Source organism: Pseudomonas sp. M5A4_2d (genome assembly GCF_053345295.1).
The window spans coordinates 571,476-795,441 of sequence record NZ_JBKEZW010000001.1; the positions used below are offsets into that span (position 1 = coordinate 571,476).

Annotated in this window: 214 protein-coding genes, 10 tRNA genes, 2 pseudogenes and 1 riboswitch (2 of these 227 only partly in view); of the genes and pseudogenes, 147 read left to right on the forward strand and 79 right to left on the reverse strand. The window is 59.9% G+C overall.

Annotated elements, in window-relative coordinates:
* From ACLBW8_RS02600 to ACLBW8_RS02615, 4 genes are all read left to right on the forward strand, one after another.
* Window positions 1-3,703, forward strand: partial view of an NEL-type E3 ubiquitin ligase domain-containing protein gene (locus ACLBW8_RS02600; protein WP_447804492.1) — the 3' portion only. 1,145 nt of this gene lie to the left of the window's left edge; the window shows 3,703 of its 4,848 coding nt (coding positions 1,146-4,848); its start codon lies beyond the left edge, outside the window; the stop codon is at window positions 3,701-3,703.
* Window positions 3,704-3,805: 102 nt separating this feature from the next.
* Window positions 3,806-5,323 (forward strand): polyphosphate:AMP phosphotransferase, encoded by a 1,518-nt coding sequence (gene pap / locus ACLBW8_RS02605; protein WP_447804493.1) that lies wholly within the window; start codon window positions 3,806-3,808, stop codon window positions 5,321-5,323.
* Window positions 5,324-5,414: 91 nt separating this feature from the next.
* A complete protein-coding gene (locus tag ACLBW8_RS02610) occupies window positions 5,415-6,599 on the forward strand; it encodes a thiolase family protein (protein ID WP_447804494.1) in 1,185 nt (394 codons plus the stop codon).
* Window positions 6,600-6,832: 233 nt separating this feature from the next.
* Complete coding sequence (locus tag ACLBW8_RS02615; protein WP_447804495.1) at window positions 6,833-7,795, forward strand: DMT family transporter; 963 nt, start codon at window positions 6,833-6,835, stop codon at window positions 7,793-7,795.
* On the opposite strand, the gene ACLBW8_RS02620 is transcribed toward ACLBW8_RS02615, so the two are convergent.
* Window positions 7,758-8,525, reverse strand: a complete 768-nt coding sequence (locus ACLBW8_RS02620; protein ID WP_447804496.1) for an AcvB/VirJ family lysyl-phosphatidylglycerol hydrolase — start codon at window positions 8,523-8,525, stop codon at window positions 7,758-7,760. The two genes, ACLBW8_RS02615 and ACLBW8_RS02620, sit on opposite strands and share 38 nt — an antisense overlap.
* 104 nt (window positions 8,526-8,629) lie before the next feature.
* Window positions 8,630-10,018: a class II fumarate hydratase gene (locus tag ACLBW8_RS02625; protein ID WP_064453357.1), complete on the reverse strand. Its 1,389-nt coding sequence runs from the start codon at window positions 10,016-10,018 to the stop codon at window positions 8,630-8,632.
* A gap of 193 nt (window positions 10,019-10,211) precedes the next feature.
* Here ACLBW8_RS02625 and ACLBW8_RS02630 point away from each other — a divergent pair, with 193 nt between their 5' ends.
* The 7 genes from ACLBW8_RS02630 (at window position 10,212) to ACLBW8_RS02660 (ending at window position 17,932) form a co-directional block, all read left to right on the forward strand.
* Entirely contained in the window at window positions 10,212-10,730 is a 519-nt protein-coding gene (locus ACLBW8_RS02630) for a DUF2059 domain-containing protein (protein ID WP_003236690.1), read from the forward strand.
* Window positions 10,731-10,736: 6 nt separating this feature from the next.
* Window positions 10,737-11,033: a BolA family protein gene (locus ACLBW8_RS02635; protein ID WP_053257204.1), complete on the forward strand. Its 297-nt coding sequence runs from the start codon at window positions 10,737-10,739 to the stop codon at window positions 11,031-11,033.
* A gap of 118 nt (window positions 11,034-11,151) precedes the next feature.
* Window positions 11,152-12,093 (forward strand): oxygen-dependent tRNA uridine(34) hydroxylase TrhO, encoded by a 942-nt coding sequence (gene trhO / locus ACLBW8_RS02640; RefSeq protein ID WP_447804497.1) that lies wholly within the window; start codon window positions 11,152-11,154, stop codon window positions 12,091-12,093.
* A gap of 36 nt (window positions 12,094-12,129) precedes the next feature.
* Window positions 12,130-12,732 carry a DsbA family protein gene (locus ACLBW8_RS02645; protein WP_208604477.1) on the forward strand — a complete coding sequence of 201 codons (603 nt, stop codon included), beginning with the start codon at window positions 12,130-12,132 and terminating at the stop codon, window positions 12,730-12,732.
* Window positions 12,733-12,742: 10 nt separating this feature from the next.
* The gene (locus ACLBW8_RS02650; protein WP_447805008.1) at window positions 12,743-14,545 is read left to right on the forward strand and encodes an ABC transporter ATP-binding protein; all 1,803 of its coding nucleotides are present in this window, start codon (window positions 12,743-12,745) and stop codon (window positions 14,543-14,545) included.
* 71 nt (window positions 14,546-14,616) lie between these two features.
* A complete protein-coding gene (locus ACLBW8_RS02655; protein ID WP_447804498.1) occupies window positions 14,617-17,079 on the forward strand; it encodes an EAL domain-containing protein in 2,463 nt (820 codons plus the stop codon).
* A gap of 79 nt (window positions 17,080-17,158) precedes the next feature.
* The gene (locus ACLBW8_RS02660) at window positions 17,159-17,932 is read left to right on the forward strand and encodes a TenA family transcriptional regulator (RefSeq protein ID WP_410524803.1); all 774 of its coding nucleotides are present in this window, start codon (window positions 17,159-17,161) and stop codon (window positions 17,930-17,932) included.
* 22 nt (window positions 17,933-17,954) lie between these two features.
* On the opposite strand, the gene ACLBW8_RS02665 is transcribed toward ACLBW8_RS02660, so the two are convergent.
* Both ACLBW8_RS02665 and lldD read right to left on the reverse strand, forming a co-directional pair.
* Entirely contained in the window at window positions 17,955-18,881 is a 927-nt protein-coding gene (locus tag ACLBW8_RS02665; RefSeq protein ID WP_407016060.1) for a GGDEF domain-containing protein, read from the reverse strand.
* A gap of 282 nt (window positions 18,882-19,163) precedes the next feature.
* Complete coding sequence (gene lldD / locus ACLBW8_RS02670; RefSeq protein ID WP_447804499.1) at window positions 19,164-20,306, reverse strand: FMN-dependent L-lactate dehydrogenase LldD; 1,143 nt, start codon at window positions 20,304-20,306, stop codon at window positions 19,164-19,166.
* Between the two features lie 101 nt (window positions 20,307-20,407).
* On the opposite strand from lldD, the gene ACLBW8_RS02675 reads away from it, so the two are divergent.
* From ACLBW8_RS02675 to ACLBW8_RS02695, 5 genes are all read left to right on the forward strand, one after another.
* A complete protein-coding gene (locus tag ACLBW8_RS02675) occupies window positions 20,408-21,295 on the forward strand; it encodes a LysR family transcriptional regulator (protein WP_447804500.1) in 888 nt (295 codons plus the stop codon).
* Between the two features lie 82 nt (window positions 21,296-21,377).
* Window positions 21,378-21,453 (forward strand) — tRNA-Asn (locus ACLBW8_RS02680).
* A 134-nt stretch (window positions 21,454-21,587) separates the two neighbouring features.
* On the forward strand, window positions 21,588-22,094 hold the full coding sequence (locus tag ACLBW8_RS02685) for a sigma-70 family RNA polymerase sigma factor (RefSeq protein WP_447804501.1): 507 nt from the start codon (window positions 21,588-21,590) through the stop codon (window positions 22,092-22,094).
* Window positions 22,091-23,056: a DUF4880 domain-containing protein gene (locus ACLBW8_RS02690; RefSeq protein WP_447804502.1), complete on the forward strand. Its 966-nt coding sequence runs from the start codon at window positions 22,091-22,093 to the stop codon at window positions 23,054-23,056. Before ACLBW8_RS02685 ends, ACLBW8_RS02690 begins: the two co-directional genes overlap by 4 nt.
* Window positions 23,057-23,152: 96 nt before the next feature.
* The gene (locus ACLBW8_RS02695; RefSeq protein WP_447804503.1) at window positions 23,153-25,987 is read left to right on the forward strand and encodes a TonB-dependent receptor domain-containing protein; all 2,835 of its coding nucleotides are present in this window, start codon (window positions 23,153-23,155) and stop codon (window positions 25,985-25,987) included.
* 53 nt (window positions 25,988-26,040) lie between these two features.
* Here the strand turns inward: ACLBW8_RS02695 and ACLBW8_RS02700 are convergent, their stop codons facing one another.
* Entirely contained in the window at window positions 26,041-27,903 is a 1,863-nt protein-coding gene (locus tag ACLBW8_RS02700) for a DUF3857 domain-containing transglutaminase family protein (RefSeq protein WP_447804504.1), read from the reverse strand.
* A gap of 161 nt (window positions 27,904-28,064) precedes the next feature.
* Here ACLBW8_RS02700 and ACLBW8_RS02705 point away from each other — a divergent pair.
* Window positions 28,065-28,349: pseudogene (locus ACLBW8_RS02705) on the forward strand (hypothetical protein); the annotation flags it as partial.
* Here ACLBW8_RS02705 and ACLBW8_RS02710 read toward each other — a convergent pair.
* Window positions 28,261-28,920, reverse strand: a complete 660-nt coding sequence (locus tag ACLBW8_RS02710; RefSeq protein WP_447804505.1) for a TetR/AcrR family transcriptional regulator — start codon at window positions 28,918-28,920, stop codon at window positions 28,261-28,263. The pseudogene ACLBW8_RS02705 and the gene ACLBW8_RS02710 sit on opposite strands and share 89 nt — an antisense overlap.
* 121 nt (window positions 28,921-29,041) lie before the next feature.
* On the opposite strand from ACLBW8_RS02710, the gene ACLBW8_RS02715 reads away from it, so the two are divergent.
* Both ACLBW8_RS02715 and ACLBW8_RS02720 read left to right on the forward strand, forming a co-directional pair.
* A complete protein-coding gene (locus ACLBW8_RS02715) occupies window positions 29,042-30,259 on the forward strand; it encodes an MFS transporter (protein ID WP_447804506.1) in 1,218 nt (405 codons plus the stop codon).
* Between the two features lie 94 nt (window positions 30,260-30,353).
* Window positions 30,354-31,220, forward strand: a complete 867-nt coding sequence (locus ACLBW8_RS02720) for a DNA/RNA non-specific endonuclease (RefSeq protein ID WP_447804507.1) — start codon at window positions 30,354-30,356, stop codon at window positions 31,218-31,220.
* Between the two features lie 34 nt (window positions 31,221-31,254).
* Here the strand turns inward: ACLBW8_RS02720 and ACLBW8_RS02725 are convergent, their stop codons facing one another.
* The 5 genes from ACLBW8_RS02725 to ACLBW8_RS02745 all read right to left on the reverse strand — a co-directional run bounded on the left by ACLBW8_RS02725 (window position 31,255) and on the right by ACLBW8_RS02745 (window position 34,103).
* Entirely contained in the window at window positions 31,255-31,434 is a 180-nt protein-coding gene (locus tag ACLBW8_RS02725; RefSeq protein ID WP_064453335.1) for a DUF1289 domain-containing protein, read from the reverse strand.
* A gap of 32 nt (window positions 31,435-31,466) precedes the next feature.
* The gene (gene dmeF, locus ACLBW8_RS02730; protein WP_447804508.1) at window positions 31,467-32,375 is read right to left on the reverse strand and encodes a CDF family Co(II)/Ni(II) efflux transporter DmeF; all 909 of its coding nucleotides are present in this window, start codon (window positions 32,373-32,375) and stop codon (window positions 31,467-31,469) included.
* A complete protein-coding gene (locus tag ACLBW8_RS02735; protein ID WP_064453333.1) occupies window positions 32,372-32,647 on the reverse strand; it encodes a metal/formaldehyde-sensitive transcriptional repressor in 276 nt (91 codons plus the stop codon). The genes dmeF and ACLBW8_RS02735 overlap by 4 nt, the downstream gene beginning before the upstream one ends.
* A 90-nt stretch (window positions 32,648-32,737) precedes the next feature.
* Window positions 32,738-33,955: an MFS transporter gene (locus ACLBW8_RS02740; protein WP_447804509.1), complete on the reverse strand. Its 1,218-nt coding sequence runs from the start codon at window positions 33,953-33,955 to the stop codon at window positions 32,738-32,740.
* Between the two features lie 7 nt (window positions 33,956-33,962).
* Window positions 33,963-34,103: a hypothetical protein gene (locus tag ACLBW8_RS02745; protein WP_156526298.1), complete on the reverse strand. Its 141-nt coding sequence runs from the start codon at window positions 34,101-34,103 to the stop codon at window positions 33,963-33,965.
* A 199-nt stretch (window positions 34,104-34,302) separates the two neighbouring features.
* Here ACLBW8_RS02745 and ACLBW8_RS02750 point away from each other — a divergent pair, with 199 nt between their 5' ends.
* From ACLBW8_RS02750 to ACLBW8_RS02770, 5 genes are all read left to right on the forward strand, one after another.
* Window positions 34,303-35,514 (forward strand): YeeE/YedE family protein, encoded by a 1,212-nt coding sequence (locus tag ACLBW8_RS02750; RefSeq protein WP_407016070.1) that lies wholly within the window; start codon window positions 34,303-34,305, stop codon window positions 35,512-35,514.
* Between the two features lie 27 nt (window positions 35,515-35,541).
* Complete coding sequence (locus ACLBW8_RS02755) at window positions 35,542-36,417, forward strand: LysR family transcriptional regulator (RefSeq protein WP_447804510.1); 876 nt, start codon at window positions 35,542-35,544, stop codon at window positions 36,415-36,417.
* A 110-nt stretch (window positions 36,418-36,527) separates the two neighbouring features.
* Complete coding sequence (locus ACLBW8_RS02760) at window positions 36,528-36,953, forward strand: VOC family protein (RefSeq protein WP_064453329.1); 426 nt, start codon at window positions 36,528-36,530, stop codon at window positions 36,951-36,953.
* Window positions 36,954-37,088: 135 nt separating this feature from the next.
* Window positions 37,089-37,631 (forward strand): cysteine hydrolase family protein, encoded by a 543-nt coding sequence (locus tag ACLBW8_RS02765; RefSeq protein ID WP_447804511.1) that lies wholly within the window; start codon window positions 37,089-37,091, stop codon window positions 37,629-37,631.
* A 4-nt stretch (window positions 37,632-37,635) separates the two neighbouring features.
* A complete protein-coding gene (locus ACLBW8_RS02770; RefSeq protein ID WP_064453327.1) occupies window positions 37,636-38,619 on the forward strand; it encodes a GlxA family transcriptional regulator in 984 nt (327 codons plus the stop codon).
* On the opposite strand, the gene ACLBW8_RS02775 is transcribed toward ACLBW8_RS02770, so the two are convergent.
* A complete protein-coding gene (locus ACLBW8_RS02775; protein ID WP_262665668.1) occupies window positions 38,590-38,757 on the reverse strand; it encodes a DUF2986 domain-containing protein in 168 nt (55 codons plus the stop codon). The two genes, ACLBW8_RS02770 and ACLBW8_RS02775, sit on opposite strands and share 30 nt — an antisense overlap.
* Before the next feature lie 222 nt (window positions 38,758-38,979).
* Between ACLBW8_RS02775 and ACLBW8_RS02780 the strand changes: the two genes are divergently transcribed.
* Entirely contained in the window at window positions 38,980-39,168 is a 189-nt protein-coding gene (locus tag ACLBW8_RS02780; RefSeq protein WP_064453326.1) for a DUF1737 domain-containing protein, read from the forward strand.
* Window positions 39,169-39,217: 49 nt separating this feature from the next.
* Here the strand turns inward: ACLBW8_RS02780 and cynR are convergent, their stop codons facing one another.
* Window positions 39,218-40,105, reverse strand: a complete 888-nt coding sequence (cynR, locus tag ACLBW8_RS02785) for a transcriptional regulator CynR (protein WP_447804512.1) — start codon at window positions 40,103-40,105, stop codon at window positions 39,218-39,220.
* Between the two features lie 112 nt (window positions 40,106-40,217).
* Here cynR and ACLBW8_RS02790 point away from each other — a divergent pair, with 112 nt between their 5' ends.
* From ACLBW8_RS02790 to ACLBW8_RS02805, 4 genes are all read left to right on the forward strand, one after another.
* Complete coding sequence (locus tag ACLBW8_RS02790; RefSeq protein WP_447804513.1) at window positions 40,218-40,859, forward strand: carbonic anhydrase; 642 nt, start codon at window positions 40,218-40,220, stop codon at window positions 40,857-40,859.
* Window positions 40,860-41,040: 181 nt separating this feature from the next.
* Window positions 41,041-41,511 carry a cyanase gene (cynS, locus tag ACLBW8_RS02795; protein ID WP_447804514.1) on the forward strand — a complete coding sequence of 157 codons (471 nt, stop codon included), beginning with the start codon at window positions 41,041-41,043 and terminating at the stop codon, window positions 41,509-41,511.
* A 77-nt stretch (window positions 41,512-41,588) separates the two neighbouring features.
* Window positions 41,589-41,828: a DUF2790 domain-containing protein gene (locus ACLBW8_RS02800; protein WP_221295284.1), complete on the forward strand. Its 240-nt coding sequence runs from the start codon at window positions 41,589-41,591 to the stop codon at window positions 41,826-41,828.
* A gap of 70 nt (window positions 41,829-41,898) precedes the next feature.
* Window positions 41,899-43,122, forward strand: coding sequence for an amidohydrolase family protein (locus ACLBW8_RS02805; RefSeq protein WP_447804515.1), 1,224 nt, complete (start codon window positions 41,899-41,901; stop codon window positions 43,120-43,122).
* Here the strand turns inward: ACLBW8_RS02805 and ACLBW8_RS02810 are convergent.
* Window positions 43,101-44,162, reverse strand: a complete 1,062-nt coding sequence (locus ACLBW8_RS02810) for an alpha/beta hydrolase family protein (RefSeq protein ID WP_447804516.1) — start codon at window positions 44,160-44,162, stop codon at window positions 43,101-43,103. The two genes, ACLBW8_RS02805 and ACLBW8_RS02810, sit on opposite strands and share 22 nt — an antisense overlap.
* 108 nt (window positions 44,163-44,270) lie before the next feature.
* Complete coding sequence (locus tag ACLBW8_RS02815; protein ID WP_447804517.1) at window positions 44,271-44,678, reverse strand: hypothetical protein; 408 nt, start codon at window positions 44,676-44,678, stop codon at window positions 44,271-44,273.
* 151 nt (window positions 44,679-44,829) lie between these two features.
* Here ACLBW8_RS02815 and msrA point away from each other — a divergent pair, with 151 nt between their 5' ends.
* The 5 genes from msrA (at window position 44,830) to ACLBW8_RS02840 (ending at window position 48,979) form a co-directional block, all read left to right on the forward strand.
* Window positions 44,830-45,336: a peptide-methionine (S)-S-oxide reductase MsrA gene (gene msrA, locus ACLBW8_RS02820; RefSeq protein WP_447804518.1), complete on the forward strand. Its 507-nt coding sequence runs from the start codon at window positions 44,830-44,832 to the stop codon at window positions 45,334-45,336.
* 254 nt (window positions 45,337-45,590) lie between these two features.
* Entirely contained in the window at window positions 45,591-46,490 is a 900-nt protein-coding gene (locus ACLBW8_RS02825; protein ID WP_447804519.1) for an alpha/beta fold hydrolase, read from the forward strand.
* An 898-nt stretch (window positions 46,491-47,388) separates the two neighbouring features.
* A complete protein-coding gene (locus tag ACLBW8_RS02830; RefSeq protein ID WP_447804520.1) occupies window positions 47,389-47,859 on the forward strand; it encodes a GNAT family N-acetyltransferase in 471 nt (156 codons plus the stop codon).
* Window positions 47,860-47,923: 64 nt separating this feature from the next.
* The gene (locus ACLBW8_RS02835; protein ID WP_447804521.1) at window positions 47,924-48,355 is read left to right on the forward strand and encodes an ASCH domain-containing protein; all 432 of its coding nucleotides are present in this window, start codon (window positions 47,924-47,926) and stop codon (window positions 48,353-48,355) included.
* Window positions 48,356-48,400: 45 nt separating this feature from the next.
* Window positions 48,401-48,979, forward strand: a complete 579-nt coding sequence (locus tag ACLBW8_RS02840; protein WP_447804522.1) for a hypothetical protein — start codon at window positions 48,401-48,403, stop codon at window positions 48,977-48,979.
* 259 nt (window positions 48,980-49,238) lie between these two features.
* Here the strand turns inward: ACLBW8_RS02840 and ACLBW8_RS02845 are convergent, their stop codons facing one another.
* The gene (locus ACLBW8_RS02845) at window positions 49,239-50,669 is read right to left on the reverse strand and encodes an IS1182 family transposase (RefSeq protein ID WP_447804523.1); all 1,431 of its coding nucleotides are present in this window, start codon (window positions 50,667-50,669) and stop codon (window positions 49,239-49,241) included.
* 272 nt (window positions 50,670-50,941) lie between these two features.
* Between ACLBW8_RS02845 and ACLBW8_RS02850 the strand changes: the two genes are divergently transcribed.
* On the forward strand, window positions 50,942-51,394 hold the full coding sequence (locus ACLBW8_RS02850; protein WP_407016855.1) for a hypothetical protein: 453 nt from the start codon (window positions 50,942-50,944) through the stop codon (window positions 51,392-51,394).
* A gap of 685 nt (window positions 51,395-52,079) precedes the next feature.
* On the opposite strand, the gene ACLBW8_RS02855 is transcribed toward ACLBW8_RS02850, so the two are convergent.
* The gene (locus tag ACLBW8_RS02855; RefSeq protein WP_447804524.1) at window positions 52,080-52,664 is read right to left on the reverse strand and encodes a hypothetical protein; all 585 of its coding nucleotides are present in this window, start codon (window positions 52,662-52,664) and stop codon (window positions 52,080-52,082) included.
* Between the two features lie 466 nt (window positions 52,665-53,130).
* Here ACLBW8_RS02855 and ACLBW8_RS02860 point away from each other — a divergent pair, with 466 nt between their 5' ends.
* Complete coding sequence (locus ACLBW8_RS02860) at window positions 53,131-53,562, forward strand: tetratricopeptide repeat protein (protein WP_064453310.1); 432 nt, start codon at window positions 53,131-53,133, stop codon at window positions 53,560-53,562.
* 443 nt (window positions 53,563-54,005) lie between these two features.
* On the opposite strand, the gene ACLBW8_RS02865 is transcribed toward ACLBW8_RS02860, so the two are convergent.
* From ACLBW8_RS02865 to ACLBW8_RS02885, 5 genes are all read right to left on the reverse strand, one after another.
* Window positions 54,006-54,338 carry a DUF6124 family protein gene (locus ACLBW8_RS02865; RefSeq protein ID WP_447804525.1) on the reverse strand — a complete coding sequence of 111 codons (333 nt, stop codon included), beginning with the start codon at window positions 54,336-54,338 and terminating at the stop codon, window positions 54,006-54,008.
* 325 nt (window positions 54,339-54,663) lie between these two features.
* On the reverse strand, window positions 54,664-55,914 hold the full coding sequence (locus ACLBW8_RS02870) for a flavin-containing monooxygenase (protein ID WP_447804526.1): 1,251 nt from the start codon (window positions 55,912-55,914) through the stop codon (window positions 54,664-54,666).
* A gap of 104 nt (window positions 55,915-56,018) precedes the next feature.
* Complete coding sequence (locus ACLBW8_RS02875) at window positions 56,019-56,459, reverse strand: type II 3-dehydroquinate dehydratase (protein ID WP_064453307.1); 441 nt, start codon at window positions 56,457-56,459, stop codon at window positions 56,019-56,021.
* A gap of 12 nt (window positions 56,460-56,471) precedes the next feature.
* On the reverse strand, window positions 56,472-57,452 hold the full coding sequence (locus tag ACLBW8_RS02880; RefSeq protein ID WP_447804527.1) for an NAD(P)H-quinone oxidoreductase: 981 nt from the start codon (window positions 57,450-57,452) through the stop codon (window positions 56,472-56,474).
* A complete protein-coding gene (locus ACLBW8_RS02885) occupies window positions 57,449-57,871 on the reverse strand; it encodes a RidA family protein (RefSeq protein ID WP_064453305.1) in 423 nt (140 codons plus the stop codon). The genes ACLBW8_RS02880 and ACLBW8_RS02885 overlap by 4 nt, the downstream gene beginning before the upstream one ends.
* 194 nt (window positions 57,872-58,065) lie before the next feature.
* Between ACLBW8_RS02885 and ACLBW8_RS02890 the strand changes: the two genes are divergently transcribed.
* The 7 genes from ACLBW8_RS02890 to argE all read left to right on the forward strand — a co-directional run bounded on the left by ACLBW8_RS02890 (window position 58,066) and on the right by argE (window position 65,254).
* Window positions 58,066-59,040, forward strand: a complete 975-nt coding sequence (locus ACLBW8_RS02890; RefSeq protein WP_447804528.1) for a LysR family transcriptional regulator — start codon at window positions 58,066-58,068, stop codon at window positions 59,038-59,040.
* A gap of 320 nt (window positions 59,041-59,360) precedes the next feature.
* Window positions 59,361-60,878: an amino acid ABC transporter permease/ATP-binding protein gene (locus ACLBW8_RS02895; RefSeq protein WP_064454984.1), complete on the forward strand. Its 1,518-nt coding sequence runs from the start codon at window positions 59,361-59,363 to the stop codon at window positions 60,876-60,878.
* A 27-nt stretch (window positions 60,879-60,905) separates the two neighbouring features.
* Window positions 60,906-61,778 carry a phytanoyl-CoA dioxygenase family protein gene (locus tag ACLBW8_RS02900; RefSeq protein ID WP_262665637.1) on the forward strand — a complete coding sequence of 291 codons (873 nt, stop codon included), beginning with the start codon at window positions 60,906-60,908 and terminating at the stop codon, window positions 61,776-61,778.
* A 28-nt stretch (window positions 61,779-61,806) separates the two neighbouring features.
* Complete coding sequence (locus ACLBW8_RS02905; protein WP_064453302.1) at window positions 61,807-62,637, forward strand: ABC transporter substrate-binding protein; 831 nt, start codon at window positions 61,807-61,809, stop codon at window positions 62,635-62,637.
* 50 nt (window positions 62,638-62,687) lie between these two features.
* Window positions 62,688-63,419 (forward strand): class II aldolase and adducin N-terminal domain-containing protein, encoded by a 732-nt coding sequence (locus tag ACLBW8_RS02910; protein WP_064453301.1) that lies wholly within the window; start codon window positions 62,688-62,690, stop codon window positions 63,417-63,419.
* A gap of 9 nt (window positions 63,420-63,428) precedes the next feature.
* The gene (locus ACLBW8_RS02915) at window positions 63,429-64,106 is read left to right on the forward strand and encodes a DUF1028 domain-containing protein (protein WP_447804529.1); all 678 of its coding nucleotides are present in this window, start codon (window positions 63,429-63,431) and stop codon (window positions 64,104-64,106) included.
* Entirely contained in the window at window positions 64,103-65,254 is a 1,152-nt protein-coding gene (gene argE, locus ACLBW8_RS02920; protein ID WP_447804530.1) for an acetylornithine deacetylase, read from the forward strand. The genes ACLBW8_RS02915 and argE overlap by 4 nt, the downstream gene beginning before the upstream one ends.
* 159 nt (window positions 65,255-65,413) lie before the next feature.
* On the opposite strand, the gene ACLBW8_RS02925 is transcribed toward argE, so the two are convergent.
* On the reverse strand, window positions 65,414-66,652 hold the full coding sequence (locus tag ACLBW8_RS02925) for an acyl-CoA dehydrogenase family protein (protein WP_064453298.1): 1,239 nt from the start codon (window positions 66,650-66,652) through the stop codon (window positions 65,414-65,416).
* Window positions 66,653-66,923: 271 nt separating this feature from the next.
* Here ACLBW8_RS02925 and ACLBW8_RS02930 point away from each other — a divergent pair, with 271 nt between their 5' ends.
* The 4 genes from ACLBW8_RS02930 (at window position 66,924) to ACLBW8_RS02945 (ending at window position 69,749) form a co-directional block, all read left to right on the forward strand.
* Window positions 66,924-67,847, forward strand: coding sequence for an ABC transporter substrate-binding protein (locus ACLBW8_RS02930; protein WP_447804531.1), 924 nt, complete (start codon window positions 66,924-66,926; stop codon window positions 67,845-67,847).
* Between the two features lie 137 nt (window positions 67,848-67,984).
* Window positions 67,985-68,287, forward strand: a complete 303-nt coding sequence (locus ACLBW8_RS02935) for a type II toxin-antitoxin system RelE/ParE family toxin (RefSeq protein ID WP_447804532.1) — start codon at window positions 67,985-67,987, stop codon at window positions 68,285-68,287.
* A 1-nt stretch (window position 68,288) separates the two neighbouring features.
* Window positions 68,289-68,663: an addiction module antidote protein gene (locus tag ACLBW8_RS02940; RefSeq protein WP_064453295.1), complete on the forward strand. Its 375-nt coding sequence runs from the start codon at window positions 68,289-68,291 to the stop codon at window positions 68,661-68,663.
* 135 nt (window positions 68,664-68,798) lie between these two features.
* Window positions 68,799-69,749: a DHH family phosphoesterase gene (locus ACLBW8_RS02945; RefSeq protein WP_447804533.1), complete on the forward strand. Its 951-nt coding sequence runs from the start codon at window positions 68,799-68,801 to the stop codon at window positions 69,747-69,749.
* Here ACLBW8_RS02945 and gudD read toward each other — a convergent pair.
* On the reverse strand, window positions 69,718-71,052 hold the full coding sequence (gene gudD, locus ACLBW8_RS02950; protein WP_447804534.1) for a glucarate dehydratase: 1,335 nt from the start codon (window positions 71,050-71,052) through the stop codon (window positions 69,718-69,720). The genes ACLBW8_RS02945 and gudD overlap by 32 nt on opposite strands.
* Before the next feature lie 19 nt (window positions 71,053-71,071).
* Window positions 71,072-72,433: an MFS transporter gene (locus tag ACLBW8_RS02955; protein ID WP_221295271.1), complete on the reverse strand. Its 1,362-nt coding sequence runs from the start codon at window positions 72,431-72,433 to the stop codon at window positions 71,072-71,074.
* 338 nt (window positions 72,434-72,771) lie between these two features.
* Between ACLBW8_RS02955 and ACLBW8_RS02960 the strand changes: the two genes are divergently transcribed.
* The 6 genes from ACLBW8_RS02960 to ACLBW8_RS02985 all read left to right on the forward strand — a co-directional run bounded on the left by ACLBW8_RS02960 (window position 72,772) and on the right by ACLBW8_RS02985 (window position 78,495).
* Window positions 72,772-73,482 carry a FadR/GntR family transcriptional regulator gene (locus ACLBW8_RS02960; protein ID WP_064453291.1) on the forward strand — a complete coding sequence of 237 codons (711 nt, stop codon included), beginning with the start codon at window positions 72,772-72,774 and terminating at the stop codon, window positions 73,480-73,482.
* Window positions 73,483-73,506: 24 nt separating this feature from the next.
* Window positions 73,507-74,238: a tRNA (adenine(22)-N(1))-methyltransferase gene (locus tag ACLBW8_RS02965; protein WP_447804535.1), complete on the forward strand. Its 732-nt coding sequence runs from the start codon at window positions 73,507-73,509 to the stop codon at window positions 74,236-74,238.
* A 219-nt stretch (window positions 74,239-74,457) separates the two neighbouring features.
* Complete coding sequence (locus tag ACLBW8_RS02970) at window positions 74,458-75,030, forward strand: ATP phosphoribosyltransferase regulatory subunit (protein ID WP_447804536.1); 573 nt, start codon at window positions 74,458-74,460, stop codon at window positions 75,028-75,030.
* An 89-nt stretch (window positions 75,031-75,119) separates the two neighbouring features.
* On the forward strand, window positions 75,120-75,419 hold the full coding sequence (locus tag ACLBW8_RS02975) for a DUF3144 domain-containing protein (protein WP_064453288.1): 300 nt from the start codon (window positions 75,120-75,122) through the stop codon (window positions 75,417-75,419).
* 229 nt (window positions 75,420-75,648) lie between these two features.
* Window positions 75,649-77,706, forward strand: a complete 2,058-nt coding sequence (locus ACLBW8_RS02980) for a methyl-accepting chemotaxis protein (RefSeq protein ID WP_064453287.1) — start codon at window positions 75,649-75,651, stop codon at window positions 77,704-77,706.
* Between the two features lie 162 nt (window positions 77,707-77,868).
* Complete coding sequence (locus ACLBW8_RS02985; RefSeq protein WP_064453286.1) at window positions 77,869-78,495, forward strand: glutathione S-transferase family protein; 627 nt, start codon at window positions 77,869-77,871, stop codon at window positions 78,493-78,495.
* A gap of 38 nt (window positions 78,496-78,533) precedes the next feature.
* On the opposite strand, the gene solA is transcribed toward ACLBW8_RS02985, so the two are convergent.
* From solA to ACLBW8_RS03010, 5 genes are all read right to left on the reverse strand, one after another.
* Window positions 78,534-79,703, reverse strand: coding sequence for an N-methyl-L-tryptophan oxidase (solA, locus tag ACLBW8_RS02990; RefSeq protein WP_447804537.1), 1,170 nt, complete (start codon window positions 79,701-79,703; stop codon window positions 78,534-78,536).
* A 303-nt stretch (window positions 79,704-80,006) separates the two neighbouring features.
* Window positions 80,007-80,357: a hypothetical protein gene (locus ACLBW8_RS02995; RefSeq protein WP_064453285.1), complete on the reverse strand. Its 351-nt coding sequence runs from the start codon at window positions 80,355-80,357 to the stop codon at window positions 80,007-80,009.
* 46 nt (window positions 80,358-80,403) lie between these two features.
* Window positions 80,404-80,943 carry an NADPH-dependent FMN reductase gene (locus tag ACLBW8_RS03000; protein ID WP_447804538.1) on the reverse strand — a complete coding sequence of 180 codons (540 nt, stop codon included), beginning with the start codon at window positions 80,941-80,943 and terminating at the stop codon, window positions 80,404-80,406.
* Between the two features lie 11 nt (window positions 80,944-80,954).
* On the reverse strand, window positions 80,955-81,581 hold the full coding sequence (locus ACLBW8_RS03005) for a LysE family translocator (protein ID WP_064453284.1): 627 nt from the start codon (window positions 81,579-81,581) through the stop codon (window positions 80,955-80,957).
* A gap of 68 nt (window positions 81,582-81,649) precedes the next feature.
* Window positions 81,650-82,105 carry a VOC family protein gene (locus ACLBW8_RS03010; RefSeq protein ID WP_262665619.1) on the reverse strand — a complete coding sequence of 152 codons (456 nt, stop codon included), beginning with the start codon at window positions 82,103-82,105 and terminating at the stop codon, window positions 81,650-81,652.
* A gap of 131 nt (window positions 82,106-82,236) precedes the next feature.
* Here ACLBW8_RS03010 and ACLBW8_RS03015 point away from each other — a divergent pair, with 131 nt between their 5' ends.
* Window positions 82,237-82,980, forward strand: a complete 744-nt coding sequence (locus ACLBW8_RS03015; RefSeq protein ID WP_447804539.1) for a BPL-N domain-containing protein — start codon at window positions 82,237-82,239, stop codon at window positions 82,978-82,980.
* A 272-nt stretch (window positions 82,981-83,252) separates the two neighbouring features.
* Window positions 83,253-84,326: an NAD(P)/FAD-dependent oxidoreductase gene (locus tag ACLBW8_RS03020; protein ID WP_447804540.1), complete on the forward strand. Its 1,074-nt coding sequence runs from the start codon at window positions 83,253-83,255 to the stop codon at window positions 84,324-84,326.
* 345 nt (window positions 84,327-84,671) lie between these two features.
* Here the strand turns inward: ACLBW8_RS03020 and ACLBW8_RS03025 are convergent, their stop codons facing one another.
* Window positions 84,672-86,327 (reverse strand): methyl-accepting chemotaxis protein, encoded by a 1,656-nt coding sequence (locus ACLBW8_RS03025; RefSeq protein ID WP_447804541.1) that lies wholly within the window; start codon window positions 86,325-86,327, stop codon window positions 84,672-84,674.
* 734 nt (window positions 86,328-87,061) lie between these two features.
* On the reverse strand, window positions 87,062-87,472 hold the full coding sequence (locus tag ACLBW8_RS03030; protein WP_064451907.1) for a hypothetical protein: 411 nt from the start codon (window positions 87,470-87,472) through the stop codon (window positions 87,062-87,064).
* A 617-nt stretch (window positions 87,473-88,089) separates the two neighbouring features.
* Between ACLBW8_RS03030 and ACLBW8_RS03035 the strand changes: the two genes are divergently transcribed.
* The 4 genes from ACLBW8_RS03035 to ACLBW8_RS03050 all read left to right on the forward strand — a co-directional run bounded on the left by ACLBW8_RS03035 (window position 88,090) and on the right by ACLBW8_RS03050 (window position 91,967).
* On the forward strand, window positions 88,090-89,859 hold the full coding sequence (locus tag ACLBW8_RS03035; protein ID WP_447804542.1) for an ATP-dependent nuclease: 1,770 nt from the start codon (window positions 88,090-88,092) through the stop codon (window positions 89,857-89,859).
* Window positions 89,860-90,210: 351 nt separating this feature from the next.
* Complete coding sequence (locus ACLBW8_RS03040; RefSeq protein WP_447804543.1) at window positions 90,211-90,909, forward strand: hypothetical protein; 699 nt, start codon at window positions 90,211-90,213, stop codon at window positions 90,907-90,909.
* 436 nt (window positions 90,910-91,345) lie between these two features.
* Complete coding sequence (locus tag ACLBW8_RS03045) at window positions 91,346-91,579, forward strand: hypothetical protein (protein WP_221295263.1); 234 nt, start codon at window positions 91,346-91,348, stop codon at window positions 91,577-91,579.
* Window positions 91,580-91,667: 88 nt separating this feature from the next.
* Window positions 91,668-91,967, forward strand: a complete 300-nt coding sequence (locus ACLBW8_RS03050; protein WP_053257115.1) for a hypothetical protein — start codon at window positions 91,668-91,670, stop codon at window positions 91,965-91,967.
* Window positions 91,968-92,044: 77 nt separating this feature from the next.
* On the opposite strand, the gene ACLBW8_RS03055 is transcribed toward ACLBW8_RS03050, so the two are convergent.
* Complete coding sequence (locus ACLBW8_RS03055; protein ID WP_447804544.1) at window positions 92,045-92,284, reverse strand: DUF6124 family protein; 240 nt, start codon at window positions 92,282-92,284, stop codon at window positions 92,045-92,047.
* A gap of 415 nt (window positions 92,285-92,699) precedes the next feature.
* Here ACLBW8_RS03055 and ACLBW8_RS03060 point away from each other — a divergent pair, with 415 nt between their 5' ends.
* Entirely contained in the window at window positions 92,700-93,275 is a 576-nt protein-coding gene (locus tag ACLBW8_RS03060) for a nucleotidyltransferase family protein (RefSeq protein WP_064453276.1), read from the forward strand.
* Here ACLBW8_RS03060 and chrA read toward each other — a convergent pair.
* Window positions 93,262-94,473 carry a chromate efflux transporter gene (gene chrA, locus ACLBW8_RS03065; protein WP_447804545.1) on the reverse strand — a complete coding sequence of 404 codons (1,212 nt, stop codon included), beginning with the start codon at window positions 94,471-94,473 and terminating at the stop codon, window positions 93,262-93,264. The two genes, ACLBW8_RS03060 and chrA, sit on opposite strands and share 14 nt — an antisense overlap.
* A gap of 197 nt (window positions 94,474-94,670) precedes the next feature.
* Between chrA and tspO the strand changes: the two genes are divergently transcribed.
* From tspO to ACLBW8_RS03085, 4 genes are read left to right on the forward strand one after another with little or no spacing between them, the layout of a single operon-like run.
* On the forward strand, window positions 94,671-95,111 hold the full coding sequence (tspO, locus tag ACLBW8_RS03070; RefSeq protein WP_064453274.1) for a tryptophan-rich sensory protein TspO: 441 nt from the start codon (window positions 94,671-94,673) through the stop codon (window positions 95,109-95,111).
* Window positions 95,111-96,049 (forward strand): alpha/beta hydrolase, encoded by a 939-nt coding sequence (locus ACLBW8_RS03075; RefSeq protein ID WP_447804546.1) that lies wholly within the window; start codon window positions 95,111-95,113, stop codon window positions 96,047-96,049. The genes tspO and ACLBW8_RS03075 overlap by 1 nt, the downstream gene beginning before the upstream one ends.
* A 57-nt stretch (window positions 96,050-96,106) precedes the next feature.
* Window positions 96,107-96,331: a hypothetical protein gene (locus ACLBW8_RS03080; RefSeq protein ID WP_447804547.1), complete on the forward strand. Its 225-nt coding sequence runs from the start codon at window positions 96,107-96,109 to the stop codon at window positions 96,329-96,331.
* Window positions 96,328-96,825, forward strand: coding sequence for a GNAT family N-acetyltransferase (locus ACLBW8_RS03085; RefSeq protein ID WP_447804548.1), 498 nt, complete (start codon window positions 96,328-96,330; stop codon window positions 96,823-96,825). The genes ACLBW8_RS03080 and ACLBW8_RS03085 overlap by 4 nt, the downstream gene beginning before the upstream one ends.
* 63 nt (window positions 96,826-96,888) lie before the next feature.
* Here ACLBW8_RS03085 and ACLBW8_RS03090 read toward each other — a convergent pair whose 3' ends face one another.
* Genes ACLBW8_RS03090 through ACLBW8_RS03100 form a run of 3 tightly spaced genes read right to left on the reverse strand, consistent with a single transcriptional unit; the run spans window position 96,889 to window position 99,661 of the window.
* Window positions 96,889-97,653, reverse strand: a complete 765-nt coding sequence (locus ACLBW8_RS03090) for an ABC transporter ATP-binding protein (RefSeq protein WP_447804549.1) — start codon at window positions 97,651-97,653, stop codon at window positions 96,889-96,891.
* Window positions 97,650-98,654 carry a FecCD family ABC transporter permease gene (locus ACLBW8_RS03095; RefSeq protein ID WP_221295259.1) on the reverse strand — a complete coding sequence of 335 codons (1,005 nt, stop codon included), beginning with the start codon at window positions 98,652-98,654 and terminating at the stop codon, window positions 97,650-97,652. Before ACLBW8_RS03095 ends, ACLBW8_RS03090 begins: the two co-directional genes overlap by 4 nt.
* Window positions 98,651-99,661 (reverse strand): ABC transporter substrate-binding protein, encoded by a 1,011-nt coding sequence (locus ACLBW8_RS03100; RefSeq protein WP_221295258.1) that lies wholly within the window; start codon window positions 99,659-99,661, stop codon window positions 98,651-98,653. Before ACLBW8_RS03100 ends, ACLBW8_RS03095 begins: the two co-directional genes overlap by 4 nt.
* A 114-nt stretch (window positions 99,662-99,775) precedes the next feature.
* Window positions 99,776-99,969: riboswitch (cobalamin riboswitch) on the reverse strand.
* Between the two features lie 118 nt (window positions 99,970-100,087).
* Between ACLBW8_RS03100 and ACLBW8_RS03105 the strand changes: the two genes are divergently transcribed.
* From ACLBW8_RS03105 to ACLBW8_RS03115, 3 genes are read left to right on the forward strand one after another with little or no spacing between them, the layout of a single operon-like run.
* Window positions 100,088-100,522 carry a hypothetical protein gene (locus ACLBW8_RS03105; protein ID WP_259746347.1) on the forward strand — a complete coding sequence of 145 codons (435 nt, stop codon included), beginning with the start codon at window positions 100,088-100,090 and terminating at the stop codon, window positions 100,520-100,522.
* Complete coding sequence (locus ACLBW8_RS03110) at window positions 100,519-101,985, forward strand: RAD55 family ATPase (protein WP_447804550.1); 1,467 nt, start codon at window positions 100,519-100,521, stop codon at window positions 101,983-101,985. Before ACLBW8_RS03105 ends, ACLBW8_RS03110 begins: the two co-directional genes overlap by 4 nt.
* Window positions 101,986-101,994: 9 nt before the next feature.
* Window positions 101,995-103,011: a sensor histidine kinase gene (locus ACLBW8_RS03115; protein WP_447804551.1), complete on the forward strand. Its 1,017-nt coding sequence runs from the start codon at window positions 101,995-101,997 to the stop codon at window positions 103,009-103,011.
* Between the two features lie 203 nt (window positions 103,012-103,214).
* Here the strand turns inward: ACLBW8_RS03115 and ACLBW8_RS03120 are convergent, their stop codons facing one another.
* Window positions 103,215-104,606, reverse strand: a complete 1,392-nt coding sequence (locus ACLBW8_RS03120; RefSeq protein ID WP_447804552.1) for an aldehyde dehydrogenase family protein — start codon at window positions 104,604-104,606, stop codon at window positions 103,215-103,217.
* A gap of 103 nt (window positions 104,607-104,709) precedes the next feature.
* Here ACLBW8_RS03120 and ptrR point away from each other — a divergent pair, with 103 nt between their 5' ends.
* Complete coding sequence (gene ptrR, locus ACLBW8_RS03125; RefSeq protein WP_064453263.1) at window positions 104,710-105,582, forward strand: putrescine utilization regulator PtrR; 873 nt, start codon at window positions 104,710-104,712, stop codon at window positions 105,580-105,582.
* 106 nt (window positions 105,583-105,688) lie between these two features.
* On the opposite strand, the gene ACLBW8_RS03130 is transcribed toward ptrR, so the two are convergent.
* A complete protein-coding gene (locus ACLBW8_RS03130) occupies window positions 105,689-105,898 on the reverse strand; it encodes a hypothetical protein (protein ID WP_016970937.1) in 210 nt (69 codons plus the stop codon).
* A gap of 112 nt (window positions 105,899-106,010) precedes the next feature.
* Window positions 106,011-107,207: an amino acid aminotransferase gene (locus ACLBW8_RS03135; RefSeq protein ID WP_128587392.1), complete on the reverse strand. Its 1,197-nt coding sequence runs from the start codon at window positions 107,205-107,207 to the stop codon at window positions 106,011-106,013.
* Window positions 107,208-107,550: 343 nt separating this feature from the next.
* Here ACLBW8_RS03135 and uvrB point away from each other — a divergent pair, with 343 nt between their 5' ends.
* From uvrB to ACLBW8_RS03185, 10 genes are all read left to right on the forward strand, one after another.
* Window positions 107,551-109,566, forward strand: a complete 2,016-nt coding sequence (gene uvrB / locus ACLBW8_RS03140; RefSeq protein ID WP_064453261.1) for an excinuclease ABC subunit UvrB — start codon at window positions 107,551-107,553, stop codon at window positions 109,564-109,566.
* A gap of 207 nt (window positions 109,567-109,773) precedes the next feature.
* Window positions 109,774-111,255, forward strand: coding sequence for a glutamate--tRNA ligase (gene gltX / locus ACLBW8_RS03145; protein WP_064453260.1), 1,482 nt, complete (start codon window positions 109,774-109,776; stop codon window positions 111,253-111,255).
* Between the two features lie 147 nt (window positions 111,256-111,402).
* A tRNA-Ala gene (locus ACLBW8_RS03150) sits at window positions 111,403-111,478 on the forward strand.
* 77 nt (window positions 111,479-111,555) lie between these two features.
* Window positions 111,556-111,631 (forward strand) — tRNA-Glu (locus tag ACLBW8_RS03155).
* Between the two features lie 50 nt (window positions 111,632-111,681).
* Window positions 111,682-111,757: transfer RNA gene (locus ACLBW8_RS03160), tRNA-Ala, on the forward strand.
* Between the two features lie 79 nt (window positions 111,758-111,836).
* Window positions 111,837-111,912, forward strand: a tRNA-Glu gene (locus ACLBW8_RS03165).
* 287 nt (window positions 111,913-112,199) lie between these two features.
* Window positions 112,200-112,739: a TetR/AcrR family transcriptional regulator gene (locus ACLBW8_RS03170; protein WP_447804553.1), complete on the forward strand. Its 540-nt coding sequence runs from the start codon at window positions 112,200-112,202 to the stop codon at window positions 112,737-112,739.
* Between the two features lie 16 nt (window positions 112,740-112,755).
* On the forward strand, window positions 112,756-113,589 hold the full coding sequence (locus ACLBW8_RS03175; protein WP_447804554.1) for an alpha/beta hydrolase: 834 nt from the start codon (window positions 112,756-112,758) through the stop codon (window positions 113,587-113,589).
* A gap of 39 nt (window positions 113,590-113,628) precedes the next feature.
* Window positions 113,629-114,063, forward strand: coding sequence for an acyl-CoA thioesterase (locus ACLBW8_RS03180; RefSeq protein ID WP_016970944.1), 435 nt, complete (start codon window positions 113,629-113,631; stop codon window positions 114,061-114,063).
* A gap of 55 nt (window positions 114,064-114,118) precedes the next feature.
* A complete protein-coding gene (locus tag ACLBW8_RS03185; RefSeq protein ID WP_447804555.1) occupies window positions 114,119-115,081 on the forward strand; it encodes a tRNA dihydrouridine synthase in 963 nt (320 codons plus the stop codon).
* A 45-nt stretch (window positions 115,082-115,126) separates the two neighbouring features.
* Here the strand turns inward: ACLBW8_RS03185 and ACLBW8_RS03190 are convergent, their stop codons facing one another.
* Window positions 115,127-118,405 (reverse strand): sensor domain-containing protein, encoded by a 3,279-nt coding sequence (locus ACLBW8_RS03190; RefSeq protein ID WP_447804556.1) that lies wholly within the window; start codon window positions 118,403-118,405, stop codon window positions 115,127-115,129.
* A gap of 66 nt (window positions 118,406-118,471) precedes the next feature.
* The gene (locus ACLBW8_RS03195) at window positions 118,472-119,362 is read right to left on the reverse strand and encodes a LysR family transcriptional regulator (RefSeq protein WP_064453255.1); all 891 of its coding nucleotides are present in this window, start codon (window positions 119,360-119,362) and stop codon (window positions 118,472-118,474) included.
* A 147-nt stretch (window positions 119,363-119,509) separates the two neighbouring features.
* Between ACLBW8_RS03195 and leuC the strand changes: the two genes are divergently transcribed.
* From leuC to ACLBW8_RS03290, 19 genes are all read left to right on the forward strand, one after another.
* On the forward strand, window positions 119,510-120,928 hold the full coding sequence (gene leuC / locus ACLBW8_RS03200) for a 3-isopropylmalate dehydratase large subunit (protein WP_064453254.1): 1,419 nt from the start codon (window positions 119,510-119,512) through the stop codon (window positions 120,926-120,928).
* A 10-nt stretch (window positions 120,929-120,938) separates the two neighbouring features.
* Window positions 120,939-121,583, forward strand: a complete 645-nt coding sequence (leuD, locus tag ACLBW8_RS03205) for a 3-isopropylmalate dehydratase small subunit (protein ID WP_447804557.1) — start codon at window positions 120,939-120,941, stop codon at window positions 121,581-121,583.
* A gap of 147 nt (window positions 121,584-121,730) precedes the next feature.
* Complete coding sequence (locus ACLBW8_RS03210) at window positions 121,731-122,495, forward strand: class I SAM-dependent methyltransferase (RefSeq protein WP_447804558.1); 765 nt, start codon at window positions 121,731-121,733, stop codon at window positions 122,493-122,495.
* A 52-nt stretch (window positions 122,496-122,547) separates the two neighbouring features.
* Window positions 122,548-123,630 (forward strand): 3-isopropylmalate dehydrogenase, encoded by a 1,083-nt coding sequence (gene leuB, locus ACLBW8_RS03215; protein WP_447804559.1) that lies wholly within the window; start codon window positions 122,548-122,550, stop codon window positions 123,628-123,630.
* Window positions 123,631-123,694: 64 nt separating this feature from the next.
* Window positions 123,695-124,807 (forward strand): aspartate-semialdehyde dehydrogenase, encoded by a 1,113-nt coding sequence (asd, locus tag ACLBW8_RS03220; RefSeq protein ID WP_053257089.1) that lies wholly within the window; start codon window positions 123,695-123,697, stop codon window positions 124,805-124,807.
* A 250-nt stretch (window positions 124,808-125,057) separates the two neighbouring features.
* Window positions 125,058-126,068 carry an aspartate-semialdehyde dehydrogenase gene (locus tag ACLBW8_RS03225; RefSeq protein ID WP_447804560.1) on the forward strand — a complete coding sequence of 337 codons (1,011 nt, stop codon included), beginning with the start codon at window positions 125,058-125,060 and terminating at the stop codon, window positions 126,066-126,068.
* A 161-nt stretch (window positions 126,069-126,229) separates the two neighbouring features.
* Window positions 126,230-128,812 (forward strand): FimV/HubP family polar landmark protein, encoded by a 2,583-nt coding sequence (locus ACLBW8_RS03230; RefSeq protein ID WP_447804561.1) that lies wholly within the window; start codon window positions 126,230-126,232, stop codon window positions 128,810-128,812.
* Between the two features lie 233 nt (window positions 128,813-129,045).
* Entirely contained in the window at window positions 129,046-129,870 is an 825-nt protein-coding gene (gene truA / locus ACLBW8_RS03235) for a tRNA pseudouridine(38-40) synthase TruA (protein WP_064453248.1), read from the forward strand.
* Between the two features lie 63 nt (window positions 129,871-129,933).
* Window positions 129,934-130,566 (forward strand): phosphoribosylanthranilate isomerase, encoded by a 633-nt coding sequence (locus tag ACLBW8_RS03240; RefSeq protein WP_447804562.1) that lies wholly within the window; start codon window positions 129,934-129,936, stop codon window positions 130,564-130,566.
* A 245-nt stretch (window positions 130,567-130,811) separates the two neighbouring features.
* Entirely contained in the window at window positions 130,812-131,732 is a 921-nt protein-coding gene (accD, locus tag ACLBW8_RS03245; protein WP_064453246.1) for an acetyl-CoA carboxylase, carboxyltransferase subunit beta, read from the forward strand.
* Window positions 131,729-133,036 (forward strand): bifunctional tetrahydrofolate synthase/dihydrofolate synthase, encoded by a 1,308-nt coding sequence (gene folC, locus ACLBW8_RS03250; RefSeq protein WP_447804563.1) that lies wholly within the window; start codon window positions 131,729-131,731, stop codon window positions 133,034-133,036. The genes accD and folC overlap by 4 nt, the downstream gene beginning before the upstream one ends.
* Entirely contained in the window at window positions 133,020-133,676 is a 657-nt protein-coding gene (locus tag ACLBW8_RS03255) for an SPOR domain-containing protein (protein ID WP_064453244.1), read from the forward strand. Before folC ends, ACLBW8_RS03255 begins: the two co-directional genes overlap by 17 nt.
* A 247-nt stretch (window positions 133,677-133,923) precedes the next feature.
* Window positions 133,924-134,481: a CvpA family protein gene (locus ACLBW8_RS03260; protein ID WP_003212681.1), complete on the forward strand. Its 558-nt coding sequence runs from the start codon at window positions 133,924-133,926 to the stop codon at window positions 134,479-134,481.
* 41 nt (window positions 134,482-134,522) lie between these two features.
* Window positions 134,523-136,028, forward strand: a complete 1,506-nt coding sequence (gene purF / locus ACLBW8_RS03265) for an amidophosphoribosyltransferase (RefSeq protein WP_064453243.1) — start codon at window positions 134,523-134,525, stop codon at window positions 136,026-136,028.
* Between the two features lie 65 nt (window positions 136,029-136,093).
* A complete protein-coding gene (locus ACLBW8_RS03270; RefSeq protein WP_447804564.1) occupies window positions 136,094-137,305 on the forward strand; it encodes an O-succinylhomoserine sulfhydrylase in 1,212 nt (403 codons plus the stop codon).
* An 11-nt stretch (window positions 137,306-137,316) separates the two neighbouring features.
* Window positions 137,317-138,081 carry an SDR family oxidoreductase gene (locus ACLBW8_RS03275; protein ID WP_082895925.1) on the forward strand — a complete coding sequence of 255 codons (765 nt, stop codon included), beginning with the start codon at window positions 137,317-137,319 and terminating at the stop codon, window positions 138,079-138,081.
* A 107-nt stretch (window positions 138,082-138,188) separates the two neighbouring features.
* Window positions 138,189-138,264: transfer RNA gene (locus ACLBW8_RS03280), tRNA-Val, on the forward strand.
* Between the two features lie 55 nt (window positions 138,265-138,319).
* Window positions 138,320-138,396 (forward strand) — tRNA-Asp (locus tag ACLBW8_RS03285).
* A 104-nt stretch (window positions 138,397-138,500) separates the two neighbouring features.
* Window positions 138,501-138,577: transfer RNA gene (locus ACLBW8_RS03290), tRNA-Asp, on the forward strand.
* Between the two features lie 239 nt (window positions 138,578-138,816).
* On the opposite strand, the gene ACLBW8_RS03295 is transcribed toward ACLBW8_RS03290, so the two are convergent.
* A complete protein-coding gene (locus ACLBW8_RS03295; protein WP_447804565.1) occupies window positions 138,817-140,100 on the reverse strand; it encodes an NAD(P)/FAD-dependent oxidoreductase in 1,284 nt (427 codons plus the stop codon).
* A gap of 184 nt (window positions 140,101-140,284) precedes the next feature.
* Here ACLBW8_RS03295 and ACLBW8_RS03300 point away from each other — a divergent pair.
* The 5 genes from ACLBW8_RS03300 to pcp all read left to right on the forward strand — a co-directional run bounded on the left by ACLBW8_RS03300 (window position 140,285) and on the right by pcp (window position 144,715).
* Window positions 140,285-140,361: transfer RNA gene (locus ACLBW8_RS03300), tRNA-Val, on the forward strand.
* A gap of 1,375 nt (window positions 140,362-141,736) precedes the next feature.
* Entirely contained in the window at window positions 141,737-142,162 is a 426-nt protein-coding gene (locus tag ACLBW8_RS03305; protein ID WP_447804566.1) for a GNAT family N-acetyltransferase, read from the forward strand.
* A 240-nt stretch (window positions 142,163-142,402) separates the two neighbouring features.
* Complete coding sequence (locus ACLBW8_RS03310; RefSeq protein WP_064454981.1) at window positions 142,403-143,119, forward strand: DUF969 domain-containing protein; 717 nt, start codon at window positions 142,403-142,405, stop codon at window positions 143,117-143,119.
* Window positions 143,116-144,066, forward strand: a complete 951-nt coding sequence (locus tag ACLBW8_RS03315; protein WP_447804567.1) for a DUF979 domain-containing protein — start codon at window positions 143,116-143,118, stop codon at window positions 144,064-144,066. The genes ACLBW8_RS03310 and ACLBW8_RS03315 overlap by 4 nt, the downstream gene beginning before the upstream one ends.
* Before the next feature lie 7 nt (window positions 144,067-144,073).
* On the forward strand, window positions 144,074-144,715 hold the full coding sequence (gene pcp, locus ACLBW8_RS03320; protein WP_447804568.1) for a pyroglutamyl-peptidase I: 642 nt from the start codon (window positions 144,074-144,076) through the stop codon (window positions 144,713-144,715).
* Window positions 144,716-144,721: 6 nt separating this feature from the next.
* Here pcp and ACLBW8_RS03325 read toward each other — a convergent pair whose 3' ends face one another.
* From ACLBW8_RS03325 to ACLBW8_RS03345, 5 genes are all read right to left on the reverse strand, one after another.
* Complete coding sequence (locus ACLBW8_RS03325) at window positions 144,722-144,946, reverse strand: hypothetical protein (RefSeq protein WP_064453237.1); 225 nt, start codon at window positions 144,944-144,946, stop codon at window positions 144,722-144,724.
* Window positions 144,947-145,158: 212 nt separating this feature from the next.
* Window positions 145,159-146,559: a heavy metal sensor histidine kinase gene (locus ACLBW8_RS03330; RefSeq protein WP_447804569.1), complete on the reverse strand. Its 1,401-nt coding sequence runs from the start codon at window positions 146,557-146,559 to the stop codon at window positions 145,159-145,161.
* Entirely contained in the window at window positions 146,556-147,227 is a 672-nt protein-coding gene (locus ACLBW8_RS03335) for a heavy metal response regulator transcription factor (protein WP_064453235.1), read from the reverse strand. Before ACLBW8_RS03335 ends, ACLBW8_RS03330 begins: the two co-directional genes overlap by 4 nt.
* 42 nt (window positions 147,228-147,269) lie before the next feature.
* Window positions 147,270-147,530, reverse strand: coding sequence for a DUF2790 domain-containing protein (locus ACLBW8_RS03340; protein ID WP_447804570.1), 261 nt, complete (start codon window positions 147,528-147,530; stop codon window positions 147,270-147,272).
* 112 nt (window positions 147,531-147,642) lie between these two features.
* Window positions 147,643-148,413 (reverse strand): alpha/beta fold hydrolase, encoded by a 771-nt coding sequence (locus ACLBW8_RS03345; RefSeq protein WP_447804571.1) that lies wholly within the window; start codon window positions 148,411-148,413, stop codon window positions 147,643-147,645.
* Between the two features lie 221 nt (window positions 148,414-148,634).
* Between ACLBW8_RS03345 and ACLBW8_RS03350 the strand changes: the two genes are divergently transcribed.
* Window positions 148,635-149,312 (forward strand): HAD family hydrolase, encoded by a 678-nt coding sequence (locus ACLBW8_RS03350; protein WP_447804572.1) that lies wholly within the window; start codon window positions 148,635-148,637, stop codon window positions 149,310-149,312.
* A 33-nt stretch (window positions 149,313-149,345) separates the two neighbouring features.
* On the opposite strand, the gene ACLBW8_RS03355 is transcribed toward ACLBW8_RS03350, so the two are convergent.
* From ACLBW8_RS03355 to csrA, 3 genes are all read right to left on the reverse strand, one after another.
* Complete coding sequence (locus ACLBW8_RS03355; protein WP_447804573.1) at window positions 149,346-149,627, reverse strand: hypothetical protein; 282 nt, start codon at window positions 149,625-149,627, stop codon at window positions 149,346-149,348.
* 94 nt (window positions 149,628-149,721) lie between these two features.
* Window positions 149,722-149,985 carry a hypothetical protein gene (locus tag ACLBW8_RS03360; RefSeq protein ID WP_447804574.1) on the reverse strand — a complete coding sequence of 88 codons (264 nt, stop codon included), beginning with the start codon at window positions 149,983-149,985 and terminating at the stop codon, window positions 149,722-149,724.
* Between the two features lie 210 nt (window positions 149,986-150,195).
* On the reverse strand, window positions 150,196-150,390 hold the full coding sequence (csrA, locus tag ACLBW8_RS03365; RefSeq protein ID WP_003192511.1) for a carbon storage regulator CsrA: 195 nt from the start codon (window positions 150,388-150,390) through the stop codon (window positions 150,196-150,198).
* Between the two features lie 262 nt (window positions 150,391-150,652).
* Here csrA and ACLBW8_RS03370 point away from each other — a divergent pair, with 262 nt between their 5' ends.
* The gene (locus tag ACLBW8_RS03370) at window positions 150,653-151,018 is read left to right on the forward strand and encodes an SPOR domain-containing protein (protein ID WP_064453231.1); all 366 of its coding nucleotides are present in this window, start codon (window positions 150,653-150,655) and stop codon (window positions 151,016-151,018) included.
* Window positions 151,019-151,049: 31 nt separating this feature from the next.
* Here ACLBW8_RS03370 and ACLBW8_RS03375 read toward each other — a convergent pair whose 3' ends face one another.
* From ACLBW8_RS03375 to ACLBW8_RS03385, 3 genes are all read right to left on the reverse strand, one after another.
* Window positions 151,050-151,739: an endonuclease gene (locus ACLBW8_RS03375; protein WP_447804575.1), complete on the reverse strand. Its 690-nt coding sequence runs from the start codon at window positions 151,737-151,739 to the stop codon at window positions 151,050-151,052.
* A gap of 4 nt (window positions 151,740-151,743) precedes the next feature.
* On the reverse strand, window positions 151,744-151,995 hold the full coding sequence (locus ACLBW8_RS03380; RefSeq protein WP_208604440.1) for a DUF1654 domain-containing protein: 252 nt from the start codon (window positions 151,993-151,995) through the stop codon (window positions 151,744-151,746).
* Window positions 151,996-152,183: 188 nt separating this feature from the next.
* Complete coding sequence (locus ACLBW8_RS03385; protein ID WP_064453228.1) at window positions 152,184-153,272, reverse strand: asparaginase; 1,089 nt, start codon at window positions 153,270-153,272, stop codon at window positions 152,184-152,186.
* Window positions 153,273-153,827: 555 nt separating this feature from the next.
* Here ACLBW8_RS03385 and ACLBW8_RS03390 point away from each other — a divergent pair.
* Genes ACLBW8_RS03390 through ACLBW8_RS03420 form a run of 7 tightly spaced genes read left to right on the forward strand, consistent with a single transcriptional unit; the run spans window position 153,828 to window position 160,796 of the window.
* Complete coding sequence (locus tag ACLBW8_RS03390; RefSeq protein ID WP_128587341.1) at window positions 153,828-154,787, forward strand: sugar ABC transporter substrate-binding protein; 960 nt, start codon at window positions 153,828-153,830, stop codon at window positions 154,785-154,787.
* Between the two features lie 58 nt (window positions 154,788-154,845).
* On the forward strand, window positions 154,846-156,399 hold the full coding sequence (locus ACLBW8_RS03395) for a sugar ABC transporter ATP-binding protein (protein ID WP_447804576.1): 1,554 nt from the start codon (window positions 154,846-154,848) through the stop codon (window positions 156,397-156,399).
* Complete coding sequence (locus ACLBW8_RS03400) at window positions 156,396-157,373, forward strand: ABC transporter permease (protein ID WP_064453225.1); 978 nt, start codon at window positions 156,396-156,398, stop codon at window positions 157,371-157,373. The genes ACLBW8_RS03395 and ACLBW8_RS03400 overlap by 4 nt, the downstream gene beginning before the upstream one ends.
* A 3-nt stretch (window positions 157,374-157,376) precedes the next feature.
* Complete coding sequence (locus ACLBW8_RS03405; protein ID WP_064453224.1) at window positions 157,377-158,399, forward strand: LacI family DNA-binding transcriptional regulator; 1,023 nt, start codon at window positions 157,377-157,379, stop codon at window positions 158,397-158,399.
* A gap of 23 nt (window positions 158,400-158,422) precedes the next feature.
* Window positions 158,423-159,340 (forward strand): ribokinase, encoded by a 918-nt coding sequence (gene rbsK, locus ACLBW8_RS03410; RefSeq protein WP_064453223.1) that lies wholly within the window; start codon window positions 158,423-158,425, stop codon window positions 159,338-159,340.
* Window positions 159,337-159,741 carry a D-ribose pyranase gene (gene rbsD / locus ACLBW8_RS03415; protein WP_221295243.1) on the forward strand — a complete coding sequence of 135 codons (405 nt, stop codon included), beginning with the start codon at window positions 159,337-159,339 and terminating at the stop codon, window positions 159,739-159,741. Before rbsK ends, rbsD begins: the two co-directional genes overlap by 4 nt.
* A 26-nt stretch (window positions 159,742-159,767) precedes the next feature.
* Window positions 159,768-160,796, forward strand: coding sequence for a nucleoside hydrolase (locus ACLBW8_RS03420; protein ID WP_064453221.1), 1,029 nt, complete (start codon window positions 159,768-159,770; stop codon window positions 160,794-160,796).
* Window positions 160,797-160,829: 33 nt separating this feature from the next.
* Here the strand turns inward: ACLBW8_RS03420 and ACLBW8_RS03425 are convergent, their stop codons facing one another.
* On the reverse strand, window positions 160,830-161,042 hold the full coding sequence (locus tag ACLBW8_RS03425) for a hypothetical protein (protein WP_064453220.1): 213 nt from the start codon (window positions 161,040-161,042) through the stop codon (window positions 160,830-160,832).
* A gap of 176 nt (window positions 161,043-161,218) precedes the next feature.
* On the opposite strand from ACLBW8_RS03425, the gene ACLBW8_RS03430 reads away from it, so the two are divergent.
* Both ACLBW8_RS03430 and ACLBW8_RS03435 read left to right on the forward strand, forming a co-directional pair.
* Window positions 161,219-161,527 carry a hypothetical protein gene (locus tag ACLBW8_RS03430; RefSeq protein ID WP_221295241.1) on the forward strand — a complete coding sequence of 103 codons (309 nt, stop codon included), beginning with the start codon at window positions 161,219-161,221 and terminating at the stop codon, window positions 161,525-161,527.
* Window positions 161,528-161,671: 144 nt separating this feature from the next.
* A complete protein-coding gene (locus ACLBW8_RS03435) occupies window positions 161,672-161,992 on the forward strand; it encodes an I78 family peptidase inhibitor (RefSeq protein WP_064453219.1) in 321 nt (106 codons plus the stop codon).
* 74 nt (window positions 161,993-162,066) lie between these two features.
* On the opposite strand, the gene ACLBW8_RS03440 is transcribed toward ACLBW8_RS03435, so the two are convergent.
* Both ACLBW8_RS03440 and ACLBW8_RS03445 read right to left on the reverse strand, forming a co-directional pair.
* Entirely contained in the window at window positions 162,067-162,279 is a 213-nt protein-coding gene (locus ACLBW8_RS03440; protein ID WP_003234260.1) for a cold-shock protein, read from the reverse strand.
* A gap of 289 nt (window positions 162,280-162,568) precedes the next feature.
* Window positions 162,569-162,883, reverse strand: coding sequence for a hypothetical protein (locus tag ACLBW8_RS03445; RefSeq protein ID WP_064453218.1), 315 nt, complete (start codon window positions 162,881-162,883; stop codon window positions 162,569-162,571).
* A 370-nt stretch (window positions 162,884-163,253) separates the two neighbouring features.
* Between ACLBW8_RS03445 and thrS the strand changes: the two genes are divergently transcribed.
* The 9 genes from thrS to ACLBW8_RS03490 all read left to right on the forward strand — a co-directional run bounded on the left by thrS (window position 163,254) and on the right by ACLBW8_RS03490 (window position 170,707).
* On the forward strand, window positions 163,254-165,176 hold the full coding sequence (gene thrS, locus ACLBW8_RS03450) for a threonine--tRNA ligase (protein ID WP_053257053.1): 1,923 nt from the start codon (window positions 163,254-163,256) through the stop codon (window positions 165,174-165,176).
* A complete protein-coding gene (infC, locus tag ACLBW8_RS03455) occupies window positions 165,176-165,727 on the forward strand; it encodes a translation initiation factor IF-3 (protein WP_064453217.1) in 552 nt (183 codons plus the stop codon). The genes thrS and infC overlap by 1 nt, the downstream gene beginning before the upstream one ends.
* A gap of 60 nt (window positions 165,728-165,787) precedes the next feature.
* Complete coding sequence (rpmI, locus tag ACLBW8_RS03460; protein ID WP_008145659.1) at window positions 165,788-165,982, forward strand: 50S ribosomal protein L35; 195 nt, start codon at window positions 165,788-165,790, stop codon at window positions 165,980-165,982.
* 27 nt (window positions 165,983-166,009) lie between these two features.
* Window positions 166,010-166,366 (forward strand): 50S ribosomal protein L20, encoded by a 357-nt coding sequence (rplT, locus tag ACLBW8_RS03465; protein ID WP_053257052.1) that lies wholly within the window; start codon window positions 166,010-166,012, stop codon window positions 166,364-166,366.
* A gap of 109 nt (window positions 166,367-166,475) precedes the next feature.
* The gene (gene pheS, locus ACLBW8_RS03470; protein ID WP_447804577.1) at window positions 166,476-167,492 is read left to right on the forward strand and encodes a phenylalanine--tRNA ligase subunit alpha; all 1,017 of its coding nucleotides are present in this window, start codon (window positions 166,476-166,478) and stop codon (window positions 167,490-167,492) included.
* A gap of 26 nt (window positions 167,493-167,518) precedes the next feature.
* Window positions 167,519-169,897, forward strand: a complete 2,379-nt coding sequence (gene pheT / locus ACLBW8_RS03475; protein ID WP_447804578.1) for a phenylalanine--tRNA ligase subunit beta — start codon at window positions 167,519-167,521, stop codon at window positions 169,895-169,897.
* A 3-nt stretch (window positions 169,898-169,900) separates the two neighbouring features.
* Window positions 169,901-170,203 (forward strand): integration host factor subunit alpha, encoded by a 303-nt coding sequence (gene ihfA, locus ACLBW8_RS03480; protein ID WP_002553164.1) that lies wholly within the window; start codon window positions 169,901-169,903, stop codon window positions 170,201-170,203.
* A complete protein-coding gene (locus tag ACLBW8_RS03485) occupies window positions 170,184-170,540 on the forward strand; it encodes a MerR family transcriptional regulator (protein WP_003174972.1) in 357 nt (118 codons plus the stop codon). Before ihfA ends, ACLBW8_RS03485 begins: the two co-directional genes overlap by 20 nt.
* 90 nt (window positions 170,541-170,630) lie before the next feature.
* A tRNA-Pro gene (locus ACLBW8_RS03490) sits at window positions 170,631-170,707 on the forward strand.
* A gap of 67 nt (window positions 170,708-170,774) precedes the next feature.
* Here the strand turns inward: ACLBW8_RS03490 and ACLBW8_RS03495 are convergent.
* On the reverse strand, window positions 170,775-171,404 hold the full coding sequence (locus ACLBW8_RS03495) for a CatB-related O-acetyltransferase (RefSeq protein ID WP_447804579.1): 630 nt from the start codon (window positions 171,402-171,404) through the stop codon (window positions 170,775-170,777).
* Between the two features lie 178 nt (window positions 171,405-171,582).
* Between ACLBW8_RS03495 and ACLBW8_RS03500 the strand changes: the two genes are divergently transcribed.
* The 11 genes from ACLBW8_RS03500 (at window position 171,583) to ACLBW8_RS03550 (ending at window position 185,474) form a co-directional block, all read left to right on the forward strand.
* Window positions 171,583-173,988: a TonB-dependent siderophore receptor gene (locus ACLBW8_RS03500; RefSeq protein ID WP_447804580.1), complete on the forward strand. Its 2,406-nt coding sequence runs from the start codon at window positions 171,583-171,585 to the stop codon at window positions 173,986-173,988.
* 268 nt (window positions 173,989-174,256) lie between these two features.
* Window positions 174,257-175,171, forward strand: a complete 915-nt coding sequence (locus ACLBW8_RS03505; protein ID WP_447805009.1) for a Fe(3+) dicitrate ABC transporter substrate-binding protein FecB — start codon at window positions 174,257-174,259, stop codon at window positions 175,169-175,171.
* A 2-nt stretch (window positions 175,172-175,173) separates the two neighbouring features.
* Entirely contained in the window at window positions 175,174-176,163 is a 990-nt protein-coding gene (gene fecC, locus ACLBW8_RS03510) for an iron-dicitrate ABC transporter permease FecC (RefSeq protein WP_447804581.1), read from the forward strand.
* Complete coding sequence (locus ACLBW8_RS03515; RefSeq protein ID WP_064453139.1) at window positions 176,160-177,128, forward strand: FecCD family ABC transporter permease; 969 nt, start codon at window positions 176,160-176,162, stop codon at window positions 177,126-177,128. The genes fecC and ACLBW8_RS03515 overlap by 4 nt, the downstream gene beginning before the upstream one ends.
* Window positions 177,129-177,132: 4 nt before the next feature.
* On the forward strand, window positions 177,133-177,924 hold the full coding sequence (gene fecE / locus ACLBW8_RS03520) for a Fe(3+) dicitrate ABC transporter ATP-binding protein FecE (RefSeq protein ID WP_447804582.1): 792 nt from the start codon (window positions 177,133-177,135) through the stop codon (window positions 177,922-177,924).
* Window positions 177,925-178,332: 408 nt separating this feature from the next.
* Window positions 178,333-180,726 carry a TonB-dependent receptor plug domain-containing protein gene (locus tag ACLBW8_RS03525; RefSeq protein ID WP_447804583.1) on the forward strand — a complete coding sequence of 798 codons (2,394 nt, stop codon included), beginning with the start codon at window positions 178,333-178,335 and terminating at the stop codon, window positions 180,724-180,726.
* A gap of 25 nt (window positions 180,727-180,751) precedes the next feature.
* Window positions 180,752-181,723: an amino acid ABC transporter permease gene (locus ACLBW8_RS03530; protein ID WP_447804584.1), complete on the forward strand. Its 972-nt coding sequence runs from the start codon at window positions 180,752-180,754 to the stop codon at window positions 181,721-181,723.
* Window positions 181,716-182,489 (forward strand): amino acid ABC transporter ATP-binding protein, encoded by a 774-nt coding sequence (locus ACLBW8_RS03535; RefSeq protein ID WP_447804585.1) that lies wholly within the window; start codon window positions 181,716-181,718, stop codon window positions 182,487-182,489. The genes ACLBW8_RS03530 and ACLBW8_RS03535 overlap by 8 nt, the downstream gene beginning before the upstream one ends.
* A gap of 18 nt (window positions 182,490-182,507) precedes the next feature.
* Complete coding sequence (locus ACLBW8_RS03540; RefSeq protein ID WP_064453134.1) at window positions 182,508-183,434, forward strand: ABC transporter substrate-binding protein; 927 nt, start codon at window positions 182,508-182,510, stop codon at window positions 183,432-183,434.
* A 10-nt stretch (window positions 183,435-183,444) separates the two neighbouring features.
* Window positions 183,445-185,028, forward strand: coding sequence for a flavin monoamine oxidase family protein (locus ACLBW8_RS03545; protein ID WP_447804586.1), 1,584 nt, complete (start codon window positions 183,445-183,447; stop codon window positions 185,026-185,028).
* Window positions 185,029-185,039: 11 nt separating this feature from the next.
* Window positions 185,040-185,474, forward strand: coding sequence for a RidA family protein (locus ACLBW8_RS03550; protein ID WP_447804587.1), 435 nt, complete (start codon window positions 185,040-185,042; stop codon window positions 185,472-185,474).
* Window positions 185,475-185,537: 63 nt separating this feature from the next.
* On the opposite strand, the gene ACLBW8_RS03555 is transcribed toward ACLBW8_RS03550, so the two are convergent.
* From ACLBW8_RS03555 to ACLBW8_RS03565, 3 genes are all read right to left on the reverse strand, one after another.
* Complete coding sequence (locus ACLBW8_RS03555) at window positions 185,538-186,695, reverse strand: hypothetical protein (RefSeq protein WP_447804588.1); 1,158 nt, start codon at window positions 186,693-186,695, stop codon at window positions 185,538-185,540.
* Between the two features lie 138 nt (window positions 186,696-186,833).
* Window positions 186,834-187,400: a hypothetical protein gene (locus tag ACLBW8_RS03560; RefSeq protein ID WP_447804589.1), complete on the reverse strand. Its 567-nt coding sequence runs from the start codon at window positions 187,398-187,400 to the stop codon at window positions 186,834-186,836.
* Window positions 187,397-188,311: an NAD synthetase gene (locus ACLBW8_RS03565; RefSeq protein WP_447804590.1), complete on the reverse strand. Its 915-nt coding sequence runs from the start codon at window positions 188,309-188,311 to the stop codon at window positions 187,397-187,399. The genes ACLBW8_RS03560 and ACLBW8_RS03565 overlap by 4 nt, the downstream gene beginning before the upstream one ends.
* Window positions 188,312-188,497: 186 nt before the next feature.
* On the opposite strand from ACLBW8_RS03565, the gene ACLBW8_RS03570 reads away from it, so the two are divergent.
* On the forward strand, window positions 188,498-188,986 hold the full coding sequence (locus tag ACLBW8_RS03570) for an Hcp family type VI secretion system effector (protein ID WP_447804591.1): 489 nt from the start codon (window positions 188,498-188,500) through the stop codon (window positions 188,984-188,986).
* Between the two features lie 15 nt (window positions 188,987-189,001).
* Here the strand turns inward: ACLBW8_RS03570 and ACLBW8_RS03575 are convergent, their stop codons facing one another.
* The 10 genes from ACLBW8_RS03575 to ACLBW8_RS03620 form a co-directional block, all read right to left on the reverse strand.
* Complete coding sequence (locus ACLBW8_RS03575; RefSeq protein WP_447804592.1) at window positions 189,002-189,838, reverse strand: 5'-nucleotidase, lipoprotein e(P4) family; 837 nt, start codon at window positions 189,836-189,838, stop codon at window positions 189,002-189,004.
* Window positions 189,839-189,896: 58 nt separating this feature from the next.
* Window positions 189,897-192,407, reverse strand: coding sequence for a fimbria/pilus outer membrane usher protein (locus tag ACLBW8_RS03580; protein ID WP_447804593.1), 2,511 nt, complete (start codon window positions 192,405-192,407; stop codon window positions 189,897-189,899).
* Window positions 192,408-192,492: 85 nt separating this feature from the next.
* Window positions 192,493-193,224 carry a fimbrial biogenesis chaperone gene (locus tag ACLBW8_RS03585; protein WP_447804594.1) on the reverse strand — a complete coding sequence of 244 codons (732 nt, stop codon included), beginning with the start codon at window positions 193,222-193,224 and terminating at the stop codon, window positions 192,493-192,495.
* A 75-nt stretch (window positions 193,225-193,299) separates the two neighbouring features.
* Complete coding sequence (locus tag ACLBW8_RS03590; RefSeq protein WP_064453121.1) at window positions 193,300-193,902, reverse strand: fimbrial protein; 603 nt, start codon at window positions 193,900-193,902, stop codon at window positions 193,300-193,302.
* A 195-nt stretch (window positions 193,903-194,097) separates the two neighbouring features.
* Window positions 194,098-194,745, reverse strand: a complete 648-nt coding sequence (locus ACLBW8_RS03595) for a response regulator (RefSeq protein WP_053257033.1) — start codon at window positions 194,743-194,745, stop codon at window positions 194,098-194,100.
* Window positions 194,746-194,768: 23 nt separating this feature from the next.
* Window positions 194,769-197,942 carry a response regulator gene (locus tag ACLBW8_RS03600; RefSeq protein ID WP_447804595.1) on the reverse strand — a complete coding sequence of 1,058 codons (3,174 nt, stop codon included), beginning with the start codon at window positions 197,940-197,942 and terminating at the stop codon, window positions 194,769-194,771.
* Between the two features lie 83 nt (window positions 197,943-198,025).
* On the reverse strand, window positions 198,026-199,219 hold the full coding sequence (locus ACLBW8_RS03605; protein WP_053257031.1) for an EAL domain-containing response regulator: 1,194 nt from the start codon (window positions 199,217-199,219) through the stop codon (window positions 198,026-198,028).
* Entirely contained in the window at window positions 199,206-202,004 is a 2,799-nt protein-coding gene (locus ACLBW8_RS03610) for an ATP-binding protein (RefSeq protein WP_447804596.1), read from the reverse strand. Before ACLBW8_RS03610 ends, ACLBW8_RS03605 begins: the two co-directional genes overlap by 14 nt.
* Window positions 202,005-202,061: 57 nt before the next feature.
* Window positions 202,062-203,042 carry a fimbrial protein gene (locus ACLBW8_RS03615; RefSeq protein WP_064453118.1) on the reverse strand — a complete coding sequence of 327 codons (981 nt, stop codon included), beginning with the start codon at window positions 203,040-203,042 and terminating at the stop codon, window positions 202,062-202,064.
* 23 nt (window positions 203,043-203,065) lie between these two features.
* Window positions 203,066-203,752 carry a fimbrial biogenesis chaperone gene (locus ACLBW8_RS03620; protein WP_447804597.1) on the reverse strand — a complete coding sequence of 229 codons (687 nt, stop codon included), beginning with the start codon at window positions 203,750-203,752 and terminating at the stop codon, window positions 203,066-203,068.
* A gap of 206 nt (window positions 203,753-203,958) precedes the next feature.
* Between ACLBW8_RS03620 and ACLBW8_RS03625 the strand changes: the two genes are divergently transcribed.
* On the forward strand, window positions 203,959-204,480 hold the full coding sequence (locus ACLBW8_RS03625) for a hypothetical protein (protein ID WP_064453116.1): 522 nt from the start codon (window positions 203,959-203,961) through the stop codon (window positions 204,478-204,480).
* A gap of 7 nt (window positions 204,481-204,487) precedes the next feature.
* Here ACLBW8_RS03625 and ACLBW8_RS03630 read toward each other — a convergent pair whose 3' ends face one another.
* Window positions 204,488-205,693 carry a DUF1835 domain-containing protein gene (locus ACLBW8_RS03630; RefSeq protein WP_447804598.1) on the reverse strand — a complete coding sequence of 402 codons (1,206 nt, stop codon included), beginning with the start codon at window positions 205,691-205,693 and terminating at the stop codon, window positions 204,488-204,490.
* Between the two features lie 267 nt (window positions 205,694-205,960).
* Complete coding sequence (locus ACLBW8_RS03635; protein WP_447804599.1) at window positions 205,961-207,037, reverse strand: aldo/keto reductase; 1,077 nt, start codon at window positions 207,035-207,037, stop codon at window positions 205,961-205,963.
* 132 nt (window positions 207,038-207,169) lie between these two features.
* On the opposite strand from ACLBW8_RS03635, the gene ACLBW8_RS03640 reads away from it, so the two are divergent.
* Window positions 207,170-207,847, forward strand: coding sequence for an ABC transporter ATP-binding protein (locus tag ACLBW8_RS03640; RefSeq protein WP_064453113.1), 678 nt, complete (start codon window positions 207,170-207,172; stop codon window positions 207,845-207,847).
* On the forward strand, window positions 207,844-208,635 hold the full coding sequence (locus ACLBW8_RS03645; protein ID WP_053257023.1) for an ABC transporter permease: 792 nt from the start codon (window positions 207,844-207,846) through the stop codon (window positions 208,633-208,635). The genes ACLBW8_RS03640 and ACLBW8_RS03645 overlap by 4 nt, the downstream gene beginning before the upstream one ends.
* A gap of 3 nt (window positions 208,636-208,638) precedes the next feature.
* Here ACLBW8_RS03645 and ACLBW8_RS03650 read toward each other — a convergent pair whose 3' ends face one another.
* Both ACLBW8_RS03650 and ACLBW8_RS03655 read right to left on the reverse strand, forming a co-directional pair.
* Window positions 208,639-209,691 (reverse strand): L-idonate 5-dehydrogenase, encoded by a 1,053-nt coding sequence (locus ACLBW8_RS03650; protein ID WP_447804600.1) that lies wholly within the window; start codon window positions 209,689-209,691, stop codon window positions 208,639-208,641.
* Between the two features lie 13 nt (window positions 209,692-209,704).
* Window positions 209,705-210,478 (reverse strand): glucose 1-dehydrogenase, encoded by a 774-nt coding sequence (locus ACLBW8_RS03655; RefSeq protein ID WP_447804601.1) that lies wholly within the window; start codon window positions 210,476-210,478, stop codon window positions 209,705-209,707.
* 135 nt (window positions 210,479-210,613) lie between these two features.
* On the opposite strand from ACLBW8_RS03655, the gene ACLBW8_RS03660 reads away from it, so the two are divergent.
* The 5 genes from ACLBW8_RS03660 to ACLBW8_RS03680 all read left to right on the forward strand — a co-directional run bounded on the left by ACLBW8_RS03660 (window position 210,614) and on the right by ACLBW8_RS03680 (window position 215,072).
* Window positions 210,614-211,486 (forward strand): LysR family transcriptional regulator, encoded by an 873-nt coding sequence (locus ACLBW8_RS03660; RefSeq protein WP_447805010.1) that lies wholly within the window; start codon window positions 210,614-210,616, stop codon window positions 211,484-211,486.
* 105 nt (window positions 211,487-211,591) lie between these two features.
* Window positions 211,592-212,224: a glutathione S-transferase family protein gene (locus ACLBW8_RS03665; RefSeq protein WP_221295197.1), complete on the forward strand. Its 633-nt coding sequence runs from the start codon at window positions 211,592-211,594 to the stop codon at window positions 212,222-212,224.
* Window positions 212,225-212,258: 34 nt separating this feature from the next.
* Window positions 212,259-213,179 (forward strand): LysR family transcriptional regulator, encoded by a 921-nt coding sequence (locus ACLBW8_RS03670; RefSeq protein ID WP_064453109.1) that lies wholly within the window; start codon window positions 212,259-212,261, stop codon window positions 213,177-213,179.
* The gene (locus ACLBW8_RS03675) at window positions 213,179-214,063 is read left to right on the forward strand and encodes a LysR family transcriptional regulator (RefSeq protein ID WP_221295195.1); all 885 of its coding nucleotides are present in this window, start codon (window positions 213,179-213,181) and stop codon (window positions 214,061-214,063) included. The genes ACLBW8_RS03670 and ACLBW8_RS03675 overlap by 1 nt, the downstream gene beginning before the upstream one ends.
* Window positions 214,064-214,142: 79 nt before the next feature.
* Window positions 214,143-215,072, forward strand: coding sequence for a flavin-nucleotide-binding protein (locus tag ACLBW8_RS03680; protein ID WP_447804602.1), 930 nt, complete (start codon window positions 214,143-214,145; stop codon window positions 215,070-215,072).
* A gap of 59 nt (window positions 215,073-215,131) precedes the next feature.
* On the opposite strand, the gene ACLBW8_RS03685 is transcribed toward ACLBW8_RS03680, so the two are convergent.
* Both ACLBW8_RS03685 and ACLBW8_RS03690 read right to left on the reverse strand, forming a co-directional pair.
* The gene (locus ACLBW8_RS03685; protein ID WP_447804603.1) at window positions 215,132-215,335 is read right to left on the reverse strand and encodes a hypothetical protein; all 204 of its coding nucleotides are present in this window, start codon (window positions 215,333-215,335) and stop codon (window positions 215,132-215,134) included.
* Between the two features lie 181 nt (window positions 215,336-215,516).
* On the reverse strand, window positions 215,517-217,004 hold the full coding sequence (locus tag ACLBW8_RS03690) for an aldehyde dehydrogenase family protein (RefSeq protein ID WP_447804604.1): 1,488 nt from the start codon (window positions 217,002-217,004) through the stop codon (window positions 215,517-215,519).
* Between the two features lie 236 nt (window positions 217,005-217,240).
* Here ACLBW8_RS03690 and ACLBW8_RS03695 point away from each other — a divergent pair, with 236 nt between their 5' ends.
* Both ACLBW8_RS03695 and ACLBW8_RS03700 read left to right on the forward strand, forming a co-directional pair.
* Window positions 217,241-218,410 carry a p-hydroxyphenylacetate 3-hydroxylase oxygenase component gene (locus ACLBW8_RS03695; RefSeq protein WP_064453105.1) on the forward strand — a complete coding sequence of 390 codons (1,170 nt, stop codon included), beginning with the start codon at window positions 217,241-217,243 and terminating at the stop codon, window positions 218,408-218,410.
* Between the two features lie 57 nt (window positions 218,411-218,467).
* Window positions 218,468-218,947 (forward strand): annotated as a pseudogene (locus ACLBW8_RS03700) (flavin reductase family protein); the annotation flags it as partial.
* A gap of 32 nt (window positions 218,948-218,979) precedes the next feature.
* On the opposite strand, the gene ACLBW8_RS03705 reads toward ACLBW8_RS03700, so the two are convergent.
* On the reverse strand, window positions 218,980-220,302 hold the full coding sequence (locus tag ACLBW8_RS03705; protein ID WP_447804605.1) for a hypothetical protein: 1,323 nt from the start codon (window positions 220,300-220,302) through the stop codon (window positions 218,980-218,982).
* A gap of 218 nt (window positions 220,303-220,520) precedes the next feature.
* Between ACLBW8_RS03705 and ACLBW8_RS03710 the strand changes: the two genes are divergently transcribed.
* The 3 genes from ACLBW8_RS03710 (at window position 220,521) to feaR (ending at window position 223,632) form a co-directional block, all read left to right on the forward strand.
* On the forward strand, window positions 220,521-222,020 hold the full coding sequence (locus ACLBW8_RS03710) for an APC family permease (RefSeq protein WP_221295190.1): 1,500 nt from the start codon (window positions 220,521-220,523) through the stop codon (window positions 222,018-222,020).
* Complete coding sequence (locus ACLBW8_RS03715; RefSeq protein WP_447804606.1) at window positions 221,983-222,579, forward strand: DUF3156 family protein; 597 nt, start codon at window positions 221,983-221,985, stop codon at window positions 222,577-222,579. Before ACLBW8_RS03710 ends, ACLBW8_RS03715 begins: the two co-directional genes overlap by 38 nt.
* Window positions 222,580-222,690: 111 nt before the next feature.
* Complete coding sequence (gene feaR / locus ACLBW8_RS03720) at window positions 222,691-223,632, forward strand: transcriptional regulator FeaR (protein WP_447804607.1); 942 nt, start codon at window positions 222,691-222,693, stop codon at window positions 223,630-223,632.
* Between the two features lie 61 nt (window positions 223,633-223,693).
* On the opposite strand, the gene ACLBW8_RS03725 is transcribed toward feaR, so the two are convergent.
* Window positions 223,694-223,966: the final stretch of an SDR family oxidoreductase gene (locus ACLBW8_RS03725; RefSeq protein ID WP_064453099.1), read on the reverse strand. 483 nt of this gene lie beyond the right edge of the window; 273 of the gene's 756 nt are visible here — the last part of the coding sequence; the start codon falls outside the window, past its right edge; the stop codon is at window positions 223,694-223,696.

Sequence of the window (223,966 nt, forward strand, 5' to 3'; positions counted from 1 at the left end):
AAAGCTGCAAGCCGACGCGCGGACCCTGGCGGTGCCGGTGGCCGATGTGGATGAGGAGGTTCGCGAGCAGCGCTTGCAGGCGTATTTGGACGCCGGGTTGACGGTGCTCAACCTCGCCGGGTTGGTCGTCCCCGAGTTGGGGTTATTGATGACCGGTGTGGCGGTGGGCCAGATGCTCGGTGAACTCTATGAGGGGATTGAAGACTGGCGCCGTGGTGACACGGAAGAGGCGTTCAAGCAGTTGGCGGTGGTAGCGGAAAATATCACCTCGATGGTGGTGTTCGCGGCAGGCAGCAAGGTTGTCGGTTCGGCAATGACCCGTAGCGGTCTTAACCTGGATAGTTTTTTCAGCAAGTTTGAAGTGGTACGCCCCACGGATGGCAACCTGCGGCTGTGGCGCCCCGATGTCACGCATTACGTCCATGATCAGAGCGTTGTTGGCGATGAGGTTGCGGACGGGTCAGGAATCTACAAGGTGGGTGGTCATTCCTACGTCAAGGTCAATGATCGTGTCCATCGGGTTTCCTTCGACTCAAAACTGGATCAATGGCGGGCCAGTCACCTGTCGCGGCACACGGCTTATCGCCCGCAATTGCTGCATAACGGCGAAGGATGTTGGCGTTTTGCGTTCGAAAAGCCTGACGAGTGGGAGAGTCCGGAGTATCTGTTTTCACGGTTGAAGCCGGCGGATGCCGGTTCCTCGCTCCATCCGAGGAAGCTTGTACAGATCAAGGCCATTATGGATAAGCCCCATGATTGGGGCGTTTATCAGGCGCAGGAGTGCTTGCCCTTTCCCGCACGTTTTCGCGATCTGTACGAGCGTTTCAAGCTGGATCAGTCCATTCGCGATTTTATCTGGCAGTTGGAAAGCGGTGCCGCCCCCAGCGTCGAAAACTCGACCTTGCAGATGCACGTCTTGCCCCTGTTAAAAGGTTGGCCCGTAGGACGCTATTTTGAGGTGCTGGATGCCCAGCGCAGCGTCAAGGCACGCTACCCCGCCAGCGCAACGGTTAACGCTGCAGGCCAGCGTTTGACGGTCACCGAGCAGATGCTCAGTGACGGGAAAGTGTTTGATGCGCTGTTGTCCGGGTTGGATGAGGCACAGAAGACTGGGCTGTTGGGAGAGGGCATTGCGGCCGATCAGGAGCGCGCTGTTCTGGAGCGTCAGTTGCTCGCGTATCTGAAGGCGGATCGCAAGCCGTTGTTTGAGCAGTTGTATCAGTCTTATGACGGACCCGTACCACCCGAATGGGCGGTGCTCAGGCGCACCTATCCCCAATTGCCTTGCACGTTGATGCGCGAATTGATGGCCGAGACATCAACCGTGCAGCGTGAGTCCCTGCGCGATAACCAACGAATTCCCATGGCATTGGCCGAGTCAGTGCAGCGTGTCCTTGGGGAACAACGTCTGGACCGCGCCTTGATGGGGTTTGATCAGCCAGAATTGGCCAGCCTCGATACCGCGCTGGTCGCGGTTCGAGTCATGCCGCGCGTGGCCGGGTGGGGCAGGGCGCTGCGCCTCGAGTTACGCCAGGATTCACCACAGGGCGACTTATTGGCCTTGGGCGCGTTCAACGGGGCTGGCGTGCGGCGCGCAGTGGTCAGGTCGAACGCCGGGTTCGAAGCGTTTGATGACCATGGCCTGAGCCTCGGTGGGCCTTATGCCGGACCGGACGGACTGTTCGAGGCGATCGATTCAGCGCTGACGGCCAGCCAGCGAGTAGCACTGGGATTACCTCTGAAGGAGCCCAGTAACATTTGGCGCCTGCGCTACATGAGCGGCTCGCAGGCCAAGGGGGAGCGGGAGCTGGCTGGCGAGGCGTTTTCCTGCAGGGTCAGTGAACCTCTGTCAGAGGGGGCTCCCTGTGAAATGGCCGATTTGCCGACGGGGCCGTTGGTGCATCCGCGCGCGCTGGTGCGTAAGGTGAAGCGCTTGTACCCCTTGTTCAGTGACGCGCAAGTGTCTTCACTGCTGATGTCGCTGGGCGCTGAGCCTCTTTCGCGGGCAAGGGCGGTAAAGCGCTTGAAGGCCGAGCTGGGGCATCTGCGAGCGCTGCTCAAACATTGGAAGAACGATGTCCAGGAACTGGAGAAGCAGCCGGGCCTGAGTGACATTCGTATTAGCCGCCAGCAGGTGGCAGAGCGCATTGAAGCCTGTTGGCGGCGTCAAAGCTTTGCTCTGGACGACCACCAGACCTCCATCGCCAGTTTGAACCTGGACGGGATGCGCATTGGTTCGTTGCCGACGCTGCCGGCCGAGATTCGTTTCGACCATGTCCAACAGTTGTCACTCAAAAATATGCAACTGGGTGATGACGTCGCTTATTTCCTGAAGTGTTTCAAGGGGCTGAGGCGTCTGGACCTGGACCGAAACCACCTGACCCGGTTACCGGAAGTGCTCTCACGCATGTTTGAACTTGAGAGTTTGTCGATGGCCCATAACCGATTGGCGCTGACTGACTACACGCGGCTGAAACTGGCGGACCTGAGTGCGTTGCGCCTGCTGGACCTGAGCCACAATCCGCTGGAAAAACTGGTGGATATCGGCAAGATGCGTGACTTGCATACGCTGTTATTGCAGGACACAAAAATCACCTACCTGCCCGTAGGTCTGGGGCGGCTGGCCCGGCTTGAGCAAATGGATTTGCGCGACAACGCGATTACCGTGTTGCCCGAGTGGTTGTTTGCGACGCCGCGTAGTTTCAGTCAGTCGATTAACCTGGGCGGTAACCCGTTATCCAGTTCGACGGTGACGGCACTCCTTCGTTATCGCGACGATGTCGGTATTGGCATGGGCTACGTGAGGGACGATCAACCACGCAGGACCGAGTTGAGGGCCAGGGCATTATGGTTGCCGCAGGAAACGGCCACCCGGGATATTCACAAGCGTACGGTTTGGGCCAACTTGCGCGATGATCCGGAATCGACACCGTTGTTCGAGTTGCTGGCTCAATTGACCGGGACTGCGGACAGTCAATACGTGCGCGAGGACTTGACCCGGCGCGTCTGGGAGGTGTTGCAGGCGACCCATGACAGCGTCGGGCTGCGCGAGCGGGTCTTTCAACTGGCGGCTCATCCGACGAACTGTTCAGATGGGACGGCACAGATATTCAGTCAGATAGAGGTCTTGAAGGAGGTCGAGAAAGCGACTCTTCAGGCCGGTCGCTCACACAGCAACTCCGGCGCGTTGTTGAACCTGGGCCGTGGTTTGTTTCGCCTCAGTGAATTGGAGAAGATTGCCGCGACTTACGCTGTCGAGCACTTCTCCCTGGACCCCCTGGAAGTCAGCCTGGCATTCCGGGTCGGGTTGGCCCAGGCCCTGGAACTACCGGGGCAGCCCAAGCACATGAATTTTGCATTTTTTGCCAATGTGACCAGCGATGGGCTGGAGGTGGCGCAGTCCCAAGTGCGCACGGCAGAGTTGTCCCCCGCATTCTTGCGCTTTATTACCCAATTGGCGTTCTGGCGAATCCACCTGGAACAGCAATTTCCCGGGGCATTCCAGTCCGCGACGGCGCCCTTTGATGCGCAGCAACAAACACTCTTCGAGAACAGCCAGAACCTCACCGACGGGGAGTACCTCAAGCAAATGGAAGCCCTGCGATCGCCTCGCGGGCAGGCAATCACTGACGTAGTGGAACGCCTGACACAGCAGATGTTGAAACAGCAGGACCTGGGCATTTGCCATGTTCCCGGGAATTAGCCATCGGCCCCGCTGATTGATCCACGGCAAGCCGGTTGGAATTCCTTGACCGGCGTGCTGCCCAATCCGCTAGTCTTGAGCCATCTTGAAACGGAGCTGCCCATGTTCGAATCCGCCGAAATCGGTCACGCCATCGACAAAGACACCTATGACGCCGAAGTGCCGGCCTTGCGCGAAGCCTTGCTGGAGGTGCAGTACGAGCTGCAACAGCAGAAGCGCTTCCCGGTGATCATCCTGATCAACGGCATCGAAGGGGCCGGCAAGGGCGAGACCGTCAAGCTGCTCAATGAATGGATGGACCCACGCCTGATCGAGGTGCGCACCTTCGACCAGCAGACCGACGAAGAATTGGCGCGCCCGCCGGCGTGGCGTTACTGGCGGCAACTGCCCGCCAAAGGCCGCATGGGCATCTTTTTTGGCAACTGGTACAGCCAGATGCTGCAAGGCCGGGTGCACGGTGACATCAAGGATGCGCGCCTGGACCAGGCTATCGCCGGTGCCGAACGCCTGGAGAAGATGTTCTGCGACGAAGGCGCGCTGATCTTCAAGTTCTGGTTCCACCTGTCCAAGAAGCAAATGAAGGCGCGGCTCAAGGCGCTGGCCGACGACCCGCTGCACAGCTGGCGCATCAGCCCGCTGGACTGGCAGCAGTCCAAGACTTACGACAAGTTTGTGCATTTTGGTGAGCGCATCCTGCGTCGCACCAGTCGCGACTACGCGCCGTGGCATGTGATTGAAGGGGTCGACGCGCATTACCGCAGCCTCACTGTGGGCAACATTCTGCTGGAGGGCCTGCAAAACGCCTTGAAGCAGACCAAAGGCAAGGCCAGCGGCATGAACCCCGCGCCGTTGCTGGCGTCGGTGGATCACAAGAGCCTGCTGGACAGCCTCGACATGACCTTGCGCCTGGAAAAGGATGATTACGAAGAACAACTGATCACCGAACAGGCACGCTTCTCCGGGCTGATGCGCGATAAGCGCATGCGCAAGCACGCGCTGGTCACCGTGTTCGAAGGCAATGACGCGGCGGGCAAGGGCGGGGCAATCCGGCGTGTCGCGGCGGCGCTGGACCCGCGCCAGTACCATATCGTGCCGATAGCTGCGCCGAGTGAAGACGAGCGCGCCCAGCCTTACCTGTGGCGGTTCTGGCAAAAGATCCCGGCGCGCGGCATGTTCACGGTGTTTGACCGTTCGTGGTACGGCCGCGTCCTGGTGGAACGCGTCGAAGGCTTCTGCACTCCGGCGGACTGGATGCGTGCCTACGGCGAGATCAACGACTTTGAAGAGCAACTGCGCGATGCGGGTGTGATCGTGGTCAAGTTTTGGCTGGCTATCGACAAGCAGACCCAGTTGGAGCGTTTCCAGGCCCGCGAGGAAATCCCGTTCAAGCGCTTCAAGATTACCGAAGACGACTGGCGTAACCGCGACAAGTGGGATGACTACCGCGCCGCCGTGGGCGACATGGTCGACCGCACCAGTACCGAAGTTGCGCCATGGACCCTGGTGGAAGCCAATGACAAACGCTGGGCGCGGGTCAAGGTGCTGCGCACCATCAACCTCGCGTTGGAAGAGGCGTTCGCCAAGTCCGACAAGCACGACAGGAAAGGCAAGAAGAAGTAGGCCTATCTATGGGGTGAATGATCGTCGCGGTTGGGAGGGCCTGGATCTATCCTCGATCCATCTCCCAACAACGACAAGATCGAGGTAGCCCATGCGTGAAGTAGTGATCGTCGACAGCGTGCGAACCGGCCTGGCCAAATCCTTTCGTGGCAAGTTCAACCAGACCCGCCCCGATGACATGGCGGCCCATTGTGTGAATGCGCTGCTGACTCGCAATGGTATCGACCCGGCGACTGTCGAGGACTGCATTGTCGGCGCCGGCTCCAACGAAGGTGCCCAGGGCTACAACATCGGGCGCAATGTGGCGGTGCTCTCGCAACTGGGCACCGGTACGGCCGGCATGACCCTCAACCGCTTCTGCTCCTCGGGCTTGCAAGCGATCGCGATTGCCGCCAACCAGATCGCGTCGGGCTGCAGCGACATCATCATCGCCGGGGGCGTCGAGTCCATCAGCCTGACCATGAAAAGCGTGAACACCGACAACCTCATCAACCCGCTGCTTAAAGAGCAGGTGCCGGGCATCTACTTCCCCATGGGCCAGACCGCCGAAATCGTTGCCCGCCGCTATCACGTGAGCCGCGAAGACCAGGACCTGTATGCCTTGCAAAGCCAGCAGCGCACTGCCCAGGCTCAGGCCGACGGTTTGTTCGACGATGAAATTGTGCCGATGGCGGTCAAGTACAGGGTCGAGGACAAGCACACCGGCGAGGTGCAGGTGCTGGAGGGTGTGGTTGAGCGCGACGACTGCAACCGCCCTGACACCACCCTGGCCAGCCTCAGCGGGTTGAAGCCGGTGTTTGCCGAAGACGGTTCGGTGACGGCGGGCAACTCCTCGCAGCTCTCCGATGGCGCCTCTATGACACTGGTGATGAGCCTGGGAAAAGCCCTCGAACTGGGGCTCAAGCCCAAGGCGTTTTTCCGAGGCTTTACCGTGGCCGGTTGCGCGCCTGACGAGATGGGCATCGGCCCGGTGTTTTCGGTGCCCAAGCTGCTCAAGGCCAAGGGCTTGCAGGTGGCGGATATCGACCTGTGGGAACTCAACGAAGCGTTTGCGTCCCAGTGCCTGTACGCGCGCAACCGCCTGGAAATCGACAATGCCCGGTACAACGTCAACGGCGGTTCGATTTCCATCGGGCACCCGTTTGGCATGACCGGCTCGCGACAAGTCGGGCATTTGGTGCGGGAGCTGCAGCGGCGCAACCTGCGTTACGGCATCGTCACGATGTGCGTGGGCGGCGGTATGGGCGCTACCGGATTATTCGAAGCCGTGCGCTAGGTTTTTATTGGGAATACTGGATCAACGTGGGCGCTGGCTTGTGTGGGAGCCGGGCTTGCCCGCGTGCTGGCACTGCGGTGTGTCAGTCACACCGCAGTGATGCAATCGCAGGCAAGCCAGCTCCCACACACGCCCCGGCTTTGATTTGTGTGTGCTGGAAAATATCGCTCGCCAAGGCACCCCTTGGTCCCCCTAGAATGGCTGTTCCACTTCCTCAGGCATTCGGGGCACTCATGCACATCTCTTCCGGCCGCTGGGTCTATGGCTTTGGCTTGACCCTGCTGACCGCGTTTCTTTGGGGCATTCTGCCGATCAAGCTCAAGCAGGTGCTGCAGGTGATGGACCCGATCACCGTCACCTGGTTTCGCCTGACCGTTGCCGGCGGCTGCCTGTTCCTCTACCTCGCCGCGACCGGGCGCCTGCCCAGCCGCAAAGTGCTCGGCCCCAAGGGCGGCTGGCTGGTAGCCATGGCCGTGTGTGGCCTGGTGGGCAACTACGTGCTGTACCTGGTCGGCCTGAAAATGCTCAGCCCCGGCACCGCACAATTGGTCGTGCAGATGGGCCCGATCTTTCTGATGGTCGCCAGTGTATTTGTGTTCAAGGAACGCTTCAGCCTGGGGCAGGGCATGGGCCTGGTGGTGTTGATCATCGGCTTCGGCCTGTTCTTCAATCAGCGTCTGGTGGAACTGTTGACGTCGCTGGGTACTTACACGGCCGGTGTGCTGACGATCCTGCTCGCCACCACTATCTGGGTGTTTTATGCCCTGGGCCAGAAGCAGTTGCTGACGGTGTGGAACTCGCTGCAAGTGATGATGGTGATCTACCTGTCGTGCGCCGTGCTGCTCACGCCGTGGGCACATCCGCTGGAGGCGCTGCAACTGAGCCCGCTGCAAGGCTGGCTGTTGCTGGCGTGTTGCATGAATACGCTGGTGGCTTATGGGGCGTTTGCCGAGGCGCTGGCGCACTGGGAAGCCTCGCGGGTCAGTGCGACCCTGGCGTTGACGCCGTTGGTGACCTTTGTGGCCGTGGCGCTGGCGGCGTGGCTATGGCCGGACTTTGTGCAGGCCGAAGAGATTAACGCCATCGGTTATGCCGGGGCGTTGGTGGTCGTGCTGGGCTCGGCGATGGTTGCCCTGGCGCCGTCATTGCTCGCCGGGCTCAAGGCCCGGCGGCTGCGGTTGGGTGTAGCTCGATAAGGCGTCGAGTCAAGTGGGTGAAGTCCCCATTGAAATAGTGAGTGCCGGGGATTTCTGCTGCGCTTACCCACTCGGGAAGCGAGGGCTGACGGCATAACCCAGTGCTATTTTCGGAGGTATGCAAGCAGGTAACAGGCATCAGCCCTTTCAATTGAAACAGTGCCGGTAATGGATCGTGGTGGGTAACTGGCTCGCGCAGATGCCGGTAGGCCTGGGTGATCCGGTTGAGCCAGCCCACGGTGATGTAGTGTTCCAGTTCGATCTCCAGGAACACATCCTGGGTAGGCTCCAGCAATGTCAGTTGCGAGATGCGCACACGGTTCTCGGGTTTAAGCTGGTTGATGAGTGATGGCAGGACATTGGCCCCGAAAGAAAAGCCAATTAACCAGATCTTGGGCGCACCCCATTCCTTGCGGTAAACCGTGATAAGGGCGTCCAGCTGTGCGGCCGAGTCTGCCACGGGTTGTTCATGCCAGAAATACGCCAGTGTACTGATGCCCAACACGCCGTAGCCACGTTCGTTAAGGTTGTGGCTGATGGCCTGCTCCAAGGGTGCCCAGCCGCCGTCACCGGAGTAGAAGATGACAAGCTCGTTCATGGCGGGTGCTGTCGAGGGGGGCGGCAGAATAACGGGAAACGCCCGCAACGCGGAGCTGTCGGCCGGGTACAAGGCTGCCAGCCCCATAAGCCCTGTCACCATGAAGAGGATAAACAGGCTGCTTCGCTTCATGCGAGGATCGTCCGTCCAGAGGTTTGTTATGCATTGAACCTCTGGAGGACGGGCGCACGTAACTGTGACAACTGACAGTAGACGCGGATGGTTTCGACGACGTACTAGTGCCCGGCTTCGAGCATGTTTTCCGGGCGAACCCACTGATCGAACTCTGCGTCGGTCAGGTAGCCGAGGTCCAGTGCGGCTTCCCTTAGCGTCAGCCCTTCGGCGTAAGCCTTCTTGGCGATCTGCGCCGACTTGTCGTAGCCGATATGCGGGTTGAGCGCCGTCACCAGCATCAGCCCGCGCTCCAGGTGCTCGGCCATTTTCCCGGCGTCGGGCTCCAGGCCGGCCACGCAATGCTCCTGGAAATTATTGCAGCCATCGGCCAGCAGGCGGATCGACTCCAGCAAGTTGTGGATGATCACGGGTTTGTACACGTTCAACTGCAAGTGCCCCTGGCTGGCGGCAATGCCGATGGTCACGTCGTTGCCCAGCACCTGGCAGGCCAGCATCGACAGCGCTTCACATTGGGTAGGGTTGACCTTGCCGGGCATGATCGAGCTGCCTGGCTCGTTGGCCGGCAACTTGACTTCCGCCAGCCCGGCACGCGGGCCGGAGCCCAGCAGGCGCAGGTCATTGGCGATTTTCATCAAGGCCACCGCCAGGGTTTTCAGCGCGCCGTGCAGAGTCACCAGCGGCTCATGGCCCGAGAGGGCGGCGAATTTATTCGGCGCGGTGACAAACGGCAACCCCGACAGGGCTGCCAATTCAGCAGCAATCGCCTCGCCAAAACCATGGGGCGAATTGAGCCCGGTGCCGACGGCGGTGCCGCCCTGGGCCAGTTCGCACACCGGGGGCAGGGCGCTGCGGATCGCGCGTTCGGCGTAATCCAGTTGGGCGATAAACGCCGAGAGTTCCTGGCCGAAGGTGATGGGCGTGGCGTCCATCATGTGAGTGCGGCCGGTCTTCACCAGCTTCATATGCCGTGCCGACAGTTCCGCCAGGCCACCGGACAGATAAGTGATCGCCGGCAGCAGTTGCTTGGTCACGGCTTGCACGGCCGCGATGCTCATGGCAGTGGGGAAGCAGTCGTTGGAGCTCTGGGAGCGGTTGACGTGATCGTTGGGGTGCACCGGGCTCTTGCCGCCACGGGGTTTGCCCGACAGCTCGTTGGCACGGCCGGCGATGACTTCATTGGCGTTCATATTGCTCTGGGTGCCGCTGCCGGTCTGCCAGACCACCAGGGGGAACTGGTCGTCATGTTGGCCGTCGAGCACTTCATCGGCCGCCTGTTCGATCAGGCGGGCGATGTCGGCGGGGAGGTCGCCATTGCGGTCATTGACCCGGGCGGCGGCTTTCTTGATCAGCGCCAGCGCGTGCAGTACCGCCAGGGGCATGCGTTGCTCGCCGATGGCGAAATTCACCAGTGAACGTTGGGTCTGCGCGCCCCAGTAAGCGTCATCCGGGACTTGAACGTCTCCCAGGCTGTCGGTTTCGATACGGCTCATCGGGCACACTCCTTCAGGTTCGTTTGCGCAGTTTAGGCCGTGATGGGCCCGTGGGGTTCCATAAAAGACTTTTCATCGGATGCAAGTCCCGCAAATCCCGGCCGAACAAGGCCCGGGGTTGAGCCGCGAGGTTTTTTAGGCGCAGAATGGTCGCCCTTGGGGTCTTACCTCGCCTGCTAGAAAAGGAAACTCGATGACTCGTCTTCGTGCCATCTGTACCGCGGTTGCTCTGGTTTGCGCCAGCGGCCAAGTGTTTGCCGATACCGCCAGCCATAACGCCAGTGCCGAAGCCTTCCTTACCCTGGCCCACGCTGACAAGCTGGGTACCCCGGTGTACATGCAAGTGCAGCAAATGTTCGCCCAGCGTTTCGAACAGACCAAGGCGCCTGCCGCCAAGCAGTCGGTACTGGACAGCTACCAGGCCAAGGCCAACGCTGCTCTGGACCAAGCCATTGGCTGGCCGAAGCTGAAGCCGGACATGGTCAAGCTCTACACCACCAATTTCAGCGAATCCGAGCTCAAGGACCTGGTTGCGTTCTACCAGTCGCCACTGGGCAAGAAAGTCCTGGAAAAAATGCCGCAACTGACCCAGCAATCGGCCCAGATGACCCAGGCCAAACTGGAAAGCGCCGTACCGGTGGTGAACAAGCTGTTGGAAGACATGACCAACGAGCTGACGCCTAAAGCCGCCGCACCGGCCAAGAAGAAGTAAGCAGGAATGACCATGCAACAGCGTATCGAAACGGCGCTCGCCGCCCTGAGCCCGCAACACTTGAGCGTGCTGGATGAAAGCCACATGCACAGCCGTGGGTTGCAGACCCACTTCAAGGCCGTGCTGGTCAGCCAGCAGTTCGAGGGGCTTAACCGCGTCAAGCGCCACCAGACGGTCTATGCCACCCTGGGTGACCTGATGAGCGAATTTCATGCGCTGGCGCTGCATACCTACACGCCCGAAGAATGGGCGAAAATCGACGCAGCCCCGGCCTCGCCGACCTGCGCCGGCGGGCATAGCTGACGCACGGGTGTCTCTGACACCTCGCATTTGCTAGAATCCGCAACGCGCCGCTTAGCCGGCGCGTTTTTTTTGCATCCGGTTCACCCCTTACGAGGGTAGCCACCTGGAGAGAACACCCATGACCCAACCGATTGTCGTGGCGGCACTGTATAAGTTCGTCACCCTCGAAGATTACGTCGCCCTGCGCGAGCCCCTGCTGCAGGCAATGGTCGACAACGGCATCAAAGGCACCTTGCTGATCGCCGAAGAAGGCATCAACGGCACCGTTTCCGGCAGCCGCGAAGGCATTGATGGCCTGATGGCCTGGCTGAAGAACGACCCACGCATGGTCGACATCGATCACAAAGAGTCGTACTGCGACGACCAGCCGTTCTACCGCACCAAGGTCAAGCTCAAGAAAGAGATCGTGACCCTGGGCGTCGAAGGCGTCGACCCGAATAAAAAGGTCGGCACCTACGTCAACCCACAAGACTGGAACGCACTGATCAGCGACCCGGAAGTGCTGTTGATCGACACGCGCAACGACTACGAAGTGTCCATCGGCACGTTTGAAGGCGCGATCGACCCGAAGACCACCAGTTTTCGCGAGTTCCCCGACTACATCAAAGCCAACTTCGACCCGGCCAGGCACAAGAAAGTCGCGATGTTCTGCACCGGCGGCATTCGTTGCGAGAAGGCTTCCAGCTTTATGCTCAGCGAAGGCTTCGGTGAGGTCTACCACCTCAAGGGTGGCATTCTGAAGTACCTCGAAGAGGTGCCGCAGGCAGAGACCAAATGGCAGGGCGACTGTTTTGTGTTCGACAATCGCGTCACCGTGCGCCACGACTTGAGCGAAGGCGACTACGATCAATGTCATGCCTGCCGTACACCGGTGAGCGTAGAAGACCGCGCGTCCGAGCATTATGTGGCTGGCATCAGTTGCCCGCATTGCTGGGATAAGCTGCCGGAGAAGACCCGCCGCAGCGCGATTGACCGGCAAAAGCAGATCGAGCTGGCCAAGGCCCGCAATTTGCCGCACCCGATTGGCTTCAACTACAAGCAAACCCCCTCCGAGGCCTGACCCATGCCCGCGCGCCTGCTCTATGTGATGGACCCGATGTGTTCCTGGTGCTGGGGCTTTGCCCCGGTGGCGCAGGCGCTGGTTGAGCAGGCCCAGGCGGCCGGCGTGGAGCTGCACCTGGTGGTGGGCGGTTTGCGCACGGGCAGCGGCGCGGCGTTGGAGCCGACGACCCGGCGCTACATTCTGGAGCATTGGCAGGCAGTCACCGAGGCCACCGGCCAGCCGTTCAAGCGTGAAGGTGCATTGCCCGACGGTTTCGTCTACGACACAGAGCCTGCGTGCCGCGCCATCGTCACTGCACGCAGCCTGGCGCCGGACTGCGCCTGGACGTTGCTGGGGCTGATCCAGCGCGCGTTTTATGTCGAAGGCCGGGACGTGACCCTCGCCAGCGTGTTGGTGGAGCTGGCTGAAGAAGCCGGCATACCGCGTATCGAGTTTGCCGGTGCCTTCGACCGTGCCGAGCAGCACGCCGCGACGGCCGCCGATTTCACCTGGGTGCAGGATTTGGGGATTGCCGGTTTCCCGACCTTGCTGGCCGAACGTAATGGCCAGTTGGCTTTGCTGACCAACGGCTACCAGCCGCTGTCCGAGCTGTCGCCGTTGCTTGCCCGCTGGTTGGAGCGAGCCACCTGTGTATGATCAGCCCGACATTTCCGAACCGACCAAACGCACAGATCGCCTGACCTGGGCGGAAATTCGCCGCCTGGCCCTGCGTCACAAGAAATCCCTGTGGATCGCCAACGGCGTTGCCGTGCTGGCGACCCTGTGCAGCGTGCCCATCCCTTTGCTGTTGCCCTTGCTGGTAGACGAAGTGCTGCTGGGCCACGGCGACGCCGCGCTCAAAGTGATGAATAACGCATTGCCCCTGGGTTGGCAGAAGGCTGCCGGGTATATCGGCCTGATGCTGCTGGTGACCCTGTGTTTGCGTTGCGGCGCGTTGGTGTTCAACGTCGTGCAGGCGCGGCTGTTTGCGCGGCTGGCCAAGGACATTGTCTATCGCATCCGCGTGCGCCTGATAGAACGGCTCAAGCGTATTTCCCTCGGCGAATACGAGAGCCTGGGCAGCGGCACAGTCACCACGCACCTGGTCACGGACCTGGATACGCTGGATAAGTTTGTCGGCGAAACCCTCAGCCGTTTCCTGGTGGCCATGCTGACTTTGGTCGGCACCTCGGCAATCCTGGTGTGGATGCACTGGCAATTGGCGTTGCTGATCCTGCTGTTCAACCCGTTGGTGATCTACGCCACGGTACAGCTGGGCAAGCGCGTCAAACACTTGAAGAAGCTCGAGAACGACAGCACTTCGCGCTTCACCCAGGCCCTGACCGAAACCCTCGACGCCATCCAGGAAGTGCGTGCCGGCAATCGCCAGGGGTTTTTCCTGGGGCGCCTTGGCCAACGTGCCCAGGAAGTGCGCGACTACGCCATTCATTCCCAATGGAAAACCGACGCCTCCAGCCGTGCCAGTGGCCTGTTGTTCCAGTTCGGTATCGATATCTTTCGCGCGGCGGCGATGCTCACCGTGTTGTTTTCTGACCTGTCCATCGGTCAGATGCTCGCGGTGTTCAGCTACTTGTGGTTCATGATCGGCCCAGTGGAGCAACTGCTGAACCTGCAATATGCCTACTACGCGGCGGGCGGCGCGCTGACGCGGATCAACGAGCTGCTGGCGCGTGCCGATGAGCCGCAATATGCCGGGGGCGAAGACCCGTTCACCGGGCATGAGACCGTTGGCATCGAGGTGCGCGGGCTCAACTTCGGCTACGGCGAAGACTTGGTGCTCGACCAGTTGAACCTGGCCATTGCGCCGGGCGAGAAGGTCGCGATCGTCGGCGCCAGTGGCGGCGGCAAAAGTACCTTGGTGCAACTGCTGTTGGGGCTCTACACGCCGCAGGCCGGCAGCATTCGTTTTGGCGGTGCAACCCAGCAGGAAATCGGTCTTGCGACCATTCGCGAGAACGTCGCCGTGGTGCTGCAACACCCGGCGCTGTTCAATGACACCGTGCGCGCCAACCTGACCATGGGCCGCACACGCACGGACCAGGCCTGCTGGCAGGCATTGGAAATTGCGCAGCTGGATGCTACCGTCAAGGCACTGCCTTTGGGCCTGGACAGCGTAGTGGGGCGCTCTGGTGTGCGCTTCTCCGGCGGCCAGCGCCAGCGCCTGGCCATCGCCCGGATGGTATTAGCCGAACCGAAGGTGGTGATTCTGGATGAGGCCACCTCCGCCCTCGACGCCGCTACCGAGTACAACTTGCACCAGGCATTGGCGCGGTTTCTCAGTGGGCGTACTACACTGATCATCGCCCACAGGCTTTCGGCAGTTAAGCAGGCTGACCGGGTGCTGGTGTTCGATGGCGGGCGTATCGCCGAAGATGGCGACCATCAGCAGTTGATTGCTGACGGTGGGCTGTACGCCAAGTTGTACGGACACCTGCAACAAGTGCGTTGATTTAGCTTAGTCTGTGCTATCGGGATTGGATTTTCGCGTGCGTATTCAGCTGTGCATGTGTAAGGGACTTCATGAAGCAAAAGCGGACTCTCGGAACGCCACGGCTGTTGGGCATCGTTTGGCCCTTTATCGCCGTCGTATTGTTCCAGGCATTGTTAGGCTGCGTCAGTCTCTATGTGCTGTCGGCGGTGCGGGGCTATGTGGCTGGCGAGAGTCTTTGGTCCAAGGGTCAGAAAGACGCTATCTACTACCTGACGCTTTACGCCGATAACCGCGACGAAACCACTTTCCTCAAGTACCAGCAAGCCATTGCCGTCCCGCAGGGCGGGCACGAACTGCGCGTCGCCCTGGACCGTTCCACCCCCGACCTCACTGCTGCGCGCCTGGGTATCCTCAAGGGCGGCAACCACCCCGATGACGTTTCCAGCCTGATTTGGCTGTACCTCAACTTCCGCCATTTCAGTTACCTGGAAAAAGCCATCGAACTGTGGACCGTGGGCGATGGCTACCTGGTGCAACTCGATGACCTGGCCCAGGCAATGCACCGGGCGATCCGCAGTGATCACGTCAGCCCTGGCGATATAAGCGAGTGGAAAGAACGCATCATTGCCATCAATGACGGCGTCACGCCGTCTGCCAAAGCGTTCAGCGATGCTTTGGGCGAAGGTTCACGGATGATTCTGCGGCTGTTGCTGGTCACTAACCTGGCCACCGCCCTGGGCCTGATTGCCCTGGCGTTGCTGCGTACCCACAAGCTGCTGAGTCAGCGCCACGCGTTCGCCACGGCCTTGCAAGCCGAGAGGGAGCGGGCACAGATCACCCTGGAGTCGATTGGCGACGGCGTGATTACCACTGACGTCGACGGAGCCATCGCCTACATGAACCCGGCCGCCGAGGCACTCACCCACTGGAAGAGTGCCCAGGCCCAAGGCTTGCCCTTGGCGGCGTTATTCAATCTGCTCGATGAGGCTGCCGAACCCGACGGCTTCACCCTGCTCGAGCACATCATCAAAGGCCGGCTCAGTGGTGGCAGCGAGCATTCCAAGCTGATCCAGCGCCTCGATGGCAGCACGGTCTCGGTCACCCTGGTAGGCGCGCCGATCCGCAGCGCCGGCAAGGTCAGCGGCGCGGTGCTGGTGCTGCACGACATGACGCAGGAGCGTCAGTACATTGCCAATCTTTCGTGGCAAGCCACCCACGATGCCTTGACCGGTTTAGCCAATCGCCGCGAGTTCGAATTCCGCCTGGAACAGGTGCTGCATAACGTGGGGCGCCAGAAAGGCGGACGCCATGCCTTGATGTTTCTCGACCTGGACCAATTCAAGCTGGTCAACGACACCTGCGGGCATGCGGCGGGTGATGAACTGTTACGGCATATCTGCGCGCTGCTGCAGTCGGACCTGCGCGAAGGCGACACCCTGGCGCGCCTGGGGGGCGACGAGTTCGGCATCCTGTTGGAAAACTGCCCGGCGCCGGTGGCGGAAAAGATTGCCGAGAACCTGCGCCATACGGTGCAAAACCTGCATTTCGTGTGGAAGGGCCGACCGTTCATGACCACCGTCAGTATTGGCCTGGTCCATATCTCGCAGTCCCCGACCACCTTGGAAACGTCGCTGCGTGCTGCCGATATGGCGTGCTACATGGCCAAGGAAAAGGGCCGTAACCGTGTGCAGGTCTACCATACCGATGATTCGGAATTGTCCCTGCGTTTTGGCGAAATGGCCTGGGTACAGCGTTTGCACATGGCATTGGAGGAGAATCGTTTCTGCCTCTACTCCCAGGAAATCTCCCCGCTGGGCCACACTGATGGCGGTAATGGCCATATTGAAATCCTGTTGCGCCTGCACGATGAGGCGGGCCGCATCATTCTGCCCGACAGTTTTATTCCAGCAGCCGAACGTTATGGATTGATGACGTCGCTGGATCGCTGGGTTGTGGAAAACGTATTCAAGATCATCGCCCGTTGTATGCACGAGCGTGCGGGGCGACCTATGGCCATGTGTGCGATTAATCTGTCAGGCATAACTATTGGAGATGATGATTTTCTCGGTTTTTTACGTGAGAAATTCGAGGCTTACAGCATTCCGCCGGAAATGATTTGTTTTGAAATAACTGAGACAAGCGCTATAGCCAATTTGGGCAGTGCAATTCGCTTTATTAATGAACTCAAAGCGTTAGGTTGCCATTTTTCCCTTGATGATTTTTGTGCAGGTATGTCCTCATTCGCTTATCTGAAACATTTACCTGTAGACTTCCTGAAGATCGATGGAAGTTTCGTAAAGGATATGCTGGACGACCCGATTAACCGCGCCATGGTCGAAGTGATCAATCACATCGGCCACGTCATGGGTAAACGCACCATTGCCGAGTTTGTTGAAACACCGCAGATCGAACAGGCTTTACTTGAGATCGGTGTGGATTACGCTCAGGGCTACCTGATTGAACGCCCGCAACTGTTTACCTTTGATAGCTTGCAGTGTCGACCTGTGCGGCCGCAGCCTCTGTTATTCAAGGCGCCCGGCACATTCCGCTGAAACATTTGCTGGTCTGTACAATCACACTTAAAAAAGGAGCCCTACAGTGATCGACACATTCAATCGAACCGGCCCGCTTATGGAAGCCTCAAGTTACCCAGCCTGGGCGCAGCAATTGATCCAGGACTGTAGCGAGAGCAAGCGCCGAGTTGTCGAACACGAACTGTACCAGCGCATGCGTGATAACACGCTCAGCGCCAAAACCATGCGCCACTACCTGATCGGTGGCTGGCCAGTGGTGGAGCAGTTTGCCTTGTACATGGCACAGAACCTCACCAAGACCAAGTTTGCCCGCCATCCTGGGGAGGATATGGCGCGTCGGTGGCTGATGCGCAATATTCGTGTGGAGCTGAACCACGCCGATTACTGGGTACATTGGGCGCGCGCGCATGGCGTTAGCCTGGAAGAGCTGCAAGCGCAAAACGTACCACCTGAATTGCACGCACTGAGTCACTGGTGCTGGCACACCAGCTCGGCCGATGCTTTGATCGTGGCGATTGCCGCGACCAACTACGCGATCGAGGGGGCGACTGGGGAGTGGTCTGCCGTGGTGTGTTCGACCGGTGTGTACGCGGCAGCCTTCCCTGAAGAAGACCGCAAGCGCGCGATGAAGTGGTTGAAGATGCACGCCCAGTACGACGACGCACATCCTTGGGAAGCCCTGGAAATCATCTGCACCCTGGCCGGGATGAACCCGAGCAAAGCGCTGCAGGTAGAGCTGCGCCAGGCCGTGTGCAAGAGCTATGACTACATGTACCTGTTTTTGGAAAGCTGCATGCAGTTGGAAAATGAAAAAGCAAAGGCGTCAGCTGCCGTTCGCGAACGCCCGGTTCGCGTCGCCAGCGAGGCGTGATGTAAGCGTGATGGCGGGGTGATTACCCCGCCATTGCCAAGCGGTTGCGACCTTCGCGCTTTGCCACATACAAGGCGTTGTCGGCCCGGCGCAACAGGCTTTCGGCAGACTCGGCAGCCAGCAAGGTCGAGCAGCCCAGGCTCACCGTCAGCTCGATCCGTTTGCCATCGGCCCAATAATCCTGAACCTGCGCAGCCCGGCGCAGGCGTTCGCCGACCATGCCAGCCGCGTCCCGGCCGGTGTTCGACAGCAAAATCAGAAACTCTTCCCCGCCAAATCGAAACACCATGTCTACGTTGCGCAACTGGCTTTTGATCGAACCGGCCACGGCGCGCAGTACGATATCGCCCGCTGCATGGCCGTGGGTGTCGTTGATTTTCTTGAAGTGATCGATGTCCAGCATCAACAAGGACAGCGGGCTCAGGTGTCGCCGGGCCATGTCGATTTCCCTTTGCAGGGTCTGGTCCATCGCAATGCGATTACCGGTTTCGGTCAATGGGTCACGCAGGGCGCTGCGGGTGGCTGCGCGATAGAGCAGGGCGTTGCGCATCGGGTAAAGCAAGGTTGAAAGCAGGGACTCCAGTTGGCCCAGCTCATCTTCCATCAAGCGTTGGTTGCGACGGAATATCAGCTCGCCCAAGTGTTCGCCTTCATGGCTCAAGGTATAGCTCACCGAGTGGTGGCCGCGGTGGCCGAACTCGAGGCGCAAGTCGCTGGCTTCATGGTGATATTGCAGAGCGTCCAGAGGGACCAGGCGCTGAACTTCACGAAAGAACAAGGCCAGGATACGCTGCGGCTCCAGGCTGGTTTGCAATTGCTGGCTCAGTTGCTGATGAAGCTGGGCAAGGGTGGCTGGACGGCGTGGAAGGAGAGCTGGCTGACCAAACCCCAGGCGTTGCAATTTGGCACTGTCGAAGTCAATTGCGTTGGTCTGGGTAGGTGATTTCATAAGCTGACGGCCTCTAAGCACATAACTGTCCTACAGGCTGCACGAGAGTGGCAAATGCCAAGCGTCTTACTGTTCCTTCAGTTCCGTAAAACATTGGAAACAGTTTAAACCGCTTTACCATGGGTTATAACCCATGGACCGTGCCACACGTCTTGTCATCGCTTTACCTGCTTCAATGGTAATAGAGCGAGATTCATGCCACTTTGCTCAACTCAATAAAAACGCCTTATAAATCAACGACCGTTTTTAAAGGCAAAATCGGTCGCTGAATAACTGCGTCAGTTATTTGGCTGCTTGAACCAACGTGGTGTGGTCAATTTGGTCAATCGACGTAACGCCAGTCAAGGTCATGGCTACGCGCATTTCCTTGGCGAAAATATCCAACAGGTTTTCCACGCCGTGCTGGCCGGCGGCGGCCAAGGCATACACCGTCGAGCGCCCTAGCAGGCAGCACTTGGCACCGAGGGCGAGCATGCGCACCACGTCGAGCCCGGAGCGAATGCCTGAGTCCACGAGCACTGTCAAGTCATCGCCCACCGCCTCGGCAATCGGCGGCAACGCTTTGGCGGTAGACAACACGCCATCGAGCTGACGGCCGCCGTGGTTGGAGACCACGATGCCATCGGCACCGAAACTTACCGCGTCCTTGGCGTCCTGTGGGTCGAGGATGCCCTTGATGATCATCGGGCCCTTCCAGAACTCGCGGATCCACTCCAGGTCTTTCCAGCTGATCGAAGGGTCGAAATTGTTCGCCAACCAGCCGATGTAATCTTCCAGGTGGGTCGGTTTGCCGAGGTATTTGGATATATTGCCCAAGTCGTGGGGGCGGCCCATCAATCCCACATCGAATGCCCAGTGTGGCTTGGTGATGGCTTGCAGCATCCGGCGTGACGCCGCGTACGGCCCGGACATGCCCGAGTGGGCATCTCGATAGCGTGCGCCTGGCGTCGGCATGTCCACGGTGAACACCAGTGTTGTCACCCCGGCAGCCTGGGCCCGCTCCAGCGCGTTACGCATGAAACCGCGGTCCTTGAGCACATAGAGCTGGAACCAGATCGACTGCGGGCTTTGCGACGCCACTTCTTCAATCGGGCACACCGACACGGTCGACAGGCAGAACGGTATGCCCTTGTTGGCCGCGGCCTTGGCGGCCTGCACTTCACCACGACGCGCATACATGCCGGTCAGGCCAACCGGGCTGAGAATAATCGGCATGTCCTGTTCCTTGCCGAACAACGTGGTCTTGAGGCTCAGGTTGTCGACATTGCGCAGGATGCGCTGGCGCAGGCTGATCTCGGCCAGGTCCGAACCGTTGGCGCGCATCGTGTGCTCGGCGTAAGCGCCGCCGTCGATATAGTCGAACAGGAAGCGCGGCAGCTTGCGTTTGGCGGCTGCGCGGTAGTCGGAGGCGGACGAGATGATCATGAACGGGTTCTCCACAGAGCTTGGTCACCCCACCATAAGCAAAAAGCTGGCATGATAAAAACAACTTTTATCACTAGTATCCAGTCGCTAAAGGAATACCAATGAACCTGCGAACATTGCGTGCCTTTGTTGAAGTGGTGCGCCAGGGCGGTTTCTCCCAGGCGGCTGACGTGGTGGCATTGACTCAATCCACCGTGAGCAAGGCGGTCAAGACGCTGGAGGATGAATTGGGCACGCCGCTGCTTAACCGCCTGGGTCACAAGAGTGAACTGACAGCCGCCGGGGAAATTGCTTACCGCCGCGCCTTGGTGTTGCTCGCCGAGCAAAACGACCTGGTGGCTGAGATCAATGATTTGCGTGGTCTTAAGCGCGGTGTACTGCGCATAGGCTTGCCGCCGGTAGGCTGCGGGGTACTGTTTGCGGCGATGTTCGCCGCCTACCGCACGCGCTACCCCGACATCGAAATCGAACTCACCGAGTACGGCAGCAAAAGGCTGCGCGAATGCCTGGAAGCCGGGGAGGTCGACCTCGCAGCCCTGCTGCTGCCAGCGGATCAAGGGTTTGACTACCAGCCCGTGCGCAATGAACCGCTGATGGCTGTGTTACCCATGAGCCACCCACTGGCCCGACGCAAACGCATCGACTTCACTGACCTCGCCGACTCCCCGTTCATCTTGTTCGAAGCCGGCTTCGCCCTGAACGCCAAGATCCTCGCCGCCTGTGAGCGCAAGGGCGTCACGCCACGAGTAACGGCGCGTAGCGGGCAAATCGACTTTATCGTCGACCTGGTTTCCGCCGGATTGGGCGTCGCCTTTTTGCCGCGCATGCTCGCGCTCAAACATCAGCACGCCGGCATTGCCTTGATCCCCCTGGACGAGCCGCACACCGATTGGCACATCGCCCTGGCTTGGCGTGCCAGTGCCCACCTGCCACCCGCAGCCCGCGCATGGCTGGACCTGGCCAAAGAAATGGCCAGCCCTGTGCAGTGAAGGACACCTTCTGTGCGGGTTTTCGGCCGAATTACATCGTAATGCTTGACTTCTTCTTTTTAATCAGTAACATACGGCGCATTCCGCGATAGCTCAGTTGGTAGAGCAAATGACTGTTAATCATTGGGTCCCTGGTTCGAGTCCAGGTCGTGGAGCCAGATAGAGAAAAGCCTGCAGAGATGCAGGCTTTTTTTTGCCTTGGATTCGGCCGAAGACAGCGACCCTATCCCCTATACAACCCCCATCCCAAAGCCATAAGATGAGAAGCATTATCATTTAATGCGGATCTGACATGCACGACGACAGCATCGCCTCGCCCGTCGCCAACCTGTATGCGAATCACCATGGCTGGCTTCGGGGTTGGCTGCATCGGCGGTTGGGGCACAGTGCCGATGCCGAAGACCTCGCACACGACACCTTTATCCGGGTATTGCGCTCCAAGGAGGATGTGCGCGAGCTGCGCCAGCCCATGGCGTTTCTCGCCACCATCGCCAATGGCTTGCTGATCAATCGCTGGCGTCGCCAGGCGATCGAGCGGGCGTACCTGGAAGCGCTGGCAGCGCGACCCGTGGCCGAGGAGCCCTCGCCGGAAGAGCGCCACCTGATGATCGAGATCTTGTTGCAGTTGGACTCGCTGCTGGTCGGGCTGTCGGCACGGGTGCGGCAGATTTTCTTTTTGTCCCAGCTCGATGGCTTGACCTATCCGCAGATCGCCGCGCAGTTGAGCCTGACGGTGGCTCAGGTGCAGCGCGCCATGGGCAAGGCTTTCAGTGTTTGCTATGCGAGTCGGTTCGAATGAGTGGCACCGCTGTCGACCCGCGCGTGCGCGACAGTGCCATCGATTGGCTGGTGCGGATGCAGTCCGGGTTGATGAGTGCCGGCGACCATCAAGCCTTGCAGCGGTGGCGCCAGGCAAGTGCCGAGCATGAGTACGCGTGGCAGCGGGTCAGTAGCTTGCCGCTGTTGCTGCAACCGGGCGCCAACCTGTTGGTCGATGCCACGGCGCGCCGGGCGTTGCAGTCGGCCGGGGCGGATCCGCAGTGTCGTCGCCAGGTGCTCAAGTGCCTGCTGGCGTTGGGGCTGCTTGGTGGAATGTCCTGGCAAGCGGCGGATTCCACGTTGGTGCGTTCGGCGTTGGCGAGTTATCGCACCCGCGTTGGCGAGCGCCGCCAGTGGGCCTTGGCGGGCGGTTATTCTCTGTGGCTGAACACCGCCAGTGCGGTGAACCTGGACTTGAGTGCAGGGCAGCGCAGCGTGCAGTTGGTCGAGGGCGAACTGGCCCTGGATACGCCGGCGGGTTCTGCGTCGCTGGAATTGCTGACCCCAAACGCGGTGCTCTACAGCCATGGCGCCAATCTGCTGGTGCGCCATGATCGCCAAGGCACACAGGTGACGGTCTTGCGCGGTCTGGCGCAGGTGAGCACGCGGCTTCAGCCAACACCTATACCGTTGCAGGCTGGCTGGCAACTACAGGTTGATGAGCGCGGAGCGGGGCGCCCGACCGCTATCGATGTGTTGCTGGCCCAAGCCTGGATGCGCGGCATCCTGCCCGCCGCGCGCATGCGCCTCGATCAATTGCTGGCTGAGCTTTCGCGCTATCGCCCAGGTTTTCTGCGTTGCAGCGAAGCGGTGGCCGGCCTGCGCATCACCGGCAGTTTCCAGCTGGACGATACCGATGCGACGTTGGCGCTGGTCGCCAATACCTTGCCGGTGCGTATCGAACGAAGAACGCGTTATTGGGTGACAGTGGTCCCCGCGTGAAATTTTTTTTCAGCGACGCGATAGTTTTTTCGATCTGGCTTGGCCTTTAGGTATTACCCACCGGCACAGGTGGGTGTCGACCCTTAGGAGCCTTGCATGATTTCCCCCGCTCGTGTCTTGCGTACTCATACATTCAGCTTGCTGTTTCTCAGTCTCCAGCCGCTCTACGGCGAGCTGGTTTTTGCGGCCGGCGAGCGTGCCTATAGCATCAGTGCCGGCCCGCTGGACCAGGTGCTGTCGCGCTTTGGTGCCGAAGCCGGGATCAGCATGGCGGGCAGTGCGCTGCTCACCGCCGGCAAGACCAGTCAGGGTTTGCAGGGCGATTTTAATACTGAGTCGGGCCTGACCCAGTTGCTCTCTGGTACGGGCCTCGGTTATCAGCGCCAGGCAGACGGAGGCTATGTCTTGCGCCCGCACCAACAGGCCATTTCCCTACCGACGCAAAAGGTGATTGGCGAAAACCTCGATGAGGTGGAGGTCTACCGGGCGCCGCGTTCTTCGGTGTATATCTCCGGCGAAGACATGCAGCGCTTCGGCGTGGTCTCGGTGGGTGATGTGCTCAAGGGCCAGCCTGGCGTGCAGGTCGGCGACAGCCGCAATGGCGGCGGCTTGGATGTGAATATCCGTGGCATCCAGGGCCAGAGCCGGGTGGCGGTCACCGTGGACGGCTCACAGCAGGCACTGGATGTATATCGCGGTTACGCCGGCACCCAGCAGCGCAGTTACATCGACCCGGACCTGATCAGCGACATCACGATCGACAAGGGCCCCAGCCTGACCTCCAGCGCCATCGGCGGCACGGTGAGGATGCGCACCCTCACGGTCGACGACATCCTCAAGGACGGCCAGAACATCGGCCTGCGCCTCAAGGGCGACCTGTGGAACAACGGCGTCGCTCCACCCTCGCGAGACCCTCATTCCAAGGCCGAAGACCTGTACTCGGAACCGCACCAGAGCCGCGGTGGGCTGTTCGGCTCAGAGGCACAGGCCGGCAGCGTTGCGTTTGCCTATACCCATGAGTTTTTCGACGTCGTGGCGGCTTACGCCAAGCGCAACCAGGGCAACTATTTCGCCGGCAAAAAGGGCCAGGACCGCTACCGTACCTACGACCGTTGGGGTGATGAAGAAACCAGTGTGGCAACCACCTACAACGCCGGCGAAGAAGTGCTGAACTCTTCGTCGAGGACCGACTCGTTCCTGCTCAAGACTACCCTGCGTCCGGCGGACGGGCATACGTTCGACTTGGGTTATCGCCGCTACGACGGGCGTATCGGCGAGATCATGCCCTCGGATATCTTCCGCTTCGGCACCGGCGGCATCTATCAGTACCCCCTGGGTCATACCAAGATCGATACCTACACCGCGCGTTACAACTACCTGCCTTCGGGCAACCCGCTGGTAGACCTGACCGCCGACCTGTGGCTGACCGATGCGCAAACCAGCCAACTCACTTCGGTACGAGCCCCGGCGTCCCAGGCGTATCGCTCGGACCGGGCCTGGAGTCGCCAGGCTAACCAACGCATTGGCGGCGGCCTGGCCAATACCTCACGCTGGGAAACCGGCTACGGCGACTTGAAGTTGGACCTCGGCGGCTCGTTCCAGCTTGAGGAGCTGCGCCCGCAAAAAGGCGTGGTCACCAACCAGGACGATATCAACGCCAACCGCATGCTGCGCGAAGGGTCGCGGCAAGAGTTCAGTTTCAATGGCAAGCTGGAGTACAAACCAGTGGACAGCCTCACGTTATGGGGCGGCGGGCGTTACACCCACTATCGCAGCAAGGACCACATCGCCAATGCCACGGTGCTGCGTGAGGATCGCGCCCTGCGCTACCTGCGGGTTTACAACGGCGGCGGCTCCGGCAACATGATGTGGTTCCCGAACCAGAACGGCCAGTACACCGACGCCACCGATCCGCGCCTGAATAATGGCATCGTCTTCCAGAACACTAACTATCCCTTCGAGGGCATTCGCTACAACGACTTTGGCGCGGTCGATTCGAGGGTTTTCCCATCCGAGGTCGGCAGCGTCGTCACCGGCTATGAATATTCGGGTAAGGCGAACAACAGTGGGGGCGCCTTCGCTCCGGCCTTTGGCGTTAATATCGAAGTGCTGCCGGACACCTTCGTCTACGCCTCCTACAGCCAGGGCTTTCGTATGCCTTCGCTGTTTGAAACCAGCCAGGGTGTGTTGCAGACCATGCCCGGCAAAGGCCTGAAACCCGAGCGTTCGAGCAACTGGGAGATCGGTGCCAGCACGCTGCACAAGGGGCTGTTGTTCGATGACGACTCGGCGGCGATCAAGCTGGCCTACTTCAACAACACCATCAAGAACTACATCACCCGTTACTACGACCCGAGCCCGGGCCTGTGGGGCTTGATGCGCTTCAGCAACACCGACAGTTACAAGACCAGCGGCCTGGAGTTGCAGACCCGTTACGATGCCGGCCGGGTGTTTGCCGACCTGTCGTCCACCTACTACCTGAAGACCGAAACCTGCGATGCAGCCTTCGCCGCCACACTGCGCGCCACCAGCAACCGCTATCAGCAAACGAGCGACACCCCGAATTGCACGCCGGGCAGCTTCATGGGTTCCTACACCAACACCCAAAACCCGCCGCGGTTTGCGGGCAACTTGACCACCGGCCTGCGTTTCTTCGACCAGAGCCTTACGCTCGGCACGCGCATCACTTACACCTCAGGCCCCACTGTCACCGCCGACGAGCCCTGGCAGACGGGCGCCACCACACCGCAATTGAATTACCGCGAAGTGGCCCTGGTCGATCTGTTCCTCACCTACAAGTTACAGGAACACGCCAGCCTCAATGTGTCGTTGCAGAACCTGACTGACCGTTACTACCTCGACCCGCTGGCGCAGAGTTTCATGCCGGCGCCGGGGCGCACGTTACGAGTGGGGTTGCAGGCGAAGTTCTAAGGGCGCAATTCTCGCGCGCCGGCGCATTGGCCGGTCGCGCGCGAACCGAAGCGTTAAAGCGTCTGCACGATAATCTGGCTTTTCAGGTCGTTGAGCATGCCTTCAATGGCCGGCTTCATGGCGACGAAGTCCTGCGGGCTGCACAGCACGTCGGGGTGGTTAAACGCGTAGCTGCGGGTGATCAGTACGCTGTTGCCTTCCTTGACGTAAGTGGTCTTATAGTTGAATCCGCCAGTGTTCAGGACGACGGCCTTGGGCACCGCCAGGATGTTCACTTCTTTGGGGAAATCGAAGCGCGCCTTTTCTTCGATCGTGCCGGAAGCACAGGTGAAGTTTTGAGTGCGGTCCTTTTCCGAGAGGAAGCTGAACACGTTATGGCCAATACCACCCGCCAGGCTGCTAAGCGCGGGCACGCCGGTAGGCCCAGGCAGGTTGACCAGGTTGTTGGTTCGCCCCTTGACCGTGGACTTGAAGGTGGCGGCGTTGCCTTCAAGCGCGTCGGTTTCGATTTTGCCGCTGCCGGTTTGCCCGTACAGGCTGAGGACCTTCTCGGCCAGCAGGTTACGGTCGGCAATGGGCATGGATCTGAACAGGAAACGATTGAGTTCCGTACCCCAGCCCTCCACCGTGGTCCCGTTCGTGAAGTCCGCCGCGCCGCTCGGGTCGATCTTGAAGTGCAGCGTGCCGTCTACCTTGCCCAATTGGTTTGAGGGTGTCCGAGCCAGTTCGCCGCTCTGGGTCAGCAACACGGTTTTGCCCAATTCCGAAATCAGCAAGTAACCAGCTGCGATGGGAGTAGCGGTGGAGTCCAGATAAAGGTCGAGGGTGGGGATGTAAGTGATTGCATGGTTCAGCACACCCAGCGTCGGCACCTTGGGCAGTACATAGGCGTCACCCAGGTTGATCAGCGCGGGCGAGCTTTCGATGGCGACCGCCTTGAGCAGCGCTTCGAGCAGGGCAACATGGTCCTTGCAGTCGCCATAACGGTTATCCAGCACTGCCTGCGCCGAATGCGGCACGACGCCGCCATTGCCGACGTACACCGCGACGTAACGAATGTTCTTGCGCACCCAGTCACTCAATACCAGCGCTTTGCTGCGCGGCGTGTCCAGGTTGGTGGTGAGTTTATTGGCCAGTTCGGTGATGGCCGGTGTCACCTCTACCTGCGCCCTGGCGGCATACGCTTGGGCAAACTGTTTGTAGTCGGTGAACGTCGACACGGCCAGGCGTTGCCCGTAATCGGTATAGGCGACGGAGCCGACTTCAACGCGATTTTTCTCGATGGGCTCAAGGTCCCAACGGTAGACTTTCCGGCCATTGGCAATGGTGGCTTCCGCGGCCTTGAACCCTCTCACGTCAGCGAACAAGGGCATGTCGGCCGGCATGTCGTAGGAGAGGTGGATCTGTTGGTTCTCGTAGAAATTCGGTGCATACAGGTCTTCAAACTGCCCGGGAAACAGTGGGGTGGTGCGATGGCGCTGGTAGTGCAACACCATGCGGTCACCTACGGCTAAGTCCGGGAAGATCACCACCTTGACGCGCGAGTCCTGAAATATCGGCGCTTCGGCTGAGGCCTGTTCCTGCTGTTCCTTGATCTGGTCGGCGGCGACCGGCACTTTACGGCCATCGGCTTTTTGGGTGTAGGCGTCCACGATGTCCACGGTTTCCAACGTGCGGTTGAAACTCACCGAGTACTGCGCGTTGGGCTTGATCGCGCGCTCCTCGTTGATGCGCGAGACCCGCTCGAAGTCGAGCACGAAACTGCCGTCGGCATTCACCACGTAGGATTGGCTATTTTTTTCGACAGTCAGGGAGCGGTCGGTGTAATCGGCACTTGCCGGCACGCTGAACAGCCCGCCGATGACCACTGCCAGCGCACCGAACAGGCGCGTCGGGAAGAGAGTAGCGCTTTGCATAAAGATCCTTCTAAACGATGACGCACACCGTCTGGAGGAGGGCGCGCGTTCCTTGATAAACCGCTAAATGCGAAGCGTTACTATATAGAGCTGGCAATGAGGCTGCTCATTTTTGTTGCTTAAACACGTGTAGGAAGGCTCTGGACGTTTGCCGCTGCACGCGCATTTCCTGGCTGTTTCAAGAGGACTGCAAGGCGCATGAGTTTGGGGGAGGCAGGGCACGTTTGTGCCGACGATATGCTGGCCAAGCCTGGGGCGCGGTTGTTTCAGGCCTGCAAGTGTATCGTCGAGCACGAGCTGGCTGGCGGCACGCTCACGGAAGTGTCGGAACCGTTTGGCGGGGGCGCTCGCGTCCGTTTACGTTGCTATATCCCCATGGCCGATATGTTCCGCAACGGGGGCGAGCGTTGACGCGGCAATGTCCCATGTCAGCAGGAGTTGGCTGATCGCCGCGTCGATCACCTTATGCGGCACATTATCGCGCGCCAGAAGCGAAACGCCTTGCAGGAAACTGTCAAACACCGTCGCCATTGCCAGTACACCAAGCGTGTCCGGGAGTTGCCCGGCGCGGATTCCGCGCTCAACACACGCCACGATGCCCGCCCGCGTTCGTGCGCGCGATTGCGTCAAGGCATCCGCCACCCGCGCATTTTCAGGGCTGGGTGCGCTCATCACGCCCAGCGCCACCATGCAGCCCTTGGGGTGCCCGTCCTCACACTGCATGCGTGCTGACTGGCGCAGCGCGGTTTCGATGGCCTGGCGTGGAGCCAGGTTTTCGTTCCACAGGCATTCGGTGACCTGGGCGTAGGTCTCGAGGTAGCGCTGCACGCATTCATCGAACAGTGCCTCTTTGGAGCCGAACGCCGCGTAAAAACTCGGCGCGGAGATACCACCGCCCAGGCCGGCCTTGAGCTGGGCGAGTGAGGTGGCGTCGTAGCCGTGCTCCCAGAACAAGTGCAGGGCCTGCTCCACGGCCTGGTCACGGTCAAAATTACGCGGACGGCCCATCTGTGCCATTTCAAGAGTCCTCTGGATTACGAGATAAATACTAGTCGATACATAAGTCGTTGACAATGCATCAAGCCTACCCGCAACATTTGTATCGATCAGTATTTAAGTGGCTCAAAAGGAGTTTCCCGTGACCCCCTCACTCAGCTTATCCGCGTCGTCCGAGCGCCTGCCCATTGGCGCCTTGCTCGCCCTGGCCATGACCGGCTTTATCTGCATCGTCACTGAAACCCTGCCCGCCGGCCTGTTGCCGTTGATCAGCGAAGGCCTGTCGATTTCCCCATCGGCAGCCGGGCAGATGGTCACCGCCTACGCATTGGGCTCCGTGCTGGCGGTGATCCCCATGACGATTGCGACCCGGGGCTGGCGTCGGCGTAATGTGTTGTTGCTGACCATTGTCGGCTTCCTGCTGTTCAACTCCATCACTGCGCTGTCGTCCCACTATGGCGTCATCCTGGTGGCGCGTTTCTTCGCCGGTGTGGCGGCGGGCTTGGCCTGGAGCCTGCTGGCGGGTTATGCCCGGCGTATGGTCGCGCCGGAGCAACAGGGCAGGGCGCTCGCATTGGCCATGGTCGGCACACCGATTGCGCTGTCGTTGGGCGTACCGCTCGGCACGTGGCTGGGTGGCCTGGTGGGCTGGCGCACCACGTTCGGCCTCATGTCGGCGCTAACCTTGGTGCTGATTGTGTGGGTGCTGGCGAAAGTCCCGGACTATCCGCCACAGGCGGCGCATCAGCGTTTGTCGCTGGGTAAAGTGCTGACCACGCCCGGCGTGCGGCCGGTGCTGGCGGTAGTGATCAGTTGGATGCTGGCGCACAACATTCTGTACACCTACATCGCTCCGTTCGTGGCGCGTGCGGGATTGGCCGATCGGGTCGATCTAGTGCTGCTGGTATTTGGCATCGCTGCGTTGGTGGGGATTTGGCTGACGGCAAAAGCGGTCGAGCCGCTATTGCGCAAGACCGTACTGGTGAGCCTGGCGACATTCGCGCTGGTGTCTGTGGTGTTCGGTGTGTCGGGCAGCGTGCCTTGGGTGATTTACCTCGGCGTGGCTGTGTGGGGCTTGAGCTTCGGCGGTGCTGCCACGCTGCTGCAAACCGCGCTGGCGGATGCCGCCGGGGATGGCGCGGATGTGGCGCTGTCGCTGAATGTGGTGGCGTGGAACAGTGCGATTGCCGGCAGCGGTGTGGTCGGCGGTGTGCTGCTGGATACCTGGGGCGTCGCCTCGTTTCCCTGGGCGATGGTGGTATTAATAGCGGTATCGTTTGTGATCGCCTGGGGCGCTCATGCCCACGGGTTCAAACCGGGTGCACGTGACACAGAAAAACCGGCCGTGGCCGGGCACTAATGTGACTTGATTGGGTCAATAATCCTCGCAATATCATTCACTTGGCTCCGTTTTTCGGAGCCTGCCGCCTCACTCCCTTTCGAAGAAGTAATGCATGCACCTGCGCAAAATTGCAGTTGGGCTGTCGGCCCTTGTTTTGCTTTCCACTGGGGTACAAGCCCGTGGCCTGCTGGACTTTATCAAGTTACCCGCCCCGGAACACGCCTCTCGCTCCGGCTCGATCAGCCAGCACGCGGCCCTCGACCTTTATTCCAGCAAAGAAAAACAGCCTTCATTCGACGGCTGCGTCGACCTGTTCCCAGGCGCCACGCCCATCAACACGGCCACCGTGCCCGCCACGATGAAACCCCTGGCCCTGTGTTCCGACAACTTTGCGGTGCTCTACTCGCAAACCAGCAAGACACCGCTGGTGGTGGTCGAACGCTTGAATACCGCCCAGTTGAAGGAGGCCAAAGGCGAGGAGCGCACCAACCAGTTCTACCCGGACCCGCGCATTCCCAAAGGCGCGCGCGCGGAATTGAGCGACTATCGCGGCCAGCAACCGGCCGTGGATCGTGGCCATCAGTCCCCGGCCGCGGATGCGCCGAACGCCAATGCCATGGCCCAGTCTTTCGCGCTGTCGAACATGGTGCCGCAAGACCCCACCAACAACCGCAAGATCTGGAGCAAGGTCGAGGCGGACGTGCGCAAGTTTGCCGTGCGAGCCGGCGGCGATGTGTTTGTGTTTACCGGGCCGCTGTTTGACGCGGGCTACAGCACCGTCGGTGACAACAAGGTCTGGGTACCGACGCGCCTGTTCAAACTGGTCTACGACGCTTCGTCGAAACGCGCCTGGGCCTACGTGCTGCCCAATGCTGAAACCCGTATCCAAAAGCCGATGGACTACGACACCTTCGTGAAAAGCACCGGGCTCAAGTTGCTGGGTAATCTTCCGGTCACAGGTTCGGTGGGGCGCACGTGATGTGACACCCCCAAGGCTGGCAGAACCGCCAGCCTTACTTGGCCTTCTTCAGCGCCTTCAACCGCAACGTCGCGCGTTGTACGGCGGCCATTTTCTCCGGGCGTTTCATGCGCTTCCACTTACGGATGTCGTCCTTGCTCCGTCCACAGCTGACGCATAGATCGCCACTGAGCTGGCAGGTGGAGATGCAGGGGTTTTCAATATCTTTAGCCAAGGTCTCACCTGGGTTTGCTAGGGGGCGCGCGGCTAGGCCGCACGAAATTCAACGGTGAGGTGGCTCACTTCATGCACCGGTTTGAGGCGCTCGCGAATGCTTTCGGCATCGGTGGTCGAGCGGCCCACCACGCTGACGATGGCCGCGTGCGCGTCGGGGCCGACGCGCCACACGTGCAGATCGGTAATCGTCGCATCACCGGGTTGTTCGACGAGTTCACGAATTTCTGCGGCGACGTGTTCATCGGTTTGATCCAGCAATACGCCAGCGGTCGTACGCATCAAGCTCCAGGACCACCGCGCAATCACCACCGCGCCGACGATACCCATCGCCGGGTCCAGCCACACCCAGCCCAGATAACGGCCGGCCAGCAACGCGGCGATGGCGAGTACAGAGGTCAGCGCATCGGCGAGCACATGCACGTAGGCTGAACGCATGTTGTTGTCGTGGCCATGATGGTCGTGGTCGTGGTCGTGCCCGTGCCTGTGACCGTGGCCCAGCAACAGCGCGCTGACGACATTTACTGCCAGCCCCACCACCGCAATCAGCGTGGCTGTACCAAACTGCACTTCAGCCGGCTGCAGCAAGCGCATTACCGACTCGACACCAATGCCCAAGGACACCAGCGCCAGGATAAGCGCCGAGGCGAAGCCACCCAGGTCGCCGACTTTGCCGGTGCCGAAGCTGTAGCGTGAGTTACTCGCATTGCGCCTGGCGTAGGCGTAGGCCGCAGCGGCAATGCCCAGCGCCGCCGCATGGGTAGCCATGTGAAAGCCGTCCGCCATGAGCGCCATGGAACCGGTCAAGGCCCCGGCGGCAATTTCCGCGACCATCATCACCACCGTCAGCATCACCACCCACAGGGTGCGTTTGGCGTTTTCGTCATGGGCCGAACCGAGGAAGACATGTTCGTGCGTGTGAGCACTAGGGAGGGCGTTCATTTGGAGTACCGCCGAATGGCTTCCAGCAGTTCTTCAACGCCGCGTGCGCGGGCCTCCTCGCTGAGGGCGGGATCGGCCACATGCGCCCTGGCATGGTCTTCGATAATTTCTTCCATCAAGCCGTTGATGGCGCCGCGTGTGGCGGCGACCAGGTGCAGCGTCTTGGCGCAGTCGAGGTCCGACTCCAGCGCTCTTTCAACCGCCTGGATCTGCCCGGCGATGCGTTTGACGCGCTTGATCAAGCTGTCTTTGTTTGCGGCGATGTGGCCCACAATATACCCCCCCTACCTATGAGGGGGCGGATCATTGCATACCCCGCCCCCCTATGCAACGTGGCGGCTGCGGCGAAGTTCTCAAGGCGGCTACTTGGGCTTATCCAACTGGCGCCTGAGGGTGTAAAGCGCCACGCCAACCGCCAGAATGCCGGACACCGCGCCGACCACCAGCGCCCAGCGCGGGCCCAGGTGGTCGGCCACCCAGCCGACGATGGGCGCGCCAATCGGCGTGCCACCCAGTGCAACGGCGACGCGCAGGGCGATCACCCGGCCGCGCATGGCCGGCTCAGTGGTGAGTTGCATCAAGCTGTTGGTGGTGTTGCTGAACGTCATCGCACCCACGCCGATGATCACCAGCGCAATCGCGAACATCCAGTAATTGGGCGCCAGGGCCGCCAGGAAACAGCCAAACCCGAACACCGCTGCACCGGTCAACAGTGACTTGAACTGTGGTCGTTCACTGCCCGCGGCAATCAACGCCCCGGCGATGGTGCCGATGGCCAGGGTTGACGTCAGCAGGCCGTAGCCACGCGCATCGGCATTAAACACGCTGACGGCCATGGTCGAGATAAAAATCGGGAAGTTCATGCCGAAGGTGCCGATCAGAAACAGCATCAGCAAGATTGCCTTCAGGTCCGGCCGCGCCCACACATAACGCATGCCCTCGGTAAGGCTGCCTTTGGTTCGTGGGGCTCGCGCTTTGGCATGCAGGCCCGATACCCGCAGGAAAAACAGTGACGCCAGCACCGCAAAAAAGCTCGAGCCATTGAGCAGGAACGCCCAGCCGGTGCCGACCGAGGCGATGGTCACGCCCGCCACCGCCGGGCCGATCATGCGCGCCATATTGAACGACGTTGAGTTGAGTGCGATGGCATTGGACAAGTCCTTCTCGCCCACCAGCTCCGCCACGAAAATCTGCCGCACCGGTGCATCGAATGCCGAGGCACACCCTGATAAAAACGCAAACACGTACACGTGCCAGAGCTGCACGAAGCCGGTGATGGTAAACACCCCCAGTGTCAGCGCCAGTATCCCCATGACCGCCTGGGTGGTGATCAGCAGCTTGCGTTGGTCGTAGTGGTCGGCCGCAAAACCGGTCCAGGGCAGCAACAACAGCTGCGGCCCGAACTGCAACGCCATGACGATGCCCACGGCGGCGGCGTTGTGCGGGGTGAGCTGGGTGAGCACCAGCCAGTCCTGGGCGGTGCGCTGCATCCAGGTGCCGACGTTGGACACCAATGCGCCAGCGGCCCAGATGCGGTAGTTGGGGCTGCGCAGGGAGCGGAAAGTACCGAGGAAACTCATGACGGCTTCAGTTCCCCCTTTTTTTGAGCAACCCGAGGAGGGTCTGCGCCGTGCCCGATTCGCCCGGCGTGGGCAATACGTGTTGCAGGCTGTAGGCGTGCGCTTCGATGATCAGAGCAATTGTTGCGTCCAGCGAGGTGGCAGCCATGCTATTTCCTCAATCAGGTCGTTCAAAAATCAGCGAAGCGCTCCAGCCATTTCATCGCAGCGGCGAGTTCGTCGTTTGCCTGGGGCGACAGGTGTTCATTCAACGTTGCAGGCGTAGGAGCCATGCCCTGAATGGTACCAGTCTGGGTTTATACTTGCCGTCATCCAACCCACCCGATTCAAACAGACTGAGATACGCCATGAGCACCTCGCTTCCCCTGACGCCCGCGCGCAAGCCCTTCGCGCCGCTGGTGGCCTTTATCATCCTGGTAGTCGGCGCCGTGTTCCTGCAAAACAGCGTTGGCCCGCGCCAAGTGCTGTTGCTGGTGGTCGGTGCCGCGCTGGGCTTGACCTTGTACCACGCCGCTTTCGGCTTCACTTCGGCCTGGCGTGTGTTTATCAATGATCGGCGCGGCGCCGGTTTGCGTGCGCAGATGGTGATGCTGGCCGTGGCGGTGCTGTTGTTTTTCCCGGCGTTGGGGGCCGGCACGTTGTTCGGTCAGCCGGTGGTTGGGCTGGTGGCGCCGGCCGGCGTGTCGGTGGTGTTTGGGGCGTTTATTTTCGGCATCGGCATGCAGTTGGGCGGCGGTTGTGCGTCGGGCACGCTGTTCACCGTGGGCGGCGGGAATGCGCGCATGCTGGTGACACTGTTGTTCTTTATTTGCGGTTCGTTGATCGCTACGCACCATGTTGATTGGTGGTTTGCGTTGCCCGCGTTCCCGGCGGTTTCCATTGTCAAAAGCTTCGGCGTGTTGCCGGCATTGGTCGTCAGCCTGGCTGCGTTCGGCCTTATCGCCGCCATCACCGTACGCCTGGAAAAACGCCGGCATGGCCAGCTTGAGGCGGGCGTAACCAGCGAACACATCGGTCTGCGCCGCTTCCTGCGCGGGCCATGGCCATTGGTGTGGGGCGCGATTGGCCTGGCATTGCTCAACTACGCGACCCTGGCATTGGCCGGGCGGCCGTGGGGCATTACTTCGGCGTTCGCGCTGTGGGGGGCCAAGGTGGCGAGCGGGTTGGGGGTTGATGTGGCCAGTTGGGCGTTCTGGCAGATGCCGGGCAATGCCAAGGCCCTCGCCGCGCCGGTATGGGAAGACATCACCAGCGTGATGGATATCGGCATCGTTCTTGGTGCGCTGTTGGCCGCAGGCCTGGCCGGGCGTTTCGCCCCCAGCCTGAACATCCCGGCGCGCTCGCTGGTGGCGGCAGTGATCGGTGGCTTGTTGCTGGGTTACGGGTCGCGGCTGGCGTACGGTTGCAACATCGGCGCGTACTTCAGCGGTATCGCCTCGGGCAGCCTGCATGGCTGGGTATGGTTGGTGGCGGCGTTTATCGGTAACAGCGTGGGCGTGCGGTTGCGGCCATGGTTCTTTGCGGGCGAGCGGCCGCAAGTGGCGTTGAGCGGTTGCTGAGCGCAAAACAACCAGTAGGGTACCCGCATGATTCGAGAACTAAGGACCTTTGTGAGCGCTGCGCGGCGCGGCACCTTTGCCGCTGCCGGCCAGCACGTGGGGCTGACGCAATCGGCCGTGAGCGCGCAGATCAAGCACCTTGAGGACGCGCTCGGGGTCAAGCTGTTCGATCGCACCGGCCGCTCTGCCACGCTCAACTCCGCAGGGCAGCGTGCGGTGCCGCTGGCGGAGGAGATCCTCGATATCTTCTCGCGTATGGGCACCCCCGACAGCGCGAACAACTTTCAGGGTTCGTTGCGTATCGGTGCCATCGGCAGTGTGCAAACCGGCCTCCTGCCCCAGGCGCTGGTGGCCCTCAAGCGTCGTGCGCCGTTCATTGAGGTCAACCTGGTGCCCGGCGTTTCGCTGAACTTGCTCAGCCAGGTCGACGCCGGTGAGCTGGACCTGGCGATCATGATCCGCCCGCCGTTCAACCTGCCCAAAGACCTGAGTGTCGAAGTCATTGCCCGCGAGCCCTTCGTACTGATCACCGCCAGGGACGTGCAGGGCGAGGACCCGTTGCAAATCCTTCGCGAGCAGCCCTTTGTGCGTTACGACAGCGGCTCGTTCGGCGGGCGCCAGGTCACGCAGTTTCTCAAGGAGCAAAAGCTACACACGCAACCAACCCTCGAACTCGACGAACTGGATGCCATCGTCAAGATGGTCCGCAGCGGCCTTGGCGTTTCCCTGGTGCCCATGGCCGGCATGTGGCTGGAGCACGGCAGCGACGTGCGGGTGTTGCGCCTGGACAAACTCACGTTCTTTCGTGAAATTGTGCTGCTGACCAAGTACACCCAGCGCCAACTGCCACTCTTCGAGTTATTCAGGGCGTGCGTCATGGAAGTGCTGGACGCTGCGAAGTAGGGCGCGAGCATCGAAAAAATTGAGGCTCAGGGTGAGAGATATCCGCTTTATCACCTCGTCGTTCTGGTGAAGAATCGAGTGCTAACCCACAGAACCTGCAGGTAGCCACCGTGAGCCTTTCGCCCTTTCATTTAGCGATTCCCGTCTACGACCTCGCCGCCGCTCGCCACTTCTACGGCGACGTGTTCGGGCTCTCCGAAGGCCGTTCCAGCGCCCAATGGGTCGATTTCGACTTCTACGGCCACCAGCTGGTTATCCACGAACACCCCAAGACTGAATCCCAGGCATCGGTGCACGCCAACTCGGTCGACGGCCACGACGTACCGGTCCCGCATTTCGGCATCATCCTGCACTGGGACCAGTGGGAAGCCTTGGCGGATCGGCTCAGAGCGCGTGAAACCCGGTTTGTGATCGAGCCCTACATTCGTTTCCAGGGCCAGGTGGGTGAGCAGGCCACCATGTTCCTGTTCGACCCCTGCGGCAACGCGCTGGAGTTCAAGGCGTTCAAGGACATGAGCCAGCTCTTCGCCAAGTAATTGCACATGCGTTGCCGGTTGTCATTGATGTCCGAATCGGTCCTTAAGTGGTCCGGCACGCGTCTGTTGCTCATTCGCTTGTGTGCCTACCATGGCTTGCATCACTCACCGTAATGCAAGCCCAGAGGACACATCATGAGCCGTAAAGCCCTTGTCGTAATCGATGCGCAACATTCGTTTCGCCATTCAACCTACTGGTCCGAAAATGACCTGCCAGATTACCTTGAAAAACAACAGGCGCTCATCGACGGGTGTGTTCAACAAGGCATCCCGGTGATACAAGTCTTCCATGTCGAAGACCAGGGGCATTTCTCGCTGGCGTCGGGCAATGTCAGGGCGTTGAGCGAGTTGTCGATCAGCCCCGACTTGATCATCCACAAGCGCTACCACAGCGCCTTCGCCGGAACGCCGCTGGCGGCCCGGCTCACGGAGATGGGAGTTACCACGGTGATCATCAGTGGCATTCGGACCGAACAGTGCTGTGAAACCACTACGCGCCAGGCGTCGGACAGCGGCCTCAGTGTGGATTTCGTCAGCGAGGCGACGTTGACCTTCCCCATGACCCACGCCCGCAGCGGTCGGGTTTACACCCCGGCAGAGATTCGCGAGCGCACTGAACTGGCACTGGAAGGGCGTTTTGCGCGCATCGTGACGGTGGCCCAGGCGTTGGAGGGATGAATCCATGACGGTGCCGGTGCTGTTCGTACTCTTGCCCAACGTGCTGATGCTGGACCTGGCGGGCCCGGCCGAGGTGCTGCGCCTTGCCGCTCAAGTCGAGGACCCGGCGGCCATCGACTTCGATTTACAGTACGTCAGCCCGGTGCAATCCCTGCAAACGTCCATCGGCTTGCCCCTGACGGGACTGGCACCGCTTCCGTCAACCCTGGCGCCGGGCACGCTGGTGGTGTTGGTGGGCTCGACCTCGAAGGTTACGCCGCAGCGCCGGCAGGCGTTCGAGTCGGCTAGCAATACGCTGACCCAGTGGCTGCAAAATGTATTCGCGCCGTCGGGTGAGCGGCTGGTGTGCGTTTGCGCAGGTGCCTTGAGTGCCGCCCGTGCAGGCTTGCTCGACGGACGCCAATGCACCACGCACCACGCGCTATGCCCGACGTTACAAGCCCTGGCCCCCAAGGCCCGGGTGTTGGAAAACCGCCTGTACGTCACCGACGGCCCGGTCAGTTGCAGTGCCGGTGTGACAGCGGGCATCGACCTGATGCTGCACCTCGTCGCTCAGCTGGCCGGGCCCCGGCTGGCCTGCGCCGTCGCGCGGGATATGGTGGTGTACATGCGTCGCAGCGGCGCCGATCCGCAGCTTTCGCCGTGGATAGCCGGGCGCAACCACCTGCACCCGGCCGTGCACCGGGTGCAGGACGCAATCGCCGCTGCGCCGTGTGAGGTGTGGACCGTCACGCGCATGGCCAGCCTGGCCTGCACCAGTAGCCGGCACCTGGCGCGTTTGTTCCACGAGCATGTCGGCATCAGTCCGCTGGACTATCTGCACACGCTGCGGTTAACCGTGGCCCGTGAGTTACTGGTTGAGTCGACCCTGGACATTGAAACCGTCGCCGAGCGCGCAGGCTTTGGTTCGGCGCGCCATCTGCGGCGCATCTGGGGCAAATATGAAGCGGGGACGCCTTCAGCTGGGCGTGTCGCCGGCGCTGGTTGAGGCTTGATCAGCCTCAACGTCCAGTTTCGCGCGGTCGGCTTTGCTGATGTACTTATCTTTGCTTTTCGGCGCCAATTTGGCGCTGGCTTTTTTGGCTTTGGCCTTAAAGAGCTGCTTGAGTTTTTTCTGGCGATTCATGACGTGCTACTCAGCGGGTAATTGCTTGAATGATATCAGCTTAAGTCACTGACTCAGGTCTCGGCGTTAAGGCGTCGATACCTGCACATGTTCACCCTTGTCGTCGCCCTACATTGTCGTGCCGCTCGTTGACATTGCAAGGATGCTACAGTCGATTCGCCCGGTGGCCTTAAGGCGAGCCTGGGCCTCATCATTTTCATGTCGATCCAGGAAGGCACGCCCATGCAAACCACTCCTCCCGAAGGTTTACCTGTTTACCGGTTACTAACCGGTAAAGATGACGCATCGTTCTGTCATCGAGTCTCCGAAGCCCTCGCGCTGGGCTACCAGCTGTATGGCTCGCCCGCGGCCACCTTCAATGGCGAACACGTCGTGGTGGCTCAGGCTATCGTTTGGAACCCCGCCAAGTAGGCTGGGGATTTCCACTTCGAGACGACAGCGAAGGCAGGCCAGGCGCGGTTCATTCCCCCAGCGCCACAGCGACCTCCTTCGCCACCTGTATAAACGCCCGAGACGCTGAAGACTGATAAACCCCTTTGCGCTGCATCAGCACCGCCGTCCGTTGCAGCCGCTCCGGCCCAAGCTCAATCGCCACCAACTCAGGATGCGCCCGCGCAATGGCCGCCGGCAGCAGCGTCGACAACGTGGTCCTGCGCACCACCTCAGTCAGCGCACCAATCACATTCGCCTCCATCACCACGCGCGGGCGGATGCCGTGTTGATTGCAATAGCGGTCGATCTGCTCACGCGTGGCGAACTCGGCGCTCAGCAGAATCAGTGCTTCTGCATTCAACGCCTCCAGCCCGATAGCCTGCGCCTCGGCCAGCGGGTGCTGATTACCCACCACCAGCGCGAGTGTTTCGACCAGCAGGGGATAGGCGTCGATATCCTGGGCATGCACCTCATCAAACGCGATGCCCACATCCAGCTCATCGGCCAGCAATTGCAGCTCCATCTGTTCCTGGGCGACCTCGCGCACGTTCAGCGTGATGTTCGGGTAACGGCGGTGAAACGCCTCGACCAGTGGCCCGACCAGGTACGTGGTGAAGGTCGGCGTGACTGCAATCCGCAGCGTCCCCCGGCTCAAGTCGCCGACGTCATGGATCGCACGTTTGCCTTCTTGCAGTTCCTGCGCCGCCCGCAGCGCGTAGCGCAGGTAAACCTCCCCGGCATCGGTCAGGCGCGTCTTGCGTCCTGAGCGATCAAACAACTGCGCGCCAAGGCTTTCCTCCAGCTGCCGCACTTGCTGCGACAGCGCCGGCTGCGAGACATGCAGGGCCGCTGCGGCTTTGGTGAAACCTTGATGGTGCGCGACGGCGAGAAAGTACTGGATGTGTCGTGCCAGCATGTTATGCATCCATAAGATTATCTAATGTGCTGGATCATATATGAGACTTTTACCTTATTGCACGGGCTACGTAACCTTTGCTCCATCGCATCGCGAACCAATGGAGTCACCCATGCAAGACATCATCGACGGTTTCCTGAAATTTCAACGTAACGCCTTCCCCGAGCGTGCCGGCCTGTTCAAAGCCCTGGCCAACCAACAGAGCCCACGGGCGCTGTTCATCTCCTGCTCCGACAGCCGCCTGGTGCCAGAGCTGGTCACGCAGCGTGAGCCCGGTGACCTGTTCGTCATCCGCAACGCCGGCAACATCGTGCCGTCCTACGGCCCCGAGCCGGGCGGCGTGTCGGCCTCGGTGGAATACGCCGTCGCCGCCTTGCAAGTCAGCGACATCGTGATTTGCGGGCACTCCGACTGCGGCGCGATGACCGCCATCGCCACCTGCAAATGCCTGGACCACATGCCCGCCGTGGCTGGCTGGTTGCGCTACGCCGACTCCGGCCGAGTCGTGAACGAGGCCCGCCAGCATGTCGACCAGCACGCCAAGGTCGCCTCCATGGTCCGCGAAAACGTTATCGCGCAGTTGGCCAACATCCAGACGCACCCTTCGGTACGCCTGGCCCTCGAAGAGAAGCGCGTGACGCTGCATGGCTGGGTCTACGACATCGAAAGCGGCTGCATCCAGGCCTTCGATGGCCGCACCGGCAAGTTCGTGGCCCTGGCCGACAACCCGACCGTACGCGCTGTTTCGTACTGACCCTGCAAGCGAAGAAAGTTGAAGGTGGCAGCGGGTTTGCCTGCGATGGCATCCCCCCGGTCTGCCTGGCACACCCAGTTGCCTGCATCGCAGGCAAGCCAGCTCCCACACTTGATCTTCGGCGCTGTCCCGATTGGCACTAGCCGTTTCACCCTTACTGTTTACCCACGGAGATAACCCCATGATCCAGTCACAAATCAGCCAAAACACTCGCCTTGCCCTGGCCGACGTCATCCTCCTGGCCAAAGCCCGCAAAGACCTGTCGTTCGCCCAGATCGCCGAAGGCACCGGCCTGCACGAAGCTTTTGTCACCGCCGCCTTGCTCGGCCAGCACCCACTGCCGGCCCACGCCGCCCAAGTGGTTGCCGACACCCTGGGTCTCGACGCCGATGCCGTGCTCCTGCTGCAAACCATCCCGGTGCGCGGCAGCATCGGCAACGGTATCCCGACCGACCCGACCATCTACCGCTTCTACGAAATGATTCAGGTCTACGGCACCACGCTCAAGGCGCTGGTTCACGAGAAATTTGGCGACGGCATCATCAGCGCCATCAACTTCAAGCTCGACATTAAAAAGGTCGACGACCCGGACGGTGGCTCCCGCGCCGTGATCACCCTGGATGGCAAATACCTGCCGACCAAACCGTTCTGATCCCGCTACCCATGAGCCCGGCGCTGCACAGGCGCCGGGTTCGACTTTCCTCACGATGCCGAAGAGGTCATCTGAAAATGAAAGCGTTACTTGTACTGATACTCGGCGTGTTTTGCGGCGCGGCGATGGCCGACGAGCCACTCCCGGTCGAGCAATACAGCTATGCCCAGCACCTGGACATCGCCCGCGTGATTTCCACCAGCGAAGTGCCGGACGTCTGCGCGGTGGTGCCGGTGCGTATGACCTACGAAGACTCCAAGGGCCAGCAGCACATTCTTGAATACCACGTGATGGGTAACGGCTGCTCCAACGGTTGAGCCGTCCATTGTTTGTTTTTTACCGTTGCGCCCGGTGCGCCTGAGGGCCGCAACATTGAGGGTCGGATTCATGGATTTAATCTTTCGCAACGTACGCATTGATGACGCACAACCGCTGATGGACGTGGCGGTGCACAACGGCCACATCGTCGAGGTTGCGCCGAACATCGCAGCCCGGGCCCGGCAGGAAATCCAAGGCCACGGCAACGTGCTGATACCGGGTTTTGTCGAAGGGCACCTGCACCTGGAAAAAGCCCATGTCATGCACCGCAAAGCCAACCGCTCCGGCACCTTAAAAGAGGCGATAGCGGTCACCGCTGAACTCAAACCCACCTTGACCCGCGACGACATTCTCGAGCGTTCCACCCAAGTGCTGCGTGCACTGGTGCAGTCGGGCACCACCCACGTGCGCGCCCACGCCGAGTTCGACCCCGTACAAGGCTTCACCGGGTTCGATGTGGTGCTGGAACTGCGCGAAAAATTTCGCGACGTGATTGATATTCAAGTGGTCGCTTTCCCACAGGAAGGCATCCTCAAGCTACCGGGCATGCAGGCAATGATGGTCGAGGCCATGGAAAAAGGCGCCGATGTGGTGGGCGGCATTCCCTACAACGATGACTCGCCGCATGAACATATCGACTACGTGTTCAGCCTGGCCAAGCGTTACGGCAAGGACATCGACTTCCACCAGGATTTTGCCGACGACGCCGATCACATGAGCATTGAATACCTGGCACGCAAGACGACTCAGGAGGGCTACCAAGGCCGCGTGTGTGTCGGCCATCTGACCAGCTTGGGCGCCGTGCCGCCGCATAAACAGCGCGAGATTATTGCGCTGATTCGCGAGGCCGGCATCAGCGTCATGTGCCTGCCCGCCACCGACTTGCACCTGGGCGCGCGCGGCGACGGCCATAACGTGCGCCGCACCCTGACGCCGGTACGCGCCCTGCGCGATGGCGGCGTAAACGTGTGCCTGGCCACCAACAATATCCGCAACGCATTTACCCCGTTTGGCACCGGCGATATGCTCAATATTGCGCAACTGGCCATTCCTGCCTGCCACCTGGGCGGGGCGGATGACCAGGCCACGGTTTTGTCGATGCTCACCACAAGTCCGGCGAAAGCGCTGGGGCTGAAGGATTATGGGTTGGCGCCGGGTAAGGCTGCTGATTTGGTGTTGCTGGATACGCGTTCGGTGGGTGATGTGATTCTCGACTTGCCCGCGCGGTTGATGGTGCTTAAACGCGGGAGGGTCGTGGCGACGTCGGTCTGTCAGCGCTCGGTGGTTTTTTGACCCGGTAGGCTGGTCCTGGCCAGAAACTCGCTGATCTGCGCCACCACCTGCTGCTGAATCACCGCCCGTGGCCGAGCGCCTTCACCGTCCCGGCAAATCATGCCATCGCCGGGTGAACTCTCTTCAATCAACGCCATCCCGCCCGGCTTGCAGATCGACATAAAGCTGAAGTGCGTGGCGTCGCTGATCTCCACATACTGCGTCGATGTGTTTGGCAGACGCTTGACCATGTCGGCGGACTCTAATTCGGGGGACATGTCCTCCGTGGGCACGCCACCCGCAATCACCAGCGCCGGTACCGGCAATGCGCCAAGGCTTGCACTGGTCAGGCCGCGTGACAGGCCCAGGTCCAAAGACACAATCGCTGTGACGCGCTTGTCGCTCAAATCAGCGGCCAGTTGTGCCTTGCCGGCTGGCGTGCCGGCGGGGTTCATCTCCTGGTAGCCGATGCAGCCACCCAACTTAGGGTGTTCGGCGCAGTCCCGGCTGAACAGGTCGGGGTCGAAACGCGCGCCAGCGATTTCCAGCACGGTCCAGCCGCCGAGGGAGTGGCCCACTGCCGCAATCTGATGTTCCGCCACCGCGCCAAATAGTTTCGGCTGAGCCAGCACCGCGTCAATCGCGCGGCTCAGGTCGGCCGGGCGTAGCCATAACTGGGCGGCGGCTTTTGGGCTGCGATCCTTGGTGGTGGTGCCCGGGTGGTTGACCGCCGCTACGATGTAACCCTTGTGCGCCAATGCGCTGGCCAGCCACACCTGCTTGCCCCAATTACCACCGTAACCGTGGGAAAGCACCACCAGCGGATGCTCGCCGGCAGCCGGCGCTGCATCGGGCACGGCGAGGGCGCCGATGAAGACCGCGTTGTCGGCGATCAGCTCGGGTTTGGCTGTGGCGGCGGTGGGGTACCAGACAGCCAGTTCCAGTGGGCGCTGGCTTTTTGTATCCGGCAGGGTGGCGGTTTTGAAACCGACGGGGCTTTCGGCAGCCAAGGCGGGTGTCGCCAGGCACAGCAGGAACAGGGCACGCAGCACTGTTTTCATTGTTTTTATCTTCCTTGATTGGGGTGGCGCATCATCACCTGAAATCCTGTCGCAATGCATCCCTCCCAGGAAGCACGCCACCTGTTCTGACTACGTTGGAACGCACGCCTATGGCGCCGCGAAACCCTCGTAATCCAGGGAGATATGGTCGGCCTTCGGGTAACTGACATACACCACCACCGCGTCGCTGCTGACGACCAGCGCGTAGGGCCATTTACCGTTGGCCTTACGCATATCCTCGTACAGCGGCAGGAAAAAGTCCTTGGTCTGACCGCGTGGATCGTAGGGCGCTTGCACCTGGAAAATCGGGTAGTGGCCGCCGTTGCACAGCTGGATGCGTTCGAGCTGGAAGTGGTTTTTCTCCAACAACGTGCGGGTCGGGTGCTGCCAAGTGGCGAGGTCCACATCGTGGCAGTCTTGGGCGGTGGTGGTGTAGAGCGTGGTGTCTTTGAGGGCGGGGAGGGCGTAAACCAACCCGGGGAGAAATAACAGCAGCAAGGGGATATGACGTCGCATGGCGGGGTTCCGAGCAGGATAGGCGCGAGAGTGTAGAACCTTTTGCCGCTACAGTTTTGGGAGCGAACCACAACTAACTGCCGTTGAACCTTGCTATTGCCCAACACATCCCCATAACTATCCCTGTACCCATTCAGCACAAGGACAGCCCATGACCAACCAAACCGAAACCGCCATCCTCGCCGGCGGCTGCTTCTGGGGCATGCAGGACCTGCTGCGCTGCTACCCCGGCGTGCTGAGCACCCGAGTCGGCTACACCGGCGGCGATGTGCCGAATGCCACTTATCGCAACCATGGCAATCATGCCGAAGCGATTGAAATCGTGTTTGACCCCGCAGTGATAACGTACCGGCAGATCCTTGAGTTCTTTTTCCAGATACACGACCCCAGCACGCCCAACCGGCAGGGCAATGACGTCGGGCCGGGCTATCGGTCGGCGATTTATTACCTGAGTGAACAACAACGCGACATCGCCGAAGACACCGCTGCGGATGTTGATGCGTCGAAGTTATGGCCAGGCCGTGTGGTGACTGAGATTGAGCCCGCGGGGCCGTTCTGGGAGGCGGAGCCGGAGCATCAGGATTATTTGGAGCGGATACCCAACGGCTATACCTGCCATTTCATACGGCCGAATTGGAAGTTGCCGAAGCGGGCTTGAGGGTGAGCAGTGCAAGCGAGTAATGGGGTGGGCGACGATTCGTGGTGAGCGGGAAATAGGCTGCTTTCGACCCGAAGCGGACGCCAAGGATTGCCGGCGGGGAGAGTTTCCTGATGCCTTTGTGCGCCGTATAGTGGCAATACTTTTTCGGTCAAAGGAATGACTATGAACCCGCTAAGCGGCCTACCCGTCGGTGTAATTGGCGACCGTGACACCGTAAATGTCACGTCGCATTGCGCGAAAAGGGGAACGCCATGCGTGCAGGTGTGATCCTTGCCGGGATTGGCACCACGTTGGCGCTGTTGTCTGCATCGCCAGCCCAGCCTGCGCCCCTGCCGCCAGTCACTGTCAACCAGGGTGGTATCTCAGTGCTGGTACAAGGCTCGGGAACAGATATCATCTTAATTCCAGGATTTGCGTCGTCCTACGAAGTCTGGGCTGATTTGGCCTCCAGATTACGGCACAGCCACCGTCTCCATCTCGTGCAGGTAGCTGGCTTTGCCGGCTCGCCTGCCGTATCCAATCCAGACGGGGGAGTCGTCGCGCCGACGGTCGAGGCGATCGCTGAATACATCCGCAGCCAGCGCATCGAGGCGCCGGTCATCATCGGTCATTCGTTGGGTGGTGAGGTGGCACTGATGCTGGGTGCGCGTCATCCCGATCAAGTGGGACGCCTGATGATTGTCGATGCGATGCCCTTCTATACGTTGCTCTTTGACCCCTCCGCGACCAGTGAGACGGCGACCCCGCATGCTGCTGCGATGCGCGATGCGATGTTGGCGGCAACGCCTGAGCAGGCGCACGCCATGCAGCAGGCCGCCATCGCCCGTCTCGCTAAAACTGAAGCGGTCAGGCCAGGCCTGGTCGCAGCGGGGATGAACTCGGACCGAAAGACGATGGCCGATGCCATGTATGAACTGATGGTCACCGACCTCCGGCCTGAGCTTGAACGCATCAAGGTGCCTGTCGAGGTCGTCTATGCCTACGACCCGCTTTACGGCGTAGAGGCATCCCACATTGATGCAATGTTCCATAACGCCTATGTCTCGACCCCAAACATCAGCTTCAGGCGCATTGACGGCAGTTTTCACTTCATCATGCTTGATCAACCAGAACTGTTCGCCAGTGCTGTCATCAAGTTCCTGAACCGGTGAGCGGCGGCGGGGTTGCTAGAGCGATGAATCGCCGTTAAGGGCACAGGATTCGTTGCCGTGCTTGCAGGTCACCGACCGTCCGTTTTGGCCGATTGCTGCCTGTCGTGAAGGGCTGTAAAAACGCTTAGCGATGTTCAAAGATGTTTTAGAGAGAGGTGGAGTGACTCATGCGAATCGCCTGCCTACATACAGCTGAAAGCAACGTGACGGTCTTCGACTCGGCTGCGAAGGCGCTTGGAATTGGGCTAAATATTTTGCAGCATGAGGTTCGTGCTGATCTCCTGGCAGCGGCCGAGCGTTCAGGCGGACTGACTGCGTGTATATCGAATGCAACGCAGCAAGCGCTTCTTTCACTCGCTCACCATGCTGACGCAGTTTTACTCACATGCTCGACCTTAGGCCCGTCTATCGAAGGCCTTACAAAGAGCACTTCACCCACAATTATGAGAGCGGATGAAGCTCTGGCTTGCGCTGCTGTTAATGCGGGTTCGGAGGGTCTTAAAATCGTGGTTTTGTGTGCTGTCGAGACCACTGTCGATCCCACATCGCGTCTTCATGCGCGCTGCAGAGAGATCCAAAGCGTTGGTTGAAATTCGACTTGTTTGCGGGGCTTGGGCACTATTTAAATCCGGTGACTTCATAGGGTATCTAGCCGCTGTTGCCGAGGCAGTGGACCGAGCATACCTCGACGGCGCATCAGTGGTCGCCTTGGGACAAGCTTCAATGAGTGGAGCTGCATCACTCGTGACAACGGGTCCTTCCCCGCTCACCAGTGCAACGGAAGGCTTGAAGGCAGCAGTGAAAGCCGCATCGGGTCACGGGAAAATAGAAAGGAACTAGGGGGCTGCCCCCAACCTCGCATATTGGTCACGCCAAGAGCCTACGCAGAGCGCAAAACATGCCAATTTCACTCAGTCAAAACGCCCCTGTCACGTTAGTGCGCGCTCAACACAGCGACATGGACGACCTCGTCGGCATTCGAATTGAGGCTATGCGCGACAGCCTGGAGCGTGCCGGGCGATTCGATCCGGTACGCGCGCGGTTTGTTAGCAGTTTTGAAGCGCGCAACACGCGTTACATTGAAGTAGCTGGAAACCGAGTGGGTTTTGTAGTGGTCAAGCATCACCGCGATGAACTCATGCTCGACCACCTGTACGTGATACCCCGTGCGCAAGGATCAGGAGTAGGTGCTGCTGTGCTCACGCAGATTTTCAAAGAAGCGGATGCGGCCGCGCTTCCTATTAAAGTAGGTGCTCTCAAGGAAAGTGCCTCGAATCGTTTTTATACTCGCCATGGTTTCCAATTCGTCGAAAGCGGCGAATTCGATAATTACTATGTCCGTCAGAGCGCTACGGCGGCCCAATCGTGACGGTTTAATGGGTGCCAAGGCGATCGCCAATAACATGATTTAAAGGGATTTAGTTGTGAACATAATGGATGATTTAAAGGTCAGGTACCCCGGTGCCACGGCATGGTCATTTGGGGATACGCCAGAAATGGCCGATGAACTCGCCGAACGGGTTGCTAAAGGCATAAAAACAGCCACCTGTTGCTCGCTCTCATCATTCAAACATGAAGATGAATCATCCACTATTGGCGGTTACAGCATCGTCCTCAACAGTCAGGGCGAGCCGGTATGTGTCATTCGAGTTATTTCGATGCGTATCATTCGTTACTGCGACGTCGATCAAGACCTAGCCAGGAAAGAAGGCGAGGGGGATCTCAGCCTCGGGTACTGGAAGCAGGGTCATAAAAGTTTTTTCCAAAGAGAGGGCTCGTTCGACGAGGCTATGGAACTTGTGGCAGAAGAGTTTGAGTTGGTGGAAGTGTTGTGCCCGACAAAGCGCCTCGCTAACTGTCTTTAGCCGATCAATTATATTAAACGTGGTCTGACGCTTACTCTTTATTGCTTGACCCATCCTGATTTATCAAACGGGTTAATTCCGCCCTCTATCGACATTAATAAGGAAATTATGAAGCCTCTTTACCTGTGTTCAATTCTGCTGCTGGCAGGCTGCGCCCCAGCGCCGAAATACCTCGTGCCCGCGGGGGCGCCTCACGCGCTTATCCGCAGCGAATTGGTGTCGATGGAGAATTATCGAAACGGTGTGTCGCTGGTCGAAGCGGATGCCATCGGCTGCAAATACGGCAAACCCGTGGCGACTGCGTCGGGGCAGGGCAAGCAGCTGGTTTCCGTTCACAAGAATGTATCGACGCCGGAGGGCTTTTTTCCGATTGAAGCCGGCAAGCCGCTGCACTTGGAGTTGCGCGGCGCGGCCAATGCCAATCGCTCGTGCAGCATAGCGTTTGTCAGCGAATTTGCACCGGGCGCACGTTACGTGATCAAAGGCGGGATTGTCGACATCCCGGGCTCGCTAAGCCGTTGTTACATTGACATATTCAATGTCGATTCGGGCGTGCGTGTCCCCATGGCCAATGAGCCGAAAATGGAGAGCAATTGTGCGCAGGATCGGCTACCGACGCTCTAGTGGGAAGTTTCACCCTGCCTGACGCTCCCATGTGCGTTCGACTTAACCCTTTATGTGCATCATTTTTGACCGGCAAGATGAGTGGAGACATGACCGGCAGCAATCGGCCCAGAGTGTGTAAAAACGCTCAAGGCCTCATGGATCATTGACGTTCGTGGCTGAACGATCGCATGGCAAATGCTGCGTATTGCATCAGTCGCGACCTGGAACACGTCAACGCTGTTTTTACAGCCTCTGGGATGGGCCAAAATCAGCTCTTTTATGCCGATAGCGCCTTCATCAAACCGTGAGCACCTATGATTTTCATGACCCGTTTCATGTTGTAGGCGAGCACATTTAAACTCATCTCCGCGCCCACCCCGGCCAGCTTTCGCGTCAGGAAGTGCGTCGCACCCATCCATTGTTTGAGCGTCCCGAAGGGATGCTCAACCGTCCGCTTTCGGACTCGCATCATCTCCGGTGCTTTGCTCAGCCGAAGCTGCATCTCCTCCAATACGGCTTCATGCTCCCAGCGTCGAACCCGCCGTTGTGTGCTCGGTGTGCACTGCGGCTTCATTGCGCAGCCCCGGCATTTCGAACTCCAGTAACGGTGCAACGTCAGGCCTTTTTCAACGTTGGTATAGCGCCAGATCAGCGCCTCTCCAGCCGGGCAAATGTATTCGTTTTTTGCCGCGTCATAGATGAAGGCATCGTTATTGAAACGCCCGTCTGCCTTGGCTCCGGAGGTCATCGGCTTGGGCACATAGGCGGTGATACCTGCATCGTGACAAGCCAGGATTTGTTCGCTTTTGAAGTAACCTCGGTCAGCCACTACCGACAACGTATCTGACGCCATCGCCTCGCGGGCCTGCTTGGCCATTGAGCTGAGTTGATCCCGGTCGGAACCGACGTTGGTCACCTCATGTGCAACGATCAAATGGTGCTGAGTATCGACCGCTGTCTGCACGTTGTAGCCGACGATTCCTGTGCCGCGCGTCATCATGGAGCGGGCGTCTGGATCGGTCAGTGAGACCTGCTTATCCGGCGATTCATTGAGCTGGATTTCGATCGCCTGAAGCTCTTTCATTTGAGTTTTGAGCTTGGCGATTTTCTCTTCCAGCCGCCCGGCACTGGGCTCGGAAGCTGTGGGTTCTTGCCGATCGGCAGCATCGAGTGCCGCTAGGTAACGGTTGATACTCGATTCAATTTCTTCCATGCGCCGTTTCAGTTTGGCGCTGGTGAAATTGCGGTCACGGTTGTTGACTGCCTTGAATTTGCTGCCATCGATGGCGACCAGATGTTCTCCGAACAGTCCCAATTGCTGACACAGCACAACGAACTGCCGACAGACGCCTCGGATGGCCTTGCTGTTGTCTTTTCGGAAGTTGGCGATGGTCTTGAAGTCCGGCATCAACCGCCCGGTCAACCACATCAGCTCGACGTTGCGTTGGGCTTCTCGCTCCAAACGTCGGCTCGACTGGATGCGGTTGAGATAGCCGTAGATGTAGATCTTCAGCAGGATCGCGGGATGGTAAGCAGGCCGGCCTGTATCGGCGGGAATGGCACCTTCAAAACCCAGATTGACCAGGTCGAGTTCGTCGACGAAGACGTCGACTACGCGCACCGGATTGGTATCGCTGACGTAGTCGTCGAGGCTCTCGGGAAGTAAGGTGCCTTGGCCTCGATGTTCACCTTGGATAAAGCGCTTCATGGGCGATCCCTGCGATGAAATCCTCAGAAATCATAGCAAGAGTTCGCGAAGGCGTTTTTACACACTCTGGGCCAGAAGCAGACAGTGGACAGTCCACCAATGCATCAGTAATGATACACCCATCAATGTCGCGCTCCTACGTTGTACTGTCGCGCTTACAAAATCACCCTTTAGGCTGATCATGAGTTAATGTGCCGCTATGGAAAGTTATACGACATACATTCAGCAAATCTGCGACAGTGATGTCGCCTAATAAATACTTAGGAGCAACCATGAAACTTATTTTGGCATTCACAACTTTATTATTTATATTAGCAGGATGTGCTGCAACTGGGAGCCAGTCGCCACAGCAAGCCGCACAATCTGCGGCAATTTTATTTGATCAGCAAAAATTCAATTTAGTTTGGGTTCCCTCAGCGAATAACGGTATCTCCGGAGCTATGGCATCCGCCCTTATCGGAAGTGTAGGTTTAGACTCTCCAATTGTTTCAAGCATTTACCAAATAATTGCCCCTGCAAGCAAAGCTGATGTTCGTGTCGCCATCTCAGGAACTAATAGTTCTTTTGCAGCTAACTCAGCTATTGCAGCTTTAAGTAACACATCAACTATGCTTCCTAAATTACAACTTGCATTTATCGGCTCGAAATCAGACGCCGAGGCCGTTCGCTCGGTAGTTGAAGCTAAAGGCGGTAAATTCTTACACTCCACACCAAATGGCTCCTAGATAGCGACAAGTGCCGCTGGCTTGAACGGCGACAGTCGGCCATAGCTGTCGGTCGTGATAGGCAGAAATCGGCCAATAGCAGTCATTGCTTAGGCGCTGAATCGGACGCTGTAGACGCCTGAAGTAATAAGGGTTCGAGCCTCTCCTTCACCGCCACATTCCGAAAGCGCAAACCAATGATTTTCCTATAGAAAATCGGGAGATTGTGGTTTTTTACGTTCTAAAAATAGCGCCATGGGACCACCATGGGACTGGCGCTCCATCTTGGTGCGAAAAATAGAGCAAGTAATTCAGTGTGCAGGGCGTTTTACCTTGCTCCCGGCGGTCCCGCCCAGAGTGTGGCTATCTTCGGCTAAAAGTGGCTTCTATAGGAGGTCTTCGAACTATACGCCTATGCCTTCAGTTGCTGACGCAGAGTATCGATTTCATGTATTGGATTGGCACACAGATAGTACATACCAACGGTAATATATTCCGCCAGCACTAGGGGACGTAGTCAATGAGGATGAGGTAGGCGGAGTGGGATTGCCATATCAGGCTGACTGAATGTAGTTCATGTCCAAAAAGGCCCCCAAGCTTAGCTTAAGTTTGAGAGCCAATTGAACATAGGCGGTATTTCATCTGGTTGTAATTAAGAACAGAAGTCGACCCCGTGAGAGAATTTTATGATTTGACTTCTGGACAGTTAGTTTTGCTTGTGGCCACGGGTGTTGAGTAGTGTTCCAGACTTGTCAAATACAAAAGCTAAGGTTGTAGTGGGGTCAAGTTTATAAAGGTATACGTAGCGACCATCCGGATTGTAGTTTTCATGATAAGGCGAGCCCAGGCAGCTTTGAACTTCTTGAGATGTTGATTCGCCTACCTTGTAGTCACCAATGGTTTTTGGGCAATTTCCAGAAGGCGTAGGGTTTGGTTGGTTCAATCTTTTGATTTGAAAAACTGTCCCGCCCGCGCCAGTCTCTTTAAACGTTATTACAAACTTTGCGTCTGCGCCTGGTGAGGTAATAATCCACATTTCTCTCCATACGCTGACGCCGGGATCCCCAACAGGCTGCTGAATTACGGTTTTCAGTATATTGGTTTCCGGCGTGATCTCAGAACCGCCTAATATTTTTTTCAATCCTACGTTGGTATCAGATGTAAGTTTCTCATTAGCTAGCGTTCCCTCGCTAACATTCATTCTGTTTTTTGGTGCCGGTTCTATGCCGCCAGGAGACTGGCAGCCAGATAGTACTAGGGAAAAAATGACCGCAATAAACTTTATATTCATCAATTCACTCCTTGAATGAAATTCGCAAAGCAGATAGTCAGAAAACATTACTTCTGATTAAACGGCATGCCTTGCTGCCCTTTTGGTTCGAAAGTGGCTAGATAAAGATATCTATTTGCCATCATTGTGTCCACTGGCCTTCCTTATCGTTAGCGGGTCCTCACGAACGGCAACATTGGGTCGACTGCTGCCGGTCATGAGCGAAAAGCATCAGCCTTTTCGGTGATGGATTGGAACTGCTAATCCTGTAGGCCACGTACTACTTACCCGACAGAGCCGACCCGATAGCTGCGTACCAATTTTGTACCGACATGAGTCCATGCAGCGACGCCCTGCCCCTCACGACAGGCGGCCATCGGCCGTTAGCTGGCCTATATATCGTCGTGATCTTTACGATTGTTTATCGCCCAGCTGGGTTGCAAAATCGGCGGCTCACGCGGTTGAACCTTATAGACAGGGAGATCAGATGGAAACTTTCGAATTGGATGACTTGACCCATGAGCAGATCAAGGCGTTTTGCCAATTGGGTGATGAACATCTGGAAGGCGGTGATTTCAAGGCTGCCATCGGTCAGTACAACCTAGCGTGGGAGTTGATTCCAGAACCCAAAAATAACTGGGAAGCGGCGACATGGGTGCTTGCCGCTATCGGCGATGCCTGTTTTCAGGGAGGATTCTTTACCTCCGCAAAAGAGGCCCTTGAGTATGCGATGACTTGTCCCGATGCAGTCGGCAATCCATTTTTGCATTTGCGTTTGGGCCAAGCACTTTACGAGAAAGAGGAAACTGATCGAGCCGCCGATGAACTTATGCGAGCATACATGGCGGCTGGAGATGAGATTTTTGACAACGACGACCCCAAGTATTTCGCGTTCCTAAAAACGCGGGCCGTGATTTAAAAAACGGAATAGCCGCTAACAAAAGCTCGACGGCGGCAGTAATTGGCCGAGGCTGTGTAAAAACGTTTTTGAGCGCGCCAAGTGCTCAAAACCGGACTGGAAATCGCGTTTCTAAGCGAAATCCACATCTGCAGACGTGCCGATAAATTTCAGATTTAACGTAGACGCGCACACTTCAATTTTGGCGAAGCGTTTTTACACACTCTGGGCCGGTTGCTGCCGTTCGCGACCGGCAACTCTTGGCCAACATCGACTTTTCACCGCCATAAATGAATGACCCAATACAGTCCTGTTTTTTCATGTCTTTCACCCCGCGACTGTCAGCAGGGCATGTGTATTAGACGCCCTCGGACACTAACCCAGTAAAGCCACAAAAAAGCGCCGATTCGTCATCAAGGGCATTGCGACGAATCGGCGATTTTTCGGGTCGTGCTGTTGAACGCTTAGCCGCCTGTTACAGCGGCCTCGCGCTCCATCAGTCTATCGATCAATAAAACCCCCAATTCACTCAACTGGTGAATCGCCAGCGCCACATCGCGCTGTTTCCCGGTCAAGTCCTCCGACAGGTCGAGCAGCAAGGCGGTGACGGAGGAAAAGGTTTCATAGCTGTTGGTGATCAGGGTTTCGCTGCTGGCGTCGACGGCAACGCTGAATAAACTCGGCGATGATGACGGTGGGGCGGTTTCTGGATTGAGATAGCGATCAATCGCACGATGCGCAGCCTGATTGAGTTTCAGGTCCGGTTCGTTCGGAGGGTTGGGCGTAACTTTGAACATGGTGTAATTCCTGAATGAGGCCGACACCCTTTCGCTACTACACAAAGAGGGTGGCAGCTGTACGCAGGTTAGTAGACCGGGGAATTACACAAAGCCGGCGCACCCGAAGGCGCCCTACGCACAGCCACCATCAGGCACAGACAGGAACGTCTGATAGATGAAGCTCATGCACTAAGTGTAATTGACCCAAGGGCTACTAAACCCGATCGCTGAGTGTTCAGCGACCGAGCAACCTTAGAGACGCCCACTCAAGCGCACAAGCCGGCGGATTCTGACGCAAGCGTAGGCAAGGGAGCAAGGCGCTGTCGCCTCGGACTTTGCTGTTTCAGGGCTTGTTGTAGGACATGTACTCATTCTGCAAAACAATATGATCGGCCACGTACTTCGCATCGTGCCAAACCCCATAGATAAACGACGACGCGCGGTTCACCAGGTTCGGCAGGCCGAGGAAGTAAATCCCGCTTTGTGCCGAGATCCCGCGCTTGTGGAACGGCTCGCCTTTTTCGTCAAACGCATCGACCTTCAACCAGCTGAAATCGAACGTGAAGCCGGTGGCCCAGAGAATGGTGGTCACGCCCGCTGCGGCCAGGTCCAGGCTGAGGATAGGGTTAACCAGGCACTCCGGGTCTGGCAGCAGTTCCCAGGCGTCGGGTTCGAGGGGGAACGGTAAACCGTTGGCTTCGATATAGGCGTCGGCGTCGCGCAGTACATCAAAGTAGGCGCGGTCGCCTTCGGCCACGTTGTCGGCCAGGCCCGGTGCAAAGGTCATCACGCCGTCGTCCCAGCTGCGAGTCACGCCTACCAGGTTGATGCCTTGGTGTGCCAGGCGGCGGAAGTCGACGGTCTTACCGCCTTCGTAGCCGCTGACGGCAAAGGCCACGTGCTTTTTCTTCGGCTGTATTTTGACTTCGTCCCACAAGCCCAGGGCGCCAAGCCACCAGCAATAGTCACGGCTGCGGTAGGCGCGGGGCGGGCGGTAGTGTTCGCCCACGGAGAGGTACACGGTCTTGCCGGCCTTTTGCAGTTCTTCGGCGATTTGCGAACCGGAGGCGCCGGCGCCTACAACCAGTACCGCGCCTTCGGGCAACTGAGCAGGATTTTTGTAGGAGGATGAATGCAGTTGATGCAACGGCGCAGTGGCGGGAACGATAGTCGGCATCGACGGGCGTTGGAACGGGCCGGTGGCGGCCACGACATTATTGGCCTCGATCACGCCTGCGGAGGTGGTGACTTTGAAGCCGGGGCGGCCCACGTGGCGTTCCACTTGCTGGACTTCCACACCGGTGCGCACGGGGGCCTGCAATTTTTGAACGTAGGCTTCGAAGTAGTCGGCCATGCGCTCTTTGGGCGGGAAGGCTTCGGGGCAGATGCCTTCGAATTTCAGCCCCGGAAAGCGGTCGTGCCAGGCCGGGCCGTTGGCGACCAGCGAATCCCAACGCTCCGAGCGCCAACGTTCGGCGATGCGGTGGCGCTCCAGCACGATGTGGGGCACGCCCATCAGGGACAGGTGTTCGCTCATGGCGACGCCGGCCTGGCCTGCGCCGACTACCAGGGTGTTGATTGTTTCGACGGTCATTGGCGTTTCCTGAGAGTAAGGGGTTGTCTGTAACACCGAAGATCCAGTGTGGGAGCAGGCAAGCCATCTCCCACATTCGAGTGGCTGTGTTTTCGAGCCTGTATTTAAGGTTTGAGCAACGCGGCCACCGCCGTCAGTGCTAGTTCATAACCCAACGCTCCCAACCCGGCGATCACGCCGGTGGCGGCCTTGGACACGTAGGAGTGATGCCTGAAGCTCTCGCGCTTCCAGATGTTGCTCATGTGCGCTTCGATGATCGGGCCGTCGAACGCCAGCAGTGCGTCGAGGATCGGCACGGAGCTGTAGGTGAGCCCGGCGGCGTTGATCACGATGGCGTCGGCGTTCAGTCGGGCCTCTTGAATCCAGTCCACCAGCACGCCTTCGTGGTTGCTTTGGCGAAAGTCCAGGGCCAGGCCGAGCCCGGCGGCGTGGTGCTGGCAGCGGGCTTCGATGCTGGCGAAACTCTCGCTGCCGTAGGTGCCGTTTTTATCCAGCCCGTAGAGGTTGGCGTTGGGCCCATTGAGGAAAAACACGCGGTGGGGCATGGGGCTCTCCCGTTATTTAGCGACGGTCAGCAGGACTTTGCCGACGTTGGCGTTGGCTTCCAGCAGTTGGTGGGCCTCGGCTGCTTGAAGCAGCGGTAGCTGCGCGTGGATCTGCGGGCGCACCGCACCGCAAGCCAGCCAGGGTAAAAAGCGCGAGCGGATGCACACCGCCAACCGGGCTTTTTCGGCGTGGCTTTTGGGGCGCAAGGTGGAGGAGGTGAGGCTGAGGTTTTTGCGCATCAGCACCTGCAAGTCCAACTCGATGTGGGCGCCCTGCAGGAACGCCAGGCTGACGTGTCGCCCGCCCATTGCCAGGGCGGCGAGGTTGCGCGCGACGTAAGCGCCGCCGACGTTATCCAGCACCACGTCCACGCCACGCCCTTCGGTGAGGTGGTTCACCACGTCGACGAAGTCTTCGCTGTGACGGTCCACCGCTCGCCACACGCCCAGCGTTTGCAGCATCGCGACTTTCTGCGGGCCGCCCGCGGTGGCGATCACCCGTGCGCCGGCCGCCTGTGCACACTGCACGGCAAAACTGCCGACGCCACTGGCGGCGCCGTGGATCAACAGCGTGTCGCCCGTGCGCAAGCGGCCCAGTTCAAACAGGTTGTGCCACACGGTAAAGGCTGCTTCCGGCACCCCGGCGGCGTGTTGCAGCGATAATCCCGCCGGTACCGGCAGGCAATGCGCCGCGTGGGCCAGGCAATACTCGGCGTAGCCACCGCCGTTAAGCAACGCCATCACGGCGTCGCCGGGTGCGAACTCGTCCACACCGCTGCCCACCGCAACCACGGTGCCCGCCGCTTCCAGGCCGAGCACATCGGTGGCGCCAGGGGGAATCGGCGCGCCGCTGCGTTGCATCAGGTCCGGGCGATTCACGCCAGCGGCCGCCACGCGAATCAGCACCTCGCCTGCCTGGGGCGTCGGCACCGGGCGCTCTACCAGGTGCAACACATCAGGCCCGCCCGGCTCGCGGGCAATCACCGCTTTCATACGGTCCAGTCATCCGGCACGACGGCGATCACATCGATTTCCATCAACCATTCCGGCTGGCCCAGGCCGGAAATCACCAGGCCGGTAGAGATCGGGAACACGCCTTTGAGCCATTTACCCACCTCCTGATACACCGGCTCGCGATAACGCGGGTCGATCAGGTAGGTGGTGGTTTTCACGATATGCGACAGGTCGGAGCCCGCCTCTTCAAGCAGTTGCTTGACGTTTTTCATCGCCTGTTCGGCCTGGGCGCGTGGGTCGCCGAGGCCGACCAGGTTGCCGTCGAAATCGGTGCCAATCTGGCCGCGCACATAGACGGTGTTGCCGGCGCGCACGGCCTGGCACAGGTCGTTGTCCAGCGCCTGGTTGGGGTAGGTCTGTCGGGTGTTGAACATGCGGATGCGGGTGTGGGTGGGCATGGCGGGCTACTCATCGCAAGCGGGATGAAACAAGCTTCACATCGCCCTCGTTCTCGCGAAACCAGCATTTGCGCGGGGTAGTGCTTAGGAAAAACCGAAGCCTGTGCCCCTCATCGGCACAGCGCAGGGCCGGCGATGACCCGGCACGAACCCTGCAACGCGACCCACACAGTCATTGTTGAGGGGCAGGCGTAATGCTCAGTCGTATTACTCAGCGTCAACTGGAGTATTTTGTGGCGTCGGGAGAGGCAGGCAGCATCAGTGCTGCGGCTGAACGCATTCACGTGTCATCGCCTTCCATCTCGGCGGCCATCACCCATATGGAGGCCGAGCTGGGCATTCAGCTGTTTATTCGGCACCACGCGCAGGGCATTTCCCTCACGGCGGTGGGGCGCCAGGTGATGCAGGAGGCCAAGCTGATTCTGGAGCAGATGACCAACCTCTACACCATTGCCTCGGAGTCGTTGAACACCGTGCGCGGGCCGTTGCGGGTGGGCTGCCTGGAGTCGCTGGCGCCGATGATCACGCCGGAATTGGTGTTCGGGTTTGGCCGCGCGTTTCCAGGTGTGCGGCTGACCCAGACCGAAGGCAACCATGAGGAACTGCTGGAAAAACTGCGCAGCGGCGAGCTGGATATCGCCCTGACCTACGACCTGGTGACCAGCCCGGATATCGACTTCCAACCCCTGGCGCACCTGCCGCCGTATGTGATGGTCGGCGAGTATCACCCGCTGGCGAACCTGCCTGCGGTGAGCATGCAGGACCTTGAGGCGTACCCGGTGGTGCTGCTCGACACGCCGTGGAGCCGCGACTATTTCCTCAGCCTGTTCATGCAGGCGGGCACCACGCCGAACATCATCATGCGCTCCACCAACCTCGAAACGGTGCGTGCGATGGTGGGCAATGGCATTGGCTACTCCTTCGCCAATGCACGGCCCAAATCGAACATGTCGCAGGATGGCAAGCGCGTGATTCGCCTGCGCCTGGCCGGCGCCCATCGGCCGATGCGGCTGGGCTACGCCACGGCGAGCAACACTCAGCTGTCGCGCGTGGTGTCGGCGTTTGCCGAGCGCTGCCGGATGTTTGTGTCCGACCAGTACATCCCCGGCATGGCCCCGCCGAGCTTTTTTGACCCGCATGCGGTGCGGGTGCTGAGTGGTGTGAGCTGAGCTTGCACCAAAAGGTGGCGGGTTCGGTGTGGCGCATCAAGGCGTGCACTGTTTCGGTCAGGACGTAAAGCTTCCAGCACCACCTGTTCAGTGTGGGAGCGGGCTTGCCTGCGAGACAGGCACCGCGGTGTGGCAGGTCCACCCAGGTGATGCCATCGCAGGCAAGCCAGCTCCCACATTGGAATTTCAGTGTTTCCTGGCTGCATAGGTTCTGCCTACCCAGTGGGCCGGGTTTTACGAATTGACCCCAAGTGCCTCCCGCCACGACTCTCATCCCATCGATGCAGATCAACTTCTTTTTTGTTCAGGGCACCGCGACGATGACATTCGACTGGAACTACATGTTTGGTTTGCTCGGCGACGCCGAGTTCTGGCGAGCCACATGGACGGTGATCAAACTCAGCACCCTGACCTGGCTCTTGAGCATTGCCCTGGGCTTTCTGCTGGCGCTGGCCAAGCAATCCAAACAGCCGCTGCTCAGCCTGCCGGCCCGTGGCTATATCTGGTTGTTCCGCAGCTTGCCGCTGCTGGTGCTGCTGATCTTTATCTACAACTTGCCCCAGGCGCTGCCGGGCACGTCGGCGGTGCTGGCCGACCCGTTCTGGTCCGGCCTGTTGGCGCTGGTGATTTGCGAAACGGCCTATGTGGCCGAGATCCATCGCGGCGGTTTGCTCTCAATTCCCAAAGGGCAGGGCGAAGCGGCGCGCGCACTGGGCTTGAAGTTCTTCGGCACCCAGTGGCGCGTGGTCATTCCCCAGGCCTTGCGCGTGGCGTTGCCGTCGCTGGCCAACGAATACATCTCGATCGTCAAGCTCACCTCGCTGGTGTCGGTGATCTCGCTGACCGAAATCCTGATGGTCGGCCAGCGCCTGTATTCGCAGAACTTCCTGGTGATCGAAACCATGGCGGCGGTGGCGTTCTTCTATGTGTTGATCGTCACCGTGTTCGATTTTTTGCTCAAGCGCCTGGAGCGCTTTCTCGACGTCAACCAACGCAACGTGTCCCGCGTGCCGGACGCGGCGGTGCTGGCCCTGGCCACGCAACAGCGCACGGCGTTGCAGCGCCCAGCGAGCACCGGTGCATCGGCGCTGCAAGCCACGCGGTTGCACAAGGCTTACAACGATATTGAAGTGCTGGGCTCGGTCAATTTGCAGATTCAGCCGGGTGAAGTGGTGTCGGTGATCGGGCCGTCCGGCTCAGGCAAGACCACGCTGATCCGCCTGCTCAATGGCCTTGAACAGCTGGACAACGGCGAGATCACGATCAACGGCCAGCCGTTCATACATCTCAACAAGGTCGGCGCGCAGAAACCGCAGTACGTCGAGCACGCCGAGCATCGCCTGAACATCGGCATGGTGTTCCAGAGCTTCAACCTGTTCCCGCATTTGAGTGTGCTCGACAACCTGCTGATGGCGCCGAAATACCATCGTCTCGGCCGTACTGACGCGCTCAAGCAACAGGCCTACGCGCTGTTGCACAAGGTGGGCATGCTCGACCACGCCTGGAAGTACCCGCACCAGTTGTCCGGCGGCCAGCAACAGCGCGTGGCCATCGCCCGCGCCTTGATGATGCGCCCGCAAATCATGCTGTTCGACGAGCCCACCTCGGCGCTCGACCCAGAAAAAGTCAACGAAGTGCTGCAGGTCATCGAAGCCCTGGCCGGGGAGGGCATCACCATGGTGATCGTCACTCACGAGATGAACTTCGCCTTCAAGGTTTCCGACCGCATCGTGTTCATGGAGAAGGGCCGTGTGGTGTGCGACGACACCCCGCAGGCTTTGCGCAGCGGCCACAACCCACGCGTGGAGGCGTTCCTCAAGGACGTCTCGCTGGCGTGATCTCTTTTACGTTCAGGACACAACAATATGATCGAGCAAGCTCAAATCGAACAGTTCCAGCGCGACGGATTCCTGGTGGTAGAAGGCGTGCTGTCGCTGGACGAAGTGGCCGCGCTGCAACACGACTTCGACCAGTGGGTGGAAGAGAGCCGCCGCCACGACCAGGGTTGGGGTGCCACGGTGGACGGGCGCGCACGCTTTGACCTGGAGGGTGACCACCGCCCGGATCACCCGTCGTTGCGCCGGGTGAGTTCGCCCACCGAGATTTCCCCGGTGTACGAGCGCGTGGCGTTGCACTCACGGATGGCGGCGATTTCTGCGCAGTTGATCGGCGCTGGCGGCGCGCGTTTTCATCACAGCAAAATCAATTCGAAACTGCCGCACACCGCGACCCAGGTGAAGTGGCACCAGGACTTTCTGTTCACGCCCCACAGCAACGACGACATCGTGACGGCCTTGCTGATGGTCAGTGAAGTGACCCCGCAAAACGGCCCTCTGAATGTGATCCCCGGCAGCCACAAAGGCCCGCTGTGGTCGCACTGGCAGAACCAGCGGTTCACCGGTTCGGTAGAGGATGCGGTGGTCGAAGAACATTGCCAGCAACCGGTCGCCTGTTACGGCCCGGCCGGCTCCGTTTGTTTCATGCACACGCGCCTGTTACATGCTTCGAGCCCTAACGAGACCGAACTGCCGCGCACTCTTTTTATCAGCGTATACGCCGCTGAAGACGCGCTGCCATTCGGTGAAAACCCGTTGCCCAGTGCACACGCCGGCGTGTTGGTGGCCGGTGAAGAAAGTGGCTTGGTGCGCTCCACGGACAACCATCTGCGCTTGCCGCAGAAACCCCGTGGCGCGTCCTTTTTCGTGCAACAGGCCGGCCAAGATTCCGCGACTGCCTAACCCCCTAAAACCCTTGCAGGTAATGACCATGACAGCGTCTAAAAAAAGTGTTCGCCCTCTTGCCGTGTGCCTGCTGGGCGCTGCGGTTGCACTGACCTCGTTGGCGGCTTCGGCGTTCCAGCAGGAAGGCAAGCTCATCGCCGGTTCCGATGTGACGTTTTTTCCCTATGAGTACATGGATAACAACAAGCCCGCAGGCTTTGATATCGAGTTCATGGACGGCCTGGGCAAGGTCATGGGCCGCAAGGTCGAGACCCTCGATACACGCTTTCCCAACCTGATCACCGGCCTGCAGGCCGGGCGGTTCGACCTGACCAACTCGTCGATGTACATCACTGCAGAGCGGGTCAAAGTCATCGACATGATCCCTTACCTGAAAAGCGGCGAGTCGATCCTCACCCTCAAGGACAGCGCCTTCCAGCCCAAGACTCCGGAAGAATTCTGCGGCCACAAGATCGGCTCCATGGGCGCCACTTCCTGGCTGGCGCAGATGAACAAATTGTCGGCTGATTATTGCGTGGCCAAGGGGTTGAAGCCGATTCAGATCAGCGAATACAGCACCGACCCGCAAACCACCCAGGCCTTGCTCGCACACGCCGTGGAAGCGCAGATCACCGACGCCGCCGTGGCCCGTGGTGTGGTCGACAAGCTGGGCAGCCGCGTGGTGATTTCTTCCGACACCCTGATCTACCCGGTGCTTAACGGCTTTGGCGTGAAGAAGGGCAATGACACGGTGAAGAAAGCCCTGCTCGACGGGCTGGAAAAATACCGCGCCACCCCGGAATACGCCGCCTTGCTCAAGAAGTACAACTTTGAGGCCCCGACCGACGCCGACATCGCAGCGCTGATGCCCCAGTAAGCCTATCGCGCGGCCGCAGCCCTGCGGTCGCGCCTTGCGGAGACCGATTTATGGCGTTATCCCTTGAAGAACAGACGCGCATCGACCTGGCGGCGACCTTTCGTATCATTGCGCATGTGGGCATGCACGAAGCGGTGGCCAACCACTTCAGCGCCGCCGTGTCGGCCGATGGCAAACAGTTTTTGCTCAACCCGAAGTGGAAGCACTTTTCGCGTATCCGCGCCAGTGACCTGTTGCTGTTGAACGCCGACGACCCCGCCAGCGCCGACCACCCGAATGTGGACGCCACCGCCTGGTCAATCCACGGGCAGATTCACCGCCTGTTGCCGCAAACCCGCGCGGTGTTGCACTTGCACCCGGTGTACACCACGGCAGTGGCCTGCCTGGCCACACCGCATGTGCCGCCGATCGACCAGAACACCGCGCGGTACTTCAACCGTGTGGCCGTAGACGAACTGTATGGCGGTATGGCGGACACCGAAGCCGAAGGCGCGCGCCTGGCCGGGTTGCTCGATGGCAAGCGTCGCTTGTTGATGGGGAACCACGGTGTGATGGTGACGGCGGCGTCCATCGGTGAAGCCTTTGACGACATCTGGACCCTGGAGCGCGCCTGCCAGATTTTGGTGACGGCGTGGTCCACCGGCCAGCCGCTGCGGGTGCTGTCGGATGAGGTGGCGGAAAAAACCGCGCGGGGCTGGGAAGGCATCGCGGATTTTTCGCAGCAGCACTTTGAAGAAATGAAGCAAATGATGATCGACGCCGATCCTTCGGTGCTCGACTGAGGGCTTTTTATGACGTTTTCCGTTGTGGCTCGCTGCGCCGAGACGGGCCAGTTGGGTATTGCGATCAGCTCTTCAAGCATTGCCGTTGGCGCGCGTTGCCCGTGGCTGCGCCCCGGTGTGGGCGCGGTGGCGTCGCAGAACATCACCTTGCCGAGCCTGGGCCCGCAGATCCTCGACGTGCTCGGGCAGGGCGTGGCGCCGAGTGAGGCGCTGGCAAAGGTGTTAGCCGGTCAGGCGCATAGCCAATATCGCCAGGTCACCGTGATTGATCATCAGGGCCGCACTGCACATTTCAGCGGCGCACAGACCCTCGGTATTCATGCGGCGCAGAGCGGTGAGCAGTGCGTGGCGGCGGGTAATATGCTGGCTGACGCCAGTGTGATCGAAGCCATGGTGCGTGCTTTCGAACGTGCGCCGGGGCAGCTTGCCGAGCGCTTGCTGGCCGCGCTGCACGCCGGGCAGGCCAGGGGCGGCGAGGCAGGCCCGGTGCATTCGGCCGCCTTGGTGGTGGTCGATGACCTGCTGTGGCCCGTCGTCAATTTGCGGGTGGACTGGGCCGATGAAGACCCGATCGGCGCCCTCGACCAACTCTGGCAGGCCTATCGCGGCCAACTGCAGGATTACATCGACCGCGCCATCAACCCGCAACACGCACCGGGCTATGCGGTGCCGGGAGATGACCGATGAGCAACAGCCGTGAGTTACTCGCGCAACTGGTGCGCTTTGATACCACCAGCCGTGAATCCAACCTGGCCTTGATCGACTTCGTGCGCACCTATTTGCAAGGCCACGGGGTGGCCTGTGAGCTGGTGTTCAACGCGCACAAGAGCAAGGCCAACCTGCTGGCGAGCATTGGCCCGGCCGGGCTGCCCGGCATTGTGTTGTCCGGCCATACGGATGTGGTGCCGGTGGATGGCCAGCGTTGGACGGTCGCGCCGTTTGACCTCACGGAACAGGACGGCAAGTTGTATGGCCGTGGCACCGCCGATATGAAGGGCTACATCGCGTGTGTACTGGCCAGCGTGCCGTCGCTGGTGCAAGCGCCGTTGCGGATGCCGGTGCATATCGCGCTGTCCTATGACGAAGAGGTCGGTTGCCTGGGCGTGCGTTCGTTGATCGAGAGGTTTCACGCGCAACCGGTCAAGCCGCTGCTGTGTGTGATCGGTGAGCCGACCGAACTCAAGCCGGTGCTCGGTCACAAGGGCAAGCTGGCGATGCGCTGCGAAGTGCATGGCGCGGCGTGCCATTCGGCCTATGCGCCGTCCGGTGTCAACGCCATCGAATACGCCGCCCAGTTGATCAGTGAACTGGTGCGGCTCGGTGAAACGCTCAAGGCGCCGCAGCAGCTTGACGGGCGATTTGACCCGCCATTTTCCACGGTTCAAACCGGTGTGATAAGCGGCGGCAAGGCGCTGAATATCGTCCCGCAAAATTGCACGTTTGATTTTGAAGTGCGCTCGCTGCCGGCCCAGGACCCCTGGCAAGTGGCGGACGCGTTACGCGGCTACGCTGAACACACCTTGTTGCCGGCAATGCAGGCCGTGAGCGAGCAGTGCGCGATCAGCTTCAGCGAACTGTCGAGCTACCCGGGCCTGGCCACTTCTGCCGAAAGCCAGGCGGCTGCCTGGGTTGCCGAGTTCTGTGGTTCGCCGGCGTACGGCACGGTGGCCTTCGGCACTGAAGGCGGGTTGTTTGATCAGGCCGGTATCCCGACGGTGGTGTGCGGGCCGGGCAGTATGGAGCAGGGGCACAAGCCGGATGAGTTCATCAGCCTGGAACAGTTGGCGGCGTGTGATCGGATGCTGGCGCGGGTGGTGGAGTTTGTGAGGCGGTGACACCGACACCTGTCCCAAGCCATGCGCGGGTAACCCTGTGGGAGCGGGCGTGCTCGCGAAGGCGTCGTGTCAGTCACCCACTCTATTGACTGGCCCACCGAATGCGCGAGCACGCCCGCTCCCGCCTTTGCCCGGTATTGTGGCTTCACCGGGCAATGCTCAGCCCTTGGCCACGCCCACTCGCCACTGCGCCGGTGGCAGCAAACCGTTCACCAGGTAATTACCCACAATCCGCGACTTGTACACCCGTGGATTGTGGTTCGCCAACGTGCGCGCATTGCGCCATAGCCGGTCCAGCGCCTTGTTGCTCGCCGTTGCACTGGCGCCCAGCGCGTCAAACAGCGCGGTGGTCGCCGCGAGTGTGGCATCCACCACTGGGTTGACTGCCAGGCACACCTCCAATTCCGCCAATGCCACGTGTGGGTCATCGTCATGCAACGGCTGCTCGTGGGCGATCACATACTGCGCGGTCTGCTCCAGGCGCTGCGCCGCTTGCTGGCTGATGGCTTGCGCGGCATACGCCTGGCTGGCGACTTCGCCGATCACTTGCAGCAGTTGCACGTCGTGCGCGGCGGTGTCGGCATTGCCGGTGGTGAAGGTCCGGGCGCGCTGGCTGAGTTCTTGCGCACCACTCAACGCAGCGCGGCGGGCGATGCCGGCGAGGGTGCTGAGGTGGTAGATCTGGAAGAAGGATTGGCCGTAGCCGAAGCGCTGGTGTGTGGGGCGCAGGTCGTCTTCCACCGGCGCATTGTCAAAGACGCATGTACCGCTGGCGGTGAGGCGTTGGCCGAAGCCGTTCCAGTCGTCGATGATCTGAACGCCAGGGGCTTTGAGGTCGACCACCACGCTGTACACCGTGCCGTCTTCGCCCGTGGCGATGGTGTTGATCAGGTCACTGTAGAGCGCGCCGGTGGTGTAGAACTTTTTGCCGCTGATGCGCAACGTGCCCTGTGCATCGCGGTGCAGGCGGGTGTCGAAATCGCCCCGGGTCTGGTTGCCGACTTCCGTGCTGCCGGGGGAGAGCAGCGCGCCCTGGCCGAGTCGGTGCAGCCATTTGGCGCGCCAGTCGAGGTCTTTGGCGCACAGTACGTCTTCGCAAAAACCAAAATGCCCGCGCAGGGCCTGGGTGATGTTGGAGTCGGCGGCGGATAACTCGGTGAGCAGCGCGAGCAGTTCAACCAGTGTCGCGTCCTGGCCGCCCTCACTCACGGGTAAGCGCCAACGGGGCAAGCCCAGTTTATTCAGCTGCTGGATAACGTTAGTCAGGCTGGCGCGGGTTTGATCAGCCTCGGCGGCTTGGGCAAGGATCTGCGCAAACAGTGGGCGAAACGGTGCGGCCAGTTGTTCGTAACGGGCGGAGGGCGCGCAGCCCCAGATATTCAAAGCGGGAGTCGACATGCAATGGACCTTGCAGAAAGGGATTCAGGCGCGGGGTCCAGTGGTCTGGTGGCGTCACCCTAACTCAGGGAGGGCAAAGTTTTTAATACGGAAAAAACCTATCGAGCTGCGCCGCAGTTCTATCGATAGTGCTCAACAGTATTAATCACTGCGCCTTTATTGCGTTAGCTTCTAGGGGCGCCACACTTGGCGACCGACCAAACCCTCCCTCATCACCAGACTGCATGCCCACAGATGGTTGAGTCAGCCATTAACCGTGTGGATGCCTTTCATGATCAATCGTCAAACAATGCTCGCCCTGCTGGGCCTGGCTTCGCTAACGCTGCACGGCCCTTCGGCGTGGGCGGCAGAGCCCCAGACCCTGACGGTGGGCGACCAGTTTTTCTCCAATCGCATCGTCCTGGAACTGTCGGGCGAGCTCAATGACTTGCCGTACAAAATCGACTTCAAGCGCTTTAACACCGGTTCGCCGGTGGCCTCGGCGGTTGCCAGTGGTGCGCTCGACGTGGGCATTGTCGGCGACACGCCGGTGATCAGCCTTGCCGCCAATGGGGCGCCGGTGAAAGTGGTGGCCAGCACCCAGACCAGTCTTGACGGTGTAGGCATCGTCGCGCGTAAAGGCATCCATTCGGTGGCCGACCTGAAAGGCAAAACCGTCGCGATCTGGAACGGCTCGTGGAGCCAGCAACTGGCCTATAAAGCGCTGGATGAAGCCGGCGTACCGCGCAACAGCGTGACCTTCAAATTCCTGTTGCCGGCCGAAGCCAGCCTGGCACTGACCCAAGGCGACATTGATGCCTTCGGCACCTGGGAACCCTATGTGTCGTTGCAAGAGAAAGAAGGCAGCACGCTTATCCGCAATGCCAAGGGCTTGATGAGCGCACCGACCTACATCGTTGCGTATGAACCGGCGCTGGCGCAAAAAAGCGCGATCATCAAAGACTTTGTCGCGCGCCTGACGCGTGCTCGGGTCTGGAGTAACACGCACGTTGATGAGTATGCCGAGGCGTGGTCGAAGGCCAACCAGTCCTCGCCGGACATTGCCAAGGTGTGGTTCAAGCGTGACGCGATCAAGGTGCTGCCGATCTCGCCGACGATTGTCAGCGAGGCCCAGGCCACGGCGGATTTCCTGGTGGATGCGCAGATGCTCAAACAGCGGTATGACGTGACGCCGTTGTTTGATCGGGCCCTTTAAACGCGAGGGAAACAAGCGCTAATAGTATTGACCGCCTGATGGCACGGGGGCTGGGCTAGGGTTTTTTATTCCGGTAAGCGCCGGGATAAAAAATCACTGGCATCAGCAAGGAGTAGCCAGTAGGCTACAGGTGAAACGTGACTAATTTGATCGGCAGGACGCCGGAGTTTGATACATGGCTCGACGGTATGAGGGATGTTTGGGGAAAAACTGCAATTCTGACCCGGCTGGATCGAGCCGAGGAAAACAATTTTGGCGATTGCGAACCCGTAGGCGATGGATTGAGTGAAATGCGTGTCTTCGTCGGGCCCGGCTACAGGGTGTACTTTGTGCGCACGGGAATCACCGCTTACCTGATGATGTGGGGAAGCGATAAAACCGATCAGAAGCGAGGAATCAAGCGGGCAAAAGAGATACTCGATGCCCTGAGAGGTCAATGAAATGAGCAAATCGACATTCAAACCCGAGGACATGCCGATCCTCGATCTCGACACATCAGGCACTCATGTCTATGAGGCTTCGCGCTTCCTGGACAGCCCCGAAATCATCAGTGCTTACCTGGCGCAAAGCCTTAAGTCCCAAGACCCGCAGATACTCATGAAGGCGCTCGCCGAAGTGGCCAAGGCCCAAGGCGTTAACAAGGTTGCCGAGGCGGCGGGGGTTAATCGGGAGAGTCTGTATAAAACCCTCAAGGGCGGCTCAAAAACGCGCTTTGAAACCATCAAGAAGCTGATGCTGGCGTTGGGCGTGGAGCTCACTGTGCAACCTGTTGCAACGAGCGCACTTAAAAAATTGCCACGGCAAAACGGGCAATAGCCAGCAAAAGGCAAGGGTCACCGTATCTTTCTGCCTGCCGTCATGTTCTTGTCACGCGCTCATGCGATTTTCCCTCACCCCCGAAAAAACAAAGCAACTGACTGCGCTTGAGCCGCACTTCAAGGAGATTCAATCATGAGGGTAGTGACCTCCGGCTCGGCCTATCTGGACATCGATGCGTACGCCTGCTGCATTGCGTACGCCGAACTGCTTAATCACCAGGGCATTGAGGCGCGTGCCGTGAGCAGCGCACCGTTGAATTTCAGTATTTGCAGGAGCGTGCTCGACTGGAACGCTTCGCTGGACGATTACCTGCCCATGGCCGGCGATGAGTTCGTGTTGGTGGACGTCTCCGACTACCATCACTTTGACCCGAGCGTGCTGCTCGATCAGGTGCGGGAAGTCATCGACCATCATCCCGGCTTTGAAATTCATTGGTCGCAAAAGCTTGGCGCGGGTGCCGATATCCGCCCAATCGGCGCAGCGGCGACGCTGGTCTTCCTGCGTTGGGAAAAATCCGGCCTGATGCCGCAGATCAGCCGACACAGCGCGGCATTGTTGGCCACGGCGATTCTGGACAATACCCTGAATTTCACCGGGAAAATGACCACAGCCCTGGATATCTGGGCATACGAGGTGCTCGCGCAGCGGGCGGGCTTGTCTGCAGACTGGCCGGTGCGCTATTTCAGCGAATGTCAGGCCGCGATCGAGGCCGACCTGCTGAACGCCCTGGCAGCCGATATGAAACAGATGAGTGCCACACGCAACTTGCCGTGGCTTATCGCGCAAATGACGGTGTGGGATGCACAGGCGTTGGTCCAGCGGCATCGCGCAGCCATTGAACAATGGCTGGCGGCGCAAGGTGAGGACTGGCTGTTGAACGCCATCAGCATTCGCGAGCGCAAAAGCTATTGGCTGGCAGGGCCGTTGCTCAGCCAGCAAAAGCTGAGTCTGCTGCTGTCGCTCAACTGGCAAGGTGCACAGGCGGTGCTGGGGCGCGCCATGCAGCGCAAGGAACTGGTGAAGCTGGCCTTGGCTGCCATGAACGAAGGGCTCAACGTACCAGGCAAGGCTGTTTGTTGTTGAAGACCCAGCCTGGAATCAAAAACTGCATCGCCACGCTGTCATTCCGAGCCCCAAGGCCCATGCCTTTGTACAGCTCATGGGCCTTGGCCACCGCGTCCATGTCGATCTCCACGCCCAGGCCGGGCTTGGCCGGTACCTTCACGTAGCCGCCCTCGATTTTCAGTGGCTCCCTGGTCAGGCGCTGGCCGTCCTGCCAGATCCAGTGAGTGTCGATGGCGGTGATGTCGCCCGGCGCCGCAGCCGCCACCTGGGTGAACATTGCCAGGGAAATATCGAAGTGGTTGTTGGAGTGCGAACCCCAGGTCAGGCCCCAGTCATTGCACATCTGCGCCACGCGCACCGAGCCTTGCATCGTCCAGAAGTGCGGGTCGGCGAGCGGAATATCCACCGATTGCAGCTGGATGGCGTGGCCCATTTCGCGCCAGTCGGTGGCGATCATGTTGGTCGCGGTTTTCAAACCCGTGGCACGGCGAAATTCAGCCATGACTTCGCGGCCCGAGTAGCCATTTTCTGCGCCGCACGGGTCTTCGGCGTAGGCGAGCACGTGGTGTTGATCGCGGCACAGGCGGATGGCTTCTTTCAATGACCACGCGCCGTTCGGGTCGAGGGTGATGCGTGCATCCGGGAAGCGTTCGGCCAGTGCCGTCACGGCTTCGATTTCTTCATCGCCGCTCAATACGCCGCCCTTGAGCTTGAAGTCGTTGAAGCCGTATTTTTCTTTGGCGGCTTCGGCCAGGCGCACCACCGCTTCGGCGGTCATGGCTTTTTCGTGACGCAAGCGAAACCACGCGTCATCCGCGTCGGCCTCGTTGCGGTAGGCCAGGTCGGTGGCGGTGCGATCACCCACGTAGAACAGGTAGCCAAGCATTTTTACCGCGTCGCGTTGCTGGCCTTCGCCGAGCAAGGCGGCCACCGGCACTTCGAGGAATTGACCCAGCAGGTCGAGCAAGGCGGCTTCCATGGCGGTGACGGCATGAATGGTGATGCGCAGGTCAAAGGTTTGCAGGCCACGGCCGGCGGCATCCCTTGAGGCAAAGGTGGTACGCATCTGGTTCAGGATGCGCTGGTACTGGCCGATGGGTTGGCCGATCACCAGGCTGCGCGCGTCTTCCAGCGTTTCGCGAATGCGCTCGCCACCGGGCACTTCACCGACACCGGTATTGCCGGAACTGTCTTTGAGAATCACGATATTGCGCGTAAAAAACGGCCCGTGTGCGCCGCTCAGGTTCAGCAGCATGCTGTCGTGGCCTGCCACCGGGATGACGTGGAAGTGGGTGACGACGGGTGATTTGGACGTGGTCATGGCAAATTCCTGAATAAGCTTAAAGAGGTTTGCTGAGCGGGGCGCCCGTGGGCACGCCGCTGTGTGGCGTCAACACCGCAGAGGGCGAGGTCTTGGCAAAGAACACCAGGATTGCGGCGAGCACCGAGGTGCCGGCCAGGCCGTAAAGGCCGCCCTGAATCGAACCCGTGGTCTGTTCCAGAAAGCCGAAAGTGGTTGGGGCTACGAAGCCGCCGAGGTTGCCGATGGAGTTGATCAGCGCAATCACGGCGGCGGCGATGCGCACATCCAGGTAGCCCTGGGGGATCGGCCAGAACAGCGACGAAGCAGATTTGAAACCGATGGCCGCAAAGCAAATCGCGATAAAGGCAAAGATCGGCCCGCCGGTGGTGGACATGAACATGCCGACTGCGGCAATCAACAACGCGGCGGCCACCCAGGCTTGCTGGAACTTGAACTTGCCCGACAGCGCAGCGAAGGCGTACATGGCGATGATCGAGATCAGCCAGGGGATCGAGTTGAAGAGGCCGACCTGCACGTCACTCAGGTCGCCCATCTTCTTGATGATGCTCGGCAGCCAGAAGGTGGCGGCGTAAATCGTCAGCTGGATGCAGAAATACAAGGCGCAGAACAGCAGGATCTGGCGGTCCTTGAGCAGCTTGCCGAGGGTCGGTTTGACGCTGGTCAGCGCTTCACGCTCGCGCTGTTCCTGGTCGATGGCGCCCACCAGCGTGTCTTGCTCTTCGCGGGTCAGCCATTTGGCGTCGTGGGGTTTGGAGTCCAGCCAGAACCACACGAAGAACCCCAGTGCGACGGAGGCCAGGCCCTCAAGAGCGAACATCCACTGCCAGCCGTGAAAGCCGAACCCTTCGATTTGCAATAGGGCGCCCGACAATGGGCCGGAGATCAGCGACGCAACCGCCGAGCCGCTGAGGAAGATTGCAATGGCTTTGCCGCGCTCCACACCGGGCAACCAGCGGGTGAAGTAGTAGATCACCCCAGGGAAAAAGCCGGCCTCGGCCACGCCCAGCAGAAAGCGCAGGACATAGAACTGGGTTTCGTTCTGGATGAACGCCATCAGCGTGGCGACGATGCCCCAGGTGAACATGATGCGGGTTAGCCAGATTCGCGCGCCGACCTTTTGCAGCAGCATGTTGGAGGGCACTTCAAACAGCGCGTAGCCGATGAAAAACAGTCCGGCGCCCAGGCCGTAGGCGGCCGCGCCGATGCCCAGGTCATGCTCCATGTGCGTACGCACAAAGCCGATATTGACCCGGTCGATGTAGTTGAGGATGAACATGATCACGAACAGCGGGAGCACATGGCCCTTCACTTTACTCACGGCGCGCGCGAGGACCGAATCACGTTCTGAAGCGACAGATGCATGGCTTGAATTGTTCACAATTCAAAACTCCCCCTGATTTATTTTTATGCGGGTTTGCGTGTTTTGTTGATAGACATCATACAAGTTGATTTCTTGGTTTCGCAATCCGGTGGGTGATGTATTTGTTCTTATAAGGCCGCCAGCCAACTGGGTTTATTGGTTATTAGCCTATATATAAAGGGTTGAGCCGCCTTTTTTGAGAGGGGTTATGAGCGCTGGTACCTTCAAGTACAGAAAATGGGGTGTGACTCTAAAAGGTTGGTTGTCATACAAGTTGGGTGGTTCGTTAATCAACCCAGCGTCGCCGCCAAACAGGGTGTTAAGCTCCCATCAGCCCAACCCCGTGGACCCTGATGATGCCCATTGAAAACCCAAGCCTTGTGCGTAAACGTCCCAATAACCTGGCCCAGGGCGTGGTCGACGCGCTGACCCAGCGCATCCTGCTCGGGCAACTCAAACCCGGTGAAAAACTGCCGTCGGAATCCACCATCGTGCTTGAGCACGGCGTGAGCCGAACGGTGGTGCGCGAGGCGATTTCCAAGCTGCAGGCTTCCGGGCTGGTAGAGACGCGTCACGGCATCGGCACCTTTGTGCTGGAGCCGCATGCCCAGCAGGGTTTGCGTTTGCATGTGGACACCGTCGCCAGCGTGCGTAACATGCTCGAGCTGCGCCTGGGCCTTGAGGTGCAGGCCGTGGCGCTGGCCGCCCTGCGCAGGAGTGACGAGCAACTTGCGCGCATGCGCGAGGCGTTGAACGACTACCAGGCCTCGCTCGCCAACAACGACAGTTGCGTGGAGGAGGACAAACGCTTTCATCAACTGATCGCCGAGGCCACCGGCAATACCTTTTTTACCGAGATCATGCTGCACCTGGGCAATGCGATGATCCCGCGCACTCAGGTCAAGGGCGTCGAACGCGGCGGGGCCGACTTCGCCAAGCTGGGGCAGTTGGCGAACCTGGAGCATGAGGCGATCTTCAATGCGATCAAGCGTCAGGACCCCGATGCGGCGCGGGCCGCCATGGTGTTGCACCTGACCAACAGCCGGGACCGGTTTTCGGGTGAGTAATTTTGTGGTGATAAGGAACAACCGTTGAACGAACACACATTGTCCATGCGCCTGGAGCGCGTGGCGGCGCAGGTGCCGGTGGGCGCGCGCCTGGCCGATATCGGCTCGGATCACGGCTACCTGCCGGTGGCGCTGATGCGCCGTGGCGTGATCACGGCGGCGGTGGCGGGGGAGGTCGCGACCACACCGTTTTACGCGGCCGAACGCACGGTGCGCGACAACGGCCAGGAACAGCACATCAGCGTGCGCCTGGCCGATGGTTTGGCGGCCATCGAACCCAGTGACGGCATCACGGCGATCAGCCTCTGCGGCATGGGCGGCGAGACCATTCGCGACATCCTCGACAGCGGCACGGCGCACTTGAGTGGCCGCGAACGCCTGATCCTGCAACCCAACGGCGGCGAACAACCCTTGCGCCAGTGGCTGATGGACAACGGCTACCAGATCCTGCACGAAGAGCTGCTGCGGGAAAACCGTTTTTACTACGAGATTATTGTCGCCGAGCGCGCCGAGCCGGTTACCTATACCGCCGAGCAGCTGTACTTCGGCCCGCTGCAAATGCAGGCCCGCAGCCCGGTGTTCCTGGCCAAATGGCAACGCATGCTGCGCCAGAAGCAGAAGACCTTGGCCGGCTTTGAGCAGGCGCGCCAGGCCGTGCCGGAGCAAAAGCGGCAAGAGATCGCCCGGCACACGCGATGGATTACTGAGCTGTTGGCTTGTAACCCTTCCCAGGGCTGTGCAAAGATCAGCCCATGACTGAATTTTCGCAAAGCAACCGCCATCACCACCACGGACCTTCCCTCAGGTGCCGCGGTTGCTTGCGCTCACTGATTGACCAGAACCTCTGATCATTCAATGAACCACCCCCAAGGCGCCCACGGCGCCTTTTTTATTGCCTTGAAAAAATGGAGATTCAACACATGACCATGCTGCGCGGAACGCGAATTGTGACGGGTAAAGAAGCGCAAATGATGCGTGAAACAGAGGGCCGTTTCCGGAGCTATCTTCATCGAAGCGGGTGCTGAAGAAGCCATCGTGCCGGCACTGTGGGGCCAGGACACGTTTATCGAAAAAGCCGGCGGCAGTGAAATCATCGGGCAGATGTGGGCTTTCGACGACAAGGCGGGCCGCCAGTGCTGCCTGATCCCGGAAGCCACCGCACTGTTCCAGGAACGCAGCGCCGTTTTGCTTGATGGGCGAGCAGAGGCGATGTTTTTCTACGTGGCGCGGTGTTACCGATATGAGCGACCTCAAGCCGGTCGCTATCGCGAATTCACCCAGCTGGGGTTGGAGATTCTCAGCCCCGACCCTGCGTTGGCGTTACAGCGCAGCCAAGCCCTTTGCACCGGGTTTCTGAATACGCTCGGGCTCGACTATGAGCTGAATCTGGCGGTGAAGCGCGGGTTGAGTTACTACCTGCAAGGCAATGGCTTCGAAGTGCGCTGCCCGACATTGGGTGCGCAACAGCAGGTCGTGGGCGGCGGCGCTTATCGAGAGGGCGCCGGTTTCGGCATCGGCCTTGAGCGGTTGGTGCTCGCCTTGGCGTGATGTTCAAAGACGCCTCCCCGGAGGCGTCTCCTCGGCGGCGGCCGGATATGCTCCAATAGCGGCCTAATTTGCCCTCCAGGAACCCGATCATGGCCGACGCCACCGACCAAGCCTTCTACGACCGTGCAGACGCCCATATCGAACTGTCGAACGAACAGCTCAAAACCTGCGAAAACCTCGGCGAGGTCAGCGCCTCAATGATGTTCGGCACCACCCGCTTCAACGCCTGGGCCAGCGCACGCAATTTCAAGTCCGGCGCCGAAATGGCCGAGGCACGGGAAGCGATGCTGAAGTATTTCTGTGATCAGTACCGGATGATGCTCGAGGATAATCTGGACGATCACATTAATAATTTCAGTCAGTACATGCTGGTTAAAGCAACGGATTGAATGACGCGTACCGGGGCGAGCGCTGGGTGATGGCGGGTCGAGTTACCGTTTCACTCTCCCATTGAGTGCTTTCGCCCCATTTTCGCGCACGCCCGCGCATTTTCTCCTCGCCGCACGGCCTATCTGCGGCCTCTGCACCAACGGCCCGTATCTTGCTAGATCCAACTTAATCAATGACATGGCATTTTGCTTCTAGTCATTTCCAGGTTGTTTTCGGGAGCGGTCAGTCATGCACACTCTTCTATCACCCGGTATCCGCTTGCTCGGCCGTTTCGGTTTCGCGCGCAAGTTCCAGGTGCTGTTCTTCCTGTTCATGCTGCCCCTGGCCGGAAGCCTGTGGATGATCGGCCAGGACTACCGCGACAAACTCGCGGTGATTTCCAGCGAGCAGTCCGGCGTTCGCCAACTGTTGGCGCTCGATGCACTCGATGGCCAATTGACCGCGCAACGCAACCAGGCGGCCCGCTGGAAAGCCCTGGACATCCTGCACACCCCGACGCCCGCCGCCCAGGCCGCGATGGACAAGGTGGATGCCGGCAATCCCGTCATTATGCAAAGCCTGCAAACCCTGGGTGATGCGCTCAAGGCCCAGAACGCCAGTGTCGACACATTGGCGCGTTTCGAGGCGTTGCAGGCGACGGTCAAGGGGATGGACACTCAGTCCCTGCGCACCGTGGGCTGGTGGCCGGACGGTTACGACCGTTTCACCGCTGCCCTGACCGCCATGCAAACCCTGCGCGAGCAGATCACCCTGGACACGGGCCTGATCCTCGATCCCTGGCTGGAAACCTACCTGCTGATGCAGATTTCCAGCCAGCACACGCCGGACTTGATCGAGCGCATCGGTCGCACGGCAAGCGTCGGGCAGTCGTCCATCGCGTCCGGCCAGTTCACCTTGCAAAGCCGTTTGCAGATGCGTGACCTGCGTGGCCGTATCGGCGATGCACGGGACCAGTTGGTCAAGGCCGCCGCTTCGCTCAAAGCCAAGCAATACGCGGGGCTTGAGCCGTGGACGGCGCAATACGAAAACAGCCTGCAGTTGCTGGATAACGAACTCAAGTCCCTGGACGACGGCGTATTTGGCGGCACGATCAAGCTCGACACCGCCGCCTTTGATCGCAGTGTCGACGGCATGCTGGGCGCGTTGGGCGCGTTGCGCAGCCAATCGCTGCACTCACTGGATGAGCGCTTGAGTTATTACCACGACCGCTCACTCAAGCAGTTTATTCCAGTGGTGGCCACGTTCAGCCTGCTGGCCTTGGCGGCGCTGTACTTGTTCAGCTGCCTGCAAGCCTCGATCCGGCGCAGCGCCAGTGGCATCACCACGCTTGCCGAGTCGTTGCGCGACGGCAACTTGTGCGTCGAGGTGGCGGTAGAAGGGCGTGACGAACTGGCGGCGATCAGCACCGCGCTCAACGTCGCGGTGATGCAACTGCGCACCAGCCTGCTGGGCGTTAACCACGAGACCCAGCAACTGGGTTCAACCGTACTCACCCTTAATTCGCAATCGGGCAGCACGCTCACCGAGGTCGAAGACCAGCAGCACCAAATCAGCCAGATTGCGGCCGCCGCGACGCAACTGGCAGCCACCTCGATGGGGGTCGCCAAAAGCTGCGAACAGGCGTCGGGCAGCGCGCAGCAGACTCGGCGCATTGCCGAAGACAGCAGCCGTGACAGCCAGCGCACCACGGCCAGCATCCAGCAACTCAACCAGCGCCTGACCGACACGGCCAACGCGTTGGAACAAGTGAGCCAGCAGGGCCAGCAGATTCAATCAGTGGTCGACACCATTCGCGGCATTGCTGAACAGACCAACCTGCTGGCGCTCAACGCCGCGATTGAGGCTGCGCGCGCCGGCGAACAAGGCCGTGGTTTTGCCGTCGTGGCAGATGAGGTACGCAGCCTCTCGCAACGCACTCAGGCCTCCACGGCGCAGATCGCCGGCACGGTGGACAGCCTGCGCGCGACCGTGAGCCAGGCCGTGAGCCTGATGAGCGCCGCGTGCGAACAGGCGCTGACCGACGCTGAGTCGGTCACCGGGCTGGGCACACGCCTGGGCGAGATCGCCGGCGCGGTGCAAAACGTCACCGACACCCTGGCGCAGATTGCGGCGGCGGTGGAAGAACAGGCGGCGACGGCGGATGAAGTGAGCGGCAATATCCAGCAAGTCGATCAGGCCGCAGGGCGTTTGCTTGACGGCGCACGTGCAGTCAACCAAGCCGCCGATACGCTGAGCAAAGGCAGCAAGGCGTTGAGTGAAAATACCGCGCGGTTCCGGCTGGTCTGATCCCCCATCCCGAGCTGACGGTGTATTTATTGGGGCGAGCGGGGCAAACCCGCTCGTCACCGCGTCGGCGTTGATCCCGGTTATACATTCTCTTGAGGGCACTCCCTGCTGCCAGTGTAGTCTGCTCTTACACACCCTGGTTTTTGCCCAACGGAGCCCCTCATGATCACTGTTCACCATCTCAACAACTCCCGCTCGCAACGTATCCTCTGGTTGCTCGAAGAGCTCGGCCTGCCTTACGAGGTCAAGCGCTACCAGCGCGACCCGAAAACCAACCTCGCGCCGCCTGAGCTCAAGGCGATTAACCCACTGGGCAAATCCCCGGTCATCGAAGACGGTTCCCTCGTCTTGATCGAATCTGCCGCCATCATCGACTACCTGATTCGTCGCCACGGCCAAGGTCGCCTGCAACCTGATCCTGCTACCGCCACCTACGACAAATACGTGCAATGGCTGCACTTCGCCGAAGGCTCGGCCATGCTGCCGCTGATGCTTAACCTCTACGTCGGCCGATTGGGTGAGGCGGGCGCACCGTTGCATCCGCGTATCGAATCGGAGTTGGCCAATTACCTGGGCTATCTGAACGACGTGCTGGCGGATACGCCGTACCTGGTCGGTGACGAGCTGAGTGGCGCGGATGTCCAGATGAGCTTTATCGGCGAAATCGCCAAGGCGCAAGGCAAGTTGCAAGCCTATCCGAACCTGGCAGCCTGGGTGCAACGCTTCCAGGCACGCCCCGCTTACCAGAAGGCAGTGGAGCAAGGTGGGGAATACGCGTTCGCCAAATAAAGCAGGTCAGGGGGCCGGTGTGCCCCCATTCCCTGTGCCTACCGACCTTCGAAGCGCTTCAACGAAAACGACGACAGGTCGAGGTCACTCGAGCCGCGTATGCACCATTGCGCAAACGCCTCGCCCAGCGCCGCCGAATGCTTGAAGCCGTGCCCCGAACATGGCGAGACCACCAGGGTGTGCTGCAGCGAAGGGTGTTCGTCGATGATGAAATGATGATCCGGTGTCACGGTGTAGGCGCATACCGCCGACTTGACCACGTTGGCCGTGACCCCGGCGATACGACCTCGTACCTGCTGTTCGTACATCTCCTGCCCTTGCGCCGCCGAGACCGTGCGGTCCAGTGTCTCGGGGGTGGACGTGGTGTGATATTGCGCCGTGGCAAGTTTCAAGCTGCCTTCGCCGGGCTGCGCGGGAAAGCCATAGTGGCACTGATCCTCGCGCCGGCCGTGTGTGAGGATGTAAGTGGGTGATTTCCCCACCAGATCCGCGTCCGGCTCAAGCTCAAACCAGAACAACTGTTGCCGATAGACGCTGAGCAGCCGATCAAACGGCGCCCCGAGCAAACCTCCCGCCCAGTTGCCCGCACTCACCACCAGCTTGTCGGCCTGTAGCGTGCGCCGGTCGGTGGTCACCGTCACACCGTGCGCGTCGGAGCTGATGTGAATTACCGTCTCGCCCTTGTACAGCGTGGCGCCGAGTTGCTCGGCCAGCTTGAGTTGCACCTCAATACAGCGCTCCGGGCGCACAAACCCGCCGCCCGGCTCGTAGTAGCCGATGGCGCTGTCCGCCACCTTGGCGAATTGGGGGAAACGTTGGCGAATCTGCGCGGCATCCAGCACTTCATGGTCGATGCCATAGGTTTGCGCCAGGCCAATCGTACGCAGGGTGAAGTCGGTTTTATCATGGGGGTCAACGTCATCGCTGGACGTCAGCACCAGCAACCCAGACTGCTCAAACAGTGCTTCTCCCGACACCGCTTCCAGCTCGCGCCATATACGGTGCGAATTGCGCACGATGGGCACGTATTGCGCGCCTTCGCCGACTGACAGCCGCGTGATGCGAGTGTCGCCGTGGCTTGAGCCAAACGTATGGGGCGGGTGATGACGGTCGATACCCGCGACGTTTACACCGGCTTTCGCCAGTTGGTAGACCGTGGCGGCACCCATGGCGCCCAGGCCGATGACCAATGATTCATAGCGTTCCAAGGTTGATCCTCGCGTAGGGGGAGGCGAACAGTTGAGGGGGATGTGCAAGAAAAACAATCAAAATTGGGGCTGGCCTTGAGGGGCTGGATTTTCCTAATAGACACTCAATGCGTGGAAACATCGAAGCGGCCTCACCTGCGTCGTTCGTGATGCAACACGAATACTTTCCACAATCGCCCGGGCTTGCTAAGTCGAATCGTCTGTCGGCTCATCTTCGCAATAGTTACGCTGATTCGGTATGCAGTTTCATCGTCGCACTGCGCTTGAGCATGTGCGCGCGCTCCTTCATGGATGAGTGGAGGCTCAGGCCAGGCGTCGGCGCCAATCGCCGCCATGCTGGGCGCTGCAGGCCTCTTCTGAATCGAAGCGTACGCAGCGCTCCATTGGCACCGGGGCCACTTCGGCGTCGTGCAACGCAGCAGCGGTCAGTTCCCGCATGCGTTGCTCGGCTCCGGTTGCCAGGGCGTGGTCCAGGTTGGCCCGCGTGTCGAACACCCAAATCACCCGCAGGCTTTGAGGGAAGGTGGCGTAGTCCACGGTGTGCGTCAGCCAGTCGAAGCCTGGAATTTCGGCTTTGGCGATTTCACAGGCTTCGGTGAGGGTGGCGACCAGGCGGCGTTCGATACGGGCGTTGTCGCGTTTGGTTGAGGGCATAGGAACTCGGGTGAGGGCAATGATTGAAGAGTGTTCTGAGCGTGTTCTAAAGAACGCTCATCCGTGAATCAATATGCGTCGCCATGTTTTCCAGGGACAGCCGGATGCGCTCACTGACTTCGTGATCTTGCACCAACTGATCGAGCGAGGCTTTTGATGCCAGCAAATTCACCGTGAATGACGCGTCATCCACGATCACGGCTGACAGGGTTTCCAGCACCAGGCGTAAAGCCGCCTGTGCAGCGCTGGCCCTGGGGGAGGCGTTGTACAGCGCAACGGGCATGCCCGCAAACGCCTCCAGGCTCACCAGCCAGTCCAGCATATTCTTGAACGACCCGGGTATTCCCCGTGCGTATTCCGGGCAAGAGATCAGCAGGCCATCGGCCCGGCTGATTTGGTCGTACAGATCCAGAACAGCCGCGCCCGGCGTATTCAGCAGGTCGGGATTGAAGTGCGGTAACTGGCCGATGCTGTCGTAGGAGGTGATCGAAACACCCTGTGGGCAAAGCCGGACAGCGGCGGACAACAGCATCGAGTTGGAGGAAGCCTCTCTCAGGCTTCCCGAGAGTGCAAGAAGATGAATCATCCAAGGTGTCCTTATCGCTGCTGGAGCGCAATTTTCAGCCCCAGGCCCATAAACAGCGTGCCGATGATTTTGCCTTCCCACTGGCGCAGCCTGGAAAGCCCTTTGAACCCTCGGCTCAACGGGCGGACGGCGATGGCAAGCAAACTGGTGTAAACCGCGCTGAGCCCCGAAAAGATCAAGCCCAGTAGCGCAAACTGTACCAGCGATGAGCCCGATTCCGGATGAACGAATTGCGGCAGGAACGCCAGAAAGAAGATCGCGGTTTTCGGGTTCAGCACCTCTGCGCCCACGGCCTGGAAATACGCCTGACGCGGTGTCACCGCAGGCAACTCAAGCCGTGCATGTGTGCCGGTTTTGGCCATGAACGCCCGCACGCCCAGGTAGATTAAATAAGCCGCACCCGCCCATTTCACCGCGTTAAACGCCGCCGCCGAAGTCATCAGAATCGCCGATAAACCCAGCGCCGCACACAGGGTGTGAATCAGATCGCCCGAAGCCACCCCCAGCCCGGTCGCGATGCCGACCCTGCGCCCGCCTTGAATCGTGCGGGTGAGCACCAGCAACACAGAGGGGCCAGGGATCAGGAAAAGGCCAATCACCACGGCGACGTAAGTGACGAGGGAGGCGAGTTCAAACATGGCGGGCTATCTCGAAATAGGTCACGGCGTACAGTTATCCTCATGTCTTGGGGCAATGCAACGTCATTTCAGGCAAACGCCGCGACGATAAACGCCTCCAGCCCCTTCTCCTCCAGAATCTCGATAGAGAAATGCCCAAAGCGCTTGGGCAACCAGATGATGCGTTTGCCGGAGGGCGAGCGCAGGTCCTCAAGGCTCAATGGCCTGCCGTTTTCATCCTCCGGTTGCACACCGGAGGCGACCAATTCGGCATAGGCCACCTCGATGTCCGGCGTCGTGTAGCAATGCCGATAAATCATCCCTTCGCCGTGGGCGTCCAACAGCTCTCGCAGGTTGCCCGCCAACGGCTGAACCAACATGAACCGCTCCTGGCCCATCAACGCAATCGCAAAACGCACATGCAGGCCGCCGCGCTCCCACACCTGGGTGCTGGAGATTTTGGCGTTGAGAATCTTCGCGTAGTAGGCACATGTCGCTTCAAGGTTCTCGACCAGCACGTCGACGTGACTGAATTTCAGATCCATTGCTTGCCCTCTGGCGGATGTGGGTACACGCGACAGTAGCCGATTTACAACTGTTAACGTATTCAAAACAGCATTCGAGATAGGCTCTGGCGGGCACGTCTGGATCAGCCCTGTTTAATGAGCCCACTACCATGCACCTGCCCGCCACCGCCGCTGCGCTTCTTGCGTTTGCCACGCTGCAAGCGCCTTTCGTACATGCCGCCACGCCCATCACCCATGTCGCCATCTACCGTGGCCCGGCAGGCTGCGATGACTGTTCCGAGAGCGTGAAAAGAGCATTGCAGCGGCTCAGCCCGACTTATCAGATCGACTTTGTGGGCGCCGATGAATCCGTCGACATCACGCCACACAACCTCGCGCGCTATGACCTCTATGTGCAACCGGGCGGCGGCCAGGATATCCCCGCCGCCCTCGACAGCCTGGGTAAGGCGCGCGCTGAAGCCATTCGCGACTACGTCGCCAAGGGCGGGCGCTATTTGGGGCTGTGCATGGGCGCGTACCTGGCGGATAACAGCAACCTTGGCCTGATACCCCAGGACCTTGATTCCGAAGCGGGCAGGCCTGGGTTTGAAGTGGCGGGCATTGCGGATGCGTCGGTGCGGGTTGTGTGGGAGGGGAAGGCCGACAGTGTGTTTTATCAGGACGGGCCGTACTTTCCCAAAGCGGATGGGGCGTCGCCTTACACAACCATTGCGACCTATCACAACGGTGACGTGGCGGCGGCGCGGTATACGTATGAGAAGGGCGTGGTGGTGCTGAGCGGGCCGCATCCGGAGGCGGGGAAAAAGTGGTTTGAGGATGCGGGGATAGCGGTGAGTGAGATGCCGCGGGGGGAGTTGTTTGGGTCACTGATGCGTGGAGTGGAGGAGGAGTAGCGTTTTTGGAGAGGCTGCGATTTGTAGTTGTGGTCTGAGCTCTAATTCCCGTCCGTTCTAACCGTGCATTAAGTTCTCAGTAGGGAGCGCCTACCTGGGTCTGCCAATTTAGGTCTCCTGCGAACGATCAATTTTGGCTGAAATCGGTTAGTCGTAGCTGGCAGCTATCGGCCGTAGCAGACACTCAGAAAGCGTCCTGAACGATAAGGTTCTCATGTCATGAAATCATCCAGCTGTCGTACCATCGATACATCGACGGAACGGAGGTTGATATGGGAAATGGTCAGGGCAAACGAGTCGTTGTCATTGGTGCAGGCATCGTTGGCGCGTCATTGGCGTATCACTTGGCAGTTAAAAGCGCGAATGTCACTTTGGTAGAAGCTGAAGATATAGCGTCGGGAGTGACAGGCAGCTCATTCGCTTGGCTCAATGCCTCACACCCCGAACCTGACCCAATTGCGCAACTGCGCGGTTCTGCCATCAAGGAGTACCGGCGACTCGAAACGCAGCTGCCAGGTCTGGAGATACGATGGACAGGTGCCTTGTCCTACAGCGTGATGGCGATTGGAGCGCTACCGATCTCAGGTCACCAGGCTTCGGCAAACCTAGTGTCTCGATCGCAAATTCTCGACCTTGAACCAAATCTCAAGAACCCTCCCCAGTCTGCTATGTATGCGGCTGAAGAAGGAGCGCTGGACGCAGTGGCAGCTACGCATGCGTTGATCGCAGGTGCCCAGGCGCATGGGGCGAAGATTCTCACTCAGACGCGCGTGCTCGGTTTTGTAACCCAGCGTGCAACGGTTACCGGAGTGGAAACAACAATAGGCATCATCAATGCCGATATTGTCGTACTGGCAGCCGGGACAGGCATCACGAAGCTGGCAGACATGCTTGGAGCGTCCCTGCCAATAGAGGCATCTCCTGCCATTTTCATCCGTTACAAGTCACAACCCAACCTCGTGCACACCATCATCTCCAGCCCTGAAATGGAAGTGAGGCAAAGTTCGGATGGTACGTTGCTGGCAGCAGAGGATTACCTGGACGACGCCGTGGAAAATCAGCCGGCAGCGATAGCGCTTCGAACTGCCAAGATAATCCAGAACGAACTCCATGGTGTTGTTTCCATAGATACGGGACGGGTTTGTGTCGGACTCAGGCCCATGCCTGCCGATGGCATCCCCATCATCGGTTATCTACCCAAAGTGGATGGCGTCTACGTTTGTGCAATGCACCCTGGAATTACTTTGGCGGCGACAGTGGGACGTCTGGCCAGCGAGGAGATCATCGATGACAAGGCGTCCAGTGCCCTTTGCCCGTGCCGGCCAGATCGATTTTTGCAAGCGTAGGGGGATCCTCTTGTAAGGCAGAAATCGGCCAAAGGCAGACGCTCAAAAATGGCAGGTATTGCAAAATTGGGGTCAGACCAAAAATCTTTCCCCTTTTTTCTTGGGGCAGACCACGAATATCTCCCCCTCTTTAAAAGCATGAACCAAGCTGGGCAGACTTTCTCAAGTCCGATGATATGCTCGGCGCGAAAGTGGGTTTATTGGGTATTGAAAATAATCCGGGACAGACCACGGTTAATCTCTCCTGTTAGTCGTCTGTCACCTAATGCCTACGGCCTGCTAGCAGTAGGGGCTGTTGCCGTTTCACTCGCAGCAACGCGGCTCGCGATGAAACGGCAACAGACCCTAAAGCTGAAAGCGCGAGATGTTCTCTCGCAATGTCACGCTGGTGCGTGCCAGTCCTTCGCTTTCCTGCTGAGCGCTGCGGAAGGCTGCAGCGGATTGCTCGGCGCTTTCGCTGACGGTGACGATGCCCCGGCTGATCTGCTCGGCAACGGTACTCTGCTGCTCGGCGGCAGCGGCGATTTGGTGGTTCATGCCGTTGATTCGCTCGATCATGGTTACGATTGTGCTTACCGCGTCACCGGCCTCGGAAACGCCGGACACCGACTGCGCACTGGAGCGTTTGCAGCGTTGCATATGCTGCGAGGTCTCGTCGGCAATTTTCTGCAGACTGGCGATCAGTCCCTCAATCTCTGAGGTGGCCTTCTGGGTACGCTTTGCCAGGCTGCGCACCTCGTCGGCTACCACTGCGAAGCCGCGTCCGGCCTCGCCAGCACGGGCAGCTTCGATGGCTGCATTGAGGGCCAGCAGGTTGGTCTGGTCGGCCACCGACTTGATCACTTCAAGTACGCCGCCGATATTGCCGGTTTCATCCTTCAGCCGGACCATGGCCATGTTGGACTGTTCTATTGTCTCGGCCAGCTCGCCGATCATGTTGACGGCATCTTTGGCCTTCTGCTGGCTGTACAGGGCCGCGCTATCGGCCTCGCTGGCGGCACTGGCGGCGGATTCCGCATTGCGCGCGACATCCTGCACGGTGGCGGCCATTTGGTGAACGGCGGTGACGATCTGCTCGACCTCGCACTGTGCCATGGCCACGCTTTCGGCGTTTCTCAGGCTCGATTGGCTAAGCTCCTGGCTGGAATCGGCCACGGTCTGTGAGGACAGGTTTATGCCCTTGGTCATGTCCCGCAGGTTCTCCTGCATGCTCAGCAGGGCGGCCATGATGCTGGCTTGTGGTGGCTCAATCGTGCGCTCGCTAGCGCGCAGATCGCCCTGGGCAACCCGTTGGGCGAGCTGGTTGAGTTCACTCGGTTCGGCACCCAGCGCGCGCAGCAGGTTGCGGCTGATGACGTAGCCCAGTACCGCTGCTAGTAAGACGGCCAGCGCAGTAATGACGAGCAGCAGGTTGCGTTGAGAAAGATAGTGTGCGTCATTTTCGCTGACCTGCAGGTCTGCCTTCTGGTTGGTGTAGCGCAGATATTGGCCAATTGCCTGGGTCAGCTCGGCCAGTAATGGTGTGCACTGCTCGCTGACCATGCGCAGGGCCTCGTCGTTTTCACCCTTGAACAGGTGCTCGGCAATGGTGTGCGCTACCGGTTCGTAGCGGCTCTCGACCTGCTCGATGGTTGAGAACAGTTCACGTGCTTTGGGCGACACATCATCATGGTTATCAATTGCCTGGCGTAGCGCGGCGAGGCTGCTGGCCACCATTTGTTCGTTGGCGGCAATCGCGCCCCGCTGCTGTCCTCTCGCAGTGACATTGCTGTTCAAGGCGATGTTACGCAGGGCAATCGCGCGCTGGGCGGCGGCGTCGTTCAGTGTGTTGGCCAGGCGGGTGCGTGCATCAATGCCATTAACGTAGAGAAAAAAGTCCTTATTGCTGTTTGCCAGGGCGTACAGCGAGATAGCGGCGATCAGCAACATAAACGCGAGCAGGCTGGCATAGCCGGCATAGAGACTGGTCCGTGTAGAGAGCCGGGGAGTGTGCGATGGCATGGCGTACCTGCGTAATGGGAGGAGCAATTTAGGGACACCTGCAAGGGTATGTATTCGCCCTTTGTCCGCATCCTGCGCAGGTATTCTTTTGTTCGACGGCAACGAGTAGCGGCGTTATTTCCTGCCTGGGTGAAACTTGTACAAGTTCTGATACTTGTACAAGTCTTGTACAACTATATTGGGGTGATGTCGTCATGACATCATCTAATCCAGATGAACGGTCAGTGACCTCCTGTTTCTGGCAGGCGCGAGAAATAGAGGTCTGGCTATCGGGCTGACTGGTGTTTGGCGGCGATACAGCCCAAGGCCATCCTTGGGCCGATAGAATCCTGCGAGCGCTGTAAAAATGCGTAGCGCTATTTTTGTACAAGTATTTTGTAGGGGGGGAGCTAGGGCGCGCTAATTGTGAGCATGCGCTGCGCTAGGGGCTGTTGCCGTTTCATCGCGAGCCGCGTTGCTGCGAGAAATGGCTCCCGGTTATGGGGGGCGAGTTCATTCTCGGATCTGCATGCGAGATGGCGGGGCAGGTTTGCCCAACGTGCGGCGAGGGGGTTAGGCAAATGGCGAGCCATGGCGTTGACTGACCACTTGCGGGACATTCATGCCGGCTGGTGAGCATGAGAGGGACTAGCGGATTGATCGACATGAACGTCTGATTGGTCGATTTTGCCAGCTTATCAGCCGCCAGTTATCTCCGACGTTAATATCTACTTTTGGCCGAAAGCAGGCGGGTATTACCTTGTTTCAGCTGCGTCAGGAGGCCAGCTCTCATAGAAAGAGCCGCCTACAGGGATCGGGTTACCATCCATATGGTATGCGGCCCATGCCAGTAGGTGAGCCATGCGTTCGGCAGCAACTGGCGACAGCCCGCAAGACTCTCTGACTTCGTCTAGTCGTACTCGGCAAACATCGAGGTGGCGTCGAACGCCTGAAAATCCGCCAAGATAGATATAGAACTCGTCGAGAAGGATACCCACGCCTGGAACACCATAGGTGCCGGCCACACCTGGTGCCTCCTCATATATGGCCTTCACATCATGGCCTTCCAAGGTCGCGACAGCGGTTAGCACCTCGCAAAAAGTATCTTTCATGCTGTTGCTGACCCAGAGGCCATAGCTGTTGCCGATAATGATGGGCGCGCCCATGAGTCTTACTCTGATTTCGATAATGGAATGCTGAAGAAGAGACGGATTCAGCCATGTTGCCAATTTTCAATAGGCCGTCTCCGCTCCGATTATTATCGTTTTGGGCTGGAAAAGGCCATGCGTGGGCGACAGCTCTTGGCCGATTTCTGCCGTACGTGACGGGCAGCAAGCGGCCCAAAGCTGACGGCGGCTACAGGCAGAAATCGACCCATAGTGTAACAACGGGGTCAGACCACATTTAATAATAATGGTCTTATCCCTATTTTCCATAGCGTCGGAGCCTAGGGAATGTGCCTCGGTCCTGTACAGTTGTTTCGCGGATAAGCTCCTGCATGGTTCGATCAAGACAGAAGATGTTAAGGACTAGATGCATGCTAGCGCCTGCACGAGCTATAGTGATGGCAAATCGACAGTCCTTAGTGAGCCGGTGATGGAAAACTGCGCAACAAAAAATATTACTCGCTACCGATGGTGCTTTCTCCAGCATAAAAGAAAAAGTTATTCGATCTATTTCAGCTCTTGTAAAAAGATGAATCTAATCCGGGTGGATAAAATCGTCTGCTCACTATAGTGGGTGTTGACAGAAAGGTGTTTTTATTCTTGTTTGTGTTGTCTATATGGCTGTGCTGGAGGTTGCTTTGATTACTATTACATCCATAAGATTTAATAATTTTAAGGCTTTGAAGCAATATTCATTGTCTCTTGAGTCATGTAATATATTGGTGGGGCCCAATAATGCCGGGAAGTCAACGGTAATTAGTGCGTTCCGTATTCTAGAGGCGGCCCTGCGCGCTGGCTATAGTAGAAAGCCAGAGTACGTATTTCTTGATGATAAAAGAGTGCTTGGTCATAAGGTTCCTGTGGCTGGGTTACCCGTGAGTCTTGAAAATGTTCATACCGACTATAATTATTCAGAGACTAAGATTGAATTTAGGTTTTCGAATTCCAATAAATTGATTCTGAATTTTCCGGAGGACGGTGGCTGTATATTGACTTGGGAATGTTCAGATAATCACATCAAAACGCCGTCTGCCTTTAAAAAGGCATTTCCATTCTCTGTGCAGGTTATTCCAGTTTTAGGGCCTTTGGAGCACGAGGAACCAATCATATCAGAGGAAACTGTTAGGCGATCTTTGGGCACCCCGCGGGCATGTCGTCATTTCAGGAACTTTTGGGAGCAAAACCCAGAAGGATTTGAAAATTTTCAAGGTATGATCGAGGACTCTTGGCCTGGTATGTCTATTTCACGTCCAGAGCGTGTGTCGTCGACGATGGCAATGTTTTGTACCGAAAATAGAATGGATCGTGAAGTTTTTTGGGCAGGATTTGGTTTTCAAATTTGGTGCCAGTTGTTGACACATTTATCTCGCTCGAAATTATTCAGTTTTACGGTGATTGATGAGCCTGAAGTCTACCTTCATCCTGATCTTCAGCGGCAGTTTTTAGCGATTCTTCGTGACCAAGCTAATGAGTTTCTCATTGCTACTCATTCTACGGAAATAATGGGTGAGGCCGATCCTTCTGAGATAATGATTGTTGATAAGACAAAAAGGTCTGCAAAAAGAGTTAAAGATATAGAAGGGGTGCAGCAAGCGCTTACTTCTTTAGGTTCGATTCAAAATATTACATTAACTCAGTTGGCTAGAAATAAGAAAATTCTGTTTTGCGAAGGTGCCGTGGATTATAAAATTCTTCGTCGTTTTGCAAAGAAGATTAAACTTAATGAGTTGTCCTCGGGCAATGATATTACTCAGTTAGCATCTGAAGGCTACAGTTCTTGGCCTAGAGTTCAAGGTTTAGCTTGGGGGTTGAAGAATACGCTTGGGTCTGAAATCAAGATTGCTGCAATCTATGATCGTGATTTTTGGTGTGAGGATGAAATTGCGCATGTCGAGAAGGGGTTAAAGTCACAACTGACATATGCTCATATTCATCGCCGAAAGGAAATTGAAAACTATCTTTTGGTTCCTTCGGTGTTAGAACGTTGTATAAATAAGGCTGTTGCGGAGAGAGTTAATCGTTCAGGTGAGCTATCTTTGGAGGTGGATGTTTTATTGCTACTTCGAGAAGTTACGGATATGTTTCAGGTGGCGTTGCAGGGGCAGTATGTTGCTAAGTACTCAGAGTTTCACAAAGGGACTGGTAGGGATCCTGCGGTGCTCGGGACTGAGGCTCTCCAAGTTTTTAGTGATAAGTGGAGTGATTTAAACTCTCGCATGGAGATCGTTGGTGGAAAAAGCGTTCTTAGAGAACTGCGCGCAATCGTCTCTAATAGATACTCGATTACTCTTACTGATTTCAAGATAATTGATGAGTTTAAGTTTTCAGAAGTTCCTTTTGATCTGGTTAAGTTGCTGTCAGAGTTGGAGGATTATCGTAATTCTTGATGGAATGGCGTTTCTTAATTGGTGTTGGCGGAAGGCGGGGTTAGACCATATTTTAAATAATTATGGTTTGACCCCGTTTTTACAGGAGCGGGGCTTGAGGCGTGCAGAAAGTCATGAAGAAGGCGTCGAAATTCCTTGTTTTCTCACTAGCGGGAGTATAGTGATGACTTGAGTCGGTGCGATTAGCCACCAGTATAAAGCTCCGGTTGTCGATCCATGATAGCGGTACTCTTTTAGGCACCTAATTTGCTACCCTTCTCTGCTCGGAAACTATAGAGGAATAAGTTTATAGGTTTCTTGGTTTTCATTTTATATGTGCATAAATTTTTACTATTGCGAGTCTAAAAACCTATGTTAAATTTGAGCTTGGATCAGTTTATAGCAACCTCTGCGAGCGTTGCTGCGGGGGTGTCTGCACTTGCAACCTTCCTCACTGTCTTTCAGATTTGGATACAAAGGAAATCCTCATATAAGCCTGAGATTATATTCTCAAAAACTAATTTTAATATAGCGAGTGAAAACAACTCTAACTCAAGTGACGGCATGCTCCATGCAAGACTTTCCGTGAAAGCTTATAATATTGGACTTGGGCCGGCTAAAGATTTAACAGTGCGATGGTCGTTCCCTATCGACGTTGCGGTAGCAAAAGTCAACTCGTTGGCTACTGCTGGCATTAAGATGGACAAATATTTTATCAAAGATGATGTTCTTTCTACTGCAGAGGATAGTGCTAGATCTATGACTTCAATGTGGGTCAGCCAGAAAGAACAAAAAATCGATTTTGCGTTGCCTGCATCTATCAGTGATCAGCCGATTTTAATTGGAATTCCCCATGCGTATTCCACGCTTTGGTTATCGTACGTCATAAATTCTTTGCAAATGAAAGGGAGTCTTGCTAAGGAGGATTTTCCACCACTTACAGCTACAATAACTTTTCAGGATATTGGAGGTTCAAAGTATAAGGTTAGGCAGCGGTTTCTGGTCGGCTTTATTTATTATGTGCAAGGTGAAAAAGGGCTTGCAGGGCAGATTGCTTCTAAATCCTATTGAGAGGTAGTGATTGAATGTTGCGCGTGCTCGTAATTGATTAGATGAGTGTTTACGGTTTTTATATGTAATGTGATCTGTCTAAAATCCTAGATATTTCATGTGTCGGTTGCATCCGTGCGTGGCGTTCGTGTGGCCTAGGCTATCTCTGGTCAAGCTCAAGTTGCATGCTGTGTGATCGCTTTTCAGCATTTATTAGGGATTTCTGTTTGATATGTGTACAGCAATCACTCTCCTAACGCTCCCGGGCTTACTCGTGGTCTATAGGAACTGTTTTAATATCTGCCACTAGCACTGAGGTCTGCCTTGGGTTGAAGTCTGACGCCTTATGATTATCTGCTTTTGGCCGAAAGCCCCCCTTTCTTTGCCAACCGGTCTACCATGCCACCCCCGGCAGTGATTCCACGCGCTACCGACCACTCTTCTTAAAGGTATCGCAATGTCCATCGACCAAATCTCCCTCCCCAAAGGCGTAGGCCCTCACGCCGCCAAGCTGCTTGACGCTATCACCGGCGCCTCCACCCATGAAGAACTCAACCGCGCTGGCGGCAAGGCTGAAGGTTTTGTGTTGGGGCTGGAATCTGCCAAAGCCATCAAAAGCCAAATCGCCGAGTCGCTGTATGTGGCTTATGACGATGCGGCGAGTAATCGGGCGGGTGAGTTGAAGGGCTGATCATTCGCCAGGCAGCGCGTTTCTCTGTGCGATTTTTTGCGCGAGGGTCGTTAGAATGGCGCCTTTGATTTCTCAGGATGAGGCTGTCATGTTTAAAGTTGCTCTGGCGTCAGTGTTGCTGACCTGTACCTTCTGCGCTTCGGCGGGTACGAGTGTTGATGTGTCGAAGATTTACGGCAATATCCAGTTCGTCGATAGCTACCCCGACTACAAGGTTCAGGTTGTCGATCACTACCCCGACCTCAAGGTGCAGAAGGTCGATCATTACCCGGACTCAGCGGGCAAATGGAAAACCGTCGATCACTACCCGGACTACAAAATCCAGATTGTCGATCACTACCCCGACTTCACCATTCAGTACGTGGATCACTACCCGGGCGCTAATTGAAGGCAGCGCCATCGGCGGCGCTGCCGCTCACACGGCCATCACTCGCCAATTCGGCGGGTGAGGTGAAGGGCTAACCATCAGCCAGGGCAGGGCGCTTCGCGGTCGAGCAATTTGGCCGTGAGCAGCACGCCCAGTTCGCTCAGTTGGTGGATGGCCAGCGCGATGTCGCGGTGTTTGCCGCACAGGTCTTCGGACAGGTCGAGCAATAGCGTGCTGACGCAGGTGAAGGTTTCGTAGCTGTTGGTGATGAGGGTTTCGGTGCTGGCGTCGGGAACGACGGTGAAGAGAGCGGTTGAATCCGGTTTGACGTTAACCATTGTTAAGTTCCTTGCTTGGGCCACAACCCCATCGCTACTAAACGAAAAGGCGGTAGCTGTACGCAGGTTAGTAGACCGGTGGAACCTAACAAAACCGGCGCACCCAAGGGTGCCCTACGCACAGCCACCATCAAGCACAGACAGGAACGTCTGATAGATGAAGCTTATGCACTTGTTAGGTTAAACCTTGGGCTACTAAACCCGATCACTGAACAATTCAGCGACCGAGCAACCTTAGAGACGGCCACCCCAGCGCACAAGCCGGCGGATTCTGACGTAAGCGTAGGCAATGGAGCAAGGCGGCGACGTTTCGTTGCGCACACCAGAGCGTTTGCCTACGCTGCGATTCATCAATCAGACTCCGCGCTGTTGTAAAGTCGGCCTCTGCAACCGGCCCGCTTCTTAAGGATTCAACATGACATTGACCGTCAAAACCCTGCTCGAAATCGCCATGGCCAACCCGATCAACGCCGAAATTACCGCGCGCCTGCCTGACCTCGGTGTGGATCAGTGCATGCTGACCGCGGGCTGCCTGTTCCAGGCGGTGTGGAACCATCAATCCAACCGTCCGGTCGCTCAAGACGTGAAGGACTACGACGTTTTTTACTTCGATACGGACCTGTCCTACGAAGCAGAGGACAGGGTCATACGCGCGGCCGAGCGGCTGTTTCAGGACTTGGGTGTCAACGTCGAGGTCAAGAACCAGGCGCGGGTTCACCTCTGGTATGGCGAGCGCTTTGGCCGGCCGTATCCGCAATTGCACACGGCCAGACAAGGCGTGGATCGCTACTTGGTGGCGGGCACGTGCATCGGGCTGGAGATTGCAACGGGCGAGGTGTACGCGCCGTATGGGCTGGCGGATGTGGAGCAGGGCGTACTGCGGATTAATCCGCAGCACCGCGAGCCCGAGTTGTTTGCGCAAAAGGCGCTCAGTTATCAGGCGCGCTGGCCGTGGCTCAAAATCGTCGCGCCTGGCCCTATCCCAGCGTAACGCTCAATAGCCACCCCAGCCCGCCACTGCCGATCACCACCAGCCACGGCGGCAACTTCCACACCATCAACGCCACCAGTGCGACCAGTGCCAGGCCGAAATCCCGCGCGTTGAAGATCGCGCTGGTCCACACCGGTTGGTACAACGCGGCCAGCAACAGGCCGACCACCGCCGCGTTCACGCCCGCCAACGCGGCCTGGGTGCGGGGGCTGCGGCGCAGGGTTTCCCAGAAGGGCAGTGCGCCCATCACCAGTAAAAACGACGGTGCGAAGATCGCCAGCAGGCACAGCAGGCCGCCGAGCCAGCCCGTCGGGGCCAACTGCATGGACGCGCCGAGGAACGCCGTGAAGGTGAACAACGGGCCGGGCATGGCTTGGGCGGCGCCGTAGCCGGCGAGGAACACATCGTTGCTCACCCAGTGAGTCGGCACGACCTCGGCTTGCAGCAGGGGCAGCACCACGTGGCCGCCGCCAAACACCAACGAACCGGTGCGGTAGAACGCGTCGATCAACGCCATGCCTTGGCTGGGCGCCAGCTCGGCCAGTAGCGGCAAGCCCGCCAGCAACAGCAGGAACAACGCCAACCACATCGTCCCCGCGCGGCGGCTTAGCGTGATGGGCAGGGCGTCATGGGGCGCGGACGGCGGAGTATTGAGCCACAACAGGCCCGCCACCGCTGCGGCGCCGATCACGCCGACCTGGCCCCAGGCCGAGGTTTGCAGCAGGGCCACGCAGGCGGCGATCAGCATCAGGGTGATGCGCGGAGCATCGGTGCACAGGTTGCGCGCCATGCCCCACACGGCCTGGGCGACCACGGCGACGGCCACCACTTTAAGGCCGTGCAGCACGCCGGGCGGGATGGCGCTGCTGTGTTGCGCAAGGCCCAGCGCGAACAGAATCAGCAGCAGGGCCGACGGCAAGGTAAACCCGAGCCACGCCGCCAGCGCGCCGCCGTAGCCCGCGCGCGATAGCCCGAGGGCAATGCCCACCTGGCTGCTGGCCGGGCCGGGCAGGAATTGGCACAGCGCCACCAGGTCGGCGTAGCTGCGCTCACTCAGCCAGCGCCGCCGGGTGACGAACTCGTCGCGAAAGTAACCCAGGTGCGCCACCGGGCCGCCGAAGGAGGTGAGCCCCAGGCGCAGGAAGATCAGGAATACCGACCAGGGGCTGGCGCGGTGATCAGCGGAGGCAGTGGCCAAGGCGCAGGGTCTCGATGAAGGCAAAACGGGCTAAAGTGTAGAGGCACCCTAGCGGATTTCGATGACGCGAAGAAGAGGCGGTTGTTGGCGAAAATTGCTCCGCTGGATTGAATTTATACGCGCGCGTTTGAGTCATTTAAGGGGCATGGAAAAAGGCCCTCTCACCCCTCACAGCTGATTTAAGCTAAGGACAGACCATGATCTTCCTTATTTTCCTGATTGCCTGCGGCGCCGCCGCCAGCACAGGCATTATTTTCAAACCCGGTCAGTGGTACGAGTCCCTCGTCAAGCCCGGCTTCACACCGCCCAACTGGCTGTTTCCGGTGGCCTGGACGGTCATCTATTTGCTGCTCGCCTGGGCGGGCTATCGCCTCACCCTGATCCCCGGCAGCCAATTGGCCTTGGGCCTGTGGGCGGCGCAGATCGCCTTGAACACGCTGTGGACGCCAGTGTTTTTTGGTGCGCATCAGCTTTTCGCCGGGATGGTGGTGATCGTGCTGTTGTGGCTGGTGGTGGCGGCGCTGGTGGTGATGGCGTTGCGTCTGGACTTGATCACCGGGTTGATCCTGTTCCCCTACCTGGCGTGGTTGAGTGTGGCGGCGGCATTGAATTTCTCGATTTTGCGTAATAACCGCTGATGGCTCATTCACTGTGGCCTGCCAGCGCGCCAGAGCTGGCCGAGATGCGCCGTTTCAATAAAAAGCTCGCCTGGCTGCCGCGCTTCAAAATCCGCAACCGCATTACCCCGCGCCTGATCCAGGCGCTGCTGGTGGCCAGTCAACGGGTCAAAAAGGCACCTGCGGCTGAAACTCGGCGCGTGGCTGGCGTACCCGTGCGCATCCTGCGGCCCGAGGGCAAGGCCAAGGCCGTGGTGCTGGATATCCACGGCGGCGGCTGGGTGATCGGCAATGCACAGATGGATGACGACCTGAACCTGGGCATGGTGCGGGCCTGTGATGTGGCGGTGGTGTCGGTGGACTATCGGCTGGCGGTCGACACGCCGGTTGAAGGGCTGATGGAGGACTGCCTGGCGGCCGCGCGCTGGCTGTTGGGCGACTGCCCGGAGTTTGCCGACTTGCCGGTGTTTGTGGTGGGTGAATCCGCCGGTGGGCACCTGGCAGTGGCGACGTTGCTGGCGCTCAAGCAATGGCCGGATCTGCTCAAGCGCGTGAGCGGGGCGGTGTTGTATTACGGGGTTTATGACTTGACTGGCACGCCCAGCGTGCGCGCAGCCGGGCCGGACACGTTGTTGCTGGATGGTCCGGGTATGGTCGAGGCGTTGCGCATGCTCACGCCGGGGCTGAGTGATGAAGAGCGCCGACAGCCACCGTTGTCACCGTTGTATGGCGATTTTAGCGGGTTGCCGCCGGCATTGATGTTTGTCGGGGAATTGGACCCGCTCAAGGATGACACGCTGTTGATCGCCGAGCGGTGGGGCGCGCAGACGCAGGTTGAAGCGCACCTGTTAGCGGAATCTGCCCATGGGTTTATTCATTTTCCGGTGGCGATGGCGGGCCATGTGCTGATGCACACCAAGGCTTGGATAACCCAGCGATTGGCAGCAGTAGGAACTTAAAACCTGATCGCTTGGTCAGGATAAACAGTCACTCCTCTCCCGTCACAGGACCCCACCATGCGCGAATACACCCTGAACTACCTGTTCAACGACGAGCCCCGCACCCATGTGTTTGAATTGAAACAGTCCGAGTTGCCCCTGCATGAAGCGGCAATGCACTTGCTGGCGTTGCATTTTGGCGATGCAGAAAACGGGTTGATCATGCCCACTGCGGACGCAGCCCCCGAGGAGATTTTGGAACAGGCAGAGGTGGTAGGCATCCGCCAGATCAAGGTCATATGAACGAGAGTCCCATCCTTCAGTTCGTCACCGGCGCCGATGTTCCAGCAGTACTGGCCTTCGTCCTGGAGGCCCGCGCCGAGCTTTTCCCCACGCTCAGCGCAACCGGCATGCCGGACGATCTGGCGCGATTTGACGCGGTCTACCTTCATGGCGACGGCCAGTTCCTGATCGCCCGCGCTGAAGGCCAAATCGTCGCCGCCATCGGCTACTTGCCCTACGACGGCCGTTTCCCCCAGCTGAATTACCAAGGCCTTAAAACGGTGGAAGTGGTGCGCCTGTTCGTACTTCCAGCGTTTCGCCGTTCTGGTCTGGCAGGCGAGTTGTACCGCGTACTGGAGGCGAAGGCTCGGGCGGAAGGTGTGGAGGTGGTTTACCTGCATACCCATCCGTTTCTGCCGGGGGCGATTGATTTTTGGGTGCGCCAGGGGTTTGAGGTGGTGGATGTCGAGGCGGACCCGGTGTGGCGGACGACGCATATGCAGCGGCACCTCTAACGCCGCCGACCTGACGTGGGAGCAGGCAAGCCAGCTTCCCCCTTTTTAGCGGTGAGTCGCCTGTCAGTTTGAGCGCAGCCGCAGAATCTGCTCGCCATCAAACGGGTCCGTCAGGTAATGCGCCTGCACGCCAAACGTGTCCTGCAAGCGCTGCGGCGTGAGCACCTCCAGCGGCTTGCCCAGCGCGACCAACTGCCCGCGATCCAGCACCGCCAAACGATCACACGTCAGCGCCTGATTGAGGTCGTGCAACGCAATCAGCGTGGTTACCGGCAGCGCCTGCACGCCCTTTAAAATCGCCAACTGATGCTGGATATCCAGGTGATTGGTCGGCTCGTCCAGCAACAGAATCTGCGGCCGTTGCGCCAGGGCGCGGGCGATGTGCACGCGTTGGCGTTCACCACCGGAGAGGCTGCGCCAGGCGCGCGTGCTCAGGTGGGTGGCGTCGACGTCATGCAAGGCCTGGTTGACGATGGCGTGGTCTTCCGCGGACCACGGGCTCAATGCCGACAGCCACGGTGTGCGGCCCAGCGCCACGGCATCGAACACGCGGATCGCGTCGTCGGTGTCGGCTTGTTGCTCCACCACGGCCAACTGCTGTGCGATGGCGCGGCGGGACAGGCCGCTCAAGCGTTGGCCGCTCAAGCGCACTTCGCCGCTGGCGGGCACACGCAAACCGGCGAGCAGTTTGAGCAGGGTGGATTTGCCGGAGCCGTTCGGGCCGACGATGCCTAAGGTTTCGCCCAACTGAACCTCAAGATGAATATCGCGCAGCAACTCGGCCTCGCGCACCTTGAAGCCCAGGCCGGTGCAACTGAGCACGCTCATCGCGCATTCCTCCGGCCGATCAAAATCAGCGCAAACACCGGGGCGCCGACCAAAGCGGTCACCACGCCAACCGGAATCACCTGCCCCTTGATCAGCGTGCGCGACAGCACATCTGCCGCAATCAAAAACAGCGCGCCGCCCAAGGCGCTGGCCGGCAGCAACCGCGAATGCCCGGTGCCGACCAGCAGGCGCACGGCGTGGGGAATCACCAGCCCGACAAAGCCGATAGAGCCGACAATCGACACCATCACCGCTGTGACCAGCGCGGCACAGCCCACCAGCACAAACTGCACGCGCCGCACCGGGATGCCCAGGGACGCTGCGGAGTCCGTGCCAAAGGTAAACGCATCCAGCGCGCGACGGTGCCACAGGCACACCGCCAGGCCTGCGACTGCCACCGGCACCACCAGCCACACCGATGGCCAGCGCACACCGCTGAGGTTGCCCAGCAGCCAGAACAGAATGCCGCGCGCCTGCTCGGAACTGGCGGATTTGGTAATCAGGAACGCGGTGAGGGCGTTGAACAGCTGCGAGCCTGCGATGCCTGCGAGGATGATCTGCCCTGTGCCGCTGGACGAGCCGCTGGCCCGTGCCAGCAGGATCACCAGTGCAAAGGCCGCCATGGCCCCGACAAATGCTCCCGCCGACAGCGAAATCAGCCCGCCGCCCACGCCGATCAGGGCTACCAATACCGCGCCGGTGGACGCGCCGGCGCTGATGCCCAGCAGGTACGGGTCAGCCAACGGGTTACGCAGCAACGACTGCAAAATCACCCCGCACGTAGCCAGCCCGGCCCCGCACGCCGCGGCGACCAGGGCGCGGGTCAGGCGGTAGTTCCACACCACCCCTTCGTCGATCGGGTCCAGCACGTAACCCGCCGCCCACAGTTTGTTGGCGAGCACCTGGAGCACGACCTGCGGCGAGATGGCGGTTTCGCCGATGGCCACACCGGCGAGCACGGCGAGCAGTAACAGGGCGAGGGCGAGCAGGGTGCGTATCATTTGGGCAGGTCGTAGCCGTCGATGGCGTGGGCCAGTTGTTCCAGGCCATCGAACGTGCGGATGCTGGCCTGCAAGGCCAGGGCGTCGAGGACGATGATGCGGTTGTGTTTCACCGCGTCCATGTTGCGGGTTACCGGGTCGCTGCGCAGGAAGGCGAGTTTCTTTTCATGGTCGTCGGCGGGGTAGCGGCGGCGGTCCATGCGGGCGATCACGAGGAAGGTCGGGTTGGCCTTGGCGAGGGTTTCCCAGCCGACGGCGGGCCACTCTTCATCGGACTGCACGACGTTGTGCAGGCCCAGGGTTTCCAGCATGAACTCGGGGACACCTTTGTGGCCGGCGACGTACGGGTCGCTGGCCATCTCGGCGCTGGAGAACCAGACCAGCGCACTGGCCTGCTTGAGGCCTTTGCTCTGCGCGGTGGCGACGGAGTTGGCCAGGCGCGCCTTGAGCTCGTCGTTCAGTTGCTGGCCGCGATCCTGCACATCGAAGATCTCGGCCAGTTGGCGGATGCTTTTGTAAATTGTGTCGATGCGGAACGGCTCCAGCCGCGTGCCGTCGGCACCCACCAGGTTGTCCTTGCCTTCGCAGTCGGAGGGCAGCAGGTAGGTCGGAATCTTCAGCTCGTGGAATTGCTCGCGGGTGCCAACCACGCCCTGCGGGCCGACCACCCATTCCAGCTCGGCGGCCACCAGTTGCGGGCGCTTGGCGATCACGGCCTCGAAGCTTGGCTCGTTATCGGCCAGGCGCTCGATGGTGTCGTTCTGCGCCTTGAACGTGGGCAATACGCTGTTGAACCACAGCGAGGTGCCGACCACCGTGTCGGCCACGCCCAGCGCGTAGAGCATTTCCGTGGCCGCCTGGCCGATGGTCACACTGCGCGCAGGTGCCTGCGCGAAGGTCAGCGTGCTACCGCAGTTCTGCACCGTCAGCGGGTAATGAGTGGGGGCCGCGTGGGCCAGGGCGCAGAAGCCCAAGCCGGTGAGCAGGGCGGTGACGCGTGGCAGCATGGGGCAATCTCCGTATGGACCGTACGTGGAACTGGAGCGGTACGGTTCGGAAACACCCCCTCGAAGGCTGCGGTTCAGGCAGGCGAGGACGTCCTTCCCGGACACCCCGCCGGTTAGTGAGTTACTGGGCCGGCAGGTCTCCTGACTGGTGCGTCGTCGCCACGCTCCGGCCTTCCCGGGCAATGCCCAGTGGCGATGTGGAGCAGGCTCGGCACCTACAGTTGCGGGGGCAGTTTCGATTGGCGCGATGTGCCGCGCGTCGAATTCCCTATTAGTCCCATTTGGGAACCGGCGCGGTATGGTAGTCGATCGTGGCGGGCAGCGGGAGCCTGATCCGCGCGCAATTGGCCGGCCGCTGCCGATGGGGTCTCTATCTGCCGATATAGGGTGTAACATCAGTTTCTGTTCATCAGATATTAGTCAGACATGCCCACGCATAGCGAAGAGAGCCGCCGGATCGTAGCTTCTCTGGCGCACCGTGTTGGTCCGCACGCTGACACTGCAAGCATCGCCGAGGCGATTGTGTCGATTTTGCAGGATATGGGCGCAGCATTGACGCCCATTATTGGCCAGCAGGGCGTTGTTGCGCTGTACCGCCGCAGCTTCCACCTGTGCGTCTCGACCCACCCACGCCTGGCCGGCACCTATGACAGTGTGCCGGCTGCGATGGATCTGATTGCTCTCAAATCCGTACTCGTCGAGCAGAACGAAACCGACGCGTTGTTCTTCGGTGAGGTGTTGTTGACAACCCTCTACGAACTTCTGACTACGCTGATCGGGCCCTCACTCACTGCACGTCTGCTGGTTGACGTGTGGCAGCCTTCTTCGAGCGACACCTCTGCGCAGGAAATTTCGCCATGAGCACCAAAGTGACTATCAACCGTCTGGCCACGGGTGTGCCAGGACTGGACGAGGTCCTGGGCGGAGGCCTGCCGGAGTTTTCGTTCAACCTGATTGCAGGCCCGCCAGGCTGTGGCAAAACCACCCTGGCGCACCAGATGATGTTTGCCCTGGCCACGCCGGAGCGCCCGGCGCTGTTCTTTACCGTGCTCGGTGAGCCGCCGCTGAAGATGCTGCGCTATCAGCAGCAATTCGATTTTTTCGATAACGAAGCGATTAACCAGTCGATTCGCTATATCAATTTGGCCGACCACACCCTGGCCGGCGATCTGGACGAAGTGTTGCGGCGAATTGTCAGCGAGGTCGAGGCACATTCGCCGTCGCTGGTGTTTGTCGATTCATTCCGCTCCGTGGTGCTGGCCAGCCAGACCCAGCACAACCCGAATAACAACCTGCCGCAGTTCGTCCAGCAACTGGGTATGTTGATGACCACGTGGCAGGCGACGACTTTCCTGATCGGCGAATATTTCACCGAAACCGACTCCAACCCGATCTTTACCGTGGCCGACGGCCTGATCTGGCTGCGCCAAAGCGTCGAGCGCAACTCGATGGTGCGCAAGATGGAGATCATGAAGATGCGCGGCCAGCCGACGTTGCCGGGCCTGCACACCTTCCGTATCGCCACCTCGGGGATCAGGGTGTTCCCACCGGCCGCCATCAATCGTTCGGTTGACGCGCCGTCGACGTTCCCGATCACGCGTCTGAAAATGGGCGTGCCGGCCCTCGATGAGATGCTCGGTGGCGGCTTGCCTCGCGGCTATTCGCTGCTGGTGGCCGGGCCTTCGGGCTCGGGCAAAAGCATTTTGGCGGCGACCTTCCTGGCCGAAGGCGCACGCAACGGTGAAACCGGCGTGATTGCGGTGTTCGAGCAACGCCCCAACCATTCGCAAAACCCGCAATTGGCTGAGTTGATCAAGCACGGCAAGATTGGCCTGGTGGACAGCCGCTCGCCGGACCTGTCCATCGATGAAATCGTGCAATTGCTGCTGGGCGAAATCAGTCGTTTGAACGCCACCCGCGTGGTGATTGACTCGCTGTCGGGCTTTGAGCTGGCGTTGGCGCCAACCTTTCGCGCGGACTTTCGCGAATCGTTGTCACGCATGGTCACCGCACTGACGGCTGCCGGGGTCAGCGTCTTGATGACCTCCGAGTTGGAAGACCGCTACACCGACCTGCGTTTCAGCCCCTACGGCACGGCGTTCCTGACCGACGCGATCATCGTGCAGCGGTATATCGAAGTCGAGAGCCGTTTGTTGCGCATCATGGCGGTGGTCAAGGTGCGCGCCAGTGCGCACTCCGATCAGCTACGCCAGTACCACATCGACGATCACGGCCTGCAGATTCGCGACATGCTGCCTGAGCAGGAGGGGTTGCTGGGCGGGCGGCCGACCAAACAGATTTCAGCAGGAGACAAACATGTGTGAGCCCGACTCATGAGTGAAAGCGGCGGCAAGAATGAACGTGAGCTGACCAGTGCCGCTCACGAACTGTTCCTGCTCGGCCAAAAAACCGTTGAGGCGCGTGCCGTGCTCGCCGCTCTGCAGCAGCAACTGACTGATGCCAGCAGCCGTCTGGTGGATACCCAGCACGTCGAGCAGGTGATCGAGGCCAATCAGCAATTGGTACTGGCGATCCTCCTGGCGCAATCCGACGCTGCAAAGCCGCCGCCCCTGGAGGAGCAACGTTTGTACCAGGAACTTCGCGAGGCGAACGCGCAGTTAGTCATCGCGGCGCTCAGCGCGCAAGACCTGCAGGCGACAGCCGAGCGTGCGCTGGGCCAGCAGAAAAGTATCCTGGCGATGGTGGCGCATGAGCTGCGCAACCCATTGACGCCGATCAGCATGATCGCCGAGCGCATGGTGCGCCTGCCGAGCGACCAGTTGCCGCGCATGCGTGAGCTGATCGAGGGGCAGGTGCAGCATATTTCACAGTTGGTTGACGACTTGCTGGACGTATCCCGCGTGAGCACGGGCAAGCTGCGTATCGAGCGAAGTGATGTCGACATGCTGCAGATCCTCAGAAGCGCGATTGATGCGTGCGGCCCGGTGATGCGGGCGAAACAGCAGCAATTCGATGCGCATCTGCCTGACGGCAGCTTGATGTTCATTGGCGACCCTGGGCGCCTTGCGCAAATCCTGCATAACCTGCTGGCCAACGCGGCCAAGTACACGCCGGTGGGCGGCCGGATCGTGCTGTCGGTCAGCGTGGTGGACGAGTTGAGGATCAGCATTTGTGACAATGGCATCGGCGTATCGGCCAAGGCGCTGCCGCTCATCTTTGACCCTTACGTGCAGGACGAGCACGCCATTGGTTTCAACGGTTCGGGGTTGGGGATCGGGTTGACGGTGGTTCGCGAGCTGGTTGAAGCGCATGGCGGCAAGGTCACCGCCAAAAGCGAAGGCAAGGGCCGTGGCAGCGAGTTTGTGGTGACATTGCCCTTGTCTCACTGACCTGCCGGCTCGCCACAGTCGCTGCGGTGAGCGGGCCTGTTGTGGAGAGCAGGCTTGCCCCAATGCCGTTTTGTTAAGCGCAGATCCCACATTTGATCTTCGCTGCTTTTAGCATTGCGTTCGCTTAACTGAACGGCATTAGGGCAAGCCCGCTCGCCACAGGTCGTTTGCTTGCCCCCAATATAACGGCCTGCCTAAGAGGCTTATTTGCGATCCAGCCACACCGTCTGCGCATTGCAGAATTCGCGCACGCCAAAGTGCGACAACTCCCGCCCAAACCCACTTTTCTTGATGCCGCCAAAGGCTACCCGAGGGTCCGAGACGCTGAAGGCGTTGACGAAGATCCCGCCGGTTTCCAGTTGGTTGGCGATGTCGCGTGCCTTGGTTGAGTCGGTGGTGAAGATGCTCGCCGTCAGGCCGAACTCGCTGTCGTTGGCCAGGGCCACGGCGTGGTCGGCATCGCGGGCGGTGATGATCGAGGCCACCGGGCCGAATAGTTCCTGTTTGAACGAGGTCATCTGATCGGTGACGTTGGCCAGTACGGTGGGCGCATAGTAGTTGCCGGCGCCGGGTACTTTGTGGCCGCCCAGTAGCAGGGTCGCGCCTTCGTCCAAGGTGGCCTGGACTTGGCCGTGCAGCTCGTCGCGCAGATCGAAGCGCGCCATCGGGCCGACGTAGGTGCTGGTCAATGTGGGGTCGCCCATGACCAGTGCGCGGCTGGCTTCGAGGAATTTAGCGGTGAACGCTTCTACCACGCCGTCTTCGATGATCAGGCGCTTGGCGGCGGCGCAGACTTGGCCGCTATTCTGGAAGCGCCCGATCACGGCGGCCTGGACGGCGGCGTCGAGGTCGGCGTCGTTGAGCACGATAAACGGGTCGGAGCCGCCCAGTTCCAGCACGCATTTTTTCAGCGCGGCACCGGCCTGGGAGCCGATGGCCATGCCGGCGCGTACGCTGCCGGTGAGCGTGACGGCGGCGATGCGTGGGTCGGCGATGGCGGTGGAGACGCCGTCCTGGGTCACGTTGATCACTTCGAACAGACCATCCGCGAAACCGGCTTTTTGGAACGCCGCTTTCATCAGGTAGGCGCTGCCCATCACGTTTGGCGCGTGTTTGAGCACGTAGGTGTTGCCGGCGAGCATCGTCGGCACGGCGCCGCGCAGCACCTGCCAGACCGGGAAGTTCCACGGCATCACCGCGAGGATCGGGCCCAGCGGGCGGTATTCGATCTGGGCACTGCCGTTGTCTACCAGCGTTGGCTCCGGTGCGAGCATGGCCGCGCCGTGGGCGGCATACCATTCGCTGAGTTGTGCGCATTTTTCGATTTCGGCGCGGGCCTGGGCGATGGGTTTGCCCATTTCCAGGGTGATCATCTGCGCCATGTCTTCGGCTTGGTCACGCAGGGCACTGGCCAGCGCCAGCAGCCGTTCGGCGCGTTGGCTGACTGGCTGGCAGCGCCAGGTGCGGAAGGCGCCGGTGGCGCGGTTGAGAGCAGCGTCCAGCTGCGCCTCGGTTTCGTAAGGGTAGCTGCCGACCGTTTCGCCGTTGGCGGGGTTGATCGACAAGGCGTGAGTCTGCTGAGTAATCGCGTTCATGGCACCGTCCGGCTGAATGAGTGGAATGGGTTCAGCCTACGGGGATGCATGTTTTATGGAAACTGAATAATATTAAGCAATACGTTCACGATTGGAGAATGATTTGGATCTGGTGCAGCTGGAAATCTTCAAGGCCGTTGCCGAGCAAGGCAGCATCAGCGCCGCCGCGCAGTTGATCCATCGCGTGCCGTCGAACCTGACCACGCGTATCAAGCAACTGGAGCAGGACTTGGGCGTGGAGCTGTTTATCCGCGAGAAAAGCCGCCTGCGTCTGTCACCGGCCGGGTGGAATTTCCTCGGCTACACGCGGCGTATTCTCGACCTGGTGCAAGAAGCCCGCGCGACGGTGGCGGGCGAGGAGCCTCAGGGCGCGTTTGCCCTCGGCTCGCTGGAGAGCACGGCCGCCGTGCGTATCCCGGCGTTGCTCGCGGCGTATAACCAGAAGCACACCAAGGTCGAGCTGGACCTGAGCACCGGACCGTCGGGCACGATGATCGAGGGCGTGTTGTCGGGGCGCCTGGCGGCGGCGTTTGTCGACGGCCCGGTGCTGCATGCCACGCTGGAGGGCGTGGCGGTGTTTGAAGAAGAAATGGTGGTGATTGCGCCGCTGCATCACGCGCCGATCACCCGCGGGCAGGATGTGGCGGGGGAGAGCATCTACACCTTTCGCTCGAACTGCTCGTATCGCCATCACTTCGAACGTTGGTTCTCACAGGATGGCGCGGTGCCGGGCAAGATTTTCGAGATGGAGTCCTACCACGGCATGCTCGCCTGCGTCAGCGCCGGCGCCGGCCTGGCGCTGATGCCGCGCAGCATGTTGGAGAGCATGCCAGGGTTTACGGCGGTGAGTGTGTGGCCGTTGAGCGACGCGTTCCGCATTCTGCATACCTGGCTGATCTGGCGCCGGGGCACGGTGTCGCAGAGTTTGAACAGTTTTGTGAAGTTGTTGGAAGAGCGCGCTCTGCAAGCGAAGTAGATCCAGTGTGGGAGCTGGCTTGCCTGCGATAACGGGGTATCAGTGATAGAGGTATCGGCAGGCCTGACGCAATCGCAGGCTAGCCAGTTCCCACAGGTGATCTTTGTTAGCCACCGAACTGGAAGGTGCCCATCGCCAGTTTGGCCATGATCGCCGTCGCACCCAACTGCACCAGCCACAAGGCCAGTCCACCGAGGAACACGCCAAGGGCCACTTGCAGTACCAGGCTTTTCTGGCGCTTGGCTTGCGGGGCGCGGGGCGTGTAGTCATGCAATTCGTCGCGGTCGGCGCGCAGGTCCAGGTCGTCGTTTCTCATAAGGCTCTCACAGCAAAGGGGCAGTCGACGTTCAGTCTAGGGGAGCGGGGTGTTTTGCGACAGGCATTAAAAAAGGGAAGCCGCGGCTTCCCTTCGTTCAGCACCGTCAGGTTTATAGAACCTGAACAATCGCCTTTGTTACCGCACCAATGTTGGACTGGTTCAGCGCTGCTACGCAGATGCGGCCAGTGTCCAGCGCGTAGATACCAAACTCGGTGCGCAAACGGGTGACTTGCTCAACCGTCAGGCCGGAGTAGGAGAACATCCCGCGCTGGCGGCCGACGAAGCTAAAGTCGTGGCCTGGCGCTGCCTTGGCCAGTTCAGCGACCATCTGCTCACGCATGCCACGGATGCGCAGGCGCATTTCAGCCAGTTCGGCTTCCCACTGGGCGCGCAGCTCAGGGTTGTTCAGCACTGCCGCAACGATCGCCGCGCCGTGGGTTGGCGGGTTGGAGTAGTTGGTGCGGATCACACGCTTGACCTGGGACAGGATGCGCGCGCTTTCTTCCTTGGATTCGCTGACGATCGACAGCGCGCCCACGCGCTCGCCGTACAGCGAGAACGACTTGGAGAACGAGCTGGACACAAAGAAGGTCAGGCCCGATTCAGCGAACAGGCGCACCGCCGCGGCGTCTTCGTGGATGCCGTCGCCGAAGCCCTGGTAGGCCATGTCGAGGAACGGCACCAGGTTCTTGGCCTTGACCACGTCCAGCACGTTTTGCCAGTCGGCCGGGCTCAGGTCGACGCCGGTCGGGTTGTGGCAGCAGGCGTGCAGCACCACGATGGACTGCGGCGGCAGGGCGTTGAGGTCTTCGAGCAGACCGGCACGGTTCACGTCGTGGGTGGCGGCGTCGTAGTAGCGATAGGTTTGCACCGGGAAGCCGGCTTTTTCGAACAGCGCCTGGTGGTTTTCCCAGCTCGGGTCACTGATGGCGACGACGGCGTTGGGCAGCAGTTGCTTGAGGAAGTCGGCACCGATTTTCAGCGCGCCGGTGCCGCCGACCGCTTGTGCGGTGATGACACGGCCGGCGCTCAGCAGCGGCGATTCAGCGCCGAACAGCAGCTTTTGCACGGCCTGGTCGTACGCCACGATGCCGTCGATCGGCAAGTAGCCACGGGCGGCGTGTTGCGCCACGCGAACGGCTTCCGCTTCGGCAACGGCACGCAAGAGTGGAATCTTCCCCTCCTCGTTGCAATAAACGCCCACGCCAAGGTTGACCTTGGTGGTTCGGGTGTCGGCGTTGAATGCTTCGTTGAGGCCCAGGATTGGATCGCGTGGTGCCATTTCGACAGCGGAGAACAGGCTCATTTTTGCGGCAGCTCTATGGGGGAATGGAGGGACGTGTCGCGCTCCAGCCGAATGCACTAGAGCGGTGCACAAACGGGGAGCTAGTATAGAGGCCATCCCGGCTGAGGGCGACAACCGAAACGGCTTTTCGGCCATGTTTTTTGGTTTATTTGCCGACCGTTAGTCTTATTGCAACATTGGCCAGCGACGGCAGGTAGGACGATTGCCTTGAAACCCGTCACATTCGCCACCACTTCTACAGCTATCATGGTTTTTTCCTGCAACCTGCGATGACTATTCGCGGGTTGCTGAGCTATTTCGTCCCTGGCGGTATTGAGTCTGGGGTGACTTCACGAGGTACGTTATGTCGGATTTCCAGCTCGTCACCCGTTTTGAACCCGCCGGCGACCAACCCGAAGCCATTCGCCTGATGGTTGAAGGCATCGAAGCCGGCCTGGCGCACCAGACGCTGCTCGGGGTGACCGGTTCAGGCAAGACCTTCAGCATCGCCAACGTGATTGCGCAGACCAATCGGCCCACCTTGGTGCTGGCGCCGAACAAGACCCTGGCCGCGCAGCTCTACGGCGAGTTCAAGGCGTTTTTCCCGAACAACGCAGTGGAATACTTCGTTTCCTACTACGACTACTACCAGCCCGAAGCGTATGTGCCGTCCTCCGATACCTTTATCGAGAAGGATGCGTCGATCAACGACCACATCGAGCAGATGCGGCTGTCGGCGACCAAGGCGCTGCTGGAGCGCAAGGACGCGATCATCGTCACCACGGTGTCGTGCATCTACGGCCTGGGCAGCCCGGAAGCTTATTTGAAGATGGTGTTGCACGTTGATCGGGGCGACAAACTCGACCAGCGCGAGCTGCTGCGGCGCCTGACGAGCTTGCAATACACCCGCAACGACATGGACTTTGCCCGCGCCACCTTCCGCGTACGCGGTGATGTGATCGACATCTACCCGGCGGAGTCCGACCTGGAAGCGATCCGCATTGAGCTGTTCGACGATGAAGTGGAGAGCCTGTCGGCCTTCGACCCGTTGACTGGCGAGGTGATCCGCAAGCTGCCGCGCTTCACCTTCTACCCGAAAAGCCACTATGTGACCCCGCGCGAAACCCTGATGGGCGCCATCGAGGGTATCAAGGTCGAGTTGGCCGAGCGCCTGGAATACCTGCGTGCCAACAACAAGCTGGTGGAAGCCCAGCGCCTGGAGCAGCGCACTCGGTTTGACCTGGAGATGATCCTCGAGCTGGGTTACTGCAACGGCATCGAAAACTACTCGCGCTACCTCTCGGGGCGCGAATCCGGGCAGGCGCCGCCGACCCTGTTTGATTACCTGCCGGACGACGCCTTGCTGGTGATCGACGAGTCCCACGTCAGCGTGCCGCAGGTGGGGGCGATGTACAAAGGTGACCGTTCGCGTAAGGAAACCTTGGTGGAATATGGCTTCCGCCTGCCTTCGGCGCTGGATAACCGGCCGATGCGTTTTGACGAGTTTGAAAGCATCAGCCCGCAGACGATCTTTGTCTCGGCCACGCCGGGTAACTACGAAGCCGAGCATGCGGGGCGCGTGATTGAGCAACTGGTGCGCCCGACCGGCCTGGTGGACCCGCAAATCGAGATCCGCCCGGCGCTGACCCAGGTCGATGACTTGCTCTCGGAGATCACCAAACGCGTGGCCCTGGAAGAGCGGGTGCTGGTCACCACGCTGACCAAGCGCATGTCCGAAGACTTGACCGACTACCTGGCCGACCACGGCGTGCGCGTGCGCTATTTGCACTCGGACATCGACACCGTGGAGCGCGTCGAGATTATCCGCGACCTGCGCCTGGGCACCTTTGACGTGCTGGTGGGGATCAACCTGCTGCGTGAAGGCCTGGACATGCCGGAAGTGTCGCTGGTGGCAATCCTCGATGCCGACAAGGAAGGCTTCCTGCGTTCCGAGCGCTCGTTGATCCAGACCATCGGCCGTGCGGCGCGCAACCTCAATGGCCGGGCGATCCTCTACGCGGATCGCATCACCGGCTCCATGGAGCGGGCAATTGGCGAGACCGAGCGCCGCCGTGACAAGCAGATTGCCTTCAACCTGGAGAATGGCATCATCCCGAGAGGCGTGTTCAAGGACGTCGCCGACATCATGGAAGGCGCCACCGTGCCCGGTTCGCGCAGCAAGAAGCGCAAGGGTATGGCCAAGGCTGCCGAAGAAAGCGCCAAGTACGAAAACGAACTGCGCTCGCCGAGTGAGATCACCAAGCGTATCCGGCAGTTGGAAGAGAAGATGTACCAGCTGGCGCGGGATCTTGAGTTCGAAGCGGCCGCGCAGACGCGGGATGAGATCGGCAAGTTGCGGGAGCGGTTGTTGGCTGTTTGATTTTGCGGTGACAGTGGTGGCCTCATCGCAGGCAAGCCAGCTCCCACATTTTGATAGGTGAATGCATTCAAGTGTGGGAGCTGGCTTGCCTGCGATGGCGGCACCGCGGTCCACCAGAATCACCCACGCTGGAGCCCAACCACCCCAGGCTGTTACCATTCCCCCCTTGTTTGAATTTTCAGTTTTATCGCCCATTCGAGACCTGCCATGACCACCGTCCGCACGCGCATTGCGCCATCGCCTACTGGGGATCCCCACGTCGGTACTGCTTACATCGCCCTGTTCAACTACTGCTTTGCCAAGCAGCACGGCGGTGAATTCATCCTGCGGATCGAAGACACCGATCAAGTGCGTTCGACCCGTGAGTCGGAACAGCAGATTTTCGATGCCCTGCGCTGGTTGGGCATTACCTGGGCGGAAGGCCCGGACGTCGGTGGCCCGCACGGCCCGTATCGCCAAAGCGAGCGCAGCGAGATCTACAAGCAGTACACCCAGCAATTGGTCGACATGGGCCATGCCTTCCCGTGCTTCTGCACCGCCGAAGAGCTGGACCAGATGCGCGCCGAGCAACAGGCCCGTGGCGAAACCCCGCGCTACGACGGCCGCGCGCTGCTGCTCTCGAAAGAAGAAGTGGCCCAGCGCCTGGCTGCCGGCGAGCCTCACGTTATCCGCATGAAAGTACCGAGCGAAGGTGTGTGCGTGGTGCCGGACATGCTGCGCGGTGACGTCGAGATTCCGTGGGACCGCATGGACATGCAGGTGCTGATGAAGACCGACGGCCTGCCGACGTACTTCCTCGCCAACGTGGTCGACGACCACCTGATGGGCATCACCCACGTGCTGCGCGGCGAAGAATGGCTGCCGTCGGCGCCTAAACTGATTCTGCTCTACGAATACTTTGGCTGGGAACAACCGCAGTTGTGCTACATGCCGCTGCTGCGTAACCCGGACAAGAGCAAGCTGTCCAAGCGCAAGAACCCGACGTCGGTGACGTTCTACGAGCGCATGGGCTTCATGCCCGAGGCGATGCTCAACTACCTGGGCCGCATGGGCTGGTCGATGCCGGACGAGCGCGAGAAGTTCTCGCTGCAGGAAATGGTCGATAACTTCGACCTGTCCCGCGTCTCGCTGGGCGGGCCGATCTTCGATATCGAGAAGCTGTCGTGGCTCAATGGCCAGTGGCTGCGTGACCTGCCGGTGGAAGAGTTCGCCAGTCGCGTGCAGCAGTGGGCATTGAATCCCGAGTACATGATGAAGATCGCACCGCTGGTGCAGGGCAGGGTGGAGACGTTCAGCCAGGTCGCACCGTTGGCCAGTTTCTTCTTTGCCGGTGGCGTGAACCCGGATGCCAAGCTTTTTGAATCCAAAAAGCTCTCGGGTGACCAGGTTCGCCAGTTGATGCAGTTGATCCTGTGGAAGCTCGAAAGCCTGCGTCAGTGGGAAAAAGAGGCGATCACCGCGACGATCCAGGCCGTGGTCGAGTCCCTCGAGCTGAAGTTGCGCGATGCCATGCCGCTGATGTTTGCCGCCATTACCGGGCAGGCCAGTTCGGTATCGGTACTCGATGCGATGGAAATTCTCGGTCCGGACCTCACGCGTTTCCGTCTGCGCCAAGCCCTTGATTTGCTTGGGGGTGTGTCGAAGAAAGAAAACAAAGAGTGGGAAAAGTTGCTGGGCGCTATCGGCTAAGCAACGGGTTGTAACGGTCAAACCCCGGTTTTCCGGGGTTTGGGCGGTAAGTGATTGTTATCCCGGCAAAAAATTTTGGAAATTGTTGAAAATAAATTTGACACACTTCCAAACCGCCATTAAGATTCGCCCCGTCCTCACCGATGAGGGGCTATAGCTCAGCTGGGAGAGCGCTTGCATGGCATGCAAGAGGTCAACGGTTCGATCCCGTTTAGCTCCACCAATTTACAGGTTCAAGGTCTGGCCACACCGTCCTTGAATTGATCAGGCCTAGCTTGATCAGGTTGTACAGAAGGTTTTGTCCCCTTCGTCTAGTGGCCTAGGACACCGCCCTTTCACGGCGGTAACAGGGGTTCGAGTCCCCTAGGGGACGCCAGTTTCAACAAGCAGCTCGCAAGGTCTGCTGCGCCGCGAGGCGAAAAATCCGGGGCTATAGCTCAGCTGGGAGAGCGCTTGCATGGCATGCAAGAGGTCAACGGTTCGATCCCGTTTAGCTCCACCAATTTACACGTTCAAGGTTCCGGCCACACCGTCCTTGAACTGATCAGACTCAGCCTGATCACGTTGTATAGAAGGTTTGTGTCCCCTTCGTCTAGTGGCCTAGGACACCGCCCTTTCACGGCGGTAACAGGGGTTCGAGTCCCCTAGGGGACGCCACGATTACCCGCTCTGCGGGATTTTTAAGGGTCATTCAATTATTGAATGGCCCTTTTGTTTGTCTGGCGTTTGGGTTTTTACGCCCCCCAATACCCCGCATCGAATACCCAGTCATTGGCGCGCAAGGCTTCCAGCGAGCTGGCCTCGGCTCGCTGCATCGCGAACGGCTGCGGCAGGTGCTTTATTCCATTGTTTTCATCTGTCCTGCTCGGACCAGCGGTCACGCGGGTGGCTTGCGAAATATTATTATGGTAATAATATTTAACCCATGAGCGACGGAGGCAACGATGAGCGATAAAAAAGCGCAAACCCGCGAACGCATTTTGCAGGCTGCCAGCGCGGCGTTGATCCAGCGCGGCCCGGCCGAGCCGAGTGTCGGTGAAGTCATGGGGGCGGCCGGGCTCACGGTCGGGGGGTTCTACGCGCACTTTGAAAGCAAGGATGCGCTGATGCTGGAAGCCTTCACGCAGTTGCTGGCCCGGCGCCGTGCCTCCATTGACGATATGGACGCACGACTGACCGGCGAGGAGCGTAGAGGCCTGGTGGCAGCATTCTATCTGTCGCGCAAACACCGCGACTCGACGGACCAGGCCTGCCCGATCCCGGCAACAGTAGGCGAGATGAGCCGCCTGCCGGATGAGTTTCGCCTGGCGCTCAACGAGCATACGGAGTTGATGGCCGCCCAGTTGGCTGCCAGCCCGGAAGACACCGACAAAGCCCTGGCGGATATGGCCCTGATGATCGGCGGCCTGGCGTTGGCGCGGGCCCTTGGCCCGGGCGAATTGTCGGACCGCGTCTTACGCGCTGCCAAGTCGGCGGTGCGTTAAAAAGAGGAATCGCACGGTGGGCGCATTAACCTGGATTCGTGGTTTCAATGGCACTGTCGGTCGCTTGGCGCCGCGCACGGTGGCGAGTAAGTTGCGCCGCGCTTTCATGACGCCTCGCAACCTGCCGCCGCGTGATTGGGAGTTGCCGCTGCTGGCGCAATCGGAGCGCATGACCTTGCGTTTCGGTCTGTCGGCGTTGCGCTGGGGGCAAGGGCCCGCGGTGTTGCTGATGCACGGTTGGGAAGGGCGCCCCACGCAGTTCGCCAGCCTGATCACCGCGCTTGTGGATAACGGTTATTCGGTGGTTGCCCTGGATGGGCCGGCCCATGGCCGTTCGCCTGGGCGTGAAGCGCATGTGCTGCTGTTTGCTCGCGCCATGCTCGAAGCCGCCGCTGAGTTGCCGCCGCTGCATGCAGTGGTGGGGCATTCCATGGGCGGCGCCAGTGCGATGCTGGCGGTTCAGTTGGGGTTGCGTACCGAGGCGTTGGTCAGCATTGCGGCGCCGTCGCGTTTCCTCGATGTGCTACGTGGTTTTGCCGGTAGGGTGGGGTTGCCGGCGCGTGCGCGCGCCGCGTTTATCCGCGAAGTCGAATTGACCTTCGGCATGCCGCTCAAGCACTTGGATGTCGCTCACTACCAGATGAACATTTCGGGGCTGATCGTGCACGCCGAAGACGACACCTTTGTTCCGGTCAAAGCCTCTCAAGCCATTCATGACGCCTGGTTCGACAGCCGTCTACTACGCCTGGAGCAAGGCGGCCACCAGAAAGTGCTGGCCGACCCGCGGGTGATCGACGCTGTACTGACGCTCCTGGCCGGCCGCCGTTTACAGGCGCGGCAAACCGCCTGATACACTGCTCCCGCCGACATTAATCGACTGGAGCAAGGCATGGGCTGGGATTTGGCAACGCCGTTTATCATTGATCTGCAGGTCGCCGCTGAAGACATCGACGGCCTGGGGCACGCCAATAACGCGGTGTACGTGTCCTGGCTGGAGCGCTGCGCCTGGCGCCATTCCCAGCGCTTGGGGCTGGACCTCACCGAGTACCGCCGCCTGGACCGCGCCATGGCCGTGGTGCGCCATGAGATCGACTACCTGGCGGCAGGCTATGAGGGCGACGAGTTGCAACTGGCTACCTGGATTGTTGACTGGGACCAACGCCTGAAAATGACCCGCCGCTTCCAACTGGTTCGCCCCCGCGACGGCGCGACCTTGCTGCGGGCGCAAACCACCTTTGTCTGCATCGAGCTGTCCAGCGGCAAGCCCAAGCGCATGCCGGCTGAATTTCTCGACGGCTATGGTCCCGCCCTGACAGGGGGTTAACGGTTACGCTGGGAAACCCAGTAAACTGCGCCACGATTTTTGTTGAGTGTTTTCCATGCAAATTGCTTTGGCGCCCATGGAGGGGTTGGTCGACAACATCCTGCGGGACGTGTTGACCCGCGTGGGCGGTATTGACTGGTGCGTGACCGAATTTATTCGCGTCAACGACCGCCTGCTCACTCCGGCCTATTTCCACAAGCTCGCTCCGGAACTGCTGCACGGTGCCCATACCGCAGCGGGTGTGCCGTTGCGCGTGCAGTTACTGGGTTCCGACCCGGTCTGCCTGGCGGAAAACGCGGCGTTGGCCTGTGAGCTGGGTTCGCAGGTGATCGACCTGAACTTCGGTTGCCCGGCCAAGACCGTCAACAAATCCCGTGGCGGTGCGGTCTTGCTCAAGGAGCCGGAGCTGCTTAACCAGATTGTCGAGCATGTACGCCGAGCAGTGCCCGCGCATATTCCGGTCACCGCCAAGATGCGCCTCGGTTTCGACAGCCCGGACGGTGCGCTGGTGTGCGCCACGGCCCTGGCTGAAGGCGGTGCGGCACATATTGTGGTGCATGCACGGACCAAGGCAGATGGTTACAAACCGCCCGCTCACTGGGAGTGGATCCCGCGCGTGCAGGACGTGGTCAAGGTGCCGGTGTTCGCCAATGGCGATATCTGGAGCGTCGAAGACTGGAAGCGTTGCCGCGAAATCAGCGGGGCCGACGACATCATGCTCGGCCGTGGCCTGGTGGCACGTCCTGACCTGGCGCGGCAGATTGTGGCGGCGAAGGCGGGTGAAGAGGTGGTGGAAATGACCTGGGCAGAAATGCAGCCGATGCTCCACGAGTTCTGGCGCCAATCGGTGGCGCAGTTGACCGAAAAGCAGGCGCCGGGTCGTTTAAAGCAGTGGCTGGCCATGCTGACACGCAATTATCCCGAGGCCGTGGAGCTGTTCACCGCGATGCGTCGGGAAACCGACTTGCAACAGGTCGGTCGTTTGTTGGGCATGCCCGCTCCGGTTGCCGCTGGATAGTTTGACGGCCCCGTATCGACTGATACGGGCCTTGGCGGATATGCCTCACATCAACAAACGCCTGAACCCCTCGATCGGCAACGGCCGGCTGTGCAGGTACCCCTGGTACAAATGGCAGCCCAGCTTTTGCAGGAACGCCAGTTGTTCCGGAGTTTCCACGCCCTCGGCGATCACGTCCAGGTTCAGGCTACGGGCCATGGCCACAATGGCGCGGATGATTTCTGCATCGTTGGGGTCATGGGTGGCGTCGCGCACAAAGGACTGGTCGATCTTCAGCGCATCCACCGGCAGGCGCTTGAGGTAGGTCAACGACGAATAGCCGGTGCCGAAGTCATCCATCGCAAAGCTCACGCCAAGCTTTTTCAGGCGGCGCATCTTGGCCACGGTATCGTCCAGGTTCTGGATCACGATGCCTTCGGTGATTTCCAGTTTGAGCAGGCTGTGGGGCAGATGGTACTGCTTGAGGCTGTGCTCCACCCGCTCCACAAAGTCGTTCTGGCGAAACTGTCGGGGGCTGATGTTCACGCACAGGCTGAAATTCAGTGGGTCCACCAGCCCATCGGCAATCAGTTGCGCAAATGCGCCGCAGGCTTGATCGAGAATCCAGGTGCCGACTTCCAGGATCAAGCCGCTGTCTTCCAGGACCTTGATGAATTCGGACGGTGACTGCGCACCCAGCTGCGGATGTTGCCAGCGCACCAGCGCCTCGGCGCCGACGATTTTGTTACCGCGCGCATCCACTTGGGGCTGGTAATGCACGCTGAACTCTCCGCGTGACAGGGCCAGGCGCAGGTCGGTTTCCATGCGCAGGCGCTCGCTGGCGGTTTTCTGCATGCTGTTGTGGAACATTTGTATGGTGTTGCGCCCCGAGTCCTTGGCGCGATACAGGGCAATGTCGGCGCGTTTAAGCAGGTCGGCCGGCGTGGAGCCATGGTCGGGAATCAGCGCCACGCCAATACTGGGCGTGACCTGCAAGCGGTGCCCATCGAGGAACATCGGCTCCGAGAGCAATTCGCGCAGGGTGTCGGCCAGCTCCTGCACTTGGGCGCTGACTTGCGCCCGCGTACCCTCCAGGCCACTGAGCAGTACCACAAATTCATCCCCGCCCAGGCGCGCTACCGTGTCCTCCATGCGCACGCTGGCTTCCAGGCGCGCGGTGACGATTTTCAGCACGGTGTCGCCCACCGGGTGGCCGAGGGAATCGTTGATGTGCTTGAAGTGGTCGAGGTCGAGGAACAGCAACGCGCCGCGCAGGTTGTGGCGCTTGAGCAGGGCGATCTGCTGGCTCAGGCGGTCCATCAGTAATGCGCGATTGGGCAGGTTGGTCAGCGGGTCGTGATAGGCCAGGTGACGAATCTGCGCCTGGGCGTTTTTCAGCAGGCTCACGTCCCGCGCGGTCAGCAGCAGGCACGGCATTTCATTCAGTGTGATCGGTTCTACCGAAACCTCGACGGCCAACAACTCGCCAAGTTTGTTGTGCCAAAGCATTTCCAGGTGATGGATACGACCTTTGATCTGCAGTTCGGCCAACAGCGCAGCACGCTGGTTTTCATCGGCCCAGATGCCAATCTGGTAAAGCGTGAGGCCAATAGCTTCTTCGGCGCGATAGCCGGTGAGGCGGCAAAAGCCGTCGTTGACTTCGACATAGCGGCCAGTGTCACGTTCGGTAATGGAAATGGCGTCGGGACTGGAATGGAAAGCCTTGGCGAATTTTTCTTCACTGGCCTTTAACGCGGCCTCCGAGCGTTGTTGCTGGGTGATATCGCGCAGGGTAGTGACGATACAGGATTGGGCTCCGACCGTGATCAGCCGGCTGGAGATCATGCAGGTCAAGCTTTGGCCATTCTTGTGGTGCACCACGATGGCCACATTGCTCAGCGCCTGCTCGCGGATCACCCGTTCGATACGCTGCAAGCGCTTGCTCGATTCATCCCACAGGCCAATCTGCTCAGCGCTTTTGTCGATGACCTCGGCAACTGTCCAGCCAAAGGTCTGGGTGAAGGCGGGGTTGATTTCGATAAAGGCGCCACTGTCCAGGCCTGTGACGCAGATTGGGTCGGGGCTGGCCTGGAACAGGCTGGCGAATTTTTCTTCGGATGCGGTGATGCGTTGTTCGCGCTCCACCTGGTCGGTGATATCGAGCAAGGTGCCGGCCATGCGCAGCGGTTTGCCGGATTCGTCGCGATAGAGGCGTGCCCGGCTTTCCAGGTAGCGAGGGCTGCCGTCCTCCGTCAACACGCGGTAGGTCAACTGATAGTTGCCGTCCTGGCCTTCACGCAAGCTGCGATAGGCATTGCGCATGCCTTCGCGGTCGTCATCCGACATGCCATCAAAAAACGCATCGAACGACTCGTGGAAGGGTTCGGGCGGCAGCCCGTGCAATTGGGCGGCGCGGGCCGAGCCGTAGAGCATACCGGTGGGGATGTGCCAGTCCCAGGTGCCCAGTTGCGCTGAATCCAGGGCGAGGTCGAGGCGCTCCTGGCTGTCCTTGAGGGCTTGCTCGGCGTTTTTGCGCTCGGTGGTGTCGAGAAAGGTGCTGATCAGGTAAGCCTCGCCCTCCAGCTCGACTTTCTGCGCGCTGAGGGTGCCATCGTGGATCTGGCCGTTGCTGGCGCAGAACTGCACCTCCATGGTGATGGGTTCGCCCTTGCGCTGCGTGGCCTTGACCAGCAGCGCACGTTGTTCAGGCTGTCGCCACAGGCCAAGGTCCAGCGTGGTGCGGCCGATCGCGTGGGCCACGGGCCAACCGAAGTGTATCTCGAAATACTGGTTGGCTTCGCTGATCAGACCGTCGGATTGACGGGTCAGCAGGACCATGTTGGGGCACAGGTGAAACAGCGTGGCGAAGCGTTTTTCGGACTGCATGAGGGCGCGCTCGCGCTCGCGCTGGCGGGTGGTCTCGCGGATCACGCCGATCATGCGGCGCCGACCGGCCTTGTCCGGCATCAGGCTGCCATTGATTTCCAGCCAGTGATCGCTGCCATCCGGCCACTGTATATGGTGGTGCATGGCCTGCTCGAACGGCTCTCCCGCCAGCACCGCATGAAAGGCGCGCACGACCCGCTCACGATCCTGCGGGGCGAGAAGGTCGAGGTATTCCAGGTCCTTGGGCAAAGGTTGCCGGGGATCGTAGCCGAACAGCGCCTGAGTGCCCCTTGACCAGCTGATTCTGCCGGTGTCGATTTCCCAGCTCCACGCGCCCAGCCGGGCAGCATTGAGGGCTGCCAGCAATTGCGGGGCATTGTCCCAGCTTTGTTCCGCCTCTTGAGGGTCCAGGGCGTAAATGCGGGGCAGGGGCGGCACTGAGTCGACGGGGTTGCGCATTATCAAAGGGCCTTGGCTCAATGGGCGGTCGGCGCGGCGTGTTTCAGACCTTGGGGTCGCACAGCTTCATGCCGGTATCCCTGGCAGATCGACCTGTGCATCCAATAGGCTCATGAAAGCCCGCGCAGCGTTCGACAGCGTCCTTTCGGTGTGCACGATATAGCCTAGCTGGCGACTGAGCTGTATGCCCGGTAAAGCGATGCTTGCCACCTGATCATCGAGCATGGTGCGCGGCAAAACGCTCCAGGCCAGGCCGATAGACACCATCATCTTGATCGTTTCCAGATAGTTAGTGCTCATCGCGATGTTCGGCGTCAGGCCCTGAGCCTCGAATAGACGGCTGACGATGTGGTGGGTAAAGGTGTTGCCGCCCGGAAACACCGCCGGGTGCCTGGCAATATCGGCCAGATTGACAGTGCCGTTGCCGGTCAAGCTGTGCTCCGGTGCCACCACGAAATCCAGGGGGTCATCCCACACCGGGGTGGCGCGGACTAAATTGTGCGGATCAGGCGCCAGGGTAATGACCGCCACTTCAGCGCGGCCATGCAGAATCTCTTCGTAGGCCACTTCCGAATCGAGGAACTGAATATCCAGCGCCACGTTGGGGTACTGGCGGGTAAAGGTGCGCAGGATCGGTGGCAGGCGGTGCAGGCCGATATGGTGGCTGGTGGCCAGGGTCAGCCGACCGCTGACTTCGCCGGTCAGGTTGGTGAGGGCGCGGCGCGTATCGTCCAGCACGTTGAGAATCTGATAGGCACGCGGCAGCAAAGCCCGCCCGGCCTCGGTCAGGCCGACTTCACGGCCCAGGCGATCGAACAGGCGCACCTTTAATTGTTGTTCCAGGCCGGCAATGCGCTTGCTGATGGCCGGCTGGGTCAGGTGCAGGCGTTCACCGGCGCCGGAGAAGCTGCCGGTTTCGGCGATGGCAATAAAAGCGTTGAGGTTGGCCAAGTCCATTGTGGTATTCCAATTGGTAATCCAAAGCATAAAAAATATGAATTTGAGTTATTTAATGTAGCGCCATACCATCAGCCTCACAAGCCAAAGGGTTATTGAATGTCTCAAGGCCCGGGGCATAGAAAGACCGATGATGAGGACCGACTGATGGCCGGCAAAACGCTTTACGACAAGCTTTGGGATTCCCATGAAGTGAAACGGCGCGACGATGGCTCGTCGCTGATCTATATCGACCGTCACATCATCCATGAAGTGACCTCGCCCCAAGCGTTCGAAGGCCTGCGGCTGGCCGGGCGCAAGCCTTGGCGCGTCGACTCGATCATCGCCACCCCGGACCACAACGTACCGACGACCCCTGAGCGCAAGGGCGGCATCGACGCGATCGTCGACACCGTGTCGCGCCTTCAGGTGCAGACCCTCGACGATTACTGCGACGAATATGGCATCACCGAATTCAAGATGAATGACGTGCGCCAAGGCATCGTTCACGTGATCGGCCCGGAGCAGGGCGCGACGTTGCCCGGCATGACTGTGGTCTGCGGCGACTCCCACACCTCTACTCACGGTGCGTTCGGCGCGTTGGCCCATGGCATCGGCACATCCGAGGTGGAACATGTGTTCGCCACCCAGTGCCTGGTCGCCAAAAAAATGAAGAACATGTTGGTCCTGGTCGAAGGCACATTGCCCTTTGGCGTGACTGCCAAGGACATCGTGCTCGCTGTGATCGGCAAGATCGGCACCGCCGGTGGTAACGGCCATGCCATCGAGTTCGCCGGCAGCGCGATTCGCGACCTCTCCATTGAAGGCCGCATGACCATCTGCAACATGTCCATCGAAGCCGGTGCCCGCGTGGGCATGGTGGCGGCGGACGAAAAGACCGTTGAATACGTCAAGGGCCGTCCGTTCGCACCGAAAGGCGCCGATTGGGATGCCGCCGTCGAAGCCTGGAAAGACCTGGTCTCCGACGCCGATGCGGTGTTCGACACCGTGGTCGAGCTCGACGCTGCGCAGATCAAGCCGCAAGTCAGCTGGGGCACCTCGCCGGAAATGGTCCTGGCCGTCGACCAGCACGTGCCGGACCCGGCTAAAGAGGCCGACCTGGTCAAGCGCGGTTCCATCGAGCGCGCCTTGAAATACATGGGCTTGAAAGCCAACCAGGCGATTACCGACATCCAGTTGGACCGCGTGTTTATCGGTTCCTGCACCAACTCGCGGATCGAAGACCTGCGCGCCGCAGCGGTGATCGCCAAAGGCCGTAAAGTCGCTTCGACCATCAAACAAGCCATCGTGGTGCCAGGCTCGGGCCTGGTCAAAGCGCAAGCCGAAGCCGAAGGCCTGGACAAGATCTTCCTCGAGGCCGGTTTTGAATGGCGTGAGCCGGGCTGCTCGATGTGCCTGGCGATGAACCCGGACCGTTTGGAATCGGGCGAGCATTGCGCGTCCACCTCCAACCGTAACTTCGAAGGGCGTCAGGGCGCCGGTGGGCGTACCCACCTGGTCAGCCCGGCCATGGCCGCTGCAGCTGCCGTCAACGGTCGTTTCATCGACGTTCGCGAATTGATCTGAGGAAAACCCGATGAGAGCTTTTACCCAACACACAGGTCTCGTAGCGCCGTTGGACCGTGCCAACGTCGACACCGACCAGATCATCCCCAAGCAGTTCTTGAAGTCGATCAAGCGCACCGGTTTTGGCCCCAACCTGTTCGATGAGTGGCGCTACCTGGACGTGGGCTACGCCTACCAGGACAACTCCAAGCGCCCGCTGAACAAGGACTTTGTGCTCAACGCCGAACGTTATCAAGGCGCCAGCGTGTTGCTGGCCCGCGAGAACTTCGGTTGCGGCTCGAGCCGTGAACACGCGCCGTGGGCCCTGGAAGAATATGGCTTTCGCAGCATCATCGCGCCGAGCTACGCCGACATCTTCTTCAACAACAGCTTCAAGAACGGCTTGCTGCCGATCATCTTGAGCGACGCCGAAGTGGATGAGCTGTTCAAGCAAGTGGAAGCCGATGTGGGCTACCAACTGACCGTCGACCTGGCCGCGCAGACCGTTACGCGCCGGGACGGCAAGGTGTATCACTTCGAAGTCGATGCGTTCCGTAAGCACTGCCTGCTCAATGGCCTGGATGACATCGGCCTGACGTTGCAGGACGGCGATGCGATTGCCGCGTTTGAAACCAAGCACCGGGCCAGCCAGCCCTGGTTGTTTCGCGACGCGTGATTCTATGTAGACCGGACTGGCCCCTTCGCGAGCAAGCCCGCTCCCACATTTGATTGCATTTCAACTGAAGGAACTCGGTTGAATGTGGGAGCGGGCTTGCTCGCGAAGACGGCAGTACAAACAACGCAAGTCTCAAGGAAGCTCACCATGACCAGCACCGCCCACACCCAAGTCGTGCAAAAACAATTCGGCGAGCAAGCCTCGGCCTACCTGAGCAGTGCCGTGCACGCCCAAGGCACCGAATTCGCCGTGCTCCAGGCCGAACTGGCCGGGGCCGGTGCTGCACGACTGCTGGATTTAGGCTGCGGTGCCGGGCATGTGAGTTTCCAAGTGGCGTCGTTGGTAAAAGAAGTGGTGGCCTACGACCTGTCCCAACAAATGCTCGACGTGGTAGCGGCCGCCGCTGTAGATCGCGGCCTGAACAACATCCGCACCGTATGCGGCGCCGCTGAGCACCTGCCATTCGCCGATGGCGAGTTCGACTTCGTGTTCAGCCGTTACTCGGCCCACCACTGGAGCGACCTCGGCCGGGCCTTGCGTGAAGTGCGCCGCGTACTCAAGCCAGGTGGCGTGGCGGCCTTTGTCGACGTCTTGTCACCGGGCAGCCCGCTGTTGGACACTTACCTGCAAACCGTCGAAGTGCTGCGCGACACCAGCCATGTGCGCGATTACTCCGCCGCCGAGTGGATGCGTCAACTCAGCGAGGCCGGCCTGCATGTGCGCACCAGCAGTCGCCAACGCCTGCGCCTGGAATACACCTCCTGGGTCGAGCGCATGCGCACACCACAGGCCTTGCGCACCGCGATCCTTGAGCTGCAGCAGGCGATGGGCCAGGAAGTGCGTGATTACTACGAGATTCAGGCCGACGGCACCTTCAGCACCGACGTGCTGGTGGTTTTTGCCGAACGTTGATTAATTTTCCCGACCTGCCCACGGGCAGGTCGCTTGATGAAATGAGGAACGCATGAGCAAGCAGATTTTGATTCTTCCTGGCGACGGTATTGGTCCGGAAATCATGGCCGAAGCGGTCAAAGTCCTGGAATTGGCCAACACCAAGTACGGCCTGGGCTTCGAACTGAGCCACGACGTGATCGGCGGCGCCGCCATCGACAAGCATGGCGTGCCCTTGGCCGACGAGACGCTGGACCGTGCCCGTGCTGCTGACGCTGTGCTGCTCGGCGCCGTAGGCGGCCCGAAATGGGACAAGATCGAACGTGATATCCGCCCTGAGCGCGGCCTGCTGAAAATTCGCGCGCAACTGGGCCTGTTCGGCAACCTGCGTCCGGCCATCCTCTACCCGCAACTGGCCGACGCGTCGAGCCTCAAGCCGGAAGTGGTGGCGGGCCTGGATATCCTGATCGTGCGCGAGCTGACCGGTGGTATCTATTTCGGCTCGCCGCGTGGCGTGCGCGAGTTGGAGAATGGTGAGCGTCAGGCCTACGACACCCTGCCGTACAGCGAGAGCGAAATCCGCCGTATCGCCCGTGTCGGTTTCGACATGGCCCGCGTGCGCGGCAAAAAGGTCTGCTCCGTCGACAAAGCCAACGTACTGGCCTCCAGCCAACTGTGGCGCGAAATCGTCGAAGAAGTGGCCAAGGACTACCCGGACGTCGAACTGAGCCACATGTACGTCGACAACGCCGCGATGCAGCTGGTGCGTGCGCCGAAGCAGTTCGACGTGATCGTCACCGACAACCTGTTCGGCGACATCCTGTCCGACCAGGCCTCGATGCTCACCGGTTCCATCGGCATGCTGCCGTCGGCGTCCCTGGACACCAACAACAAGGGCATGTACGAGCCCTGCCACGGTTCGGCGCCGGACATCGCAGGGCAGGGCATTGCCAACCCGTTGGCGACCATTTTGTCGGTGTCGATGATGCTGCGTTACAGCTTCAACCTGAGCGACGCGGCCGATGCCATCGAGAAGGCCGTCAGCCTGGTGTTGGACCAAGGTTTGCGCACCGGTGACATTTGGTCACAGGGTTGCACCAAAGTCGGCACGCAAGAAATGGGCGACGCAGTAGTCGCCGCGCTGCGGAATCTGTAATCTCTCGGGCCCGCTTGCAGTTGTTGCTGCAAGGCGGCCCACTTTTTAACAAGGTGTAGTTGCGATGAAACGTGTAGGTCTGATCGGTTGGCGCGGTATGGTCGGTTCCGTGCTCATGCAGCGGATGCTGGAAGAGCAGGATTTCGATCTTATTGAGCCGGTGTTTTTCACCACTTCGAACGTAGGTGGCCAAGGGCCGTCCGTGGGCAAGGATATCGCCCCGCTCAAGGACGCCTACAGCATTGAAGAGCTGAAAACCCTCGATGTGATTCTGACCTGCCAGGGTGGCGACTACACCAGCGAAGTCTTCCCCAAGCTGCGCGAAGCCGGCTGGCAGGGTTACTGGATCGACGCCGCCTCCAGCCTGCGTATGCAGGACGACGCCGTGATCATCCTCGACCCGGTCAACCGCAAGGTCATCGACCAGCAACTGGATGCGGGCACCAAGAACTACGTCGGCGGCAACTGCACCGTCAGCTTGATGCTGATGGGCCTGGGCGGCTTGTTCGAAGCGGGCCTGGTCGAGTGGATGAGCGCCATGACCTATCAGGCGGCGTCCGGTGCGGGTGCGCAGAACATGCGCGAACTGATCAAGCAAATGGGCGCGACCCACGCGGCGGTTGCCGATCAACTGGCCGATCCTGCCAGCGCGATCCTCGACATCGACCGCCGTGTGGCCGAAGCCATGCGCAGCGAGGCCTACCCGACCGAGAACTTCGGTGTGCCATTGGCCGGTAGCCTGATCCCGTGGATCGACAAGGAACTGCCGAACGGCCAGAGCCGCGAAGAGTGGAAAGCCCAGGCCGAAACCAACAAGATTCTGGGCCGCTTCAAGAGCCCGATCCCGGTGGACGGTATCTGCGTGCGTATCGGTGCCATGCGCTGCCACAGCCAGGCGCTGACTATCAAACTGAACAAAGACGTGCCGATCGCCGATATCGAAGGGCTGATCAGCCAGCACAACCCATGGGTCAAGCTGGTGCCGAACAACCGCGAAATCAGCATGCAGGAGCTGAGCCCGACCAAGGTTACCGGCACCCTGAATGTGCCGGTTGGCCGTCTGCGCAAGCTGAACATGGGCACCCAGTACCTGGGCGCTTTCACCGTTGGCGACCAACTGCTGTGGGGCGCGGCCGAGCCACTGCGCCGCATGCTGCGGATTTTGCTGGAGCGGTAATCGCTGCTGGTAAGTAAGAAACCCGCGTTCTGGTGACAGGCGCGGGTTTTTTGTTGTTCTTTAGGGCCCTCATCGCCGGCAAGCCAGCTCCCACACTTGACCGAGTTCCAGCGTTGAAATGCGGTCGAATGTGGGGGCGGGCTTGCTCGCGATGGGGCCAGCAGCCACAGCACAAACCCCCAGGTTAATTGCCTCACCCCCAGCCACCCGGTAAAGTGCCGCTCCCCCCGCAATGCCCGAGGCAGCCCCCATGACCCAGACTTTTGAAATTGCAGTGATCGGCGCTACCGGCACCGTGGGCGAAACCCTGGTGCAGATTCTCGAAGAGCTGGATTTCCCGGTGGGCACCTTGTACCTGCTGGCGGGCAGCAACTCGGCCGGTGCGTCAGTACCGTTTCGCGGCAAAAACGTGCGGGTAAAGGAAGTCGATGAATTCGATTTCAGCAAGGCGCAATTGGCGTTCTTCGCAGCCGGTCCGGCGGTAACCCTGAGTTTCGCCCCGCGCGCCACGGCCGCCGGCTGCTCGGTGATCGATCTGTCCGGCGCGTTGCCGGCCGAGCAGGCACCTCAAGTGGTGCCGGAAGCCAACGCCCATGTGCTGGACGGTCTGAAAAAGCCCTTCCAGCTGGGCAGCCCAAGCCCGTCCGCCACCAACCTGGCGGTAGTCCTCGCGCCGCTGCGCCGTTTGCTGGACATCCAGCGCGTTAGCGTCACCGCCAACCTGGCCGTCTCTGCCCAGGGCCGTGATGCTGTCAGCGAGCTGGCTCGACAAACCGCAGAGCTGCTGAACGTACGCCCGCTGGAGCCCAAGTTCTTCGATCGGCAGATGGCCTTCAACTTGCTGGCACAAGTCGGCACGTCGGACGCCCAAGGTCATACAGCCCTGGAACGACGCCTGGTCCACGAACTGCGTGCGGTACTGGAAACTCCTTTACTGAAGATTTCCGCAACCTGCGTTCAAGCACCGGTGTTTTTTGGCGATAGCCTGACTGTGTCATTGCAATTGGGCGCGGCAGTCGATCTGGCGGTGGTCAACCGTGCACTCGAGGCTGCACCGGGCATTGAGCTGGTCGAAGAGGGCGATTACCCCACGGCCGTGGGCGATGCGGTCGGCCAGGACGTGGTCTACGTGGGTCGAGTACGTGCGGGCGTGGATGACCCGGCGGAACTAAATCTATGGCTGACGTCAGATAACGTACGCAAAGGCGCCGCATTGAATGCCGTGCAACTGGCGCAGTTGTTGATAAAAGGCCTTGCGTAAAAGATACTTGGCGGCAATTTGTAGATTGATTCTAGCCAAGCGCTATGCTTGGTCCCTAGCGGAACAGAAGCGCGTCGGTAACCTATCGGCTCGCCATGCCTTATGGCAGCGGTTACCAACCTTCTCGCAGGCCGGGGAGTGTTCAAACAAAGGATGAGGCTATGGTTCAAGTTCGCAAACTGGTGTTAGCAATAGCGGCCGCCTCGGCGCTGTCCTCCGGTATGGCGCAGGCGCTGCAGCTTGGGGAGATGACCCTCAAGTCGAAGTTGAACCAGCCGTTGTCGGTGGAAATCGAATTGCTTGATGTCGGTGGCCTCACCGCTTCCGAGATTACCCCGGGCCTGGCCTCCGACCAGGCGTTTGTAGACGCAGGCGTTGATCGCCAGGCGTTCCTCAATGACCTGACGTTTACCCCGGTGATCAACCCTAGCGGCCGCAGCGTGGTGCGCGTCACGTCCAGCAAGCCGCTGCCGGATTCCTATGTGCGTTTCCTGCTGCAGGTGCAATGGCCCAATGGCCGCCTGATGCGCGACTACAGTGTGCTGCTCGACCCGGCCAAGTTCGAGCAGTCGGCACCGACGCCGACGCCGGCTGCCAGCGCACCCGCGCCGCGTCTGAGCGCGCCGACCGGCACTGCGCCGACTGTCAGCAAACCCGCTCAGCACACCACGACTTCTCACGACACCCTGTGGGAAATTGCCGCAAAGAACCGTAATGGTGCCTCGGTCCAGCAGACCATGCTGGCTATTCAGGCGCTCAACCCTGACGCCTTTGTCGACGGCAACATCAATCGCCTGAAAACTGGCCATGTCCTGCGCCTGCCGGACCGCCAGCAAGCCTCCGCCTTGGCGCAGCCCAAGGCGATTGCCGAAGTGACCGCGCAAAATGCGGCTTGGCGCCAGGGGCGTCGCACGGCCAATAATCAAGCGGCCGGCAAGCAGCAACTGGACGCGACCAAGCGCGCCCAGGCGGGCAATGCGCCGTCGAGCACCGACGCGAAGGATAACTTGAGCCTGGTCTCTGCCGAATCGGCCAAGAAAGGCGCGAAGGGCAAGGCGGGTGATGGTCGGGCACTGAACGACAAGCTTGCGATGACCCAGGAACAACTGGATACCACTCGCCGCGACAATGCCGAACTGAAAAGCCGCGCGGCGGACCTGCAAAGCCAGTTGGACAAGCTGCAAAAGCTGATTCAACTGAAAAACGATCAACTTGCCAGGTTGCAGGCAGCAAACGGCGCGCCGGCGACTGCGGCGATGCCCGCTCAATTGGCCGGCGAGCCAGCCGCTGCGCCCGCTGCTGTTCCAGCAACGCCCGAAGTTGCGCCTGCTGCGGCTGCACCGACACCGGCTGCACCCGAGCCGATCAAGCCGGATGCCGCGCCTGACACCACCGAAGGTAAATTCAACGATCTGCTGACTAATCCGATCGTCCTGGGTGTGATCGGCGGTGCGGCTGGCTTGCTGGTGTTGTTGCTCCTGTTGTTGTGGGCACGTCATCGCAATGCGCGCCTTGAAGAAGAAAAGCACCTGCGTATGGCGCGGGCTTTGGCCGAAGAACCGCAATTTTCCCCTAGCATTGATCACGACCTGCCACCGGACAGCTTTGAAGGCCTTGAAGTAACGCCGCCGAACGTCAAGTTGGCTGCTGCGCCTGCGCCCGCTGCGGTGGTTGAGCCGGTCGTGGTTGCGCCGACGGTTGCCTCGGTACTCTCACCGCTGGCGGTCGCCGTCGCTCCGGAAAATTCCAGTGATGCGTTGGCGCAAGCTCAATCTCATATCGACCGTGGACACCTTAACCAGGCGGCCGATGTGCTGGAGCAGGCGATCAAGCGCGAGCCCAAGCGAAGCGATCTGCGTTTGAAGTTGATGGAAGTTTACGGCCTGCAGAGCGACAAGGACGGCTTCGTTACCCAGGAGCGTCAACTGGTGGCCAATGGTGAGAACCATGCCCAGGTAGAGCAGCTCAAAAGCCGCTTCCCGGCCATGGCTGTGTTGGCGGCGGGCGTCAGTGCTGCGGTGGCTGCAGCGGCCCTGGACGCCCAATACGTCAAGAACCTGATGGAAGACAAACCCGCTGCTCCGGCCCCGGAGCCTGAGGCGTTCGACACGGATTTCGACCTGAGCCTGGACGATCTGGAAGCCGCTTCACCGGCCGTGGTCAACCCGAAAGACGAGCTGAGCTTCGAGTCTGTGTTGCAACAGCAGACTGAAGCCAAGGCCAGCCCGGACGATTTGTCGGACTTTGATCTGGACCTGCAACTGGAGGCTCCGGCGTCCACGCAGTCGGATGACGACTTCCTTTCCGGTCTTGAAGACCAGATGAAGGATGTCCCGGCCGTTGAGCCGCCGACCCTGACGCCTGCCGCGCTGGACGACTTTGACCTGCCGGAAGATTTCGACCTGTCCCTGGCGGATGAGCCGCAAGCGCCTGCCGCCGGCAAGCCCGAGGTATTCGCCTCGGAGCTCGATGACGTCAACGCTGAACTGGATCGCCTGTCCCAGAGCCTTGAGCATCCGCCGATCGAGCCTTCCTTCAACGCTGAAGAGGCGGCGTTGGGCGGTGATGAGCCGGAATTCGACTTCCTTTCCGGTACCGATGAGGTCGCCACCAAGCTGGACCTGGCCCAGGCCTACATCGACATGGGCGATGCCGACGGCGCGCGGGACATCCTTTCCGAGGTGTTGACCGAGGGTAATGAAAGCCAGCGCGGTGAAGCCAAGGAAATGCTTGGCAAAATCTGAAGGAAGATGCAAATCCAGTGTGGGAGCGGGCTTGCTCGCGAAAGTGGAGTGTCAGTCGATGCATTAGTTGGCTGGCCCACCGCTTTCGCGAGCAAGCCCGCTCCCACATCAGGACTGCGTACGCTCATGCAACAAAAGCGCCCCTCATACGCCTGCCGCCTTTATAATGGGCGCCTTTGCGCAACTCATCGGGCTCTCAGTTCTTGGCAAATATAGATAACGCGGCCGCCGAAATGGCGGCCGCAGGCTTTTACCGCATCGCCCTGGGCGTGGAATACAAAGGTTCGCGCTATCGCGGCTGGCAGCGCCAGGCCTCCGGCGTGTTGACGGTGCAGGAAACCCTGGAAAACGCTTTATCGAAAGTCGCTGACTCGCCGGTGTCGCTGATGTGCGCCGGGCGTACCGACGCGGGTGTGCACGCCTGTGGCCAGGTGGTGCACTTCGATACCCAGGCCGAGCGCACGATGAAGGCGTGGGTGATGGGCGCCAATATCAATTTGCCCCACGACGTCAGCGTCACCTGGGCCAAGGTCATGCCTGCGGATTTTCATGCGCGATTCAAGGCGATTGCCCGGCGCTACCGCTATGTGATCTATAACGATCAGATCCGCCCGGCGCACCTTAATCAGGAAATTACCTGGAACCACCGTCCCCTGGATGCCGAGCGCATGGCCGAGGCTGCACAGCATTTGGTGGGTGTGCATGACTTCAGCGCCTTCCGTGCCGGCCAGTGCCAGGCCAAATCGCCGATCAAGGAAGTCCATCACCTGCGGGTGACCCGCCACGGCAAAATGATCGTGCTGGACATTCGTGCCGGCGCCTTCCTTCACCATATGGTGCGCAACATTGCGGGTGTGCTGATGACCATCGGCACCGGCGAGCGTCCGGTGGAGTGGGCCAGGGAAGTGCTGGAAAGCCGCATCCGCCGCACTGGCGGAGTGACGGCGCATCCGTTCGGCCTGTACCTGGTGGATGTGGAATACCGCGATGAGTTCGAGTTGCCGGATCGCTTCATCGGGCCACACTTCCTCACAGGTTTCAGCGAACTTGGCGGCTGACGCCCGGAAAAGCTTTTGTTACCATCCGGGACTTTCTCGGTCCAACCCTGAGGTTTCTACGACATGTCAGCCGTTCGCAGCAAGATTTGCGGGATTACCCGCATAGAAGACGCGCTGGCGGCAGTCGAGGCGGGCGCGGATGCCATTGGTTTCGTGTTTTATGCCAAAAGCCCGCGGGCGGTGAATGTGTTGCAGGCTCGGGCAATCATTGCCGCGTTGCCGCCGTTCGTGACCACCGTGGGGCTGTTCGTCAACGCCAGTCGCTGCGAACTCAACGAAACCCTGGATGCCGTGCAGCTGGACATGCTGCAATTCCATGGCGATGAAAGCCCCGACGAGTGTGAAAGCTACCAGCGCCCCTATATCAAGGCGCTGCGGGTCAAGGCGGGGGATGACATTGCCGCCGCCTGTGCGGCCTATACTGGTGCTCGCGGGATTCTGTTGGACACCTATGTCGAAGGTGTGCCCGGCGGAACGGGTGAGGCCTTCGACTGGACGCTGATTCCCGAAGGCTTGAAGATGCCGATCATCCTCGCGGGTGGCCTCAACCCGGCCAATGTCGGGGCGGCCATCGAGCAGGTCAGGCCGTACGCGGTGGACGTGAGTGGTGGGGTGGAGCAGGGCAAGGGCATCAAGGATCACCAGAAGATTCGCGCATTCATGCAGGCCGTGCGCAACAGCAGTGGCGCGATGTGACGGCTGGCAGTCTGCCGCCGTCCATAACTACCACTGTGTAGAACAGCACCGGCGCCGCCTGCGGGAGGCCCGGAAATGAAGTGGCAACCCTGCGCTGGCAGGTTGTCTGGAAGGCTGAGGAGGCATGCGGGAAATGGCCGGTCGAACGTCTGACCCCGTCCAGCATGTGTCATCGCCACATATGAATTTAGCTCAAGGGCATACGCGGGGCTGTGTTCAAGCCACCGGTACTGGAGAAAGAAAGCATGAGCAACTGGTTAGTAGACAAACTGATCCCTTCGATCATGCGTTCCGAGGTGAAGAAAAGCTCGGTTCCTGAAGGTCTGTGGCACAAGTGCCCATCCTGCGACGCGGTGCTGTACCGCCCCGAGCTGGAAAAGACCCTGGACGTTTGCCCCAAGTGCAACCACCACATGCGTATCGGCGCCCGCGCCCGCATCGACATTTTCCTCGACGCCGATGGCCGTAACGAGCTGGGCGCCGACCTGGAGCCGGTTGACCGGCTCAAGTTCCGCGACGGCAAGAAGTACAAGGACCGCCTGACCGCTGCGCAGAAGCAGACCGGTGAGAAGGACGCGCTGATTTCGGTCAGCGGCAAGCTGCTGGGCATGCCGGTTGTCGTGTCCGCGTTTGAGTTCTCCTTTATGGGCGGTTCCATGGGCGCCATCGTGGGTGAGCGTTTCGTACGTGCCGCCAACTACGCCCTGGAAAACCGTTGCCCGATGATCTGCTTCGCCGCCTCAGGTGGCGCGCGTATGCAGGAAGCGCTGATCTCCCTGATGCAAATGGCCAAGACCTCCGCGGTACTGGCGCGTCTGCGCGAAGAAGGCATTCCGTTCATCTCCGTGCTGACCGACCCGGTCTACGGCGGCGTTTCCGCCAGCCTGGCGATGCTGGGTGATGTGATCGTCGGTGAGCCGAAGGCCCTGATCGGCTTTGCCGGCCCGCGCGTGATTGAACAAACCGTTCGCGAAAAGCTGCCGGAAGGTTTCCAGCGCAGCGAGTTCCTGCTTGAGCACGGCGCCATCGACATGATCATCGCCCGTGGCGAGCTGCGTCCACGCCTGGGTAACCTGCTGGCGCAAATGATGGGCCTGCCGACACCGGTGTACATCGCGCCTAAAGTCGAGCCAATCGTCGTGCCGCCGGTGCCTGCAAACCTATGACCCAACGTACCCTGGGCGAATGGCTCGCCTACCTTGAGCAGTTGCATCCGTCCGCCATCGACATGGGCCTGGAGCGCTCGCAACAGGTAGCGGCCCGCCTTGGGTTGGGCCGGCCGGCACCGCGCGTGGTCACGGTGACCGGCACCAACGGCAAAGGCTCTACCTGTGCCTTTGTCGCGGCGCTGCTGCAAGCCCAAGGGCTGAAAGTGGGCGTGTACAACTCCCCGCACCTGCTGCGTTACAACGAGCGGGTGCAGCTCAATGGCGTCGAAGCCACTGACGAGCAGCTCTGCGAAGCCTTCGCCGCGCTGGACGTCGGGCGTGGTGAGATATCCCTGACTTACTTCGAGATGGGCACCTTGGCGGCGTTCTGGTTGTTCGAGCGTGCGCAGTTGGATGTGGTTGTCCTGGAAGTTGGCCTGGGTGGGCGTCTGGACACGGTCAACGTGGTGGATGCCGACCTCGCGCTGGTCACCAGCATTGGCGTTGACCATGCCGACTACCTGGGTAATACCCGTGAGTCGGTAGCCTATGAAAAGGCTGGTATCTTCCGTCAGGGCAAGCCTGCGCTGTGTGGCGACCTGAACCCGCCGCATACCTTGCTCGATAAGGTGCGTGAACTGGATTGCCCGTTTTTCCTGCGGGGGCGCGAATTCAATCTCGAGATTGGCAACCAGCATTGGCAATGGCGCGGGCGTGATGTGCGTGGGCAAGTTGTAGAGTTGCGTGATTTGCCGCTGCTGAACCTGCCGATGGAAAACGCTGCGCTCGCGCTGCAAGCTTACTTGCTGATGGATTTGCCGTGGAATGCCGAGCAGATTGCTGCGACATTGCAGGCGACTCGTGTTGTTGGGCGTCTGGATCGTCGCACGTTCGAGTGGGCTGGCAAGCGTTTGAATCTGCTGCTGGATGTGGGGCACAACCCGCACGCTGCCGAATACCTGGCACAGCGCCTGTCGCGCACGCCACCGGCTGGTCGCCGTTTGGCGGTGTTCGGGCTGTTGGCCGATAAAGACCTGGATGGCGTGGTCGCGCCGTTGCTGAGCAATGTCCAGGCGTGGGCGGTAGCGCCGCTGGATACGCCGCGCACTCGTCCGGCCGCCGAGCTGGAAGTCGCCTTGCAGAACCTTGGCGCATCGGTGGCGTCGTATGCAAGCGTCACCGCAGCACTTGAAGCGCAATGCGCGGTGGCCACGGCCGAGGACGAAATTCTGTTGTTCGGATCATTTTATTGTGTTGCCGAGGCGTTCGAGTGGTTGGCCCGGCGCTCCACGGAGGAAGCTGCACATGGCATTACTGGATAGCGCATACAAGCAGCGAATGGTTGGGGCCCTGGTGTTGGTGGCGTTGGCGGTGATTTTTCTGCCGATGCTGTTTTCCCGTCAGGACGAACAGCGCCAGGTAGTCGTCGAGGCGCCGGCCGCGCCCCAGGCGCCTGCGGTCCCTCAGGTTCAGGTTGAGCCGGTGGTGGTGCCCGAGCCGCAGGCGCTGCCGCAAGAGCCGGTGCCGACCGACGAGGAAATCGCTGCGCAGCAGGCGCCGACCCAGCCGATACAGCCGAGTGTTCCTGTGGTCAAGCCTGCTCCGGCCCCGGTCGTTGCCGCCAAGCCTGTTGCGCCCGCGCCTGCGCCCAAGCCAGTAGCGCCGCAACCGGCTGCGCCGGGTAAGCCTGATGTGGGGCAGAGCCGTATCGATCCGAATGGCTTGCCGATCAGTTGGTCGATCCAGCTCGCCAGCCTGGCCAACCGCGAGAGCGCCGAAGCCTTGCAGAAAAAGCTGCGTACCCAGGGCTACAACGCCTATATCCGTAGCGCCGACGGCAAGAACCGGGTGTTTATCGGGCCGCTGATCGAGCGTGCCGAGGCGGATCGCCTGCGGGACTTGTTGGGCCGGCAGCAGAATCTCAATGGTTTTGTGGTGCGTTTCCAGCCTGAGCGCGGCTGATTTTAAGCGGGAATGCGGTTCAAATGTGGGAGCGGGCTTGCTCGCGAATACGGAGTGTCAGTCACTGAATGTGTATCTGACACACCGTATTCGCGAGCAAGCCCGCTCCCACATTGGTTTTTTAGTGGTCTTAAGATAGCGTTCGCTCTTCACAACCCATTGATTTGCAAAGCACCCGTAATCACAGCTTACCGATAGCCCGGCGCTCTGCTAAAATGCGCCGCCTTATCCGTACGTAGGCTGCACTGTGCCATTTACCTGGGTTGATTGGGCGATCGTTGCAATCGTCGCCATCTCCGCTTTGATCAGTCTAAGCCGCGGCTTCGTAAAAGAAGCACTGTCGTTGCTGACTTGGATCATCGCAGGAGTCGTAGCCTGGATGTTCGGTGGTTCACTGTCGGTTTACCTGGCCGGGTATATCGAAACACCTTCGGCTCGCGTTATCGCGGGCTGCGCCATCATGTTCATCGCCACGCTGCTGGTGGGGGCAATGGTCAATTATCTTATTGGCGAGTTGATACGTGTCACCGGCCTCTCCGGGACCGATCGATTTCTCGGCATGGCCTTCGGCGCCGCGCGTGGCGGCTTGCTGGTGGTTGTGGCGGTCGGGCTATTGAGCCTGGGGCCGGTACAGCAGGATTCGTGGTGGCAGGAGTCGGTACTCGTGCCAAAATTTCTATTGGTTGCAGACTGGTCCAAGAACCTCATTCTGGGGTGGAGCAGTCAGTGGCTGGCCAGCGGAATCAGCGTACCCGCTGATCTTCCGTTCAAGGAACACCTTTTACCGGCCAAAACGCCTCAGTAAGCTGTGTTCAGTCAAGATTCATTAAGTAGGGGTTGCGTCGCATGTGTGGCATCGTCGGTATCGTCGGTAAGTCGAACGTCAATCAGGCGCTGTATGACGCGCTAACCGTCCTCCAGCACCGCGGCCAGGACGCTGCCGGTATTGTGACCAGCCACGACGGCCGGTTATTCCTGCGCAAGGACAATGGCCTGGTGCGTGACGTGTTCCATCAGCGTCACATGCAACGCCTCGTCGGGCACATGGGCATTGGCCATGTGCGTTACCCGACTGCCGGTAGCTCGACTTCGGCCGAAGCTCAACCGTTTTACGTCAACTCGCCTTATGGCATCACCCTGGCGCACAACGGTAACCTGACCAACGTTGAACAGCTGGCCAAGGAGATTTACGAATCTGACCTGCGCCACGTCAACACCAACTCCGACTCGGAAGTGCTGCTTAACGTGTTCGCTCACGAGCTGGCCCAGCGTGGCAAGTTGCAGCCGACTGAAGAAGATGTGTTCGCTGCGGTCACTGACGTGCACAACCGTTGCGTCGGTGGCTACGCGGTGGTGGCCATGATCACCGGTTATGGCATCGTCGGTTTCCGCGACCCCCACGGCATCCGCCCGATCGTGTTCGGCCAGCGTCACACCGACGAGGGCGTCGAGTACATGATCGCTTCCGAAAGTGTATCCCTGGACGTGCTGGGCTTCACCCTGATCCGTGACCTGGCCCCGGGCGAAGCGGTGTACATCACCGAAGATGGCAAGCTGCATACCCGTCAGTGTGCTGTGGCGCCGAAACTCACCCCGTGCATCTTCGAGCACGTCTACCTGGCGCGTCCGGATTCGATCATTGATGGCGTTTCGGTCTACAAGGCGCGTCTGCGCATGGGCGAGAAGCTGGCCGAGAAGATCCTGCGCGAGCGTCCAGAGCACGATATCGACGTGGTGATCCCGATTCCGGACACCAGCCGTACCGCTGCGCTGGAGCTGGCCAACCATCTGGGCGTCAAGTTCCGCGAAGGTTTCGTCAAGAACCGCTACATCGGCCGTACCTTCATCATGCCGGGCCAGGCAGCGCGCAAGAAGTCGGTCCGCCAGAAGCTCAACGCCATCGAGCTGGAATTTCGTGGCAAGAACGTGATGCTGGTGGACGACTCCATCGTGCGTGGCACCACGTGCAAGCAGATTATCCAGATGGCCCGCGAAGCCGGTGCGAAGAACGTGTATTTCTGTTCCGCCGCGCCTGCCGTGCGTTACCCGAACGTGTACGGTATCGACATGCCGAGCGCCCACGAACTGATCGCCCACAACCGTTCGACCCAGGACGTGGCCGACCTGATCGGCGCCGACTGGCTGATCTATCAGGACCTGCCGGACCTGATCGAAGCGGTCGGCGGTGGCAAGATCAAGATCGAGCAGTTCGACTGCGCCGTGTTCGACGGCAAGTATGTGACCGGTGATGTCGATGAGGCTTACCTGAACAAAATCGAGCAGGCGCGTAACGACTCGTCGAAGATCAAGACCCAGGCGGTCAGCGCGATCATCGATCTGTACAACAACTGAGTAAACACCGGCCCTGAGGGGCCGGTTTTGTATCTTAAATAAAGAATTGAGTGAGGAGTCGCAGCATGAGTCAGGAATGGGATGCCGGTCGGTTGGACAGCGACCTCGATGGCGTAGCTTTCGATACCCTGGCTGTGCGCGCCGGCCAGCACCGCACCCCGGAAGGTGAGCACGGTGACCCGATGTTCTTCACCTCAAGCTATGTGTTCCGCACTGCTGCCGACGCCGCTGCGCGTTTCGCCGGTGAAGTGCCGGGCAACGTTTATTCGCGCTACACCAACCCGACCGTGCGAGCGTTCGAAGAGCGTATCGCGGCGCTGGAAGGTGCTGAGCAGGCAGTGGCCACGGCAACCGGCATGGCGTCCATTCTGGCCGTGGTGATGAGCCTGTGCAGCGCGGGTGACCACGTGCTGGTGTCGCGCAGCGTATTCGGTTCGACCATCAGCCTGTTCGAGAAGTACTTCAAGCGCTTCGGTGTTGAAGTGGACTACGTGCCTTTGGCCGAACTTTCCGGCTGGGAGGCGGCAATCAAGGCCAACACCAAGCTGTTGTTCGTCGAGTCGCCTTCCAACCCACTGGCCGAGTTGGTGGATATCGCCGCCTTGTCCGAAATAGCTCATGCCAAAGGCGCGATGCTGGTGGTCGATAACTGCTTCTGCACGCCTGCCTTGCAGCAGCCGTTGAAGCTGGGCGCAGACATCGTTGTGCACTCGGCCACCAAGTTCATCGATGGCCAGGGCCGTTGCATGGGCGGCGTGGTTGCTGGCCGCAGCGAACAGATGAAGGAAGTGGTGGGCTTCTTGCGTACCGCTGGCCCGAGCCTGAGCCCGTTCAACGCCTGGATCTTCCTCAAGAGTCTGGAGACCCTGAGCCTGCGCATGAAAGCCCATTGCGCCAATGCGCAGGCTTTGGCCGAGTGGCTGGAGCAGCAGGACGGTATCGAGAAGGTCCATTACGCCGGCCTCAAGAGCCACCCGCAGCACGCGTTGGCTCAGCGTCAGCAGCGTGGTTTCGGCGGTGTGGTGAGCTTTGAAGTGAAAGGTGGCAGAGAAGGCGCCTGGCGCTTTATCGATGCGACGCGCTTGATCTCCATCACCGCCAACCTGGGTGACAGCAAAACCACTATTACTCACCCAGGCACCACTTCCCACGGTCGTCTGACCCCGCAAGAGCGTGAAGCGGCGGGCATCCGTGACAGCCTGATTCGCATCGCCGTGGGGCTGGAAGATGTGGCTGACTTGCAGGCTGACCTGGCCCGCGGGCTGGCTGCCTTGTGATCGAGTGGTCCATGGACGCTGCAGCGACCGGTAACGGCCGCGTTGCACTGGTGACGGGCGCGGCGCGCGGCATTGGCCTCGGTATCGCCGCGTGGCTGATCAGTGAAGGCTGGCAAGTGGTGTTGACCGACCTGGACCGCGAGCGCGGTTCCAAGGTGTCCAAGGTGCTGGGTGACAATGCCTGGTTTATTACCATGGACGTGGCCGATGAGAAACAAGTCGCCCAGGGCGTCGCCGAGGTGCTGGGCCAGTTCGGGCGCCTGGATGCGTTGGTGTGCAACGCGGCAGTGGCCGACCCGCGCAATATCACCCTGGAGAGCCTTGACCTGGCTTACTGGAACCGGGTGCTGGCGGTGAACCTCAGTGGGCCGATGCTGTTGGCCAAGCACTGTGCGCCGTATCTGCGTGCCCACGGCGGTGCCATCGTCAACCTGGCGTCGACCCGGGCCCGCCAGTCGGAGCCCGACACCGAAGCCTACGCGGCGAGCAAGGGCGGCCTGCTGGCCCTGACTCACGCCTTGGCCATGAGTCTGGGGCCAGAGGTGCGGGTCAACGCCGTGAGCCCTGGTTGGATCGATGCGCGTGATCCTGCTGCTCGGCGTGCCGAGCCATTGACCGATGCCGATCACGCCCAGCATCCGGCGGGCAGGGTGGGTACGGTTGAAGACGTGGCAGCGATGGTGGCGTGGTTGCTGTCGCGTCAGGCGGGGTTTGTCACCGGGCAGGAGTTTGTGGTTGACGGTGGCATGAGCAAGAAGATGATTTACAGCGAGTAGGACCGGTAGCCGTCTTGAAGCAATTTTGTCTTTTTCAGAAAAACTTCAAGCGGGCTATTGACTTAGGTCCGCTATCTGCGTAAATTTCGCGGCCTCAACGAAGCAAAGGGTGATTAGCTCAGCTGGGAGAGCATCTGCCTTACAAGCAGAGGGTCGGCGGTTCGATCCCGTCATCACCCACCACTTCTTGAGAGTTTTGCTTCAGGGCAAGACGCAACGTTAAAGGTTGCACCGACGCGCAGCGGTAGTTCAGTCGGTTAGAATACCGGCCTGTCACGCCGGGGGTCGCGGGTTCGAGTCCCGTCCGCTGCGCCATATTTCCAGGTTCGACTTGTCGGGCTTGAGATCGAACAGCCAAGGCTGAACGATCAGATGTTTAAAGACGGTTGAGCGTTCACGCGCAGCCGGTCAAGCGATACGCAGCGGTAGTTCAGTCGGTTAGAATACCGGCCTGTCACGCCGGGGGTCGCGGGTTCGAGTCCCGTCCGCTGCGCCATATCTGCCTCAAGGCCCACTGAACGCCTTGAAGCACAAAGCAAGCGTTAAGCTTCTTTGATCCGATAGCAAAGACCCTGGTCGAAAGACCGGGGTTTTTTGTGTCTGCAATTTGGCTCCGGCTGTTCCTCGGTCAGAAATGTGGGAGCGGGCTTGCTCGCGAATACGGTTTGTCAGCTACATATTCAGTGGCTGACACACCGCCTTCGCGAGCAAGCCCGCTCCCACAATCAGGTAGGCTCAGAACCCCAACTTATCCCGCAGCCCGTAGTACCAAGCGCCCAGCGCCGCAAACGGCGTGCGCAACAGTTGCCCACCCGGGAACGGGTAGTGCGGCAGATCAGCAAACGCATCAAAACGCTCAGCCTGGCCTCTCAACGCTTCTGCCAGCACTTTGCCAGCCAGGTGCGTGTACGTCACGCCGTGGCCACTGCAGCCTTGGGAGTAATAGATGTTGTCGCCCAGGCGACCAACCTGCGGCAGGCGCGACAGGGTCAGCAGGAAATTACCGGTCCAGGCGTAGTCGATTTTCACATCCTTGAGCTGCGGGAAGGCTTTGAGCATCTTCGGGCGGATGATTGCTTCGATGTTTGCCGGGTCACGCGCGCCATACACCACGCCGCCGCCGAAGATCAGGCGCTTGTCGCTGGTAAGTCGGTAGTAGTCGAGCAGGTAGTTGCAGTCCTCGACGCAGTAATCCTGCGGCAGCAACGTCCTGGCCAGCTCATCGCCCAGCGGTGCGGTGGTGATGACCTGTGTGCCGCATGGCATCGATTTGGCCGCCAGCTCCGGCACCAGGTTCCCGAGGTAGGCGTTGCCCGCGACGATGATGAACTTGGCCCTGACCTTGCCCTCGGCAGTGTGCACCACTGGGTTGGCGCCGCGCTCGATGCGCACTGCCGCCGATTGCTCGTAGATCGTGCCGCCCAGGGATTCCACAGCCGCCGCTTCGCCCAGCGCCAGGTTGAGCGGATGAATGTGTCCGCCACTCATGTCCAGCAGGCCGCCGACATAGTTGTCACAGGCCACCACTTCGCGGATACGGCGCTCGTCCAGCAACTCCAGTTGCGTATGGCCGTAGCGCTCCCACAAGCGTTTCTGCGACTCCAGGTGGCCCATGTGCTTGCTATTGAGCGCGGCGAACACGCCACCGTCCTTCAAATCGCACTGGATCTGATATTTGGCCACGCGCTCGCGAATAATCTTGCCGCCTTCAAACGCCATCTGCCCAAGCAACTGTGCCTGCTTGGGGCCGACGCTACGCTCGATTACATCAATATCGCGGCTGTAGCTGTTGACGATCTGCCCGCCATTACGGCCCGAGGCGCCAAACCCCACTTTGGCGGCTTCCAGCACGGTGACGCGAAAACCGCTCTCCAGCAGAAACAGCGCGCTTGAAAGGCCGGTGTAGCCGGCGCCAATCACGCATACATCGGTTTCGACTTCACCTTGCAGTACCGGGCGCGGCGGAACCGCATTCGCGGATGCGGCGTAATATGACTGGGGGTAGGGGGTGTTCGCCATCCTGGAACCTCTGTTTTATATTTTTTACGAGTGCGCCGATCCTACCTGAGTTGAAAATTGCCTGCCAGCCACCCGAAAACCTCGGGTCTGCCCTGCGCGAATAAATAATTCGCATATTCATAGGGTTAGCTGCAAAAAAGATGTTGACACCCCTTCGGAATTCCGTAGAATGCCGCCTCACAGCAGGCACGTAGCTCAGTTGGTTAGAGCACCACCTTGACATGGTGGGGGTCGTTGGTTCGAGTCCAATCGCGCCTACCAAACAAAATCCGCTCTGCTGGGCGGTCTAGAAGGGCTCACCGAAAGGTGGGCCCTTTTTTGTTGTCTGCGATTTGAGTCGGCGTCCAATTTAAGCTTCGTCGTGCAGTGCTGAATAGCTTTGGATTCAATCCGCTATGGGGTAATCAGCGCAGGTGTTTTGAGGGATCGACAAAAATAGCCTATATCCGTACGAGCGCTCTTCACGCTACTGTTATAACGAATGTTTTGGTGAAGTCAGCTTTAAGGAAAAGGCTGCGAGATAAAATAAAATTCGAATGTCGCGTGATAACGGCTCGAAGGGAACAATGAGAAAAAACCGTAGTGTTGGATTGGATTTCACGCGAATCATCGCTTGCTTAATGGTTGTTGTTTCTCCTATGTCCGCAACGGGCGTTGTCGAATTCAGTCATGACTAGGTTGAGTGGTGATTGCAGTGGGTTAAGTGCCTCATCGTTTGTCGGGTTAAGTGGGTTTGTGTTTCTTGGCGCTTATGTGTTTGATCGGATCAAAACGCAGGTGAAGCAATCGCTTCTGGCTGATACCGCAGGTCTTATCACGAGCGCCGTGTGCACCGCGTTGGTGACCTATTGGTTATCTCTGCGAGACGGCACGCCCAGTTAACTGTTTTTTCTTACCTTTCGCCTTTTGTCGTGGCGGGGGCTGTTTTCGGGTTTCGGCTATTGATGGGTCTAGGGACGCGACTGTCCAGATACGCTAGAACATTAAATGTGCTGGCAGGCTCTACCCTGGGTGGGTACTGCTTACATATCTTTGTGATGAACAGGCTGAGTATCGTCTATGGCCCCTTCATTGAAGGCCATTCGATGCTCTGGGTTATTCCTGCGCTGGTTTTCGCTGTCTTCATCATGACGCTGGCACCTATATCTATTGCGCGCCAGTTCAAACCCTTCAGGCATATTATTTAAGGGTCGGGTGCGAAGATGTCCGCCGCATGGGCTCCAGCGGTAGATGTGGAAGGCGGCTGTTACTGACTGATCAGCAGAACAGGGTAGCGACCGATAACAGGCAGATGATTTGAACAACCAACTGGCACCGTATTTCACCATTCGTTGTCGCCATACCTATTTGTCCGGCGTACATAGTGGCTCCTCTTCGCTGGCAAAGTACCGTGAGCGGTGCGCACAACGCGTGACCGCGTTATTGAGTATAGGTCTGGAACAGGATTTCGCTGTCGAACCGATCTGCGTGGATCAATACCGCGCTTTCAAATGGGCGCCGCAGCGCTGGAAGCGTTGCCGGTGGGGCCGCAGCATTAAGAGGCCTGTAGTCAATCTGCACCGATTGTGAGGTGCTGCGCAAGCCGCAGTGACCCTGCATACTGACGGATGATTGAATTCAGCCCAGGGAGCAAACGATGGAATTGGCAATGGAAGTGTCGTTCGACGTGACGGCGCAGGAGCGTGAGGCCATCCTCAAACCGCTGAGGGCTTATAACCTCAGCCATACCGGTGCAATGGCATTTGAAACCGTCGGCATTTTGCTACGTGATCCCACTTCTCAAGAGGTGGTGGGCGGTCTATATGGGAAGATTTCCTACGGATGGTTGTTCGTTAAACTCTTGAGCATTCCGGACCAGATGCGTACTCAAGGAACCGGCACGCGTTTGATGGGCGCCGCTGAAGATCTGGCGCGTGAACGCGGATGTGCCGGGATCTGGCTGGACACCTTCAGCTTCCAGGCGCCGGACTTTTATCGCAAGCTGGGCTTCAGTGAGTTTGGTCATATCGCTGATTATCCGCCGGGCCATCAACGGTACTTTTTTCAAAAACGCCTGGGCTAAATCCCTGCACGGCGCCGGATCATCTGGCGCCAATTACCCACAAAATTTATTGGTTTGCAGCAACAATTTTTCTTGTTGGACACCCCCGCCCCCAAGCAGCACAGTTGCCGCCACTGACGCTCGACCTTCCAGGTCAACAATAAAAACCGCGCCGGGCTGCACGCTATTTTCATGCTGTGAACCCTTTGTTCACATCCTGCTGTAATGGCGCCGCAGCGCGCATTCAAGGACCTCATCGTCATGCAAACTGTTGTGAACCTATGGCCGTTGATCGGCGTACTTGTCATCGTGGTTGGCTTCGTCTTGCGCTTCAATCCACTGTTGGTAGTCACCGCCGCCTCCATCGCCACAGGGCTTGCCGCCCACTTTCCGTTGGACAGAATCCTCGCCAGCATGGGCGAAGGTTTTCTTCAAACGCGCGCCCTGCAACTGATCTTGTTATTGCCCCTGGCAGTCATTGGCCTGTTGGAGCGCCATGGTTTGCGCCTGCACGCGCAGAACTGGATCGCTCGCTTTGAACGCGCCACCGTCGGGCGTTTGTTGATCATCTATCTGTTTGTGCGCGAGTCCACGGCGGCGATGGGGCTCACCAGCCTGGGTGGGCATCCCCAAATGGTGCGGCCGCTGCTGGCGCCGATGGCCGAGGGCGCCGCCGAAAAGCGCTATGGCAAGCTGCCGGACACGCTGCGTCACAAGGTACTGGCCATGTGTGCGGCAACCGATAACGTCGGGCTGTTTTTCGGTGAAGACATCTTTGTCGCCTTCGGTGCGATTGCGCTGATGCATACCTTCCTGCTGGGTTCGGGCATAGATGTGGAGCCGTTGCACATTGCGGTATGGGGCATCCCGACGGCGATTTGTGCCTTTATCATCCACGCGATTCGCCTGCATCGGTTTGACCGAAGACTCACCCGCGAGATGACGCCCGCCGTCACGCCTGTGGAGGCCGCGCAATGATCATCTCGATTGAATACCTGTACTGGCTTGCCGGCATTTTGTTGCTGATTACCGCAGGCATGATCCTGATGGATCGAACTCATCCCAAGCGCTGGTCCAGCGCCGCATTTTGGCTGCTGTTCGCTATACCGTTCCTGGTCGGGGAGCGCTTGCCGCCGATACTCATTGGCGTTGGCGTGGTAGTGATGGCGTTGATCGCAGGTTTTGGCGGCGTCGGTCGAGGCGCACATGCCCAGTTGCATGACAAGTCTGCCCGTGCCAGTGCTGGTCGACTGGGCCACAAGCTGTTTATCCCGGCGTTGGCCATTCCCTTGACTACCGTGATTGGTTCGGTGTTGCTCAAGCACACCGAAATCGGTGGCGTGCCACTGCTGGACCCGAAAAACACCACCTTTGTATCCCTCGGTGTCGGTTGCCTGATCGCCCTCGGCCTGGCCTGCTGGTTGACCCGCGATACGCCTGTGCAAGCCTTGCGCGAATCCCGGCGCCTGACCGAAGCCTTGGGCTGGGCCATGGTGCTGCCGCAGATGCTGGCGATGCTCGGGCTTTTATTCAATGAGGCCGGGGTCGGCACGGCGGTTGCGCATGTGACTACCACCTACATCAACCTGGATTTCAAACTGGTTGCGGTGATGGTGTATGTACTGGGCATGGCCCTGTTCACCGTGATCATGGGCAATGGCTTTGCGGCTTTTCCGGTCATGACCGGCGGTGTTGGCGTGCCGGTACTGGTGGGTATCTATGGTGGTAACCCGGCGGTGATGGCGGCGATCGGTATGTTCTCCGGCTATTGCGGTACGCTGATGACGCCTATGGCGGCCAACTTCAATATCGTGCCGGCGGCGTTGCTGGAGTTGCCGGACAAGAACGCAGTGATCAAGGCGCAACTGCCGACTGCGTTAATGATGCTGGTCGTCAATATTGTCCTGCTCTACCTGTTGATGTGAGGTCAACGTGCAAACTTTACTGCTGACGGGCTTCGAGCCCTTTGATCAAGACCCGGTCAACCCGTCCTCGGAGGCGGTGCGCCAGTTGGATGGCGTGCAACTGGCCGAGGGTGTGCAGATTGTTGCGCGCCTGCTGCCTTGTGCGTTTGCCACGGTGGGGCAGTGCCTGGCTGGGCTAATCGCCGAATTGCGCCCGGCGATGGTGATTGCCACGGGTCTCGGGCCTGGGCGTAGTGATATCTCCGTGGAGCGAGTCGCGATCAACGTTAACGACGCGCGCATCCCCGACAACCTGGGTGAGCAACCTATCGATACGGCGGTCGTGGTCGACGGGCCGGCCGCCTACTTCAGCACGCTGCCGATCAAGGCTATGGTCAAGGCGATGCGCGAGGCTGGGATTGCGGCGTCGGTTTCGCAGACGGCGGGCACATTTGTGTGTAATCAGGTGTTTTACCTGCTGCAGCACGCGCTGGTCGGTACGGACGTTCGCAGCGGGTTTATCCATGTACCGAACCTGCCGGAGCAAGTCGCAGACAGTGGGCAGGCTTCGATGCCGTTAGTGACGACAGTCGAGGGGCTGCGCGTAGCCGTACGTGCGGCATGGAACACTCAGGTTGATTGGGTGCAAACCGGTGGGCAGATCAGCTGATCTGCCTTAGCCGTTCAACAGTCGGGTCAGGCCGACGGTAATGGCGCACGCGAGCCCGGTCATTGCGAACGCGGTAGCGACGTACCATTTGATGAGATTCAGCTCTGTGGTCGCCAGGTCCGCCTTGGTGGCGAAGTGCTTTTCCATAGAGTCTGCCCTGCTCGAAACGGCGAATAGCTTCTCTTTCATTTCAGCCAGCCCTTTTTCCAGTAAACCCAAGCGTTTTTCCATGCCCGAACCTCCGTCATTGCCTCCACCGGCTCTACCTTGAGCCGGGATGTTCAGTGTGTTCGCCCAACCTAGCCGATATTGTTTTTTCTCCAAAGCGTGCCACCTTTTTAGTTGAAGTGAGAGAGCGCTTGGGAACGAAGATTAGTACCAGTTCGGGCCGACCGTGAGCGACAAACCTTTGCAAAATACCACCAAGGTTCTCGCCTGGGAGGTCAGGCTTCCCGCCGTGGAAAGAACAACTCAAAACACGTCACCCCTGCCTCACTGGTAACGCTGTAGCGACCGTTATGCAGCAGCATGATCGTTGCGACAATCGATAGCCCCAACCCGTTGGACTGGGCCGAGCGTTCCCGCGACTCATCCACTCGGTAAAACCGTTCGAACAGGCGCGGCAAATGCTCGGCGGGTATGGTTTCACCCCGGTTGCTCACCCGCAGGTTGATGCCATCGGCATCTGGAACCGCCTGAATCTCCAGTTCTGAACGGGGGGCGCCGTACTTGATAGCGTTTGCACACAGATTGGCCAGTGCACGACGCAATAACATCGGCTCAGCCCAGATCACGCCGTCACCCTCGGCGAGAATGCTGATATCCACGTCGCTCGCCAACCCTTCGAAGTAGTCAGCCATACGCTCAACCTCATCCGCCGCACTCAGCTCCTGGCGCTGGCGCAGGGCGCTGGCCGGGTCGGTGCGGGCGAGGAACAGCATGTTGTCGAGCATCCGCGCCAGGCGTTCGAGCTCTTCGACATTGGAGGCCAGCAGTTGCTGGTAGCTTTCGATGCTGCGGCTCTGTTGCAGGGCGACTTGCGTTTCGCCCAGCAGATTGTTGATCGGCGTACGCAGTTCGTGGGCCATGTCGGTGGACACCTGGCCCAACTGCACGAAGCCTTTGGCCAGTCGCTCGAGCATGGTGTTGAAGGCGTCGATCATCGGCAGCAGTTCTTTCGGCGCACCGTGGCTGTCGAGTCGTTCAGCCAGGTTGCCCACGCCGATGCCTTGGGCGTGTTTGGCCAGGCGCCGCAACGGCAAAAGCCCGCGGTGCACCAGCAGGTACCCCACCAATGCGAGGATGATTGCCGCAACGGTTGCCAGGATAAACACACTCAGGCGATAGCTGGCGAGCATGGCGGTGCGTTCAGTCATCAGGCGCCCGGTGGTGACTTGCAGGCTGCCCAGGTCACCGGAGTCGATGGATGCGGCCACGGTGGCGAAAGGCACGCCATTCACACCGGGCAAATGGTGCACGTCGGAAAAGCCCAGCACGTGGTCTTTTGGTACGGGGGGCACGGACGGCATTTCAATGTTGCCCGGGTTGACCAACAGCAACGGCTTTTGCCCCGGCGCCGCGATGCTCAGCACCGACTCGCTGTTGCCCAGCATGTTCTTGAACAGCTCTGGCTTGGTCTTGATCAGGTCCAGGGTATTGCTGTCGTTGAGCAGGTTGCGTAACTGGTCGGCGCGATAGATCAGGGCAGCGTCGTCACGTTTGATCAGTTCACGCTCAAGTTCGCGATACAGCGCAACGCCCAGGGTGGCCAGCAGGGCGAAGGCGAGCAGAGCGAAGATCAGCGCCAGGCGCAGAGTCAGCGAGTAGTGCCGGCGGTGGTTCATGGCTGTATATCGAAGCGGTAGCCGATGCCCCGCACGCTGTGAATTAACTTGAGCTGGAATGGGTCATCGATTTTCAGGCGCAGGCGTCGTACGGCGACGTCGACCACATTGGTGTCGCTGTCGAAATTCATGTCCCAGACCCGCGAGGCAATCATCGAGCGTGACAACACCTGATCCTGGTGGGTGGCGAACAGGTGCAGCAGGGCGAATTCCTTGTTGGTCAGGGTAATGCGTGTACCCGCACGGGTGACCCGGCGTTTCAGTACATCGATTTGCAGGTCGGCAATGTGCAGTTGCTCTTCTTCGCGACTGGGGCCGCGGCGGGTCAGGGTGCGTAAACGCGCGACCAACTCGGCGAAGGAGAAGGGTTTGATCAGGTAGTCATCAGCACCCAGTTCCAGGCCCTTGATACGGTCGGCAATGTCATCGCGGGCAGTCAGGAACAGTACCGGCGTGTCGGCCTCCTTGCGCAGGCGCCGCAGCACTTCCCAGCCGTCCATTTTTGGCATCATCACGTCCAGCACGATCACGTCGAATGGCGTTTCCAGCGCCAGGTGCAACCCGTCCACGCCGTCACGGGCGAGGCTCACCGAGTAACCCAGTTCCTGCAGGCCATTGAGCAGGTAATTGCCGGCCTTGGGTTCGTCTTCGACTACGAGGATGTTCATGGGAAGTGCCCTGGTTCTAAGCGTTGCGCAAGTGTAGCCCGATCAATTGTCACTGGCGCAGCCAATGCCCTGAACCTGATAGTCCAGCACATGCTCGCGACCCTGATGGTCCAGGTAATCGAGGTGGGCGGGGACGATACCGCACTGGCCGTAGGTGTCGGTGCTCGACAGGACTTTGTCGACATCCAGGTGCACGAAGAAGCCGGTCTTGTCGTGGATCACGTTGGTGGCGGGGGTTGTGTCGGCTGCGAACACTGAGCCGGTGGCAAGTAAGGCGCTGAAGCCGAGGATAAACAGTTTCATGGTGGTCTCTCTCTTTAAAGGGTTGGCTGCCAGCTCCTGGCAGTGAGTTCACAGTAACCAGGCACCTCAAACAGCCAACCAACAGGATCATGACAAGTTCGTAATGAACGGTTTAAGGCTGACGGCCGGACGCTTCGAGGATCAGGTCAGTGATTTCCTTGGCGTGGGACACCAGCGACAAGTGGCTCGACGGCAGCTCGATGGTGGTGGCGTTCATGCGCTTGGCGAGAAATCGCTCCAGGTCCGGGTTGATGGTCTGGTCATTGCTCGACACGGCGTACCAGGACGGCTTGGTGTGCCAGGCCGCATTGACGGTGCGGCCGCTGAAAAGGGTCTTGGCAATCGGTTGTTGTACGGCGTACAGCTGCAGCGCCTTGGCGTGCGGTACATCGGCGGCGAAGTACTTCAGGAAGGCGTCCTGGTTCAGGGTGAGGTAGCCGTCGTGCTCAACAACACCGGCTCGCACGGGCATGCTCGGGTACTTGGCAGCAAGGGCGACGAAGTCTTCGTTGGCGTCCGGTGCACGGGCTGCCACATACACCAGGGCGCTGACTTTCGGGTTCGCCCCGGCGTCGCTGACCACGGTACCGGCGTAGGAATGGCCGACCAGCACGGTAGGGCCGTCCTGTTGGTTCAGTACGCGATTGGTCGCGGCGACGTCATCGGCAACCGATGTCAGCGGGTTCTGTACGGCGGTCACGTGCAGGCCGGCGGCCTGGAGGCGGGTGATGACTTCTGACCAGCTTGAGCCGTCAGCCCAGGAACCGTGCACCAGCACCACGTTGTCGGCTTTGACCGGTGCGACGGTGCCGGCCATGGCGGTGCCGGTACCCAGCATCAACAGGCTGGCGGCAATCAGGCAGAGTTTGCTTGCAGGTTTCATCGTGCGGCCCTTCATCTTCAGTGGGAAGTTGTGCCACCCGATGTGGGTGACTGACGACGCCACTGTAGGAAGTGAGGGTGCTGACAAGACTTACAGGTTGATGACAAACCTGTAATGCAATCGCTTGGTTAGCGGCGCGGCGCTGGCGTTTACAAGCGAGGAGGTGACCCGTAGATTGCGTCGGGTCGATTATTTGTTAATGCCCAAGAGGAATCCACGCCGTGTCCGTCCGAGGTTCAGCCGTATTTGCCCAACGTTACCGTGCCTTTCTGTTCGATATGGATGGGACCCTGCTCAACTCTATTGCGGCCGCCGAGCGTGTATGGAGCACATGGGCTGAGCGCCACGGGCTGGATGTGGCGGCCTTCCTGACCACCATCCATGGCGCACGCGCCATTGACACCATCACCCGTCAAGCATTGCCAGGTGTGGACCCTGAAGTTGAAGCGCAGTGGATCACCGAAGCGGAAATCAACGATGTCGAGGGGGTCGTGGCGATTTGCGGCGCTGTCGAATTTCTGAACGGCCTCCCTGGCGATCAATGGGCGTTGGTCACCTCTGCACCCAGGGAACTGGCGTTGCGCCGCCTGACTGCTGCGGGCATTGCACCGCCGGCAGTGTTGGTGACGGCTGAAGACGTTGTCAGCGGCAAGCCTGACCCCGCCTGTTATGTGCTGGGGGCGCAGCGTTTGGGGGTGCCGGTGCGGGAGTGCCTGGTGTTCGAGGATGCGACGGTGGGTATTCGAGCCGGGGAGGCGGCCGGGGCGGACGTAATGGTGGTGACCTCTACTCACCTGACGCCCATGGCCACCGCGCATGCCACCATCCACGACTATGAGCAGTTGCAGGTCCGGCGCGACGGTGAGGGCCTGCTGAGCTTGCAGGGTCTGGCGGGCTGAAATGAAAAAGCCGAGCCGTTATCGGTCTCGGCCTTATTCGCGAGGGGTGTGATCAGGCGGCGCCTGTAGCCGGCTGCTTCTCATTCCCTGGCGGGACATCACCATTTCTCTGAGGATTTCATTGGCAAGTCGGGCAATCGCTTCGGCACCGCGATAATTCGCGCGCACGATTCCGGTAATCGCGAAATGGTCGGTTTCCGGGCCACTGAGGATGGCAGAAAGGGTGCCGTCAGCGTGCAACGTACACGTGATCTTGTAGCTGGGCAGGCGCGCTGCCAGTGCCGATTCGATTTGGCATTTGCTGAGGCTGTCCATCTGCTTTAACGCCTTTGACTGACCGTGCAAGCCCAAGCATAGATCCTGCTGCAAGGCTGTAAATACCGGCGATCAGATAGCGGATTACCGGCCCTCATCGTGCGGCTTTCTGCGGGGGACGTTGCGCGGCGCGTTGGCACAATTTGCGCAAAATGGCCTTTTGGATGGGCTGAAGGCAGAACGCGAACAGGTAGCCAGACAAGAAGAGCGCCAGGTCCAGCCACGAACGTTTGCCGGGGTCGCTGATGCCTTCAATTTCGAACCTCACGCCATATCCCAGCGCTACGAAGACCAGCCCTATCAGCAGGGCGATCCTCCAGGACTTGGAAACAAGTGGTTGCTTTGCGGTTGGCCTCATCGACGTGCTCCTGAACGCACTCGGATGGCAGGATAATAGTCAGGAGATTCGGCTGCGAATTAAGCAACAAGTTCCAGGCGCCAAGACAGTTTCATCTTGCAGCGACGCTGAACGCGTCAAGCGCGCGGATCGCGCAAGAAAGCGCGAACAGTCTGAAGGGATTTCGCCAGCCGTTACAGTGAACGAAAAGGCTGGCTACTGAGTGGGGCGTCAAGGAGTCTGGTTTTTGTCCGGAGCCGTGAGGCCGGCCTGGATGCGCTGGTAAATCTCCTCGCGATGCACGGCAACGTCCTTGGGGGCGTTGATGCCGATTCGTACTTGCTGGCCGCTGACGCCCAGGATGGTGATCGTAATGTCATCACCGATGTTTATGCTTTCACCAACTTTTCGGGTGAGTATCAGCATGGACTTCTCCTTGATTACTTTTAAGGGCACATGTTTCAGACAGGGCACGTGTCGGATGTGTGTAGCTTACTGCTAAGCGCTTCCCTGTGACTGCCTCTTTTAGGACGCATAGAGGCGACATTAATTCCCATGGCGGCATCATACAGGTCTGCGGTACATCATTCGCATTGTTTAAGCCAACGTTTATGACGGCCAGAATAGACAGTGAATGATAAAGTTGCCTCTTTATCCTTAAAGGAGCAGGGCAGTGCGTAAAGTAGCGATGGCAATTGCGGTGTTGGCATTGGCCGGTTGCGGTGAAGGTAAACCGGTCGACGCCCCCAAGGCCAAGCCTGCCGTGACCGAGAGCCAGCCTCAAACCGGGGTGATTGCCGCTCAGGAGTGGGACGTATGGGTAGGCCCGCCAGACCACAAACTGCAGGCGCTCACCGACTTGACCGCCTGGCTGCTGGAACATGGTTTCAATTTTTATATCGTGAAGACAGACGGTAAGGACGAGGTACTGCTGGGCCCGTTCGCCAGCAAGGCCGAAGCTGAAGCCAAGCAGGCCCTGTTGACCGAAAAACTGGCACGCGCCAAGAAAAATGATACCGAGTCGCAAGTCATCGAGCACAAGACTGCGCAGTAACCGGCAGGTTGGGCGGCAGTCCCGCCCATTTTCAGCCGCAGGCTTTCAGGTTCACCGGGCCGACAAATTCGTTACCGCGCCCCATCACACACGCTACGGTCTGGTTGCGCTGACGCTCCCAAGGTTGCACGGGGTAGGTCTTGTTCCAGGCTTCATACAGCTGGCGGTCCTGTTTTGACAGGCGCAAGCCGTATTGTTTGCTCATATAGAAATACGTTCGGGCGATCATCCCGCGAATGGACGGGCGGGGCATGACTTTCTTGGCCTTGAAATCCACCTGAGTCAGGCACGAGCCGTATTGCCCGCGTTGTGCCGGCAGCCATCCAAAACTGAAGTTGTTACGGTCGCCATTGACCTCGCCGATGCTCGGCACCAGGTTGTGCAGGTCCGCCTCGGCGCGCTTGAACACGTCGTCGTAGCGCGTACAGTTTTTGCGCCCACCGGTTTGCCAGCATTGGCGCTGGTGCCCGATCTGCCAGGCTGGAACGATGTGTTCCCATTCGATGCGTGCAGCGCGGTTGGCATTTTTGCGTGGGATGTAACCGCAGGCTTTCAAATCCACACGGTTGCCGTTGTATTTGCAGCCGCAGTAGAACTCCGTGGATTGTGGTGCGTAGAGCTTCCAGGCGACTTTCTTGGCCTCGCTGAATGTTCGAGGCGCCTGAGCATGAACAGTAGCGGCAAAAAACAAGCAAAAAACAGCAATAAAACGGGCACTCATTGAATCAATCTTCCTTCGGCACAACCCAGAAAATCTGCACGCCGCCATCATCCCGATAGGCGAGGGTGACGTTGTCGTTCTCCGCGATTTCTTCCAGCAAGCGCTCCCATTCCTCCTCCGGCTCGTCCGGCAAACGGAAGATCAGGGCGGCCTTGGCTTTTTGGGCGTTGGTCGAATTGATGATTTTTTGCACACGAACGGCGAGGCGTGCATAGGCGTCAGGCGGGGTTGGCGCTGCAGAAGTAGACGTTGCCACGGAGTATTCCTTAGTGTGCTGTACGTGCATACAGTATTTAACTGTTACGAATTTCGCAACTGCTTAATATTCAGGAAGTTCGTTTGACGGTCATTCAGGCAGAGGGCTGTAGCGAGGAGAATCTGTACCGGAGGGGCGAGCGGGGAGGTAGAGGCAGGCGAGCCCGCCTCTACAGGTGTCGCTAGCAATCAATATTCCCAGAACATCCGTTGCAACTCTTTGCTGTCCTGAGTCTTGGTCAGGGCAACCATCGCCAGAATTCGGGCTTTCTGTGGGTTAAGGTCATGTGCGGCAACCCAATCGTACTTGTCGTCAGGCTGTTCGGCGTTACGCAGAACGAACCCGCCGGCATTCACGTGGGAAGAACGAATGATTTGCACGCCTTGCTTGCGCAGTTCCTGCAGGGCAGGGACTACTTTGGAAGACACCGAGCCATTACCGGTACCGGCATAGATGATGGCTTTGGCACCGGCCTGGGCCAAGGCCTTGACGGCGGTGTCGCTCACGTTGCCGTAGCCGTAGGCGATTTCCACATCCGGCAGGCTTTTGATGGTCTTGATGTCGAACTCTGAATCCATGGTGTGGCGCTTGGCAGGCAGGCGGAACCAATAGGATTTGCCTTCAACGACCATGCCCAACGGGCCCCACGGGCTTTTGAACGCTTCGGTCTTGATGTTGATCATTTTGCTGACGTCGCGACCCGACTGGATTTCGTCGTTCATGGTGACCAGTACGCCCTTGCCGCGAGCGTCTTTGCTGCCGGCGACAGCCACGGCGTTGTACAGGTTGAGCATGCCGTCAGCCGACATGGCGGTACCTGGACGCATTGAGCCGACGACTACGATTGGCTTGTCGGTCTTTTCCACCAGGTTCAGGAAGTAAGCGGTTTCTTCGAGGGTGTCGGTACCGTGGGTGATGACGATGCCGTCCACGTCCTTGCTGTCAGCCAGTTCGGCAACGCGGCGACCCAACTGCAGCAGGTTTTCGTTGTTGATGCTTTCGGACGCAATTTGCATCACTTGCTCGCCGCGTACATTGGCGATCTGGCTAAGCTCAGGAACACCAGCGATCAATTGCTCGATACCGACTTTGGCCGCCTGGTAGGTGGCGCTGTTGGCGGCGCTGGCGCCGGCACCTGCAATGGTGCCGCCAGTGGCGAGAATCACCACGTTGGACAGTTTGGTCTTGGTTTCAACTTCCTTTGCCTGGGCGGCAACGGGGAACAGCAGCAGTAGGGCTAGAGCGCCCGGAACGAAGGTTTTCAGTGCAGATTTCATTATTTTTCTCTCTGGTTTTTGATGAGTGCGGTAGCAGGTTCATCTAGAACACCCGGGCGATTCTGAATGCCGCGAGGTGCTGAGAAAGAGCAGGATTTGTACCAGGCTGATGGTGGCCGAACATATAAATTAACGTGTTGATTTAAAACAACTTATATTGATTTTTTAGATGAGGATGAGGGACGGTTGTCCGGCTTTCCGAACAGTGAGGGGCTATTGCGTTCGGTTGTCCGAAAACCATGATGGAATATTCATGGAGGCGTGTATGACGGTGGTGTCACTGCCTGTCGTTTTGGAGAGCGGTCGGGCAAAGGCAATGTTTAATCACATCAGCGGTACGATGAAAGGCCCGGGCCAGATGAAAGGCAGATTTCCGTCGTTGACAAATCTCGGCAAGGTTCTCATAGTTTGACTAACGCAAACGTTTGCGAGATGTTTCACGCAGCGCTCCCTGAGTATCGTGAAAGCTCGTATCAGCCACCCGGGTGGGAGGGCTGCCGAAGCGTTCTTCGGTGCAAGCGTTGCTTACAATAATCATAAGATCGGAGTGAACCCATGAAGCTGCCATTTGCTGGACGTCTTCTTGCTGTCGCTGTGCTTGCTGCCGCATCCGCTGCTCTACCTCTCTCCTCTGCATTCGCTGATGACGCCGCCGCCAAACCCAAGGTCGGCCTGGTGATGAAATCCCTTGCCAACGAATTTTTCGTGACCATGCAGGACGGCGCCAAGGAATACCAGAAGGCGCATTCCGCTGATTTCGACATGATCACCAACGGGATCAAGAACGAAACCGATACCAGTGCGCAGATCGATATCGTCAACCAGATGATCCTCGCCAAAGTAAACGCCATCGTGATCGCCCCCGCCGACTCCAAGGCATTGGTCACTGTGCTGAAGAAAGCCTCTGATGCTGGCATCAAGGTCGTCAACATCGACAACCGCCTTGATCCGGACGTACTGAAAAGCAAAAACCTCACTATCCCGTTTGTGGGTCCGGACAACCGCAAAGGCTCCAAGCTGGTGGGTGACTACCTTGCCAAGCAACTGACCTCGGGTGACAAGGTCGGCATCATCGAAGGCGTGCCGACCACCACCAACGCCCAGCAGCGCACCGCAGGCTACAAGGATGCGATGGACGCCGCCGGCATGAAGATCGTTTCCACCCAATCGGGTAACTGGGAAATCGACCAGGGCCAGAAAGTGGCCTCCGCCATGTTGAGCGAGTACCCGGACCTCAAGGCGCTGCTGGCCGGTAACGACAACATGGCACTGGGCGCAGTCTCCGCGGTACGTGCGGCAGGCAAGGCCGGCAAAGTGCTGGTGGTGGGCTACGACAACATCGAAGCCATTAAACCTATGCTGCAGGACGGCCGTGTCCTGGCGACTGCCGACCAAGCCGCTGCTCAGCAAGCTGTGTTCGGTATTCAGAACGCGCTCAAGCTGGTCAAGGGTGAGCAAGTCGATGCCAAAGACGGCGTGATCGAAACCCCGGTCGAACTCGTCCTCAAGAAGTAATCCTGGCAGCACCCAACAGCGCCCGCTCGTCCTGAGCGGGCGCCTGGAGATTTTTCTTATGTCATCTTCCGCCCCGAACGCTGTCCTCTCGGTCAGCGGTATCGGCAAGACCTATGCCCAACCGGTTCTGTCCGACATCACCCTGACGCTCAATCGCGGGGAAGTGCTGGCGCTGACTGGTGAGAACGGTGCTGGTAAAAGCACGTTGTCGAAAATTATTGGCGGGCTGGTCACGCCGACCACCGGGCACATGCAGTTCAATGGCCAGGATTACCGCCCCGGCAGTCGCACCCAGGCTGAAGAGCTGGGCGTGCGCATGGTTATGCAGGAACTCAACCTGCTGCCAACGCTGACCGTGGCCGAAAACCTGTTTTTGGATAACCTGCCCAGAAACTGTGGCTGGATCAACCGCACGCAACTGCGCAAGGCTGCGATCGAGGCGATGGCCCAAGTCGGCCTCGACGCGATCGACCCGGACACCCTCGTCGGGAGCCTGGGCATCGGCCATCAACAAATGGTCGAAATCGCCCGCAACCTGATCGGCGATTGCCATGTACTGATCCTCGACGAACCTACGGCCATGCTCACCGCCCGTGAAGTCGAGATGCTGTTCGAGCAAATCACCCGCCTGCAGGCCCGGGGCGTGGCGATCATTTACATTTCACACCGGCTCGAAGAACTGGCTCGTGTCGCGCAGCGTATTGCGGTTTTACGCGACGGCAAGCTGGTCTGCGTCGAGCCGATGGCCAATTACAACAGTGAGCAACTGGTCACCTTGATGGTCGGTCGTGAGCTGGGTGAACAGATCGACCTGTGGCCACGCACCATTGGCGGTCCGGCCCTGACGGTGAAAGGGCTGAGCCGCTCGGACAAGGTCCGCGATGTGTCCTTTGAAGTGCGTGCCGGGGAGATCTATGGCATCTCCGGCCTGATCGGCGCGGGCCGTACTGAATTGTTACGGCTGATTTTCGGTGCCGACCTGGCCGACAGTGGCACGGTGGCCCTGGGGTCGCCAGCGCAGGTGGTGAGTATCCGTTCGCCGGTCGACGCGGTGGCTCATGGCATTGCTCTGATTACCGAAGACCGCAAGGGTGAAGGCCTGCTGCTGACCCAATCCATCAGCGCCAATATCGCTCTGGGCAACATGCCGGAAATTTCCGGCGGCGGCGTGGTGAACAGCCGGGACGAAACTGCCCTGGCCAAGCGCCAGATTGACGCCATGCGCATCCGCAGCTCAAGCCCCGCACAGTTGGTGTCCGAGCTGTCGGGCGGCAACCAGCAGAAGGTCGTGATCGGCCGTTGGCTGGAGCGCGATTGCGCGGTGATGCTCTTTGACGAGCCAACCCGCGGTATCGACGTCGGCGCCAAGTTCGACATTTATGCGTTGCTCGGCGAATTGACGCGCCAGGGCAAAGCGCTGGTAGTGGTGTCCAGCGACCTGCGGGAGCTGATGCTGATCTGCGACCGCATCGGTGTGCTGTCCGCCGGGCGCCTGATCGAGACCTTCGAGCGCGACAGCTGGACCCAGGACGAGTTGCTCGCCGCCGCCTTTGCCGGCTATCAAAAACGTGACGCGCTGCTGAACGACGCAGCGCTTAGGGATACCCCATGAAAACAATAAACTCCCCGGGTAAAACCGGCGGCAACTTCTACGGCCTGGGTACTTATCTGGGGCTGGCCGGTGCCTTGCTCGCAATGATTGCGCTGTTCTCGGTACTCAGCGATCACTTCCTGTCCTATGACACCTTCAGCACCCTGGCCAACCAGATTCCGGACCTGATGGTGCTGGCGGTCGGCATGACGTTCATCCTGATCATCGGCGGTATCGACCTGTCGGTGGGCTCGGTGCTGGCATTGGCCGCATCGGCAGTCAGCGTGGCGATTCTCAGCTGGGGTTGGAGCGTATTGCCAGCGGCGGTGCTGGGCATGGGCTGCGCAGCATTGGCGGGTACCATCACCGGTTCGATTACCGTGGCCTGGCGCATTCCATCATTTATCGTATCCCTCGGCGTGCTGGAAATGGCCCGTGGCGTGGCTTACCAGATGACCGGTTCGCGCACCGCCTATATCGGTGATTCGTTTGCCTGGTTGTCCAACCCGGTTGCCTTCGGTATTTCGCCATCGTTTATCATTGCTTTGCTGGTAATCGTTGCCGCTCAGTTGGTGTTGACCCGTACTGTATTCGGCCGTTACCTGATCGGTATCGGCACTAACGAAGAGGCGGTGCGCCTGGCCGGGATCAATCCCAAGCCCTACAAGATCCTGGTGTTCAGCCTGATGGGGCTGTTGGCCGGCGTGGCGGCACTGTTCCAGATTTCGCGCCTGGAAGCGGCGGACCCGAATGCCGGCTCCGGCCTTGAGTTGCAGGTGATCGCGGCGGTGGTGATCGGCGGTACCAGCCTGATGGGTGGGCGCGGCTCGGTCATCAGTACGTTCTTCGGTGTGTTGATTATTTCGGTGCTGGCGGCCGGCCTTGCGCAGATCGGTGCTACAGAGCCCACCAAACGCATCATCACCGGTGCCGTAATCGTGATTGCCGTGGTCCTCGACACCTATCGCAGCCAGCGCGCCAGTCGGCGGGGCTGAACCATGGCAACGATCAAGGATGTGGCGGCGCTCGCAGGTATTTCCTACACCACCGTGTCCCATGTGGTGAACAAGACGCGGCCGGTCAGCGAGCCTGTGCGGATCAAGGTTGAAGCGGCGATCAAGCAGTTGGACTATGTGCCAAGTGCGGTTGCGCGCTCGCTCAAAGCCAAGACCACTGCCACCATTGGCCTGCTGGTGCCCAATAGCCTTAACCCGTATTTTGCCGAACTGGCCCGGGGCATCGAGGATTACTGTGAGCGTAATGGTTATTGCGTGATCCTCTGCAACTCCGACGATAACGCTGAGAAGCAGCGCAGCTACTTGCGCGTATTGCTCGAGAAGCGCATCGACGGCTTGATCGTGACCTCGGTGGGTGGTGACGACAGCGGCCTTGCTGCGGGTTTGAGCGCGGTGCGCACGCCCATGGTCATTGTCGACCGTGCGCTGGATGGCATTGATGTCGACCTGGTGCGTATCGACCACGAGGAGGGCGCTTACCTGGCGACCCGGCACTTGCTTGAACTGGGTCACCGGGACATCGCCTGCATTGGTGGCCCCGGTCACACCCGTGTGGCGCAAATGCGGCTTGCGGGCTATCACCGCGCGCTGCGTGAGGCGGGCGTGGATGTAGCGGCCAGTCGCACCCTGGAAAGTGACTTCACCAGCACCGGTGGTTATGCCGCTGCGGTACAGTTGCTGTCGGAAAACCCGCCAAGTGCGATTTTCGCCAGTAACGACATGATCGGTTTCGGTGTATTACGTGCGGCAGCCGAGCGCAATATTCGTGTGCCGGGTGAGCTGTCGGTGATCGGTTTTGACGACATTCAAATGGGCCGCTACGTTTACCCCGCGCTGACCACGGTCGGGCAGTCAATCGTGCAATTGGGCGAGACGGCCGCCGAACTCTTATTGCGACGAATTGCGACACCCCAACTGCCGATCGATCAGCGCATCGTGACGCCAAGCATTGTTTTACGTGAGTCGACGGCGCCGTTTGCGGGTGTGTTCGCCCAATACCGCTGAACCGAATTGATGAGTACTGATGTATGCCAGCAAAAGTAGTGGTAATAGGCAGCTTGAACATGGATTTGGTCACCCGCGCCAGTCGCTTGCCGCGCGCCGGTGAAACCCTGATTGGCCAAACGTTTTCCACCGTCCCGGGCGGCAAGGGCGCCAATCAGGCGGTCGCTTCGGCGCGCCTGGGCGCTGATGTGGCGATGATTGGATGCGTCGGCACGGACGCCTACGGCACTCAATTGCGCGACGCGTTGCTGGTGGAGGGCATTGATTGCCAGGCCGTCAGCTCGGTCGACGGCTCAAGCGGCGTGGCATTGATTGTGGTGGATGACAGCAGCCAGAACGCGATTGTAATCGTTGCGGGAAGCAACGGTGAGCTGACGCCCGCTTCGTTGCAGCTGGCCGATTCGGTGTTGCAGGCGGCCGATGTGATCGTCTGCCAATTGGAAGTACCCATGGACACCGTGGGCCATGCTCTCAAGCGCGGTCGTGAACTGGGCAAGACGGTGATCCTGAATCCAGCACCGGCCAGTGGCCCGTTGCCCGCGCAGTGGTACGCCTCGATCGACTATCTGATTCCCAACGAAAGCGAAGCCGGTGCATTAAGTGGCGTGACGGTCGATTCCCTCGACAGCGCCAAGGTCGCTGCGACGCAGTTGATCAAGGCGGGCGCCGGCAAAGTGATCATCACTCTGGGGGCGCAGGGCGCGCTGTTTGCCGATGGCAACGGCTTTGAGCACCTGGTGGCGCCAAAGGTCAAGGCAGTGGACACCACGGCTGCCGGTGACACCTTCGTGGGTGGTTTTGCCGCCGCGCTCGCCAACGGTAAAAGCGAAGCCGAGGCCATTCGCTTTGGTCAGGTCGCCGCAGCGCTGTCGGTCACTCGCGCCGGCGCGCAACCCTCTATCCCTGTATTGCAGGACGTTCAAGGTTTCATACCCTCATGAAAAAGACACCTCTGCTCAATATCGCCCTGTCGCGCGTGATCGCGTCCCTCGGTCATGGTGACATCCTGGTGATTGGCGATGCCGGCCTGCCGGTGCCGCCGGGCGTCGAGTTGATCGACCTGGCGCTGACCCAGGGCATTCCTGATTTCATCAGTACCCTACGCATTGTACTGAGCGAAATGCAGGTGGAAAGCCACGTGTTGGCGGAAGAAATCCTGCTCAAGCAGCCACCTGCGCTCACGGCACTCAATACCCTGACTGAGCAGGCTGCCCTCGGCGAGCGCCGCCTGCTCAGCCACGAAGAATTCAAGCAGCTCAGCCGCAAGGCCCGCGCCGTAGTGCGCACTGGCGAGTGCCAGCCTTATTGCAATATCGCGCTGGTGTCCGGCGTAACCTTCTAGAGTTTTCCTACGACAAGGAGTGTTTCATGCAACGTGGTCTTCCAACCCTGAAAAACCTGTTTCGGAGTGTCCTGCTTTTGTCCGCGCTCACAGCAGCCAGCGCCCAAGCGGCGGAAAAAATCGACCTGATCATCGATACCGACCCAGGTGCCGATGACGTAGTGGCCTTGCTGTTTGCCATGGCCTCTCCGGAGGAACTGAGCATTCGTGCGCTGACCACCGTTGCCGGTAACGTGCGCCTGGACAAGACTTCCCGCAACGCACGCCTGGCTCGTGAGTGGGCAGGGCGTGAGGAAATTCCTGTGTACGCAGGCGCGCCAAAACCGATGCTGCGCACGCCGATTTACGCTGAGAATATTCACGGCAAAGAAGGTATTTCCGGTGTCACCGTACACGAGCCAAAAAACGGCCTGGCTGAAGGCAATGCTGTCGACTACCTGATCAAAACGCTCAGCACTGCCAAGCCACACAGCATCACCATCGCCATGCTCGGCCCACAAACCAATCTGGCGCTGGCGTTGACCCAGGCCCCGGAAATCACCCAGGGCATCAAGGAAGTGGTGGTGATGGGCGGTGCGCACTTCAATGGCGGCAATATCACACCGGTGGCCGAATTCAATTTGTTCGCCGACCCTATCGCCGCTGAAATCGTGCTCAAAAGTGGCGTCAAGCTGACCTACCTGCCACTGGACGTGACCCACAAGGTGCTGACCAGCGAAGCGCGCCTGAAGAAAATCGCGGCGATTAACAACAACGCGAGCAAAGTGGTTGGCGACATTCTCAATGAATACGTCAAAGGCGACATGGAGCACTACGGCATCCCGGGCGGTCCGGTACACGACGCTACCGTCATTGCCTATCTGCTCAAGCCGGCACTGTTCAGTGGGCGTGAGGTTAACGTGGTGGTAGACAGTCGCGAAGGCCCGACCTTCGGCCAGACCATCGTCGATTGGTATGACGGCTTGAAGCAGCCGAAGAACGCGTTCTGGGTTGAGAACGGCGACGCCCAAGGCTTCTTCGATCTGCTGACCGAGCGCTTGGCGCGCCTGAAGTAATGTGTTTGCCGGTCGGCGCTCGCCGGCCGGGTCTTATTCGCGCTCGGGCTTGTGTGCGCCCATGTGATCGGCCGGGTATTTCTCGAATATCTGGCCGATGAAGGCTTGCGCGGCCTGAGTGCCGAGTTCCTTGACCAGCAGGTCGATTCCGATGATTGCCAACTCCTCCGGGCTTCCGGGGCTGTAGGAGCTCTGTCCTTGAGGCCACTTGGCTTTGATGTCGGCTTGGAGGGTTACAGTGGTCATGGGGGGGGGGCTCGCGGGGTTTGAAGTGCTGGGCAGTGCGCTGGCACGCGGTTTTAGTCGCGGCAGTTAACCATTTTTGCAGGGTATTTGGCACTGCTACTTAGGCATGAGGTGCTTCGGGTTGAGGCAGGCGCTGTGCGACACTGTTGCTCAATTCAATTGCCGGGGAACACCAGGTGCAGATCGATTTGAACAACCCCGATAACGTCACGCTGGAGGCTGTCCGTCAGTTGCTCGCCAGTGCCAGTGATGACGAGCATACCCAGTTACGAGTGACCAAGGCCGGTATCGCGTATATCTCCTCCGGGAAGGCCGTAGGTGGCGTCGAGATCGATGGCTTGCTGTTTCGCCTGGAAACCTGGGCGAAAGGTTCGGGTTATGTCGGTAAAGTCGCGGCCAGTGATGAAGTCTGGGTCATGCAGATTTTCAATGCGCTCACGCAGAATTGGCCAAACCCACCGTTTGACTACATCGACATCTACTGAGTGCGTTCATATCTGGTGACGATTGACTGGGCGAATGCTCGCCCTGAGTCAGGCAGACTTGCCGTCGGGCGATTTACGTCTTGAAACCAAACGGCCAGATCGCTGTCGCACGATCTCTGTCCATTTTTTATCATAGGAGGCTTCATGCCTTGGAAGCTCGCATCATTCGGCACTTTGTTGGCAGCACTCGCGTTGGCGGGTTGCAGCACCCCGGGTGCCTCTGAGCCAGGCAAAGACGTCGCCGTTGCTGACGCAGGCCATAGCCGTTGTGAGTCGAAGGCTGCCGAATTCGCCATCGGCCAGAAAGCTTCGCCTCAACTGCTGGATCAGGCGCGTACCCGTGCCGGCGCGCAGAACGCGCGGATCCTCAAGCCTAACGACATGATCACGCTGGAGTACCGCTCCGACCGCTTGAACCTGAACACCGACGACAACCTGGTGATTACGCGGGTCAACTGCGGCTGAAAGTGTCCCGGCTTTTGCAGTGCCCATAAAAAACCCCGTCACATGGACGGGGTTTTTTTTAGCTCAGCGGAGAATTACTCGCCGCGAACCTGTGCAGCTTGCATACCCTTTTGGCCTTTCTCAGCCACGAAGGAAACGGTTTGGCCTTCTTTCAGGCTTTTGAAACCGTCGCTTTCGATAGCTTTGAAGTGTACGAACAGGTCGTCACCGCCACCTTGAGGAGTGATGAAGCCGAAGCCTTTTTCATCGTTGAACCATTTAACGGTGCCGGTTTGGCGATTAGACATGGTGTATCTCCAAGAAACATATATTTTCAGTAGTGCTGTGCTGCTCAGGCCAACTGGGCACACTTGGCTATCATAGTCGAAATGTTCGACTTGGGAGCCCCCCCAAGGCATTGTTTGCTACTCAATGGCGTTGCGTTTAGTGCCTTGTTCGGCTGAAAGCCCCGATCTACGGGGCTTTGGCGCGAAATATCAGCTGTTAAAAAAAGCCGTAAAAGCTGCGTAATTTGTGAGAAATGGCAGTTTTCAGGCTTTTTTTTCCGCTAAAAGGCTGCCTGATCAGTGGTCGGTCTTACTTTTTCTTCACGACTTTGCAGGACGAAATAGCCGTGACCGCTTTGTTTTTAAGCTCCTGCTTGGCGTTCTGGTTGGTCATGAGCTCCTTGATTTCAGCGGTGCTCAATTCCGCGTTGATCTTGTCGGCGCCGCATTCGCAATGGTCTTTGGCGGTTTTGGCGTCAACGCTCTGCTGAGCGGCTGAGGTGCAGTCTTTGACGAAGTTGTCCCGGTCGCCGGCCGAAGGCCAGTTCGATGGGGCTGCAGCCTGTGCGCCGAAGGAGAGGAAGGCCAGCGATGCAGCAAGCGCGAAGGTCGAGGAAAAACGCATAGTTAAAGGCTCCTGAAGTCTTGAGGACGAACGGCGATTCTCGGTGCGTTTGAGGCCTGTCGTACAGCTCAAGTTCACTTTTGCCGCTATAAACGCTGGAATTTGTATTTCCTAAGGCCGTGCCGGCGCGACGACCGTTCATCTGTGCTAGCATCCGCAACCTGGCTGTTTACAGGCGTGCCAATTGCCGCCTTGCCATGTTCTTTTTTAGTTCACTCCAGTCACTCTGGTTCGATTATCGGTTGGCCGAAAGGCTCCTGCCGCTGTAAGGCAGGCGTTCATCACTGAACGGCCTGGTGTTGGATCTTGTACTGGCTCATCCCAACCCACGTGACCTTTGGTAGGGGTCACCACTAGGAGAGGAGGCGCCATGCCAACTATTACTCTTCCCGATGGCAGTCAACGTTCATTCGATCATTCGGTTTCCGTAGCCGAGGTCGCCGCATCCATTGGTGCCGGCCTGGCCAAGGCCACTGTGGCCGGCAAGGTCGACGGCAAGCTGGTTGACGCCAGCGACCTGATCACCGCAGATGCCAGCCTGCAAATCATCACGCCTAAGGATCAAGAGGGGCTGGAGATCATTCGCCACTCTTGTGCGCACCTTATTGGCCACGCGGTCAAGCAGCTGTACCCGACCGCGAAGATGGTCATCGGCCCGGTCATTGACGAAGGCTTCTATTACGATATCGCCTACGAGCGTCCATTCACTCCGGACGACCTGGCTGCTATCGAGGCGCGCATGCACGCGCTGATCGAAAAAGATTACGACGTCATCAAGAAAGTCACGCCGCGCGCCGAAGTGATCGACGTATTTACTGCTCGTGGTGAAGACTACAAGCTGCGTCTGGTGGAAGACATGCCGGACGAACAGGCCATGGGCCTGTATTACCACGAAGAATACGTCGACATGTGCCGTGGCCCGCACGTGCCGAACACGCGCTTCCTCAAGTCGTTCAAGCTGACCAAGCTGTCCGGTGCCTACTGGCGCGGTGATGCGAAGAACGAGCAGCTGCAGCGGATCTATGGCACTGCCTGGGCTGACAAGAAGCAGCTGGCAGCCTACATCCAGCGCATCGAAGAAGCCGAAAAACGCGACCACCGCAAGATCGGCAAGCGCCTGAACCTGTTCCACCTCCAGGAAGAAGCGCCGGGCATGGTGTTCTGGCACCCGAACGGCTGGACCCTGTATCAGGTGCTCGAGCAGTACATGCGCAAGGTTCAGCGCGATAACGGCTACCTGGAAATCAAGACGCCGCAGGTCGTTGATCGCGGCCTGTGGGAGAAATCCGGGCACTGGGCCAACTACGCCGACAACATGTTCACCACCCAGTCGGAAAACCGCGACTACGCCATCAAGCCGATGAACTGCCCGTGCCACGTGCAGGTGTTCAATCAAGGCCTGAAGAGCTACCGCGAGTTGCCGATGCGTCTGGCCGAATTCGGTGCCTGCCACCGTAATGAGCCGTCGGGTGCGCTGCACGGCATCATGCGTGTACGTGGCTTCACTCAGGATGACGCCCACATCTTCTGCACCGAAGAGCAGATGCAGTCTGAATCCGCTGCGTTCATCAAACTGACCATGGACGTTTATCGCGATTTCGGCTTCACCGAAGTCGAAATGAAGCTGTCCACTCGTCCGGAAAAACGCGTCGGGTCCGACGAGCTGTGGGATCGCGCCGAAGCTGCACTGGCCGCCGCGCTAGACAATGCGGGCCTTGCGTACGATTTGCAGCCGGGTGAGGGCGCCTTCTACGGTCCGAAAATCGAGTTCTCGCTGAAAGATTGTCTTGGTCGTGTGTGGCAATGTGGTACTTTGCAGCTCGATTTTAACCTGCCGATCCGTTTGGGGGCTGAATACGTCTCCGAAGACAACAGCCGTAAACACCCGGTTATGCTGCACCGGGCGATCCTCGGCTCGTTCGAACGGTTTGTCGGGATCCTGATCGAGCACTACGAGGGTGCGTTCCCCGCGTGGCTGGCTCCGACTCAGGCAGTGATCATGAATATCACTGATAAACAGGCCGATTTTGCCGCTGAAGTTGAAAAAACTCTCAACGAAAGCGGATTTCGTGCCAAGTCCGACTTGAGAAATGAAAAGATCGGCTTTAAAATCCGCGAGCATACTTTGCTCAAGGTTCCCTATCTTTTGGTTATCGGAGATCGGGAAGTCGAGATGCAGACTGTCGCTGTGCGTACTCGTGAAGGTGCTGACCTGGGCTCGATGCCCGTCGCCCAGTTCGCTGAGTTCCTCGCGCAAGCGGTTTCCCGGCGTGGTCGCCCAGATTCGGAGTAATTATTATTAAGCGTGAACCGAGACAAGATAAACGAGCTGCACCGAAAGCGCCGATCAATGAGAATATCTCGGCACGCGAGGTTCGGTTAATTGGCGCTGATGGCGAGCAGATTGGCATCGTCTCTATTGATGAAGCGCTTCGTATTGCTGAAGAGTCCAAATTGGACCTGGTGGAAATTTCCGCCGACGCAATCCCACCTGTTTGTCGGGTGATGGACTACGGCAAATCGATCTTCGAGAAGAAGAAGCAGGTTGCCGCAGCGAAGAAGAACCAGAAGCAGATTCAAGTAAAAGAAATCAAGTTTCGTCCAGGGACGGAGGAAGGGGATTACCAGGTAAAACTGCGCAACCTGGTACGTTTCCTGAGTGATGGGGACAGGGCCAAGGTATCCTTGCGATTCCGCGGCCGTGAGATGGCCCACCAGGAGCTGGGGATGGAACTCCTCAAGCGGGTTGAAGCTGACCTGTTGGAGTACGGTTCTGTCGAGCAGCATCCTAAGATGGAAGGACGCCAGCTGATTATGGTCATCGCCCCGAAAAAGAAGAAGTAATCAACAGGGCACGGCAGGCCTTCTGATTATGTTTATCAACTGAATGCGGAGTATCCGAACATGCCAAAAATGAAAACTAAAAGTGGTGCTGCTAAGCGGTTTCTGAAAACTGCTAACGGTATCAAGCACAAGCACGCTTTCAAGAGCCACATCCTGACTAAAATGTCGACCAAGCGTAAGCGTCAACTGCGCGGTAGCAGCTTGCTGGCACCGTGTGACGTGGCAAAAGTCGAGCGCATGCTGCGCCTTCGTTAATTTAGTCAAGAATAGAGGAAGTAACTCATGGCTCGTGTAAAGCGTGGCGTCATTGCCCGTAAGCGTCACAAAAAAATTCTGAAACTTGCTAAAGGCTACTACGGCGCGCGTTCACGCGTATTCCGTGTTGCCAAGCAAGCGGTAATCAAGGCAGGCCAATACGCCTACCGTGACCGTCGTCAGAAAAAACGTCAGTTCCGCGCTCTGTGGATCGCTCGTATCAATGCTGGTGCACGTGTTAACGGTCTGTCCTACAGCCGTTTCATCGCTGGCCTGAAAAAAGCGTCCATCGAAATCGACCGTAAGGTTCTGGCTGAACTGGCCGTGAACGATAAAGCGGTGTTTGCTGCGATTGTCGAGAAAGCTAAAGCCACTTTGGCTTAAGTACCCCCGACAGTCACCCTGGGTTGCTCCTGCAGCCCAAGGTGGTAAACGTCATAAATAGGGGAAGAGCCTTCAAGCTCTTCCCCTATTTTGTATCTGGAGTCTGTACATGGAAAACCTGGACGCGCTCGTCGCTCAAGCTCTTGAGGCTGTGCAAAGCGCTGAAGATATCAATGCCCTGGAGCAAATCCGGGTTCACTACCTTGGCAAAAAGGGTGAATTGACTCAGGTGATGAAGACCCTGGGGAATTTACCGGCTGAAGAGCGTCCGCAAGTCGGTGCGCTGATCAACGTCGCCAAGGAGCGTGTCACAGAGGTTCTCAATGCGCGCAAGGCGTCGCTCGAGGAGGCCGATCTTGCGGCCAAGCTCGCCGCCGAGTCCATTGACGTAACCTTGCCTGGCCGTGGCCAGGCCTCGGGCGGTCTGCATCCGATCACCCGGACTCTGGAACGTATCGTGCAGTTCTTCACCCATATCGGCTACGGCATTGCCGAAGGCCCTGAGGTCGAAGACGACTATCACAACTTCGAGGCGCTCAACATCCCAGGCCATCACCCGGCCCGGTCGATGCACGACACCTTCTATTTCAACGCGAACATGCTGTTGCGCACCCATACCTCGCCGGTACAGGTCCGCACCATGGAAGCGAACAAGCCGCCGATCCGCATCGTCTGCCCAGGCCGTGTGTACCGTAGCGACTCGGATATCACCCACTCGCCGATGTTCCATCAGGTCGAAGGCCTGCTGGTTGATCGCGACATCAATTTCGCCGACCTCAAAGGCACCATCGAAGAATTCCTGCGGGTGTTCTTCGAGAAGGAGTTGGCGGTGCGTTTCCGTCCTTCGTTCTTCCCGTTCACCGAGCCATCCGCCGAAGTTGATATGGAGTGCGTGATGTGCAGCGGTAAAGGCTGCCGCGTCTGCAAACAGACGGGCTGGCTGGAAGTGATGGGCTGCGGCATGGTTCACCCCAACGTGCTGCGCATGTCCGGGATCGACCCGGAAGAGTTCTCGGGCTTTGCCTTCGGCATGGGCGTTGAGCGTCTGGCCATGCTGCGTTACGGCGTGAACGACTTACGTCTGTTCTTCGACAACGACTTGCGGTTCCTCGCGCAATTTCGCTAGTCGTAACGAATCTTTAGGAGAGCAGGATGAAATTCAGTGAACAATGGCTGCGTGGCTGGGTAAGCCCGCAGGTAGATCGCGACGAGCTGGTTGCTCGTCTGTCGATGGCCGGCCTTGAGGTCGACAGCGTAACGCCGGCCGCCGGTGTTTTCAGCGGCGTGGTCGTGGGCGAGGTGCTGAGCACCGAGCAGCACCCTGATGCTGATAAATTGCGCGTGTGTCAGGTCAGCAATGGCACCGAAACCTTCCAGGTCGTATGCGGAGCGCCGAACGTGCGCCCGGGCCTGAAGATTCCGTTTGCCATGATCGGCGCCGAACTGCCAGGCGACTTCAAGATCAAGAAAGCCAAGTTGCGTGGCGTTGAGTCCAACGGCATGCTCTGCTCCCAGGCTGAACTGCAAGTGGGCGAGGGCAACGACGGCCTGATGGAACTGCCGGCCGACGCGCCAGTAGGCCAGGACATTCGTGTCTACCTGGAGCTGGAAGACGCCAGCATCGAGGTCGACCTGACCCCGAACCGCGGCGATTGCCTGTCCCTCGCTGGCCTGGCCCGCGAAGTAGGCGCGTTGTACAACGCGCCAGTCACTCGTCCCGTGGTTGCCGCAGTAGCTGCCGTGCACGAGGAAGTACGCCCGATCGAAGTGCTGGCGCCAAACGCTTGCCCGCGCTACCTGGGCCGCGTGATCCGTAACGTCGACCTTTCCAAGCCAACCCCGCTGTGGATGGTTGAGCGCCTGCGTCGCGCCGATGTGCGCAGCATCGACGCTGCCGTCGACATCACCAACTACGTGATGCTGGAACTGGGCCAACCGTTGCACGCTTTCGATCTCGCCGAAATCAATGGCGGCATCCGCGTACGCATGGCCGAAGAAGGCGAGAAGCTGGTATTGCTCGACGGCCAGGAAGTCAGCCTGCGCGCTGATACCCTGGTCATCGCCGACCATTCCCGCGCCCTGGCGATTGCCGGCGTGATGGGTGGCGAGCACAGCGGTGTGTCCGCGACCACTCGCGATATTTTCCTCGAAAGCGCGTTCTTTGATCAGATCGCCATCGCCGGCAAGGCCCGTTCCTACGGCCTGCACACCGATGCCTCGCATCGCTACGAGCGTGGCGTGGACTGGAAGCTGGCCCGTGAAGCCATGGAGCGCGCCACTGGCCTGCTGCTGGAAATCACGGGTGGCGAAGCCGGCCCGATTACCGAAACCGTCAACGAACAGTACCTGCCGTCCGTTGCACCTATTACGCTGCGCGCCAAAAGCGTCGAGCAAATGCTTGGCCTGGTGATCGAGCCTGCTCAGATTGAGCAATTGCTGTCTGCGCTTGGCCTTGGCATCTCCGCTGGCGGGGAAGGGCAGTGGCACGTTGACGTGCCAAGCCATCGCTTCGATATCAGCCTGGAAGTTGATCTGATCGAAGAGCTGGCTCGTCTGTATGGCTATAACCGTCTGCCGGTGCGCTACCCGCAAGCGCGCCTGGCGCCGCAACCCAAGGCCGAAGCGCGTGCGCACCTGCCGGAGTTGCGTCGTCTGCTGGTTGCCCGTGGCTATCAGGAAGCAGTGACGTACAGCTTCATTGATCCGAAGCAGTTCGAGCTATTCAACCCAGGCGTTGAGCCGTTGCTGTTGGCTAACCCGATCTCCAACGACATGGCCGCCATGCGCTCGTCGCTGTGGCCAGGTTTGGTCAAGGCGCTTTCCCACAACCTGAACCGTCAGCAAGATCGCGTACGCATGTTCGAAAGCGGCCTGCGTTTCGTCGGCCAACTCGACGGCCTGAAGCAAGAGCCGATGTTGGCCGGTGTGGTTTGCGGTAGCCGTCTGCCGGAAGGCTGGGCGCAGGGCCGTGACACCGTGGACTTCTTCGACGTTAAAGCTGACGTGGAAGCGGTATTGGGTTTTGCCGGCGCACTGAATGACTTCACGTTTGTGCCAGGCAGCCATCCAGCGTTGCACCCGGGCCAGACTGCGCGTATCGAGCGCGAAGGGCGCTTGGTGGGCTTCGTCGGTGCCATTCACCCCGAGCTTTCGAAAACCCTCGGTCTCGACCGTCCTGTGTTCGTTTTTGAGCTGGTGCTGGCCGAAGTGGCGTCGGGCAAAATGCCTAAATTCAGCGAGTTGTCGCGCTTCCCTGAAGTGCGTCGTGACCTGGCCCTGATCGCCGACCGTGACGTGGCCGCCACTGCTGTTCTGGATGTAATCCGTGAAAATGCAGGGGAATGGCTGACAGACCTCAGGCTATTTGACGTCTATCAGGGTAAAGGCATTGATCCGCATAGAAAAAGCCTTGCAGTTGGCTTGACCTGGCAGCATCCATCGCGCACTCTTAATGACGATGAGGTGAATACCACGACACAAAATATCCTCACCTCGCTCGAACAAAGGTTGAACGCCACGTTAAGGAAGTGACGTATGGGGGCTTTGACGAAAGCTGAGATGGCGGAACGTCTGTACGAAGAGTTGGGTCTGAACAAGCGCGAGGCCAAGGAATTGGTCGAGCTGTTTTTTGAAGAAATCAGGCACGCTCTGGAAGACAACGAACAGGTCAAATTGTCCGGTTTCGGCAATTTTGACCTGCGGGACAAACGCCAGCGGCCTGGCCGCAATCCAAAAACGGGAGAAGAAATCCCGATCACGGCTCGCCGTGTGGTCACCTTTCGTCCAGGGCAGAAGTTGAAGGCCCGAGTTGAGGCTTATGCTGGAACCAAGTCATAACGACGAGCTACCCGTCATCCCAGGCAAACGCTACTTCACCATTGGTGAAGTCAGCGAGCTCTGTGCGGTCAAACCGCACGTGTTGCGCTATTGGGAGCAGGAGTTTCCTCAACTCAACCCCGTCAAACGCACCGGGAACCGTCGGTATTATCAGCGCCAGGATGTGCTGATGATCCGGCAGATCCGTGCGTTGCTGTACGATCAGGGGTTCACCATCAGCGGCGCGCGCCAGCGTATGTCCGGTGATGAAGCCAAAGACGACACCACCCAATACAAGCAATTGATCCGCCAAATGATCTCCGAACTCGAAGATGTGCTGGTGGTTTTGAAGAAATAACTCAGGCTTTTAAAATACTTCCACATTTCAAAAGCTTGCGGTATATTCCTGATCGCTTCGTTGCGAAGCGAACCCAGTAACACGCCTAGTCGGGGCGTAGCGCAGTCCGGTAGCGCACTAGCATGGGGTGCTAGGGGTCGAGTGTTCGAATCACTCCGTCCCGACCATATTCTTCTTTGAAAAAGCCCAATCTTAAAAGGTTGGGCTTTTTATGCGTCACACTTTCAGGTGGCTTCAGCCTGCCGTGCGTTCGCGCTGCTTGAGGTAATCCACAAACGGGGTGATATCCGGGCTGCAGAGCAAATGCGCGATCGCGCACACTTCGGTTTCCGGCCAGTCCCACCAGGCGGATTGCTCAAGGATCAGGCGGGTGGGTTCATCAAAGCGCCAGCGGATATGTTTGGCGGGGTTGCCGCCCACAATGGCGTAAGGCGCCACATCTTTGGTGACGATCGAGCCGGCGGCAACGACCGCGCCATTGCCGATGGTTACGCCTGACAGAATCTTCGCATGCGAGCTGATCCAGCAGTCATTGCCGATGGTGACGTCACCTTTGCTACCGCCGAAGTCAGTAATGTGGGCGAGGCTTTTAACCTTGGCCGGGAACGGGTAGCAGCTGAGCCAGTCAGTACGATGGTGGCCACCCAAATACACTTCGACATTGCCGGCAATGGAGGTGTAGGCGCCTACACGCAGGGTCGTGCCCTCATGCCAGTCATGAACCTTCAAGTCTCCGTAGGTGCCGATGCCAAAACTGTAATCGGGGTAACGGTTGCGCAGTTTTTGCGTAGAGCGCTCCAGCGGGGAGAGCGCGCGTAATGCCTTGCGCGCTTGATGTTCGCGCCATTTACGCAATAGCTTCATGGGGTGAGCCTTCTTGCAGAGATTGAAATCAGGCGACATCGTGATGAATGGGTGCCGTCTATGCAAGACGAAGGTAGAGCGGTTTATTTATTGTCTGAAAATAGTCGTCGAAGCCTGTCCCTTTTTTTCACCTCGCCTGTCATTCCAGGCAAGTGAATAAAATCGAGAGCTTCCCCTAATGCCCGCAGTCTCACCCTTGCGCTTGCGCCCGTTGCTGAACCTGAGCCTGATGCTGAGCCTCAGTGCCAGCCCGCTATTCGTCCCGCTCAGCTATGCCGAAGACAGCACAGAGCGCCGCAGCTACGAAGTGCCTGCCGGCAGTTTGAGCGCCGCATTGACCCGCTTTGCCGGGCTCGCTGGCGTTAATCTGTCGGTGGACCCGGCGCTGGTCAGCGGTCACAACAGCAGTGGCTTGTCCGGCGAGTACGCGGTGGAGGAGGGGTTTGCTCGCTTGTTGCAGGGCTCTGGCCTGCAGCTGCAACCGATGGGCGAGCAGGCGTACAGGTTAGTGCCGGTGCCGGAGGGTGGCAGCCTGCAACTGGCGCCCACGTCTATCCTCGGCATCACCGGGCAGGCCGATGGGGATACCTATGCCGGTGGTCAAGTGGCGCGCCGTGGTTCGCAAGGCCTGCTCGGCTCGCGCGACTTTATGGAAACGCCGTTCAGCATGACCACCTACACCGCTGATGCGGTGAAGAACCAGCAGGCGCGCACACTGGGAGACCTGGTTGCCAGCGATCCGTCGGTGCGCGCCACCAACCCGGCGGGTGGGCGCTATGAGCAATTCACGATTCGCGGGTTCAGCCTGTTCAACAGTGATGTGGCCTACAACGGCCTCTATGGCGTGCTGCCGACCTACACCATCGACATGGAAATGGCTGAGCGGGTCGACATCCTCAAAGGCCCGAGCCAGTTGATCAACGGTATCTCGCCACGCGGTAGCGTCGGCGGCGGGATCAACGTGGTGCCCAAGCGCGCCACCGACAAGGACATCACCTCGTTGACCGGCACGTGGGCATCCGGCAGCCAGGCCGGTGGCGCGGTGGATGTGGGACGGCGCTTTGGTGAGGACAACAAATTTGGCATCCGTTTCAACGGCGTGAAGCAGTCCGGCGATACCGAATGGGATCACCAGAGTGTCGACCGTGAAATGGCCGTGTTGGGCCTGGATTTTCGCGGCGAGCGTTTGCGCCTTTCCACGGATATAGGCCACACCGAGCGCGACACCGACGCGCCGCAAGAACGTGTACAAGTCGGCGCCAATGCCAGGGTGCCGAGCGCCAACGATGTGCGCCATAACTACGCACAGCCCTGGAGCAAAGCCCGCACCGACGACACCTTCGGCACTGTTAACGGCGAGTTCGACCTCAGTGACAACGTGATGCTCTATGGCGGTGTGGGCGCGCGTAAAAGCAACCACGACTTCTTGCGTCACGCGGTTTCCGTCACCAACAACGCCGGGGATTTCAGCGTATTGCCACGGGATTTCACCCGCGATGAAAACGTGCGCACCGCCACAGCTGGGGTGCGCAGTTGGTTGCATACCGGACCCGTAAGCCATGAGATCAACCTGGCGGCCAGCTACTTCTACATGGACTTTGAAAACGGCGGCGCCCGGTACGCGGCGGCGCCGAGCAACCTGTACAACCCGGAAGAAACCCCAACCCCTTCACGGCCAACACGCCTGGATTCCAGGGTCTACACCGAGAACCGCTTCAGCGGCGTGGCGCTGTCCGACACCTTGGGCTTTTTCGAGGATCGTTTATTGCTCACCCTCGGCGCGCGCTGGCAGCGGGTGAAGGTCGATGACTGGACCGACAACGTCAAGGGCGACACGGCGTATGACGAGGAAAAAGTCTCACCATCGGGCGGCATCCTCTTCAAAGCCACCGACAAACTGTCGCTATATGCCAACTACATGGAAGGCTTGAGCCAGGGCAAAATCGCGCCTTCGACCTCGATCAACGAAGATGAAATCTTCCCGCCATTTATCAGCCGCCAGGTTGAAGTAGGCGCCAAATACGACGCCGGTGCCTTTGCCGTGACCGCTGCCGTGTTTCGTATCAAGCAGCCCGCCTACGAAACCAACGCGACCACACGGGTTTTCGGCCCCAATGGCAAACGCCAGAACGACGGCGTGGAGCTGAGCGTATTCGGCGAGCCGCTCAAAGGCTTTCGTCTGCTCGGCGGCGTGATGTATATCGACAGCGAACTGACGAACACCACCCAAGGCACCTTCGACGGCAATCGCGCACCGGCCACGCCCCAATACAACGTCAACCTGGGCGCAGAATGGGATGTGCCGACGGTTGAGGGCCTGACCCTGACCAGCCGGGGCCTCTATTCCAGCTCACAGTACCTCGACACGTCCAACGCCAAGCAAATCGATGCCTGGACCCGCCTCGACCTGGGCGCGCGATACGCTTTCAAGGTCGACGACAAGCACATCACCTTACGAGCGAATGTCGAGAACGTCGCCGATAAACGCTACTGGAGCTCTGCCGGGGCGTCTGACGACAGCGAACCGGGTTTGACGCTGTCGACGCCGCGTACCTACTTGCTGTCGGCCACGGTGGACTTCTAAGCACAGGGTCAATATGGGGAAGGCCAATGTGGGAGCTGGTTTGCCTGCGATACAGGCACCTCGGTCTGTCAGTAAGACCCAGTCGATGCTATCGCAGGCAAGCCAGCTCCCACACAAGCCAGCTCCCACATAGCCCAGGGCACACCCCAGACTCGCAACGTTAATAAGAATGTTTTTTGATTGCATCGCCGTGATATGGAATAGTACCCGCCGTTTTCCCAGGCCTCTCCCGCCTGGGTGTGTTAACGCCGAGGTCTTTGTCATGCGAATGCTGCGCTCCATCCCGACCCTTGCCGCCTGCCTCCTGGCATTCTCCTGCAGCGTATTGAACGCGGCCCCCATCGACCTCAACGACGGCCAGCATGCAGTGCACCTGCCGGATGCGCCCAAGCGCGTGGTGGTGCTGGAGTTTTCTTTCCTCGACAGCCTGGCTGCCGTTGACGTCACGCCAGTCGGGGCCGCCGACGATGGCGATGCCAACCGTGTGTTGCCGCGTGTGCGCCAGGCCATCGGCCAATGGAAGTCAGTGGGCCTGCGTTCGCAACCCAGTATCGAGGAAATCGCCCGGCTCAAGCCGGACCTGATCGTCGCTGACCTCAATCGCCACCAGGCACTCTACAGCGACTTGGCGAGCATCGCGCCAACCTTGCTCCTGCCATCACGCGGTGAGGATTACCAGGGCAGCCTGAAATCCGCCGAACTGATCGGCAAGGCCTTGGGCAAAAGCCCGCAGATGCAAGCGCGTATTGCGCAGAACCGTGAGCACCTGAAGGCGATTGCGCAGCAGATTCCCGCCGGTGCCAGCGTGCTCTTCGGCGTTGCACGTGAGGACAGCTTTTCCGTGCACGGCCCGGACTCCTACGCCGGCAGTGTGCTGGAGGCCCTCGGCTTGAAAGTGCCGTCGGTACGCGCCAAGGCTGCGCCAACCGAGTTTGTCAGCCTGGAACAATTGCTCGCCCTGGACCCGGGTTGGTTGTTGGTGGGGCACTACCGTCGCCCCAGTATCGTCGATACCTGGAGCAAGCAGCCGCTGTGGCAAGTGCTCGGTGCGGTACGCAATCACCACGTGGCACAAGTCGATGGCGACAGCTGGGCGCGTAACCGTGGCGTATTGGCCTCGGAGCAGATCGCAGAAGACGCCCTCGCCATTCTTAAAGGCGGCCATGCCGTATTGAGCCAATAACCGTGCAGCGCAGTTTCGCGGCGATAAGCATTGTGCTGCTGGGGGCCGTGTTGTTCTGGTTCTCGCTGTACAGCTGGTCGCCGTTTGTGATCGCCCCGACGGACGCATGGAATGGCCTGGTTCACCAAGGCCACGAAGGCGGCAATATGGCCTATATCGTCGCCCAGTTGCGGGTGCCGCGAGCCGTGTGCGCGGCGTTGGTCGGTGCCTGCCTTGGGCTGGCCGGTGCGCTGATGCAGGGCATCACCCGCAACCGTCTGGCGTCGCCTTCGCTGTTTGGTGTGACGGCAGGCGCCGCGTTGGGGCTGGCGTTGTTCTCGACCGGATTGGTTGCACCGCCGTTTGCCGGTGGTGCGTTGTTGATGACGTGCCTGGGCGGCGCGCTGGCGTGGATAACGGTATTCAGCCTGGGCGGCGCATGGTCGTCAACCACCGCGCAAGGTCGGCTGGTATTGGCCGGTGTGGCCGTGGCGGCGCTCTGCGCGGCATTGACTCGGCTCACTGTGATTCTGGTCGAGGCGCAGGCGCAAAGCGTGTTGAACTGGCTGGCCGGTTCGCTGGCGAACGTCGGGGCGGCCCAGCTGCAATTGCTCTGGCCGTGCACGTTGATCGGCGGCCTGTGGGCGCTGTGGTGCGCCCCGCGCTTGAACCTGATCAACCTCGGCGAAGACGCTGCGCGCTCGTTGGGCGTGGGTATCGCCAGCCTGCGCCTGCAGGTGTTTCTGGCCAGTTTGTTATTGGTGGGTGCCAGCGTCTGCGCGGTCGGCCCCATCGGTTTTGTCGGGCTGATCGCGCCGAATATCATTCGGCAATTTCTCGGTAACGACTACCGCTGGCTGATTCCGTTGAGTGCGGCATTGGGCGCGGTGATCGTACTCGGCGCCGACCTGCTCAGTCGCGCCGTGGCTTTTCCGGTGGAAACCCCGGCGGGCGTGGTGACCGCGCTGATCGGCGCGCCGTTCTTTCTGTTCCTTGCCAGGCGCGCCCTATGACCCGGCCACGATTGCGCTTATGGCTGCTGCTGGGCCTGTTGCTGGTGACGCTGTTGGTGAGCCTCAGCGCCGGTACGGTGTGGCTCAAGCCCGCAACCGTGCTGGATCGCCTGCTGGCTCACGACGCCCTCGATTTTGAAGTGTGGAACCACCGCCTGCCGCGTAGCCTGATCGCCATGCTTGCCGGGTGTGCGTTCGGTCTGGCGGGGGCGATTGTGCAGGGGGTGATTCGCAACCCGCTGGCCTCGCCGGAAATTCTCGGCGTAACGCAGGGTGCAGGGCTGGCGCTGACGGTGGCGATCATCAGCTGGCCGCAACTGCCGATTGCCTGGCTGCCGCTGGTAGCCTGCCTGGGCGGGGCGGGCGGCGCCTTGCTGCTGGCGTTGTACAACACCGGCGTGAGTTTTTCCGGGGTGCGTTTTGCGCTCTCGGGCGTGGCGATTGCGGTGACCTTGTCCAGCGTCACCGAGTTTTTAATCCTGTCCCACCCGCTGGATATCAACACCGCGTTGCTCGCACTGACCGGCAGCCTGTGGAGCCGCAATTGGCACCACGTGGTGTTGGTGCTGCCGTTTCTGCTGCTGATCCCGCTGGGCCTGTGCCTGGCCAAACCGCTGAACCTGATCGCCCTCGGCGACGAAGCCGCCCACAGCCTGGGCACCGCCCTTGGCCGCACGCGCTGGCTGGCGATGGCCTGCGCGGTGGTGCTCACCAGCCTGGGTGTCGGCGTGATCGGGCCGATTGGCTTTATCGGTTTGGTCGCGCCGCATATGGCGCGGCGGCTGGTGGGCGGGCATCACCACTATTTGCTGCCCGCCGCGATGCTGATTGGCGCGCTGCTGCTGGTGCTGGCCGACACCCTCGGGCGTACGTTGATTGCGCCCAGCGAAATCCCGGCGGGCATTCTCACGGCGGTGATTGGTGCGCCGTATTTTCTTTGGTTGCTGGCACGGTTCAAGGGCTGATGACATGAGTATTCTTCAGGCACAACAGCTCGACATTGGCTACGGTGCGACGCGTATCGTGCAGGGGTTGTCGTTCGCGCCGCCAGCGGGTCGCGTCACCGCGCTGATCGGCCCCAACGGCTGCGGCAAGTCCACCTTGCTCAAGGCGTTTGCGCGCATCCTTAAACCCACCCAAGGTGCATTGACCCTTGATGGCCAGCCCTACGCCAGCCTGTCCGCCCGCCAGTTGGCCCGGCAAATTGCGTTCTTGCCCCAGGTGTTGCCAGTGCCGGAGGGCGTCAGTGTGCGCCAGTTGGTCGCTTACGGTCGCAGCCCCCACAACTCGCTGTGGGGGCGCCTGAGCGGCAACGATCAATCCCAGGTGACCCAAGCCATGCAACGCCTGGAACTGGACAGCCTGGCCGACCGTGCGCTGGCGGATTTGTCCGGCGGTCAGCGCCAGCGCGCCTGGCTGGCCATGGTGTTGGCGCAAAACGCGCCAGTGGTGCTGCTCGACGAACCCACCACCTACCTCGACATCAGCCATCAGGTCGAGCTGCTCGACTTGATGGGCGAACTGGCCGCCGAAGGCAAAACCGTTATCACCGTACTGCATGACATCAACCAGGCCTGCCGCTATGCGGATCATCTGGCGGTGATGCAGGGCGGCAAGCTGGTCGCCGATGGCGCGCCCGCCCAGGTGATCAGTGCCGAACTGATGCGCCAGGTGTTCGATGTGCACGTGCAGGTCATGCAGGAGCCGCTGGCCGGCACGCCCATGTGCCTGGTGGAAAAAAGCACCCGTACACGTGCCTGATGTGGGCAAAAATGCGCGAAGGGCTTGCTCCCTAATCGCGTTCTGTCCTGCAAAAAAACATTATTTATATGAATAAAGTTATTTATAAATAATGAAAGTAGAGAATATTAGCTTATGCCCAAATAGCATTATATTTTTAAAATCCATTCCGTTATGTTTGATCGCAACAGCCTACCCCTGACCTCGGATGGTACCCAGCGTGATTCAGATTCTGCGCGCCATAACCGGGTAATGACCCTGCGGCAGAATCGTTGGAACGGAGTTCAACGTATGTTGCCATTTCAAAGCCCTCGCTCGCCACACACCTAGTTACAGATCGCTTACACCTCCCTGAAAACCGTGCACCCCGCGCCGTCCCGACGACAGCGTGACTGCCCGACTTCGCGATCCGGAAAGTTTGGAGTGGCCATGAAGCAAGTTTTACAACCCACCGCTGCACTGGCGCTGGCCCTGTTTGCCGGCACCGCACAGGCCCAGGACGACAGCACCCTGTCCACCGTGGTGGTCACCGGCAACCGTGGCGCCGAACAGCGCACCGTCACCAGCAGCCCGGTACCGATCGATGTGGTCAGCGCCAAGCAACTGCAAAACACCGGCAAGCCCGGCTTGATGGAAGCCTTGAGCGCGGTGATCCCGTCGCTGACCCTGCCGGAAAAAACCGGCTGGGACGCCAGCGGCATTGCCCGCGCACCCAACCTGCGTGGCCTGAGCGCCGCCGAAGTGCTGGTGCTGGTCAATGGCAAACGTCGCCACACCAGTGCCACCCTGAACATCAACGGCATCAATACGGGCGCGGCGCCGGCCGATCTCGACTTAATTCCCATCAGCGCCATCGACCACGTGGAAGTGCTGCGCGATGGCGCCGCCGCCCAATACGGTTCGGATGCCATCGCCGGGGTGATCAATGTGATCCTCAAGGCCGACACCAGCGGCACCGCAGTGACCCATATCGGCCAGGGTTACGACGGCAAGAAACAGACCGTGCAACAGAGCCTCAACAAGGGTTTTGAAATCGGCAACGGCGGCATCGTGCAACTGGCCCTGGATGCGCGCAGCCAGAATGACGACAACAAGGCCAGCGCCAACGGCTACACCTATGAGCAAGCCTACAACCAGGCCGGCAGGGCCACCTATGGCGGTTATGGTACGCCCAAGACCAACCTGCTGACCTTGGGCTACAACGCCGAGCTGCCGATCGATGACAGTCTCAGCCTGTATTCCTTCACCACTTACTCACGACGCAAAGCCGAGCAGGGGCAGAACTACCGCCTGCCCACCATCACCAACACCATTACTACCGGGCCGAACGGCTACCCGGCCGGTTATACGCCCACCTGGTCCATCGACGAGGATGATTTCCAGGCCGCATTCGGCGGCAAAGGCACCGTCGGCGCGTGGGACTGGGACTTGTCCACCACCTACGGGCGCAACGAAGCGGAGCAGGGCACCACCCACAACCAGAACCCGTCGCTGGGCGAGTACACGCCGAACAGCTTCACCTCCGGCACCTGGATTTCCACCGAGTTGACCACCAACCTCGACTTCAAACGCGGCTTCGACGTCGGCCTGCAAAAACCGTTGGACCTGTCCTACGGCTTCGAGCATCGACGCGACACCTATGAGGTGCAGGCCGGTGACTATGCGTCTTATGCCAACGGCGGTTATTGCGTGGCGCCGGGCAACTGCGCTTCATCCGGGGCCCAGGTCACCAATGGTATTTCACCGGACGAAGCCACCAGCGCCTCGCGCAACAGCCTGGCCAGCTATGTCGATGTGGGCTTCAACCCGCTGCCGGATTGGTACGTGGGCACCGCCTTTCGTTATGAGCATTACAACGAAGGCGTGGGCGCTACCCGCAGCGGCAAGCTGACCACGCGCTACGATTTCACCCCGCAATTTGCCGTGCGCGCCACGGTCAGCAATGGCTTTCGCGCGCCGTCCCTGGCCAACAGCCTGTTCAGTGCGCGCTCCACCACCTATGGCGTGGTCGACGGGGTGTACCAGTCGATCAACTACGGCGTGTTGCCGGTGGATTCGGCGGCGGCCAAGGCCCTCGGCGCCCAAGAGCTGAAACCCGAGCGCTCGACCAACTTCAGCCTGGGTTTCACCCTCACGCCCACCGACCGTTTGAACTTCACGGCCGACGCCTACGTGATCAACCTGCGCGACCGCATCACCCTGACCGGTACCTTGCTCGGGCCTGAAGTCACCCAAGTGCTGCAGAACAACGGCATCAACTCAACCTCCGGGGGCCAATACTTCATCAACGGCGCCGACACCCGCACCAAAGGCGTTGATCTGGTCAGCAACTACAACCAGGACATCGGCCAGTACGGCACCTTGAAGTGGACGGCGGCGTTCAATTGGAACCAGACCCAGATCCTCAACTACAAGGCGTCCACCAACATCCTGGGCACTTCCTATGACCTGATGGACCGCCAGGCGCGCAACCTGATCACCGGCGTCCAGCCCAGCACCAAGCTGATTCTCGGTGGCGACTGGAGCATCGACCGCTTCAACCTCAACCTGGCCCTGACACGCTATGGCACCTACAAGGAAGTCAACGTCTCTGCCGACCGCAGCCTGGACCGAATCTACAGCGCCAAATGGATCACCGACCTCGACCTTGGCTACAACCTCACCAAAGCCCTGGACATCGCCGTCGGCGCCAAGAACCTGTTCGACCTCTACCCCAAGAAACAAGGCGTGCCGAGCAGCACCATGCTCGCCAGCTACGGCACCTATTCGCCCTACGGTTTTACCGGCGGGTACTACTACACCCGGCTGACTTACGCCTTCTAAGGCCGCTACCCGCGAGGAATAGAACATGCCCATTGTCGCCAAAACCTATGACCTGATCGATGAGGTCACCGACTACCCGGTTCGCCAGCGCCGTGTCTCCACGCCGATCAAGGCTCTACACGTGGTCCCGGCCCGACACCCCTGGCGCTGGGCGGGTTCGATCTTTGCCGCGCTGGTGTTACTCGCCATCGTGCATTCCCTGGCCACCAACCCTCGCTGGGAATGGGGGGTGTTCGGTCAATGGTTCTTCTCGCCGTCGGTGCTGCGCGGCCTGGGCAAGACGCTGTTGCTGACGCTGCTCAGCACGGTGTTCAGCATCATTCTCGGCACTGCGCTGGCCCTGGCGCGGCTGTCGGGCTCGCCGCTGCTGGCGGCATTGGCCTGGGGCTATATCTGGTTTTTCCGCTCGATGCCGGCGCTGCTGGTGCTGATCATCCTGTACAACTTTGCCTATCTGTATGACCACATTGTGCTCGGCGTGCCCTTCACCCGTGTGGTGTTCGCCGAATGGTCGACGGTGGATGTACTCAGCCAATTCACCGTGGCGGTGTTGGGCTTGAGCCTGATGCAAGCGGCGTACGCGGCGGAGATCATTCGCGGCGGCCTGATCGGCGTCGACGCCGGCCAGCACGAAGCCGCGGCAGCCTTGGGGTTGCCGGCCTCGCGACGCATCTTCCGCATCATCTTGCCCCAGGCCTTGCGCTCGATCCTGCCCTCGGGTTTCAACGAAATCATCGGCCTGGTCAAGGGCACGTCGATCGTCTACGTGCTGGCGTTGCCGGAGCTGTTCTACACCGTGCAGGTCATCTACAACCGCACGCAGGCGGTCATTCCGCTGCTGATCGTCGCCACCGTCTGGTACCTGATCATCACCACCGTGCTGACCAGCGCCCAGTACTACGTCGAGCGCCATTTCGCCCGAGGCACTGCGCGCGTGCTGCCGCCGACACCGCTGCAACGCATAGGCCGCTGGCTCAAGGAGAAAACCCATGAGTGAAGCACGCGCCGGGCGCATCCAGATCCAGGGCGTGGGTAAGCGCTTTGGCAACCAGCAGGTGTTGAAAGACATCGACCTGACCATCGACCCGGGCAAGGTCACGGTGATTCTCGGCCCCTCCGGCTCGGGCAAATCCACCTTGCTGCGCACCATCAACCACCTGGAGAAAATCGACAGCGGGCATATCACCATCGATGGTGAATACGTCGGCTACCGCCGCAAGGGCGACCTGCTCTACGAGCTCAAGGAACGCGAGATTCTCAAGCGGCGTATCGACGTAGGTTTCGTGTTCCAGAACTTCAACCTGTTCCCGCACCTCACGGCCTGGGAAAACATCGCCGAAGCACCGCTGGCGCACAAGCGCTGGAGCAAGGCCGAGGCTCAAACCAAGGCGTCCGCACTGCTGGCCAAGGTCGGCCTGGCGGACAAGCTCGATGCCTACCCGCGCCAGCTTTCCGGCGGCCAGCAACAACGTGTGGCCATCGCGCGGGCACTGGCGCTGGACCCCAAGGTGTTGCTGTTCGATGAGCCTACCTCGGCCCTCGACCCGGAGCTGGTGGGCGAGGTGCTCGACGTGATCAAAGGCCTGACCCAATTGGGCGTGACCCTGGTGATCGTCACCCACGAGATCGGGTTTGCCCGCGAGGTAGCCGACCACGTGATGTTTCTTTGCGACGGCCAACTGATCGAAGAGGGCCCGCCCGAACAGATTTTTCGCCAACCCCGACATCCCCGCACCGTGGCCTTTCTCGGCAAGGTGCTTTAGTTCAAGGAGTGACTGCTCATGTTCATCAATACCGCCCGTGTGGCTTTGCTGACGCTTGCCGTCAGTGCCGCGCATACGGCTTTCGCCGCCACGCAACCCGTTGACCTCAGCCCTGACCGCGCACGCATTCATGTGCCACGCAACGAGGCGGCCATCGCGCAAATCCCGCCGGGCTTCAAGTTCGCCCAGCCGGGCAAATTCACGGTGGCGGTGTCCGGTGTAGCCGGGCCACCGCTGGCACTGCTGGCCAATGACGACAAGACCACTATCGGCAGTGAGGCCGACACCGCGCAGTTGGTGGCCGACAGCCTCGGGCTGCAACTCAACGTGGTGCAGACCAGTTGGGAGGATTGGCCGCTGGGCGTGAGCTCGGGCAAATACGACGCGGTGATCAGTAACGTCACCGTGACCGAGGCGCGCAAGAAGCGCTTTGACTTCGCCACCTATCGCCAGGATGTGCTCGGGTTTTACGTCAAGAGCACCAGCAAAATTACCGAGATCAAACAGGCTTCGGACATTGCCGGGCTGAAGATCATCGTCGGCTCCGGCACCAACCAGGAAAAGGTTCTGCTGGCGTGGAACGAGGCCAACGAAAAGGCCGGCATCAAGCCTGCGCTGTTGCAGTACTTCGACGACCAGGCCGCCGCGCAATTGGCGGTGCAGTCGGGGCGCAGCGATGCGCTGTTCGGGCCTAACTCGGTGTACGCCTATTCGGCGGCGATTACAGGCGGCATCAAGCGTGTCGGTACGGTGAACGGTGGCTGGCCGTTGAAGGCGGATATCGCGGTGACTACGCGCAAGGACAACGGCCTGGTCCAGCCGATCCATACCGCCCTGGAGGGCGCGATTGCCGGCGGCCAATACGAACAGGTGCTGCAGCGTTGGGGCCTGGATGTGGAGCGCGTCGACACCTCGCTGATCAACCCACCGGGCTTGCCGGACTAGGAGAATCGACATGGGACTGACACGACGTGAAGCGTTGTCGAGCATCGCCGCCGTAGGGGGCGAGAAGGCCGTCAAGGACGCACTGGCGGTATTGGGTTTGGGGCCCTCGTCACATCGGCGGCCGCAACCGCTGAAACTCAAGGACGGCCTGGGGCAGGGCACCCGCGTGCTGGTGCTGGGCGCCGGGATTGCCGGGCTGGTCACCGCCCTGGAGCTGACCCGCGCCGGGTTCAGCGTGCAAGTGCTGGAAGCTCGTAACCGCGTGGGCGGACGCACCTGGACACTGCGCCATGGCGATCGCGTTGACTACAAGGACGGCCGCACGCAAACCGTGGCGTTTGATCCGGGCCTGTATTTCAACGCAGGTCCCGCACGCATCCCCAGCCAGCACCGCACGATTCTCGACTATTGCAGCGAACTGGGTGTGCCGCTGGAAGTGCTGGTCAACAGCAGCCATGGCGCCCAGGTGCGCCCGGACCTGCAGCAGCCGGCGTTCACCGTCGGCCAGGCGATCAACGATGCGCGTGGGCACCTCTCCGGTTTGCTGGCCAAAGCCGTGCAGCGCGATGCACTCGATGATGTACTGAGTAGCGAAGAACGCACGCGCTTGTTGGCCTTCTTGCAGGTCTACGGCGATTTGTCGCAAGAACTGGCCTATGAGGGCAGCCTGCGCGCCGGTCATCTGGATTCGCCTGCGCACCCCGGCGCATTGCCCGCCAGCCGCAGCCCGCTGGCGCTGGATCGGTTGCTGCATCCCGAGCTGTGGGGCGCATTGCTGCACACCGAATTCCCTGAGTTCTCCGCGACCATGTTCCAACCGGTCGGCGGCATGGACCGCATTACCGACGCCTTCTACCAACGCGTCAGCGAGCACGTGCAGTTGGGCGCTCAAGTCCGGCAGATCCGTCAGTTGGAAGACGGCGTGGCGGTGACTTACCACGACCAACACAGCGGCCGCGAACAGGTGGTGCGCGCCGATTATTTGGTCTCGACATTACCGCTGCCGCTGTTGGCCAGGCTCGACACCGACTTCAGCGAACCGGTCAAAGCCGCGTTGCTCAGCACCCGCAGCGATCAGGCGACCAAAGTCGCGTGGCAGTCCCCGCGCTTCTGGGAGACCGACTATCGCACCTACGGCGGCCTGTCGTGGATAGAGCACCCGGCGCGCCTGCTGTGGTACCCGAGCAATGACCTCAATACCCGCGAAGGTGTGTTGGTGGCCGGTTACGTCACCGGGGAGGGCGCCGACGTGTTTGGCGCGCAACCGTTCAACCAGCAATACGCCACCTCCAAGGAGGCCGTGGAGCTGCTGCATCCGGGTTACTCCAAACACCTGCGCAACCCGCTGGCGGTGTCCTGGGAACAGATTCCCTACAGCGAAGGCCCGTGGCTGCAACGCGAACACTTCCCGGCCGAGGCCAGCGCCTTGTTGGAACACGCCCATGGCCGCGTGTACTTCGCCGGTGACGGTTTGGTGCAAAGCGGCGTGGGCATCTGGCAGGAGTCAGCAGCCAACTCGGCCCGCTTTGTGGTCGGTCAACTGGCTGAGCGGGTTACCCAACAACGACACATTGCGGCCGTGGCCGCGTCTTGAGGAGCAACACCATGAGCGACAGCATTCAACGCACCAGCGTCGGTGATTTTCCGATCTCGCAAACTGTCACCGTGCCGGCTTCCGCCAGTCTGGTCTTTGTCAGCGGCACCTTGCCGGACCTTGCCGACCCGAACGCACCGGCCGGGACGCCGGCGGCCTACGGCAATACCGAAGTGCAGACGGTGTCGGTGTTCAACAAGCTGCGCAAGATCCTTCAGCAGCAAGACCTGGACCTGGGCGATATCGTGCAGTTACGGGTATTCCTGGTCGGCGCCGAAGAGACCGGCGGCAAGCTCGATTTCGCCGGTTTGCAGCGTGGTTATACGCAATTCTTCGGCACGCCCGAGCAGCCGAACAAACCGGCGCGCACCGCGTTGCAAGTGGTGGCGTTGCCGTTGCCCGGCGCGCTGGTGGAAGTCGAAGCCATCGCCGCCCGTACTCCTTGATTTTGGAGTGAGCAGTTTGGTTGTGGCGAACGGGGCTGTTGTGGCGAGCCCGCTCGCCAAACATCATTGGTTGGCAGGTGCCTGGGCACCCTTGCCGGGCAGTGGCCAGATCTGCTCGCGCACCGACTCGCCGAGCCACACCATGCCGTGCAGGAAGGTATCGCGCTCCTGTGGTGTGGTGAGGGGGAAGCAGGCGTAGTGTGTGTGCGCCATGACCCGCAGTTCTTCGGCCCACGCCTGCTTTTCCTGCTCACTGTCGAGGTTGCAGCCCTCAAGGACGTCAGCTGGCATGAAGGTGCTCAGTTCCGTGGGCAGCGCATCGCGGGTTCCCAGGCGTGCGTTGAGCGTGGCGCTGCAGATTTCTACGGTCAGCCCGGTGATCCCCTTGGCCAGGAGCTTTTTCAGCGGCTTGATCTTGTTGTTGGCGGCGAAGTTCGTCGACTTGAGCAAGGTGTTGTAGTGCGGTTTGAAGTGGTTGATCAGCGCGGCTTCCGCCAGCGTAACCACCTCATTTCGGTTCAAACGCACACTGCGTAGACGTTCGAAATGCGCCGTTTCATCCTGATCGCTGGCGATGGGCTCAGCGTTAAGGTCACCGCCATTGCTGATCATCGTCCGGCCGTGCTCAAACCGGTAGAGCAGAATCGAAATTTCCAGCTCCGGGCTGTTGGTCGAGGTTTCAGCGAGGATGCGTTGCAGGGTGGTGTGGTTCAGCAGCCGGTCTACCGCCGTGCGTGTGTGAACCTTGCCGATGCCCTGGCCGACATAGAGCACGTTCATGTCCCGATGGTCCGCTTCCAGGGCACTCATCGCGTTTGCCACCACGATGTGCGCGGCAGTGGTCATTTGCCGTGAAGTCGAGAGAATGATCAAGTGCGTACCGTTAGGGGCCACGAGAACCTCTTCGATCTCATCCTGATCATCAGGCGCGATCTGCGGGATGTCGTAACGGAAGGGGACAGATTGCACGCCTTGCTCGTCCATCACGATAAAACTGCCGTACGCTGATCGACCAAGCAGTTGCAGGCCTTGAGGGTTGATCAGCACCCGGCGCCGGGCTGTGATCAGGTAGATATTGCTGCCGGCAATCGCTGCCCGAAAATGCGCGTCGTCCTTGGCGCGGTAGAGGTCGGCGGGCGTCAATACCGAGGGCGGGCTTGAGTAAAGATGGGTGGCGCCTTCTGCAGAAAACTGGCGAATGATCGAGTCCATGGTGGTCATTGCTTCATCCTTGTTGGGCTGCGCTCAGCGGCAGCGTCGCGCTGCAGTTTGCCAAAGTCGCGACGCGATGGGCACTGACTGATTGGGTAGGTGTTCAGCTTTTGCGCTTGGGTGCCTGCCTATGAATGTGTTGAGGGCTTACCACCCTTTCCAGCGGCCCTGTTTTTTCAGGGTGACGATGATGTCTTCGCGCTTGTGGCGGATTTCTACCATCTTTTGGCGCAGTTCGCGGCAGCGGTTGCTGTTGAGGATCAGCAGGCCGATCAAGGGGCTAAGCAGGGACATGGCGTACAGAAAAAGCGGCGGACGGTACGCTATCGCAGGCAGGGATATCAGTAAGCAGGTTACGTAAATGCCGACACTGACCCATACCAAGTGGATTCGACCATAGGTGACCTGAGTCTTGGAAAAAAAGAGGACAAGGCCTGTTGCAATGCTGCCGAAAAAAAAGATTTTGATTGCAAGGCCTTCCGGAAGGGTCGAGAGAAATGTCACCAATAATAGGACGGCAGTCATCGCAATCGTGAAACAGCCGGCAAGTAGATCAGCTCCAATCACTAGCGCATAGCGTCTCCTGAACTTTCGTGGATTTTCAAAGTAGAAGTATGCGTAAGCTTGCTCGTCAGAAGGCAAAGCTTTCCAAGCTTTACATTGTTCACCCATTGCGGACTCGCCAAGGTCTTTTACCGATTCTCGCTTGCTCACTGGTTGGCTTCCTCGTAGACGCCAATAGCCAGCGTCTTAATGTTTCCTGGCACCGAGCTGCTAGCGAAACCCAAGGTTGCAGCCAAGGCGTCTCTTATGTGATTGACGGTAGCAAGTTGCATTTCTGTGGCGCTGATTCGTTTTGGTAGCACGCCCTTGGCTTGTTTCACCTTGAGCAGTTTTAGCGTTAATCGAGGGTCACGAAGCCTGAGCAGTTCATCATTCAGTCTCGCTCGTTCTTGCCGGTTCAGGCCTTTGAGTACTTGTCTGAGTGGCTTGCCGGTGACACTTGTTGCAGTGTGTACCGTTCGGATTGTGGTCAAGGCCGAGGTGGCGACGCCAAGTAGTGCAATGGCATTCAGCATCGCGTCAACGGCCTGATACCAGGCTTCGTTATCTAACTGATCAAGGTATTGCGGAGCAATCGCCTCTGCGCTGGTTCGACCTAGCCCGACGATGCATTGGGTAATGCTGGCAGCCAGGGCAGCCTGACCAATAAACGTAATAACCGCACTCGTGCCCGCGGTAAAGGGCATCAACATCATCCCACTCGTCACTACTATCCAACTGAGTATTGCACCCGCACACGTCACCGCCGTGCCAAGCGCCTCAGCCACCACCTCTGACTCCCGAGGCTCATGCTCCAACATCCGCATGAACTCCATCGGCCCCACATACCTGGGAGCCTCACGCAGCACCACCTTGATCGGTCGCACACTGCAAATCGCCTGAAACTCACGCAGTACCACCACGTTAAACACTTCATCGATATACACCACGCCCGCCCCGATCAGCGCCGGATCAGCGTCAATGGCGAAGAACACCTTACGCAAATCAATACTGCTTTCAACCCGCTGACGCGTAGTGCGGTGAGCCGAGGGGAATCCATCTTTCAGCAGGGAAGCCGTCATCCTTAACTCCTGGTTTTTGCCGGAGCCGAGAGCGTAAAGACGAGCAGGCATCTATGAATGTCGGAAGGTTCGTCATTTCAAGTCGGGTGCGTCTCTATCAAGCCTTGGCGTCTTGTGTGCACAGTCACAACTGAGGAAAAGTGCGCCCCACGTCACTACCGACGCACACCAAGGCAGGGAGCAAACATGGCCGTCGATATGTTTTTGAAGCTGGGCGATATCAAGGGCGAATCAAGGGACCAGGCCCATCGCGACGAGATTGATATCACTGAATGGGCGTGGGGCATGTCGCAGTCGGGTTCGATGCACAGCGGTACGGGTGGCGGTGCGGGCAAGGTCAATATTGCCAACTTGAGCCTGACAAAACCGCTGGATAAATCGAGCCCGAATCTGATGATGGCCTGCGCCAGCGGCAAGCATTATCCCGAAGCAAAGCTGGTGGTGCGCAAAGCGGGTGGCACCGGTCCGGTTGAGTATCTGGTGATCACATTGAAGGAAGTCATGGTGGCGTCTTACAGCACCAATGCCGAAAAGACTGGCGACGTGTTGTACGACCGCATCGCCCTGAACTTCGCTACCGTCGACGTCAGCTACCAGCCGCAGAAGGCCGACGGTGGCAAGGACGGTGGGCCGGTGAAGTTTGGCTGGAACATCCGGCAAAACATCAAAGCCTGAGTCCCAGCCAACCGCTTACTCCTCCAGCTGCAACGCCTGCTGCTTGAGCTTGCGCTTCTGCTCAAACGGCAACTTTTCATTATCCCCATACGGCGCGCTGTACCAGTTGCCATAACTCGGATTCGGCAGCAAAAACCAGCGTTGCCCCAGCCAGCTCACATAGGGCTCCACCGCCTTGCGTTGGGCGGCGAGGGTGTTGTGTTCGGCCTGCACGAAATCCCCCAGCGAGTCACCTGCCATCAGCAATACACGGGCATGGCTGGCGACCCACTGGCGGCGGCAGGTCTTGCCGTAACCGGCACTTTCGCAATGACCGGTGGGTGTGCTGGCGGCCAGGACTTGTTCGTCGCTGCTCACTGGGAAGCCGCGCAGGCGCAGGTTGGCGACGGTGGCTGCGACCTGGCTGTGTTCGCGATTAGTGAGGTAGTAAACCTTGATGCCTTTTTGCTGGGCGGCTTGCAGGAACGCCACCGCTCCCGGTAATGCTTGGGCCCTGGCCTGGTCGACCCAGGTATTCCATCGGTCGTAGGAATACACTTGGTTATGGATGATGTCACGTGCATTGAGCGGCACGTTGTCCAGCAGCGTTTCGTCGATATCGACCACCACGGCCGCAGGCAGCCCGTTCAAATTGCGTGGCGGGAAGGGCAGGGCATCCCAGGTTGGGTCGGCCAGGGCCACATCGAGCTGGCGGGTGGCGTTGGCAAACAGTTGACGGTAGATCAGCTCGTGCTCAATGGAGGTTTGGGTCCAGAGCACGGCGTCGAGTTGGTCGTTGGCCGGTGGGGTCTGCTGACAGCCCGACAGGGCAGTGGTCAGCAGGCAGACACTGGCGAATAACAGCTTACGCATGGGCAAGTCTCGAAGAGGAAGGCGCATTGGCAGCACCTTAGCCTAATCGCCCCCACAATCAAGGCGCGCATACCAGCGTCTGACGCTCATAGTTCAGCGCTTTGTTCTGCGGCGGCAGCGCATAGGTTGCGTTGCATTGTTGCTCGCCCCACTTGATGATCAACGTGCCCTGATCCTGTTCCACCAACGCCAGCGCATTCCCATTCGGATCAGCAATCGCCAGTTGCTTGCCATTGGCGTCCTCCAGCGAAGCCCCAAACGACAGCGGCTTATGCTGTGCATCAAACAACTCAAACAGCACCCGCCGTCCAGTGCTGCCACTGTAATGCGCCACCACGACGGCGCCGCGGCGCGGTACCAGTTGCTGGGTGGCGTTGGTAATTTCCACATCGCCACCCAGGTCGCGGGTGTCCAGGCTGATCCAGTTCACCCGGTAAGGTTGGGCCGTTGGGATCACTGCATAGCCGTTGTAGCCGGTTTCGACGCCGCTGTAGCTGCTGATCTTCGCCCCGGCGATGCCCGGCACCTCGGCCAGAGCGAAGGTCTCACTGACGGTTTGTCCCAGGTTGACGCCGCCCGCATGGGCCACCGCGGAACCGGCAAGGTTGAGGTTCTGCGAGTTGTAGCCCTGGCCCTGGCTGTAGCCAACGCTGACATCCGCCACTGAGGTGCGGCTGTTGATATTCACCGAACCGGAATCACCGCTGGTGTCGCTATGGCCCGCCTGCACCGAATAGAACGTGTCGCTGGCATCGGCGACGTAGCCGTTGATACCCGCTTGCGTCGTGGTGTCGCCATGCTGATGGCTGGTGGTGACAAACGCCCGGGGCGCGCGGGCCTGGCTGCCCAGCGGGAACGAGATGGACAGGTTCACCTGCGTGTCACTGCTGGGCTCGCCCCAGGTGACGATTTGCTTGGTGCGCGTCACGCCAACGTTGTAGCTCAGGTCGCCCCAGTTGCCGGTGTAGCCGGCGGATAGACTCTGCGACCCACCGCGGTTCCAGTAACGCTGGTCGCTGGCATTCACATACAGGCTGCCGAGCGCATTGTTGCGCCCCAGGCTCTGGTTGATGGTCAGGTCGGTGCGGGTTTTCGAATGCCCGGTGCGCACGCGCACGTCTTCGCTCCTGTCTTCCACATGGTCGGTGAGCGTGCGGTAGCCCTCGGTGGAGTAGCGGTAGGCGGCCAGGGTGAAGTTGGTGTCGGTGCCGGCAAAGGTCTTGGCGTACAACGCACGCACGCTGCTGCCCTGGGTGGTTTGCCCTCGCGCCTTGCTGGACGAATGGGTGGTATCCAGGGAAAAGGCGCCGAACGAGGTGTTCTTGCCGGCGCCGATCGACAGGGCGCTGTAGTCGTCACTGGCTTGCAGGCCGACAATGCCGCTGAGGTTGCTGGTCAAGCCGTACGCCAGGGTGCTGCTGATAAATTGCGGGCTCGCCAGGCCATCGGCGTTGCTTTTGAAGGTGCCCGCCGAGACGCTGTATTTGACCTGGCCTTCACGGACCATGATCGGCAGGCTGGAAAATGCCTGCATCGTCACACGACGGCTGCCGTCGGCTTCGATGACGGTGATTTGCAGGTCGCCGTTAGAGCCGCTGGGGTAGATGTCGTTGATCTCGAACGGGCCGGGCGCAACGTTGGCGGTGTAGAGGATGTAGTCGTTCTGGCGGATCTCTACGGTGGCATTGGTCTGCGCCACACCACGAATTACCGGCGCGTAGCCGCGTTCGCTGTCGGCCCGCATGCCGTCATCGGAGGCGAGTTTCAGGCCGCGATAACGCACGCTGTCGAACAAGTCGGTGTCGGAGAAGATCTCACCGGCGCTGAACTGGCCCTTGATCGCGGTCACGTCATGCTGCAAGTAGGTGCGGTTGCTGGTGAAGGTGTTCGAGCGCCCGGTGCCGTTACTCATGTTCGATTCGTTGCGCAAGCGCCATGCACCCAGGTTGATGCCGTTGCGCAGGCCGAGGTTATTGGCGATGCGGGTTTTATAGTCACCGGCCGTGCGGCTGCTGTTGAGCTGGTAGTTGATGAACGCAGCGGGTACGCCGTCGTCCCACAACTGCGGGTCAACATAACCGCGCAGGCCGCGCTGCATGGCCACTTGCGGAATGCTTGCGAGCAGGCGCAGGCGGCTGCTGTCGTAGCGCACACTGGCGTCTTCAATTATCTCGGCGAGGGCGTAGCATTCCTGTGGCTGCTGCGGGTCGAGTTTGCCTTCGGCCTGCAAACGGGTCATGTCGATACCCAACTGCTTGAGCAGGTCAAGGGTGAGACAGGCCTCGACGCGACCGTTTTTCGGGTTGCGCTTGAAATCGATATCGCGCCGGCCCACCAGTACCTCGTTGCTGTACAGATCCACCCGGTAATTACCCGGCAGTACGCTGTTGGCCGAGAGCAATTGCTGCAAGTCGACCGGCGACTGCGAGCCTTGCAGGAAGGTGGTGTTGAAGGTTTCCGCAGCCTCATCGGCCATGACCCACGCGGGCAGGCTGGCGGCGATCGCAAGCGACAGCGTCTTCAACTTCAGTGCGCCCCGTGCGGGCCTGTTGCTGGAAAGAAAAGACATGCGAAGACCTGTGACATCCCTGATTGGCGAACAGCCGGGCACGCAAACACGCACGCGAAGTGAGCCTGTGGGTTAGAGAAAAGGCTTAGGGTTTGAGGCGCGCTTCAGTAGCGTGCGAAGCGACGCCTGACAAAGCGGCGGTGTAGTGGTTCTGCGCGCCGTAGTCATTGATGCTGGAAAACGACAACTGCACCGGGCCGCTGGCGATTGGCGCGCTGAGCGAGAACTGTTTTTCCTCGCCGGGCGCAATCATGGTGGAGTCGCTGGCCAGTTGCGCCTGCACTTTGATGTCGGCCATGGACACGTGGTACAGCGTCGGGTTTTTCACCTGCAACAGCGTTTGGCTGCCGTGTTTGGCCAGCGTCCATTCAAGCTGTGCAGGCGCTTGCAGCGCGCTGCCGGTGAGGCCGGCAGGGCGGTAAAAAATCTTGATGCGTTGGCGGATGGCCAACTGCAAGGTGTTCTCGGTTTCGCTGGCCTTGGGGATTTCCTGCACGTTAAGCCACACCACCGACTCACGGTCCGTGGGCATGCCGGTGCCTTCGTACAGAATGCGCAGCAGTTGTTGTTCCTTGGCGAATACCCGCGCCAGTGGCGGGGTGACGGCAAACGGCGCACGGCTGCCGCTGGAATCGTTCATGTCGACCCAGGATTGAATCAACACATCCTGGTTACCGTTGCGCACGGTGATGTTGGCTTCCTTGTGGTCGCCATCGAATACGATACGGGTGGCATTCAGTGAAATGCTGGCGGCGGCCTGGGTAGCCATAAGCATGCCCAGCAGCCCCAGGCATGCGGCGATAGAACGAGGCAGCATGAGGGTTATCCGGTGTAGTCAAAGAAGAATGGCGAGGCCGTATGGCCTCGCACGTTCGGTGCTCGGGGCGCCGAGTTATTCGTATTGCAGGATGAACGGCAGGGTCGCGTCACCGCGACCGGCGGTGGATGCATTGGCTGCAGCGGTAGTGACGTAGGCGGCTGCGAAGCTCAGGGTGGCGTCGCCGCCTGCGGTGCCGGCGCCGTGCATGGTGCTTTCAATGCGCGCGGTGCTTGGCGAGCTGAGGTCGATCAGGCCGCCATTGCTGTCGAGCAGGGCGATACCCACGTTTTGCGCGGTAGCCGAACCTGGGTTCAGGGCCAGAACTTTTTTGCCGGTGACCAGACCCGAACCGCCGTTGTTGGCGTCAAAGATCATCGCGACTTTGGTGCCCTGGTTGCAGTTGACGTTCAGGTTGAAGTCTTTGGCAGTGACGCGACCGGCAGTTGGGTTTTCCGCGGTGCCCATGTCTTTGATCGACACGTTGCCCATGTCCACCGAAATGGTGCGGTCGGAGTTGGCGCCGTCGACCGAGCACGCGTCGTTGTTGATCACGCCGGTGAAGGTGATTTTACCGCTGCCGCCCAGGGTTGGCGTCGGTGCAGGATCATCGGCAAAGGCACTGCCGGAAGCGGCGATAATGGCCGAGGCGATAACAGCCAGGGAAAACTTCTTCATGATGATGTCCGTTAGTGTTAGTTGGAAAATGCGGTTGTTGAACTGCGAGGAAAGAGTAAGCGGCGAGGCGGCGGGAGCGAATAAGACGATTCTTATAAGCGCGGAGGCGGGTAGGTTAGTTGCGCTTTTGAAGGGGCGGGAGGCCAGCAAATAAAGGGCGAAGCCATTGTCCAGGAATGGCTTGCAAGTGAGTGGTTAGTTGAAAATGTTACGCGCCAGACAATAGGCAAGAAGGTCCTGGTCGCTGCTCACTTCAAGTTTGCGCATGGCCGATATTTTTTGCGCACTGATGGTCTTGGAACTTCGGTTCTGGCTGCGCGCAATATCACTCACGCTCATGCCGGAAATAAATAAGCGCAGGATCTCGAACTCTTTGGGCGACAAGCTGGTGAAGCGCTCGTCGATGGCCGTCAGGGTCTCGATCACTGAGGTCTTGGGCGGTTCCAGGCTGCGATAGGCGCTCTGCTGCGCAATCGCCTTGAGCGCCAATTGAATCTCGGTGTGCAACTGGCTTTTCTGGATGATGCCGACCACACCCAGCTCCTGCAGGCGAGTGAGGATCAGGTGGTTGGAAATCATCGTCAGGATCAGGATCTGTACCTGCGGGAAATGCCGTTTGAGGTATTCCACCAGCTTCAGGCCATCGCCGTATGGCGAGTCGCCCGGCATGTTGTAATCGGTGATCACAATGTCGGCGCCCTGGCGCTGCAACAGCTCGATCAGGCCGGCCGAACACACGGCCTCGCCGACGACTTGAAAGCGCGTGTCGCGCTCCACCAGTTCGCGAACGCCAAGCAACACGATCGGGTGATCGTCCGCGATTACTACGTTGAATTTTTTCATAAAGGGCCGTCCGTAGTGCCAGTTCAAGTAAGTGAAGAGTGCCCGGGCTGGAGAGTCTCCAGAACGGCCGACAGACGCTGCATCACAGCCTTCACCTTGAGCTCAAGCGTAGTGTCGAGGCTGCCGCGGTTAAGCGCGCTTTCCAATTCGATGCAGGCCTGGGCCAGGCTCAGCGCCTGCACTGCGCCCAGGGCGCCCGCGGTCGAATGCAGCAATTGGCCGAGGCCGTGGGCATCACGCTGCGCCAGCGCCACGCCGATGCGCTGCAAGTCATGCTGCACGCTGCTGATGAACAGCGGGCGCATCTTGTCCGACAGCTGCACGCTGTCGTCGAATACCGCCGCGACGGGCTCGATCGGCGGCTTGACCTTGCACAGCTTGACCAACTGGCCGCGCAGGGTTTGCAGGCTCAAGGGTTTGACGATCCAGGCATTCATACCCACTGCCAGGCAACGCACGCCTTCCTCGCGCATCGCATTGGCGGTCACGCCGATAATCGGCAATTGCGGGTCATGCTCGCGCAAGGTCCTGGCCAGTTCATAGCCATTCATCAGCGGCATATTCACGTCGGTCAGCACCAGGTCGAAGGCCTGCGGTTGCCACAGTTGCAGCGCCTGTTCGCCGTTGGCAGCCAGGCTCACCGAGCAACCGAGCGCTTCCAGCTGTTCCTTGATGATCGCCTGGTTGACCGGGTTGTCCTCGGCCACCAGGATGCGCAGCCCCAACTGCCCGGCGCTTTGGGGGCGTGCTGCCGCAGGTTGCTCATGCTTGCCGTGCTGCGCCAGTGATACGGTGGCGGCGATGCTGCGTATGTCGTGCAGATCCACCACCCAGCCTTGCGCCGTGTGCAGCGGCGGGCTGTGGGCGCCCGGCAGGCAGAGCACACGTTGACCGGCCCATGGTTTGGCGGACTCGTTGGGCAACAGGTCCACCAGCACCGCCTGGCGGCTGTCCTTTTCATGACTGGTTGCTGCCAGAGCGGCCGCAATGCCCAGGCGGTTGAGCCAGTCACTCATCGACTGCGCCAATTCGCGCACCGGTGCCTGCACATACACCGGCGTCGGGCTCGGGTCGATCTGCGGCAGATTGGTCAGCGTGCCGCAACACCGTGGCAGGCGCATTTTCAGGGTAAAGCTGCTGCCCAGGCCTGGCTCGCTGACCACGCGGATTTCGCCGTCCATCATTTGCGCCAGCCACCGGCAAATCGGCAGGCCCAGCCCGGCGCCGCCTTCGCTCGCGGTGTCCGGTGCCTGGTAGAAAAGATCGAACAGCTTGGCTTGCTGCACCTCGGGAATGCCGACGCCGGAGTCGGTGACTTGCCATTCGAGGTCAACGTTGTCGGCATCAAACTCCATGACCCTGGCGCGGATCACCACGCGCCCGACATCCGTGAACTTGATGGCGTTGCTCACCAGGTTATTGAGGATCTGGCGGATGCGCATCGGGTCGCCCATCACGCAGTCCGGCAACTGCGGGTCGATGCAGCTGTACAGTTGCAAACCCTTGCGCTGGGCGGAGGCCGCGTAGGTGTGAAGGGTGTCTTCGAGCAGGTCCAGCGGGCAGAAATCCACGGCTTCTATCGCCATTTGCCCGGACTCGATTTTCGACACATCCAGCACATCGCTGATCAGTTGAAACAGCGTGCCGGACGAACGCTGGATGGTGTGCAGGTAGGTTTTCTGGTGCACGTCCAAGTCGGTGAGGCCGAGCAATTCCAGGGTGCCGAGTACGCCATACAGGGGGGTGCGGATTTCATGGCTCATGGTCGCCAGGAACAGTGTCTTGGCCTTGTTGGCCGCATCGGCGGCGTGGCGCGCTTCTTCCAGCGCCTGGGCATCTTCGATATGTCGGGTGATATCGTTGAACGCATACAGGCGTACGTTCTCGGCCTGATAGCGGGTCGACACAAAGCCGATTTGCAGGTGCCGGCCTTCGATTTCCAGGTGCGTCTCGCCACTTTCGGCGCTGTCGTGGGTACCGGCCATGGCTGCCACCAGGCGTGCGGTGCCCGGCCATTGTTGGGCACGCTGGTTTTCGATCAGCACTTTACCGTCGCTGCGCCGCACCACGCATAAGCCGGTGGGCGCGGTGTCGATGATCACGCGGCTGAACGCCACGCTTTCGGCAATGTGTTCGTGGGCCAGGCGCGCCGGGGTGATGACCTGGCGCCGATACCAGCGGCTGCCGGCCCAGCCCAGGCCAATCAGGCTGGCAAAGAGTAGGGCCAGGGTGCTCAGCGGCCACAACGCGGAGTGGAAGAAGTGCGAGTAGTTCAGGCCATAGACCGCGCTCCAGGGCTGGTCACCCGCTTGGGTTATCTTGAATTCGAAGCCATTCGCGGTGATGTGCATACCATCGCTGAGTGGCGCTCCGGTTTCTGGCCCGATCAACCGCGTGCCGTCGGGGGCAATCAGCGTGAAGCGATCAAACGCCGAGTGGTCGAGGGCGCGCTGCACATCGTCGGCCAGGGCCAGGTCGAGCAAGGTACCGATCACCACCTGGCTCTGGCCATCGAGTGGCAGGCCGATGTACGCCAGCAAGTGTTCGGGTTCAGGACCTGCCTGCCAATACACGCGATCCTGCTCCAGCGGTTGCGGCGTTTGCTCCAGGGTGTTTTGCACCGCGTTGACCACCGCCACCAGGTTGCCGGTTTCCTCGGTACTTTCCCGCCGCTGGTAACCCACGGATGGAATGGTGATGGTGTAGTTCGTCTGGCGATTGAGCAAAAAGGTCTGCGGCGCCTCGTACGGTGACGAGGACCAGAAGGCGCTGTAGTAGCTGGTCAGGTGCGCGCCTAGGGCAAAGATCTGCGGCCTGGCGGCGGCGCTGACTTGCTGCTCATCGAACTTGACGCTGAACGGCACTGAAAACGAATACTTCTGGCCTTCATAGAGCGTACGGCGGTTGTCGACCATGCGGCTTTTCAGGCTGACCTGAACATTGGTGGCACGCAGCAGTTCGGCCTGGATCCCCGGATGCGTCAGGCTCCTGAGGTACGACTCTTGCTCCTGCAGGTTTTCCATCAGCCGCGCGAAGTGAAAACGCGTAGCGCCGTAGCGCGTTTCGATCCCCCGTTGCAGTGACCAGTAATTGGTGAGGACCAGCAGCAACGCGATCCCAATCAGCACCATCAAGCCTTTGTTCAGGCGCAATGAGCTGCGGGTAAAGGCTTCGAGGATCGCGTTGTTGTGCTTCATCAGGGGTTTCCGCAGGCGCAGGATAAATCGGCACTGGATGGAGCTTACTCCTTACTATGGAACAGATAATCCGTGGCCACCAGCTAGTGAGATGTCGCGGGGCCATCATTGTTCAGTAATTGCTGAAATTGGTCCGAAGAGACCGCATGGGAAATCAGGAAACCCTGTACCTGGTTGCAGTCGATTTTGCGCAGCAGGGCTAATTGCTGGGGTGTCTCCACGCCTTCGGCGACCACGGTCAGGCCGAGTTTGCGGCCCAGCGCGATGATGCTCGCCAATGCCTGGGCGATGCCTTCGTTGTCGTGACTGCCCTGGACCAGCGCCTGGTCGATCTTGAGCTCGGTAAACGGCGTGGACACCAGGTTCAGGTACGAGCTGTAGCCCTTGCCGAAATCATCTTGGGACAGGCCGAAGCCCTTGATGCGCAGGCGGCACGCACCGGCATAGAAATTACTGATGTCCTGCGGCACCGAGCATTCCATCAATTCGAAACAGATCATTCCCGGGATGCCATCGTGGTGCAGCACGAACTCCAGTAAACGGTCAGCCAGGTCGTGACTGTTGAGCAGGTGAGTGGGCAGGTTGATGGATACCGGGATTTCATAGCCGCGCTGGCGCCAATGCTCTTGGGCGTGGATGGCCTGTTTGAGCACTAGCCACAACAGGCGTTCCTCCAGTTCAAATGCCTTGATCGCCGGCAGGAACGCGGCAGGCAGCATCACGCCTTGCTCCGGGTGCATCCAGCGCACCAGGGCTTCGGCAGCGACGATTCGGCCGTTGGCCAAGGATTTTTTCGGTTGGAACCACGCCTGGAACTGGCCGCTGCTCATGGCCTGCACCAGCGTGTGACGGTCGATGTCCATGTGTTCGGGCAATTCGGGGGAGGGCTTGCGTACCTTGTTCCTGAGCTGTTCCACCAGGCTGCGCAAGGCATCGGCAGCGACCGGTTTGGAGATCAGCCCGATTACTTCTACGTCGAGGTTTTTCGCCACCAGGCTTGCCGCCATCAACATGCGCCGCGACGCCGCACTCATGATCGCCAGCGCCGGTTTGCAGCGCAGGCTGGCCAGGCACTGAATAAACTGCACGCCGTCCATGCCGGGCATCAGCAGGTCGGTCAGAACCAGGTCGAAATCGCGCTGGCGCAGTCGCTCCAGCGCTTCTTTGCCGTCTTCGGCGGTTTCGAGCATGAAATCCCCCAACTCACTGAGCAAGTGCTGCAGATAGATGTGCTGCAGGGGATGGTCCTCAACAATCAAAATACTAAGAGGCTTCATGAGTGTTCCGTGCATAAGGCGCCAGGGAGTTGAATAGAGCCCGCAACGCAAAGGGTTTGACCAGGCAGTGGTTCATGCCGGCGGCCAGGCACAGGTCGGCCTCGCCGCGCATGGCGTTGGCGGTGGCCCCGATAATCGGCAACGGTGAGCCCAGGCGGCGCAGTTCGCGCGCCAGTTCATAGCCGTTGATGTGGGGCATGTTCACATCTGTCAACACCACGTCGAAGTTGCCGGCGGTGTACAGCTGCAACGCTTCCTGACCATCGGCCGCCAGCTCCACGGTGCAGCCGAGTTCTTCGAGTTGGTCACGCAATATCAACTGGTTGATGATGTTGTCTTCAGCCACCAGCAGGTGCAGGTTGAGTTTATTCAGGTCGCGCTGGCGCGTTTGTTCATCGGCACGGGCCACCCACAACCCCTGCGCCTGGCTCACCGCCTGATGAATCGCACCCAGATGGTTGAGGTTGACGTGCCAGGCGCCGGCTTCGGCTTCCACGGCGGTACAGGTGTTGCTGCTCACGTGAATCACCGGCCCCGGCCACTCGGGCACCAGCAACGGGTCGACACTGCCGGGATGCACTTGCAGCAGCAGATGGTTGTCCGGCAGCGTCGGCAGGCCGGTCTGGGCCCGCGCGCCCCAGCGGCGCAACCAGCCGCTGACGGAATTCGCCAACTCCGGGATCGGCGAGGCCACGTAGATGGTCTCGGCCAGCAACGGGGTCATCGGTGTGGTGGGCGCTTCCTCCAGCGGCAGGATCAGGCTGAAGCTGCTGCCCAGGCCCAGCTCGCTGACCATACGGATATTGCCGTTCATCAATTCCGTAAGGCGCTGGCAGATCGGCAGGCCCAGGCCGGTGCCGGCGACTACGTTGGTGTTGCCTTCACTCTGGTAAAACGGCTCGAAAATCATCGCCTGGTCTTCCTGGGCGATGCCTTTGCCGGTGTCCGAGACTTGCCACAGCAGGCTGGAGCGTTCGCCGTCGCGGCCAAGCACTTTGACCCGCAGCACCACGCGCCCGTAGTCGGTGAATTTCACCGCATTGTTGAGCAGGTTGTTGAGAATCTGGCGGATGCGCGTCACGTCGCCGATCAGCCGTTCCGGCAACTTCGGGTCGAAGCAGGCATACAGTTGCAGGCCTTTGCCTTGGGCGGCTGCGGCATAGCCCTGGATGATTTCGTGCACCAGGTCCAGCGCTGAGAATTCGCTCAACTCGAGTGCCAGTTGCCCGGCCTCGATCTTCGACACATCCAGCACATCGCAGATCAATTGCAGCAAGGTCGAGGACGAGCCTTCGATGGCATGCAGGTAGTCTTTCTGTTGGCTGTCGAGTTGGGTGCGCGCCAGCAGTTCCAGGGTGCCCAGTACGCCATACAGCGGCGTGCGGATTTCATGGCTCATGGTCGCCAGGAATAACGTCTTTGCGGCGTTGGCGGCATCTGCCGAATGCCGCGCTTCTTCAAGCGCCGCCTCAACTTGCTTGCGCGCGCTGATATCGCTGAACGCGCAAAACAGCACGTCCTCGCCTTTATAGCGGGTCGGCGCACTGCTCAGGTACAGGTGGCGGCCGTCGATGGTTTCAAAGTAGTCACTGCGTTCGGACGGGCCGTTGGCAAAGGCTTGTTCGATCCAGCCGGCGCGCAACGCTTCGCGCTCCGGGCCGTTGCCCAGCCACTGCTGGGCCAGGGTGTTTTCCAGCACCACCTGGCCGTCGGTGCGGCGCAGTACGCAGAGGGCGACGGGCGCGGTCTGGATCACATCACGGCCGAATGCCTCGCTTTCGATCAGCGCCTGGATGCGATGGATCGAAGGAATGATGAAACGCTGGTCGACACGGCGCATCACCAACCCGATCAGCATCAGGCTGAACAGACAGAACAACAGCGAACCGAGCAGCTGTTTCCATAAACCGGTGACTACAGCGCGCAGGTCGATGGAGTACATCAGTTGCCACTCAGAAGACTTCAAGTGCTTGCGAATTACCAGGTGGTCGGGCAAGAGCCCGCTGCCGACAAAACCGAAGAAGCTCTCTTCGTCGGGCTTGAGGTGTTGCCGGCTCAGTGGGGTATCAGGGCTGTTGGTAAAGACCAGCATGCCTTGGGAGTTGAGCATCATGAACTCCCCGGCGCTCTGGTCGCTGAGGGTCGAGGACACCTCGCGGCTCTCCATCTCAAGGCCGAGCCAGCCGGAATTGGCATCGCGGTCGTCCAGGCGGATGAAGATGTACAGGTGCGAGTGGTGTTCGGTGTTGTCGCTCAGCCACAGCTCGTTGAGCGTGGCCGGGTCGCTGTGTTGCAGGGCCTTGAGGCGGTTGAGCATGCACTTGGAAATCGGCAATACCTGTGCGGTCGCGTCGTACAGCCGCGTCACCTGCGGGATGGGGTCGGGGCTCACATAGAGCAGGTTGAGTTGCTTGGCCTTGAGGTAGTCGCGCATGCGCGCGGTCAGCCAGATACTCCACTGGTTGCCGGGCGTATTGCCCAGCTCCAGGTGTTGTTCTTCCTGTGAGGAAGGGTAAAGCCTGGACTGCTTGCGCACCGCCGACAGGCTCAGGCTTTCAAGCAGGGCCTGGCGGTTGGTGAAAAAGGTATGGGCTTCGGCGATGGCGCTGCTCATGTAGCCGCGGCGCTGGGAAATGTCGTTATTGAAGGTGGACAGCAGAAAGGTATAGACCCCGCTCAGGATGCCGACGAGCAGCACGGTCGCAAAAATACGAAGCAGCCTTCTGGCTGCTTCGGGTCGGGAGAGGACGGGGTTGATCTGGAGCAGATAACTTTTCAATCGCATCGGCAGACTTTAAGCGCGGGCCGTTGCGCGCGGCATAAGACGATCCTTAAAAATCATCTACTTGTAATACATATCCACCACCACGGCGGCGTCGAACGCGCCGGGTTTTGGCAGGGTGCGCCATTTCAGGTCGGCGCGGAATTCATCGTGGCTCTGGCCCAGCCCCATCAGTTGCTGCAGGGTGAACCAATCGTTGAACGGCAATGGCTGCTCGCTCTCGGCGCGGGACAACGAGATGCCCACCGAATTGTTGTTATCCGGCACCAGCAAACCGTTGATCACGCTGCCGCCCCCCGATGTGCTGGCGAAGCGTGCGCTGACGGTGTAGGGCGTGTCGCAGCCCTTGCGCAGGTTCAAACTGAAGTTCGCGCTGCTGGCGACTTCACCGATCGACGCCTTGCGCGACGGTGTGGGGAATTTGACCACGTTGGGGGTGATGGTCAGTTCGGGGGTGCAAGGCACGAAGCGGATGCCGTTCATGCCGGTGACCACGTAGTTGAAGTTGCTGTTGGGCCTTGAGTTGAGCCCGCGCACGCCGTCCAGTTGGAATACACGGTACGAGGTCAATGTACTGGCTTGGCCACTCGGTGGCGTGGGGTCGTACTTCTCGATGAAGACACTGAAGTTGAGGGTAAAGCGCGCCTTGTCCCAACCGACGCAGTTGGAGGTGCAGCCCCGGTCGGAAAAGAACCCGGTGCCGACCTTGCCAGTGCTTTGGGTAATCGGCTGGTTGTTATAGCGAATGCCCACGCGAATGCCCGTGCCGATACTCACGCCGGCCGGGTTGACATAGAAATACACCTCTTCGCGGCCGACGCTGTAGTCGTCCTTGCAGATCACATTGGTCGAGCGTGGGCCCGACTCCCAGATAATACTGCCGTTGGGGGCATCGGCGGCGACGGCCAGCGCGGTGCCCAGCGCTTCCTGGGTGATGATCGAGCCGGTGCCGTCCTCACGGCAAGCCAGCGCATGGCTGGTGGCGGGCAGGGCCGCGCAGACCCACAGCAGTATTGGTAAGCAGCGTTTGGTGAGTGACATAGGTGTAAATACCCCGCGATCTATCACTTGAGAGCCGCGCTATGGCGGGCCTGCAAGCCGATATCGGTGATTTCGGTGAAATGGAGGGTGGTGCCCTTGGGCAAGGCGCTCGGTGCGGTCAGGGTTTTGCTCTCTTGAGGCTTGAGCAGCAGGTAATCACTGAGCGTCACGCTGTCGGTCTGTACGTTCACCAGCGACAGGTGAAACGCGCTGGGGTTGCGGACCGTTATGGTGTGCCCGTCCTTGCTGCTCCAGACCAACTGCTGCACCGCCTCGGCCGAGCCGCCCTTGAGCGTGCGCGGCCGATAGAACAGCTTGAGCCGTTGGCGAATTGCGAACTGCACGCTGTTGGGGTCTTCCGGCTTGAGCGGAATCTCCATGATGTTGAGCCAGAACAGCGATTCGCGATCGGTGGGCAAGCCTTCGCCGGCATACAGGATGCGCAGTGGGTGATGCTCCCCTGCGCCCAGTTGCACCAGCGGCTCGGTGGCGGCAAACGGCACCGCGCCGCCGGTTGAGTCGTCATCGCCGGTGATCCAGGTTTGCACCACCACCTCGCGCGACGCCTGGTTGAACACGTTGATGCTGGCAGCCTTGTCCTGGCCGAAATAGATCAAGCGCGTGCCTTCGATCTTCAGTGCCGCGCTGGCAGGCGGCGGCGCGAGGACCAGCAGCCCGCAGGCAATCAGCACCATTCTGAGTAAAAACATGAGCACAGACGAATTCCATGGAAGCGTAAGAGGACGCAGGCCATGGTAGGGGCGAGGTGATGCGAGGGCTTTCAGGCGATTCTTAAAAGTTGGCCGGTGCACCCGGTGACCGTTTCAGAATCGCCTTAAAGTCAGGTTTCCCGCTGACGGTTACCGTGTTCAGCGTTGAATGATCGACGCTGATGCCCAACTGTCAGGTTTACCCTATGTCCAATAAAGCGTTACGCCTTCTGATTGCTGATGCAGACTTGTTGCAACGGATCAAGATCGAGAAAATGCTCAACCAGCTGGGCTATCACCGTATCGCCCCCTTGAGTTCGTTCGAGGAGTTGCAGGCGTTGACGCGCTCAGGTTGCGTGGCGTTCGACTTGTTGATCATCAACACAGCGCTAGTGCGATCCAGGCAAGTCAACCTGTTGAAGTATTGCCATGACAACCCGCTGATTCGCCACACGCTGATCTATGACGGGCAATGCGCACAGAGTTCGGTGGTGTCGGTATCGGTGAGCCAGACGTTGCACCTGTCGCTGTCGCAGTCGCCGGACTTCAACTCGTTGCGCCGTTGCATGGAGATTGTCGACCCCGACCATAGCCTGCCGACCGTTGAGCGCCCGATACTGCGCGCCGTCGACAGCCGGACGCAGCCACCCTCGGTGGCACCGCGGGCGATCCCTTTGGGCGACCCGGCGGTGGTGGCGTGCGCCGTCGGGTTATCGCCCAAGCGGTAAACTGGGGTCAGTCACGCCAGACGGGGTGGCAATCGCTGCCTAAAGTCCAATGCGGTTGGCCGGGCTTGAGGCACACACCACCGACCCAGCGCTCATGGCTGGCGTGGTCCAGCCAATAGGCATCACCGTCCAGAACCCGACCGCCCAAAGGCGTCAACACCAGCTCGCGGCGTGGCCATTCGCGGTCGGTTTCGGTTTCGATCAGCAAGGGGTTCGGCCCATCGATTAATGGCCGCAGCAGGGCATGGAACATCATGTCGCCCAGGAACGGCAGCGGCTCGCGTTTGGCCATCAGCTCGGCGAATACCCTGCCGAAGGGCACCGGTCCAACCTCGGCGATGTACCTTAGCGACAGGCGCTCGGTGAGTGACAGGCCATCCAGAATACCTGGCAACTCCTGTAACTGGCGCAGTAGCGCTGGCGCGAGAAAGGGCAGCGACGCATGCGTGTTGTGCGCCAGTTCCGCGAGCTTGACCGGTGAGCTGTCGCAGTAAGCCGCCCAGGCCTGCTGGGCCAACTGCACTGCCGCATCATTGATCACCCGTCGCTGCGGCCATAGCCACGCCAGGACATCGGGTGCCAACTGGCCGATGCCGATAAAGCGCTCGACCCCGGGAATACGGTCGACCTCAATCAGCTCCAGCCTGGGTGGTGCCTGCTCAAGACCGGCCAGCGCGCGGATCAGAAACAGCTGATCGTAGGCATCCGCCTCGCACCACAGCACGCTGTGGTCGGCGCTGGCCAAGGCGTCCAGTTGGTTATATTCATCGTCAACGCGGCGCGCGACATCAGCGCAGTCCAGCGCAAAGGCCTGGCTGATAAAGGCACTGCGCAGGGCGCGGAAATCTTCGCTGGGCAGGTCGCGAACCGGCCCCATGCACAACGGGTCGGTGAGCATCCGGAACTGGCCTTTGAACCCCGCCAGTTGCAGGCTGTGGGCAATGTCACTGCAACAGCGCCAGTGGGTGGTGCGGGCTTCATCGCAGGCATCGAACGTTGGGTGGCGGGCGGCGAAATCGAGGGCGTCGACATGGGCCTTGAGCTTGGGCCAGCTGCTGAAACCGAGCTGTCTGGCAACCTGCCATTGGGCCTGCGACAAGGTGGAACTGGGGTCCTGGTTTTTCAGCTGCGGCAATAGCTCCTTGGCGCGCTTGCGCTGCTGCTCAAGGTTGATACGGCCGTGATGGGTCGAGGATGCGGGGCGTGGCGACATACGATCTCCTTGTACAAACCTTTTCCGCTTTAAGGTTGGGAGTCGTAGAAATGAGGTAGTGCTTGAGTATCTTGGGCGCAGCCCTTTCCGCGGAAGGTGGCGTAGAGAGCGCCAGGCGGGAAATATAGGCAGGATTGCTGTTCAGTGCAATTCAAAACTGTGGGAGCGGGCTTGCCCGCGATTGCGCAGTGTCAGTCACCAGATTCACTAGCTGATCCACCGCTATCGCGGGCAAGCGCGCTCCCACATTGGGATTTGCGTGAGCGTTTACTTATCTTTTCTGGCATCCATGGTCTTTTGATGTTCCGCCAGGAAGGGCTGCTCCGCTGGATCAAAGCGATCAATCCCAGCGGTGAATCGATGCCAGTACGGATACAACGGCTGTCGGCGCGTGACCGCCTCGATGCGCGAAGACTGTGCCTCGGTAAGTTTCAGTTCAGTCGCCGCCAGGTTGTCGCGCAGGTGCGCTTCGGTGCGGGCGCCGATGATCAGCGAGGTGATCCCCGGGCGATCCTTGAGCCAGGCCAGGCAAGTGCGCGCCACCGACACACCCAGCTCATCGCCCACGGCGGCAAGGGTCTCGATGATATCCAGCGCACGCTCCGGGTCATGCACATAGGGTTCCGGCCAGTCGCTGCCCTGGCGGGTGTTGGCCGGCGGCTTGTGCCCGCGCCGGGTCGAGCCGGTCAGCAGGCCTTCGCCCATCGGGCCCCACACCAGGGTGCCGATGGACTGGTCCAGCGCCATCGGCAGCAATTCGTACTCGGCTTCGCGAGATTCCGGGGTGTAGTAAATCTGCTGGGTAATGGGTTTGAGCATGCCATGCAGCTCGGCTTTGCCCAGGGTTTTCATCATCTGCCAGGCGGTGAAGTTGCTGGTGCCGAAGTAGCGGATTTTCCCGGAGCCCACTAACAGGCGCAGTGCTTCGAGGGTTTCCTCGATGGGCGTCACGCCGTCCCAGTTATGCAGCTGGTAGAGGTCGATATGATCGGTGCCCAGCCGCTTCAGACTGGCTTCGCAGGCGCGGATCAGGTGGTAGCGCGATGAGCCGGAGTTGTTCGGGTTCTTGTCCACGGGGCTGCGGCCTTTGGTGGCCAGCAGGATGTCGTGACGTTTGTCACCCAAGGCTTTACCGACGACTTCCTCGGCCAGGCCGTGGGAATACAGGTCGGCGGTGTCGACCATATTCACCCCGGCGTCAAACGCGATGTCGAACATGCGCTTGGCCAGGGGCACGTCCACCGCGCCGCATTTTGCAAACTCGGCACGCCCCCCAAACGGTACGGTGCCGAGGATGATTTCGGATACCAGCAGGCCCGAATGGCCCAGTTGACGGTATTGCATGTCGCCTCCTGTTTTACGTTGCACGTGAACGTGTGAACGACAGGGGTGGCGATAGTTTGAATTTTTTCATGAAATCTTCCTGCGCGTGCCTCACCATTGCACCCAACACGGTTTAAGAGGAACCCCGCGTTCATGAGCGCACTGATAGAAACCCGCGGCCTTACGCGCAGGGACGAGCGCCGCCAAGTGGCGTTGCTGCAACCGACGGACTTTTGCTTGAACCGCGCCGACCGCGTGTCCATCACCGGCTCCTCGGGTTCCGGTAAAAGCGTGTTCCTGCGTGCGCTGGCATTGCTGGATGCGCCGACCCGCGGGCAGGTCCTGTGGAACGGCCAGCCCATCGCCGACGCGCAGATTCCCCACTATCGCAGCCACATCAGCTACCTCTCACAACGCCCCGCGCTGATCGAGGGCACGGTGGAAGACAACCTGCGTTTCCCCTTCAGCCTCAAGACGTTGCGCAAGCGCAGCTTTGATCTGGCGGCGGTCACCACACTGCTGGGGCACGCCGGTAAAACACCGGACTTCCTGGCCAAGATTGCCGGTGACTTGTCAGGCGGTGAGTCCCAGGTGGTCTCACTGATTCGGACCTTGCAACTGAACCCCGAAGTGCTGTTGCTGGACGAACCGACTGCCGCACTCGACCCGACATCCTCGCGTGATGTCGAAGCGCTGATCACCGCCTGGTATGCCGCCGATAACGCCCGCGCCTATATCTGGGTGTCCCACGACCTGGACCAGGCCCAGCGCATGAGCGCCATCCACCTGCACATGAATGCCGGTGCCCTGAGTGGAGCGGCCCAACCATGAACTATCAAAACCTCACCGCGCTGGACATGGGCATTGCCGCCTCGCTGATCCTGATCAACGGCGCGCTGTCATTGCTGTTGCGCCTGGGCCTCGGTCGCCAATTGCTCTGGGCGGCGGTGCGCACGGTGGTGCAACTGTTGGCCATCGGTTACTTGCTGGGTTGGGTATTCGAGTTCGCGTACTGGTATGTGGTGCTGCCACTGATGTGTGCGATGACCTTGATTGCCGGGCTGTCGGCGGCGGGGCGTGGGCGCAGGACCTATCGCGGGCAGCGGGTCGACAGCATCCTCTCGGTGTGGGGCAGTTCCTGGCTGGTGACGGCGGTGGGTTTGTTTGCGGTGATCCGGATCCACCCGTGGTACGAGCCGCAATATGCGATCCCGATTTTGGGGATGATCCTCGGCAATACCCTGACCGGTGTGTCCTTGGGGATCGAGCGCATGACTCAGGAGCTGACCTCGGGGCGCAACACCATCGAGATGATCCTGGCCCTGGGCGGTTCGCGTTGGGAAGCGGCGCAGGAAGCCATCCGCCAGGCGGTGCGCGCCGGGATGATCCCGACGCTGAACCAGATGACCGTGGTGGGCATCGTCAGCTTGCCGGGCATGATGACTGGCCAGGTGCTGGCGGGGGAGAGCCCGGTGGATGCGGTGCGCTACCAGATCGTCATCATGTTCTTGATCGCCGCGTCGTCGGCGCTGGGCACGGTCGGTGCGGTACTGCTCACCTACCGGCGGCTGTTCTCCAGGAGCCACCGGTTTTTGCGCGACCGATTGGAAGAACGCTGACGGTCAGCTCAAGTCCGGCACACCAAAGTCCAGCACCACTTTCATCGCCTGGGTCTTATCCGCCGCCAACTCAAATGCCTGCACCGCGTCGCCAAACGGCACGGTGTGGGAGATCACTGGGCGCACATCCACGATGTGGCGGTTGAGCAAGTCCACCGCCTGGGCGAATTCGCTGTGGAAGCGGAAGGTGCCGCGCAATTCAATCTCGCGACTGACCAGCACATTCAGCGGCAGCGACACATCGCCACCCAGCCCGACCGTCACCAGCACACCGCGCGGGGCGATGCATTCCAGGCCATTGCGCAGGGCCTGGGCACTGCCGGAGACTTCGAACATCACGTCGAAGTAACCTTTTTCAGCGGTGTAGCGCTTGAGTGCATCGGTGCTGTCGGCCAGGTTGTGCAGGCGCGTGGCGCCCATTTTTTCGGCGCAGGCGAGGGCGCTGGCGGACAGGTCCACGGCGACGATCTCAGCGGCACCGGCGGCGCGCAGGCTGCCGATCAGCAGGTTGCCGATCGGGCCACAGCCGGTCACCAGTATGCGTTTGCCGAACACCGTGCCGGCGCGTTGGATCGCATGCAAACCCACGGACAACGGCTCGGCCAACGCACCTTCGGCGAGGCTGACGTGGTCGGCCAGGTGATGGGCCTGATGCGTCTCGATCACCAGGCTTTGGCGAAACGCGCCCTGGATATGCGGGAAGGGCATGGCGCTGCCGTAGAAGCGCATGTTCAGGCAATGGTTGGGCAGGCCTTGATGGCAATACCGGCAACCGCCGCAAGGGCGCGATGGTGAAACGGCAATGCGTTGACCGACCTTGAACGAACCGACGTCACTGCCCACCGCGTCGATCACCGCCGACACTTCATGGCCGAGCACCATCGGCTCGCGCAGGCGCACGCTGCCGAAGCCGCCGTGCTGGTAATAATGCAAATCCGAACCGCAGATACCGCCACGGGCTATGCGTACGCGCAGTTGATCGGGCGCGAGGGCTTGCGGTTCATCCTGGGGATCGACCCGCAGGTCTTTCGAGGCGTGACAGACGATAGCGTGCATAAGGTTCTCCAGTTTACAGCGAGGCGGTGATGCCACCGTCGACATACAGGATGTGGCCATTGACGAAACTGGCCGCGTCACTGGCGAGGAAGACGGCGGCGCCGGCCAGTTCGGCCACGTCACCCCAGCGGCGGCTCGGCGTGCGCTGCACCAGCCAGTCGCTGAATTCGGGGTTGGCCACCAGGTTTGCATTCAGCTCGGTCTTGAAATAGCCGGGGCCAATGCCGTTGACCGTCAACCCATGGGGGCCCCAATCGATGGCCATGCCCTTGGTCAGCATTTTCAGTGCGCCTTTGCTCGCCGCATACGGTGCGATGCCCGGACGGCCCAGTTCACTTTGCACCGAGCAGATATTAATGATGCGCCCACGTTTGCGCGGGATCATCGCCCGTGCCACGGCCTGGCCCACCAGGAAAGCGCTGTCGAGGTTGGTGCTGATCAGCTCGCGCCAGTGTTGCTCGCTGTAGTCTTCCAGCGGCCCACGGCGTTGCATGCCGGCGTTGTTCACGAGGATGTCCAGCGGGCCAAGGCGCTCTTCGATATCGGCGACGGCGGCGTGGATGGCCGCGCTGTCGGTCACATCAAACGCCTGGGTGTGCACCTCCAGGCCTTCCAGCGTCAGCATTGCGGCCGCATCGCGCAAAGTGCTGCGGTTGCGCCCATTGAGCACCACTCGCGCCCCGGCCTGGGCCAGGCCGCGAGCGATGGCCAGGCCGATACCGGCACTGGAACCGGTGATCAGAGCGAGTCGACCGTCGAGGCGGAACGTTTCCAAAACGTTTTGCATGGGGTTGTCTCTCCTGGCGTGTGTATGGTGATAAGCGTTGAGTCCAATGGCGCTTACTTCATCCCAGTGTAGGGTGTAGGTCCAATGTTCATTTATGATCGGCTGATCAATATTGGTGATAACCAAGGGGGGCGGATGGAGCTCAAGCACTTGCGCGCGTTTGTGGTGCTGGCCCAGGAGCTGCATTTCGGGCGGGCGGCGGCACAGTTGTCGATCGTGCAGCCAGCGCTGAGCATGCAAATAAAGCTACTGGAAAGTGGTCTCGGCGTACGCCTGCTGGATCGCAACCGCCACTCGGTGACGCTGACCGACGCCGGCCGGGTGTTTCTGCCGGAGGCCCAGGCCACCTTGCACCAGGCCGCTCGGGCGGCCGATACGGCACGGGCGTCCAACCGTGGTGAAATCGGGCGGGTGCGCTTGGGATTTGTGTCGTCGGTGTTGCCACAGTTATTGCCCGAGTTGATCCGCGCAGTACACCAGCGCTACCCGCGTATCGAACTGGAGCTCAAGGACATGCCCGGCCCTGATCAAGCGGCTGCCTTGAAGAACGGCCAGTTGGATTTCGGCCTGATGCGCTTGCCGGCCGCCCACCCCGGCGTGCAGACCCGCGCGGTGTTGCATGAGCATTTTTGCGTGGCGTTGCCAATTGATCACCCACTGGCGGCCCAGGATTTCATCCGGCCTGGCGACCTGCTCAATCTGCCGGTTTACATTCTGGCGCGACGTTACGCGCCGGGGTTCTATGACGAGTTTATCCAGGCCCTGGGCATCACGCTGGCTATCGCCAGCGAACTGGGTGAGTTCACCACCATGCTCGCGCTGGTGTCCGCCGGGTTGGGCATTGGGGTGTTGCCGCAGCAGGCGGCGCGGGCGTTGCCCGCCAATTGCGTGTCGCGGCATCTGCAGCTGGGCGGCTTCCAGGCCAGTACAGGGTTGGCCTGGACCGAGCTGGACAGTGCAGTGAAGACCACGGTGTTCGATCTGATCGTGGAATTGTTCGGCGAATGATTGTTTCATTCGGTGAAATACTGGATTGTAAATCCTGGTGATTCCATTGTTCGGGGCAGCGGTAGACCATCCCTGGCACCGACACCCCCACCTTTGGAGTCTTGCATGTCCCAGTCTGCGATCAAACTTTATGGTTTTCCGCTGTCCGGCCACTCTCATCGGGTTGAGCTGATGTTGTCGCTGCTGGGCCTGCCCACGGAATTTATCCTGGTGGACCTCAAGCAGGGCGCCCAAAAATCCCCAGACTTTATCGCCACCCTCAACAGCTTTGGCCAGGTGCCTGTGATTGACGACAATGGCACGGTATTGGCCGATTCGAATGCGATCCTGATCTACCTGGCGAACACCTATGGCAACGGCCAGTGGCTGCCGACCGATCCTGTCGACCAAGCATGCGTGCAGCGTTGGCTGTCGGCCGCCGCCGGGCAACTTCACGCTGGGCCGGCTGCGGCGCGACTGGCCGTGGTGTTTGGCGCCGATGTCGATACCGTCACCGCGATCAACCGCTCTCACGCCCTGTTGAAGTTGGTGGAGCAGCAACTGAGCCAAAGTCGCTTCCTGGCCAGCGAACAACCGAGCATTGCCGATATCGCCTTTTACACTTACGTGGCCCATGCGCCGGAAGGCAATGTGTCACTGGCCGACTACCCTCAAGTGCGCGCTTGGCTTGCCAGCATTGAAGCATTGCCGGGCTTTGTGGGCATGCCGCGCACGGCCGTTGGCCTGCAATCACAGTAATGTGAACAGCCTGTGCCTATTAGAGTGAACGCCGATGGACCGATTTCATGAAATGCAGGTGTTTCTCGCGGTGGCCGAGGAGGAGGGCTTCGCCGCTGCTGCGCGCCGCTTGAACACCTCGCCGCCGAGCGTGACCCGGGCCATCGCAGCCATGGAACAACGCATCGGCACCCAACTGCTGGCACGCACTACCCGCAGCCTGCACTTGACCGAGGCCGGCCAGCGTTACCTGGAAGATTGCAGGCGTATCCTCGCCGAATTGGATGAAGCTGAAGAAGCCGCGGCGGGCAGTTATTCCATCCCCTGTGGGCACTTGACGGTGACCGCGCCGGTGCTATTCGGCGAGCTGTATGTGGCACCGGTGCTTGGCGATTACCTGGACCGCTTTCCCCAGGTGAATATCAACGCCTTGCTGGTCGACCGCGTGGTCAACATGACCGATGAAGGCGTCGACGTGGCCGTACGCATCGGCCATTTGCAGGAATCGGGGCAGCAGGCGATCAAGGTCGGCGAAGTGCGCCGAGTGGTGTGCGCCGCGCCCGGTTATCTCGATCAGCACGGGCGCCCGTCGCGGCCTGAGCAACTGCGCGAAGCGAAGGTCGTCACCTCGTCCTCCAGCCAGTTGGTGAGTGAGTGGCGGTTTGTCGACGCGGGTCACCCGCTGACAGTGCCTATCGAACCGCGTTTGGTGGTCACGGCGAACAATGCCGCGATTAACCTGGCGCGGCTCGGCTGGGGCGTGACGCGGGTGCTGTCTTACCAGGTCGCGGCTTCGGTGGCGGCGGGGGAGCTGGAGATAGTGTTGGCGGATTTTGAACCGGCGCCGCTGCCGATCCAGGTGGTGTTTCACAAGAGCGGCCGCGTACCGGCCAAGATCCACACCTTTGTCGACTTCCTCACCCAACGCCTCGGGCAGGACACGGCCCTGAACCCGGCGATGAAGCGGCGCGGCTGATGGAACGGTATCGCGACATGCAACTGTTTGCGGCGTTGGCCGGGCAACCCAGCCTGGCTTCGGCGGCGCGTTATGCGCAAGTCTCCGGTCCAACCTTGATACGCGCCATTGCCCGCCTGGAAGCCCGCCTGCACGTGCCGCTGCTGCTGCGCACTACGCGGGGTGTGAGCCTGACCGATGCGGGCAACGCCTACATGACCGACTGCGTGCGCCTACTGGCCGCCGTGGACGCCGCCGAGGCCTCGGCCAAAGGCTTGCATGTGCAGCCCCAGGGTAATCTGCAGGTATTTTTGCCGTTGCTGTTCAGCCACTATGTGATGGCGCCGGTGTTGGCGGCTTACATGGACCGTTACCCTGGCGTGCGCCTCGTCGCCCACTATCACGACTATTACCCCAACCTGCACGAAGAGGGGCTGGACGTGGCGGTACTGGTGGGCGAGCTGCCCAGCTCGTCGCTGATCGCCCGGTTGGTGGGGAGGGTGCGGCCTATCCTCTGCGCCAGCCCCGGCTACCTCGCCACTAATGGTGAGCCGATGCACCCCAATGACTTCAATCGCCACCACCTGATCGCCAACGCTGATTGGGTGCACTGGGCCTTTCAAGGTTATTCACTCAAGGCGCACGCGCGCTTGAGTTGCGCCACAGTACAAGGGGCGATCAATGCGGCCGTGCACGGTGCAGGATTGATACGCTGCCTGAGCTACTCGGTTCACGAACATCTGGTGAGCGGCCAATTGCGCCGCGTGTTGCCAGCTTTTGAAGGGCCGCCGTTGCCGGTGCACGTGGTCTACCGCGAGGGCCGCAATGCGCCGATGCGCGTGCGCAGTTTTGTCGACCACTGCGTGGAAGCGCTGCGTGAACATCCGGCATTTCAGTTGGCGTAATAGTGGATTGCCTGGCGTGGGTATTCTCTCGATGGTTGGCTGGGCTTAGCCTCTGCACATTGACTATGAGGTGATCGCGATGAACCTGATCGAACAGTCCCCCTGGCATGCCGGCGAACGGCAGATGCAGGAAAGTGCCGGCGTTGCCGAGCGCATGGCAGTGGTCGGGCCCAAGGTGATCCGTGATCATTTGCCGGAGCAGCATCGGGATTTTTATCCGTTGCTGCCTTATCTGGTGCTCGGTGTGGTGGACGAACAGGGCACCCCGTGGGCGACACTGCTGGAAGGCGCGCCGGGGTTTGCCCATTCACCGAATCCGCAGGCGTTACAGGTCGACAGCATGCCGTCCAAGGGCGACCCGGCGTTGCCTGCAATACTCAGTGGCGCGTCGGTGGGCCTGCTGGGCATTGACCTCAACACCCGGCGTCGCAACCGTATAAATGGCTGCATCGGCCGCCTCGATCGGGAGGGTTTCTCGGTCGACGTCGTGCACACGTTCGGAAACTGCCCCAAGTACATCCAGCTGCGCCCGATCGATGCGATTGCGCGCAAACCCGGCACCCTGGCCGAGTGCTCCAGCAGTCTGGACGATACGGCGCGGGCCATGATCCGCCACGCCGACACCTTCTTCGTCGCAAGCTTTGTGGACGTGGAAGGCCAACGTTCGGTGGACGTCTCCCATCGCGGCGGCAATACCGGTTTTGTGCACGTCGACGGCAACGTGCTGACCATCCCTGACTTCGCCGGCAATCTATTCTTCAATACTTTGGGCAACCTTTTGGCGAACCCGGTGGCGGGGTTGTTGTTTATCGATTTCGAATCGGGCGACGTGATGCAGGTGGCCGGGCGCACCTCGCTGATTCTCGGCGGCCCCGAAGTGGCGGCGTTTGAGGGGGCGCAGCGGTTGTGGACGGTGACCGTGGAGCAGGTGGTGCGCCGCCCGGCGGCATTGGCGTTGAGGTGGAGTTTTGCGGGGTTTTCGCCCTATAACCTGGCGATGGGGCATTAACTCCAGCCTAGCGAACACGCCCGATGCAATGCCTCTTTACCCCTGACGGCGCACGTTGATCAGTGCTTGTCAGCGGCACAGTCGAGGACGAGTACGCCATGCTGGCCCTCGGCAAGCAGTGGGCCGAAAAACGTTGGGCAGGCATAGGGTCGTAATACGTCGCCGAAGTGCGAACCGTCGGGCCTGGCATCGCTGAGCAAACCGCCATCGCGTTGGACAATGGCGAAAAGGTGTTGGCCGCGGTCGGCGGCGAGCTTGCCCATGTGATCATGCTGCGGCTGTATATCGCCTAGCACGCTCGCGATCGGCAGGAGCCGATAGCGCAAGCCCCGTGCCAGCGTTTCCCACGCAACCCGCCGCCGTCTTCGTGGATTATCGTCAATCGGTTGTCAGCGTCGGAGTGGTTGATCGATATTGAGGCGCAGGTGGCGATGCCAAGCAGCCTCAATACCGAATCATCACTGACTTAAGTTCGGTGTAATCCTCGATAAACGCACTGCCAAATTCCCGTCCAACCCCCGAAGAACGATTGCCCCCGAACGGCACGGCCGGGTCGAGCAGGGTGTGCATATTCACCCACACGGTGCCCGCGTTAATGGCCGGTATCATGCGCAATGCCTTGCCGAGGTCGTGGGTCCACAGGCTGGCACTCAACCCGTAGGGGCTGTTGTTCATCAGCGCGAGCAATTCGTCTTCGCTGTCGTAGGGCAGGAAGGTGGCGATGGGGCCGAAGGTTTCTTCGTTGAGCAGGGTGTCGTTGACGCTGTTGGCCAGGATCACAGTGGGCTCGACGTAGCAGCCGGGCCGGTCGATGAGCTTGCCGCCGTGGATGATCGTGTTGTTTTCGGCGCGGGCCTGCTGGAAGTAGCCGAGCAGTTTCTGCTGGTGTTGCTGGTGGGTTACCGGGCCGAATTCGGTGCGTTCGTCCAGGGGCGAGCCAATTCTCAGTCGGCTGAGGCGCTGGCTGAGCTTTTCCAGCACGGCGTCCATCTGCGAGCGGTGCACGAAGAAGCGTTCGGCCGCCGCGCAGATTTGCCCTGAGTGCAAAAAGCCCGCCTCGATAATCCCGTCCACCGCCTTGTCCGCGTCCATGTCACGCAAGAAACCGGCGGCGTTTTTGCCGCCCAGCTCCAGGGTCGCGCGGGTCAGGCCGGCGCCCACGGCGCTGCGGCCCACGGCGATACCGGTGGGTACGGAACCTGTGAACGACACTTTGTGGGTGCCGGGGTGTTCCACCAGGCCTTTGCCGACGTGCCCGCCGCCGGTCAGCACATTGAGCACGCCCGCCGGTAGCCCGGCGTCAATGGCCAGTTCGGCGATGCGCAGGATGGTCAACGGGGTGAATTCGCTGGGTTTGATGATGATGCTGCAACCGGTCACCAGCGCAGAAGCGAGTTTCCAGATGGCGATCATGGTCGAGAAATTCCACGGCACGATACCGACCACCACGCCCACCGGCTCGCGCAGGGTAAATGCGGTGTAGCGCTCGCCGTTGAAGGAGGGCAACGACGGTGTGAGGGTCTGGCCGCTGATCTTGGTGGCCCAGCCGGCGTAATAGCGCAGGAAGTGCGCGGCCTGGTCGACCTCGAACGCGCGGGAAATCTGGATGATTTTGCCCGACTGGCAGGTTTCGATCTGCGCCAGTTCTTCGCGATTGTGTTCCAGCAGGTCAGCGAGTTTCAGCAGCACGTTGCCGCGTGTGGCCGGTGCGGCCTGGGACCATCGTTGGAACCCTCGGTTGGCGGAGGCCACGGCTGCATCGATATCCGCGAGGTCCGCATCGGCGAACTCGGCGATCACCTGGCCGGTCGCAGGGTTGGTTACTGTCAACGTCTGGCTGGCATGGCTGTGCACGGTGGCGCCGTCAATAAACAGCCCATGCTGGCGACGCAAAAAGGCTTCGACTTGGGGCAGCAGCGGGATATCGCTCATGGCAGGTTCCTGGCAGTTCACAAAGGAAAACCCGAGGGTAGCCAACGCGCGAAGGCAGCGCTTGACTGTGCCTGCCGCGCCTTATGTCTGTGCCTGCCACGTCTATGAAAAGTACAACCTTGCCTGCCGAATGTGCATTTTGCGCCCGTGCAATGCGTTCGATACTGGCCCTGCATCCGGCGCCGTGCCTGTACGTGGCGCACCTGCCGGACCTCCAATAATAAGCAGGGCCGTCCATGAAAAAGCCAAACCCGCTCCTCGAAGACCTCAAGCCCCTCCTGCCCGCCATCGCCGCGAATGCCGCGCGCGCCGAACAGCAGCGCCAGGTACCGGATGAAAACATCGCCTGGCTCAAAAGCATTGGCCTGCACCGTGCCTTTCAACCCAAGGCCTTTGGTGGCCTGGAGCTGTCGCTGCCGGAGTTCGCCGACTGCATTGCCTTGCTCGCCGGCAGTTGCGCCAGCACCGCCTGGGCCATGAGCTTGTTGTGCACCCACAGTCACCAGTTGGCGTTGTTCTCGGCAACCTTGCAGCAGGAAATCTGGGGTGCCAACCCGGATGCCACGGCCAGCAGCAGTATTGCGCCGTTCGGGCGAGTGGTGGAGGGCGATGGCGGTGTGCATTTGAGCGGTGAAATGGGTTGGAGCAGCGGCTGCGACCATGGCGAGTGGGCGATTGTCGGCTGTCGTCGGCAGAACACCGAAGGCACCCAGGATTATTGCTTTGCCGTGTTGCCGCGCAGTGACTACCAGATCCGTGACGACTGGTACGCCGCCGGCATGAAAGGCAGTGGCACCAAGACCTTGATCATCGACAATGCCTGGGTGCCCGAACACCGGATCCAGAAGGCCAAGGACATGATGGAAGGCAAGTCCGCAGGCTTTGGTCTCTATCCCGACAGCAAGATCTTTTACGCACCGTACCGGCCGTATTTCGCCAGCGGCTTCTCGACCGTGAGCCTGGGCGTGGCCGAACGCATGCTGGAGGTGTTTCGCGAAAAAACCAAAACCCGCGTGCGCGCCTACACCGGCGCCGCCGTTGGCGCGGCTACCCCTGCGTTGATGCGCCTGGCCGAGTCCACCCACCAGGTGGCGGCCGCCCGCGCATTCCTCGAAAAAACCTGGCAGGAGCATGCCGAGCACAGCGCCGCGCACCGTTACCCGAGCCGCGAGACGCTGGCGTTCTGGCGCACTAACCAGGCCTACGCGACCAAAATGTGCATCGAAGCCGTGGATCGCCTGTTCGCTGCCGCAGGTGGCAATGCCTGGTTCGAACACAACGAGATGCAGCGCCTGTTCCGCGATTCCCATATGACCGGCGCTCATGCCTACACCGACTACGATGTCTGCGCGCAGATCCTCGGCCGTGAGCTGATGGGCCTTGAACCTGACCCGAGCATGGTGTGACGGGTTCTTCCACAATAACCATCAGGGTGACCGTGCGCGGTCGCCCGGGAGTCTTGCATGTCTGACAGCAGCCTTTTCGACCCACGGGCCTTTCGCCGCGCCCTGGGCAACTTCGCCACCGGCGTGACCGTGGTCACCGCCGCCACTGCCTCCGGGCGCAAGGTGGGCGTGACCGCCAACAGTTTCAACTCGGTGTCACTCGATCCGCCGCTGGTGCTGTGGAGCATCGACAAACGCTCCAACAGCCATGAAGTGTTTGAGGAAGCCAGTCACTTTGCAGTGAATGTATTGGCGGCGGATCAGGTGCACTTGTCCAATAACTTTGCGCGCCCGCGTGAAGACCGCTTCGCCTTGATCGAATACGAGCCGGGGGAGGGTGGCTCGCCGGTGTTTGCCGATTGCTCGGCGCGGTTTCACTGCGAGAAGTACCAGCAGGTGGACGGCGGCGACCACTGGATCATGATCGGCAAGGTGGTGGCCTTCGATGACTTCGGCCGCGCACCGTTGCTCTATCATCAAGGCGCCTATGCCGAGGTTCGGGCGCTGCGTCCCTGCGCGCCCGAGGCGATTCAGAACGGTACGGCGACCACCAACTGACTGTAGACATTGGTGCCGTTGCCGCCGACCTGGTTGCCGCCGGTCTCTGCATCCTTGTTGGGTTTGTAGAGGCCGAGCAGCGGCGTGATGAACAGGTGTTCGTTGACGGCCCATTCGGCATACAGGTCCAGCTCGCGGCCATCCAGGTTCAACTGGCCGCGGGTGCTGACCGTGCTGTAGTCGAAGAACAGCGCGCCAAGGGTGAGGTTGTCCAGCGGCTTGACCTTGAGCGCCACGTGCTGCACTGCCGTGTTGCTGTTGTACGGGCCGGAATAGTTGCCCGCCACCTCGCCCTGAACCCAGGTGCCGTAGCCGCGATTGAAGCCTGAGAACATGGCGTCCCAGTTTTTTGAATAGCGTGCATAACGGTAGGTGAGGTCCGGTGACCACGGCAGGTCAGTGAAGGTGTAGCCGGCTTCGGCGTAACCGGCATTTTCCTGGGCGTCGCGACGGTCCTGGCGTGCCAGTTCAAAGGCAAAGTGCGCGCTGTCGATGCCGGCATTTCCGGCGCCGCGCAGGCTGTAGAGGTTCATGCCTTTGCGCTGGCGCTGCAGGTCGGTGGCGAAGCGCTCATCCACGTCGACCCCGTGAATATAGGTCAGGCCCAGGGTACCCGGTGCGGCGCTGTATTCCAGGGTGCCGGCGGCCATTTCGGTCATGGCCTGTGCCGGGTTGTCGGATTTTATCCACATCAGGCTGCCATGCACGCCGTCCTTGCCACCCAGGCGGATCACCGCCGTCTGGTCGAAGGCATGGCGTGCGGCGATGTAGTAGGCGCCGCCGCGATTGAACTCACCGTCGCCCACACCCTTGCCGAGGTTGGGGCCGTCGTCGTTGATGATGAAACCATCGCCCAGCATGATGATCTGCCGGCCGAACGACAGGTCTACGCCGTCCTTGCCCAACCCCGGGAACAGGTCGCCGGAGCGCCAGCCGGCGAAGGCTTCGTCAAACTTGGTGGTGCGCTCTGTGCCGTTGGTGACCCCGGACGCATCACCATCGCCCCAGGTGCCGGAACTCACCAGGTTGGCCGTACCGTACACGCCGCCAAAACTGCCCAGGCTGTGTTCGACACTCAGGCCGTACTTGATGAACGCCTCGCGCCAGGTCGAGCCGCCGCTACGCCCATCGTAGTTTTTCGGGCTGTTGAACATCCCGTACACGGCGAGGAAGTTGCCGGTGACTTTGGTGTCGGCATCGGCATACAGCTCGATCGCCTGAACCTCGCAGACCAGCAACGCCATGCCCAGGCCGACCGCCTGGCGCAGGCGGCGATTTTTCAGTGTGTGCTCCATTGTTATTGTCCCCATCTTGGTTAAGAGTGAGGGCGCATTAGGGCGAGCGGTGGGCGCCCAAGTCTTTCATTTGCGTGCCAGGGAGTTGACCCTGGCCGCCAGGCGGCAGGCCGTGGCAGGGAGCAACAAAACCGGCGGCAGACAGGGGCAAGACGATCAACTCGGGTGGGGCGCACAGTGCCGACACATTTAAAAAAACCGCTTTCGAGGACCCCACCATGTCGATCAACGACCGACTCACCGCGCACCTCAACCGGGGCACGGTAGGTTTCCCCACCGCGTTGGCCAGCACCATTGGCCTGATCATGGCCAGCCCGGTGATACTTACCGCCACCATGGGGTTTGGCATCGGCGGCAGCGCATTTGCCCTGGCGATGCTGATCGCCGTGGTGATGATGCTGGCCCAGGCCACCACGTTCGCCGAAGCCGCTTCTATCCTGCCCACCACCGGTTCGGTGTACGACTACATCAACTGCGGCATGGGCCGGTTTTTTGCGATCACCGGCACCTTGTCGGCCTACCTGATCGTGCATGTGTTTGCCGGCACCGCCGAGACCATCCTGGCCGGGGTGATGGCCCTGGTGAACTTCGAGCACCTCAATACCCTGGCTGAGTCGGCCGGCGGTTCGTGGCTGCTTGGCGTGGGCTTCGTGATTGTCTTCGGTGTGTTGAATGCCTTTGGCGTCAGCGCGTTTGGCCGGGCGGAGATTATCCTCACCTTCGGCATGTGGACCACGCTGATGGTGTTTGGCGTGCTGGGCCTGATTGCCGCGCCGGCGGTGCAACTGGACGGCTGGTTCGGTGCATCACTGGTGGGCACCGACCTGATTACCGTGCTGTCGCTGGTGGGCATGGCGATGTTCATGTTTGTCGGCTGTGAGTTCGTCACGCCGCTGGCGCCGGACCTGCGCCAGTCGGCCAAGGTCATGCCGCGCGCGATGATGCTCGGGCTGGTGGGCGTGGCCACGTGCATGTTCATCTATGGCGCGGCGATGAAGCGCCAGGTGGAAAACGTCGTGTTGGACGCCGCTTCCGGCGTGCACTTGCTGGACACGCCCATGGCGATCCCCAAGTTCGCCGAGCAGGTGATGGGGCAGATCGGCCCGATGTGGCTGGGCATCGGTTTTCTGTTTGCCGGCGCCGCAACCATCAACACCCTGATGGCAGGCGTGCCACGCATTCTCTATGGCATGGCGGTGGACGGCGCGTTGCCCAAGGTCTTCACCTACCTGCACCCGCGCTTCAAGACGCCGCTGCTGTGCATCCTGGTGGCAATGCTGATTCCCTGCCTGCACGCGTTGTACCTGGGCGGCAACACCGACAACATCATGCACCTGGTGCTGGCGGCGGTGTGTGCGTGGAGCTTTGCCTATTTGCTGGTGACGGTGTCGGTGGTGATCCTGCGTATTCGCCGGCCGGATTTGCCACGGGCCTACCGTTCGCCGTGGTTCCCGCTGCCGCAGATCGTGTCGAGTATCGGCATCCTTTTGGGCATGTGGTTCATCACGCCACCGGGCATGAACCCGGCCGATATCTACGTGCCATTTGGCGTGATGCTCGCCATCACCGCAGCGTATGCGTTGTTCTGGACCCTGGTGGTGCAGAAGGTCAACCCCTTCAAGCCGGCCTCCGTGGAGGAGGTGCTGGCCAAGGAATTCAGCAACGAACCGGGGCTCCCAGATGATGGTTATGGCGACTTTGCGGCAAAAACTGTTTGAGCTGCTTCGCGCTGATCGCGCTCCGGCGGGGTATCGGCCGGGCGTGACCCTGGAGCATCTGCGGCGTAATTTGGGGCTGGCGAACGTCGAGCGGCTGTCCGCGACACAGGTAAAAGTGTGTGTGGATGAGGTGGCGCTGGAAATTGTCGAGCGCGCCGAATCGCAGTTGTTGATGCACATGGTGATGACCGAATTTGTACTGCGCGTGCCCGCGTCGACAGCGGGCACGGCGAGCTTCGAGGTGCATCATGGCGGCGCGATTCGACGCCGGGGCGTTTGCGTGCGCCGCCGCTCCGGCAACCCGGCGCTGGCCCGTGAGTTACAGGCGTGCTTGCTGGCCGACGACGCATTGTTCCAGGCGCTGATGCCGCTGGATTTCAAGCGCCTGCGTATCGAACTGCACGACCAGCAATGGTGCCTGCGCCTGGAGCATATGGGCGGCAGCGAGGTGGTCAATCGGCTGCCGGCGTTTCGGCGTTACATCGCGCTGAGCCCGGTGCAGCGCGGGCATTTACTGGCGACGATGGCCGGCTTGCAGCGGGTGTTGTCGAACCTCTGATTGGCATCAATAGTGCTTTCGTAATGGCAAACAGGTAGTTGTTGCGTGCATATAGATAACATGTTAACTATTGCATCAGAACAACAAAAAAAACCATTGCGGAGGCACCCCATGAGCATCCCACAGCATGCACACGACGGGCTGGACAGCTGGAACCACGAGCTGCGCGCCGCGTGCGGTCATTTCGACACTGAACTGGCGTTCAACCGCTCGCTGTTTATCGGCGAGATCAACAACTTGCCGCGTGGCCTGGCGATCCTGCGCACCAATGCCGGGCTGATCAAGCGCCCGGCGCACCACGCCGACCACGATAATGACCAGGATTGTTTCCTCGTCAGCCAGCGCAGTGGTTACTCGCAGATCGTGCAGAACGGCCAGACCCTGCAACTGGCGCCCGGCGAGATGCTGTTGATGGACTCTGTGGGCTCTATCGAAATCACCCCCTTCGGCCTCATTGAACATGCCTCGTTGTCGCTGTCGCGCCCTGAGGTGTGCAAGCACCTGGGCGGCGATGCCCATGCCTTCGGCAAGATATCTTCGACCAAAGCCTGTGGGCGCATGCTGCATGTGCTGATGGACCAGTTGTGCAAGGACGACACGGCGGACGGTGCGGGTGAAGTCGAGGCGCTGCAAACCGCGTTCGTCTCGCTGCTGGGTTCGGCCCTGGAGCAGGGCGATGAGTGCCGTGAAGGCTTGGCGGCGTTGCAGGGGAATAACCTGCGCAGTTATGTGCAGAAGGTGATTGATGAGTCGCTCAGCCAGCCCGGCCTGAGCCCGATCGGGTTGGCCAATCGGCTGAATATTTCGGTGCGACACCTGTACCGGTTGTTTGAGGAGCAAGACGACAGCGTCTGTCGCTATATCCAGCGGGCGCGGCTTAAACGCAGCGCGGATGATTTGACCAACCCGTTCCTCAGGAGTGAGTCGATCACCTCGATTGCCTACAAGTGGGGCTTTACTGACTCGGCGCATTTCAGCCGGTCGTTCAAGAAGCAATTCGAGGTGTCGCCCAAGGATTTCCGGTCCAGCCGGTTGCAGGCAGCGGGAGCATAACCCGGGTCTTCAACGCTAATGTGGGGCGGGGCTTGCGACCACATTGGAACCGAGCCGGGTTTCAGACTTCCGGCAAGGTCGACCCGCCGTCCACCACCAGGGTTTGGCCGGTGATATAGCCAGCCAGATCGGAGGCCAGAAACAGCATGGCGCCGGCGATATCCGCCGCCGAGCCCAGGCGCCCGAGCGGCACGCGGCTGGCGATGCTGGCATTCAGCGCGGCGTCGCCCAGGTTGCCCATCGCCGGGGTGGCGATCATGCCCGGCTCCACACCATTCACCCGCACCTTCAGCGACGCCAATTCCAGCGCCGCGTTGCGAATAAAGCCGTTGAC

Bases quoted from the DNA above. Each gene is read 5' to 3' on its own strand.
- ACLBW8_RS02925 (WP_064453298.1), bottom strand. From the start codon at position 66,652: ATGTCGACTCCCGCTTTGAATATCTGGGGCTGCGCGCCCTCCGCCCGT.
- ACLBW8_RS03570 (WP_447804591.1), top strand. From the start codon at position 188,498: ATGGCCGTCGATATGTTTTTGAAGCTGGGCGATATCAAGGGCGAATCA.
- ACLBW8_RS03630 (WP_447804598.1), bottom strand. From the start codon at position 205,693: ATGTCGCCACGCCCCGCATCCTCGACCCATCACGGCCGTATCAACCTT.
- ACLBW8_RS03025 (WP_447804541.1), bottom strand. From the start codon at position 86,327: ATGCCATCGCACACTCCCCGGCTCTCTACACGGACCAGTCTCTATGCC.
- ACLBW8_RS03185 (WP_447804555.1), top strand. From the start codon at position 114,119: ATGCAAATTGCTTTGGCGCCCATGGAGGGGTTGGTCGACAACATCCTG.
- ACLBW8_RS03650 (WP_447804600.1), bottom strand. From the start codon at position 209,691: ATGCACGCTATCGTCTGTCACGCCTCGAAAGACCTGCGGGTCGATCCC.
- ACLBW8_RS03100 (WP_221295258.1), bottom strand. From the start codon at position 99,661: ATGCTGCCACGCGTCACCGCCCTGCTCACCGGCTTGGGCTTCTGCGCC.
- ACLBW8_RS03005 (WP_064453284.1), bottom strand. From the start codon at position 81,581: ATGTTTGAACTCGCCTCCCTCGTCACTTACGTCGCCGTGGTGATTGGC.
- ACLBW8_RS02660 (WP_410524803.1), top strand. From the start codon at position 17,159: ATGGAAGCCTCAAGTTACCCAGCCTGGGCGCAGCAATTGATCCAGGAC.
- ACLBW8_RS03395 (WP_447804576.1), top strand. From the start codon at position 154,846: ATGTCATCTTCCGCCCCGAACGCTGTCCTCTCGGTCAGCGGTATCGGC.
- fecE (WP_447804582.1), top strand. From the start codon at position 177,133: ATGAGTATTCTTCAGGCACAACAGCTCGACATTGGCTACGGTGCGACG.
- ACLBW8_RS03645 (WP_053257023.1), top strand. From the start codon at position 207,844: ATGAACTATCAAAACCTCACCGCGCTGGACATGGGCATTGCCGCCTCG.
- ACLBW8_RS02975 (WP_064453288.1), top strand. From the start codon at position 75,120: ATGGCCGACGCCACCGACCAAGCCTTCTACGACCGTGCAGACGCCCAT.
- tspO (WP_064453274.1), top strand. From the start codon at position 94,671: ATGATCTTCCTTATTTTCCTGATTGCCTGCGGCGCCGCCGCCAGCACA.
- ACLBW8_RS03540 (WP_064453134.1), top strand. From the start codon at position 182,508: ATGTTCATCAATACCGCCCGTGTGGCTTTGCTGACGCTTGCCGTCAGT.
- ACLBW8_RS02830 (WP_447804520.1), top strand. From the start codon at position 47,389: ATGCCAATTTCACTCAGTCAAAACGCCCCTGTCACGTTAGTGCGCGCT.
- rbsD (WP_221295243.1), top strand. From the start codon at position 159,337: ATGAAAAAGACACCTCTGCTCAATATCGCCCTGTCGCGCGTGATCGCG.
- ACLBW8_RS03445 (WP_064453218.1), bottom strand. From the start codon at position 162,883: ATGCGTTTTTCCTCGACCTTCGCGCTTGCTGCATCGCTGGCCTTCCTC.
- ACLBW8_RS03405 (WP_064453224.1), top strand. From the start codon at position 157,377: ATGGCAACGATCAAGGATGTGGCGGCGCTCGCAGGTATTTCCTACACC.
- ACLBW8_RS03295 (WP_447804565.1), bottom strand. From the start codon at position 140,100: ATGGCGAACACCCCCTACCCCCAGTCATATTACGCCGCATCCGCGAAT.
- pheT (WP_447804578.1), top strand. From the start codon at position 167,519: ATGAAATTCAGTGAACAATGGCTGCGTGGCTGGGTAAGCCCGCAGGTA.
- ACLBW8_RS03555 (WP_447804588.1), bottom strand. From the start codon at position 186,695: ATGACCACCATGGACTCGATCATTCGCCAGTTTTCTGCAGAAGGCGCC.
- ACLBW8_RS03715 (WP_447804606.1), top strand. From the start codon at position 221,983: ATGATGGTTATGGCGACTTTGCGGCAAAAACTGTTTGAGCTGCTTCGC.
- ACLBW8_RS02805 (WP_447804515.1), top strand. From the start codon at position 41,899: ATGGATTTAATCTTTCGCAACGTACGCATTGATGACGCACAACCGCTG.
- ACLBW8_RS03580 (WP_447804593.1), bottom strand. From the start codon at position 192,407: ATGTCTTTTCTTTCCAGCAACAGGCCCGCACGGGGCGCACTGAAGTTG.
- ACLBW8_RS03075 (WP_447804546.1), top strand. From the start codon at position 95,111: ATGGCTCATTCACTGTGGCCTGCCAGCGCGCCAGAGCTGGCCGAGATG.
- ACLBW8_RS03270 (WP_447804564.1), top strand. From the start codon at position 136,094: ATGAGTCAGGAATGGGATGCCGGTCGGTTGGACAGCGACCTCGATGGC.
- ACLBW8_RS02825 (WP_447804519.1), top strand. From the start codon at position 45,591: ATGCGTGCAGGTGTGATCCTTGCCGGGATTGGCACCACGTTGGCGCTG.
- ACLBW8_RS02910 (WP_064453301.1), top strand. From the start codon at position 62,688: ATGGCGTTATCCCTTGAAGAACAGACGCGCATCGACCTGGCGGCGACC.
- ACLBW8_RS03680 (WP_447804602.1), top strand. From the start codon at position 214,143: ATGAACCTGATCGAACAGTCCCCCTGGCATGCCGGCGAACGGCAGATG.
- ACLBW8_RS03640 (WP_064453113.1), top strand. From the start codon at position 207,170: ATGAGCGCACTGATAGAAACCCGCGGCCTTACGCGCAGGGACGAGCGC.
- ACLBW8_RS03180 (WP_016970944.1), top strand. From the start codon at position 113,629: ATGGGCTGGGATTTGGCAACGCCGTTTATCATTGATCTGCAGGTCGCC.
- ACLBW8_RS02905 (WP_064453302.1), top strand. From the start codon at position 61,807: ATGACAGCGTCTAAAAAAAGTGTTCGCCCTCTTGCCGTGTGCCTGCTG.
- ACLBW8_RS02980 (WP_064453287.1), top strand. From the start codon at position 75,649: ATGCACACTCTTCTATCACCCGGTATCCGCTTGCTCGGCCGTTTCGGT.
- lldD (WP_447804499.1), bottom strand. From the start codon at position 20,306: ATGATCATCTCGTCCGCCTCCGACTACCGCGCAGCCGCCAAACGCAAG.
- uvrB (WP_064453261.1), top strand. From the start codon at position 107,551: ATGTCGGATTTCCAGCTCGTCACCCGTTTTGAACCCGCCGGCGACCAA.
- ACLBW8_RS03595 (WP_053257033.1), bottom strand. From the start codon at position 194,745: ATGAAAAAATTCAACGTAGTAATCGCGGACGATCACCCGATCGTGTTG.
- ACLBW8_RS03090 (WP_447804549.1), bottom strand. From the start codon at position 97,653: ATGAGCGTGCTCAGTTGCACCGGCCTGGGCTTCAAGGTGCGCGAGGCC.
- ACLBW8_RS03385 (WP_064453228.1), bottom strand. From the start codon at position 153,272: ATGAAATCTGCACTGAAAACCTTCGTTCCGGGCGCTCTAGCCCTACTG.
- ACLBW8_RS03590 (WP_064453121.1), bottom strand. From the start codon at position 193,902: ATGAAGAAGTTTTCCCTGGCTGTTATCGCCTCGGCCATTATCGCCGCT.
- ACLBW8_RS03400 (WP_064453225.1), top strand. From the start codon at position 156,396: ATGAAAACAATAAACTCCCCGGGTAAAACCGGCGGCAACTTCTACGGC.
- ACLBW8_RS03255 (WP_064453244.1), top strand. From the start codon at position 133,020: ATGGCATTACTGGATAGCGCATACAAGCAGCGAATGGTTGGGGCCCTG.
- ACLBW8_RS02885 (WP_064453305.1), bottom strand. From the start codon at position 57,871: ATGCCCACCCACACCCGCATCCGCATGTTCAACACCCGACAGACCTAC.
- ACLBW8_RS03600 (WP_447804595.1), bottom strand. From the start codon at position 197,942: ATGAAGCACAACAACGCGATCCTCGAAGCCTTTACCCGCAGCTCATTG.
- ACLBW8_RS03275 (WP_082895925.1), top strand. From the start codon at position 137,317: ATGGACGCTGCAGCGACCGGTAACGGCCGCGTTGCACTGGTGACGGGC.
- ACLBW8_RS02845 (WP_447804523.1), bottom strand. From the start codon at position 50,669: ATGAAGCGCTTTATCCAAGGTGAACATCGAGGCCAAGGCACCTTACTT.
- leuB (WP_447804559.1), top strand. From the start codon at position 122,548: ATGAGCAAGCAGATTTTGATTCTTCCTGGCGACGGTATTGGTCCGGAA.
- ACLBW8_RS03060 (WP_064453276.1), top strand. From the start codon at position 92,700: ATGACATTGACCGTCAAAACCCTGCTCGAAATCGCCATGGCCAACCCG.
- ACLBW8_RS02665 (WP_407016060.1), bottom strand. From the start codon at position 18,881: ATGAAATCACCTACCCAGACCAACGCAATTGACTTCGACAGTGCCAAA.
- msrA (WP_447804518.1), top strand. From the start codon at position 44,830: ATGACCAACCAAACCGAAACCGCCATCCTCGCCGGCGGCTGCTTCTGG.
- ACLBW8_RS03050 (WP_053257115.1), top strand. From the start codon at position 91,668: ATGTTTAAAGTTGCTCTGGCGTCAGTGTTGCTGACCTGTACCTTCTGC.
- truA (WP_064453248.1), top strand. From the start codon at position 129,046: ATGGCGGCCGCAGGCTTTTACCGCATCGCCCTGGGCGTGGAATACAAA.
- pap (WP_447804493.1), top strand. From the start codon at position 3,806: ATGTTCGAATCCGCCGAAATCGGTCACGCCATCGACAAAGACACCTAT.
- ACLBW8_RS03710 (WP_221295190.1), top strand. From the start codon at position 220,521: ATGTCGATCAACGACCGACTCACCGCGCACCTCAACCGGGGCACGGTA.
- ACLBW8_RS03565 (WP_447804590.1), bottom strand. From the start codon at position 188,311: ATGACGGCTTCCCTGCTGAAAGATGGATTCCCCTCGGCTCACCGCACT.
- ACLBW8_RS03040 (WP_447804543.1), top strand. From the start codon at position 90,211: ATGTTAAATTTGAGCTTGGATCAGTTTATAGCAACCTCTGCGAGCGTT.
- ACLBW8_RS02720 (WP_447804507.1), top strand. From the start codon at position 30,354: ATGCACCTGCGCAAAATTGCAGTTGGGCTGTCGGCCCTTGTTTTGCTT.
- ACLBW8_RS03425 (WP_064453220.1), bottom strand. From the start codon at position 161,042: ATGACCACTGTAACCCTCCAAGCCGACATCAAAGCCAAGTGGCCTCAA.
- ACLBW8_RS02930 (WP_447804531.1), top strand. From the start codon at position 66,924: ATGATCAATCGTCAAACAATGCTCGCCCTGCTGGGCCTGGCTTCGCTA.
- ACLBW8_RS02800 (WP_221295284.1), top strand. From the start codon at position 41,589: ATGAAAGCGTTACTTGTACTGATACTCGGCGTGTTTTGCGGCGCGGCG.
- ACLBW8_RS03545 (WP_447804586.1), top strand. From the start codon at position 183,445: ATGGGACTGACACGACGTGAAGCGTTGTCGAGCATCGCCGCCGTAGGG.
- accD (WP_064453246.1), top strand. From the start codon at position 130,812: ATGAGCAACTGGTTAGTAGACAAACTGATCCCTTCGATCATGCGTTCC.
- rbsK (WP_064453223.1), top strand. From the start codon at position 158,423: ATGCCAGCAAAAGTAGTGGTAATAGGCAGCTTGAACATGGATTTGGTC.
- ACLBW8_RS03080 (WP_447804547.1), top strand. From the start codon at position 96,107: ATGCGCGAATACACCCTGAACTACCTGTTCAACGACGAGCCCCGCACC.
- ACLBW8_RS02940 (WP_064453295.1), top strand. From the start codon at position 68,289: ATGAGCAAATCGACATTCAAACCCGAGGACATGCCGATCCTCGATCTC.
- ACLBW8_RS02685 (WP_447804501.1), top strand. From the start codon at position 21,588: ATGCACGACGACAGCATCGCCTCGCCCGTCGCCAACCTGTATGCGAAT.
- ACLBW8_RS03055 (WP_447804544.1), bottom strand. From the start codon at position 92,284: ATGGTTAACGTCAAACCGGATTCAACCGCTCTCTTCACCGTCGTTCCC.
- ACLBW8_RS03665 (WP_221295197.1), top strand. From the start codon at position 211,592: ATGTCCCAGTCTGCGATCAAACTTTATGGTTTTCCGCTGTCCGGCCAC.
- ACLBW8_RS03345 (WP_447804571.1), bottom strand. From the start codon at position 148,413: ATGAAACCTGCAAGCAAACTCTGCCTGATTGCCGCCAGCCTGTTGATG.
- ACLBW8_RS02755 (WP_447804510.1), top strand. From the start codon at position 35,542: ATGATTCGAGAACTAAGGACCTTTGTGAGCGCTGCGCGGCGCGGCACC.
- ACLBW8_RS03375 (WP_447804575.1), bottom strand. From the start codon at position 151,739: ATGAGTGCCCGTTTTATTGCTGTTTTTTGCTTGTTTTTTGCCGCTACT.
- ACLBW8_RS03000 (WP_447804538.1), bottom strand. From the start codon at position 80,943: ATGATTCATCTTCTTGCACTCTCGGGAAGCCTGAGAGAGGCTTCCTCC.
- pheS (WP_447804577.1), top strand. From the start codon at position 166,476: ATGGAAAACCTGGACGCGCTCGTCGCTCAAGCTCTTGAGGCTGTGCAA.
- ACLBW8_RS03605 (WP_053257031.1), bottom strand. From the start codon at position 199,219: ATGAAGCCTCTTAGTATTTTGATTGTTGAGGACCATCCCCTGCAGCAC.
- ACLBW8_RS03015 (WP_447804539.1), top strand. From the start codon at position 82,237: ATGCACCTGCCCGCCACCGCCGCTGCGCTTCTTGCGTTTGCCACGCTG.
- ACLBW8_RS02900 (WP_262665637.1), top strand. From the start codon at position 60,906: ATGATCGAGCAAGCTCAAATCGAACAGTTCCAGCGCGACGGATTCCTG.
- ACLBW8_RS02655 (WP_447804498.1), top strand. From the start codon at position 14,617: ATGAAGCAAAAGCGGACTCTCGGAACGCCACGGCTGTTGGGCATCGTT.
- ACLBW8_RS03440 (WP_003234260.1), bottom strand. From the start codon at position 162,279: ATGTCTAATCGCCAAACCGGCACCGTTAAATGGTTCAACGATGAAAAA.
- ACLBW8_RS03500 (WP_447804580.1), top strand. From the start codon at position 171,583: ATGCCCGCAGTCTCACCCTTGCGCTTGCGCCCGTTGCTGAACCTGAGC.
- ACLBW8_RS03585 (WP_447804594.1), bottom strand. From the start codon at position 193,224: ATGCTGCCTCGTTCTATCGCCGCATGCCTGGGGCTGCTGGGCATGCTT.
- ACLBW8_RS02615 (WP_447804495.1), top strand. From the start codon at position 6,833: ATGCACATCTCTTCCGGCCGCTGGGTCTATGGCTTTGGCTTGACCCTG.
- ACLBW8_RS03085 (WP_447804548.1), top strand. From the start codon at position 96,328: ATGAACGAGAGTCCCATCCTTCAGTTCGTCACCGGCGCCGATGTTCCA.
- ACLBW8_RS03655 (WP_447804601.1), bottom strand. From the start codon at position 210,478: ATGCAAAACGTTTTGGAAACGTTCCGCCTCGACGGTCGACTCGCTCTG.
- ACLBW8_RS02985 (WP_064453286.1), top strand. From the start codon at position 77,869: ATGATCACTGTTCACCATCTCAACAACTCCCGCTCGCAACGTATCCTC.
- ACLBW8_RS02630 (WP_003236690.1), top strand. From the start codon at position 10,212: ATGACTCGTCTTCGTGCCATCTGTACCGCGGTTGCTCTGGTTTGCGCC.
- ACLBW8_RS02780 (WP_064453326.1), top strand. From the start codon at position 38,980: ATGCAAACCACTCCTCCCGAAGGTTTACCTGTTTACCGGTTACTAACC.
- ACLBW8_RS03115 (WP_447804551.1), top strand. From the start codon at position 101,995: ATGAGTGAAAGCGGCGGCAAGAATGAACGTGAGCTGACCAGTGCCGCT.
- ACLBW8_RS02835 (WP_447804521.1), top strand. From the start codon at position 47,924: ATGGATGATTTAAAGGTCAGGTACCCCGGTGCCACGGCATGGTCATTT.
- ACLBW8_RS03420 (WP_064453221.1), top strand. From the start codon at position 159,768: ATGCAACGTGGTCTTCCAACCCTGAAAAACCTGTTTCGGAGTGTCCTG.
- dmeF (WP_447804508.1), bottom strand. From the start codon at position 32,375: ATGAACGCCCTCCCTAGTGCTCACACGCACGAACATGTCTTCCTCGGT.
- ACLBW8_RS03660 (WP_447805010.1), top strand. From the start codon at position 210,614: ATGGAGCTCAAGCACTTGCGCGCGTTTGTGGTGCTGGCCCAGGAGCTG.
- ACLBW8_RS02880 (WP_447804527.1), bottom strand. From the start codon at position 57,452: ATGAAAGCGGTGATTGCCCGCGAGCCGGGCGGGCCTGATGTGTTGCAC.
- ACLBW8_RS03020 (WP_447804540.1), top strand. From the start codon at position 83,253: ATGGGAAATGGTCAGGGCAAACGAGTCGTTGTCATTGGTGCAGGCATC.
- ACLBW8_RS03310 (WP_064454981.1), top strand. From the start codon at position 142,403: ATGCAAACTGTTGTGAACCTATGGCCGTTGATCGGCGTACTTGTCATC.
- ACLBW8_RS03010 (WP_262665619.1), bottom strand. From the start codon at position 82,105: ATGGATCTGAAATTCAGTCACGTCGACGTGCTGGTCGAGAACCTTGAA.
- ACLBW8_RS03105 (WP_259746347.1), top strand. From the start codon at position 100,088: ATGCCCACGCATAGCGAAGAGAGCCGCCGGATCGTAGCTTCTCTGGCG.
- ACLBW8_RS03685 (WP_447804603.1), bottom strand. From the start codon at position 215,335: ATGGGCAAGCTCGCCGCCGACCGCGGCCAACACCTTTTCGCCATTGTC.
- ACLBW8_RS02945 (WP_447804533.1), top strand. From the start codon at position 68,799: ATGAGGGTAGTGACCTCCGGCTCGGCCTATCTGGACATCGATGCGTAC.
- ACLBW8_RS02775 (WP_262665668.1), bottom strand. From the start codon at position 38,757: ATGAATCGCCAGAAAAAACTCAAGCAGCTCTTTAAGGCCAAAGCCAAA.
- folC (WP_447804563.1), top strand. From the start codon at position 131,729: ATGACCCAACGTACCCTGGGCGAATGGCTCGCCTACCTTGAGCAGTTG.
- ACLBW8_RS02865 (WP_447804525.1), bottom strand. From the start codon at position 54,338: ATGTTCAAAGTTACGCCCAACCCTCCGAACGAACCGGACCTGAAACTC.
- purF (WP_064453243.1), top strand. From the start codon at position 134,523: ATGTGTGGCATCGTCGGTATCGTCGGTAAGTCGAACGTCAATCAGGCG.
- ACLBW8_RS03195 (WP_064453255.1), bottom strand. From the start codon at position 119,362: ATGGACTTGGCCAACCTCAACGCTTTTATTGCCATCGCCGAAACCGGC.
- gltX (WP_064453260.1), top strand. From the start codon at position 109,774: ATGACCACCGTCCGCACGCGCATTGCGCCATCGCCTACTGGGGATCCC.
- ACLBW8_RS03190 (WP_447804556.1), bottom strand. From the start codon at position 118,405: ATGCGCAACCCCGTCGACTCAGTGCCGCCCCTGCCCCGCATTTACGCC.
- ACLBW8_RS02810 (WP_447804516.1), bottom strand. From the start codon at position 44,162: ATGAAAACAGTGCTGCGTGCCCTGTTCCTGCTGTGCCTGGCGACACCC.
- ACLBW8_RS03240 (WP_447804562.1), top strand. From the start codon at position 129,934: ATGTCAGCCGTTCGCAGCAAGATTTGCGGGATTACCCGCATAGAAGAC.
- rpmI (WP_008145659.1), top strand. From the start codon at position 165,788: ATGCCAAAAATGAAAACTAAAAGTGGTGCTGCTAAGCGGTTTCTGAAA.
- ACLBW8_RS03625 (WP_064453116.1), top strand. From the start codon at position 203,959: ATGTCCAATAAAGCGTTACGCCTTCTGATTGCTGATGCAGACTTGTTG.
- ACLBW8_RS03505 (WP_447805009.1), top strand. From the start codon at position 174,257: ATGCTGCGCTCCATCCCGACCCTTGCCGCCTGCCTCCTGGCATTCTCC.
- ACLBW8_RS03690 (WP_447804604.1), bottom strand. From the start codon at position 217,004: ATGAGCGATATCCCGCTGCTGCCCCAAGTCGAAGCCTTTTTGCGTCGC.
- argE (WP_447804530.1), top strand. From the start codon at position 64,103: ATGAGCAACAGCCGTGAGTTACTCGCGCAACTGGTGCGCTTTGATACC.
- ACLBW8_RS02625 (WP_064453357.1), bottom strand. From the start codon at position 10,018: ATGAGCCGTATCGAAACCGACAGCCTGGGAGACGTTCAAGTCCCGGAT.
- ACLBW8_RS03485 (WP_003174972.1), top strand. From the start codon at position 170,184: ATGCTGGAACCAAGTCATAACGACGAGCTACCCGTCATCCCAGGCAAA.
- ACLBW8_RS02870 (WP_447804526.1), bottom strand. From the start codon at position 55,914: ATGACCGTCGAAACAATCAACACCCTGGTAGTCGGCGCAGGCCAGGCC.
- ACLBW8_RS02860 (WP_064453310.1), top strand. From the start codon at position 53,131: ATGGAAACTTTCGAATTGGATGACTTGACCCATGAGCAGATCAAGGCG.
- cynS (WP_447804514.1), top strand. From the start codon at position 41,041: ATGATCCAGTCACAAATCAGCCAAAACACTCGCCTTGCCCTGGCCGAC.
- ACLBW8_RS03635 (WP_447804599.1), bottom strand. From the start codon at position 207,037: ATGCAATACCGTCAACTGGGCCATTCGGGCCTGCTGGTATCCGAAATC.
- ACLBW8_RS02995 (WP_064453285.1), bottom strand. From the start codon at position 80,357: ATGCCCTCAACCAAACGCGACAACGCCCGTATCGAACGCCGCCTGGTC.
- ACLBW8_RS02675 (WP_447804500.1), top strand. From the start codon at position 20,408: ATGAACCTGCGAACATTGCGTGCCTTTGTTGAAGTGGTGCGCCAGGGC.
- ACLBW8_RS02635 (WP_053257204.1), top strand. From the start codon at position 10,737: ATGACCATGCAACAGCGTATCGAAACGGCGCTCGCCGCCCTGAGCCCG.
- ACLBW8_RS02700 (WP_447804504.1), bottom strand. From the start codon at position 27,903: ATGCAAAGCGCTACTCTCTTCCCGACGCGCCTGTTCGGTGCGCTGGCA.
- ACLBW8_RS03705 (WP_447804605.1), bottom strand. From the start codon at position 220,302: ATGGAGCACACACTGAAAAATCGCCGCCTGCGCCAGGCGGTCGGCCTG.
- ACLBW8_RS03610 (WP_447804596.1), bottom strand. From the start codon at position 202,004: ATGCGATTGAAAAGTTATCTGCTCCAGATCAACCCCGTCCTCTCCCGA.
- ACLBW8_RS03135 (WP_128587392.1), bottom strand. From the start codon at position 107,207: ATGAGCCTGTTCTCCGCTGTCGAAATGGCACCACGCGATCCAATCCTG.
- ACLBW8_RS03335 (WP_064453235.1), bottom strand. From the start codon at position 147,227: ATGAACATCCTCGTAGTCGAAGACGAACCCAAGGCCGGCAATTACCTG.
- ACLBW8_RS03045 (WP_221295263.1), top strand. From the start codon at position 91,346: ATGTCCATCGACCAAATCTCCCTCCCCAAAGGCGTAGGCCCTCACGCC.
- ACLBW8_RS03130 (WP_016970937.1), bottom strand. From the start codon at position 105,898: ATGAGAAACGACGACCTGGACCTGCGCGCCGACCGCGACGAATTGCAT.
- leuC (WP_064453254.1), top strand. From the start codon at position 119,510: ATGGCCGGCAAAACGCTTTACGACAAGCTTTGGGATTCCCATGAAGTG.
- ACLBW8_RS03515 (WP_064453139.1), top strand. From the start codon at position 176,160: ATGACCCGGCCACGATTGCGCTTATGGCTGCTGCTGGGCCTGTTGCTG.
- trhO (WP_447804497.1), top strand. From the start codon at position 11,152: ATGACCCAACCGATTGTCGTGGCGGCACTGTATAAGTTCGTCACCCTC.
- ACLBW8_RS03695 (WP_064453105.1), top strand. From the start codon at position 217,241: ATGAAAAAGCCAAACCCGCTCCTCGAAGACCTCAAGCCCCTCCTGCCC.
- ACLBW8_RS03535 (WP_447804585.1), top strand. From the start codon at position 181,716: ATGAGTGAAGCACGCGCCGGGCGCATCCAGATCCAGGGCGTGGGTAAG.
- ACLBW8_RS02695 (WP_447804503.1), top strand. From the start codon at position 23,153: ATGATTTCCCCCGCTCGTGTCTTGCGTACTCATACATTCAGCTTGCTG.
- ACLBW8_RS02770 (WP_064453327.1), top strand. From the start codon at position 37,636: ATGACGGTGCCGGTGCTGTTCGTACTCTTGCCCAACGTGCTGATGCTG.
- ACLBW8_RS03370 (WP_064453231.1), top strand. From the start codon at position 150,653: ATGGCAATTGCGGTGTTGGCATTGGCCGGTTGCGGTGAAGGTAAACCG.
- ACLBW8_RS02850 (WP_407016855.1), top strand. From the start codon at position 50,942: ATGAAACTTATTTTGGCATTCACAACTTTATTATTTATATTAGCAGGA.
- asd (WP_053257089.1), top strand. From the start codon at position 123,695: ATGAAACGTGTAGGTCTGATCGGTTGGCGCGGTATGGTCGGTTCCGTG.
- ACLBW8_RS02855 (WP_447804524.1), bottom strand. From the start codon at position 52,664: ATGAATATAAAGTTTATTGCGGTCATTTTTTCCCTAGTACTATCTGGC.
- ACLBW8_RS03035 (WP_447804542.1), top strand. From the start codon at position 88,090: ATGGCTGTGCTGGAGGTTGCTTTGATTACTATTACATCCATAAGATTT.
- ACLBW8_RS02875 (WP_064453307.1), bottom strand. From the start codon at position 56,459: ATGCCCCACCGCGTGTTTTTCCTCAATGGGCCCAACGCCAACCTCTAC.
- leuD (WP_447804557.1), top strand. From the start codon at position 120,939: ATGAGAGCTTTTACCCAACACACAGGTCTCGTAGCGCCGTTGGACCGT.
- ACLBW8_RS02890 (WP_447804528.1), top strand. From the start codon at position 58,066: ATGCTCAGTCGTATTACTCAGCGTCAACTGGAGTATTTTGTGGCGTCG.
- ACLBW8_RS03675 (WP_221295195.1), top strand. From the start codon at position 213,179: ATGGAACGGTATCGCGACATGCAACTGTTTGCGGCGTTGGCCGGGCAA.
- ACLBW8_RS03550 (WP_447804587.1), top strand. From the start codon at position 185,040: ATGAGCGACAGCATTCAACGCACCAGCGTCGGTGATTTTCCGATCTCG.
- ACLBW8_RS02710 (WP_447804505.1), bottom strand. From the start codon at position 28,920: ATGGCACAGATGGGCCGTCCGCGTAATTTTGACCGTGACCAGGCCGTG.
- ACLBW8_RS03095 (WP_221295259.1), bottom strand. From the start codon at position 98,654: ATGATACGCACCCTGCTCGCCCTCGCCCTGTTACTGCTCGCCGTGCTC.
- ACLBW8_RS03525 (WP_447804583.1), top strand. From the start codon at position 178,333: ATGAAGCAAGTTTTACAACCCACCGCTGCACTGGCGCTGGCCCTGTTT.
- ACLBW8_RS03615 (WP_064453118.1), bottom strand. From the start codon at position 203,042: ATGTCACTCACCAAACGCTGCTTACCAATACTGCTGTGGGTCTGCGCG.
- ACLBW8_RS03225 (WP_447804560.1), top strand. From the start codon at position 125,058: ATGACCCAGACTTTTGAAATTGCAGTGATCGGCGCTACCGGCACCGTG.
- ACLBW8_RS03110 (WP_447804550.1), top strand. From the start codon at position 100,519: ATGAGCACCAAAGTGACTATCAACCGTCTGGCCACGGGTGTGCCAGGA.
- ACLBW8_RS03355 (WP_447804573.1), bottom strand. From the start codon at position 149,627: ATGGACAGCCTCAGCAAATGCCAAATCGAATCGGCACTGGCAGCGCGC.
- ACLBW8_RS02690 (WP_447804502.1), top strand. From the start codon at position 22,091: ATGAGTGGCACCGCTGTCGACCCGCGCGTGCGCGACAGTGCCATCGAT.
- ACLBW8_RS02740 (WP_447804509.1), bottom strand. From the start codon at position 33,955: ATGAGTTTCCTCGGTACTTTCCGCTCCCTGCGCAGCCCCAACTACCGC.
- ACLBW8_RS03325 (WP_064453237.1), bottom strand. From the start codon at position 144,946: ATGGAAAAACGCTTGGGTTTACTGGAAAAAGGGCTGGCTGAAATGAAA.
- ACLBW8_RS03435 (WP_064453219.1), top strand. From the start codon at position 161,672: ATGCCTTGGAAGCTCGCATCATTCGGCACTTTGTTGGCAGCACTCGCG.
- ihfA (WP_002553164.1), top strand. From the start codon at position 169,901: ATGGGGGCTTTGACGAAAGCTGAGATGGCGGAACGTCTGTACGAAGAG.
- ACLBW8_RS03530 (WP_447804584.1), top strand. From the start codon at position 180,752: ATGCCCATTGTCGCCAAAACCTATGACCTGATCGATGAGGTCACCGAC.
- gudD (WP_447804534.1), bottom strand. From the start codon at position 71,052: ATGACCACGTCCAAATCACCCGTCGTCACCCACTTCCACGTCATCCCG.
- ACLBW8_RS03210 (WP_447804558.1), top strand. From the start codon at position 121,731: ATGACCAGCACCGCCCACACCCAAGTCGTGCAAAAACAATTCGGCGAG.
- csrA (WP_003192511.1), bottom strand. From the start codon at position 150,390: ATGCTGATACTCACCCGAAAAGTTGGTGAAAGCATAAACATCGGTGAT.
- ACLBW8_RS03390 (WP_128587341.1), top strand. From the start codon at position 153,828: ATGAAGCTGCCATTTGCTGGACGTCTTCTTGCTGTCGCTGTGCTTGCT.
- thrS (WP_053257053.1), top strand. From the start codon at position 163,254: ATGCCAACTATTACTCTTCCCGATGGCAGTCAACGTTCATTCGATCAT.
- ACLBW8_RS03230 (WP_447804561.1), top strand. From the start codon at position 126,230: ATGGTTCAAGTTCGCAAACTGGTGTTAGCAATAGCGGCCGCCTCGGCG.
- ACLBW8_RS02790 (WP_447804513.1), top strand. From the start codon at position 40,218: ATGCAAGACATCATCGACGGTTTCCTGAAATTTCAACGTAACGCCTTC.
- ACLBW8_RS02620 (WP_447804496.1), bottom strand. From the start codon at position 8,525: ATGAAGCGAAGCAGCCTGTTTATCCTCTTCATGGTGACAGGGCTTATG.
- ACLBW8_RS02745 (WP_156526298.1), bottom strand. From the start codon at position 34,103: ATGGCTGCCACCTCGCTGGACGCAACAATTGCTCTGATCATCGAAGCG.
- ACLBW8_RS03495 (WP_447804579.1), bottom strand. From the start codon at position 171,404: ATGAAGCTATTGCGTAAATGGCGCGAACATCAAGCGCGCAAGGCATTA.
- ACLBW8_RS02645 (WP_208604477.1), top strand. From the start codon at position 12,130: ATGTGTTCCTGGTGCTGGGGCTTTGCCCCGGTGGCGCAGGCGCTGGTT.
- ACLBW8_RS03340 (WP_447804570.1), bottom strand. From the start codon at position 147,530: ATGAAACTGTTTATCCTCGGCTTCAGCGCCTTACTTGCCACCGGCTCA.
- ACLBW8_RS03330 (WP_447804569.1), bottom strand. From the start codon at position 146,559: ATGAACCACCGCCGGCACTACTCGCTGACTCTGCGCCTGGCGCTGATC.
- ACLBW8_RS02895 (WP_064454984.1), top strand. From the start codon at position 59,361: ATGACATTCGACTGGAACTACATGTTTGGTTTGCTCGGCGACGCCGAG.
- ACLBW8_RS02750 (WP_407016070.1), top strand. From the start codon at position 34,303: ATGAGCACCTCGCTTCCCCTGACGCCCGCGCGCAAGCCCTTCGCGCCG.
- ACLBW8_RS02765 (WP_447804511.1), top strand. From the start codon at position 37,089: ATGAGCCGTAAAGCCCTTGTCGTAATCGATGCGCAACATTCGTTTCGC.
- rplT (WP_053257052.1), top strand. From the start codon at position 166,010: ATGGCTCGTGTAAAGCGTGGCGTCATTGCCCGTAAGCGTCACAAAAAA.
- ACLBW8_RS03030 (WP_064451907.1), bottom strand. From the start codon at position 87,472: ATGGGCGCGCCCATCATTATCGGCAACAGCTATGGCCTCTGGGTCAGC.
- ACLBW8_RS03315 (WP_447804567.1), top strand. From the start codon at position 143,116: ATGATCATCTCGATTGAATACCTGTACTGGCTTGCCGGCATTTTGTTG.
- ACLBW8_RS03670 (WP_064453109.1), top strand. From the start codon at position 212,259: ATGGACCGATTTCATGAAATGCAGGTGTTTCTCGCGGTGGCCGAGGAG.
- ACLBW8_RS02610 (WP_447804494.1), top strand. From the start codon at position 5,415: ATGCGTGAAGTAGTGATCGTCGACAGCGTGCGAACCGGCCTGGCCAAA.
- feaR (WP_447804607.1), top strand. From the start codon at position 222,691: ATGAGCATCCCACAGCATGCACACGACGGGCTGGACAGCTGGAACCAC.
- ACLBW8_RS03305 (WP_447804566.1), top strand. From the start codon at position 141,737: ATGGAATTGGCAATGGAAGTGTCGTTCGACGTGACGGCGCAGGAGCGT.
- ACLBW8_RS02915 (WP_447804529.1), top strand. From the start codon at position 63,429: ATGACGTTTTCCGTTGTGGCTCGCTGCGCCGAGACGGGCCAGTTGGGT.
- ACLBW8_RS03120 (WP_447804552.1), bottom strand. From the start codon at position 104,606: ATGAACGCGATTACTCAGCAGACTCACGCCTTGTCGATCAACCCCGCC.
- ACLBW8_RS02815 (WP_447804517.1), bottom strand. From the start codon at position 44,678: ATGCGACGTCATATCCCCTTGCTGCTGTTATTTCTCCCCGGGTTGGTT.
- ACLBW8_RS03170 (WP_447804553.1), top strand. From the start codon at position 112,200: ATGAGCGATAAAAAAGCGCAAACCCGCGAACGCATTTTGCAGGCTGCC.
- ACLBW8_RS03360 (WP_447804574.1), bottom strand. From the start codon at position 149,985: ATGAGGCCAACCGCAAAGCAACCACTTGTTTCCAAGTCCTGGAGGATC.
- cynR (WP_447804512.1), bottom strand. From the start codon at position 40,105: ATGCTGGCACGACACATCCAGTACTTTCTCGCCGTCGCGCACCATCAA.
- ACLBW8_RS03575 (WP_447804592.1), bottom strand. From the start codon at position 189,838: ATGCGTAAGCTGTTATTCGCCAGTGTCTGCCTGCTGACCACTGCCCTG.
- ACLBW8_RS02960 (WP_064453291.1), top strand. From the start codon at position 72,772: ATGCCCATTGAAAACCCAAGCCTTGTGCGTAAACGTCCCAATAACCTG.
- ACLBW8_RS03620 (WP_447804597.1), bottom strand. From the start codon at position 203,752: ATGTTTTTACTCAGAATGGTGCTGATTGCCTGCGGGCTGCTGGTCCTC.